Annotated in this window: 167 protein-coding genes, 1 tRNA gene and 1 pseudogene; 79 read left to right on the plus strand and 90 right to left on the minus strand. The window is 65.5% G+C overall.

Annotated features, from left to right (window positions below; all coding sequences use genetic code 11):
* Positions 1-110 precede the first annotated feature (110 nt).
* On the minus strand, positions 111-758 hold the full coding sequence (locus tag ACETK3_RS08795; RefSeq protein ID WP_373992760.1) for an alpha/beta hydrolase: 648 nt from the start codon (positions 756-758) through the stop codon (positions 111-113).
* A gap of 102 nt (positions 759-860) precedes the next feature.
* Here ACETK3_RS08795 and ACETK3_RS08800 point away from each other — a divergent pair, with 102 nt between their 5' ends.
* Positions 861-1,274 (plus strand): hypothetical protein, encoded by a 414-nt coding sequence (locus ACETK3_RS08800; RefSeq protein WP_373992761.1) that lies wholly within the window; start codon positions 861-863, stop codon positions 1,272-1,274.
* 32 nt (positions 1,275-1,306) lie between these two features.
* Here the strand turns inward: ACETK3_RS08800 and ACETK3_RS08805 are convergent, their stop codons facing one another.
* Positions 1,307-1,813: a GNAT family N-acetyltransferase gene (locus ACETK3_RS08805; protein WP_237430415.1), complete on the minus strand. Its 507-nt coding sequence runs from the start codon at positions 1,811-1,813 to the stop codon at positions 1,307-1,309.
* Between the two features lie 165 nt (positions 1,814-1,978).
* Between ACETK3_RS08805 and ACETK3_RS08810 the strand changes: the two genes are divergently transcribed.
* From ACETK3_RS08810 to ACETK3_RS08825, 4 genes are all read left to right on the plus strand, one after another.
* Positions 1,979-2,557, plus strand: coding sequence for a recombinase family protein (locus tag ACETK3_RS08810; protein WP_373462183.1), 579 nt, complete (start codon positions 1,979-1,981; stop codon positions 2,555-2,557).
* Between the two features lie 175 nt (positions 2,558-2,732).
* Positions 2,733-3,374 (plus strand): biotin transporter BioY, encoded by a 642-nt coding sequence (locus ACETK3_RS08815; RefSeq protein ID WP_306970101.1) that lies wholly within the window; start codon positions 2,733-2,735, stop codon positions 3,372-3,374.
* Positions 3,375-3,380: 6 nt separating this feature from the next.
* Positions 3,381-4,109, plus strand: coding sequence for an energy-coupling factor ABC transporter ATP-binding protein (locus tag ACETK3_RS08820; RefSeq protein ID WP_306970103.1), 729 nt, complete (start codon positions 3,381-3,383; stop codon positions 4,107-4,109).
* The gene (locus ACETK3_RS08825; RefSeq protein ID WP_236802652.1) at positions 4,106-4,729 is read left to right on the plus strand and encodes an energy-coupling factor transporter transmembrane protein EcfT; all 624 of its coding nucleotides are present in this window, start codon (positions 4,106-4,108) and stop codon (positions 4,727-4,729) included. Before ACETK3_RS08820 ends, ACETK3_RS08825 begins: the two co-directional genes overlap by 4 nt.
* A 7-nt stretch (positions 4,730-4,736) precedes the next feature.
* Here ACETK3_RS08825 and ACETK3_RS08830 read toward each other — a convergent pair whose 3' ends face one another.
* Both ACETK3_RS08830 and ACETK3_RS08835 read right to left on the minus strand, forming a co-directional pair.
* A complete protein-coding gene (locus tag ACETK3_RS08830) occupies positions 4,737-5,915 on the minus strand; it encodes a thiolase family protein (RefSeq protein WP_306970108.1) in 1,179 nt (392 codons plus the stop codon).
* Complete coding sequence (locus ACETK3_RS08835; RefSeq protein ID WP_306970110.1) at positions 5,905-7,311, minus strand: class I adenylate-forming enzyme family protein; 1,407 nt, start codon at positions 7,309-7,311, stop codon at positions 5,905-5,907. The genes ACETK3_RS08830 and ACETK3_RS08835 overlap by 11 nt, the downstream gene beginning before the upstream one ends.
* 58 nt (positions 7,312-7,369) lie before the next feature.
* Between ACETK3_RS08835 and ACETK3_RS08840 the strand changes: the two genes are divergently transcribed.
* Positions 7,370-8,251, plus strand: coding sequence for a neutral zinc metallopeptidase (locus ACETK3_RS08840; RefSeq protein WP_237430409.1), 882 nt, complete (start codon positions 7,370-7,372; stop codon positions 8,249-8,251).
* Positions 8,252-8,388: 137 nt separating this feature from the next.
* Here ACETK3_RS08840 and ACETK3_RS08845 read toward each other — a convergent pair whose 3' ends face one another.
* From ACETK3_RS08845 to ACETK3_RS08870, 6 genes are read right to left on the minus strand one after another with little or no spacing between them, the layout of a single operon-like run.
* A complete protein-coding gene (locus tag ACETK3_RS08845) occupies positions 8,389-8,721 on the minus strand; it encodes a metal-sulfur cluster assembly factor (protein ID WP_058267279.1) in 333 nt (110 codons plus the stop codon).
* A 15-nt stretch (positions 8,722-8,736) separates the two neighbouring features.
* On the minus strand, positions 8,737-9,531 hold the full coding sequence (gene sufC / locus ACETK3_RS08850) for a Fe-S cluster assembly ATPase SufC (protein ID WP_236802645.1): 795 nt from the start codon (positions 9,529-9,531) through the stop codon (positions 8,737-8,739).
* Positions 9,532-9,574: 43 nt separating this feature from the next.
* Positions 9,575-9,931, minus strand: coding sequence for a non-heme iron oxygenase ferredoxin subunit (locus ACETK3_RS08855; RefSeq protein WP_142133896.1), 357 nt, complete (start codon positions 9,929-9,931; stop codon positions 9,575-9,577).
* 16 nt (positions 9,932-9,947) lie between these two features.
* Entirely contained in the window at positions 9,948-11,189 is a 1,242-nt protein-coding gene (sufD, locus tag ACETK3_RS08860; protein WP_236802643.1) for a Fe-S cluster assembly protein SufD, read from the minus strand.
* Entirely contained in the window at positions 11,189-12,652 is a 1,464-nt protein-coding gene (gene sufB, locus ACETK3_RS08865; RefSeq protein WP_043454764.1) for a Fe-S cluster assembly protein SufB, read from the minus strand. The genes sufD and sufB overlap by 1 nt, the downstream gene beginning before the upstream one ends.
* Positions 12,652-13,458, minus strand: coding sequence for a metalloregulator ArsR/SmtB family transcription factor (locus ACETK3_RS08870; RefSeq protein WP_236802641.1), 807 nt, complete (start codon positions 13,456-13,458; stop codon positions 12,652-12,654). The genes sufB and ACETK3_RS08870 overlap by 1 nt, the downstream gene beginning before the upstream one ends.
* Positions 13,459-13,628: 170 nt before the next feature.
* Between ACETK3_RS08870 and ACETK3_RS08875 the strand changes: the two genes are divergently transcribed.
* From ACETK3_RS08875 to ACETK3_RS08885, 3 genes are read left to right on the plus strand one after another with little or no spacing between them, the layout of a single operon-like run.
* Positions 13,629-14,597: an ABC transporter ATP-binding protein gene (locus ACETK3_RS08875; protein WP_306970119.1), complete on the plus strand. Its 969-nt coding sequence runs from the start codon at positions 13,629-13,631 to the stop codon at positions 14,595-14,597.
* Positions 14,594-15,361 carry an ABC transporter permease gene (locus ACETK3_RS08880; RefSeq protein WP_237430407.1) on the plus strand — a complete coding sequence of 256 codons (768 nt, stop codon included), beginning with the start codon at positions 14,594-14,596 and terminating at the stop codon, positions 15,359-15,361. Before ACETK3_RS08875 ends, ACETK3_RS08880 begins: the two co-directional genes overlap by 4 nt.
* Positions 15,362-15,368: 7 nt before the next feature.
* Positions 15,369-16,331, plus strand: coding sequence for a heme A synthase (locus ACETK3_RS08885; protein WP_306970122.1), 963 nt, complete (start codon positions 15,369-15,371; stop codon positions 16,329-16,331).
* Positions 16,332-16,422: 91 nt separating this feature from the next.
* On the opposite strand, the gene ACETK3_RS08890 is transcribed toward ACETK3_RS08885, so the two are convergent.
* Positions 16,423-18,693 (minus strand): SulP family inorganic anion transporter, encoded by a 2,271-nt coding sequence (locus ACETK3_RS08890; RefSeq protein WP_373992762.1) that lies wholly within the window; start codon positions 18,691-18,693, stop codon positions 16,423-16,425.
* A gap of 273 nt (positions 18,694-18,966) precedes the next feature.
* Positions 18,967-19,923 carry a heme o synthase gene (locus tag ACETK3_RS08895; RefSeq protein WP_236821943.1) on the minus strand — a complete coding sequence of 319 codons (957 nt, stop codon included), beginning with the start codon at positions 19,921-19,923 and terminating at the stop codon, positions 18,967-18,969.
* A 519-nt stretch (positions 19,924-20,442) separates the two neighbouring features.
* Between ACETK3_RS08895 and tkt the strand changes: the two genes are divergently transcribed.
* Genes tkt through pgl form a run of 6 tightly spaced genes read left to right on the plus strand, consistent with a single transcriptional unit; the run spans position 20,443 to position 28,657 of the window.
* Positions 20,443-22,560, plus strand: a complete 2,118-nt coding sequence (tkt, locus tag ACETK3_RS08900) for a transketolase (protein ID WP_236802855.1) — start codon at positions 20,443-20,445, stop codon at positions 22,558-22,560.
* 24 nt (positions 22,561-22,584) lie between these two features.
* Positions 22,585-23,700, plus strand: a complete 1,116-nt coding sequence (tal, locus tag ACETK3_RS08905; protein ID WP_236802630.1) for a transaldolase — start codon at positions 22,585-22,587, stop codon at positions 23,698-23,700.
* Positions 23,701-23,705: 5 nt separating this feature from the next.
* Entirely contained in the window at positions 23,706-25,337 is a 1,632-nt protein-coding gene (locus ACETK3_RS08910) for a glucose-6-phosphate isomerase (RefSeq protein ID WP_306970125.1), read from the plus strand.
* Between the two features lie 14 nt (positions 25,338-25,351).
* Positions 25,352-26,911: a glucose-6-phosphate dehydrogenase gene (gene zwf, locus ACETK3_RS08915; protein ID WP_236802626.1), complete on the plus strand. Its 1,560-nt coding sequence runs from the start codon at positions 25,352-25,354 to the stop codon at positions 26,909-26,911.
* A complete protein-coding gene (locus ACETK3_RS08920) occupies positions 26,908-27,849 on the plus strand; it encodes a glucose-6-phosphate dehydrogenase assembly protein OpcA (protein ID WP_373992763.1) in 942 nt (313 codons plus the stop codon). The genes zwf and ACETK3_RS08920 overlap by 4 nt, the downstream gene beginning before the upstream one ends.
* The gene (gene pgl / locus ACETK3_RS08925) at positions 27,839-28,657 is read left to right on the plus strand and encodes a 6-phosphogluconolactonase (RefSeq protein ID WP_306970128.1); all 819 of its coding nucleotides are present in this window, start codon (positions 27,839-27,841) and stop codon (positions 28,655-28,657) included. Before ACETK3_RS08920 ends, pgl begins: the two co-directional genes overlap by 11 nt.
* Here the strand turns inward: pgl and ACETK3_RS08930 are convergent.
* The 17 genes from ACETK3_RS08930 to ACETK3_RS09010 form a co-directional block, all read right to left on the minus strand.
* Positions 28,610-29,005: an RNA polymerase-binding protein RbpA gene (locus ACETK3_RS08930; RefSeq protein ID WP_306970130.1), complete on the minus strand. Its 396-nt coding sequence runs from the start codon at positions 29,003-29,005 to the stop codon at positions 28,610-28,612. The two genes, pgl and ACETK3_RS08930, sit on opposite strands and share 48 nt — an antisense overlap.
* A 136-nt stretch (positions 29,006-29,141) precedes the next feature.
* Positions 29,142-29,396: a preprotein translocase subunit SecG gene (gene secG / locus ACETK3_RS08935; protein ID WP_236802620.1), complete on the minus strand. Its 255-nt coding sequence runs from the start codon at positions 29,394-29,396 to the stop codon at positions 29,142-29,144.
* 48 nt (positions 29,397-29,444) lie between these two features.
* Positions 29,445-30,260, minus strand: a complete 816-nt coding sequence (gene tpiA / locus ACETK3_RS08940) for a triose-phosphate isomerase (RefSeq protein ID WP_236821940.1) — start codon at positions 30,258-30,260, stop codon at positions 29,445-29,447.
* An 84-nt stretch (positions 30,261-30,344) separates the two neighbouring features.
* Complete coding sequence (pgk, locus tag ACETK3_RS08945) at positions 30,345-31,571, minus strand: phosphoglycerate kinase (protein WP_306970133.1); 1,227 nt, start codon at positions 31,569-31,571, stop codon at positions 30,345-30,347.
* A gap of 10 nt (positions 31,572-31,581) precedes the next feature.
* Positions 31,582-32,592, minus strand: coding sequence for a type I glyceraldehyde-3-phosphate dehydrogenase (gene gap / locus ACETK3_RS08950; protein WP_142133914.1), 1,011 nt, complete (start codon positions 32,590-32,592; stop codon positions 31,582-31,584).
* Between the two features lie 259 nt (positions 32,593-32,851).
* Positions 32,852-33,478 (minus strand): superoxide dismutase, encoded by a 627-nt coding sequence (locus tag ACETK3_RS08955; protein WP_236802614.1) that lies wholly within the window; start codon positions 33,476-33,478, stop codon positions 32,852-32,854.
* Positions 33,479-33,580: 102 nt separating this feature from the next.
* Positions 33,581-34,561 (minus strand): DNA-binding protein WhiA, encoded by a 981-nt coding sequence (whiA, locus tag ACETK3_RS08960; RefSeq protein ID WP_142133916.1) that lies wholly within the window; start codon positions 34,559-34,561, stop codon positions 33,581-33,583.
* 9 nt (positions 34,562-34,570) lie between these two features.
* Positions 34,571-35,590, minus strand: a complete 1,020-nt coding sequence (gene yvcK, locus ACETK3_RS08965) for a uridine diphosphate-N-acetylglucosamine-binding protein YvcK (RefSeq protein WP_306970138.1) — start codon at positions 35,588-35,590, stop codon at positions 34,571-34,573.
* On the minus strand, positions 35,590-36,513 hold the full coding sequence (gene rapZ, locus ACETK3_RS08970) for an RNase adapter RapZ (RefSeq protein WP_142133918.1): 924 nt from the start codon (positions 36,511-36,513) through the stop codon (positions 35,590-35,592). The genes yvcK and rapZ overlap by 1 nt, the downstream gene beginning before the upstream one ends.
* A 69-nt stretch (positions 36,514-36,582) precedes the next feature.
* Positions 36,583-38,628, minus strand: coding sequence for an excinuclease ABC subunit UvrC (uvrC, locus tag ACETK3_RS08975; protein WP_306970139.1), 2,046 nt, complete (start codon positions 38,626-38,628; stop codon positions 36,583-36,585).
* Positions 38,629-38,671: 43 nt separating this feature from the next.
* Positions 38,672-39,340, minus strand: coding sequence for a 1-acyl-sn-glycerol-3-phosphate acyltransferase (locus ACETK3_RS08980; RefSeq protein WP_236802608.1), 669 nt, complete (start codon positions 39,338-39,340; stop codon positions 38,672-38,674).
* Positions 39,327-40,043, minus strand: coding sequence for an HAD hydrolase-like protein (locus ACETK3_RS08985; protein WP_236802606.1), 717 nt, complete (start codon positions 40,041-40,043; stop codon positions 39,327-39,329). The genes ACETK3_RS08980 and ACETK3_RS08985 overlap by 14 nt, the downstream gene beginning before the upstream one ends.
* Positions 40,044-40,122: 79 nt before the next feature.
* Positions 40,123-43,047: an excinuclease ABC subunit UvrA gene (gene uvrA / locus ACETK3_RS08990; protein WP_236802604.1), complete on the minus strand. Its 2,925-nt coding sequence runs from the start codon at positions 43,045-43,047 to the stop codon at positions 40,123-40,125.
* Positions 43,048-43,094: 47 nt separating this feature from the next.
* A complete protein-coding gene (locus ACETK3_RS08995; RefSeq protein WP_306970145.1) occupies positions 43,095-43,475 on the minus strand; it encodes a GntR family transcriptional regulator in 381 nt (126 codons plus the stop codon).
* Complete coding sequence (locus tag ACETK3_RS09000) at positions 43,472-45,313, minus strand: ABC transporter ATP-binding protein (protein WP_373992764.1); 1,842 nt, start codon at positions 45,311-45,313, stop codon at positions 43,472-43,474. Before ACETK3_RS09000 ends, ACETK3_RS08995 begins: the two co-directional genes overlap by 4 nt.
* The gene (locus ACETK3_RS09005) at positions 45,310-47,049 is read right to left on the minus strand and encodes an ABC transporter ATP-binding protein (protein WP_373992765.1); all 1,740 of its coding nucleotides are present in this window, start codon (positions 47,047-47,049) and stop codon (positions 45,310-45,312) included. Before ACETK3_RS09005 ends, ACETK3_RS09000 begins: the two co-directional genes overlap by 4 nt.
* 136 nt (positions 47,050-47,185) lie before the next feature.
* A complete protein-coding gene (locus ACETK3_RS09010; protein WP_306970149.1) occupies positions 47,186-47,971 on the minus strand; it encodes a trans-aconitate 2-methyltransferase in 786 nt (261 codons plus the stop codon).
* 95 nt (positions 47,972-48,066) lie between these two features.
* Between ACETK3_RS09010 and ACETK3_RS09015 the strand changes: the two genes are divergently transcribed.
* The 3 genes from ACETK3_RS09015 (at position 48,067) to ACETK3_RS09025 (ending at position 52,523) form a co-directional block, all read left to right on the plus strand.
* On the plus strand, positions 48,067-50,610 hold the full coding sequence (locus ACETK3_RS09015; protein WP_373992766.1) for a DEAD/DEAH box helicase: 2,544 nt from the start codon (positions 48,067-48,069) through the stop codon (positions 50,608-50,610).
* A 76-nt stretch (positions 50,611-50,686) separates the two neighbouring features.
* Positions 50,687-51,193, plus strand: coding sequence for a GNAT family N-acetyltransferase (locus ACETK3_RS09020; RefSeq protein ID WP_237430398.1), 507 nt, complete (start codon positions 50,687-50,689; stop codon positions 51,191-51,193).
* Positions 51,194-51,257: 64 nt separating this feature from the next.
* Positions 51,258-52,523: an alpha/beta fold hydrolase gene (locus ACETK3_RS09025; protein ID WP_306970272.1), complete on the plus strand. Its 1,266-nt coding sequence runs from the start codon at positions 51,258-51,260 to the stop codon at positions 52,521-52,523.
* Here ACETK3_RS09025 and ACETK3_RS09030 read toward each other — a convergent pair.
* Together ACETK3_RS09030 and ACETK3_RS09035 are read right to left on the minus strand one after the other, a co-directional pair.
* Entirely contained in the window at positions 52,509-53,912 is a 1,404-nt protein-coding gene (locus tag ACETK3_RS09030) for an MFS transporter (RefSeq protein WP_306970152.1), read from the minus strand. The genes ACETK3_RS09025 and ACETK3_RS09030 overlap by 15 nt on opposite strands.
* A 131-nt stretch (positions 53,913-54,043) precedes the next feature.
* A complete protein-coding gene (locus ACETK3_RS09035; RefSeq protein WP_306970154.1) occupies positions 54,044-55,072 on the minus strand; it encodes a TerC family protein in 1,029 nt (342 codons plus the stop codon).
* Positions 55,073-55,408: 336 nt separating this feature from the next.
* On the opposite strand from ACETK3_RS09035, the gene ACETK3_RS09040 reads away from it, so the two are divergent.
* Entirely contained in the window at positions 55,409-56,731 is a 1,323-nt protein-coding gene (locus ACETK3_RS09040) for an ABC transporter substrate-binding protein (protein ID WP_373992767.1), read from the plus strand.
* Positions 56,732-56,839: 108 nt separating this feature from the next.
* On the opposite strand, the gene uvrB is transcribed toward ACETK3_RS09040, so the two are convergent.
* The 3 genes from uvrB to ACETK3_RS09055 form a co-directional block, all read right to left on the minus strand.
* Positions 56,840-58,963 (minus strand): excinuclease ABC subunit UvrB, encoded by a 2,124-nt coding sequence (gene uvrB / locus ACETK3_RS09045; protein ID WP_373992768.1) that lies wholly within the window; start codon positions 58,961-58,963, stop codon positions 56,840-56,842.
* An 80-nt stretch (positions 58,964-59,043) separates the two neighbouring features.
* A complete protein-coding gene (gene coaE / locus ACETK3_RS09050; RefSeq protein ID WP_306970158.1) occupies positions 59,044-60,258 on the minus strand; it encodes a dephospho-CoA kinase in 1,215 nt (404 codons plus the stop codon).
* Positions 60,259-60,306: 48 nt separating this feature from the next.
* Complete coding sequence (locus ACETK3_RS09055) at positions 60,307-60,714, minus strand: hypothetical protein (RefSeq protein ID WP_373992769.1); 408 nt, start codon at positions 60,712-60,714, stop codon at positions 60,307-60,309.
* Positions 60,715-60,860: 146 nt separating this feature from the next.
* Here ACETK3_RS09055 and ACETK3_RS09060 point away from each other — a divergent pair, with 146 nt between their 5' ends.
* Positions 60,861-61,571, plus strand: a complete 711-nt coding sequence (locus tag ACETK3_RS09060; protein WP_306970273.1) for a YigZ family protein — start codon at positions 60,861-60,863, stop codon at positions 61,569-61,571.
* Positions 61,564-62,052, plus strand: a complete 489-nt coding sequence (locus ACETK3_RS09065) for a GNAT family N-acetyltransferase (protein ID WP_373992770.1) — start codon at positions 61,564-61,566, stop codon at positions 62,050-62,052. The genes ACETK3_RS09060 and ACETK3_RS09065 overlap by 8 nt, the downstream gene beginning before the upstream one ends.
* A gap of 143 nt (positions 62,053-62,195) precedes the next feature.
* On the opposite strand, the gene rpsA is transcribed toward ACETK3_RS09065, so the two are convergent.
* From rpsA to polA, 3 genes are all read right to left on the minus strand, one after another.
* Positions 62,196-63,671, minus strand: a complete 1,476-nt coding sequence (gene rpsA, locus ACETK3_RS09070) for a 30S ribosomal protein S1 (RefSeq protein WP_236802578.1) — start codon at positions 63,669-63,671, stop codon at positions 62,196-62,198.
* Positions 63,672-63,912: 241 nt separating this feature from the next.
* Positions 63,913-65,208 carry a GNAT family N-acetyltransferase gene (locus tag ACETK3_RS09075; protein ID WP_306970162.1) on the minus strand — a complete coding sequence of 432 codons (1,296 nt, stop codon included), beginning with the start codon at positions 65,206-65,208 and terminating at the stop codon, positions 63,913-63,915.
* Between the two features lie 77 nt (positions 65,209-65,285).
* Positions 65,286-67,928, minus strand: coding sequence for a DNA polymerase I (gene polA, locus ACETK3_RS09080; RefSeq protein ID WP_306970275.1), 2,643 nt, complete (start codon positions 67,926-67,928; stop codon positions 65,286-65,288).
* A 217-nt stretch (positions 67,929-68,145) separates the two neighbouring features.
* Between polA and ACETK3_RS09085 the strand changes: the two genes are divergently transcribed.
* Positions 68,146-68,610, plus strand: a complete 465-nt coding sequence (locus ACETK3_RS09085) for a hotdog fold thioesterase (protein WP_236802575.1) — start codon at positions 68,146-68,148, stop codon at positions 68,608-68,610.
* Positions 68,611-68,632: 22 nt separating this feature from the next.
* Here the strand turns inward: ACETK3_RS09085 and ACETK3_RS09090 are convergent, their stop codons facing one another.
* The 8 genes from ACETK3_RS09090 to ACETK3_RS09125 all read right to left on the minus strand — a co-directional run bounded on the left by ACETK3_RS09090 (position 68,633) and on the right by ACETK3_RS09125 (position 75,448).
* On the minus strand, positions 68,633-69,193 hold the full coding sequence (locus tag ACETK3_RS09090) for a dihydrofolate reductase family protein (protein WP_306970164.1): 561 nt from the start codon (positions 69,191-69,193) through the stop codon (positions 68,633-68,635).
* A gap of 85 nt (positions 69,194-69,278) precedes the next feature.
* The gene (locus tag ACETK3_RS09095; RefSeq protein WP_236802573.1) at positions 69,279-69,500 is read right to left on the minus strand and encodes a hypothetical protein; all 222 of its coding nucleotides are present in this window, start codon (positions 69,498-69,500) and stop codon (positions 69,279-69,281) included.
* Positions 69,497-70,756 (minus strand): inorganic phosphate transporter, encoded by a 1,260-nt coding sequence (locus tag ACETK3_RS09100; RefSeq protein ID WP_272910834.1) that lies wholly within the window; start codon positions 70,754-70,756, stop codon positions 69,497-69,499. Before ACETK3_RS09100 ends, ACETK3_RS09095 begins: the two co-directional genes overlap by 4 nt.
* 152 nt (positions 70,757-70,908) lie before the next feature.
* A complete protein-coding gene (locus ACETK3_RS09105) occupies positions 70,909-71,415 on the minus strand; it encodes an HAD domain-containing protein (RefSeq protein ID WP_306970165.1) in 507 nt (168 codons plus the stop codon).
* Positions 71,416-71,432: 17 nt separating this feature from the next.
* Positions 71,433-72,119, minus strand: a complete 687-nt coding sequence (locus ACETK3_RS09110) for a hypothetical protein (protein WP_306970166.1) — start codon at positions 72,117-72,119, stop codon at positions 71,433-71,435.
* A gap of 74 nt (positions 72,120-72,193) precedes the next feature.
* Complete coding sequence (locus ACETK3_RS09115) at positions 72,194-72,625, minus strand: VOC family protein (RefSeq protein WP_237430389.1); 432 nt, start codon at positions 72,623-72,625, stop codon at positions 72,194-72,196.
* A 103-nt stretch (positions 72,626-72,728) separates the two neighbouring features.
* Complete coding sequence (locus ACETK3_RS09120; protein ID WP_237430388.1) at positions 72,729-73,448, minus strand: response regulator; 720 nt, start codon at positions 73,446-73,448, stop codon at positions 72,729-72,731.
* Entirely contained in the window at positions 73,445-75,448 is a 2,004-nt protein-coding gene (locus ACETK3_RS09125; protein ID WP_373992771.1) for a DUF4118 domain-containing protein, read from the minus strand. The genes ACETK3_RS09120 and ACETK3_RS09125 overlap by 4 nt, the downstream gene beginning before the upstream one ends.
* A gap of 106 nt (positions 75,449-75,554) precedes the next feature.
* Here ACETK3_RS09125 and ACETK3_RS09130 point away from each other — a divergent pair, with 106 nt between their 5' ends.
* Positions 75,555-76,175 (plus strand): L-threonylcarbamoyladenylate synthase, encoded by a 621-nt coding sequence (locus ACETK3_RS09130; RefSeq protein ID WP_236821921.1) that lies wholly within the window; start codon positions 75,555-75,557, stop codon positions 76,173-76,175.
* A gap of 116 nt (positions 76,176-76,291) precedes the next feature.
* Here the strand turns inward: ACETK3_RS09130 and ligD are convergent, their stop codons facing one another.
* A complete protein-coding gene (ligD, locus tag ACETK3_RS09135; RefSeq protein ID WP_306970173.1) occupies positions 76,292-77,314 on the minus strand; it encodes a non-homologous end-joining DNA ligase in 1,023 nt (340 codons plus the stop codon).
* A 68-nt stretch (positions 77,315-77,382) separates the two neighbouring features.
* Between ligD and ACETK3_RS09140 the strand changes: the two genes are divergently transcribed.
* Positions 77,383-78,060, plus strand: coding sequence for an alpha/beta family hydrolase (locus ACETK3_RS09140; protein ID WP_306970175.1), 678 nt, complete (start codon positions 77,383-77,385; stop codon positions 78,058-78,060).
* Positions 78,061-78,077: 17 nt separating this feature from the next.
* On the opposite strand, the gene hrpB is transcribed toward ACETK3_RS09140, so the two are convergent.
* From hrpB to ACETK3_RS09165, 5 genes are all read right to left on the minus strand, one after another.
* Positions 78,078-80,702 (minus strand): ATP-dependent helicase HrpB, encoded by a 2,625-nt coding sequence (gene hrpB, locus ACETK3_RS09145; RefSeq protein ID WP_306970177.1) that lies wholly within the window; start codon positions 80,700-80,702, stop codon positions 78,078-78,080.
* Between the two features lie 41 nt (positions 80,703-80,743).
* Positions 80,744-81,361: a hypothetical protein gene (locus ACETK3_RS09150; RefSeq protein WP_237430583.1), complete on the minus strand. Its 618-nt coding sequence runs from the start codon at positions 81,359-81,361 to the stop codon at positions 80,744-80,746.
* Positions 81,351-81,635 (minus strand): hypothetical protein, encoded by a 285-nt coding sequence (locus tag ACETK3_RS09155; RefSeq protein ID WP_306970180.1) that lies wholly within the window; start codon positions 81,633-81,635, stop codon positions 81,351-81,353. The genes ACETK3_RS09150 and ACETK3_RS09155 overlap by 11 nt, the downstream gene beginning before the upstream one ends.
* Before the next feature lie 147 nt (positions 81,636-81,782).
* Positions 81,783-82,298 (minus strand): flavin reductase family protein, encoded by a 516-nt coding sequence (locus tag ACETK3_RS09160; RefSeq protein ID WP_236821918.1) that lies wholly within the window; start codon positions 82,296-82,298, stop codon positions 81,783-81,785.
* A 212-nt stretch (positions 82,299-82,510) separates the two neighbouring features.
* Positions 82,511-83,449, minus strand: a complete 939-nt coding sequence (locus ACETK3_RS09165) for a 5'-3' exonuclease (RefSeq protein ID WP_306970182.1) — start codon at positions 83,447-83,449, stop codon at positions 82,511-82,513.
* A 158-nt stretch (positions 83,450-83,607) separates the two neighbouring features.
* Here ACETK3_RS09165 and ACETK3_RS09170 point away from each other — a divergent pair, with 158 nt between their 5' ends.
* On the plus strand, positions 83,608-84,903 hold the full coding sequence (locus ACETK3_RS09170; protein ID WP_306970184.1) for a BNR-4 repeat-containing protein: 1,296 nt from the start codon (positions 83,608-83,610) through the stop codon (positions 84,901-84,903).
* A gap of 16 nt (positions 84,904-84,919) precedes the next feature.
* Here the strand turns inward: ACETK3_RS09170 and ACETK3_RS09175 are convergent, their stop codons facing one another.
* Genes ACETK3_RS09175 through ACETK3_RS09185 form a run of 3 tightly spaced genes read right to left on the minus strand, consistent with a single transcriptional unit; the run spans position 84,920 to position 88,938 of the window.
* Entirely contained in the window at positions 84,920-85,516 is a 597-nt protein-coding gene (locus tag ACETK3_RS09175; protein WP_306970277.1) for a dihydrofolate reductase family protein, read from the minus strand.
* Positions 85,517-85,534: 18 nt separating this feature from the next.
* On the minus strand, positions 85,535-87,535 hold the full coding sequence (locus tag ACETK3_RS09180) for a hypothetical protein (protein ID WP_373992772.1): 2,001 nt from the start codon (positions 87,533-87,535) through the stop codon (positions 85,535-85,537).
* A gap of 14 nt (positions 87,536-87,549) precedes the next feature.
* Positions 87,550-88,938 (minus strand): sigma 54-interacting transcriptional regulator, encoded by a 1,389-nt coding sequence (locus ACETK3_RS09185; protein WP_236802544.1) that lies wholly within the window; start codon positions 88,936-88,938, stop codon positions 87,550-87,552.
* A 189-nt stretch (positions 88,939-89,127) separates the two neighbouring features.
* On the opposite strand from ACETK3_RS09185, the gene ACETK3_RS09190 reads away from it, so the two are divergent.
* Both ACETK3_RS09190 and ACETK3_RS09195 read left to right on the plus strand, forming a co-directional pair.
* Entirely contained in the window at positions 89,128-89,757 is a 630-nt protein-coding gene (locus ACETK3_RS09190) for an MSMEG_4193 family putative phosphomutase (protein WP_236802543.1), read from the plus strand.
* A gap of 28 nt (positions 89,758-89,785) precedes the next feature.
* Positions 89,786-90,487: an SCO1664 family protein gene (locus ACETK3_RS09195; RefSeq protein WP_306970190.1), complete on the plus strand. Its 702-nt coding sequence runs from the start codon at positions 89,786-89,788 to the stop codon at positions 90,485-90,487.
* Positions 90,488-90,539: 52 nt separating this feature from the next.
* On the opposite strand, the gene ACETK3_RS09200 is transcribed toward ACETK3_RS09195, so the two are convergent.
* The gene (locus tag ACETK3_RS09200) at positions 90,540-91,283 is read right to left on the minus strand and encodes an SGNH/GDSL hydrolase family protein (RefSeq protein ID WP_306970191.1); all 744 of its coding nucleotides are present in this window, start codon (positions 91,281-91,283) and stop codon (positions 90,540-90,542) included.
* A 238-nt stretch (positions 91,284-91,521) separates the two neighbouring features.
* Between ACETK3_RS09200 and ACETK3_RS09205 the strand changes: the two genes are divergently transcribed.
* Positions 91,522-92,376 (plus strand): MBL fold metallo-hydrolase, encoded by an 855-nt coding sequence (locus ACETK3_RS09205; RefSeq protein WP_306970192.1) that lies wholly within the window; start codon positions 91,522-91,524, stop codon positions 92,374-92,376.
* On the opposite strand, the gene ACETK3_RS09210 is transcribed toward ACETK3_RS09205, so the two are convergent.
* Complete coding sequence (locus ACETK3_RS09210; RefSeq protein ID WP_306970194.1) at positions 92,324-93,148, minus strand: DUF1206 domain-containing protein; 825 nt, start codon at positions 93,146-93,148, stop codon at positions 92,324-92,326. The two genes, ACETK3_RS09205 and ACETK3_RS09210, sit on opposite strands and share 53 nt — an antisense overlap.
* Before the next feature lie 185 nt (positions 93,149-93,333).
* Between ACETK3_RS09210 and ACETK3_RS09215 the strand changes: the two genes are divergently transcribed.
* The gene (locus tag ACETK3_RS09215; protein ID WP_306970279.1) at positions 93,334-95,916 is read left to right on the plus strand and encodes an excinuclease ABC subunit UvrA; all 2,583 of its coding nucleotides are present in this window, start codon (positions 93,334-93,336) and stop codon (positions 95,914-95,916) included.
* A gap of 47 nt (positions 95,917-95,963) precedes the next feature.
* Positions 95,964-96,908 carry an SDR family oxidoreductase gene (locus tag ACETK3_RS09220; protein WP_236802538.1) on the plus strand — a complete coding sequence of 315 codons (945 nt, stop codon included), beginning with the start codon at positions 95,964-95,966 and terminating at the stop codon, positions 96,906-96,908.
* On the opposite strand, the gene ACETK3_RS09225 is transcribed toward ACETK3_RS09220, so the two are convergent.
* The 3 genes from ACETK3_RS09225 to ACETK3_RS09235 form a co-directional block, all read right to left on the minus strand.
* Positions 96,871-97,626 carry an enoyl-CoA hydratase/isomerase family protein gene (locus tag ACETK3_RS09225; protein WP_236802537.1) on the minus strand — a complete coding sequence of 252 codons (756 nt, stop codon included), beginning with the start codon at positions 97,624-97,626 and terminating at the stop codon, positions 96,871-96,873. The genes ACETK3_RS09220 and ACETK3_RS09225 overlap by 38 nt on opposite strands.
* Positions 97,614-97,967 (minus strand): flavin reductase family protein, encoded by a 354-nt coding sequence (locus ACETK3_RS09230; protein ID WP_236802536.1) that lies wholly within the window; start codon positions 97,965-97,967, stop codon positions 97,614-97,616. The genes ACETK3_RS09225 and ACETK3_RS09230 overlap by 13 nt, the downstream gene beginning before the upstream one ends.
* Before the next feature lie 154 nt (positions 97,968-98,121).
* On the minus strand, positions 98,122-99,447 hold the full coding sequence (locus tag ACETK3_RS09235) for an MFS transporter (RefSeq protein ID WP_306970198.1): 1,326 nt from the start codon (positions 99,445-99,447) through the stop codon (positions 98,122-98,124).
* Between the two features lie 212 nt (positions 99,448-99,659).
* Between ACETK3_RS09235 and ACETK3_RS09240 the strand changes: the two genes are divergently transcribed.
* The 3 genes from ACETK3_RS09240 (at position 99,660) to ACETK3_RS09250 (ending at position 102,384) form a co-directional block, all read left to right on the plus strand.
* Entirely contained in the window at positions 99,660-100,448 is a 789-nt protein-coding gene (locus ACETK3_RS09240; protein WP_236802534.1) for an IclR family transcriptional regulator, read from the plus strand.
* 246 nt (positions 100,449-100,694) lie between these two features.
* Positions 100,695-102,128, plus strand: a complete 1,434-nt coding sequence (locus ACETK3_RS09245) for a flotillin family protein (RefSeq protein WP_236802533.1) — start codon at positions 100,695-100,697, stop codon at positions 102,126-102,128.
* Between the two features lie 19 nt (positions 102,129-102,147).
* On the plus strand, positions 102,148-102,384 hold the full coding sequence (locus ACETK3_RS09250; protein WP_236802532.1) for a hypothetical protein: 237 nt from the start codon (positions 102,148-102,150) through the stop codon (positions 102,382-102,384).
* Between the two features lie 32 nt (positions 102,385-102,416).
* On the opposite strand, the gene ACETK3_RS09255 is transcribed toward ACETK3_RS09250, so the two are convergent.
* Together ACETK3_RS09255 and ACETK3_RS09260 are read right to left on the minus strand one after the other, a co-directional pair.
* Complete coding sequence (locus ACETK3_RS09255) at positions 102,417-103,448, minus strand: aldo/keto reductase (RefSeq protein WP_236821917.1); 1,032 nt, start codon at positions 103,446-103,448, stop codon at positions 102,417-102,419.
* 14 nt (positions 103,449-103,462) lie between these two features.
* Positions 103,463-104,356, minus strand: a complete 894-nt coding sequence (locus ACETK3_RS09260) for an SMP-30/gluconolactonase/LRE family protein (RefSeq protein WP_306970204.1) — start codon at positions 104,354-104,356, stop codon at positions 103,463-103,465.
* Positions 104,357-104,577: 221 nt separating this feature from the next.
* On the opposite strand from ACETK3_RS09260, the gene ACETK3_RS09265 reads away from it, so the two are divergent.
* Positions 104,578-106,653 carry an acyltransferase family protein gene (locus ACETK3_RS09265; protein WP_306970206.1) on the plus strand — a complete coding sequence of 692 codons (2,076 nt, stop codon included), beginning with the start codon at positions 104,578-104,580 and terminating at the stop codon, positions 106,651-106,653.
* A 24-nt stretch (positions 106,654-106,677) separates the two neighbouring features.
* Here ACETK3_RS09265 and ACETK3_RS09270 read toward each other — a convergent pair whose 3' ends face one another.
* On the minus strand, positions 106,678-107,679 hold the full coding sequence (locus tag ACETK3_RS09270) for a LacI family DNA-binding transcriptional regulator (protein WP_373992773.1): 1,002 nt from the start codon (positions 107,677-107,679) through the stop codon (positions 106,678-106,680).
* A 204-nt stretch (positions 107,680-107,883) separates the two neighbouring features.
* On the opposite strand from ACETK3_RS09270, the gene ACETK3_RS09275 reads away from it, so the two are divergent.
* The 9 genes from ACETK3_RS09275 (at position 107,884) to ACETK3_RS09315 (ending at position 119,069) form a co-directional block, all read left to right on the plus strand.
* A complete protein-coding gene (locus ACETK3_RS09275; protein WP_306970210.1) occupies positions 107,884-109,170 on the plus strand; it encodes an ABC transporter substrate-binding protein in 1,287 nt (428 codons plus the stop codon).
* 11 nt (positions 109,171-109,181) lie between these two features.
* Positions 109,182-110,201 (plus strand): carbohydrate ABC transporter permease, encoded by a 1,020-nt coding sequence (locus ACETK3_RS09280; protein ID WP_373462185.1) that lies wholly within the window; start codon positions 109,182-109,184, stop codon positions 110,199-110,201.
* Positions 110,198-111,064, plus strand: a complete 867-nt coding sequence (locus ACETK3_RS09285) for a carbohydrate ABC transporter permease (protein ID WP_236802526.1) — start codon at positions 110,198-110,200, stop codon at positions 111,062-111,064. Before ACETK3_RS09280 ends, ACETK3_RS09285 begins: the two co-directional genes overlap by 4 nt.
* A gap of 26 nt (positions 111,065-111,090) precedes the next feature.
* Positions 111,091-113,409: a glycoside hydrolase family 3 N-terminal domain-containing protein gene (locus ACETK3_RS09290; protein ID WP_306970212.1), complete on the plus strand. Its 2,319-nt coding sequence runs from the start codon at positions 111,091-111,093 to the stop codon at positions 113,407-113,409.
* Between the two features lie 63 nt (positions 113,410-113,472).
* Positions 113,473-114,474 (plus strand): acetylxylan esterase, encoded by a 1,002-nt coding sequence (locus tag ACETK3_RS09295; RefSeq protein ID WP_373992774.1) that lies wholly within the window; start codon positions 113,473-113,475, stop codon positions 114,472-114,474.
* Positions 114,475-114,503: 29 nt separating this feature from the next.
* Positions 114,504-115,622: an endo-1,4-beta-xylanase gene (locus ACETK3_RS09300; RefSeq protein WP_236802523.1), complete on the plus strand. Its 1,119-nt coding sequence runs from the start codon at positions 114,504-114,506 to the stop codon at positions 115,620-115,622.
* A 100-nt stretch (positions 115,623-115,722) separates the two neighbouring features.
* Positions 115,723-116,697: a Gfo/Idh/MocA family protein gene (locus tag ACETK3_RS09305; RefSeq protein ID WP_306970217.1), complete on the plus strand. Its 975-nt coding sequence runs from the start codon at positions 115,723-115,725 to the stop codon at positions 116,695-116,697.
* Between the two features lie 130 nt (positions 116,698-116,827).
* Positions 116,828-117,778 carry a CPBP family intramembrane glutamic endopeptidase gene (locus ACETK3_RS09310; RefSeq protein ID WP_236802521.1) on the plus strand — a complete coding sequence of 317 codons (951 nt, stop codon included), beginning with the start codon at positions 116,828-116,830 and terminating at the stop codon, positions 117,776-117,778.
* A gap of 121 nt (positions 117,779-117,899) precedes the next feature.
* Positions 117,900-119,069, plus strand: coding sequence for a cytochrome P450 (locus tag ACETK3_RS09315; RefSeq protein ID WP_306970219.1), 1,170 nt, complete (start codon positions 117,900-117,902; stop codon positions 119,067-119,069).
* A gap of 49 nt (positions 119,070-119,118) precedes the next feature.
* On the opposite strand, the gene ACETK3_RS09320 is transcribed toward ACETK3_RS09315, so the two are convergent.
* Genes ACETK3_RS09320 through ACETK3_RS09330 form a run of 3 tightly spaced genes read right to left on the minus strand, consistent with a single transcriptional unit; the run spans position 119,119 to position 121,337 of the window.
* Entirely contained in the window at positions 119,119-119,871 is a 753-nt protein-coding gene (locus tag ACETK3_RS09320; protein ID WP_306970221.1) for a lytic transglycosylase domain-containing protein, read from the minus strand.
* Between the two features lie 37 nt (positions 119,872-119,908).
* A complete protein-coding gene (locus ACETK3_RS09325; protein ID WP_306970223.1) occupies positions 119,909-120,943 on the minus strand; it encodes a zinc-binding dehydrogenase in 1,035 nt (344 codons plus the stop codon).
* Between the two features lie 10 nt (positions 120,944-120,953).
* Positions 120,954-121,337, minus strand: a complete 384-nt coding sequence (locus ACETK3_RS09330) for a hypothetical protein (protein ID WP_373992775.1) — start codon at positions 121,335-121,337, stop codon at positions 120,954-120,956.
* A 289-nt stretch (positions 121,338-121,626) separates the two neighbouring features.
* Here ACETK3_RS09330 and ACETK3_RS09335 point away from each other — a divergent pair, with 289 nt between their 5' ends.
* Positions 121,627-122,142 carry a nucleoside kinase gene (locus tag ACETK3_RS09335; protein ID WP_373992776.1) on the plus strand — a complete coding sequence of 172 codons (516 nt, stop codon included), beginning with the start codon at positions 121,627-121,629 and terminating at the stop codon, positions 122,140-122,142.
* A 34-nt stretch (positions 122,143-122,176) separates the two neighbouring features.
* On the opposite strand, the gene selB is transcribed toward ACETK3_RS09335, so the two are convergent.
* From selB to ACETK3_RS09350, 3 genes are all read right to left on the minus strand, one after another.
* Positions 122,177-123,973, minus strand: coding sequence for a selenocysteine-specific translation elongation factor (gene selB / locus ACETK3_RS09340; RefSeq protein ID WP_306970228.1), 1,797 nt, complete (start codon positions 123,971-123,973; stop codon positions 122,177-122,179).
* A 2-nt stretch (positions 123,974-123,975) separates the two neighbouring features.
* Complete coding sequence (selA, locus tag ACETK3_RS09345) at positions 123,976-125,307, minus strand: L-seryl-tRNA(Sec) selenium transferase (protein WP_306970230.1); 1,332 nt, start codon at positions 125,305-125,307, stop codon at positions 123,976-123,978.
* A gap of 36 nt (positions 125,308-125,343) precedes the next feature.
* A tRNA-Sec gene (locus tag ACETK3_RS09350) sits at positions 125,344-125,438 on the minus strand.
* A gap of 44 nt (positions 125,439-125,482) precedes the next feature.
* On the opposite strand from ACETK3_RS09350, the gene selD reads away from it, so the two are divergent.
* Positions 125,483-126,508: a selenide, water dikinase SelD gene (selD, locus tag ACETK3_RS09355; protein WP_236802508.1), complete on the plus strand. Its 1,026-nt coding sequence runs from the start codon at positions 125,483-125,485 to the stop codon at positions 126,506-126,508.
* A gap of 13 nt (positions 126,509-126,521) precedes the next feature.
* On the opposite strand, the gene nrfD is transcribed toward selD, so the two are convergent.
* The 6 genes from nrfD to ACETK3_RS09385 form a co-directional block, all read right to left on the minus strand.
* On the minus strand, positions 126,522-127,613 hold the full coding sequence (gene nrfD, locus ACETK3_RS09360) for an NrfD/PsrC family molybdoenzyme membrane anchor subunit (protein ID WP_306970232.1): 1,092 nt from the start codon (positions 127,611-127,613) through the stop codon (positions 126,522-126,524).
* A complete protein-coding gene (locus ACETK3_RS09365) occupies positions 127,610-128,617 on the minus strand; it encodes a 4Fe-4S dicluster domain-containing protein (RefSeq protein WP_306970234.1) in 1,008 nt (335 codons plus the stop codon). The genes nrfD and ACETK3_RS09365 overlap by 4 nt, the downstream gene beginning before the upstream one ends.
* Before the next feature lie 101 nt (positions 128,618-128,718).
* A complete protein-coding gene (fdh, locus tag ACETK3_RS09370) occupies positions 128,719-132,054 on the minus strand; it encodes a formate dehydrogenase (protein WP_373992777.1) in 3,336 nt (1,111 codons plus the stop codon).
* A gap of 142 nt (positions 132,055-132,196) precedes the next feature.
* On the minus strand, positions 132,197-132,853 hold the full coding sequence (locus tag ACETK3_RS09375) for an alpha/beta hydrolase (RefSeq protein WP_373992778.1): 657 nt from the start codon (positions 132,851-132,853) through the stop codon (positions 132,197-132,199).
* A 186-nt stretch (positions 132,854-133,039) separates the two neighbouring features.
* Positions 133,040-133,891 carry an aminoglycoside phosphotransferase family protein gene (locus ACETK3_RS09380; protein WP_306970240.1) on the minus strand — a complete coding sequence of 284 codons (852 nt, stop codon included), beginning with the start codon at positions 133,889-133,891 and terminating at the stop codon, positions 133,040-133,042.
* A gap of 40 nt (positions 133,892-133,931) precedes the next feature.
* Positions 133,932-134,804: a CPBP family intramembrane glutamic endopeptidase gene (locus ACETK3_RS09385; protein WP_306970242.1), complete on the minus strand. Its 873-nt coding sequence runs from the start codon at positions 134,802-134,804 to the stop codon at positions 133,932-133,934.
* Positions 134,805-135,190: 386 nt separating this feature from the next.
* Between ACETK3_RS09385 and ACETK3_RS09390 the strand changes: the two genes are divergently transcribed.
* A complete protein-coding gene (locus tag ACETK3_RS09390; RefSeq protein WP_306970282.1) occupies positions 135,191-136,264 on the plus strand; it encodes a glucose 1-dehydrogenase in 1,074 nt (357 codons plus the stop codon).
* Entirely contained in the window at positions 136,261-137,223 is a 963-nt protein-coding gene (locus ACETK3_RS09395; RefSeq protein ID WP_306970244.1) for an aldose 1-epimerase family protein, read from the plus strand. The genes ACETK3_RS09390 and ACETK3_RS09395 overlap by 4 nt, the downstream gene beginning before the upstream one ends.
* A 104-nt stretch (positions 137,224-137,327) precedes the next feature.
* Here the strand turns inward: ACETK3_RS09395 and ACETK3_RS09400 are convergent, their stop codons facing one another.
* Positions 137,328-137,834: a MarR family winged helix-turn-helix transcriptional regulator gene (locus tag ACETK3_RS09400; RefSeq protein WP_236802492.1), complete on the minus strand. Its 507-nt coding sequence runs from the start codon at positions 137,832-137,834 to the stop codon at positions 137,328-137,330.
* A gap of 90 nt (positions 137,835-137,924) precedes the next feature.
* Between ACETK3_RS09400 and ACETK3_RS09405 the strand changes: the two genes are divergently transcribed.
* The 8 genes from ACETK3_RS09405 to ACETK3_RS09440 all read left to right on the plus strand — a co-directional run bounded on the left by ACETK3_RS09405 (position 137,925) and on the right by ACETK3_RS09440 (position 146,920).
* Positions 137,925-138,392 (plus strand): hypothetical protein, encoded by a 468-nt coding sequence (locus ACETK3_RS09405; RefSeq protein WP_306970247.1) that lies wholly within the window; start codon positions 137,925-137,927, stop codon positions 138,390-138,392.
* Positions 138,389-139,030: a gluconate 2-dehydrogenase subunit 3 family protein gene (locus tag ACETK3_RS09410; RefSeq protein ID WP_306970248.1), complete on the plus strand. Its 642-nt coding sequence runs from the start codon at positions 138,389-138,391 to the stop codon at positions 139,028-139,030. Before ACETK3_RS09405 ends, ACETK3_RS09410 begins: the two co-directional genes overlap by 4 nt.
* Positions 139,027-140,682, plus strand: coding sequence for a GMC family oxidoreductase (locus tag ACETK3_RS09415; protein ID WP_306970250.1), 1,656 nt, complete (start codon positions 139,027-139,029; stop codon positions 140,680-140,682). The genes ACETK3_RS09410 and ACETK3_RS09415 overlap by 4 nt, the downstream gene beginning before the upstream one ends.
* Positions 140,683-140,684: 2 nt before the next feature.
* Positions 140,685-142,475 (plus strand): thiamine pyrophosphate-requiring protein, encoded by a 1,791-nt coding sequence (locus ACETK3_RS09420; RefSeq protein ID WP_306970252.1) that lies wholly within the window; start codon positions 140,685-140,687, stop codon positions 142,473-142,475.
* 3 nt (positions 142,476-142,478) lie between these two features.
* Entirely contained in the window at positions 142,479-143,585 is a 1,107-nt protein-coding gene (locus ACETK3_RS09425; RefSeq protein WP_373992779.1) for an enolase C-terminal domain-like protein, read from the plus strand.
* A gap of 85 nt (positions 143,586-143,670) precedes the next feature.
* Positions 143,671-144,426: a ZIP family metal transporter gene (locus ACETK3_RS09430; RefSeq protein ID WP_237430342.1), complete on the plus strand. Its 756-nt coding sequence runs from the start codon at positions 143,671-143,673 to the stop codon at positions 144,424-144,426.
* Between the two features lie 21 nt (positions 144,427-144,447).
* Positions 144,448-145,086 (plus strand): hypothetical protein, encoded by a 639-nt coding sequence (locus tag ACETK3_RS09435; RefSeq protein WP_306970254.1) that lies wholly within the window; start codon positions 144,448-144,450, stop codon positions 145,084-145,086.
* Positions 145,070-146,920 (plus strand): glycoside hydrolase family 15 protein, encoded by a 1,851-nt coding sequence (locus ACETK3_RS09440; RefSeq protein ID WP_306970255.1) that lies wholly within the window; start codon positions 145,070-145,072, stop codon positions 146,918-146,920. Before ACETK3_RS09435 ends, ACETK3_RS09440 begins: the two co-directional genes overlap by 17 nt.
* 90 nt (positions 146,921-147,010) lie before the next feature.
* On the opposite strand, the gene ACETK3_RS09445 is transcribed toward ACETK3_RS09440, so the two are convergent.
* Positions 147,011-148,360 carry an MFS transporter gene (locus ACETK3_RS09445; protein WP_237430339.1) on the minus strand — a complete coding sequence of 450 codons (1,350 nt, stop codon included), beginning with the start codon at positions 148,358-148,360 and terminating at the stop codon, positions 147,011-147,013.
* A 976-nt stretch (positions 148,361-149,336) separates the two neighbouring features.
* On the opposite strand from ACETK3_RS09445, the gene ACETK3_RS09450 reads away from it, so the two are divergent.
* Positions 149,337-150,290: a CAP domain-containing protein gene (locus ACETK3_RS09450; protein ID WP_237430338.1), complete on the plus strand. Its 954-nt coding sequence runs from the start codon at positions 149,337-149,339 to the stop codon at positions 150,288-150,290.
* Positions 150,291-150,638: 348 nt separating this feature from the next.
* Entirely contained in the window at positions 150,639-151,271 is a 633-nt protein-coding gene (locus ACETK3_RS09455) for a hypothetical protein (RefSeq protein WP_306970260.1), read from the plus strand.
* A 63-nt stretch (positions 151,272-151,334) separates the two neighbouring features.
* Here the strand turns inward: ACETK3_RS09455 and ACETK3_RS09460 are convergent, their stop codons facing one another.
* Entirely contained in the window at positions 151,335-151,607 is a 273-nt protein-coding gene (locus ACETK3_RS09460; protein ID WP_236802474.1) for a hypothetical protein, read from the minus strand.
* A 182-nt stretch (positions 151,608-151,789) separates the two neighbouring features.
* Positions 151,790-151,972 (minus strand): hypothetical protein, encoded by a 183-nt coding sequence (locus tag ACETK3_RS09465; protein WP_237430336.1) that lies wholly within the window; start codon positions 151,970-151,972, stop codon positions 151,790-151,792.
* An 89-nt stretch (positions 151,973-152,061) separates the two neighbouring features.
* Here ACETK3_RS09465 and ACETK3_RS09470 point away from each other — a divergent pair, with 89 nt between their 5' ends.
* Complete coding sequence (locus tag ACETK3_RS09470; RefSeq protein ID WP_373992780.1) at positions 152,062-152,799, plus strand: DsbA family protein; 738 nt, start codon at positions 152,062-152,064, stop codon at positions 152,797-152,799.
* A 20-nt stretch (positions 152,800-152,819) separates the two neighbouring features.
* Complete coding sequence (locus tag ACETK3_RS09475) at positions 152,820-153,314, plus strand: SRPBCC family protein (RefSeq protein WP_373992781.1); 495 nt, start codon at positions 152,820-152,822, stop codon at positions 153,312-153,314.
* A gap of 92 nt (positions 153,315-153,406) precedes the next feature.
* On the opposite strand, the gene ACETK3_RS09480 is transcribed toward ACETK3_RS09475, so the two are convergent.
* The 3 genes from ACETK3_RS09480 to ACETK3_RS09490 all read right to left on the minus strand — a co-directional run bounded on the left by ACETK3_RS09480 (position 153,407) and on the right by ACETK3_RS09490 (position 156,299).
* Positions 153,407-154,309, minus strand: coding sequence for an NAD(P)-dependent oxidoreductase (locus tag ACETK3_RS09480; RefSeq protein ID WP_373992782.1), 903 nt, complete (start codon positions 154,307-154,309; stop codon positions 153,407-153,409).
* A 35-nt stretch (positions 154,310-154,344) separates the two neighbouring features.
* Positions 154,345-155,271, minus strand: coding sequence for an SDR family NAD(P)-dependent oxidoreductase (locus tag ACETK3_RS09485; protein ID WP_373992783.1), 927 nt, complete (start codon positions 155,269-155,271; stop codon positions 154,345-154,347).
* A gap of 200 nt (positions 155,272-155,471) precedes the next feature.
* Positions 155,472-156,299 carry a helix-turn-helix domain-containing protein gene (locus tag ACETK3_RS09490; protein ID WP_373992784.1) on the minus strand — a complete coding sequence of 276 codons (828 nt, stop codon included), beginning with the start codon at positions 156,297-156,299 and terminating at the stop codon, positions 155,472-155,474.
* A 91-nt stretch (positions 156,300-156,390) separates the two neighbouring features.
* Between ACETK3_RS09490 and ACETK3_RS09495 the strand changes: the two genes are divergently transcribed.
* The 6 genes and pseudogenes from ACETK3_RS09495 to ACETK3_RS09520 all read left to right on the plus strand — a co-directional run.
* Positions 156,391-156,984: an HD domain-containing protein gene (locus ACETK3_RS09495; protein ID WP_237430332.1), complete on the plus strand. Its 594-nt coding sequence runs from the start codon at positions 156,391-156,393 to the stop codon at positions 156,982-156,984.
* A gap of 130 nt (positions 156,985-157,114) precedes the next feature.
* Positions 157,115-158,098: a GlxA family transcriptional regulator gene (locus ACETK3_RS09500; RefSeq protein WP_236821910.1), complete on the plus strand. Its 984-nt coding sequence runs from the start codon at positions 157,115-157,117 to the stop codon at positions 158,096-158,098.
* A gap of 123 nt (positions 158,099-158,221) precedes the next feature.
* Positions 158,222-158,524 (plus strand): tautomerase family protein, encoded by a 303-nt coding sequence (locus ACETK3_RS09505; protein WP_142073190.1) that lies wholly within the window; start codon positions 158,222-158,224, stop codon positions 158,522-158,524.
* Positions 158,525-158,670: 146 nt separating this feature from the next.
* A complete protein-coding gene (locus tag ACETK3_RS09510) occupies positions 158,671-159,504 on the plus strand; it encodes an alpha/beta fold hydrolase (protein WP_237430331.1) in 834 nt (277 codons plus the stop codon).
* A gap of 89 nt (positions 159,505-159,593) precedes the next feature.
* On the plus strand, positions 159,594-160,151 hold the full coding sequence (locus ACETK3_RS09515) for an NAD(P)H-dependent oxidoreductase (protein ID WP_237430330.1): 558 nt from the start codon (positions 159,594-159,596) through the stop codon (positions 160,149-160,151).
* Between the two features lie 48 nt (positions 160,152-160,199).
* A pseudogene (locus ACETK3_RS09520) lies at positions 160,200-160,505 on the plus strand (alcohol dehydrogenase catalytic domain-containing protein); the annotation flags it as partial.
* A gap of 103 nt (positions 160,506-160,608) precedes the next feature.
* On the opposite strand, the gene ACETK3_RS09525 reads toward ACETK3_RS09520, so the two are convergent.
* The 4 genes from ACETK3_RS09525 to ACETK3_RS09540 form a co-directional block, all read right to left on the minus strand.
* Complete coding sequence (locus ACETK3_RS09525) at positions 160,609-161,511, minus strand: amidohydrolase family protein (protein ID WP_236821906.1); 903 nt, start codon at positions 161,509-161,511, stop codon at positions 160,609-160,611.
* 247 nt (positions 161,512-161,758) lie between these two features.
* Positions 161,759-161,884, minus strand: coding sequence for a hypothetical protein (locus tag ACETK3_RS09530; RefSeq protein WP_272910832.1), 126 nt, complete (start codon positions 161,882-161,884; stop codon positions 161,759-161,761).
* Between the two features lie 865 nt (positions 161,885-162,749).
* On the minus strand, positions 162,750-163,064 hold the full coding sequence (locus ACETK3_RS09535; protein WP_236802439.1) for a CHY zinc finger protein: 315 nt from the start codon (positions 163,062-163,064) through the stop codon (positions 162,750-162,752).
* Positions 163,061-163,720, minus strand: a complete 660-nt coding sequence (locus ACETK3_RS09540; protein WP_237430329.1) for a biotin transporter BioY — start codon at positions 163,718-163,720, stop codon at positions 163,061-163,063. Before ACETK3_RS09540 ends, ACETK3_RS09535 begins: the two co-directional genes overlap by 4 nt.
* Positions 163,721-164,070: 350 nt before the next feature.
* On the opposite strand from ACETK3_RS09540, the gene ACETK3_RS09545 reads away from it, so the two are divergent.
* The 4 genes from ACETK3_RS09545 to ACETK3_RS09560 all read left to right on the plus strand — a co-directional run bounded on the left by ACETK3_RS09545 (position 164,071) and on the right by ACETK3_RS09560 (position 169,953).
* Positions 164,071-165,816, plus strand: coding sequence for an L-lactate permease (locus ACETK3_RS09545; RefSeq protein ID WP_237430328.1), 1,746 nt, complete (start codon positions 164,071-164,073; stop codon positions 165,814-165,816).
* Positions 165,817-165,868: 52 nt separating this feature from the next.
* Complete coding sequence (locus ACETK3_RS09550) at positions 165,869-167,269, plus strand: FAD-binding oxidoreductase (RefSeq protein WP_237430327.1); 1,401 nt, start codon at positions 165,869-165,871, stop codon at positions 167,267-167,269.
* A gap of 75 nt (positions 167,270-167,344) precedes the next feature.
* Entirely contained in the window at positions 167,345-169,528 is a 2,184-nt protein-coding gene (locus ACETK3_RS09555) for a malate synthase G (protein ID WP_373992785.1), read from the plus strand.
* The gene (locus tag ACETK3_RS09560) at positions 169,525-169,953 is read left to right on the plus strand and encodes a heme-binding protein (protein WP_373992786.1); all 429 of its coding nucleotides are present in this window, start codon (positions 169,525-169,527) and stop codon (positions 169,951-169,953) included. Before ACETK3_RS09555 ends, ACETK3_RS09560 begins: the two co-directional genes overlap by 4 nt.
* 69 nt (positions 169,954-170,022) lie before the next feature.
* Here ACETK3_RS09560 and ACETK3_RS09565 read toward each other — a convergent pair whose 3' ends face one another.
* Complete coding sequence (locus ACETK3_RS09565) at positions 170,023-170,727, minus strand: FadR/GntR family transcriptional regulator (protein WP_373992787.1); 705 nt, start codon at positions 170,725-170,727, stop codon at positions 170,023-170,025.
* A 167-nt stretch (positions 170,728-170,894) separates the two neighbouring features.
* On the opposite strand from ACETK3_RS09565, the gene ACETK3_RS09570 reads away from it, so the two are divergent.
* From ACETK3_RS09570 to ACETK3_RS09590, 5 genes are read left to right on the plus strand one after another with little or no spacing between them, the layout of a single operon-like run.
* Positions 170,895-172,139 (plus strand): 4-oxalomesaconate tautomerase, encoded by a 1,245-nt coding sequence (locus ACETK3_RS09570; protein ID WP_373992788.1) that lies wholly within the window; start codon positions 170,895-170,897, stop codon positions 172,137-172,139.
* Positions 172,136-173,161: an amidohydrolase family protein gene (locus ACETK3_RS09575; protein WP_373992789.1), complete on the plus strand. Its 1,026-nt coding sequence runs from the start codon at positions 172,136-172,138 to the stop codon at positions 173,159-173,161. Before ACETK3_RS09570 ends, ACETK3_RS09575 begins: the two co-directional genes overlap by 4 nt.
* Positions 173,162-173,177: 16 nt before the next feature.
* A complete protein-coding gene (gene ligK, locus ACETK3_RS09580; protein ID WP_373992790.1) occupies positions 173,178-173,861 on the plus strand; it encodes a 4-carboxy-4-hydroxy-2-oxoadipate aldolase/oxaloacetate decarboxylase in 684 nt (227 codons plus the stop codon).
* 19 nt (positions 173,862-173,880) lie between these two features.
* Positions 173,881-174,801 (plus strand): amidohydrolase family protein, encoded by a 921-nt coding sequence (locus tag ACETK3_RS09585; protein WP_373992791.1) that lies wholly within the window; start codon positions 173,881-173,883, stop codon positions 174,799-174,801.
* 42 nt (positions 174,802-174,843) lie between these two features.
* Positions 174,844-176,265, plus strand: a complete 1,422-nt coding sequence (locus ACETK3_RS09590) for an MFS transporter (protein WP_373992792.1) — start codon at positions 174,844-174,846, stop codon at positions 176,263-176,265.
* Here ACETK3_RS09590 and ACETK3_RS09595 read toward each other — a convergent pair.
* Positions 176,258-176,491, minus strand: a complete 234-nt coding sequence (locus ACETK3_RS09595) for a hypothetical protein (RefSeq protein WP_237430318.1) — start codon at positions 176,489-176,491, stop codon at positions 176,258-176,260. The two genes, ACETK3_RS09590 and ACETK3_RS09595, sit on opposite strands and share 8 nt — an antisense overlap.
* A gap of 189 nt (positions 176,492-176,680) precedes the next feature.
* Between ACETK3_RS09595 and ACETK3_RS09600 the strand changes: the two genes are divergently transcribed.
* Positions 176,681-177,655 (plus strand): aldo/keto reductase, encoded by a 975-nt coding sequence (locus tag ACETK3_RS09600; RefSeq protein WP_237430317.1) that lies wholly within the window; start codon positions 176,681-176,683, stop codon positions 177,653-177,655.
* 210 nt (positions 177,656-177,865) lie between these two features.
* Positions 177,866-178,447 carry an RBBP9/YdeN family alpha/beta hydrolase gene (locus ACETK3_RS09605; protein WP_373992793.1) on the plus strand — a complete coding sequence of 194 codons (582 nt, stop codon included), beginning with the start codon at positions 177,866-177,868 and terminating at the stop codon, positions 178,445-178,447.
* 227 nt (positions 178,448-178,674) lie between these two features.
* On the opposite strand, the gene ACETK3_RS09610 is transcribed toward ACETK3_RS09605, so the two are convergent.
* Positions 178,675-179,253, minus strand: a complete 579-nt coding sequence (locus ACETK3_RS09610; RefSeq protein ID WP_373992794.1) for a DoxX family protein — start codon at positions 179,251-179,253, stop codon at positions 178,675-178,677.
* Between the two features lie 277 nt (positions 179,254-179,530).
* Here ACETK3_RS09610 and ACETK3_RS09615 point away from each other — a divergent pair, with 277 nt between their 5' ends.
* Complete coding sequence (locus ACETK3_RS09615) at positions 179,531-180,136, plus strand: DUF1326 domain-containing protein (protein WP_373992795.1); 606 nt, start codon at positions 179,531-179,533, stop codon at positions 180,134-180,136.
* Positions 180,137-180,182: 46 nt separating this feature from the next.
* Positions 180,183-180,905 (plus strand): DUF2182 domain-containing protein, encoded by a 723-nt coding sequence (locus tag ACETK3_RS09620; protein ID WP_373992796.1) that lies wholly within the window; start codon positions 180,183-180,185, stop codon positions 180,903-180,905.
* A 416-nt stretch (positions 180,906-181,321) separates the two neighbouring features.
* Here the strand turns inward: ACETK3_RS09620 and ACETK3_RS09625 are convergent, their stop codons facing one another.
* Positions 181,322-181,471 carry a hypothetical protein gene (locus ACETK3_RS09625; protein ID WP_373992797.1) on the minus strand — a complete coding sequence of 50 codons (150 nt, stop codon included), beginning with the start codon at positions 181,469-181,471 and terminating at the stop codon, positions 181,322-181,324.
* Positions 181,472-182,044: 573 nt separating this feature from the next.
* Here ACETK3_RS09625 and ACETK3_RS09630 point away from each other — a divergent pair.
* Complete coding sequence (locus ACETK3_RS09630; protein ID WP_373992798.1) at positions 182,045-182,878, plus strand: SDR family NAD(P)-dependent oxidoreductase; 834 nt, start codon at positions 182,045-182,047, stop codon at positions 182,876-182,878.
* A 345-nt stretch (positions 182,879-183,223) separates the two neighbouring features.
* Here the strand turns inward: ACETK3_RS09630 and ACETK3_RS09635 are convergent.
* Positions 183,224-183,408: aldehyde dehydrogenase family protein (locus ACETK3_RS09635; protein ID WP_373992799.1), on the minus strand; the 185-nt coding region annotated here is incomplete at its 5' end.

Raw genomic sequence — 183,408 nt, forward strand, 5'->3', positions numbered from 1 at the left:
AAACGCCGTCAACGCGCCCTCGGCCGGCTGACACCCATCGAGTTTGAGACAATAAAAAACGCGGCCTCAGCCGCGTAAGAAATTATCAACCCCAGCTGTCAACTAAACCTTCAGCAGTCCCCAGCTAGCTCCGCCGGGCTGCTGATGAACGGTGAGTGGCTCGACGCCATGCTAACCGTTGTGCCGCATCTGCGGGCCATGCGCTTCTGGATGCCAGGATCCAGCGCCTTGTCTTCTTCGCAGAGGATGTACGTGGTTTCGATGCTGTCCCACGCAATGTGTTCAGGTACTCCGCGGCCGTGCCCTGGCCGTTGTCGCACGAGTAGCGAGGTGGCCCAGGCGCTTTCAGCAGCAGTGCAGTCGGCGTAGAGTACGTCGCCGGCCATCTCTGGCTTGATGCTGGTTGTCCCGTCGTCATTCTGCTGCACAGCATGGTTAACGAGTGCGCCGGCGCCTCCCAGCAGCGCCCCGCTTTCACCTGCAGCGGGTACGAAGGCAGCGAGATAGACGAGATGACCGACCCGCTCCAATCCGGTAATCACTGAGCCCCCGTAGGAGTGTCCTAAGACAACGGGCTGGTCCGCACATGCGTCCACGACCTCCTGCACGGCAGCAGAGTCGGCGGCCAGCGAACCACGGTGCAGAAGGGGAACATGGACAGTGACGCCCTGCCTCCGAAGCTCGTCCGCGAGCCGGTCAAAATGCGCCGGCTGGTGCCACAACCCATGCACGAGTATGACCTCTGTTCGCTGTTCCATTCCCACAGCCTACAAACGCACAGAATTTTGGAGGCAAAGCCGTAAGCCGGTCCTTCCTTGAGACTGATGAGCTAACGGTGGCCGACTGCGTACCCTCATTGCATGGGTGAGTTCATTCGCTATCAAAGTGCCGTCCCTAACCGTCGCGGGCGATTCCCAGGCGTGTTCGCGATGGCCAATGGTCTTGGAAATGAGGGGCTTCTGAATGAAGCAGATAGGCAATGGCTGCGGATAGCCAACGCCAACGCCTCCGCGACTCATGTGGACCCGACAACCGTGGCAGCGGATTGCTACAACTCTGAACTCAACCCTGGCGCCAGGTCTTGGTTCAAGGCTGAATCTACGCAACTTCTCAATATGACTACGACGTACCTAGACCTACTAGACCGATACGACATCCCCTGGACGGCCCTTCGCACCCGTAACCCCGGCAGGATCGTCTACGAGGACGAGGTGCAAGTCGTCGCAGTTCCGCACACCTATGAAACTCATTGGCCATTTCGACCGCGCCGGTAAGGATCACTCATTGCTATACGGATAGAAGGGAACTACTTCAGCACAGCGACCATCTGTACGCGGCGACCGTACCTGGTGAGATCAAGGCTGTCTTCAAGACGGACCAGTTTCCGGTGGAAGTCAGTCGAAGGGTCCTCCTCCACAAAACCGGCCCGCGAGTAGAAAGGCGCGTTCCAAGGGACATCGGCATAGGTACGCAGGGTCAGCCGTCTATGCCCACGTTCGCGGGCTTCTTCCTTCGCGGCATTGATCAGCAGGCGGCCGTATCCGCGACGACCATACTCGGGCAAGACCGAAAGTTGCTCAAGGTGAGCAATCTTCCCTGACTCGATAACGTGCACGAAACCCACGACAGCGCCTGTGTCTGTGGCTTCGGTGACTAGGACGTATCCGGGCTCTGACGCTCTTGAACCCCCAGATGGGGCGGGCGGCCATCGATCAGGAAACAGCCAATCAATGAGAAGCCGATCGGCAGCATTCTCGATCGTCTCCACTGCCGGGTAGTCAGCCGATGTCGCGAAGCGGATTCGAGCGGTCACCAATTGATCATATTGTGGCTGCCCGCAAGCCGGTCCCCCACGCGCCGCAGTCCGGACGCTTTTAGGGGCGTCCAAAATTCGCAGCGCGCCGAGGTTCCGGGATTCCCGTAAACCCCGCCCCTCGTACTGCCCGGTAATGGAGTCCTAAACGCTACAATTGACGGCATGCTTATCGGGTACGCCCGAGTCTCCACCAACGCCCAGGATCTGACCGCACAGCGCGACGCTCTTGCAGCGGCTGGGGTGGATCCTGAAGTTATCTATGTCGATCAGGGATTCACCGGAACCCAACGCGACCGGCCCGGCCTCGGCAAGGCCCTGGCCGCCTGCCGCAGGGGAGATACCCTTGTGGTCACCAAACTTGATCGCCTCGCTCGCTCGCTGTCCGACGCCCGGGACATCGCGGACGAGCTCACCCGTAAGGGGGTTGCGCTCGACCTTGGCGGGAGCGTCTATAACCCCAATGATCCGGTGGGGAAGCTGATGTTCAATATCCTGGGCATGATTGCCGAGTTCGAATCCGACCTGATCCGCGCCAGGACTCGTGAAGGAATGGCAGTGGCAAAAGCCAAGGGCCGGCTGCGAGGGAAACCTCCGAAGCTTTCAAAAGCCCAGGAAGCACACGTCGTAAGTCTCTACCAAGGCGGGGCGCATACAACCGCTGAGATTGCCGAGCTATTCGGCGTTGCCCGCTCGACGATTTACCGGGCCGTCCAAAGAGCATTGCCAACGCCGCCCAAGTGATGGTTGGCCGCTGCGAGAGGTGTAAGGCATTCCAGCCACTTCGCATGGAAGTTGTGCCCACCCCAAAAGCAGCAACCCTCCCGGTTAGTGGAACCCCTACAAAATGGACCCTGCTCCGCGGCGGTAGCGTCGGCTGTACATTAGATTCCGCTTGTACAACCCCGACAGGAACCCCATGAGCACCGTCGATACCACCACCAAGAACACAGGCCAAGCCCGCCGCCGCTGGAACGGCACAGACCTCGGGCTGATCGCCGTCTTCGCCGCCCTGGTCGCCGCCGCCGCCCTGGTGCCCGGGCTCGCCCTGAACGGCTTCGGTGTCCCCATCACCTTCCAGACCCTGGCGGTGATGCTCACCGGACTGGTGCTTGGCCCCGCCCGGGGGTTCGCCGCCGTCGGCCTTTACACGCTCCTTGGCCTGGCCGGCCTGCCCATCTTCAGCCAGGGCCGCAGCGGCCTGGCCATCCTCGCCGGGCCCTCTGCCGGGTACATCATGGCCTTCCCCATCGCCGCCTTCGTCGTTGGATGGCTGGCCACCCTGGTGATCCGGCGCACCACCAACGCCCGCGCCCTGTGGTTCTTCCTCTCCGCCACCGCCACGAGCATCGTCTTCGTGCACACGCTGGGCGTCATCGGCATCGCAATGAACTCCAAGGCAACCCTGGAGCAGGCCTTCATGAGCGACCTCGTTTTCTACCCGGGAGACATCATCAAGAATGTCCTGGCAGCCGCCATCGCCGTCGCCCTTCACCGGGCCTTCCCGGATGTCCTGGTGCGCCGCGTCCGTCGCCGTGCCCTGCCCGCTGAGAGCGCCTAGGCCGCCATGCCCGCCGTCACCTTCGCCCAGGCGTCCGTCGCCGTCGAAAGGGAAGACTCCCCGCACCCCAAGGTGCTCCTTCACCCGGTGGACCTCCGGCTGGAGGAAGCACGGATCGGGATCATCGGTGCCAACGGTTCCGGGAAATCTACCCTGCTGCGCCTGGTCAACGGCCTCATCCAGCCCACCACAGGGGCGGTAACGGTCGACGGCGACGACACAGTCCGTGCCGTCCGGAAAGTCCGGCGCAACGTGGGGTTCGTCTTCACCGACCCGTTGTCCCAGCTGGTGATGCCCACAGGCCGCGAGGACGTGGAACTGTCCCTGCGCCGATCCGTCCGGAACGCGGCCGAGCGGCGCAGCCAGGCCGAAGCCGCACTGCAAAGGCTGGGCCTGCTGCACCTGGCGGACCAGAGCATCTACGAACTGTCCGGCGGCGAACGGCAGCTCATGGCGCTCGCCGCCGTGCTGGCCGTCGACCCTAAAGTGCTGGTCCTGGACGAGCCCTCCACCCTCCTGGACCTGCGCAACCGCGAGCTGCTCCGCAGGACGCTGGCAGGCCTGGACCAGCAGATTATCCTGTCCACCCACGACCTCGAACTGGCCTTGGACATGGACCGGGTCCTGGTGATCGAGGATGGACGGGTGGCATTCGACGGCGCCCCAGCCGACGCCGTGGCCGCCTACCGTTCATGGTGCGTGGCGGGACTCAATGCAGGGCGGGATGTTCCGTGAGGGGCCACGGCTTCCTCCTTGCCAACTATGTGCCCGGCGATTCGCTTCTGCACCGGGCACCGCTGGCATTGAAGTTCCTCCTTGTCGTAGCCTGCGGCCTTGTGTCCTTCATCATTGTGGACTGGCGCATCTCCGCAGCCGTATTGGCTGCGCTGTGCGTTCTCTTTTTGGCGTCCGGAGCCGGAGTGAAAAGGCTCTGGCGAGCAATCCGGCCGCTTGCCCCCGTGCTGTTGGTGATTGGTCTCTTCCAGTGGTGGCAACTCGGCGGACCCACGGCGGGGCGGATCGTGTTGAACATTCTGCTCTGCGTGGTGGCCGCGTCCCTGCTCACCGCCACCACGCCCATTCAGCGGCTCCTCGACGGCGTGGTCCGGGCTGCCCGTCCCTTCACCAGGTTCGGCGCGGATCCGGAGCGCTTTGCCCTGACCATTGGCATCATGCTCCGCAGCATCCCGTTCATCGCCGGCACCTTCGCCGACGTCCGTGACTCCGCCAAGGCCCGCGGCCTGGAGCGCAATCCGCGGGCCCTGGTCCTGCCCGTCTTCATCACCTCGGTGGCATACGCACGCCAAACGGGTGAAGCGCTCGCGGCCCGTGGCCTGGGCGAAGCCGAGGACTAGAGCCGGCCTAGAGGCGCCGGTACTCCAGCAGTGCGGCCGTCCCCATTCCGCCCGCCATGCTTATCATCGCCAGTCCCAGGGCTCCCGGTGTTCCTGCCCTCCGCGCCTGGGCGAGCAGCCGGGTCACCAGCACCGCCCCCGAGGCACCATAGGCGTGCCCCAGCGCCAGCGCCCCGCCATCGAGGTTGGCCCGGTCCGGGTCGATTCCCAGCTGGTCCAGGCACGCGAGGGTCTGGGACGCGAAGGCCTCATTGAACTCCACCAGGTCCACGTATTCTGCGGTCACACCGGCCTCCGCGAGCAGCCCACCGGCCGCCCGCACAGCACCGATCCCCAGCACCCGGGGCTCGACGCCGGCGGTTGCGGTGCCACGCACCAACAGCCCGTCGCGTGCCCCCACTTGGCGGGCACGCTCCAGGGACGTCATAACGACGGCGGAGGCACCATCCGCGTCGAAGCAGGAGTTCCCGGCGGTGACAGTTCCTCCGGGCACGAAGGCGGGCGGGAACCGTCGCATGACGGCCGGGGTGAGGCCGCGGCGGGGGCCACTGTCGCAGGAGACCGTGCCTGCGGCCGTGGCCAGCGGGACGATTTCGCCGGCAAAGCGGCCGTCCTGGATTGCCGCAAGGGCTTTCCGATGGCTTGCCAGCGCGAAGGCGTCCTGCCGCTCCCTGCCGACGCCGTATTCCTGCGCCACCGTTTCCGCCGCGACGCCCATGTCCGGATCGCCAAAGCTTGCCGGCACAAACTGGGCGCGGCGGTAAAAGTCCGCGCCGCCGTCGTCCGTCCTGTGGGCCCGTAGTGGTGCGGTGCTGGTGCTCTCCACTCCCCCGGCCAGGTAAAGCGGGCTGCCGCCTGCTGCGACCAACCGGCCGGCGAGGACAATGGCGTCCAGCCCGGAACCGCACTGCCGGTCGACGGTGATCCCGGGGACACTGACCGGGAGTCCGGCCTCGAGCAGGGCCAGCCGGGCCACGTTGCCGCCGCCGCCTACTGCGTTGCCGATGACGACATCGGAGACGGTGGCGGGATCCACGGCGACCTCGGCAACCAGCGCCCGGAGCACCGGCGCCAGCAGTTCGTGGGCGCGCAGGCTCCGCAACGCACCGTTGACGGGGCACACCGGCGTCCGGCGGGCTGCGATGATGACCGGCTGGCGCGCCGGCGGCAGCAGCTCAGCCGGCAAGGGGCCGCGCCCTGGGGTCCCGGGAATTGATCCACTCCAGCAACAGGCTCCGGCTGACCTTGCCCCGGTCCGTCGTGGGCAGCTCGGGCAGGAGGTAGTACTGAAGGGGCCGCTTGTGCCGGGACAGGAGGTCCTCCAGCCCGGCCCGCAGCTGGGTGGCGGTGATCCCGCCGTGGGACGGAACCACGCCCGCCACCACCCGCTGGCCGCGCAGGTCGTCCGGCATCCCGGCGGCGAGGGCTGCGGCCACACCGGGAACCGCGGCCAGTGCCAGTTCCACCTCCTGGGGGTACACGTTCCGCCCGGCGGTGAGGATCATGTCGGCGCGGCGGCCCAGGATGTGCAGTTCCCCGTCCTCGAGATAGCCCTGGTCCCCCACGGTGTACCAGCGGCCGAAGGACCGGAGGGCCTGGCCGTCGTCGCCCCACAGGTAGCCGTTGCTCACCATGCCGCTGCGAACGCAGATGTTGCCGTATCCGCCATCCAGGACCTGGGTCCCGTCGTCCGCCAGGACCCGGACCTCGACGCCGGGGAAGGGCCGTCCGATTCCGGTTCCGCCGGGGGCTGCAGCCTGGCCGGGTGCCAGTCCGAGACCGGATACGAAACTCAGCTCGGAGGCGCCGTAGTACTCGTAGATGGTGGCATTCGGGGCCCAGCGCCGGGCGGCCTCCAGCGTGCGGGCGTCCAGCTTCGAACCGGCGCAAATGATGGTGCGGATCCCCGAAGCGTCCACGCATCCCGTCAGGCCGCGCTCGCTGAGCATCCTCAGCATGGTGGGCACCAGGACAAGCCGGGTGACGCGGTCGTGCGTGATGGCAGCGTGGACGTCGCCGACGTCGAACGTCTCCAGCGTCTGGAACTCGGAACCGGCGTAGAGGCACTCGGCCAGCGCGTAGAGATTGAGGCTGGCCGCCAGCGGCCCCGGGGCAAGGGTGACGTCATCCTGGCGAAGGCCGAAGAACTCAATCGAGGCATCGAAAGACTGCTGCCAGGACTGCCGGGAGCGGGTAAAGGCCTTGGGCACGGAGGTTGTCCCGGATGTGAGGCCGACCAGGAACGTGGACTCCGGCGGACCATCAGCAAGACCGTCGTCCGGGGATACCGGCGCCGCAACGCTGTGCGCCTCAACGTGCCGGACAATGTCCTCCTGGAGCGGTGCCGGCCATTCCGGATCCAGGACGGCGCACTGCCGCCTGCCGGCCACGGCTGCAGCAAACTTCACTGCAAATTCCACGGAATTGGCTTCGCAGAGCGTGGTCACTGACTTAGTCTCCGCCACCAAACCGGCGGCAGCATCGCGCAGCCCTGCCCATTCAAGCCGCCGCCCGCCGACCACGACGGCGGTGTCATGAGGGCGGTGCTCAGCCCAGCGCTGGATCTTGTTCAGGAACGGCACGGACCAACTTTACCGGCCTCCGCGGATTGAGCCGCGGGGCCGCGGGTATTGTGACGATATGAGTTTCAATGACAATGCGCAGCTTGATCCCAGCCAGGTCCAGGACCGAAGGGGCATGGGTACCGGTGTGAAGGTCGGCGGCGGAATCGGCGGCGGCCTGGTCCTGCTGGTTGCGCTCCTGCTGGGCATCAACCCCAACATGCTTGGCGGCCTGACCGACGGCGGCACCGCCGGCCAGTCACAGGGTACGGCTCCGGCCTGCAAAACCGGAGCGGATGCGGACGCGCGGCTTGACTGCCGGATCACCGGCACCGTGAACAGCCTCAACGCGTTCTGGCCGGGCTACCTCCAGCAGTACAAGGTGCAGTACCCGCGGCCGGAGGCAGTGATCTTCAACGGCAGCACCAACACCGGCTGCGGGCCCGCAACTTCCGACGTGGGTCCCTTCTACTGCCCGACGGACACCACCGCCTACTTCGATCCCGGATTCTTCCAGGAACTCGTGGACCGGTTCGGTTCCTCCGGCGGCCCCCTCGCCCAGGAGTATGTGGTGGCGCACGAATTCGGCCACCACGTCCAGAACCTGCTGGGTGACCTGAAACGCGCGCAGCAGGATCCGCAGGGACCGGAGTCCGGGTCCGTCCGAACCGAGCTGCAGGCCGATTGCTATGCCGGACTCTGGGCCAAGTACGCTTCCACCACCAAGGACCCCGCCACCGGGCAGCCCTACCTGGAACCCCTCACCCCGCAGGATGTGAATGACGCCCTCTCTGCGGCGGCCTCCGTGGGCGATGACCGGATCCAGAAGGCAGCCACCGGCCGTGTCTCCCCCGAAGGCTGGACCCACGGCTCCAGCGAGGAACGCCAGCGCTGGTTCACCCGGGGCTACCAGTCCGGCGACATCAAGCAGTGCGACACGTTCTCCGCCGCCACCCTCTAACCCCCGGTTCACCCCATCGATTGCTCCGCACTTGTCGTTTAGATCGCTGAAAACGACAGATACGCAGCAATCGATAAGCCAACGACGACGGCGGGCCACCTTTCCTGCGAAAGGTGACCCGCCGTCGTCGTACTTATTTAGATGTTGAAGCCGAGGGCCCGCATCTGGTCCTTGCCGTCGTCAGTGATCCGCTCCGGACCCCATGGCGGCATCCATACCCAGTTCAGGCGCCAGTCGTCCACGACGCCGTCCAGTGCCTGGCCCACCTGCTCCTCGAGCACATCGGTGAGCGGGCAGGCGGCGGTGGTGAGCGTCATGTCGATCAGGAGCGCACCGTCGTCGTCGGAGTACTTCAGGCCGTACAGCAGGCCCAGGTCCACAACGTTGACGCCAAGCTCAGGGTCGATGACGTCCTTGAGCGCCTCTTCGACGTCCTCCAGGGCCGTGCGGCCCGGCGTGATTTCGGTCATGGCAATGAGTCCTTACTAGGCCTGTACTGCGGCCTCAGCCGCGATGGTGGCTGCGCCGGCGCCCTTGGCGTAGCGGTCGTAGCCTTCTTCCTCGAGGCGGTCGGCCAGTTCGGGGCCGCCTTCCTCGACAACCTGTCCGTCCACGAACACGTGCACGAATTCAGGCTTGATGTAGCGCAGGATGCGGGTGTAGTGGGTGATGAGCAGCGTGCCCATGTTGCCCTCGGCGTGCGCGCGGTTGACGCCTTCGGAGACGATCTTCAGCGCATCCACGTCCAGGCCGGAGTCGGTCTCGTCCAGGACGGCGAACTTGGGCTTGAAGAGTTCCAGCTGGAGGATCTCGACGCGCTTCTTTTCGCCACCGGAGAAGCCTTCGTTGACGTTGCGCTGGGCGAAGTCGGCGTCGATGCGCAGCTTTTCCATGGCGTCCTTGACGTCCTTGGTCCAGGTACGCAGCTTGGGTGCTTCGCCATCGATGGCGGTCTTGGCGGTGCGGAGGAAGTTGGTCATGGTGACGCCGGGAACCTCCACCGGGTACTGCATGGCCAGGAAGACACCGGCGCGGGCGCGCTCGTCAACGCTCATGGCCAGCACGTCTTCGCCGTCCAGGGTGATGCTGCCGCTGGTCACGGTGTAGCGGGGGTGGCCCGCGATGGTGGAGGCCAGGGTGGACTTGCCGGAGCCGTTGGGGCCCATGATGGCATGGGTTTCGCCGGTCCTGATGGTCAGGCTGACGCCCTTCAGGATCTCCTTGGTGCCCTGTTCCGTCTCAATGCTGACGTGCAGGTCCTTGATCTCAAGAGTTGACATGCTCTTCTTTCTTTTTCGCTCGTAAGTCTGGTGCTGCGGGCGCTCAGTAGTTGTTTACTGCTGCGCCGTTCAAAACGTTGGTGACGTCCACGTAGACGTCGTCTCCGTCGAGTTCGACGGCGAACACGGGGACAGGATCGTAGGCGGGGAGCTGCAGCGGCTGGCCGCTGCGCAGGTCGAACTGGGAGCCGTGGCCCCAGCACTCGATGGCGCAGCCTTCCACGTCGCCCTCGGACAGGGAAATGTCCGCGTGCGAGCAGGTGTCGCCGATGGCGTGGATCTCGCCCATCGAGTCCCGCACCACAGCAACGGGGTAGCCGTCGATCAGGATCCGCAGCGCCTGCTTGACCTGAATGTCATTGGCGCTGCAGACCAGTTCGCCCTTGGGTGTGCCGCTCATCCGTTCCTGCCCGTTCCTAGTTCTCGGTTGCCGCGAGTTCGCGCTCAACAGCCTCGGTCAGGCGCTCTTCGAGGGCCGGGACCTTGATCTGCTGGATGACCTCGTTGAGGAAGCCGCGAACCACCAGGCGGCGGGCAACATCCTCGGGGATGCCGCGGGCCATCAGGTAGAACAGGTGCTCGTCGTCGAACCGGCCGGTGGCGCTGGCGTGGCCGGCACCCTCGATCAGGCCGGTCTCGATCTCCAGGTTGGGCACGGAGTCCGCGCGGCAGCCGTCGGTGAGGACCAGGTTCTGGTTCTTCTCGTAGGAGTCGGTGCCTTCAGCCTGCTTCTGGATCAGCACGTCGCCCACCCAGACCGTGTGTGCGCCCTTGCCCTGCAGCGCGCCCTTGTACAGTACGTTGGACTTGCAGTTGGCCAGGTTGTGGTCCACGAAGGAGCGGTGCTCCAGGTGCTGCCCCGCGTCGGCGAAGTAGAGGCCCAGAAGCTCGGCCTCGGCGCCTTCACCGGCGAACCGGACGTTGGAGTTCAGGCGGACGATCTTGCCGCCGAGCGTTACGGCGATGTGCTTGTACACGGCGTCCTTGGCAACCTCGGCGTCGTGCTGGGCCAGGTGCTTGGCGTCGTCTTCCCACAGCTGCACGGAAACCACCGTCAGCTGGGCGCCCTCGCGGACCAGGACCTCGACGTTGCCGTTGTGGTCGGCGATGCCGCCGTGCTCCAGGATCACCACGCCGCGGCTGTTGGCCCCGGCCTCGATCACCACGTGGGAGTTGCTGCGGCGGCCCGCGCCGTTGCCGGTCAGGACGACGCGCACGGGAGCGTCCAGCTCGGCGTTGGCCGGGATGGAGATCAGCTGGGCGCCACCGGCGTTGGCGGAAGCGACGACGGCGGCACGGTCGGCGGGGACCAGGGTGGCACCACGGGGGGCCTCGCCTGCGCCGAGGATCCGCTGCACGACGGCGGCGGGCGCCTCGACGGAAACGTCCAGGACGCCATCTTCCGACGGGGCGTCCGACAGCAGGTTGGCCAGTTCACGCACCGGGGTGAAGCGCCATTCCTCTTCCCGGCCGTTGGGCAGGGCGAAGTCGGCCACGTCGTGGCTGGTGAGCCGCTCGGCGCGGGAGGCCATGACCTGCGTGCCGTGGCTGTGGTGGCGGTCAACCTTGGAGGCGACGAGGTGTTCGCCTTCCTCGGTGAAACCGGAGATCGACGGTGCGCCGATGCGCGCCTTTTCGGTAGTTGCTTCGGCAGTCATTAACCGACGGATCCTTCCATCTGGAGTTCGATGAGGCGGTTGAGCTCGAGGGCGTATTCCATGGGCAGTTCGCGGGCGATCGGCTCGATGAAGCCGCGCACGATCATGGCCATGGCCTCGTCCTCGGGCATGCCGCGGGACATGAGGTAGAAGAGCTGCTCCTCGCTGACGCGGGAAACGGTGGCCTCGTGTCCCAACTGGACATCGTCCTCGCGGATGTCGATGTACGGGTAGGTGTCGGAGCGGGAGATGGTGTCCACCAGGAGAGCGTCGCAGCGCACGGTGTTGGCCGAGTGCTTGGCGCCTTCGCGGACCTGGACCAGGCCGCGGTAGGCGGCACGGCCGCCGCCCCTGGCAACGGACTTTGAGATGATGGAGCTCTTGGTGTTCGGCGCGATGTGCACCATCTTGGAGCCGGTGTCCTGGTGCTGGCCCTCGCCGGCAAACGCGATGGACAGGGTCTCGCCCTTGGCGTGCTCACCCACCAGGTAGACGGCCGGGTACTTCATGGTGACCTTGGAGCCGATGTTGCCGTCCACCCATTCCATGGTGGCGCCGGCTTCGCAGACAGCGCGCTTGGTCACCAGGTTGTACACGTTGTTGGACCAGTTCTGGATGGTGGTGTACCGGACGCGGGCGCCCTTCTTCACGATGATCTCCACGACGGCGGAGTGCAGCGAGTCCGAGGTGTAGATCGGCGCGGTGCAGCCTTCGATGTAGTGGACGTAGGAGTCCTCGTCGGCGATGATCAGCGTGCGCTCGAACTGGCCCATGTTTTCCGTGTTGATGCGGAAGTAGGCCTGCAGCGGGATGTCCACGTGGACGCCCTTGGGCACGTACACAAAGGAGCCGCCGGACCACACTGCGGTGTTCAGTGACGCGAACTTGTTGTCGCCCACGGGGATCACGGTGCCGAAGTACTCCTGGAAAATCTCCGGGTGTTCCTTCAGTGCGGTGTCGGTGTCCAGGAAGATGACGCCCTGGGCCTCGAGGTCCTCACGGATCTGGTGGTAGACCACCTCGGACTCGTACTGGGCGGCAACGCCGGAGACCAGGCGGCTGCGCTCGGCTTCCGGGATGCCCAGCTTCTCGTAGGTGTTGCGGATGTCTTCCGGGAGGTCTTCCCAGGTGGCTGCCTGCTTCTCGGTGGAGCGGACAAAGTACTTGATGTTGTCGAAGTCGATGCCGGAGAGGTCTGCACCCCAGGTGGGCATGGGCTTGCGGTCGAAGTACTTCAGGCCCTTGAGGCGGAGGTCGAGCATCCATTCCGGTTCGCTCTTCTTGGCCGAAATGTCCCGGACTACCTCTTCATCGAGACCACGCCGTGCATTGGCGCCGACGTCGTTCTTGTCGGCCCAGCCGTACTCGTAGTTGCCGATGCCGTGGAGCTCGGGATTCTTTTCCAGAATCTCCGAGATCACAGTGTTTTCGGCTACTGCTTTCTCTGATAGTTGGTCCGTCATCACGGCCTTTCTTGCTGATGGTTGATTACTTCGTCCAGGCCGGCGGGGGCTGCCGCCGGCGCGGGCGCCGGTTTGGCAGACAGCCTGCCTGTAGGTATGTGGGTGGTGCAGACGTGGCCGCCCCGCGCCAGGGTGGAGAGCCGGCGTACGTCCACTCCCACCAGCCTTGAGAAGACTTCGGTCTCGACGTCGCAGAACACCGGGAACCGGGCTGCCAGCTGCTGGATGGGGCAATGGCCCTGGCAGAGCTGCACGCTGGACAGCGCCGCCGGAAGCGGTGCCTTCGCTTCGATGGTTGCGGCGGAAGCGACGAAGTTGTCCCGGCTCAGTGCGGCTGAAAGTGCGATGGCACGGTCGCGGATATCCGGCCCGGCCTGTTCGATTTCGGGTGCGTACCGGCGCTCCATGTCCGCGAACCGCTCCTCGGCGAAGGCCCGCACCGCATCCGGGCCGGCAACCTTCTGCAGCTCCTGAAGCGCCAGTGCGGCAATGTCCAGGTAGTCATTGCCAAGGCTTGACTGGCCCTGGGAACTGAGGACGTAGCGGCGGGCCGGGCGGCCGGCACCCGCACCGGGCTTGGCAACCCGCTTGACTTCGATGACGCCGGCACGCGAGAGGTGGTCAAGATGGCGCCGGACTGCCGCTGGGGTGAAGCCCAGCATGTCTCCCAGTTCGGCGGCGCTGACCGGTCCGTGTTCCAGGACGGCAGCGAGGACCCGGTCCCGGGTGCGCTCGTCGGCATCAGCCACGGGGCTGGATGCGGCACGACCGGGCCCGGCCACGGGCACAGCGGTGGTGTTGGTCATGGAATACACAACACAATCATGTCGTAATTTAGTCCCGGGCTCCAGTAAGGGCAGGCTGACCTTGGGGCCTGAACCGATTATGACCAGGCCGCGATTCCCGCACCCAGACTCGGTAGCCGCGCCGGGTTGGCCGGGACAGCGCTAAATACTACATCCCGTAGAATACTGTGGTGCGATCCCCCCAGTCCCCCGTCCTGTCCATTCATGGGCTCATCAAGGACGTTGGCCCCTTGTCCAGTATGGACGGCAAGATGCTTCGGGTAGTCAGCGGTGTTTCCCTCGTTGCCGAACGCGGCCAGGTAACTGCCCTGCTCGGCGCCAACGGTGCCGGGAAGACAACAACCCTCGAATGCGCTCAGGGCCTGCAGAAACGTACCGGCGGCAGCATTTCGCTGCTGGGCGAGGACCCCGCGATGGCCGGCGCCGGGCTGCGCTCCCGCGTAGGTGTGATGCTCCAGGACGGCGGCCTCCCGCCGTCGGCCAGGCCCCTGCCGCTTTTGCGGCACATCGCCGGGCTCTACGCCCGCCCCTGGCCGCTCGAGGACCTGGTGGGCCGCCTTGGCATCGATACCTTCAGCCGCACCAGCGTCCGCAGGCTGTCCGGAGGCCAGAAGCAGCGGCTGGCGCTTGCCGCCGCCCTCATCGGCAGGCCGGAAGTACTGTTCCTTGACGAGCCCAGCGCCGGCCTGGACCCGCAGTCCCGCCAACTCGTGTTCGACCTGATCGCGGAGCTGCGTGATGGCGGCATGGGCATCATCCTGACCACCCACCTCATGGATGACGCCCAGCGCCTGGCGGACTATGTCTACATAATCGACGGCGGCCGCAACGTGGCCGAAGGAACTGTCCAGGAACTGTTGCAGCGCAGCCCGGCCACCGAACACGGCGCAGAGCACGTCCGGACGCTCGCGTTTGAAGCCCCGGCCGGACTGGACCTGGCCGCAGTGCTGCCGGACGACGTGGAATTTTCCGAAGCCCGTGCCGGCAGCTACACCGTGACCGGCGCGCTCACGCCGCGCCACCTGTCCGCGCTGGCGCAGTGGTGGGAAGCGAAGGGCATCATGCCGGCATCCCTGAGCCTTGAGGCGCGTAGCCTTGAAGACGTCTTTTTGGACATTTCAGGAAAGGACATCCGATGAGCGGGGCAGCATTGCAGGAGACGCAGCAGCCGGCGTCCCTGGCGCGCCGCGTCCTGCTCCAGGGCAAATACGAGGCACTGACCATGCTGCGGAACGGCGAGCAGCTGATCCTGGCAATCGTGCTCCCGCTGCTGGCACTGGTCGGCCTGACGGTGACCCCCTTCCTGGACGGCATGGGCTCCAGCCGCATCAACGTGGCCGTCCCGGGGATCCTGGCCCTGTGCGCCATGTCCACCGCCTTCACCGGGCAGGGCATCGCCACCGGTTTCGACCGCCGCTACGGCGTGCTCCGCTTCCTGTCCACCACTCCGCTGGGGCGGGGCGGCCTGATTGCCGGCAAGGTCCTTTCAGTCCTGGCCGTTTTGTGCATCCAAGTGGTGGTGGTGGGCCTTGTCGCCTTGGCCCTCGGCTGGCAGCCGACGGCGGCGGGCTGGTTCCCGGGGCTGGCCCTGCTTGCGCTGGGCGCGGCGGCGTTCACGGCGCTTGGGCTGCTGGTGGCCGGGACGGTCCGGCCGGAAGCCACGCTGGCCATCACCAACCTTCTGTGGATCCTTTTGGGAGCCATGGGCGGGATTGTGATCCCGGCCGAAAGGCTGCCTGCGGCCGCGCAAGCGGTGGTGCACTTCCTGCCTTCCGGCGCCTTGGGTGAATCGATGCGCGCCGCCTTCCTGGGCGGGGCCGTGAACGGCGGCGCCGCCCTTATCCTGCTGCTCTGGACGGTTATTGCCGGGGCTGCAGCCATCCGTTGGTTCAAGTGGAATTGAGATAATCGTGTCCACGGCTTCACGCCTTCCCCAGCTCGCCGGCCGCCTGGCCTCGCGGCTCCCACGCACCGTGGACGTCCGCATCCGCCGGCTCGCCGTAGCGTCCCTGATCGGCCAGACGCTTTTGGTGGTCACCGGCGGCGCCGTCCGGTTGACTGCATCAGGCCTGGGCTGCCCCACGTGGCCTCGCTGCACATCCGACTCGATTGTGAACACCCCGGAAATGGGCATCCACGGCTTCATCGAGTTCGGGAACCGGCTCCTGACCTTCGCGCTGGCTGCCGTGGCCGCCCTCATGCTGGTGTACCTGTGGAACCTGCGGAAGGAACGCAAGGACCTTTTCCTGCTGGCCCTCGGACTGCTCGCCAGCATTCCGGCGCAAGCGGTGATTGGCGGCATCACAGTCCTTACCAACCTCAACCCGTGGGTGGTGGGCCTGCACTTCCTCGTGTCGATGGCCCTCGTGGTGTTCGCCACCCTGCTGGTGAACCGCGCGTTCGGCCGCACCGGCCGCTTCCTTGCTGCCCGGCCCCCCGCACTGCCTGCCGTGCTGCGTCCGGTGACGGCCGCCGTCGCCCTTTTCTCCGCCGTCGCCGTGATGCTCGGCGTGGTGGTCACCGGCGCCGGTCCGCACGCCGGCGACGCCGATGCCCCCCGCAACAACCTGGACTGGGACCTGTTCTCCCACATCCACGCGGTTCCCGCCTATCTGGTCACCGCCGGTACCGTGGTGGCCCTGATACTGGTCTTCAGGCGCCGCATCACCGGCCCGTTCCGCACCGCCGTGCTGATGCTCCTGGGCGTCACCATCCTCCAGGCCATCATCGGCTTCACGCAGTACTACAACGGCATCCCGGCGCTGCTGGTTGCCGCCCACATGCTTGGCGCGGCGCTGCTGATGGCCGCCTCCACCAACGCCTGGGACATCGCCCACTCCAGCGCGGTGGAGACGCGCAGTTCCGTAAGGTAAACCGCTGCAACACGCTGCCCCCCGCGACAGATGGCAGGCGCCCCGGACCATTTGGGCCGGGGCGCCTGCCGTTTAACGGCTGCCGCCTGAGCTACCGGTCGGCCAGGGCCCGACCCTGCACCCCGGCGTCGAAGGATCCGTCCAGGTCCTCGATGCCGTCGGCCGTGATGCGCAGGACCTTCGCCGTGGCAATGTCGTAGAAGAGTCCTACGGCCTGCACCTTTCCGGCCGCCAGCGCCGGCCCGGCCACCGGATGCTCCTGCAACTTGGCCAGCTGTACAGCCACGTTGACCATGGCCAGCTGGTCCACGGTACTGTAGCCGTCTTGCGCGGCCTGCTTGCCCACCGGATGTCCGGCCAGGAGTTCCGCGTAGCTGGGGCGGGCGTGGTCCAGCCAGCCTGCGAATGCCGCGCCGAGGGAGCTGTTGTCAGCACCGTCAGCCTCTGCGAGCACCGCCTTCATGGCGCCGCAGTTGGAATGGCCGCAAATGACCAGGGACTGTACGCCAAGGCCGTTGACGGCAAAGGAAAGGGTGGCGTCGATCGAAGCCTCCTGGCCCGCGTCCCTGCATACCACGTTGCCGATGTTGCGCAGGGTGAGCAGGTCCCCCGGGCCGCTGCTGGTGATCAGGTTTGGATTGACGCGGGAATCCACACAGGCCACGAACAGGCTGTCCGGGTTCTGCGCGTCCGTCAGGTCATGGACAAGTGGGCGCACCTGGTGGGCGAACCGGCGGTGGTATTTATTGATACCCACCAGCAGCGGCACCTTGCGGGGCGGAAGGGGCAGTTCGGTGGCGTCCTCGCGCCGGGGAGCCTGGCGCGCAGCGTCCTGAAACACGGTGTTGCCATGCTCTTCAAGGATCACCGTGGCGCCCGTGGCCTGGTGCTGGAGCTGCCAGGCGAGCAGGGCCTCACGGAACGAGTGGTCCACATAGTCGGCGTTCAGCTCCACCACCACGTCGGCGCCGGCGGGAACAGACTGGAGGACTCCGCTCAGCTTCGGCAGCGCGAAGAAGCTGCACGAGCCGGCGATGGTCACACGCCAGGGCGACGACGGTGCCGCGGGGCGGTGCGCGCGGATGGGGGTGCGCAGGACGCGCCAGAGGACATGGGCAGCGGCGAGGGCCAGGCCAATCATCACCCCTTCGAGCAGGTTCAGGAACACCACGCACACCAGGGTCACCGCATAGATGGCCAGGTCCCCGGTCCGATGGCTGGTGCGGATATCCGCCAGCTTGATCAGCCGCGCGCCGATCACCACCAGCAAACCGGCCAGGACCGCCAGCGGGATCAACTGGATCAGTCCAGCAAAGAGGGCCGAAAACGCGAGGACCCACACGCCGTGCAGGATTGCGGACATGCGGGTGGCGGCGCCGGCCTCCACGTTGGTGGCGCTGCGGACAATGACGCCCGTCACGGGCAACCCGCCGAGTGAGCCCGAAACGATGTTCGCGGCGCTCTGGCCAATGAGCTCCCGGTTGAGGTTGGTCCGGGGGCCGGTCTGCATCTTGTCTACGGCCACGGCGGACAGGAGGGATTCGATGCTCGCGATCAGGGCCATGGTGAGCACTGCGAAGGCGAAGGCGCGCCAGTTCCCGTCAGGCAGTCGCGGCAGTGCGATGGCGTCAAAGATGGAGCCGTCCAGGGAAATGCGCTCAACACCTGGGGCAAAGGCCACGGCCAGTACGGTGCCTGCGGTGACCGCGGCAAGGGGGCCGGGCACACGCCGGACAGCGGCCGGCAGGAACTTCCAGCACAGGAGGATGGCCACGACGGCCAGACCCAGCAGGGCAGCATGCAGTTCCAGGTTGGTGATGGCCGCAGGCAAGGCCGTGAGGTTCTCGAACGCAGATCCGGCGGGCTCGGATCCGAGCAGCACGTGCAGCTGCTGCAGGATGATGGTGACGCCGATGCCCGCCAGCATGGCTTTGACCACCACGGGCGAGACGGCAAGGGCGGCGCGCCCCACCCGGCTGATCCCCAGGAGGAGCTGCACGACGCCGGCCGCTGCCGTGATGGCGCAGGTCACCTGCCAGCCGAATTCCTGGACCAGTCCGGCCACGACGACGGTCAGGCCGGCCGCAGGTCCGCTCACCTGCAGCGGAGAACCGCCAAGGCTTCCGGCCACGACTCCGCCAACGGCGGCGGCGATGAGGCCAGCCATGATGGGCGCCCCCGATGCTGCTGCAATGCCCAGGGAGAGCGGGAGGGCCACAAGGAACACCACCAGGGATGCCGGCAGGTCTTTGCTTAGGTGCGCAGTGAACAGGCGGCCGGCGAACGTGAAGCGGCGGCCGCCTCCCTTGCCACCCGGCGGGCTGTGGCTGGGAGCGGGAACGGTGGGGGGACGGGCATCCATGGAATTTCCTTTGCGTCAGGGGAAGGGGCAGCTCCACCGTAAGCAGCATGTCATCCTCAATGACAGCTAAAGTGATAGATATGACAAAAATGTCAAATCGTTCGCCGAGGCAACGGAATTAGGGCATCCATGGCTTCGCGCAGGGCCGGGCAGGACGAGCGGCGGCACGCGATGAACCATCGGCCCGACTGAGGGGGCGGGTCCGGTTAAACAGAGCAGCGGCCCCACACGAAGTGCGAAGCCGCTGGTCCAGTCCGGGCTGGGATGGCAGGGCTAGCCGATGATGGCATGCCCAATGAAGGGGTCCACCGCCAGGGCGATGAACAGCAGCGTCAGGTAGCTGATGGAGCCATGGAACACCTTCATGGCGCGCTTGTCAGGGATGTCCTCACGCTGGGCACGGCCGTACAGGGCGTGGGACTCATAGAGGAACCAGGCACCTGCAAGGATGGCGGTAAGGGTGTAGACCCAGCCGGCGCCGCCTGCCGGAATCATCAACAGCGAGCAGGCCACCATGGCCCAGGCATACAGGACCACCTGGACAGACACCACCTTGGCGCCGGCGATGGCGCCAAGCATGGGGACGTTGGCATTCCGGTAGTCCTCGCCGTAGCGCATGGACAGGGGCCAGTAGTGCGGCGGTGTCCACAGGAAGATCACCATGAACAGGATGACGGCCGGCCACTCCACGGAATTGGTCACGGCAGCCCACGCAATGAGCACCGGGAAGCAGCCCGCTGCGCCGCCCCACACGATGTTCTGCGCGGTGCGCCGCTTAAGGATCATGGTGTAGATGACCACGTAGAAGAAGATGGCTCCCAAGCCCAGCCAGGCTGACAACGGATTGGCGCCGAACCAGAGGATGGCGATTGCGGCCGCGCCAAGCAGCCAGGAGAACACCAGTGCCTCGCGCGGGGTGACTTCACCGGTGACCAGGGGCCTGTTTTCCGTACGGTGCATCAGCTTGTCGATGTCACGGTCGATGTAGCAGTTGAAAGCTCCGGCACTGCCAGCGGCGAAGGCTCCACCCACCAGGGTGGCAAGGATCAGCCCGATGGACGGGAAGCCGCGCTCCGCATAGATCATGGTGGGCAGAGTACTCACCAGGAGCAGCTCGATGACCCTCGGCTTGGTGAGGGCGAGATACGCCTTGGCCTTACGGGCAAACCCGGCGCCGGAGGCCCGGGATGCTTTCAGCGGCGTATCTGTTGTGCTCACGGTGGCAGTCACCCGTTCTGTGTGGCAGTTTGAGGCTGGCAGTGCAGCTCCGGTCTTGCGGCCCGAGCCCGGGCACGGCACTAAGGAAGGAAATGCATCAGGTGCGTGCAACAGTCGGGAAACCCCGGACGGCGTTGGATATGCACACCCGGCGTTGGCCTCCGAATATCATACCGCGCCCGGGGCGCTGTCCCGGCCCTGCCATATGCGCATTTGATCGCTCGCGGGCCCATTCGAGCAGATTAACTCACGACGTCGTGATGGTGATTCACAAAAGGGGAAATTGCGTCCAAAACGTGAGATTTGGCCCGCCCGGAGTATGGATAAGAGCTAAGCTGTCACCAGATCAGCACGCAGCAAGAAAGCGGTGGAAAACGCATTCCCGCTGCTGTCCGTGACTGAATGCAAGGATCAACGTTTCGATGGTGGACGGCTGGTACACACCGCAGCGGGCGCCATACACGCGCCCTCAATCGGATCCGGTGTACCGCCGCCGCCAGCACAGAGAGGGGCCCGGTTTTCGTGCCACATTTGGAAGAGCAAGAACTGTCATGGACCAGCTTGGACCAGAAGGCGGTGGACACCATCCGCGTCCTGGCTGCCGACGCCGTGGAGAAGGTGGGCAATGGACACCCGGGAACCGCCATGAGCCTGGCACCGGCTGCCTACCTCCTCTTCCAGAAGCTGATGCGCCACGATCCGCGCGATCCGCAGTGGCTGGGCCGTGACCGGTTCGTCCTGTCCCCCGGCCACACATCGCTGACCCTTTACATCCAGCTGTTCCTCTCCGGCTACGGGCTGGAACTGAAGGACCTCGAAGCGCTGCGCACCTGGGGCTCGTTGACCCCCGGCCACCCGGAGTACAAGCACACCGCCGGCGTGGAGATCACCACCGGCCCGCTGGGCCAGGGCCTGGCATCATCGGTTGGCTTTGCGTACTCCCAGCGCCGCCAGCGTGGCCTGTTTGACGCCGACGCTCCGGCCGGCCAGTCGCCGTTCGACCACACCATCTGGGTCATCGCCTCCGACGGCGACCTCCAGGAAGGCGTTACCGCCGAAGCCTCGTCGCTGGCCGGGCACCAGGAACTGGGCAACCTTGTGGTCATCTACGACGAGAACCACATCTCCATCGAAGACAACACCGACATCGCCTTCACCGAGGACGTCCTGAAGCGTTACGAAGCCTACGGCTGGCACACCCAGCGCGTGGACTGGACCCGCACCGGCGAATACAAGGAAGACGTCCAGGAGCTCTACAGCGCCCTGCTGGCCGCCAAGGCCGAGACCTCCAAGCCGTCCATCATCTCGCTGCGCACCATTATTGGCTACCCGGCCCCCAAGAAGCAGAACACCGGAAAGATCCACGGCTCGGCCCTGGGCGGCGATGAGGTTGCAGCGCTGAAGGAAGTCCTCGGCTTCGACCCCGCCAAGTCCTTCGAGGTGGACCAGGAGGTCCTCGACCACGCCCGCCAGGTGGTGGAACGCGGCGCCGCAGAGCGCAAGGAATGGGAAGAGTCCTTCACCGCGTGGCAGGAAGCCAACCCCGAAGGTGCCGCACTCCTGCAGCGCCTCGAGGCGCAGGAGCTGCCCCAGGGCGTCGACGCAGCCCTCCCGGTCTTCCCGGCCGGCAAGGACGTCTCCACCCGCGCGGCATCGGGCAAGGTCCTGAATGCACTCGGCCCGGTCCTGCCCGAACTGTGGGGCGGTTCGGCCGACCTCGCGGAGTCCAACAACACCACCATCGAGGACTCGCCGTCCTTCGTGCCCGCCTCCAAGCAGACCGATGCATGGTCCGGCAACCCCTACGGCCGCGTCCTGCACTTCGGCATCCGCGAGCATGCTGCCGCCTCGATCGTGAACGGCATCACCCTGGCCGGCAACACCCGCGCGTTCTCCGGCACCTTCCTGATCTTCTCTGATTATCAGCGCCCTGCCATCCGCCTCGGCGCCCTGATGGGTGTGCCGTCCCTTTACGTCTGGACCCACGACTCCATCGGGCTGGGCGAGGACGGTCCCACGCACCAGCCGGTTGAGCAGCTCGCCTCGCTGCGCGCCATCGTGGGCCTGGACGTCGTTCGCCCCGGCGACGCCAACGAAGTGGCAGCGGCATGGAAGACGATGCTGGAAAACCACGCCAACCCCGCAGGCATCGTCCTGACCCGCCAGAACATTCCTACCTGGGAACGCGGTGAGGGCGACGCCGACGGCGACACCTTCGCATCCACCGCGGGTGTGGCAAAGGGCGGCTACGTCCTGGCCGAAGCATCCAAGGACGGCGCCACCGTTCCGGCCGACGTCATCCTGATCGCCACCGGTTCCGAGGTCCAGCTCGCAGTCCAGGCACGCGAAGCACTGCAGGCCGAGGGCATCGCAGCCCGCGTCGTGTCCATGCCGTGCGTTGAATGGTTCAAGAAGCAGGACGCCGCCTACCGCGAATCCGTCCTGCCCGCCGCCGTCAAGGCACGCGTTTCGGTTGAAGCAGGACTGGCCCTGGGCTGGCGCGAATTCGTTGGCGACGCCGGCCGTTCCGTCAGCCTTGAGCACTACGGCGCTTCCGCCGACTACAAGCGGCTCTTCCAGGAGTTCGGCATCACGGCAGAAGCAGTTGCCGCCGCCGCCAAGGACTCCCTCGCCGCCACCCAGGCCTAAACCCAAACTTCAGGAGATACAGCAATGACTACTCCCACCCAGCAGCTCTCCGACGCCGGAGTCTCCATCTGGCTCGACGACCTTTCCCGCGGACGCCTGGAGACCGGCACCCTCCGCAAGCTCATCGAGGAAAAGAACGTGGTTGGTGTGACCACCAACCCGTCGATCTTCCACGCCGCCATCACCGCCGGCACCGATTACGACCAGATCATTGCCGGCAAGGCGGCAGAAGGTGCCAGCGTGGAGGACACGATCTTCGAGATCACCACCACCGACGTCGCTGACGCCTGCGACCTGTTCGCCCCCGTTGCCGCCGCCACCAAGGGCGTGGACGGGCGCGTTTCCATCGAAGTGGACCCGCGCCTCGCCTGGGACACCGCGGGAACCATCGCCGAGGCCAAGCACCTCTCCCAGCGCGTCAATAGGGACAACGTCCACATCAAGATCCCGGCAACCATCGAGGGCCTCGAAGCCATCACGGCAACCCTGGCCGAAGGCATCAGCGTCAACGTGACCCTGATCTTCTCCCTGGAGCGCTACCGCGCGGTGATCAACGCCTTCCAGTCCGGCCTGGAGCAGGCCAAGGAAAACGGCCACGACCTGTCCAAGATCCACTCCGTTGCCTCATTCTTCGTCTCCCGCGTGGACACCGAAATCGATAAGCGGCTCGACAAGATCGGCACCGACGAAGCCAAGGCCCTGAAAGGCAAGGCCGGTTTGGCAAACGCCCGCCTGGCCTACCAGGTCTATGAGGAACTCTTCGCCACCGAGCGCTGGGCCCTGCTGGCCGACGCCGGCGCACTCCCCCAGCGCCCGCTGTGGGCCTCCACCGGCGTCAAGGACCCGGCCTACCCGGACACCCTGTACGTCACTGAACTGGTCGCGCCCGGCGTCGTGAACACCATGCCGGAGAAGACCCTGGACGCCACGTACGACCACGGCGTGGTCACCGGCGACACCGTCAGGGGCACCTACGATGACGCCAACGCCACGCTCGACGCCCTGGAAAAGCTTGGCGTGTCCTACAACGAGGTCGTCGCGCTGCTCGAAACCGAAGGCCTGGACAAGTTCGTGGCCAGCTGGAAAGAACTGCTGGCCGACGTCGAAGGCGCCCTTGCCTCTGCACGGAAGGCTTCCTAACACCCATGAGCACTCTCAGCTACGACGCCACCGGCGCGGCGCAGAAGGCGCTTGAACAGCACCTTCCCGCCCTCGTGGAGGACCGGATTGCCACGCGGATTTTTGCCAAGGACCACACGCTGTGGGGTCCCGACGCGGAGTCCGAGTCGGCAATCCGCCTCGGATGGGTGGAGGCAGCCACAGTCTCCCAGCCCTTGGTCAAGGACATTCTGGAACTCCGTGATGCCCTGCGCGCCGAAGGAGTCAGCCGGATCGTGCTTTGCGGCATGGGCGGATCCTCCCTGGCCCCCGAGGTCATCGCAGGCACCGCCGGCGTCGAGCTGACCGTGCTGGACAGCACTGACCCGGACCAGGTCAGGGCTGCCCTCGCGGACCGGCTGGCCCAGACCGCCATCGTGGTCTCGTCCAAGTCCGGATCCACCCTGGAGACCGATTCCCAGCGGCGCATCTTCGAACAGGCCTTCACCGAGGCGGGCGTGGACGCCAAGAGCCGGATCATCATTGTCACGGACCCGGGCTCGCCGTTGGACAAGGCCTCCCGGGAGGCCGGCTACCGGGCCGTCTTCAACGCCGACCCCAACGTCGGCGGCCGCTACTCCGCCCTGACCGCCTTCGGCCTGGTCCCCTCCGGCCTGGCCGGCGTGGACATCCAGGCCTTCCTGGACGAAGCCGAGGAAGCTGCGGAAATCCTCAACGATGACGCCCCTGAGAACATCGGGCTGGCCCTGGGCACGGCCTTGGGTGGAACCAGCCCGCTGCGCAACAAGATCGTCATCGCCGAAGACGGCTCCGGCATTGTTGGCTTCGCCGACTGGGCCGAACAGCTCATTGCCGAATCGACCGGCAAGCTGGGCACCGGGATCCTTCCGGTAGTTGCGGGTCCCCAGGCGCCGGAAGTCACCTCTGGCGCGTCCGATGTCCTGGTGGTCCGGCTCGTGGCCGCAGACGCCGACGTCGAACTCGGCGAAAACCAGGTGGCCATCGCCGGTGGCCTGGCCACCCAGATGATGGTGTGGGAGTTCGCCACCGCCGTGGCCGGGCGCCTGCTGGGCATCAACCCCTTCGACCAGCCCGACGTCGAGGCCGCCAAGGTGGCTGCGCGCGGACTGCTGGACGCCCAGCCGGAACCCACACCGGCCGCCTTCGTTGACGGCGCCATTGAGGTGCGCGGAGGCGACTGGCTCGGCGACGCCGCCACAGCAGAAGGTGCCGTCAAGGCCCTGCTGGGTACACTCGGCTCCGACAGCTACCTGAGCGTCCAGGCCTACTTCGACCGGCTCGCCTTCGCCGGGCTTGAGGGCATCCGTGACGAACTGGCGGCGGCTACGGGCCGCCCGGTAACCTTTGGCTGGGGTCCGCGCTTCCTGCACTCCACCGGCCAGTTCCACAAGGGTGGACCGGCCATCGGCGTGTTTCTCCAGGTCACCGCAGCACCCGCCGAGGATCTGGCGATCCCGGACCGGCCGTTCACCTTCGGCGAGCTCATCGCCGCCCAGGCTGCAGGCGACGCCCAGGTACTGGGCGAACACGGCCGTCCCGTGCTGCGCCTCCACCTCACTGACCGTGCCGCCGGCGTGGCACAGCTGCAGGACATCGTCGCTGCACTGTCCACCCGCGCATCCGCAACCGAAAGCTAAGGCGCAAAAGCAACATGCCAGAAACTGAATACGGCCGAAAGGGCGCGGGCCGCCCGCGTAATCCGTTGCGTGATCCGCGGGACCGCCGTTTGAACCGGATTGCGGGTCCATCGTCGCTTGTGTTGTTTGGGGTGACGGGGGATCTTGCCCGGAAGAAACTGATGCCGGCGGTGTATGACTTGGCTAATCGTGGGTTGTTGCCGCCGAGTTTCGCGCTGGTGGGGTTCGCCCGGCGGGAGTGGGACAAGGAGGATTTCGCCGCTGAGGTGAAGGCCTCGGTCCAGGCCCACGCCCGGACGCCGTTTGATGAGGCGGTGTGGAACCAGCTCTCGGAGGGCATCCGGTTTGTCCAGGGCGAGTTCGACGACGACGCGGCATTCGAGCGGCTCGGCGAGACAATCAAGGAACTCGACGATGTCCGCGGCACCCGCGGGAACCACGCGTTCTACCTCTCGATCCCGCCCAAGGCGTTCGAGCAGGTCTGCCGGCAGCTGTCCAAGCATGGCCTGGCGCAGGCCGAGGGGGACAAGTGGCGGCGGGTGGTGATCGAGAAGCCGTTCGGGCATGACCTGGAATCGGCCCGGCAGCTGAATGACATTGTGGAGTCGGTGTTCCCTCCGGACGCGGTGTTCCGGATCGACCATTACCTGGGCAAGGAAACGGTGCAGAACATCCTGGCGCTGCGCTTTGCGAACCAGTTGTTCGAGCCGTTGTGGAACGCGAACTATGTGGACCATGTCCAGATCACTATGGCCGAGGACATCGGCACCGGCGGCCGGGCCGGGTATTACGACGGGGTCGGCGCGGCCCGGGACGTGATCCAAAACCATCTGCTGCAGTTGCTGGCGCTCACGGCGATGGAGGAGCCGATTTCGTTCAACGCCGATGACCTGCGCGCGGAGAAGGAAAAGGTCCTCGCCGCGGTCAAACTCCCCGAGGATTTGTCCACGCATTCGGCACGTGGGCAGTTCACCGGCGGGTGGCAGGGCGGGGAGCAGGTCCTGGGCTACCTGGAGGAGGAAGGCATCCCGGCGGACTCGACCACGGAAACCTACGCGGCAATACGGGTGGACATCCACACCAGGCGCTGGTCCGGCGTCCCGTTCTACCTGCGCGCCGGCAAGCGGCTGGGTCGGCGGGTGACGGAGATCGCGGTGGTGTTCAAACGCGCCCCCAACCTGCTCTTCCGCGACCACGGGGAGGACGATTTCGGGCAGAACGCCGTGGTCATCAGGGTCCAGCCCGACGAGGGCGTGACCATCCGGTTCGGCTCCAAGGTCCCCGGCACCCAGATGGAAGTCCGCGACGTGACCATGGACTTCGGCTACGGGCACTCCTTCACCGAATCCAGTCCTGAAGCCTATGAGCGGTTGATCCTGGACGTGTTGCTGGGTGAGCCGCCGCTGTTCCCGCGGCATGAGGAAGTGGAGCTGTCCTGGAAGATCCTTGACCCGTTCGAGGAGTACTGGGCGTCGCTGGACGAGCAGCCCGAACCCTACGCCCCCGGTTCCTGGGGGCCCGCCAGCGCTGATGAGCTGCTGGCCCGTGACGGACGAACCTGGAGAAGGCCATGATCGTTAACCTGCCCGATACCACCACGTCCAAGGTCTCCAAGAAACTCATGGCCCTGCGCCAGCAGGGCGGGGTGATCGCCCTGGGCCGGGTCCTGACCCTGGTGGTCGTCACGAAATCGGGGCTGGAGGAAGAAGCGATCGAGGCCGCCAACGACGCCTCCCGCGAACACCCCTGCCGGATCATCGTGCTCGCCGACGCCGGGAAGGACGCAGCGGACCGGCTGGACGCCCAGATCCGGGTCGGCGGGGACGCCGGGGCCTCCGAGGTTATCGTGCTGCGCGGCTACGGCCAGCTCGCCCACGAAAGTGAGTCCCTGGTCGCCGCGCTGCTGCTCCCCGACGCACCCATTGTGGCCTGGTGGCCGCATGGCGCCCCGGAGAACGCGTGTGAGACCTCCATTGGAGCGATCGCCCACCGCCGGATCACCGACTCCGCGAACGAGCCCGATCCCCAAGCCGCGCTCGAACGGATCCACCGGACCTACAAGGCCGGCGACACCGATCTCGCCTGGACCCGCCTCACCAACTGGCGTATCCAACTCGCCGCGGCCCTGGATGAAGTGGACTCCTCCCCGGTGACGGCCGTTGCCGTCGAAGGCGCCTCGGACTCACCCTCCACCATCCTGCTCGCGGCCTGGCTCACCCTGACCCTGGATGCCCCGGTGACGATCGTGGCGGACCCGGCCGGAACCGGGATCCGGCGCGTCCGGCTCACCCGACCCGGCGGCGACGTCCAGCTCTTCCGTCCGGGACTGTCCGTGGCGGAACTGACCCAGCCGGGCCAGCCGGCACAGCGGATCTCGCTCCCCCGCCGCAGCCTCCGCGACTGCCTCGCCGAAGAACTCCGCCGCCTGGACCCGGATGAAGTGTTTGGTGAAGTGATTACTATTGGACTGCCACGTACCAATCTAAGGAGCGTCCGACCCAGTGAGCGTTGACCCACGAGTAAGCATCCATCCTGATTCGTCCGTCCTCATGGCTGCCATCGCGGCCCGCCTGATCACCAAGCTCGTTGATGTGCAGGACAAGTACGGCGAAGCCACCGTGGTGCTCACCGGGGGAACCGTGGGAATCGGCACGCTGAAGGCCGTTGCGGACTCACCGGCGGCGCCCGCCGTCGACTGGTCCAAGGTGAACTTCTGGTGGGGTGACGAACGCTTTGTTGCTTCCGCCGATCCGGACCGCAATACGAAACAGGCCTTTGATGCGTTGCTCTCGCATATTCCGGTGGACCCGGAACGTGTCCACTCCCCTGGTTCGTCTGACGATTTCGGCACTCCCGAGGAGGCCGCGGATGATTACGCCCGGCAACTGAGGGAAGCGGCAGCAGCCGAGCATGCGGCCGACATGTCCGACGACCGGCCAGAGGAACCGTCAGCGCTCCCCCGGCTGGACGTGGTACTGCTCGGTGTTGGACCCGACGCCCACATTGCATCGCTCTTCCCGGAGCAGGCCGGGATACGGGAAAAGGGCCGCACGGTGGTGGGTGTCCGGAACTCCCCCAAGCCGCCGCCGCTGCGGATCTCCCTGACCCTTCCCGCCATCAACACGGCTTCCGAGGTGTGGATGGTGGTGGCCGGCGAGGACAAGGCCGGAGCAGTGGGGCTTGCCCTGGCTGGGGCCAACCCGGTGCAGGTGCCTGCCTCAGGCCCCCGCGGTACGTCCCGTACCCTGTGGTTAATTGACGAAAACGCAGCCTCACGTGTCCCGCAGCAGCTCGTCCGAAAGGACGCCGCGGGCGCGTAGCTTTTCCAGCGCTCCGGCCAGGACATCTTCGGCGTCCTGGCCGGAGCGCCGTTCTTTAACGTATTCCAGGTGGCTCTTGTAGCCGTCGTCGAACAGATCGTCCTGAGCCGCCACGTTCCCGTCGCGGGTAGCGGGGCCGCCACAGCGCCGGCAGTCCCACGTGCGGGGAATCTGGTCCTCCGGCATCTTCAGGAACACGGGCTGCGTCTCGTGGCCCTTGGCGCACCAGTACGACACCCTGATCCGTGGCAAGGGGCGCGAGGACGTGTCATTGGATTGAAGGCTGGACCCTGAGCCTGCTGTCACCCCGGCCCGGGTGCCGCGGAAGCCTGATGCTGGATGGACCATGGGAACTCCTGCTTCGAAGGGGACGCCGGCACCCGCAGCTTAAAACAAAACTGTGGCTGCCGATAACCGACAGCCACAGTTTAGATGTCAGGGCCGGGCGGCGGGAGTGCCGCAGGCCTCTATTCAGTTGCAGAGCTCAGGAGTCCCCGCCGCTGAACCGCATGATCAGGCCGAGTGCGATAATCACCAAGCCCCAGGTGACACCCAGGATGATGGTGAAGCGGTTGAGGTTACGTTCTGCCACGCCTGAAGAGCTGAGGCCTGAGCTCATGCCGCCACCGAACATATCGGACAAGCCGCCGCCGCGTCCCTTGTGCAGGAGGATCAGCAGCGTCAGAAGGAGGCTGGTGATGCCCAGGAGGATCTGCAGAATGACATGAAGAACGTCCACGACGGCCTTTCAGAAGTTGGAATTGCGGGAGTGTGTGCCGGTTGCGGGCTAGTCCGCGACCAGGTGGCTCTCGAACCTGACAATATTAGCAAACTCCGCCGGGTCAAGGCTGGCGCCGCCCACCAGGAGGCCGTCCACGTCGCGCTCCTGCAGGATGGCAGCAGCGTTATTGGCCTTGACTGACCCGCCGTACAACAGGCGGGTCTTTGCGGCCACGTCGGCGCCAAAGAGGCTTTCGAGTTCTGCCCGGATGGCGGCACACATCTCCTGCGCGTCTTCCGGGCCGGCCACCTCGCCCGTGCCGATGGCCCAGACCGGCTCATAGGCAACCACCAGTTCGGCGGCCTGTTCGTTGGTCAGCCCGGCCACTCCGGCCCGCAGCTGCTGCAGCGTGTTTTCAACATGGGTTCCGGCCTGGCGGATCTCCAGGCCCTCGCCGACGCAGAGTACGGGGATGATGCCGTGCTTGAACGCGGCCTTGACCTTGGCGTTGACGACGTCGTCGGATTCGTTGTGGATAGTGCGGCGTTCGCTGTGGCCCACCAGGACGTACTTGCAGCCGAGCTTGCTCAGGAACTGGCCCGAGATGTCACCCGTATAGGCTCCGGAATCGAACTGCGAGAGGTCCTGGGCGCCGTAGGCGATCTGCAGGTCATCGCCCTGGACCAGGGTCTGCACGCCGCGGAGGTCGGTGAACGGCGGGAAGACGGCCACCTCAACGCGGCTGTAGTCGTGCTTGGCGTCGGAGAGGGTCCATGCCAGCTTCTGCAGAAGGGTGATGCCCTGCACGTGGTCCATGTTCATTTTCCAGTTGCCCGCGATGAAGGGCTTGCGGTCGAAAGCGCCGTTCGTTGACGTAGTCACGTATTCTCCAAAAGGTTCTTGATATGTGTGCGGCCGGCAGGCTGCCGCGGGCAACCTGCCGGCCGGAGGACTGCGAGGCCCGTACTACCGGTCCAGGACGCTGAGGCCCGGGAGTTCCTTGCCTTCGAGGTATTCCAGGCTGGCACCGCCGCCCGTGGAGATGTGGCCGAACTGGTCGTCGGCGAACCCCAGGGTACGTACCGCTGCAGCGGAATCGCCGCCGCCCACCACGGTGAAGCCGTCGGTTTCGGTGAGGGCCTGGGCAATGGCGCGCGTGCCTGCCGAGAATGCCTCGAACTCGAAGACACCCATGGGGCCGTTCCAGAAGACAGTGCGTGCGCCCTTGATCCGGTCGGCAAAGGCGGCAGCGGTATCGGGTCCGATGTCCAGGCCGATGCCCTGGGCACCGAAGCTGCCGCCTTCAATGGCGTCGGCGGCGACCGTTTCGTGCGCGGCGTCGGCGGCAAACTTCTCCGCCACGACGACGTCCGTGGGAACCACGAATTCGGTTCCTGCGTCCGCGGCCCGCTTCAGGTAGTCCTGGACCACCGGGATCTGGTCCTGCTCGAGCAGGCTCGAGGCGACCTTGTGGCCCTGCGCTGCCAGGAACGTGAACAGCATGCCGCCGCCCACCAGGATGGTGTCAGCCTTGCCAATCAGGTTGGCGATGACCGCGAGCTTGTCCGAGACCTTGGAACCGCCGAGCACCACCACGTAAGGGCGCTGGGTGTCGGTGGTGAGCTTCCGGAGGACTTCCACCTCTGTGTGCACCAGGTCGCCCTGGTAGGACGGCAGCCGCGTGGCGACGTCGTAGACACTTGCGTGCTTGCGGTGGACGGCGCCGAAGGCATCGTCCACGTAAGCGCCGTTGCTGCCGGTCAGGGCCACCAGTTCATCGGCGAAGGCGCCGCGTTCGGCGTCGTCCTTGCTGGTTTCGCGGGCGTCGAAGCGGACGTTTTCGAGGACCAGGGCTTCGCCGTCCTGCAGGGATGCCGCGGCAGACTTGGCGGCATCACCGACGGTGTCGGCCGCAAGGGTCACCTTGAAGCCGGCCAGTTCGGCGAGCCGGTCCACTGCAGGACGCAGGGAGTACTTGTCCTCCGGAGCGCCCTTGGGGCGTCCAAGGTGGGCTGTTACCAGCACGCGGGCACCGGCGTCCGTGAGCTTTGCCAGCACTGGAAGTGAGGCCTTGATGCGGCCGTCGTCAGTGACTGTAGAGCCGTCGAGCGGCACATTCAGGTCACTTCGAACCAGAATGTACCGCCCGCGGACACCTTCAGCGATCAGTTCGTTGAGGGTGTGAGATGTCATGTGTCTAACCCTAGCCCAGCTTGGATGCCACGAGCTCCGTGAGGTCGACGAGGCGGTTGGAGTAGCCCCACTCGTTGTCATACCAGGAAACAACCTTGACCTGGTTGCCAATCACCTTGGTCAGGCCGGAGTCGAAGATCGAGGAGGCGGGGTCGCCCACGATGTCAGAGGAGACGATGGGCTCGTCCGTGTAGGTCAGGAAGCCCTGGAGCTCTTCGGATTCCGCAGCGCGCTTGAGGGCTGCGTTGACTTCCTCAACGGTGGTCTCGCGGGACACGGTGACGGTGAGGTCGGTGGCAGAGCCGGTGGGCACGGGGACGCGGATGGCGTACCCGTCCAGCTTGCCCTTGAGCTCCGGCAGCACCAGGCCGATGGCCTTGGCGGCACCGGTGGAGGTGGGAACCATGTTGATGGCCGCAGCGCGGGCCCGGCGCAGGTCCTTGTGGGGGCCGTCCTGGAGGTTCTGGTCGGCGGTATAGGCATGCACGGTGGTCATCAGGCCACGCTCGATGCCGAATTCGTCGTTGACCACCTTGGCCAGCGGGCCGAGGCAGTTGGTGGTGCAGGAGGCGTTGGAAATGATGTTGTGCTTGGCGTTGTCGTAGAGGTTGTGGTTGACACCCATCACGATGGTGATGTCCTCGTCCGAGGCCGGAGCGGAGATCAGGACCTTCTTGGCGCCGGCGGCGATGTGCTTCTGCGCGTCTGCAGCCTTGGTGAAGAAACCGGTGGATTCAATAACGATGTCCACGCCCAGTTCGCCCCAGGGGAGGTTGGCGGGATCGCGCTCGGCCAGGACCTTGACCACGTTGCCGTTGACGACGATGTTGCCATCCTTGACCTCGATGGTTTCCTTCAGGCGGCCGCCGACCGAGTCGTACTTGAACAGGTGCGCCAGGGCTTCGGGGCTGGTGAGGTCGTTGACTGCAACGATCTCCAGGTCCGCGCCTTGGGCAAGCGCTGCGCGGAAGTAGTTGCGGCCAATACGGCCAAAGCCGTTGATTCCAATACGGGTCGTCACTTTTACAGTCTCCTTGGTGCTTTGAGAAGCACTACTAGTTGAGCGGGCGTTGAAGCCAACTAACAGATCCCGCACGCCATTGGGCAGAGATGATTTACACGGAGGGCGACCAGCCTCATTGCTGAAGGCTAACCGCCTTCCGTGACCTATCTTACGTTTAACTGGGTCCGCCCCCGCAAGTGCGGGGGCGGACGGTCCACATCCCGGCCGGTTTAAGTCAGAATGTGAAGTTTGTTACATCGATGTATAGCGCCCGTCACTACGGGAGGGTGATGAGTCCCGTTGCGTTGGCGCGTGCTGCCTCGAAGCGCTGGGCAACATCTGCCCAGTTCACGATGTTCCAGAACGCCTTGACGTAGTCGGCCTTTACATTCACGTAGTCCAGGTAGAAGGCGTGCTCCCACATGTCCAGCATCAGCAGCGGGATGGTTCCCAGGGCGGTGTTGCCCTGCTGGTCGTAGAGCTGCTCGATGACCAGGTTTCCGCCGATGGGCTCGTAGGCCAGGAAACCCCAGCCCGATCCCTGCAGGCCAAGGGCTGCGGCGGAGAACTGGGCGCGGAAGGCGTCGAAGGAGCCGAACGCGTCATCGATTGCGGCAGCCAGCTCACCTTCGGGCTTGTCGCCGCCGTCCGGGGACAGGTTCTTCCAGAACACTGAGTGGTTGATGTGTCCGCCGGTGTGGAACGCCAAGTCCTTGGAGAGCCGGTTGATGTTGGCGAAGTCGCCCTTTTCACGTGCCTCGGCCAGCTGGGCCAGGGCGTTGTTGGCGCCTGCCACGTAGGTGGCGTGGTGCTTGCTGTGGTGCAGCTCCATGATCCGCGCGGAGATGTGCGGTTCAAGGGCGGCGTAGTCGTAGCTGAGTTCCGGCAATACGTACTCGGTCACAAAATCCTCCAATATCGTGGACCCGGAGGTCCGGTTTGGTAACGCTCGGATTGTGCATCCGGGCAGCTGGTGCCCGGAATTCTTTTTGATTCTATGGGGCGCCTACTCGTCCAGCATTTCAGGCGTCACATTGGCATCCGTTCCGGGAACGCCCAGGTCAAGCGCACGCTTGTCCGCCATGGCCAGCAGGCGGCGGATCCGTCCGGCGATGGCGTCCTTGGTCATGACGGGGTCGGCCAGCCGGCCCAGCTCGTCAAGGCTTGCCTGCTTGTGCGCCACCCGCAGTTCGCCCGCGTACTTCAGGTGGTCCGGAACGTCGTCGCCCAGGATCTCCAGCGCCCGCTCCACGCGTGCGCCGGCGGCCACGGCGGCCTGGGCGGAGCGCCGCAGGTTGGCGTCATCGAAGTTGGCCAGCCGGTTGGCTGTGGCCCTGACCTCCTTGCGCATGCGACGTTCCTCCCACACCATCAGCGCATCGTGGGCTCCCATGCGCGTCAGGAGTGCGGCGATGGTGTCCCCGTCGCGGATGACCACGCGGTCCACTCCCCTGACCTCCCGTGCTTTGGCCTGGATGTCCAGCCGGCGGGCGGCGCCCACCAGGGCAAGGGCGGATTCCGGCCCAGGGCAGGTGACCTCCAGCGACGACGAGCGGCCCGGTTCGGTCAGCGAACCGTGGGCCAGGAACGCGCCGCGCCATACGGCCTCGGCGTCAGCCGCTGAACCATTGACGACGGCGGATGGCAGCCCGCGCACGGGCCGGCCGCGCCCGTCCAGGAGGCCGGTCTGGCGGGCCAGTGCCTCGCCGTCACGGACCACGCGCACCACATAGCGGCTGGCGCGCCGCAGTCCACCGGCGGAGACCACGATGATTTCGCTCTGGTGGCCGTAGACCTCGGCGATGGCGGCACGGAGCCTGCGGGCAGTGGACGCCAGGTCCACTTCCGCTTCGATGACGATCCTGCCGGAGATGATGTGCAGTCCCCCGGCGAACCGGAGCATTGCGGAGACTTCAGCCTTGCGCACTGATGACTTCTTGATGTCCAGACGGGACAGTTCTTCCTTGACTGATGCTGTCAGTGCCATGGCACCTTCCTAACTGTTCCCGAAAATGTCCTGGTACGCCGTGGCCAGCCTGAGCGGCTCGTGGACGGGGCGGCGTCCCGACGCCCCTACTTTACCCAAGACAACTTCCGCCCCGAGCATGCCGGCAGCCTTCTCGAACTCCTGCCGGTCCGGCACCGACGCGGGATCGGCCAGGACCACGTCCACGCTGAACTCCGGAGCGTAGCGCCGAAGGACGTGCAGATGGTCCGCCGCCGTCATGCCAGTGGTTTCCTTGGTATCCATGGCGAGGTTCATGGTCAGGCAGCGCTTGGCCGGGGTACTGCACAGCGCCTGCCGCATCTCCGGCAGGAGCAGGTGCGGCAGGACCGATGTGTACCAGGAGCCCGGGCCCAGGACCACCCAGTCCGCCAGTTCGATGGCTGTCAGGGCGTCCGTGCAGGCCGGGGCTGCCTTGGGCAGGAGCCGGACTTCCTCCAGCGAGCCGGCCACGGCGCAGCGCGCCTGGCCGTGGATGGTCTGCAGGCTGATGGCACCATCCGGGGCGGCCACGCGCACGTCGCCTTCGATGGTGAGCGGGACGGTGGACATGGGCAGGACCTGCCCCCGGGCGCCGAGCAAGGCACCGGCCCACTTGAGCCCTGCGACGGCGTCACCCAGCAGTTCCCACAGTGTCACGATCAGCAGGTTGCCCATGGCATGCTCGTCCAGGGAGCCGCCCGGGCCTTTCCCGGCACGGAAGCGGTGCTGCATGACATCGCGCCACGTCCGTCCCCAGTCGGTGTCGTCGCAGAGCGCGGACAGTGCCATCCGGAGGTCCCCCGGCGGAAGGACGCCGTACTCCTCGCGCAGACGCCCGGACGAGCCGCCGTCGTCCGCTACCGTGACCACCGCGGTGAGTTCGGAGGTGAGCAGCCGCAGCGCCGACAGCGAGGCCGCCAGGCCGTGGCCGCCGCCCAAGGCCACCACGTTGGGACCCTTGTCCTGCTGTCCCGAGCCCTTACCAGCGGCCGGCGGCACCAGGGGCAGGGCTCCGGTGAACAGGGCCATTACTCGCGGCCCAGATCCCGGTGCGCGGTGGTCACCGTGACCCGCGGGTACTGTGCGAGTTTCTTGGAGAGCTCCACGGCCACGGCCACCGAGCGGTGCTTGCCGCCGGTGCAGCCGACCGCGATGGTGGCGTAGTGCTTGTTTTCCCTGCGGTACCCCTCCAGGACGGGCTCCAGGGCCAGGACGTAGCGGTCCACGAAGTTCTTGACGCCTTCGGCTTCCAGCACATAGTCGCTGACGTCCTTGTCCAGGCCGGTCTGCGGACGGAGCTGGGGCACCCAGTGCGGGTTTGGGATGAACCGGACATCGGCCACGTAGTTGGCATCCACCGGCAGGCCGTACTTGAAGCCGAAACTCATCACGTTGAGCCGCAGGGCAACAGGACCGGTTTCGCTGAAGAGCTCCGTGATGGCGGTGGCCAGGCCGTGGACGTTGTAGTTGGAGGTATCCAGGACGACGTCGGAGCTGTCGCGCAGTTCCTGCAGCAGCTCACGTTCGGCGGCAATACCGTCGAGGATGCGCCCGCCGCCCTGCAGCGGGTGTGGACGGCGCCCCTGTTCAAAGCGCCGGACCAGGACGTTGTCGCTGGCGTCGAGGAACAGGACCCGGAAAGTGACCCCGCTGGCGGCGAGTGCGTGCAGGGCAGAACGGATGTCGGCAAAAAGGCCTTTGCTGCGGACGTCGATAACCACTGCCAGCCGGGGAATGGACTGCGGTGCGTGCGAGACCAGTTCCGCGAGCGTGCCCAGCATCTGCGGCGGCAGGTTCTCCACGACGTACCAGCCGTGGTCCTCCAGGGCGTCGGCGGCCGTGCTTCGGCCGGCGCCGGACATTCCGGTGACCACCAGCAGCTCCGCTTCGACCGGTTTGACGGGTTCCATCCCGTCGTGCCCGGCCCCGGATTCCGCCGTCGTGTCTGCCATGAAGCCTGCCCCGTTTCCTCGTTGTCCCCGTGGGCAGCAGCGATGGCGCTGCCCCGTCCTTTACCCTAGCTAAGATTCAATGATTTCGCCGGTGGTCATGTTGATCGCCGGCACTGTGACTGCTTCGGGCCCATCCGCAGCGAAGTGGTTCACGATGGCACTGGCCAGTGCCGGGCCTATGCCTTTTGCCTCCGCGAGCTCTTCCGCGGTGGCAGCCTTGACGCCCTTCACCGAGCCGAAGTGCGCCAGCAAGGCCTTGCGCTTGGAGGCACCCAGGCCCGGAACGGCGTCCAGCGCCGAAACGGTCATGGCCTTGCCGCGCTTCTGGCGGTGGAACGTGATGGCGAAGCGGTGCGCCTCGTCTCGGATCCGCTGCAGCAGGTACAGCCCCTGGGAGGTGCGGGGCAGGATGACCGGGAAGTCGCTGTCCGGGAGCCACACTTCCTCAAGGCGCTTGGCCAGCCCCACCACGTACACATCATCGATGCCCAGGTCCTTCAGGGCGCGGGCCGCGGCGTTGACCTGGGGCTGGCCGCCGTCCACCACCACCAGGTTGGGCGGGTACGCGAATTTCGCCTTGGGCGCCGGGGTGGTGGTGTCCAGGGCGGCAGCTTCGGTTGCGGCCGCCTGGCCGGCCTCATCCTGGCCAGGCACTGCCAGGCCGTCCGCTGCCAACCCGTCCGCTGCAAGGACGGACTCATCCACTTGCGCGGACTTGTCCTGCAGGTAGTGACGGAACCGGCGGGTGAGGACGTCATGCATGGCCGCGGTGTCATCGGACGCTGCGGGACCCGTGATGGAGAACTTCCGGTAGTCGGACTTCTTGGGCAATCCGTCCTCCACCACCACCATGGAGGCCACCACGTTGGTGCCCTGCACGTGGGAGACGTCGAAGCACTCGATCCGCAGCAGCGGCACGGGCAGGTCCAGGGCTTCCTGCAGCTCCTGGAGGGCCTGGGACCGCACGGTGATGTCCCCCGCACGGCGGGTCTTGTGAAGCCTCAGCGCGTGCTCGGCGTTCTCGCGCACGGTGGACATCAGCGCCGCCTTGTCCCCCCGCTGGGGCACCCGGATGTCCACCTTGGCGCCGCGGATGCCGGCCAGCCACTTCGCCAGGTCCTCCATGTTGCTGGGCGCCACGGGCACCAGGACTTCGCGGGGCAGCCGGCCGTGGGTATCGCCGTCCTCGCCGTAAACCTGCTGGAGCAGGTGCTCAACCAAGTCAGGCGTGCTGAAGTCTTCCACCTTCTCCACCACCCAGCCGCGCTGGCCCCGGATCCTGCCGCCGCGGACGTGGAACACCTGGACGGCAGCTTCGAGTTCGTCCTCGTGCAGGGCGAAGACGTCGGCGTCGGTGTCCTCGGACAGGACCACCGCGTTCCGCTCGAAGACCTTGCGCAGCGCGGTGATGTCGTCCCGGAGCCTGGCGGCGTGCTCATAGTCGAGCTTCGCCACGGCGTCGCCCATTTGCTTCTCAAGCTTGTTGATGAACCTTGTGGCCTCGCCACCCATGAAGGCGCAGAAATCGTCGGCCAGTGCCCGGTGGTCCTGTGGCGAGATCCGGCCCACGCAGGGTGCTGAGCACTTGTCGATGTATCCCAGCAGGCACGGCCGCCCGCTGGCCTCGGCCCGCTTGAAGACGCCGGCGCTGCAGCTCCGGACAGGGAAGACGCGGAGCAGGGTGTCCATGGTTTCCCGGATGGCCCCGGCTGTGTAGGGGCCGAAGTAGCGGGTCCCCTTCCGCTTGTCACCGCGCATCACCTGGACCCGCGGGTACTTTTCGCCCATCGTCACGGCAAGGTAGGGATAGGTCTTGTCATCCCTGAACACCACATTGAACCGGGGCTTGAATTCCTTGATCCAGGTGTATTCCAGCTGCAGCGACTCCAGCTCGCTGCCCACCACCGTCCACTCGACGCTGCTGGCCGCATGAACCATCGCATAGGTCTTGGGCAGCAGCCCGGCCGGGTTGGCGAAATAGGAGTTCAGCCGGGACCGGAGGCTCTTGGCTTTGCCTACATAAATGACCCGGCCGTGCGGATCGCGGAACCGGTAGACGCCCGGGTTGGTGGGGATTTCACCGGTTTTGGGGCGGTAACTTGCTGGATTTGCCACCTATCAAGTCTACTGAGTCGCGCCGGGTCTCCTTGCCAGCCGGTTACTCCGCGGACTTGCTCTGGTTGTAGCTGGCAGAGCGTTCCTGGCCGCTGAGCTCGGCGATGGCGTCCATAATCCGGTCCGTGACCTCACGGCGGGCGGGCAGGGAGTGGTCCGGACCCGTCTTGTCGAAGTACAGCGGCTCCCCCACCTTCATGGTGAAGTGCTGCGGCCTGACCCCTTTTTCTCCGGCCCGCTGCAGCTTCTCGGTCCCGATCAGGCCCACGGGAATGACGGGGGCCCCGGTGGTGAGTGCCAGCCAACCGACACCGGTACGCCCCCGGTAAAGGATGCCGTCGCGGGAGCGCGTGCCTTCCGGGTAGATGCCGATGCCCCGGCCAGCCTCCAGGATGTCCAGCAGGGTCTTGAGGGCCTGCACGCTGGCGGCCTGTTCGCCGCGCTCCACCGGGATGGAGCCCACGGATTCGAAGAACGCCTTCATGACCTTGCCCTTGACGCCGCCGGTGGTGAAGTATTCGGCCTTGGCGAAGAAAGCGACGGGCCGCGGCATCAGCGCCTGGACGATCACGCTGTCGAAAAAGGACAGGTGGTTGGGGGCCACGATGAAGGGACCGTCGGAAGGGACGTTTTCGAGTCCGACGACGGTGGGCCGGCAGGTGCCGGCGATCAGGTTGCGGGTTGTCCAGCGGACGGCATCAAACATTTCCATCGTTGCTCACCCCGCTCATGGCCGCGGTGTGGACTGCCTGGAGCCGCTCGATGACCGAAACGAGTTCCTCGCCTGTATTAACGACTGCCACGGAGCCGGCTTCCTCCAGCTCACCGTCCGGAGCGAAGCCCCAGACCACCCCGATGCAGTCCAGTCCGTTGGCGATTGCACCGGAAACGTCCTGGGCGCGGTCCCCCACCATGATGGCGTGCTGCGTGTCCAGGTCCCGCAGGGCGGCGGCGATGATCTGCGTCTTGCCAAGCGGAACGCCTTCCACCCTTGCTTCGTCGTCGGCGGAGCCGTGGATGCCGTGGAAGAATCCATCGATGCCGTGGTGCGCCAGGACCTTGTGGGCAAGCCGCTGCGGCTTTTGGGTGGCAACGGCCACGGGGCGTCCATCCTCTGCGAACGATTCGAGGATTTCGCGGATGCCCGGGTACAGCCGGCTCTGGGCAATTCCCGTGGCGACGTAGTATTCGCGGTAGCGGCGGACCACCTCTTCCAGGCGGTCCGCCGGCACCTTTGCCACGTTGAGCAGTGAATCGCTCAGCTTGGGGCCGATCATGGAGTCAAGCAGGTCCTGGCCGGGAACGGGGAGCCCCAGCTCCCGGAGGGCCGACGCAATCCCCTCAGTAATTCCACCGGCCGGGTCGACAAGAGTGCCGTCCAGGTCAAAGATCACGGGCACTGTTGTTGAAGTCACCGGGTTAGTTTCTCACGACAGCAGGACTGCCTGAAACTCGCATTCCCTGCGAGGAATACTTCGCTTGTAATTCCCTCGCTCAGCCGAGTATTTCGGCGAGGAATTTCCCGGTATGGCTGGTGCTGGACTTCGCCACCTGCTCCGGCGTTCCCGCAGCCACAATCTGGCCCCCGCCGGAACCGCCGTCAGGCCCCAGGTCCACCAGCCAGTCTGCACTCTTGATGACGTCCAGGTTGTGCTCGATGGTGATCACCGTGTTGCCCTTGTCCACCAGTCCCTGCAGGACCATGAGCAGCTTGCGGATGTCTTCGAAGTGCAGGCCCGTGGTGGGCTCGTCCAGGACATAGATGCTGCGCCCGTTGGAGCGCTTCTGCAGTTCCGCGGCGAGCTTGACCCGTTGCGCTTCGCCGCCGGACAGCGTGGTGGCCGGCTGGCCCAGCCGCACGTAGCCCAGTCCTACGTCCACCAGGGTGTTCAGGTGACGTGCGATGGGTGAGAACGCCGCGAAGAATTCGGCGGCCTCTTCGATGGGCATGTTGAGGACATCCGCGATGGTTTTGCCCTTGTAGTGCACCTCCAGGGTTTCCCGGTTGTAGCGGGCCCCGTGGCACACCTCGCAGGGGACGTAAACGTCAGGCAGGAAGTTCATCTCGATCTTCAGCGTGCCGTCACCCGAGCACGCCTCGCAGCGGCCGCCCTTGACGTTGAAGGAGAAACGGCCGGGCAGGTAGCCGCGCACCTTGGCTTCGGTGGTTTCCGCGAAGAGCTTGCGGATGTTGTCGAAGACGCCGGTGTACGTGGCCGGATTGGACCGGGGGGTACGCCCGATGGGGCTCTGGTCGACGTGCACTACCTTGTCCAGGTGCTCCAGGCCCTGGACTGTCTTGTGCCGCCCGGCCACCTGCTTGGCGCCGTTGAGCTTGTTCGCCAGGACTTTGTAGAGGATTTCGTTCACCAGCGTGGACTTCCCCGAGCCACTCACTCCGGTCACCGCGGTGAAGAGGCCCAGGGGGAAGGCAGCGTCGACGTTCACGAGGTTGTTCTCCCGCGCGCCCACTACCTTGATCTCGCGCTTCTTGTCGTACTTGCGGCGCTTCTTGGGCACTTCGATGGCCTTGCGGCCGGACAAATAGTCACCGGTCAGGGATTCCGTGTTGGCCAGCAGTTCCTTGTAGGTGCCGGAGTGGACCACCTGGCCGCCGTGCTCGCCGGCGCCGGGCCCAATGTCCACGATCCAGTCGGCCACGTGGATGGTATCTTCGTCGTGCTCCACGACAATCAGGGTGTTACCCATGTCGCGGAGCCGGGTGAGGGTTTCGATCAGCCGGCGGTTGTCGCGCTGGTGGAGGCCGATGGAGGGTTCATCGAGGACGTAGAGGACACCCACCAGGCCGGACCCGATCTGGGTGGCCAGCCGGATGCGCTGGGCTTCGCCGCCGGACAGGGTGGCCGAGGGCCGTTCCAGGTTGAGGTACTCCAGCCCGACATCCAGGAGGAAGGTCAGCCGGGCCTGGATCTCCTTGAGGACCTGGTGGGCGATCTGGGCTTCGCGCCCGGTCAGCACCAGGTTGTTCAGGAATTCGGCACATTCCCGCATGGGGAGGGCGGCTACCTCGGCGATGGACTTGCCGTTGATGAGGACGGACAGGGAGGCGGGGTTGAGTCGGGCTCCGTTGCATGCGGGGCACGGAACCTGCCGCATGTACTCCTCGTAGCGGTCGCGCGCCCAGTCGGAATCGGTCTCGCCGTGCTTGCGGTGGACGTACTGGATGGCACCTTCGAACCCGGTGCTGTACTTGCGTTCACGGCCAAAGCGGTTGCGGTACTGCACCACCACTTTGTGGTCCTTGCCGTGCAGGACGGTCTGGCGCACGTCCTTGCCCAGCTTCTCCCACGGCGTGGTCATGGAGAAGCCCACTTCCTTGGCCAGGCCCTCCAGCAGCCGGTTCCAGTACTCGGTGGTGGCCGTTCCCATGGACCACGGCGCGATGGCGCCCTCGGACAGGGACAGTTCCGGGTTGGGAACGATGAGTTCCTCATCCACCTCAAGCCGGGTACCGATGCCGCTGCAGGCCGCGCAGGCGCCGAAGGGGTTGTTGAAGGAGAAGGAGCGGGGCTCGATCTCGTCGATGGCGAGGGGGTGCTCGTTGGGGCACGCCAGGTTTTCCGAGAACGCCCGGATCCGTTCGGGGGCGTCCGCATCAACGTCGACGAACTCCGCCAGGACACGTCCCTCGGCCAGTCCCAGGGCGGTCTCGATGGAGTCGGTCAGCCGCTGGCTGATCCCTTCCTTGACCACCAGGCGGTCCACCACCACCTCAATGGTGTGCTTGAACTGCTTGCCAAGCTTGGGCGGATCGCTCAGCTGGACCAGGTCGCCGTCCACCCGTGCCCGCGAGTAGCCCTTGGCGCTGAGGTCCTTGAAGAGGTCGACGAACTCGCCCTTGCGTCCGCGGACCACGGGGGCCAGGACCTGGAACCGGGTGCCTTCGTCGAGTTCCAAGAGCTGGTCGACAATCTGCTGCGGGGTTTGCTTGGACACCGGTTCACCGCAAACAGGGCAGTGCGGGCGGCCGACGCGTGCCCAAAGGAGGCGCATATAGTCGTAGATCTCGGTGATGGTGCCCACCGTGGAGCGCGGGTTCTTGCTGGTGGATTTCTGGTCAATGGAAACCGCCGGGGAGAGGCCTTCGATGAAATCAACATCGGGCTTGTCCACTTGGCCCAGGAACTGGCGCGCGTAGGCGGAGAGTGATTCGACGTAGCGCCGCTGGCCCTCGGCGAAGATGGTGTCGAACGCCAGGGAAGACTTGCCGGATCCGGAGAGTCCGGTGAAGACGATCATGGCGTCCCGCGGCAGGTCGAGGTCCACGTTGCGCAGGTTGTGCTCCCGCGCACCCTTCACCACGAGGCGGGAGAGGTCCGGGCGCTCCAGGGCCGCAGCGGAGGGGACGGCGAGGGAAGCGGAGGGGGCAGGGGTTTCTTCAGCTAAGGCTTTAGGCACCCCATAATGCTAATCGAAAACTTTTTCGAACACTGACCGTTCCGCCCTCAGGGAACATCGTAGGCGGCGGCCAGCAGCTTCACCGCTTCGGCGAAGCTGGCGCCCTGGGATTTTGCGACGGTGGCATATGCGGCCGCGGCGTCGGAGAGGTCTCCCAGCCGCTCATCGCGCGCACAAACCACGGTCCCGTTGCGTCCCCGGGTGGCAACGACGCCGGCCGCCTCCAGCTCCTTGTAGGCCCTGGCCACGGTGTGCGGGGCGACGTCGAGTTGTTCCGCGAGGGCCCGTACCGCGGGGAGCCTGGTGCCGGGCGCCAGTGCACCACTGTCCGCCAGATGGATGACCTGCAGCCGAAGCTGCTCGAAGAGCGCCACGCTGCTGGCCTGGTTGGGCCGCCAGGACCCCGGGAAGTCGGGAGCGGCCTTCACAGGCCGCCCTCCAGGACGCCGGCCTTGCCGTCCCGTTCTGCAAACTGGGCGTTGTACAGCCTGGCATAATAGCTGTTCGCTGCAAGGAGGCTTCCATGCGTGCCTTGCTCGACGATGCGTCCGTGGTCCATGACGAGAATTAGATCAGCGTTACGGATGGTGGACAAACGGTGGGCGATCACGAAACTTGTCCGCCCGCGGCGCAGCCGCTGCATCGCCTGTCGGATAAGCAGCTCAGTCCTGGAGTCCACCGAACTGGTTGCTTCATCCAGGACAAGTACGGAGCGCCCGGCGAGCTGGGCCCTGGCGATCGTGAGAAGCTGCCGCTGGCCCTGGCTGAGCGGCTCCCCGCCGTTTTCCAAAACAGTGTCGTAGCCGTGCGGCAGGGACCTGATGAAGTGGTCGGCATGGGTGGCCTCTGCGGCGGCGACAATGGCGGCTTCCGGAGCGTCGGGCCGGCCGTAGGCGATGTTGTCGCGGATGGTGCCCCCGAAAAGCCAGGAATCCTGCAGCACCACGGCAAACCGGGCACGAAGGTGGTCACGGGGGATGTCCGCGATGTCCGTTCCGCCCATGGTGATCCAGCCGGATGTGGGCTCCAGGAACCGCATCAGCAGGTTCACCACAGTGCTCTTGCCCGCGCCTGTATGCCCCACGATTGCCACCGACTGCCCCGGTTCCGCGGTGAAGGTGAGGTTACGGACCGCGGGGACGGATCCGGGGTACCCGAACGTGACGTCCTGGAAAGCGATGGGGCCCGCGGCCAGGGCGCCGGGCACGAGCCCGTCCCGTGCAGGAGGGTCCTGCTCGTGCAGGTCAGGCTCCGGCAGATCCTCATGTGCGTCCAGGAGCACGAATACCCTGCCCGCGGATGCCGCACAGGACTGCATGACGTTGAGGAGCCCCCCGATCTGGCCCACCGGCTGGGTGAACAAGCGGCTGAACTGGACGAAGGCCTGGACGCCCCCGATGGTCATGGCTCCCGCGATGACCTGCAGGGCTCCCACCACCGCAACTGCTATGTAGTTGAGGTTGGACATCAGCACCATCAACGGCTGGACCACGCCCGCCGAGTACTGCGCTTTGGCAGCCGCCCGTGCCAGGCGGCCGTTGCTCCGGCTGAAGACCTGCACCGCGTGTCCCTGCCGGCCGAAAGCCTTGATGACCTCGTGCCCGCTGATGAATTCCTCCACGTGGGCGTTAAGTTCGCCGGTCTCCTTCCATTGCGTGGCGAAGTGCTCCTGCGACCGCCTGGCCACCAGGAACGTAATCCAGGTGGAAATGGGAACGGTGGCAACGGCAATGGCTGCAAGCAGCGGCGAGATCCACAGCATCATGGCCAGCGAACCGAACAGCATCAGCACCGACACGATCAGCTGGGTCAGGACCTGGTTGAGGGCCTGCGCAATGTTGTCGATGTCGTTGGTGGCCCTGCTCAGGACGTCACCCCGGGAGCGTTCGCGGAAGTAGGTGGAGGGAAGGCGGTGGAGTTTGTCCTCGACCGAGGCACGCAGGCCGTACATGAGCCCTTGCACGGCGTGGGCTGTCAGTGCGCCCTGCACCCAGTTGAACAGGGAGGCGAAAACGTACATCATGGCCACGGCCGCCAGCAGGATTCCCAGGCCCTGGTCCAGGGAGCCTTCGAAGATGCCCTCCACCACCATGTCGGTGGCATCACCCAGGTACTTTGGGGCGGCAACGTTGAGGCCCGCGAACGCGCAGGTAGCCGCGACGGCTGCCAGCATCCGCAGCCGGAAGGGGCGCAGGAGGCCAAGGAGCCTGCCGGCAATCGGCCAGAACCCCTGCCCCGCTTCCCCGGCTTCCTCCCCGGCAGTCACAGCATGCCGTCCAACGCGAGCTGCGACTCGGCAATTTCCCGGTAGGTGGCTGAGGTTTCCAGCAGCTCCTGGTGCGTCCCCTGCGCAACGAGCCCGCCGTCGTCGAGCACCAAAACGAGGTCCGCGTCCTCCACGGCGGAAATGCGCTCGGCAACCAGGATGGTCGTTGCCGCGGCGAGCTGCTGGTCCAGGGCCTTCCGCAGCCGGGTGTCCGTGTCGTAGTCCAGGGCCGAAAAGCTGTCATCGAAGAGGTAAAGGGGCGCTTTGCGCAACAGGGCCCTGGCAATGCACAGCCTTTGCCGCTGCCCGCCCGACAGGCTGGCGCCGCCCTGGCCGACAGGGGTGGCGAGCCCCAGCGGGAGGTCACGCATAAAGCGCATGGTCTGTGCCGCCTCCAAAGTGGCCCAAAGTTCCTCGTCTGTGGCGTCGGGGGCGCCCATCCTCAGGTTGTCGGCGATGGTGCCGGTGAACAGGTGGGAATGCTGGGGCACGATGGCCATGGCGGCCGGGAGCTGGTCCAGGGGCAGGTTCCGGATGTCGTGGCCGGCCAGCGTAATCCGGCCTTCCGTGGGGTCAAGGAAACGCGGAACCAGGTTCAGCAGGGTGGTCTTGCCGCTGCCGGTGGAGCCGACGATCGCGGTGGTGCTACCGGGAGCAGCGGTAAAACTGATGCCGGCCAGCACGGGGGCTTCTGCACCCGGATAGGAAAAGCCCACGTCCTGGAACGTCAGCACCGCCGGCTGGGCCGGATCAAAACGGGGGTGGTCCAGCCGCGCGTGCGGCTGCGCTTCGCTGCTGACGGACGGCTCGGTGTCGAGGACCGCTTGGATCCGTTCAGCGCAGACGGCGGCGCGGGGCGCCGTCATTAGGACGTACATGGACATCATGATGGCGAGCAGGATCTGCATGATGTAGGCGATGAACGCAGTAAGCGCGCCGAGATTCATCAGTCCTGCCTGGATGCGGTGGCCGCCGAACCAGACGACCGCGACGGAACTGATGTTGACCACCAGCATGATCATCGGCAGCATCCCGGCCACCAGGAGCGCCGACTGCAGGTTGTTGGCCGTCAGGCCCGCATTGGTCTCCGCGAACCGACGCACTTCGTGGCCCTGCCGGACAAAGGCACGGATGACATCCACACCAATGATCTGCTCGCGGAGGATGCCACCGGACCGGTCCAGCAGGTCCTGGCCTTCCCGGTAGAGCGGAATCAACCGGCGGACGATCAGGTACATGATCAGCAGGAGCAGGGGCACGATGCCGATCACCACCACTGACAGCGCCACGTCCTGCTGCACAGCAAGCACGATCCCACCGATGCCCATGGCCGGGCCGGCAAAGAGCATGGTGAAGACCAGCACGGCAAAGGCCTGGACCTGCTGGACATCGTTGGTTGCACGGGTGGTCAGGCTTTGGGTTCCAAACAGGGCCACATCCTGCGTGGACAGCGACTGGATCCTGGTGAAGACCTCCGCCCGCAGGCGGTGCCCGATCCTCATGGCCACCACCGCTCCCAGGTAACCCGCGGCGATGGCGGAGGCGGCCTGCACCACCGCGATCACGGCCATGAGCACCCCGAGCCGCGAGATCACCTCCGGGTTCCCGGCGACGATGCCGTCATCGATGATGGCCGCGTTGACCGTGGGCAGCAGCAGGTTCGCCGCCGCCTGGACCAACTGGAGGAGGACGATCGCTCCGACGTGCGCGTATTGGCCTGCAAGCTGCCGCTTCATGAGTCCGACCAGCAAAATACCCCCTGTATGTGCGTTCGGCCGAAAAGGGGGCCAGCGGCTTGACCCCTAAACCACAGACGCCATTGTAAGCCACATCACTTTTCATTTCTGTCACGGCATGTGACGGGGGTGAAAACTATCCGTCGACATCCTTGCGGCCCACTGCGAAGATCCGGCGGAACGGGAAGACGGTGCCGTGGACGCCCTGGGGGTAGGCGTCCCGCAGGGCGGCGGCATACTCGGATTCGAAGCGCTTGGCGTCATCTTCGTGAAGGGCGGCCATGACCGGCCGGAGCGCCGTGCCCCTGACCCACTCCAGCACCGGGTCCTGGCCGTGGAGCAACTGCTGGTAGCTGGTTTCCCACGCGTCAGCCGCGAAACCGGCGTCGAGCAGGACGCCCAGGTAGTCTTCGGGCTCCCCCACCGTTTCCCCGCCCCGCAGCACCCCGTCCAGCTTGGACGCCCAGTTGTCCGAGGCTGCGAGTTCCCGCATCAGGGCGTGCGAAGGGGCGTTGAAGTTCCCGGGCACCTGCATGGCAAACCAGGCGCCGGGCCGGAGGGCGTCGAGCCACTTCCGCATCAGGTCCTGGTGCCCCGGGACCCACTGCAAGGCGGCATTGCTCACCACGACGTCCGTCGCGGGGGCCGGCATCCAGTCCACAATGTCCGCCTGCTCAAATGTCAGGGAAGGAATCTTCGCGGCCAGCGGGGCGGCCTTTGCCAGCATCTCCGCGGAAGAGTCCAGGCCCACCACCTTGGCGCCCGGCCAGCGCTCGACCAGTGTTGCCGTAAGGTTCCCGGGCCCGCAGCCAAGGTCCACCACCTGCGCGGGCCCCTCCGCGTGGATCCTTGCCGTGAGGTCGAAGAACGGCCTGTTCCGGTAGTCGTCAAACTCGACGTACTTTGCGGGGTCCCATTTCATGAATATCTCCAGGTTCTGACGCACACGGGCAAGCCGTAGCCTAACCCGGCAGGTACGCCTGGTCCCTCCGCAACGTGGCACTAAGGTTGAACTCAATGAAACTCGTTGACCAGCTGACCGATCTGTCCACTCCCAACCCGGCCGCCGCCGTCGATCCCGACGCCCTTTACACGCGGTTTGTGGAGTGGACGGAAAGCCGGGGCCTGTCGCTGTACCCAGCGCAGGACGAGGCCATCATGGAGCTGGCAACTGGCGCCAACGTCATCCTGGCGACGCCCACAGGCTCGGGCAAATCGCTGGTGGCCATCGCCGCGCACTTCCAGGCCATGGCCCAGGGCCGGCGCAGCTACTACACCGCCCCCATCAAAGCCCTGGTGTCCGAGAAATTCTTCGCACTTTGCGATATTTTCGGCGCCGAGAACGTGGGCATGATCACCGGTGACTCCGGGGTGAACCAGGACGCGCCCATCATCTGCTGCACGGCGGAAATCCTGGCCAACATCGCGCTGCGGGAGGGCCCGGCGGCGGAGCTCGGTGCCGTGATCATGGACGAGTTCCACTTCTACTCCGATCCGCAGCGCGGCTGGGCCTGGCAGGTGCCCCTCCTTGAGCTTCCGCAGGCCCAGTTCCTGCTGATGTCCGCCACGCTTGGCGACGTCACCAGGTTCGAGGAGGGACTGACCGCGCTGACCGGCCGCGCCACCACCACGGTGAGCTCGGCGGAGCGTCCCATTCCGCTGCATTACTACTACCACCAGACTCCCGTCCACGAGACCCTGGAGGAACTGCTGTCCACCCGGCAGGTGCCTGTCTACGTGGTGCACTTTAGCCAGCTCGAAGCGATTGACCGCGCCCAGAACCTGATGAGCATCAACGTGTGCACCCGGGAGGAAAAGGACAAGATCGCGGAGCTGATCGCCAACTTCCGGTTCGCCGCAGGGTTTGGGAAGACGCTGAACAGGCTGGTGCGCCACGGAATCGGCGTGCACCATGCCGGCATGCTGCCAAAGTACCGCCGGCTGGTGGAGCAGCTGGCCCAGGCGGGGCTGCTGAAGGTTATTTGCGGCACGGACACGCTGGGCGTGGGCATCAACGTGCCCATCCGGACGGTGCTGCTCACGGCCCTGAGCAAGTACGACGGCGTCCGCACCCGGCTGCTTAATTCGCGTGAGTTCCACCAGATTGCGGGCCGGGCAGGCCGGGCGGGTTATGACACCGCCGGGACGGTGGTGGTGCAGGCTCCCGAGCACGTGATCGAGAACGTGAAGGCGATGGCCAAGGCCACGGCCAAGTTCGGAGACGACCAAAAGAAGCTGCGCCAGGTGGTGAAAAAGAAACCGCCCGAGGGGTTCGTCTCCTGGGGCGAGCCGACGTTCAAGCGGCTCGTGGAGTCTGTGCCGGATCCGTTGACGTCGAGTTTCACGGTGACGCACGCCATGCTGATGAACCTGATGGAAAGGCCCGGGGATCCGTTCGCGGCGGCCAGGCGGCTGTTGACCGAGAACCATGAGCCACGCCCCTCGCAGCTGCGGCTGATGAAGAAGGCGCTGGGGATCTACCGGGAACTGCTGGCCGCCGAGGTGATCGAGCGGATTCCGCCGGAGGAACAGGGCCCCGATGGCCGCACTGTCCGGCTGACCGTGCACCTGCAGCCAAACTTCGCCCTGAACCAGCCGCTCTCCCCCTTCGCGCTTGCTGCGCTGGACCTCCTTGACCCGGAGTCGCCGTCGTACGCCCTGGATGTGGTGTCCGTGATCGAGGCGACCCTGGAGAAGCCCCGCCAGATTCTCTCCGCGCAGCAGAAGAAGGCCCGCGGCGAAGCGGTGGCCGCCATGAAGGCCGACGGCATCGACTACGACCAGCGGATGGCCATGCTGGATGAGGTGACCTATCCCCAGCCGCTTGCGGAGATCCTGGGTGAAGCGTTCGAGGTGTACCGGAAGGCCGCGCCATGGGTGGGAGACTTTGAGCTCGCGCCCAAGTCGATAGTCCGCGACATGTACGAACGGGCCATGAACTTCGGCGAATTCGTCCAGTTCTACGGCCTGGCCCGGTCCGAAGGGATTGTGCTGCGGTACCTCGCCGACGCCTTCAAGGCGCTGCGCCAGACCGTCCCGCAGGACATGCTCCGGGAGGACCTTGAAGACCTCGTCGCGTGGCTGGGCGAGCTGGTGCGGCAGGTGGACTCCAGCCTCCTGGATGAGTGGGAGGAGCTGGCTTCCGGCGCGGCCCCTACGCCGCACGACGCACCGCCGCCCCCGCCGCCGTCGCTCACGTCCAACATCCGCGCGTTCCGGGTGATGGTGCGCAACGAGATGTTCCGCCGCGTGGAGTTGTTCGCCGATGAGGATTCCGCGGCTTTGGGAGAGCTCGACGGCGGCTCCGGCTGGGGTGTCGAACGCTGGGAGGACGCGCTGGACGACTACTTCGACGAACACGACGACATCGGGACGGGTCCCGATGCGCGCGGCCCCGCCCTGCTGATGATCACCGAGGAACCGGGGACCTGGAAGGTCCGCCAGATCTTCGACGATCCGGCGGGCAACCACGACTGGGGGATCTCGGCGGAGGTGGACCTGGCAGAGTCGGATGCGACCGGAACGGCCATGGTCAGGATCACGGAGGTAAACCGCCTCTGACACCGGCCGCCTGCGTTCCCGGGCGCTCTCCAGCGACCTGCCGGGGCCGTGCCGGTGCCGGCGGTAAGCTCGAACCATGAGTGTAATCCGCCCCGCAACCCGGCACGACGTCCCCGCCATCCTCCGGATGATCCATGAACTGGCGCATTACGAGAAGGAACCCGACGCCGTCCGGAACACCCCGGAACTGCTGGAGCAGGCGCTCTTTGGCGACAACCCCCGCGTCTTCGCCGCCATGGCCGAAGATGATGCAGGCGACGTGCAGGGCTTCGCACTGTGGTTCCTGAACTACTCCACCTGGGAGGGCGTGCACGGGATCTACCTGGAGGACCTCTACGTCAGCCCGGAAGCCCGCGGCGACGGGCACGGCAAAGCGCTGCTGCAGCACCTTGCCGCAATCGCCGTCGAGAACGGTTACGCACGGGTGGAATGGAGCGTCCTGGACTGGAACGAACCCTCCATCAATTTCTACCGCCGCCTCGGTGCCCGCCCCATGGACGGCTGGTCCACCTTCCGGCTTACCGGCGAGGCGCTGGACCTGTTTGGCCGGGCAGCTTCCCTTCCGGCTCCCGCCCGTGGTTAACGTGCAGCGCGTCCCGGCCGCGGCGGTCCGGCACGAGGTAAGGGCAAGGCACGAATTCCGCGGCATGCGCACCGTGGAGCACTACTTCACCGTCCCGCTGGACTATTCGGAACCCTCCGGCGAGACCATCACCGTTTTCGCCCGCGAGTACGTCTCCGCGGCACACAGTGAGGAGGCGGCCAGCGGGCTGCCGTGGCTCCTGTTCCTGCAGGGCGGCCCCGGCGGACGCGGGAACAGATGGGCTTCCCTGGGCGGCTGGAGCAAAGCGGCCGCGCAGGACTTCCGGATCCTGATGCTGGACCAGCGCGGCACCGGGCTCTCCTCTCCCCTCGACCGCACCACCCTGCCTGGCCGCGGCTCCGCAGCCGCGCAGGCCGCCTACCTGGAGCATTTCAGGGCAGACTCGATCGTGGCGGACGCGGAGCTGATCCGCACGGCCCTTGGCTCCGAACCCTGGACCATCTACGGCCAAAGCTACGGCGGCTTTTGTGCCCTGACGTACCTGTCCTTCGCGCCGGAGGGACTGCGCGAAGTCCTCATCACCGGCGGCCTTGCACCGCTCACCGGCAGCGCGGACGACGTGTACCGGGCCACGTACCAGCGCGTGGCGGCGCGGAACGAGGAATACTTCAGCTGGTATCCGGAGGACCGGAAGAGGGTGGAACGGATCGCCCGCCACCTGCGCTCCACGACCGAGTTGATGCCCGACGGCGTGCCGCTGACCGTGGAACGGTTCCAGATGGCGGGGGCATTCCTGGGCGGCAACACCCGGGTGGACAGCCTGCACTACCTGCTGGAGGACGCCTTCGTGGAGACCGCCGGCGGGCCAAGGCTTTCGGACACGTTCCTGGACCAGCTCCAGGGCGTCGTGTCCCGCCGTTCCAACCCGATGTACGCCCTGATGCACGAATCCATCTATGGCCAGGGGCAGGCCACGAATTGGTCCGCCTGGCGGATGCTGGCCGAGAACCCGTGGTTCAGGCCGGACGCCGAGCCGCTGCTGCTGACTGGCGAGATGGTGTACCCGTGGTATTTCGAGCAGGACCCGGCCCTCCAGCCCCTGCGCGAGGTCGCGGAACTGCTGGCTTGCAGGCAGGACTGGCAGCCGCTTTACGACCTGAGCGTGCTTGCCGCCAACACTGTTCCCGTTGCGGCTGCGGTGTACTCCGACGACATCTACGTGGACCGGGACCTCTCCCTGCGCACTGCGGCAGCAGTGCAGGGCCTGCAGGTCTGGGAGACGACCGATTTCCATCATGACGGGATCGCCGACGACGGCGAAAGGATCTTCGCCCGCCTGCTGGGAATGGCGCGGTCAGGCGGCCGCTGACCGGCGGTGCGACGTCCGGGTGACGACGGCGGCGGCCAGGACTGCCGCGCCAATGGTTCCGCCCAGCAGGTTCAGACCCAAGTAACCGGCGTAGCCCAGGACCAGTCCCGACAACGCGCCGCCCAAAGCTCCCGCAGCGCCCATCAGCATGTCGGAGACGCCCTGCACCGCTACCCTGGCATCCCGCCCGACACTGTCCGCCAGCAGCGTGGACCCCGAGATGGTGGCCGCCGACCACCCCACGCCCAACAGGACGAGCCCGGCAGCCACGGCGGCAGTTGAGGACTGCCCGAATCCTGCAATCGCGACTGCTGCGACCAGCACCGAGAAACCGATCATGATGGTCTCGATCCGGCCTGCCCGGTCCGTCAGCCAGCCCATCACCGGGGAGAGCGCGAACATCCCGGCAATATGCAGTGAAATGGTGAAGCCGATGATGACCAGCACATCACCTTCGGCATGCCCTGCATGCGGACCGGGACCCTCCACCAAGTGCTGAAGGTGCAGCGGCGTCATGGACATCACGCCCACCATCACGGCATGGGCGGCGACGATTCCGGTCACGGCCAGCAGCGCCGTCCGGGAACTCCGGATGGCCTGCAGTCCGCGGCCAAGGGAGCCTGCGACGGTCTGCGGCGCGGCGTGGACATCCTGCCCGGGGACACCAGGCCCGGGAGCGCCCGAGTGCGGCGCATGAACCGCCGGAGCCGGCGGTTCATGGCCCGCGGGCTGATCCTTGTTGCTGTTGGCGGCAGCGAGTTCGCGTGCCAGCAGGAGCGGGTCCGGGCGGAGGCCGGCGAACACGAGCACGGTGGCGATCAGGAGCCCGGCCACGGAGATCACGAAAGGTCCTGCGATAGGCGGCAGGCCCAGTGCCGCTCCAACGGCCGTGCCGGGCTGGACGAGATTCGGCCCGGCAACGGCACCAACAGTCACTGCCCAGACGACGGTGGACAGTGCCCGGCCGCGGTGCCCGGCGGCAGCGAGATCGACTGCGGCGAACCTGGCCTGCAGGCTCGCCGCGGTTCCCACGCCGATCCCTGCTGCTCCCAGGACCAGCACGATGAAGGACCCGGAAATAACGGCCAGCACCATGAGCACCGCACCCGCCAGCGCGGCGGAGAGGCCGGCCACCTGGCCCACGCGGCGGCCGCGCCGTTCGGCCAGTGACGCCAGCGGCAGCGCTGCGGCGGCTGCCCCGAGCGTCATCACGGTGGCAACAGACCCGGCCCACGCACTGGACCCCGAAAGTTCGACGGCCAGGATGGAGCCGATGGACACGGTTGCTCCCGTCCCGAGTCCGCCGAACACTTGGGCCGCGCTCAAAAGCACAACGGTGCGCCGCTGCACTTGGAGCACGCCCTGATCCTTCACGGGTGTGCGGGCCATGTTTCGAGCATAGACCTGTCCCGGGGAGCCCTACAGGGGGTTTGAGCCGTTGCTGCTACCAACGTTTTAAGCGGGTAGTCCCGGCCGCCTGGGCGGCCGGGACTACCCGGATTGCTTCGTGCGGCGCAGCCCTATTCGGCGTCGCTGTGGCTCTTCCGGGCGTCTTCTTCAAGCCGGGGATCAACTTCGGCAACCTTGGCCTTGGAGCTGAGCAGGCTGGCGACCACGGCAATGACGATGGTGCCCACAATGACGGCGAGCGAGACGAAGGTGGGAATCTCCGGCGCCCACTCGATGTGCTGGCCACCGTTGATGAACGGCAGCTCGTTGACGTGCATGGCGTGCAGGACCAGCTTGACGCCAATGAACGCCAGGATGACCGACAGCGCGTGCTTGAGGTAGATCAGCCGGTTCATCAGGCCGCCGAGCAGGAAGTACAGCTGCCGCAGGCCCATCAGGGCGAAGAGGTTGGCGGTGAAGACAATGAAGGGACTCTGGGTCAGCCCGAAGATCGCCGGGATGGAGTCCACGGCGAACAGCAGGTCCGTCAGGCCGATCGTGATGAAGACGATCACCATGGGGGTGAAAACCTTCTTGCCGTTGACCACGGTCCGCAACTTGCCGCCGTCGAACTTCTCCGACATGGGGATGACCTTGCGGATTTTGGCAATCAGCGGATTCTCGCGGTCTTCTTCCTCTTCGCCTTCGTCCTGGGCCTGCTTCCAAGCCGTCCAGAGCAGGAAGGCGCCGAAGATATAGAACACCCAGCTGAACTGGTTGATGACGACGGCGCCCAGCAGGATGAAGATGCCGCGCAGGATGAGCGCGATGATGATGCCCACCATCAGCACTTCCTGCTGGTATTTCCGCGGGACGGAGAACCTGGCCATGATGATGATGAACACGAACAGGTTGTCAATGCTGAGGCTGTACTCCGTGACCCAGCCGGCAACGAACTGGCTGCCGAATTCAGGGCCGGTGAAAGCGAATATGGCGCCGGCAAAGGCCAGGGCGAGCGTGACGTAGAAGGCCACCCACAGTCCCGCCTCCTTCATGGACGGTTCGTGCGGCCGCCGCACCACCAAGAGGAGATCGATCACGAGAATCAGGCCGAGGACGGCAAATGAGCCAACCTCGAACCATACGGGCAAGTCGAGCACAGGGCAGCCTTTCGCAGGGTACACAAAATGGTGTAAGTCTCTCCGGCCTGCCTGCGCTCCCCGTGCTGCTGTGGCACTTGGTGCTGATGTGGTGGCCCGCTACGCCCGGCAGGGCAACTGTGCCCTGCGTGTTGACGATCGTAGCGCTTGGGATACTCCCCTACGTGCCTATAACTCTACCCCAGCCCGTCCGGGATGACGTCCCGGCGGACGCACCGGATAACGGTTTCCCAAAAACCATTGACCAGGCCTTATGCCGCTTGAAATAATCACGGGCAGTGAGAAAACGCTTTCTCATGTCGACCTAGTGTTCTTCCAGAAAGTCAAGGTTGGTCAATGAAGACTCCACTTCGCACCAGCATGGTGGCCAAGGCCTTTGCCACCGCCGCCACGGTAGCCCTGCTGGCTACCGGCTGCTCCTCCGCCTCCTCCAGCGACAGCGGCGGCAATGTCACCGTCCGCTTCACATGGTGGGGCAACGACCTGCGGAACAAACAGACGCAGCAGGTCATCGATGCCTTCCAGGCGTCGCATCCCAACATCAAGATCCAGGCCGAGCCGGGGGTGTGGAGCAGCTACTGGGACAAGCTTGCCACCACCACCGCCGCCAACGACTCCCCCGACGTGATCCAGATGGACCAGGCCTATATCGCAGAATACGGTGGCCGCGGGGCACTGCTGGACCTGTCAAAGCAGGGCAACATCGACACTTCCAAAATTGACCAGGACGCCCTGAAGTCCGGGCAGGTGGACGGCAAGCAGTACGGCCTTAGCACCGGCCAAAATGCCAAGGCCGTGATGATCAACACCAAGATGTTCCAGGACTACGGCGTCCCGATCCCGGATGACAAAACCTGGACCTGGGATGACTACACCAAGACCGCTGCCCAGATCGCCGCCGCTGCGGCGAAGTCCGGCCAGACCAACTACGGCAGTTCCTACTCGCTGACGGACTCTGACCTGAACACTTGGGCCATGCAGCACGGCGAGTCGCTGTACTCGGCGGACGGCGGCCTTGGCTTCAAGGAGGCCACGGCTACGTCCTTCTTCGAGAATGTGCTGAACCTGCGGAACAAGGGCGCAGCCGCTCCAGCCAACATCGCCGCGGAGGACATCAGCGCGCCGGTTGAACAAACCCTCTTCGCCACGGGCAAGACCGCCATGTCGTGGTGGTGGACCAACCAGGTCAACGCGCTCCAGTCCGCACTGAAGACTGAGGTAAAGATCCTGCGCGCACCCAGTTCCACCGGCAGCGCCAAGGACAACGGCATGTCCTACAAGCCGTCCATGTTCTGGTCTGTTTCCTCACGCAGCAAGCATCCCAAGGAAGCCGCCGAGGTGGTCAACTACCTGCTGAACAACCTGGACGCGGCCAAGACCATCCTGACGGAGCGCGGCTTCCCCACCAACTCGGAAGTCCAGACAGCGATCGACCCGCAGCTGACACCCGCGGACAAAGCCGCGGCGGCGTTCCTCAAGGACATCAAGCCGGATCTGAAAGGCGTCCCTCCCGTACCCCCCACCGGTTCTTCCGGGGTGCAGGCGCTGATCCAGCGGTACAGCAGCGATGTCCTTTTCGACCGCAGGTCACCTTCGGACGCAGCCAAGGGCCTTATGCAGGAAGCAAAGGACATGATCGACTCCGCCAGGAAGAAGTAGGCGGCCGGACCGGCCCATAGGTGAAAACGGCGGGCACCCCTGAGGGGTGCCCGCCGTTCCTGCTTAGGCAGTTGCCTGTACCCTGCCGGTTGCGGGAAGAGGTGCGGCCTAGGCGTGGCCCGCGGCCTGCATCTGGCGCAGTTCCTTCTTCAGCTCGCTGACCTCGTCGCGGATCCGGGCTGCCACCTCGAACTGCAGTTCGGCGGCCGCTCCGTGCATTTGTTCCGTCAGCTGCTCGATCAGGCCCACCAGGTCCTCGGCAGGGGCCGCCGCCAGCCCATCGGCCCGGACCGTGGCGGCACCCTTCTTGGCTGCCTTGGCACCGGGTTTGGTTGCCCCGGTGATCCCGCGCTTGCCCTTGCCGTAGTCGAAGCTGCCCAACAGCGCATCGGTGTCGGCGTCTTCCTTGGCCAGCTGGTCCGTGATGTCGGCAATCTTCTTCCGCAGCGGCTGCGGATCCACGCCGTGCTCCTTGTTATAGGCCACCTGGATGGCGCGCCGCCGGTTGGTCTCGTCGATGGCGTTGGCCATGGAGTCAGTGATGCGGTCCGCGTACATGTGCACCTCGCCGGACACGTTGCGGGCGGCACGCCCGATGGTCTGGATGAGCGACGTGGACGAGCGCAGGAAGCCTTCCTTGTCCGCATCCAGGATGCTGACCAGGGAGACCTCGGGAAGGTCGAGGCCTTCACGGAGCAGGTTGATGCCCACCAGGACGTCAAAGGACCCCATCCGCAGTTCGCGCAGCAACTCCACCCGCCGCAGGGTATCCACGTCGGAGTGGAGGTACTCCACCTTGACGCCGTGGCCCAGGAGATAGTCGGTCAGGTCCTCGGCCATGCGCTTGGTCAAGGTGGTCACCAGGACCCGTTCATTCCTCTCCACCCTCGTCTTGATTTCACCGAGCAGGTCATCGATCTGGCCCTTGGTGGGCTTGACCACCACCTCCGGATCGACAAGGCCCGTGGGCCGGATGATCTGCTGGACGAAGCCGTCGGCCTTGCCCAGCTCATACTTGCCCGGAGTAGCGGAAAGGTAGACGGTCTGGCCTACCCGTTCCAGGAATTCGTCCCACTTCAGCGGCCGGTTGTCCATGGCGGACGGCAGCCGGAAACCAAAATCCACCAGGTTCCGCTTCCGCGACATGTCGCCTTCGTACATCGCCCCGATCTGGGGAATGGTGACGTGGGACTCATCCACCACCAGCAGGAAGTCGTCCGGGAAATAGTCCAGGAGGCAATGCGGGGCAGTGCCCGGCCCGCGCCCGTCAATGTGGGACGAATAGTTCTCGATGCCGTTGCAGAAGCCCATCTGCTGCATCATTTCAAGGTCGTACGTGGTGCGCATGCGCAGGCGCTGTGCTTCCACCAACTTGTTCTGGCTTTCCAGCACCTTCAGCCGGTCTGCCAGTTCATCCTCGATCCGCTTGATGGCGCGCGCCATCCGTTCCGGCCCGGCAACATAGTGCGAGGCCGGGAACACGTACATCTCCTCTTCGTCGCGAATAACCTGGCCGGTAAGCGGGTGAAGGGTCTGGATGTTCTCGATCTCGTCGCCAAAGAACTCGATCCGGATAGCCAGTTCCTCGTACATCGGGATGATTTCCACGGTATCGCCACGCACCCGGAAGGTTCCCCGGTGGAAGTCCATGTCGTTGCGCGAGTATTGCATGGCGACGAACTTCCGCAGGAGGTCGTCCCGGTTCATCTCGGCGCCCTTGCGGAGCGTGACCATTCCGGCGATGTATTCCTCCGGCGTGCCCAGACCGTAAATGCAGGAGACGGTGGCCACCACCACCACATCGCGGCGGGTCAGCAGGGCGTTCGTGGCCGAGTGCCGGAGCCGTTCGACTTCCTCATTGATCGAGGAGTCCTTCTCGATGAAGGTGTCCGTCTGGGCCACGTAGGCTTCGGGCTGGTAGTAGTCGTAGTAGGAGACGAAGTACTCCACCGCGTTGTTGGGCAGGAGTTCGCGGAACTCGTTGGCCAGCTGCGCGGCGAGGGTCTTGTTCTGCACCATCACCAGGGTGGGGCGCTGCACCTGCTCAATGAGCCAGGCGGTGGTGGCGCTTTTACCGGTGCCCGTGGCACCGAGCAGCACCACGTCCTTTTCACCGTTGTTGATGCGCTCGGTCAGCTCCGCGATGGCTGCGGGCTGGTCCCCTGCGGGCTTGAATTCGCTGATGACTTCGAAGGGCGCTACAACACGTTTGACTTCCTGCGCAAGGCTCATGGATCTAATTTACAACCGGGCAGTGACACTGGACGTCCCCGTCCGTTACAGGCGAACACCATCCCTGCGCCGGGCCGGCGTCAGGACGGGTACGACGGCGGTTCCCACCCGGTTGCCTCAGCCCACGCCGACATCCGCGGCCAGGCAACGTCAGTGAACCAAGGTTCCTTGGCGTCGGCGTACGGCTTGGTGGTGGGCGAACCGGCGAAACGGGCTGCGAGGTCCGCCTTGTGGTCGCCGTAAAGCTTCAGCGCGGAGGGCTCGCTCCGCAGCCAGTCCCGGAACATCAGCGCGTAACGCCAGCCCGCCGAGCCGGGGGCACGGACATGCACATTCACGGCACGGCACGGGTCAGCGTTGGCGTGGAACCGCTTCAACCATGCCGACTGGTCGGGATCGCCGGGCTTCGGGGAGTCGGCCTCCACTCCACGGACGGCCGGAAAACCGGCAGCGGCCAGCATCGGGGCAAGCTTTTCAGCGGCTTCCAAATCCCGCACTGCCACCTGCAGGTCGATGACGTCCTTCGCGGCCAGGCCGGGAACGGAAGTGGAGCCGACGTGGTCCACCGCCAGGATGAGGTCCGGCGCGGCTGCAGCAATCCTCGCTGCGATCCTGCTTGCCTCCTCCGCCCACTCCGTACGGTACGGCTCCAGGACCGCTCCGCCGGGTCGCGGTGCGCGTTTCCCTTCCACGAGGTTGTGGGCGAACGGCACCAGGCGTCGGTCCCAAAGCGCGTCCACCTGGTCCAGCAGCTGCTGCACGGTCCCTGAGTTGTCCAGGACGACGTCGGCGGCGGCCAGCCGCTCTTCCCTGGTGGCCTGGGCGGCAATGCGGGAAAGTGCCGCCTCCGCGGTCATCCCCCGCAACTCCTGCATGCGGTGCAGCCGCACATCGTCGGGGGCGTCCACCACTACGACCAGGTGGAAGGCGGCGCCCTGCCCGGTCTCCACCAACAGGGGAATGTCTTGGACAACGACGGCGTCATCGGCGGCGGCAGCCGTGATGGCCGCGGCACGGGCGCGCACCAGGGGATGGACGATGGCATTCAGCGCAGCCAAGCGTTCCGGATTGCCGAACACCGCCTCGCCCAGCCGGGGCCGGTTGAGCCGCCCGTCGCCGTCGAGCATCCCTGCGCCGAACTCCGCGACGATGCGATCCAGCCCCTCGGTCCGGGGCTCAACCACCTCACGGGCCAGGGCATCCGCGTCCACCAATACGGCGCCGCGTTCCACCAGCCGTGCGGCCACCACCGATTTCCCAGAGGCGATCCCGCCCGTCAACCCAATCTTCAGCACCCTCCCACCCTACTGAACCGACACGGGCCGGAACCGTACGGCATGCTCTTATTGCACCGGCAACTGCAATCCCTGCTCCTGGGCGAACTTCATGATGTTGGGCATCATGAGCTCTGTTTGCCGCTTTGCTTCTTCTGTGGGCGTGAAGGCCAAATACTCGCTGCCTGCAAACGAAAGGGGTGTGTGTCCGGGCTCGATGACGAACGCATCCCCTGCTTCGAAAATTTCTTCGCTGCCATCGGCCAGCCGGACTCCGAACCTTCCTTTAAGTACGTAGCCCACATGGTGTGCCTGGCACTGGTCGTTCGGGGCACCTTTGAAGAAGAGCGCCTGGTCCATGTCGATGAAGTTGTTCTCCATGCTGACAGTCCAACCTGCAACCTCATGTTCATACGCGTCCACGTATCCCGGCAACACCTGATGTGACGAAGCGGTGGCCCTCGATACCTTCGGCATGGTCTTTCCCTTTCCTGCGGTGAATTGGTCCCGCCCGCCCCAGCCATCGGACACTGGCCATGCTAGTTACCGGGCGCGGCTGCCGGTTAGGGACGATCGTCCCATGGATCGCCGACCCCGCAGCCTCCCCATAGACTGAAACGGTGTTGAAACCGGGGGAACCATCAGCAGACAACGCAGACAGCCGGGCCACGTCCTACACCACACTGGCAGCTGGGCAGGATTTCCGGCACGAGCTTGAGGTCAAGCGCTCGCGATTCATCACCGTGCTCCGCCGCGCCGGCACCGAGGACGAAGCCCGCGACCTGGTGGCAGGCCTTCGCCGCGAGTTCCATGACGCCCGCCACCACTGCTCGGCGTTTGTTATTGGCCCCGACCGGACCGTCCAGCGGTCGAGCGACGACGGCGAACCTGCGGGGACCGCCGGCATCCCCATGCTCGAAGCCCTCCTGAAGAGGGAAACCGCCCCAGGGGTGACGGACCTCAGCGACGTCAGTGCCGTCGTCGTACGTTACTTTGGCGGGGTCCTGCTTGGTGCAGGAGGGCTGGTCCGGGCGTACTCTGAATCAGTCTCCGCGTCCCTGGACCTCGCACCGCTGGTCCGGCGCAGCAGGCGGCGCGTATGTTCCACCGCCGTGCCCCACGCCGCAGCGGGGCGGCTGGAGAACGACCTGCGTGCGGCCGGCATGGTCATGGCGGAAACCACCTACCAGGACCGGCATACCGTGCTCCGGGTTGCCGTACCCGACGACGCTGACGCCATCGCCGCCGCAACGGAGCGGGTCCTGCAGCTCACGGCAGGGTCCGCCACGCTTACTCCCGACGGAACGGAATGGGTGGATGAACACCATGACTGACGTGACCCTTGTGGACGTTGACCGGGCGGTGGCGGACCAACTGCTGGAGCTGGCCAAGCGTGACGCCTCCCCCGATGAGGTGGCTCCCCCGGTGGGCGGCCCCGGCTGGAACCTCGAGCGGACCGCCTGGTTCTTCAGCTACCATCACGCTGCAGCCGACGGGCTGGAGGGCCCCGCCGCGGAAAAGTCCTGGGCAGTCTATAGCGGCGGCCACATTGCCGGTTCCGTACGCCTCAAGCGCAACCCTGGCGCCGGCGTCCCGTCGGCGGAAACCGGCATCTGGCTTGGCCGCAGCTTCCGTTCCCGGGGCGTTGGCAGCGCCGCCTTGGACCTAGTGCTGGCGGAGGCCCGCCGGGCCGGACTGAAGCGCGTCACTGCCCGCACCCTCGTCGGAAACCAGGGCGCCCAAAGGCTGCTGGCGGCCGCGGGCGCGGAACTGACGCAGGATGACGGGAGGGTCCTGGCCGTCTTCGAGCTTTAGCGCCGCCAGGCGGGAACACCGGCAGCACCTTGCGGGATGACAGGCCCATTTCCGGCAGTCGTCCAGCGCCTTAAACAACAGACCCCCTGCCTTGTGGGCAGGGGGTCTGTTGCTGTCAGCCCGGGAGTCCGGGCCGGCGGCAATTAGTTGCCGGTCAGCTTCTCACGCAGGGCAGCAAGTGCCTCGTCCGAAGCCAGGGTGCCGGCACCGGAATCGGTGGCAGCAGGCTCCGAGGAGTAGCTGGTGGTGCCGGAATCGCTGTCACCGGACGTTGCAGCTGCAGCGTCGTCGGCAGCGTGCTGGGCAACCTGCTTCTTGTGTGCTTCCCAGCGGGCCTGGGCGTCAGCGTACTGCTGCTCCCAAGCTGCGCGCTGGTTCTCGTAGCCCTCGAGCCATTCGTTGGACTCGGGGTCGAAGCCCTCGGGGTACTTGTAGTTGCCCTCTTCGTCGTACTCTGCGGCCATGCCGTACAGGGCGGGATCGAATTCGGTGCTGTCGGCGTCGACGCCCTCGTTGGCCTGCTTGAGGGACAGCGAGATGCGGCGGCGTTCCAGGTCGATGTCGATGACCTTGACGAACAGTTCGTCGCCAACAGAGACAACCTGTTCGGCCAGTTCGACGTGGCGGACAGCCAGCTCGGAGATGTGGACCAGGCCTTCGATGCCGTCTTCGACGCGGACGAACGCACCGAACGGAACCAGCTTGGTGACCTTACCCGGAACAACCTGGCCCAGGGCGTGGGTGCGGGCGAAGGTCTGCCACGGATCTTCCTGCGTAGCCTTGAGCGACAGGGAGACGCGCTCGCGGTCCAGGTCGACCTCGAGGACCTCGACGGTGACTTCCTGGCCAACTTCGACAACCTCGGACGGGTGGTCGATGTGCTTCCAGGACAGCTCGGAAACGTGAACCAGGCCGTCTACGCCGCCCAGGTCCACGAAGGCACCGAAGTTGACGATGGAGGAAACGACGCCGGGACGGACCTGGCCCTTTTCCAGCTTGTTAAGGAAGGTGGAGCGGACCTCGGACTGGGTCTGCTCGAGCCATGCACGGCGGGACAGGACCACGTTGTTGCGGTTCTTGTCCAGCTCGATGATCTTGGCTTCGATCTGCTGGCCGATGTACGGAGCCAGGTCGCGCACACGGCGCATCTCGACCAGGGATGCGGGCAGGAAGCCGCGCAGGCCGATGTCGAGGATAAGACCACCCTTGACAACCTCGATGACGGTACCGGTGACGACACCGTCTTCTTCCTTGACCTTCTCGATGTCGCCCCAGGCACGCTCGTACTGAGCACGCTTCTTGGAGAGGATCAGGCGGCCTTCTTTGTCTTCCTTGGTGAGCACCAGGGCTTCGACCTGATCGCCGACGGAGACAACGTCCCCGGGATCAACGTCGTGCTTGATGGACAGCTCACGGGAGGGGATGACACCTTCGGTCTTGTAACCGATGTCGAGCAGGACTTCATCGCGGTCGACCTTGACGACGGTACCTTCGACGAGATCTCCGTCGTTGAAGTACTTGATGGTGGCGTCGACAGCTGCGAGGAAGTCCTCAGCGGTACCGATGTCGTTAATCGCGACTACGGGGGTACCGGGCTTCTCGGTGGAGGTGATGGTCATGTAGTAGGGGCTCCGTTGTGGATAGTTAGTCGGTCAGGCAAAACCGGCGCGCCCGCGTTATGGAACGCAGGCGCGATTCGCGGTGGATCCAAATGGATCCTCCGGGTCATCCTGATTTGTGGATTGCTTTTCAACGCTGCCCTCGAGGGGCAGCAAGTGCGTGCACGTGGTACACGCCCGTTTATTCTAGTCGCTGCCGGCAATGCGGGTCAAAGCGGAAGCGGGGCAGGCCGGCAGCGGATTAGAAGTGCGTCAGGCAGTGGGTGGGCCGCTCCACCGCAAACAGCTGCTGCGCTTTGAAGGCTGCGCCCGGAGTTGCCTCGCAGAGGGCACCTGCCGCCTTCAGCGTCACGGGGCTGATCCCGCCCAGGTAGATGGAGGACAGCGCCGAAACGTCCAGTGCCAGGTCTGCTTTCCCCGCTGCAACACGTTCGACGGCGGCCTCGCCGCCCTGGACGTCCAGCGCGAAAGTTCCACCAGTGAGGCCCAGTGGGTCCCCCACTTCGAGGACCAGCCGTCCGTCCGCAGGGTAGCGCCGGGCGGCCAGGGCCTGCTGGATGTCGAGGATCCGGAGCCAGAGCATGTCGCGGCTGTCCGAGGCGTCGATGCACCGCGGGTCCACCAGCGCCCAGGCCAAGGGATCGTCCACCGGGGCCTCGTTCCAGGACACACGTTCCACGAGGTCGATGGCGCCAAGGTATTGCCACAGTTCCAGATAGGCATGATCCGTGGCGGCAACGAGGTCCACGACCTCCACGGTGGCGGGCGTAGTCTCCCAGCCGGCGAACTTGTAGGAGACGTAGCCGTCCACGCCGCCGTCCGGGCCGTAGTGCAGAGCCGCCTTGATGGCGGGGTCCTCCTTGCCGTCACGGCCCATCGACCCCGAAGCGAGCAGCCAGTACCACTCCTGGCGCCCGAGGGAGCCGGGGGTGTGGCGGTGCACGCGGTCGAAGACTTTAGGGGCAACGTCGAGCAGGACCCTCGGGTCCGCCACCTCCACGGTTCCCGTTGCGTGGTGGCGCAGGCTGAACCGGGCCGTGGTGTCCACCTTGACGGTCCGCTCGAGGCTGGCCACGCCGTAACCAAACCGCCCGTAGATGCTCCCTTCGGAGGCGGTAAGGGCGGCCACCGCGATGCCGTCGTCCTTGGCTGCCTGCAGATCCCCGATCATCATGCGCCGCAGCAGGCCGCGGCGGCGGTGCGAAGTCCGGACGGTGACGGCGGTAACCATCTGGGCTTCCAGCATCCGGCCAAAACCTATGTTGAGGGTTTTGCGGAACGTCCCGAAAGTAGCCACGGGCACCTCGGCCGGGAGCGAGTGCTCTGCCGGTGTTCCGGTCTGGTAGGCGCCGGTGAAGATCCTGCGGTCGACCTCGTAGGTGGCCATGGACCGCGCCACGTGCTCCGGGGTGCGGGTGGAGTCATGGAAGCCGAAGCCCACCGCCCTGCCCCAGGTTTCGGCTTCGGCGTACCCGTCTTTGCCTTTGGACACGGCAGGAAAGCGCCGGATTTCATAGTTTCCGCTCAGATCACCCATTTACCCGAGCCTAGCCAATGGATCCGGCGCCTGACCAGCAAAAACAGCGTCGCATATCGCCGGCGTCCGCGGCGGAGCTAGTGGCCAGCGTCGTACCAGCTGGGTCCCACGCCGATCTGGACTTCCAGGGGGACGCTGAGGTCCGCGGCAGCGGCCATCTGCTCGGTCACCAGTTTCTCCACGGCAGGCCGCTCCCCTGCCGCCACCTCCAGGACCAGTTCGTCGTGGACCTGGAGCAGCATGCGGGACTTCAGGCCCTGGGCCTGGAGTTCGGCATGGACTCCGAGCATGGCGCGTTTGATAATGTCCGCGGCCGAACCCTGGATGGGGCTGTTCAGCGCGATGCGTTCAGCGTTCTCACGCAACTGCCGGTCGGTGCTGGTGAGGTCCGGCAGGTAGCGGCGGCGTCCCTCGATGGTGGCCGTGTACCCATCAACCCTGGCCTGGTCCACCACGCCCCGGAGGTAGTCGCGCACGGCGCCGAAGCGGTCGAAGTAGTCCTTCATGAGGGTACGGGCCTCATCAACGGAAATTTCCAGCTGCTTGGACAGGCCGAAGGAGGTCAATCCGTAGGCAAGGCCGTAGGACATCGCCTTGACCTTGGAGCGCATGGCGCTGGTGACCTGGTCCGTGGGGACATGGAAGATGTTGGAGCCGACGAACCGGTGCAGGTCCTCGCCGTCCTTGTACGCCTGGATCAGCCCAGCGTCCCCGGAGAGGTGGGCCATGATGCGCATCTCGATCTGGGAGTAGTCGGCGGAGAGAAGGCATTCGTAGCCATCGCTGACGACGAAGATCCCGCGGACCCGCCGGCCTTCCTCGCTGCGGATGGGGATGTTCTGCAGGTTGGGGTTGTTGGACGAGATCCGGCCCGTGGCGGCAACGTTTTGCGCGTAGGTGGTGTGGATGCGGCCGTCTTCCGCCACGGACTTCTTCAGCGACTCGATCATCTGCCGCAGCTTGGCGGCCTCACGGTGCGCCATGAGCTGGACCAGGAACTCGTGCCCGGTCTTTTCCAGGAGGTTCTTCAGCGACGCGGCGTCCGTGGTGTAACCGGACTTGATCTTCTTGGTCTTGGGCAGCTGCAGTTCGTCGAACAGGACGGTCTGCAGCTGTTTGGGCGAGCCCAGGTTGACCTCGTGCCCAATGGCGGCGAAGGCCTGTTCCTGGGCCTGGTCGATCACCCTGGCAAGGTCGGCCAACTGGTCGTCCATCTTGTCCATGTCGACGGCGATGCCCGCGAGTTCCATGTCCGCCAGGACGCGGCTGACCGGCAGCTCAAGGGTGGACAGCAGCTCCTCCGCCTTGCGGCTCTTGAGTTCGTCCTCGAAGTAGCGGCTCAGGGCCAGTACGACGGCGCCGGCCTGGACGAGCGAATCGGCCGCGGCGTTGTCATCGCCGTCGAAGGACAGTTCCAGCTGCCCGGCTTTGGCAGTGGCAGCGGGAATTCCCACGTTGAGGTGGTGCTGGGCGAGCTCGGCGAGTTCATAGGTGCGGCGGTCCGGCTGGATGAGATAGCCGGAGATGGAGGTGTCGTCCACCACGCCCTCCAGTTCCAGGCCGCGGGCCGTCAGCGCCTTGAGCGCGGCCTTGAAACCGTGCATGACCTTGGGCGCTTCAGGATCGCGCAGCCATGCCGCGAGCACGTTCTCGGTCTCCGCGTCCTGGTTTGAGAGGTCGACGTAGACCGCGGCGTCGCCGCGGACGATGGCCAGCGCAGCGGCGTCCTCGCCGATGCGGCCCGGGACGAGGTCGACGGCGAGGGCGGAGCGCTGGCCGGCGCCTGCGGCCAGGAAGGCGGCCAGTCCGGCGGCGTCGGCAGGGGCGGTGTATTCCGGGGTGTCGATGCTTTCGCGTTCGGCGGCGGGGGTGCCTGCGTCGCCGTAGAGGGCGAACAGGCGACCGCGGATGGCCTTGAACTCAAGCTGGTCGAAGAGGTCCTCCAGGGCAGCCTGGTCCGGGCGCGGCTCGTGGAGGTCCTCCAGTGTGACGGGGAGGTTGAGGTCGGTGTGGAGCTGGTTCAGCCGCCGGTTGCGCTTGACGTTCTCGATGTTCTCCCGGAGGGCGTCGCCCACCTTCCCGCCAATGGCGTCGAGGTGTTCCAGGACGCCTTCCAGGCCGCCGTACTGGTTGATCCACTTGGCCGCCGTCTTGGGGCCAACGCCGGGCACGCCCGGAAGGTTGTCCGCCGTCTCCCCCACCAGCGCTGCGAGATCGGAGTAGCGGGACGGACTGACGAAGTACTTTGCTTCGATGGCCGCGGCGTCCATCCGGGGGATGTCGCTGACACCCTTCCGCGGGTACAGGACGAAGACGTTGTCCGTGATCAGCTGGAAGGCGTCCCGGTCGCCGGAGACGAGCAGCACCTCGTAGCCTGCCTTCTCCCCCATGGCGGCAAGGGTGGCCAGGATGTCGTCGGCTTCGTAGCCCGGCATCTTGATGGTCTTGATGCCCCAGGCTTCCATGACCTGGGCGATGAGGTCGATCTGGCCGCTCATCTCGCGCGGTGTTTCGTTCCGGCCACCCTTGTATTCGCTGTACTCGGTCTTCCGGTGCGTGGATTCGTCCGAGACGTCGAAAGCGACCGCGATGTGGGTGGGCTGCTGCTCCTTGATGAGGTTGATCAGCATGGAGGTGAAGCCGTGGATGGCGTTGGTGTGCTGGCCGTTGGAGGTGGAGAACTTGTCCGCGGGCAGGGCGAAGAATGCACGGAACGCCATGGAGTGGCCGTCCAGGACCAGCAGCCGCGGCTGGTCGGTAATGGGAATGACGGGCGCTTCGGTAGCTGAAACAGACCCTCCGGCAGCGGGGGCGGCGCTCTTGGCAGCAGGCTTTGGGGCGGCGGAGCGGGACTGCGGGGCAGCCCCCTCATCGATGGCCTGGGACGGGAAGGGAGCCGGTTTGGTTGTTTCACTCACAGGTGCCAGCCTAGTTGCCATGACAGACAATTTCACGCCGGGCGCTTTCGCCGAAGAGCTGGCAGCTGCCGGTATTCCCGACCACATGCACGGCTGGCTGGGGAGGTTCGGCGTCGGCGCACTGGTGGTGAAGATGGGCATCCATTTCCTGGAGATGAGCCCTGAACGCACCGTTGCCACCATGCCCGTGGAGGGCAACACCCAGGTGGCGGGGATCCTGCATGGCGGCGCGCACGTGGTGCTGGCGGAAACCTTGGGCTCCTTCGCCGCGGGAATGCATGCCGGACCGGACCGCCACGCCGTGGGCATCGAGGTCAGTGCCACGCACCACCGGTCCATCGCCGAGGGCTTGGTGACGGGCACGTGCACCGCCATTCACCTGGGACGCACATTGACCACCCACGAGATCGTCATGACGGACGGGCAGGGACGGCGCCTGTCAACCGCCAGGATCACCAATATGCTCCGGGATAACGTCGCCTGAGTCAGGCCCAGGGCCTTCGGGCTCAGGCCTGCGGGCCGGAAGCCGAGGGCAGCAGGTAGCGCAGCTCGACGATCCCCCTGCCCAGGGTGCGGGAGGCAGCCAACTCAAGTGCCGGCGTCGGGCCCTTCATGGGCAGCAGCCGCTTCCCTGCGCCCAGCACCACCGGAATGACGGAGAGGATGATTTCATCCAGCAGGCCTGCGTCGGCGAACTGGGCCGCGAGGTTGCCGCCGCCAACCACCCAGATGTTCCTGTCCCCGGCGGCACGCCGGAAGTCCGCAATGAATTCCTGGACGTCACCGCGGACAAAGGTGATGTCGGCACCCTCCGGCGCACGGTATTCGTGGTGGGTGAACACGTAGCTGGGCGTACCGTTGTACGGCCACTTGCCCGGCTCGTGCTCCTGCAACCAGCCGAAGGTTTCCCCGCCCATGACGATGCAGCCAACCCCGGACATGAAGTCGTTGTAGCTGTCCGCGCCGCCCTCGAAACCGTCAAACTGCAACAGCCAGCCCAGGTCGTCTGTGGTGGTGGCGATGAAGCCGTCAAGGGATGCGGCAACAAAGTACTGGATGCGTGGCATGGGCCCAGCCTAGCGAGCCGGCGCAACCCCGCCAATCAGCGGGCCCGGCCACCGGCCCGGCAGTGGTGCGTGGAGAAGGGCAGTGCTACTTCGAGAAGTACGGGATGATCAGGTACAGCCCGAAGAGGACTGCCACGCCACACAACCCAAAGCAGATGTAGGCGAAGGAGCGCTTGACGCCGGGGGACGCCTGCTGGGCGTCAGCGGCAATCGCTGTGAACCGGACACCCAGCGAGTAGAGGGTCACCACGATTGCCGCGGACACGAGGGTGGCGCCTGCAACGGTCAGGAGTTCCAACCACTTCATCGTTGAGTCTCCTTGCGGTCGGTTGCTTTTGCTCTTGCTTCTGCCCTGGCTTTTGCGTCGGCCTTGGCTTTCGCTTTGGCTTCGGCCCGGGCCTTCTTCTTTGCGAAGCGGACGGCCTGGCCGGCTTCCTCCACCTCGACGGCGTTCTGGTGGCTCACGGAGGACTTTCGTGAGTAGAAGAACATGAACAGGACAGCCGCGCTGCCCGCGACGGCGGCGATGAGGACGCCCACGGCGCCGGTCTTCACCAGGAGGGCGGTCAGTGCGCCGACAACCCCTGCGGCCGGGAGGGTGAAGAGCCAGCCCAGCGCGATCTTGCCCACCATGTTCCAGCGGACGGTGGTCCCGCGGCGGCCCATTCCCGAGCCGATCACGGAGCCGGAGGCCACCTGCGTAGTGGAAAGGGCGAAGCCCAGGTGCGAGGACGCGAGGATGGCGGACGCGGTGCTGGTCTCCGCCGCAAAGCCCTGGGCGGGCTTGACCTCGGTCAGGCCCGAGCCCATGGTGCGGATGATGCGCCAGCCGCCGGCGTAAGTACCGATGGCGATGGCCAGGGCGCAGGCCGAGATCACCCAGAGCTGGGGGCCGGAGCCGGGGGCCTGGGTTCCGGCGGCGATCAGGACCAGGGTGATGATGCCCATGGTCTTCTGGGCGTCGTTGGTGCCGTGGGCCAGGGCCACCAGGCTGGAGGTGAAGATCTGCCCGGTGCGGAACCCGCCGCGCTTCTGGGTGAGCTTGGTGCCCGTCTCGGGATCGTGGCGGGAGGTCAGGGCGTAGGCCAGGCGCGTGCAGACATAGGCGGCGAGGCCGGCAATGACAGGAGCGAAAACAGCGGGAAGGATGACCTTCTGGAGCAGGGTTTCAAGGTTGACGGAGTTGAAACCCGCGCCGACGATGGCTGCGCCGATGAGTCCGCCGAACAGCGCGTGCGACGAACTGGACGGCAGGCCCTTGAGCCAGGTGATCATGTTCCACAGGACGGCACCCATCAGCCCGGCGAAGATGATCTCCGGGGTGATCTGGACGCCGCCGGATCCCTCCCTGATGATGCCGCCGGAGATTGTCTTGGCAACCTCGGTGGAAAGGAATGCGCCCACGAGGTTCAGCACCGCCGCCAGGGCGACGGCCGTCTTGGGCTTGATGGCACCCGTCGCGATGGGCGTTGCCATGGCGTTCGCGGTGTCGTGGAAGCCGTTCGTGAAGTCGAAAAATAGTGCCAGTGCGATGACCAGCGCCACCATGAAGGTGATATCCACCTGTTGCCCAATCTGCAGAGTCGACGGTCAGCAGTTTCACTTACCAGGCTGCCTTGCACAGCATAGTTCACCAGCTGTTTGCGTGGAATGACTTGCGGCGCGGGCACAACCGGCGGGAAACCCTAACGATCGTACGCGTCCCGGGCATGAGGTCAAAACACGGGTTGGAGCAGGAAAGACCGGAGCCGGTCCAGTTCCGGAGGCGTTATTCCGCGCCGGGGATGCGGCGAGACGGTCAGGATGCGGCGGCCAAGGATCCGGGCCCACTGCTGTGCTTCAGCCTCGAAGGCCAGTTGGTCGTCCACCCAGGCCACGGCGTCCGGGCCCGTTTTTTCAACATCCGCCTGGATGGCCCGGAGCTTCCACCAGCCGGTCCCGCCGGCGGCCCCGTCCGCGGCGAGGTACGGCCAGTTCCGGCCGGCAAGTCCGACGGCGGGACACAGGTATTGCGGGGCCAGTTCCTCCCAGCTGGTGAGCCAGACGCACCGCAGCCAGGGCGTCCGGGCCAGGGTGTTGAGCCCGGTCACGAGTTCGGCAGCGAAGGCCACCGGCAGCAGCCCGACGTTGGCGCGCCGCCATTCAGAGCCCCAGCCGGTTACGCCGTCCGGGCCGAACGGACAGACCACCCCGTCGACGTCCAAATAGAGCGTGCGCCACACACTGCACCTGCAGGGACTCAGCCCTGGTGGAACTGGGGCGGCCGTGGCCCGGCATCCAGTTCCGGCGCAATCTTCTCTTCGAGGGCCGCCACCGTGACATCGGGCAGGACGATGAGGCCGTCCAGCTCATGACGCGCCCGCTTGTAGGCGGCTTGACGTTCGGCCGGGGTGGCAGCGTCGTTCTCGGCGATGATCAGCAGTTTGCGTGCCGTGGCCAGCCGTTCGCGTTCGGGCCCGCTGAACTTGCTGTCCCGGACGCGCCGGGCTTCCCGCTCGGCCACGTCAAGCGCCACCGCAAAGTTGTTGACCGCCTGCCGGTACGCGTCAAGGCCGGCCACCGACCGGAGGTCTTCGGCTGAGGCGGGCCGCTGGCCGTCCGCTTCCCGCTTGGCCCGAAGGAAGGCTACCGTGAGCAGTTCGCGGACGTCCGTCATCATCGGGAAATCGATCAGCTTGCCCACGTCCAGCTCATAGTCGAGCCACCGCCGATTGGTCGCGTCGTGCGTCGCCATCAGCGCCTGCACCTCGCCCACGGAGGCCCTTTCGGCTTCCAGCGCCTGGTTCCTGAGCTTGTACAGTTCAACCCGGCGCCGGTGCCGGCGTTCGCCTGCCTGCCGCCAGCCGCTTGCCCAGCGACCGGCGAACGCCATCAGCGGAAATACCATCCACCACTTGTCGGAGAGAAACTCCATGAGGGGGCTCACCCGTTAATCCTCCCAGCCCGCGGGCCCGGCCTCAAGAAGCAAGGGAAGATCCACCACCCGGCGGGACAGGGAGGTCAGGGGGCCGGAGTCACCTGCGCGGCGTTGACGTTGACCAGCCAGGACACTCCGAACCGGTCGGTGCACATGCCAAAAACATCTCCCCACGGAGCCCTTTCCATGGGAACTGTCACTGCTCCCCCGTCGGCGCTGAGCTTCTGGTAGTAGCCGCGAAGCTCCACCTCATCGTCCCCGCTGAGGGAAATGGATATGGAGGAGCCAGGGTGGTATTGCATGCTGTTGGGGGTGTCCGCGCCCATGAGTACCAGGCCCTGGGTGGTGGCCAGCATGGCATGCATGATCTTCTCCGCTTCCGCCGGGTCTTCGCCGGCCTGGAAGTCGCCGAAGGTGCTGAGCGTCAGTTCGCCGCCGAACACGGACTGGTAGAAGTTCATCGCCTCGCGGGCATTATCGCGGAAGCTCAGGTAGGGATTGAGGACTGTTGGCATGGGAGGGTCTCCTTCGAAGGGGCCGGAACCGCATCGGCCGGAACTGGGGCAGACACCATCCTGCCCCATGCTGTGACGGCCCGGAAGGGAAACACTCCCCTGTTCACGGCACGAAGCGGTAACCGGCGCCGGCTTCGGTCAGCAGGTGCCGGGGATTGCCTGGATCGTCCTCCAGCTTCCTCCGCAACTGGGCCATGTACACACGGAGGTAGTTGGCTTCCTTGCCGTAGGACGGTCCCCAGACTTCGGCCAGCAACTGCTGCTGCGAGATGAGCCGCGACGGATTGCGGACCAGGATTTCCAGGATGTTCCACTCCGTGGGGGTGAGCCGCACGGGCTGCCCGGAACGCAGGACCTGCCGGGCCAGGAGGTCAACGGTAAAGCCGGCGGAGCTGACCAAGGGGTGTGTCTTGGCCTGCGGCACCCTCCGCAGCAGCGCACGCAGCCGCGCCAGCAGCTCATCGAGGCCAAAGGGCTTGGTGATGTAGTCGTCGGCGCCGGCATCAAGGGCGCCCACCTTGTCCGGGGATCCATGGCGGGCGGACAGGACCAGGACGGGCACGGCGCTCCAGCGGCGCAGGTTCCTCAGGACCTCGGTCCCGTCCATGTCCGGCAGGCCCAGGTCCAGGACCAGCACGTCCGGCGCGGACCGGGAGGCCGCCGCGAGCGCGGAAGCACCGTCCACGGCCGTGTCCACCGCGTAGCCGTGCGCGGCGAGCGTGATCCGGAGGGCCTTCAACAGGTGCGGATCGTCATCGATGACCAGGACCCTCGCCTTGGCCTGCCGGGCACTGCCAGGGGTGCCGCCGTCGTTCCCCCTCATGGCTGCGCCCCGGCAGCCGTGTGAATGCTGGGGCTGCCGCCGGCGGGGGCGCTGGCCGGTATGCCGGTAGAGAGGGGCAGGCGGATCACCATGGTCAGGCCGCCGCCCGGGGTTTCCCTGGCGGTGAGCGTTCCCCGCATCGACTGGACGAAGCCCTGCGCCACCGAGAGTCCCAGTCCGATCCCGGTGGACGTGGATGTGTCGTCGAGCCGCTGGAACGGACGGAACATCTCCACCACGTTGCGGGCCGGAACGCCGGGGCCGTGGTCAATGATCTGCAACTCTCCACAGGGATGACCGTCCAGGACACTGCCGCCGGCACCGCCTGCCACCACCACAGCCGTGCCCGCGGCATACTTCAGCGCGTTTTCCAGGATGTTGGCCACCGCCCTCTCCAGCAGGCCGGCATCGGCATCCACCGGGGGCATGTTGGCCGGCAGCGCCACCCTCACCGCTCCCCGGGGCAGGCCCCGTAAAGCAGCTTCAACGGCCTCGGACCAGCGGACCGGGCCCAGCAGCGGTTCCACCGATTGCGCGGTGATCCGCGACATGTCCAGGAGGTTGGCCACCAGCAGGTCCAGCCTGTCCGTGCACTCATCGATGGTCTCCAACAGGTCATGCTGCTCCGCCGGGGTGTAGGAGACGCCGTGCTGCAGGAGCCCGCCGGCAGCCAGCTTGATCCCGGCCAGGGGCGTACGGAGGTCGTGGGACACTGCCCGGAGGATGGCAGTGCGCATGGCGTTTCCCTCCGCGAGGCGGAGCATTTCGGTGCGGGTGGCTGCCAGCTGGCGGCGCTCGAGCTGTGCTTTGACGTGGACCGCGAAAGCGGCCAGCAGCCTGCGCCCGGACGGTGGAACCTCACGCCCCAGCAGCACCAGCGAGGTTTCCTCATCCACCTGCTCAACGGTGGTAGCGGGAGTTCCGGTGCCGGGAACCCCGGCCAGGGGCCCCCGCAGCCGGTCCGCGGCATCCCCGGCTGCGGCAACCACCTGCCAGCCGCCCAGCCCAACGTCCGATCCGGCGTCGTTCTTCACTGCCGTGCCCGGCCCGTCACTGCCCCCGGCGGACGCGTGCCCATCGGTACCGGGTCCGGCGCCGGGCCGGGCCAGGACAGCGGCGCCGGTGGCGCCGAAAACGTTCACCGCTTCAGCCAAAAGCCCCTTCAGGTTGTCCTCGTCCCGGGACGCCGCGAGGGCCAGATCGGCCAGGGTGGCTGCTTCGGCCCGTGCCGTGGCAGCCTCCTTGGACCGCCGGGCAGACCGGTCCACCACCCCTGCCACCGCAACGGCAACCCCGGCGAACACGGCCAGCGACAGGACGTCCTGCGGGTCGTGGATGGCAAGATCCCGCAGCGGCGGCGTGGAAAAGTAGTTGACCAGCACGCTGCTCCATAATGCTCCCGCAATCGCGGGCCAGAGGCCCCCCACCAGGGCGACGGCCACCGCGCCGGCCAGCTGCAGCAGTGCCGCCGTGGCCACGCTGTGGTCAAAGACTGCCAGCAGCAGTTGCAGCCCGGCCGGAAGCGCGGCGGCGAGCGCAAACCCGATCATCACCCTGCGGCGCCCCAATGCGGTCCGCTGCCCGGCGCCCCTGGACAGGGATGGCCGGGACACCACCGGCCGGGACACCACCTGGACATCGATGTCCCCGGCACCGCGCACCACCTTCGCTTCCACGCTGCCGCCGGACAGGACGGCAAACCTGCGGCGGCTCTGCCCTACCAGGATGTGCGTGGCATCGTGCGCGCGGGCATAGTCGAGCAGGGCCCCGGCGACGTCGCCGGACGAAAGCGCGTGATAGCTGCCGCCGAGCCCTGCGACGAGCTGCCGCTGGGCCTCCAGCGCATGCGGCGACTCGCCCTGCGCGCCGGACGGGGTCCGGACGTGGACGGCAAGGACGTCACCTTCGCCCGCCCGCTCCAGGAGCTTCCCGGCGCGGCGCACCAGGAGGTCTCCCTCGCCGCTGCCGTTAAGGCCGATGACGATGCGTTCCCTAGCCATGAGGCACATTCTCCCACCAATGGGCAGGGCAGGTGCCCTCCTCCGCCGCGCCGGCCGGCGGCGGAGGAGGGGTGCGGTGCGGCCCGCGGGAACGTAGGCTCGGGGCATGGCCCGATTCTTTGATGTCCACCCCCACGACCCCCAGCCCCGCGCCATTGCGCAGGCGGTGAAGATCATCCGCGACGGCGGCCTGATCGCCTACCCCACCGACTCCTGCTACGCGCTGGGCGCGCAGATGGGCAACCGCGAGGCCCTGGACCGGATCAGGAGCATCCGGCACCTGGATGACAAGCACCACTTCACGCTGGTCTGCCGGGACTTCGCCCAGCTGGGGCAGTTCGTGAACATCAGTAATGACGTGTTCCGGAGCATCAAGGCCGTCACCCCCGGCAGCTACACGTTCATCCTGCCCGCCACCAGGGAAGTTCCCAAGCGCCTGCTCCATCCCAAGAAGAAGACCGTGGGCGTGCGTATCCCGGACAACCGCGTGGTGCAGGCGCTGCTGGCCGAACTGGGCGAGCCGCTGCTGTCCAGCACACTGCTGCTGCCGGATGAGGAGGAACCGCTGACCGTGGGCTGGGAGATCAAGGAGCGGCTGGACCACCAGGTGGATGCCGTCATCGACGCCGGGGACTGCGGCGCCGAGCCCACCACCGTGGTGGACTTCTCCAGCGGGGTCGCCGAGATTGTCCGGCGCGGCATGGGCGATCCGTCCAGGTTCGAATAACCCACACAGGAGTATCCGCAGGGAGCCGTCGCGGGGCACTTTGCCGCCGGCCGCCGTCGTAAGTTACGACGGCGGCCGGGGGGCCGTGTCAACGTGCCCCGTTACGGGAGGGCGGCTTAGTCCTGCTTGCGTGCCCTGCTGGGCTGGACCCGCGGCGGTTCACCCGGCATCTTGGGGTAGTCCGGCGGAAAGGGCAACTCGCCCAGGCCAGCCTTGCAGTCGCGGTCCCACCACTCCAGCAGAGTATCGATGGTGCCGGGGCTTGCACTGAAATCCGCCCAGGGATCGCCCACCGCCTTCAGCCGTCCGGGGACGGTGAGGATGGTGAAGTTTTTCGGGTCGGCGTGCTCCAGTTCGTCCCATGTAATGGGGCATGAGACTGGGGCGTGCGGAAGCGCCCGCGGGCTGTAGGCGCCGGCGATGGTGCGGTCGCGGTTGGCCTGGTTGAAGTCCAGGAACACGCGCCGGCCCCGTTCTTCCTTCCACCAGGCAGTGGTCACTTTGTCCGGGATGCGCCGCTCCACTTCCCGGGCAGCGGCGATGACTGCATGCCTGACGTCCAGGAACTCGCGGGTGGGTTCGATGGGCGCATAGACGTGGAGTCCGCGGTTTCCGGAAGTCTTGATGAAGCAGGTCAGCCCGGCCTCGGCGAGGACCTCCTTCAGCACCAGGGCGGCGGGGACGGCGTCATCGAAGTCGGTGCCGGGCTGCGGGTCGAGGTCGATGCGCAGCTGGTCCGGGTTGTCGGTGTTTTCTGCGCGCGAAGGCCAGGGGTGGAACACCACCGTGTTCATCTGGACGGCCCAGACGGCGGCCGCGGGCTCATCGAACACCAGCTGCGGGTGGGACCGGGCACTGGGGTAGACCACTTTGACTGAGCGGATGAAGTCCGGCGTGCCCTTGGGCGGGTTCTTGGAGAAGAACTGTTCACCGTCGATGTTGCCGGAAAATCTTTGCAGCGCCAACGGCCGGTCCCCGTTGGCGGCGATGAACGCCTCCCCCACATCGCAGATGTAGTTCACCAGGTCCAGCTTGGTGAGGCCCAGGTCCGGCCACAGGACCCGGCTGGGACTGGAAATCCGCATCTCCCGCGGACCGTGGGGACCCTGCACTGTGATGGTGGTCTGTTCACTCGCCATGGGGACAACGTACACCCCGGCGCAGGCCGGGACCGGCACATCCGGCAGGGCTCCGGCATGATGGACCCATGCCAGCTTCCGAACAGCAGCTCACCATCACCGCAGGTGACGCCACCTTTTCCGCCGTCTATGCCCGCCCCGCGGAGCCCACCGCAACCGTGGTGGTGGCACACGGCGCAGGCGCGGGCATGGAGCACCCGTTCCTCCGCGGCTTCAGTGAAGCCCTCAACCGCCTGGGCCTGGCCACCCTGCGCTTCAACTTCCCTTACCGGGAGGCAGGGCGGAAGTTTCCCGACCGCCCTCCCGCGGCGATTGCCGCCTGGCGGGCCGCGATGGCTGCGGCCCGGTCACAGGCTGAAGCGCATGCTGACCGCGGCCCGGTGTGGGCTGCCGGCAAGTCGTTCGGCGGACGAATGGCCTCCATGGCCGTGGCCGAGGGGATGAACGCCGCAGGCCTGGTGTACCTGGGCTACCCCCTGCACGCTCCGGGGAAACCCGATAAGCTCCGGGACGAACACCTGTACGGGCTTACCACGCCCATGCTGTTCCTGCAGGGGACCCGGGACACCTTTGCCACCGCCGACATCCTGTCGGACGTCGTGTCCCGGATCGGGCCCAGTGCCGTCCTGCAGTGGGTTGAAGGCGGTGACCACTCGTTCGCGGTGGCGGGCAAGAAGCGCCCCGCCGACGAGGTGGGGGCGTCCTTGGCCGCCCCGGTCGCCGACTTCATTGCAGCGCACTCCTAAGGGTCCTCGGCCAGCCACTACCTGCGCTGCTTGGTCCGTGCCGTGGCCGGGGCGGACCAGGGGTCTTCCGGCCACGGATGCTTGGGGTAGCGGCCCCGCATTTCCGCACGTACCTGGCTGTACGGTCCCGACCAGAATGAGGTGAGGTCATCGGTGACGGCGAGGGGGCGGCGGGCCGGCGAAAGCAGGTGGAACAGCACCGGCACCCTGCCTCCCAGCAGCCTCGGGGATTCGGCCAGGCCGAAGCACTCCTGCAGTTTCACCGCCACCACCGGGGCAGCCGCGCCGTCACCGGGCTCCGGGTAGTCAATCCGGACTTTGGCGCCGCTGGGCACGTCAAGTCCTTCCGGGGCGAGCTCGTCCAGCCGGGCGGCTTCGGGCCACGGCAGCAGACGGCGCAGGGGCTGGGCCAGGTCAAGGGAACCCACGGACTTGCCGGCGGCGAGCTCTTCCAGCTCCGGCCCCAGCCAGTCTTCCAGCCGCGACAGCAGTGCACTGTCCGACATATCGGGCCAGGGCGCTCCCAGCCCGCGATGCAGGAAGGCGAGCCTGCGCCTCAGTACGGACGCCGACGCTGACCATGCCAGCGTCGAGAGCCCCCCGGACTGAAGCGCCGCCGCCACGGCCCTCCTGCCCTGCTCTGCCGTGGGGCGGACCGGCGTGGCGGACAGCACGATGGCCCCGAGCCGCCTGGTCCTTCGCGCACTCACCCGGCCGCCACGGAATTCGGTGTCCACCGTCTCGGCCAGCAGGTTCGCCGCGGCCCTTTCGGCCATCGCCGCCGAAAGGGGTGCAGCCGCGCGGATCACGGCGCCGGTTCCGGCAGTGTCCCGGCCCTCCGTCCGGGACACTTCCGCCACGGCCACCCATTCCTCCCCCGACAGGCTGCTGCCAACGGGCAGGCCGGCCCTGGTACCGGATGTAAGTAAGTACTGCCCGGCGCCCCCGCTGGCGGGAACGCGGCGGGCCACCCGGTCCGGAAAGGCGAGGGCGACGACGGCCCCTACAGCTTCGCCGCCGGTGGCAGGTATGGCAGGGCCTGCCACGGCAGCGGTTTTTTGCCGCCGGGCCAGGCCAGCCAGGCGCTTGGCCTCTTCTGCCCAGCGGCGGCCCGCGGGGCCCGGGTCGGCACGGAGCTGGGCGAGGAGGCGGGGCAGGTCGGCTCCGGGGGCACGGTTGTCCCCGGAGAGCGCCGCCACCACCTCGGCGGCGAGCTGCTGGCCATGGGAGGCGCCGCCGTCGAGCAATGCCCGGGCCAACCGGGGATCGGCGGGTATCCCGGCAAGGGCGCGCCCCGCCTTCGTCACCTGGCCGTCGTCGGACACGGCGCCCAGCTCGCGGAGCACCTCGACGGCGTCCTCCATGGCCAGCCGCGGGGGTGCATCCGGAAGGGCGAGCCCCCTTCCGCCCGGGGCACCCCAGCAGGCCAGTGTGAGGGCGGCACTTGTCAGGTCGGCCACATTGATTTCCGGCGTCACGTGGGCGGGGGCCGCCCCGTATGCCTGCTGCGAATAGCAGCGGACCACCGTTCCCGGCCCTTGCCGCGCGGCGCGGCCGGCACGCTGGTCGGCGGATGCGCGGGAGCAGGAGACCGTCACCAGCCCGCTCATGCCCCGGCCGGAGTCCCGCCGCGGCTCGCGCGCGAGCCCGGAGTCGATGACCAGCCGGACGCCGGGCACCGTCAGGGAAGACTCGGCAAGATCGGTGGAGACGATGATCCGCGGCGGGTCACCCGGACCGCGTCCCGACACCGCCCTGTCCTGCTCCGCCGCGCCCACCTGGCCGTGGAGTTCGAGGACGTCCACGGTGCGGCCAATGCGGGTACGCAGCGCTGCTGCAACGTGGGAAACCTCCCGGGCGCCAGGGAGGAACACGAGGGCGTCCACTGACTGGCCGGCGGCGATGGCGCGGGCGTGGGCGTCCGCCGCTGCCGCGGCCACATGGTCCAGGAAGGAACGGCTCACCCCCCTGGCGTCCAGCCGCGCCCCTGGCGCCGGGACCCACTGGACCTCCAACGCATGGTTCACGGACGGACAGTCGACCACGGGTGCCGGCACGCCGCCGTCGGAATCCCCCAGCAACCCGGCGAACCTTGGCGCGTCCAGCGTTGCAGACATGGCGACGACGGCGAGGTCGCCCCTGAGCGCCCGGACCTCCGCGAGCATGCCCACCAGGAGGTCGGTTTCCAGCCCACGTTCGTGCACCTCGTCCAGGACGACGGCGGCGGTCCCGTCAAGCCCGGGATCGGCCAGCAGGCGGTGGAGCAGGATGCCCGGGGTGACAAATTCGACCCGGGTGCCGGGGCCTGCCTGGCGTTCCCCGCGGACGGTGTAGCCGACGCGGCCTTCCCCCCGCCCCCTTCCGTCCAGGACGGAGAGCCGGCGGGCAGCGGCCCGGGCGGCAACACGGCGCGGCTGGGTGACGACGACGCGCCCGCGCCGGCCGTACAGATTCGCCAGCAGCGGCGGGACGAGCGTGGTCTTTCCTGTTCCGGGCGGCGCCTGCACCACAGCTGCGCCGGGTGAGCTGCCGCTTTCCAGTACGCTGCGCAATGCGGACAGGGAACCTTCGAAGGCAAGCCCGGCGCCGATGGCCGCAAGGTCGAAGTCGTCGGCGGGCAGAGGGCCCTCAAGGGGAGTCATCCGTCTATTCTGCCCTGCCGTGTGGCACCCCACCGTTGGGGTCAGGGCTTTCCTTGCCCCTTGCCCTTGTTCTTGTCCTTGGCTTCTTTGGCAGTGTCCGACCGCTGGTCGCCGGGAACATCCGCGGCCGGTGCAGGGGCGGGAGCAACGGCAGGCACCGCCGGTTCCACGGGAGCGGGGACGGGTTCACTTTGGTCCGTGTCGGCAAGGGGGGCGCTGTCGGAGGGAGCAGGAGCGGCTGCACTGGGTTCCGGCGCGGGAGGTGCTGCGGCGGCCGCCACTTTCGTGGCGAGGTCCGACTTTACTGCCGAGAGCGCGGTCTCGATGCCGCGGTAGCGTGCGGCGGAGAGGCGGCCCGCTGCCGCCGCGTCACCCAGGTCTTTCTCGAGTGCCTGCAGGGCGGCCAGTGCCCCGTCCATCCTGTTCTCCGCGGCCGCCTGGCTGATGCTCAGTACGCGGATCTGGAAGCCCCGGAGGACGTTTTCGTCGGCGTCCGCAGAGCGGATGCCTGCCGCACCAACCACCAACGCCGCGGCAACCAGGGTGCAGCACAGGGCGATCAGGCCACGGAGCCTCCGGCGGCGCGCTGGCGCAGGGTTTGCCCCGGCTGCCTCAGCGGTGTGTCCGGGTGCCGTGGCCGGTTCCCCCTCACGCGGCATGCCGGCCCCGCATCGGCATGGGAGCGGTGGAGCGAACAGGCAGCACGGTGACGGTGGCCGCGGCCGTGGTCTTGTCTGCGGGGGCAGTACGCCGGGCCAGGAGGATCCGGACAGCCGTCCGCAGGATGGTGGCGATCAACAGGCCGATGCCCACTCCGAGGAGCACATGGCCCGCAAGATAGTGCTGGGCAGCTCCCGGGCCACCCTCAGCGGCAACCGCCGCCCCGCCAACGGTCAGCATCAGTGACAGGGCCGTACCGAAAATTGCGCCCATGGCTCCTGCTCCCATCCCATTTAATCAGCAAGCTTACTAGTAATGCTCAGTAAGCTTACTACCTGATGGGCCTGAAGCAAGAGTACGGAAGGCCGGCGTTCCCGCGCGCGGAGCGGAAGCCTTACGCCCATCGATGGGCAGGCCCGGTCAGCCCGCCGCTTCGAGCAGGCTCTCCGCCGGAGCGAGGCCGGCGTAACGGCCCTTGTAGAAGAGCAGCGGTTCGGCGTCGTGCCGCGCGTGGAGGTGCCGCACCGCGGCCACCACGATGGTGTGGTCGCCGCCGTCGTACTCTGCGTGGAGCTCGCAGTCGATCCAGGCGAGCGCATCATCGAGCACGGGATTTCCCAGCGGCGAGGAGGTGTGGCTGACGCCGGCAAACTTATCTGCTCCCGAGCGGGCGAACTGCCCCGCGAGGTGCTGGTGTTCTGCCGGGAGGATATTGACGGTGAAGGAACCGGCCTTCCGCAGCACCGGCCACGTGGTTGAGGTGCGCGCCGGGCTGAACGTGATTAGGGCAGGATCCAACGACAGGGATGCGAAGGACTGGCAGGTAAAACCGGCGGGCCCGTCCGGAGTGGAACTGGTAATTACGGTCAGGCCACTGGCGAATGTTCCGAAAATATCGCGCAGGCGGCGCGGGGCAAGATCTGAAGTGACTGTCATGGAAATGGCCTCTCATCTGGATCGTTACCTCACCAAACCACCCCGACCAGGCCTGTTCAAGCGGCCTGAAACGCGCAGACTCGGACCGCAATCCAGCGTCACGCCCGTACATCCGGCGTCATCCGCACTGGTCCACCTGGATCCTGCCGTGTCCCTGGATGACGCAACACATGACGGTTCTCGTCGCGGCCATTCGCGCCGTTCGCGCCGGGCTAGCCGCGCTGGTCCAGCGCGGCCAGCAGCCGCCGGACCGATCCGCCCAGGTTCCAGTCGGCGGCAAGCCGCTCGAGTTCGGCGCGCCGCTCGCCGCTCACGGGTTGCAGCAGGGCGCCGGCTTCGTCAAGGGTGGGAAGTTCCAGGTCCCGCACCAGGCGGACGACGGCGGGGGCTGCTTCAAGGTACGCGGCGGCGGCAGCCAGCTTGGCCTGGACAGGACCGGATACCCCGCCGTCGGGCTCTTCCGCCGCTGCCAGCAGGCGTTCCAGGGTGCCGTGCTTGAGCAGCAGGGACGAAGCCGTCTTCTCACCAATTCCCGCTACGCCGGGCAGGCCGTCGGAGGCATCCCCGCGCAAGGTTGCATAATCGGCGTACTGCTGCGGCAGGACCTTGTACTTGGCCACCACGCTTTCTTCCGTGATGACTTCGAGGTTCTTCATACCGCGGGCGGTGTAGATCACCCGGACGCCGCGCTCGTCATCGCAGACCTGGAAAAGGTCACGGTCGCCCGTGACGACGTCCACCGGAAAGGCAGACTGGCTCGCATAGGTCCCCACGACGTCGTCGGCTTCATGGTGAGCCGCGCCGACGATTGCGATGCCGGCCAGCTCCAGCACCCTGCGGATCATGGGCAGCTGCGCTTCGAGCCCCTCCGGGACCACCTCAACGTCCGTGCCATCCGGTACAGTCCGGGCCACCCGGTGGGCCTTGTAGGTGGGAAGCAGGTCCACTCGCCATTGGGGCCGCCAGTCATCGTCCCAGCAAGCCACAAGATGGGTGGCCTGGTAGTCGATGGTGAGCCGGGCGATCATGTCCAGCAGTCCGCGGACGGCGTTGACCGGCGTTCCGTCCGGATGGCGGATGGTGTCCGGCAGGCCGTAGAAGGCACGGAAGTAGAGGGAGGCAGTGTCGAGCAGCATGAGGCGCTGGGGCATACCTTGATCCTGACACGGAACGGCTCCGTACGGCAGCAGGCGGGTCCCGTGCCTGAAGCGGCCGCCCAGGGATGACCACCTGGTTCAGAGGCGTTGACCCCCGGGGAGGCATGGGCGAAGATAGCGGAATACGCTTTCCTACTCGAACCAGGAGTGCCATGCCCGCGGACCCGATCACAATCAACGACAACGGCGCATGGTGCTGGTTCCAGGACGAGCGGGCCCTGGTCGATCCCGTTACCAACACCCTGCTGGCGGGTTCCGTGGCTGCCCCCGACGGCCCCGGCGGCGAAAGCCGGGGCGGCAACATCGAAATTGCCGTCCTGGACCTGGCCACCGGCCAGAGCACGGTGCACGTCCTGCACCAGAGGCTGGAGCCCGACGACCACAATGCGCCCGCGCTGCTGATCAGGCCGGACGGCCGGTACCTGGCCATGTACGCGAAGCACAAGACAGACAACTTTTCCCGCTGGCGAATCTCCACGCGACCCCACGACGCCTCTGAATGGGGCCCGGAAGAATGCTTCGACTGGACGGAACTGGCGGCCGGCCGCGGCGCCACCTACTCCAACCTGCACCGCCTGGACGCGGAATCCCGGGTATACAACTTTGTCCGGGCCATCAACGACGACCCCACGATGATGGTCTCGGAGGACGACGGCAGCAGCTGGAGTTACGGTGGCAAGCTCTTTACCCGGCCTAAAATCGGCTACGTCAACGGCTACACCCGCTATTTCGGCAACGGCACCGACCGTATCGACCTCATCACCACGGACCACCACCCCCGCGACTTCAACAACAGCATCTATCACGGCTTCATCCGGGACAACGCGCTGCACGATGGACAGGGCCAGGTGGTTTCCAAGCCCTTGCTCGGCTCCCCCGGCATCAACCAGAGCTCCCTCACCACGGTTTTCCACGCAGGCACCGAACTCGGCGGGGACATCTGCACCCACGGCTGGACCGTCGACGTCCGCGGCCAGGGCTCCCAGCTGGCCGCCATCATCAGCTGCCGGGCGAACGACGTCAACGGCGCCCTTGGGCGGGAGCAGGCGCTCGACGTCGATGACCACCGCCTGCTCTACGCCCGCTTCGACGGGATGCGCTGGCAGTTGCACCATCTCGCAGCGGCCGGCCCGGCCCTGCTCCCCCACGAACAGGACTACACCGGGCTGGGTGCGGTGGACCCCTACGACCTGGACCGGGTGTACATCTCCGCTCCGGCCGATCCCCGGACCGGTGATGCCACCGCAAATTACGAGCTCTACACCGGCCGGACCCAGGACGGCGGCGCCACGTGGGAGTGGGAGGCAGTGACAGCCAACTCCGGCGTGGACAACCTTCGTCCGATGGTGCCGCCCGGAGACGCCGCGGTGCATGCGGTTTGCTGGTTCCGCGGCAGCATGCGCTCCTCGCAGGCCTACCGGACCGAAGTCGTGGTGCTTCCACGGTGACCTGACGCCGGGGGCTTTACCCCTGCCCGGCCCCTTGCGGCGTGTCGATCACGCGCGGGATGTACTCGAGCAGCTGGAGGCGCCCGTCAAAGGTCCTGCTGTCCACCATCTCCAGGGCAACGTCAGGGTAGCCCTCATAGATCCATTCGCTTCCGGTACGGCCGGTGATCAGGGGGAAGACAACCAGGCGAAACCGGTCCACCAGGCCGGCTGTAACCAGGGACCGGCAAAGGCTGAGGCTGCCCAGGGTACTCAAAGGCCCCGCAGAGGCCTGTTTCATCTGCCTGACGGCCTCAACGGCGTCCCCGGCCACCAGTTGGGAGTTCGGCCACCGGAGGGGTGTTTTTAAACTGGAGGAAAACACCACCTTGGGGACGGCAGCGAGGCCCGTCAGCGATGCGGCTTCCTCCGCGGAGAACCCTTCACCCCCGGCCGCTGCGTCCTCCGACATGCCGGACATGAGGCGGTAGGTGTTGGCCCCCATCAGATAGGTCCGCTCCTTACGGGCCTCCTGCTTGAGCCAGGCCAGGTATTCCGGCCCTTCCAGGCCCCACCAGCCCGGCCAACCCTCCCCAGTGGCACAGCCGTCCAGGGTGACGATCAGGTCCACCATCAACTGGCCCACCGCCGGTCAGAACCAATCGCCGTCGGCGTAGGCGCTGCGGACATGGGCGCGCAGGTACTCGCCCACCACTGCGGCGCCCAGATCGCCCACCTCGGGGGCCACCACCCGGCCATCCACACGGTGCGCCATCCGCTGGATGAAGCGTTCCAGGCCGGGGTCGTTCCCCAAGCGGAAAAAGGTGGTCTGCGCCCCCATGCGGCCAAGCCGGTCCAGTTCCCCGATGGTGGCCCGGATGGTTTCCGCATCGGGCGGCCAGTTGAACCAGGAGTCCCCGTCAGGCAGCAGATGCGCGGTGGGTTCGCCGTCGGTAACCACCAGCAGGACCGGCTGCATGGACGGGTGCTGGCGGAAGAAGCGGCCCGCCAGCAGCAGGCCGTGGTGCAGGTTGGTGCCCTGTTCGCGCAGGGCCGGCAAAGCCGTCAGTTCCCCGATGTCCATGGACTGCGCGTAGCGGCCGAACGTGATCAGCTGCAGCCGGTCCCCCCGGAAACGGGTGGATACCAGGTGGTGCAGCGCGAGCGCCGTCCGCTTCATGGGAACCCACCGCCCCTCGGCAGCCATGGAGAAGGACACGTCCACCAGCAGGGCAACGGCGGCTTGGGTCCGGGCTTCCGTCTCCGCTACTTCGATGTCGTCCACGGCGAGGCGCAGTCCGCGGGCCGGGTCACCGCCGTCGGCCATGGTCCGTCGGATGGCGTTGGTCATGGTGCGGGTGACGTCCCAGGGCTCGGCGTCGCCGAACTCCCACTGCCGGCTGGACCCGGTCTGTTCGCCCGCAGCCCCTGCCATCCTGGTGTCCCGGCTGCCCTGCCGCCCGGACAGCTGCCTGGCAGCGTCACGCAGCAGCGACTTTCCAAGCCGGCGCATGGCCTGCGGGGACAGCCGAAGGTCGCCGTCCGCTCCGCGCCGCAGATAGCCGCTGTCCTGCATCGCCCGCTCAATCTCCGCAAGCGTCCTTGCGCTTACCGCGGCGCTCTCCCCGAGCTGGCGCGCAAGGGCATCCAGGTCCAGGTCGTCCAGCCGGGAGCCGTTGTAGCTTTGTGACAGCTGTTCGGACAGTTCGTCGAGTTCGGCGATGTCCTGGAGCACCCCGGTGCCATCACCCAGGCCCAGGCCTTCCTGTCCTTCGAAGCGTTCCGATCCGTTCCAGTCCTCCCCGGGCCGCAGTGCCTGCAGGGTGGCGTCGAGTTCGTTGAGCTGGGCCATGAGTTCGGGTGAGCCGAAGGCCTGGGCGGACAGCCGCATCAGCTCATCACGCTGCTCCGGGGACATTGACTGCAAGAGCCGCTGGGCCGCGGGCGCGCGCTGTGCCAGGGCATCCACCAGTTCCTCAACCGACTGCGGGTTCTCCGGAAAGTACTGGCCGTGCTTGGCCATGAATTCCTGGAAGTCCGAGTCTGTGTCTTCGCCCCGCCGGTGTTTGCCCAGCAGCTCGTTAAGGTCCCGGAGCATGGCGCTCACGGCCTCGCGGTCTTCATCGGTGGCGCTCTCCAGCGCCTGCTTCATCCCGGCGAACCGCTGCTCCAGGACTTCCCGGCCCAGCAGGTCCTTGATCTGTTCGTAAGCCTCGCGGGCTGCACTTGACTGCCAGTCGTAGGATGCGAGCTCGTTGACGGCCGCGGCGGTGGATGGCGGGAGGTTCTGCAGCTGCATTTCCCGGAAGGCACGGTCGGTGTTGTCCATCATGGCGTCCCGGGCCAGTTGCTTGCGTTCTTCCAGCACGGCGGTGTCCAGGAGTTTCTTCACTTCGTCCAGGGTGCCGTCCAGCCGGTGCCGGCCAAGCAGGTCGCGCCGCCGCTGCTGGACGCGCCGGGCAAGGTCGTCCAGCCCGTCGCGGTTCCGGCCGCCCCTGCGCAGGAACTCCTGCAGGGCGTGGCGCGGCGAGTAGCCTGCCATGACGTCCTCGGCGACGGCGTCGAGCGCCTCGGCCAGGTCCACCGGCGGGGCGAGCGGGTCCGGGCCGCCCGTGTACCGGCCGTACCTGGCGGACCGTTTGTGGATAGCCATGGTGCCTCCTGGGCTTAGCCGTAAATGGTTTCCTCGTCGTCGGACTCCTTGGAGATCCGCCGGCCCAGGTACAGGCCTTCCAAGGCGAGTTCGACGGCGGCGGCCCGCTGGCCGTCGTTCACCGCACCGAGGCGCCGGCCAATTTCCTCGTAGAGGCCGGAGCCGTTCAGCGACGGCAGGTTGCCAAGGAACTCCCGGGCTGTGACCTGCTCGCCGGTGCTGACGGTCCGGTGGCCATCGAGGGCGTTCACGAGCGGGCCCATGTCCAGCCCCTGGAAATGGGCCCTGACCGCCTCGGCTGTGGCGGTGCGCAGCAGGTGGTCAAGGACGCCCTGCTCACGCCCTTCCTCGCCCGATTCGAATTCAATCTTCCCGGTGAGCACCTCCACGGCGGGTTCCAGGTCGATGATCCTGGCGACGGCTTGGTCCTCACCCCGCAGGCTGGCCCGCCGCAGGGCCGCGGCGGCGATGGTCTCTGCCCCGGCAATGGCAAACCGGGCGGAAACACCGGACGTCTGGTTGATCGCCGGCGACTGCCGCAGCGCCCTGGTGTAGCGGGCCAGGATCTCCAGGATGAACGGCGGGACATCCGCCACCAGGCGGCCCTCCTGCCGGATGACCGAGACCTCGTCTTCCAGTTCGATCGGGTAGTGCGTGCGGATCTCCGCGCCGAAGCGGTCCTTCAGCGGCGTGATGATCCGGCCGCGGTTGGTGTAGTCCTCAGGGTTGGCGGAGGCGACCACCAACACGTCCAGCGGCAGCCGCAGCACGTAGCCGCGAATCTGGATGTCCCGCTCCTCCATGACGTTGAGCATGGCCACCTGGATGCGTTCGGCAAGGTCCGGCAGTTCGTTGATGGCGATGATGCCGCGGTTCGAGCGCGGAATGAGCCCGTAGTGGATGGTCTCCGGGTCCCCCAGCCGGCGGCCTTCGGCTACGCGCATCGGGTCCACGTCACCGATGAGGTCTGCCACCGAGGTGTCCGGCGTTGCCAGTTTCTCGACATAGCGCTCCGAACGGTGCCGCCATGCAACCCGCAGCCGGTCCCCTTCGGTCACCGCGCGGGTCCGGGACTGTTCGGTGATCGGTTCGAACGGATGCTCGTTGAGCTCCGAATCCTCAATCACGGGCGACCATTCGTCCAGCAGCCCGGCCAGGGTGCGGAGCAGGCGGGTCTTGCCCTGGCCGCGCTCGCCCAGCAGGACAATGTCATGGCCTGCGATCAGTGCCCGCTCCAGCTGGGGAATCACCGTCCTGCTGAAGCCATAGAGGCCTGGCCAGGGGTCGCGTCCTTCCGCCAGGGCGGCGAGGAGATTGTCGCGGATTTCGTGGCGAAGGTCCTTGAGGACGTAGCCTGCCGCACGGAGTTCACCAACGGTGTAGATATCGGGGCGATCAGTCACCTCTCTACCGTAAGCCCCGCCCTGCGGCTAATCGAGAGATTCCTCCAGATTCCCAAACGGCTGCCCGTACCGCTTGCCGCTCCCAGCGCCTAGCAGGCTCGGCACGGGGTCCCCTCGCGGCTACCGCTTGCCGCTCCCCGCGCCTCGCAGGCTCGGCACGGGGTCCCCTCGCGGCTACGCTTAGACGCAATGACACAGAGCACATTGATCCTTTTAGTCCGGCACGGCCAGACACCCACCACTGGTACCGTCCTGCCCGGCCGGGCCCCGGGGCTGCACCTTTCCGAGCGGGGACGTGCCCAGGCCGACGCCGTGGCTGAGCGCCTTTCCGGCCTGCCCGTGCACGCGGTCTATTCCTCGCCCCTCGAGCGGGCACGGGAGACGGCGGAGCCTACTGCGGTCCGTGCCGGGGTCACCGTCAGCGAGGACGCCGGCCTCCTGGAATGCGATTTCGGCGACTGGACCGGTGCCGCGCTCGCCGGCCTGACGGGTTTGCCGGAGTGGCAAACCGTCCAGCACAACCCGTCCGCTTTCCGTTTCCCCAATGGCGAGGGGTTCTCCGGAATGCAGGCCCGGATTGTCGGCAGCCTGGACGCACTCCGGGCCGCGCACCCGGGTGCCGTCGTCGTCTGTTTCTCCCACGCGGACCCCATCAAAGCGGCCGTGGCGCACGCGCTGGGCACCCACCTGGACCTCTTCCAGCGGATCATGATCAGCCCGGCGTCGGTCTCGGCGATCTCCTACACCGACGGCCAGGCACCCGCCGTGCTCACGGTGAATTCGATGTCCGAACCCCTCAGCGGGCTGAGGGCGCAGTGATCGGACGTGCATTAGCGTGGGGCCTGCGGTGTCCGGGCGGGAACTGACACTCCTCACGGAGGGCCGCGTGGAGTTGCTGGGCCGCATCATGAGCGGCAGCAATGCCACCTTCCTCGTGGAGCTTTCGTGCGGGGAAGACTCCAACTGGGCAGTCTATAAACCCGTTGCGGGGGAACGTCCGCTCGCAGATTTCGACGCCGGCCTGCACCGCCGGGAGCGGGCCGCGTACCTGCTCAGTGAGGCACTGGGATGGGGAATCGTCCCGCCGACGGTGGTCCGCACGGATGCACCGCTGGGGGTGGGGTCCCTGCAGTGGTTCATCGAGGGCGACCTCGAGGAGCACTACTTCACACTTTTCGCCGACTCCCCCGAAACGCATCCGGAGCTTGCCCGGATGGCCTTGTTCGATTACGTGGCGAACAATACCGACCGGAAAAGCGGCCACGTGCTGCGCGGCACCGACGGCCACATCTGGGGGATCGACCACGGCCTGTGCTTCTCGGCCGCGTTCAAGCTGCGGACGGTGATCTGGGACTTCGCCGGCGACCCCGTTCCTGATGCCCTGCTCGAGGACATCAGCCCCTTGGCCGCCGCGGTGCCGCCCGACCTCGCTGCGTTGCTTGACGAAGCCGAGGTGGCCGCACTCCAGCGCAGGGTCCAACGCATGCTGCAGGAAAAGGTCCTCCCCGTGGACCGCACGGGCATGCGCTACCCCTGGCCCTTGGTCTAGATGCTTTGATCCAGATGGTTCCGGCCAGGCCTCTCCGGTCCTGGCCGTGGGACTAGGCGGCAGGCCTGCGCGGGTCCTGGCGCCCTTCCATGGCGGCCGCTGCCGCCGGGGCTGCCTGCTCAAGGTAGGCGCCGATGTGGTCCAGCAAGTAGTGCTGCCCCTGGACGGTTGGATGGTCGCCGTCGGGACCGATCAGATCGTCGAAGTCATCGCTGATCCAGCCCTCGGCAATCGGGTCCACGAACTCCCCGCCGGCCTGCTGGGCGGCGGCCTTGAGCTGGTCGCTGATGTCCACCAGCCCCGGGTCCGGGGTTGCCGTGTAGGAAGGCGGGCCCACCACGATGATTCTGGCATCAGGGGCCAGGGTCTCCGCCCGGTCCATTGCGGCAAGGGCAGCGCTGCCTATGTCAGCGGGCGCGTACCCCAGGTCGTTCTCGGATCCGAAGAAGACCACAATGCCCGTGTCCGGGGTGACGAAGTCTTCGACCTGGGTGCCGAAGGTTCCGTTGTAGTCACCCAGGCTGAGGTAGCCGCTTCCGTCCTCGGCGGCGTTGACCACTTCCAGGCCGGCCACTTCCGGGTCTTTCCGCATGAGCGCCGGCCATGCCTGCTGTGGAGAGGTACCGTGGCCTGTGCTCAGTGAGTCCCCGACCACCACCACGCGGACAGGAGGCGCCGCCGTGGCGGATGGCTGGGTCTGGGCCGTGCTTCCCGATGTGACGGCCAGGAGGAGGGCAACAGCTCCCGCCGCGAGAACGCGCCCGGGGTGCTCGAAAAGCAAGAAATTGTGCCGCATGGGTGCTGCCTCCTCCCTGGAAATGCGTGGCGGCAGCTGGCTCGCTGCCGCCGATCTGTCCTTTGTCGTGTCCCATCGTAGGCAATTGTGGGAACACTGTAGGGCGAAGGTGACCAGAATCAACAGGATGCACAGCGACTGCACAGGAAGTCTTAGGGCATTAGGTAGCCCCTCGGCCGGGTTTGGGGGCAGGGGTCCACGGCCACCCCGGCTGCGCTTGGGCAGCTACCCTTGACCCGTGCAGCAGCAATCCACGTGGAACCCCGCCGCCAGCCTTTCCGAGCAGGCACCTGGCATCTACTTCGCCGAAGGGCCGGCCGCCAACTGGATCGTGGTCCGGGACGGGACGGGCTTCATCCTCATCGACAGCGGCTACCCCGCCGACCGCCGCCACGTCCTTGCCTCACTCCGCTATCTGGGCCTGGAACCTGCCGACGCCCTTGCGCTGCTGGTCACGCACGGCCATGTGGACCACACCGGCTCCGCGGCGTACTTCGCCGAGGCGTTCGGAACCCCGGTGCTGTGCGCCCCCGAAGAACTGGCCCACGTGCAGGGAACGGAAAAGCACCAGGCCACCCTTGGTCAGGTGCTCAGGCGTGCATGGCGGCCGCGCGTCCTGCGCTGGATGGTTCATGCCATAAAAGCCGGTGCGCTGGCGGCGAAGCCTGCGGCCGGAGCACAGGGGTGGGACGCGGCCACGCTCCGGTCCCTGCCGGGCAACCCCGTCGCCGTCTCACTGCCCGGCCATACCCCGGGCAACGCGGCAATCCTCCTTCCGGAGGCGGGCGTCATCGCAGTTGGTGATTCGTTCGTCACCGGCCACCCGATCAGCCGGACTGCAGGGCCGCAGATGCTGCACCGGATGTATCACACAGACCCTGCAGAGGCGGTGGCCGCCCTGCGGAAACTGGAGGGAACGGATGCCACTGTCATCCTCCCCGGCCACGGGCCCGCGCTGCACCTCCCGTTGGGCGCGGCTCTGGACGCCCTCGGCCGGGGCGCCCGGGAACGCTCATCCTGGCGGGCCGTCCGGGGCGGGTTCAGAACTTTCCGTAGCGCCCCCGCGCCATGGAGTACACGCCGTAGCAGATGAGCCCGGCCGCGATGGCGGCGAGAAGGAACACGCCGTAAGGCTGTGAGCCGAGGGTTTTCAGTCCACCGTCCAAACCTGAGGATTTGGACGGGTCAGCGGTGGCGGCCGCCACGATGATCAGGACACCGACGACGGCGAGCACCACACCTTTGGCTGTGTAGCCGACAGTTCCGAGCCACTCGACCGCCGTGCGGGCGCTGCCCGGATCCTGCAGGTCCTTCATGAACTTCCGGGAAACACCCCGGTAGGCATAAAAGATGCCGGCGCCGGCGATCGCCAGCCCCACCGCAACCACAAGCACCATCCCGGCCGGTGCCCCCATCAGCTTTGCCGTGAAGTCGCTGGCCGACTGGCTGGAGTTCTTGCTGCCGCCCGAGGCAAAGACGGCAAAGGTGAAGGCCAGGAAACCAAACACGACGGCCTTGCCCACGGCGGTGGCCGCCTCTTTGACCTTCTTTTTGGATTCAGCCCCGCTACGGGCACCATAGAACGCTTCACTGAGCATCCACAGGGCGAGTGCGCCGCAGGCCACGGCGCCGGCCCACAGCAGGATGCCGCCGCCGGGCTTGGCTGCCAGCGTTCCGATCGCGCCCGACTGGTCGGCCTCGCCGCCCTGGCCGCGGGCCAGTTGCAGGGCAATGACGCCGATCAGGATATGGACCAGGCCGATGAAGACAAATCCTGCCCGGGCCAACATGCGGACCACCGGGCTGCGGCTGGCGGATGCGGCCTCCGATACTGCCCTGTTAGCTCCCTGCGACGCGTTGCCCATGGCCGGCCCTTCCCAAATATGTAGTTGGTTCTTCTCTTCCCGGTCAGCCTCCCCGCCTGCCAGCGTCGCGGAATGATTCAGTGTAAATCCGCCCGTGCCGGCCCAACAGGTGCAAAGAAATTCCCGGCCATCCACGGATCGGCACTACAGTCGAAGCGGTGCATGCCAAACAGAACCCTGACGAACTGACCGCCCCGACCCTACCGTCCGTTGCGGCCGGCAATGCCGAAGACGGGTTCGTCCGGGTGCGTGGGGCCCGCGAAAACAACCTGCGGAACGTGAGCGTGGACGTGCCACGGGATGCGATCGTGGCGTTCACCGGTGTCTCCGGCTCCGGCAAGTCGTCCCTCGCGTTCGGCACCATCTACGCGGAAGCGCAGCGCAGGTTCTTCGAATCGGTGGCACCCTATGCCCGGCGGCTCATCCAGCAGGGGCACAACCCCAAGGTGGAACAGGTTACCGGGCTGCCGCCCGCCGTCGCCCTCCAGCAGCGCCGGGGCACGGCCACCTCCCGCTCCACCGTTGGCACCGTCACCACCTTGTCCAATTCGCTGCGCATGCTCTTCTCGCGTGCAGGCACCTACCCTGCCGGCGCCCCTTCGCTGGACTCGGACGCCTTCTCCCCCAACACTGCGGCCGGCGCCTGCCCGGAATGCCACGGCCTGGGTACTGCCCACACCGTCAGTGAAGCATCGCTGGTTCCAGACCCGTCCCTGAGCATCCGTGATGGCGCCATCGCGGCCTGGCCCGGCGCCTGGCAGGGCAAGAACCTGCGCGACATCCTGTCCCACCTGGGCTACGACGTCGACACCCCCTGGCATCAGCTTCCCCGGAAGCAGCGCGACTGGATCCTGTTCACCGAAGAACAGCCTGTGGTGGAAGTGACGCCGCAGCGGGACCGCGTGGCCAAGCCCTACAAAGGCCGGTTCTGGAGCGCCAAGAGCTACGTGATGCACACGCTGCTCGACTCCAAGAGCCCTGCAATGCGGGAGAAAGTGCTGCGGTTCATGGAGACGGGACCGTGCCCCCGCTGCGGCGGGACAGGACTCCGGCCCGAGGCTCTGGCGGTCACCTTCGCCGGCCACACCATTTCCGGGCTTAACGCCGTGCCCATGGCCAAACTGGCGGAGCTTATCCGCCCCACCACGGAACTGGCCGCTGCGGGAACCGCCTCCCGAAGGCAGTCCTCCGAGTCCAACGAAGTGGCCGTGGCCATCACCCGGGACCTGCTGCAGCGCATCAACGTGCTGCTGGAGCTTGGCTTGGGCTACCTGGCGCTTGGCCGGCCCACGCCAACGCTTTCGCCCGGCGAAATGCAGCGGCTCCGGATTGCCACGCAGCTGCGCTCCGGGCTTTTCGGCGTGATCTACGTGCTCGATGAACCGTCCGCAGGCCTGCATCCGGCAGACGCCGAACCCCTAGTTGCCGTGCTGGACCAGCTCAAATCGTCCGGGAATTCCGTGTTCGTGGTGGAGCACAACATGGACCTGGTCCGCCGCGCGGACTGGCTGGTGGACGTGGGACCCCGTGCGGGCGAAGACGGCGGAGAGGTGCTGTACAGCGGCCCGGTGCAGGGCCTCAAGGCAGTGCCGGAGTCCGTGACGCGGCCGTTCCTTTTCCAGGAGGGAGAGCTCCGGGGGGAACGGCAAGCGGCAACGGGCGACGGCGGCGCTGACGCCGGCAGGGGTGGGCCCCGGCAGCCCGCGGGCTGGCTTGAGCTGCGCGATGTGAGCCGCCACAACCTGCGGAACCTGGACGCGGCTTTTCCACTCGGCGTCCTGACGGCGGTCACCGGTGTGTCCGGTTCCGGGAAGTCCACCCTGGTCAGCCAGGTCCTGGCCGGCGTGGCCGGCGCGGCACTGCGCACGGTGACCGGGCCTGCCGCCGATGAGCCGGAACCGGACCAGGCCGAAGACAACAATGGGCCCCTGAGCGTCGGCACCGTGAGCGGGCTGGAAGGGATCGACCGCCTGGTCAAGGTGGACCAAAGGCCGATCGGCCGCACTCCGCGCTCCAACCTCGCCACCTACACCGGGCTGTTCGACGCCGTCCGGAAGGAGTTCGCTGCCACTGAGGCTGCCAGGAGCCGGGGGTTCGGGCCCGGCCGTTTCTCGTTCAATGTGCCCGGCGGGCGCTGCGAGACCTGCCAGGGCGAAGGGTTCGTGGCCGTGGAACTGCTCTTCCTGCCCGGCAGCTACGGTCCGTGCCCGGAATGCCACGGCTCGCGCTACAACCCGGAGACCCTGGAGGTCACGTACCACGGCAGGAACATCGCCGAGGTACTGGGCATGACGGTCGACGCCGCCGCCGGTTTCCTGACGGGAGTTCCCACCGCGGCACGTTCCCTGCAGACGCTGCAGGAAGTGGGGCTGGGCTACCTCCGGCTGGGCCAGCCCGCCACCGAACTCTCCGGCGGCGAGGCGCAGCGGATCAAGCTGGCCACGGAGCTGCAGCGCGCCCGGCGCGGGCACACGCTGTACCTCCTGGATGAGCCCACCACGGGACTGCACCCCGCGGACGTTCAGCTCCTGATGGCGCAGCTCAACCGGCTGGTGGACTCCGGAAACACCGTGGTCCTGGTGGAACATGCGATGGATGTGGTGGCCGCCGCCGACTGGGTGATGGACCTGGGGCCCGCCGGTGGTGACGCCGGCGGGGAGATCGTCGCCGCCGGTGACCCGGCCGCCGTCGCGCGTTCCGTTGACAGCCGCACCGCGCCCTACCTGGCTGCCGCACTTCAGGCCCGCCACGCAGCCCGGCACGGGTAGCCGCCGGCCCCTTGCCCTCCTCCGCGCCGGGCGCGTATCACTGAGGAATGCGTTTACAACGCGGTGCCCTTCCCCGGGACGTGCTTCAGGGCCGCGTAGCGGTGGTGACCGGATCGTCCCGCGGGCTCGGCTTTGCCATGGCACGGGCTCTGGGCCTGCACGGCGCAACGGTGGTGCTGGCGTCCAGGTCGGACGACGGCGTTGCTGCCGCCGTCGGGCGCCTGCGGGCTGAAGGCATCGCGGCGTCAGGACGGCGGTGCGACACCGGAGAGCCAGGGGACGTGGAGGTGCTCCGGGACGAGGCCACCAGCCGGGGGACGTTGGACATTTGGGTCAATAACCCAGGCGTGTCCGGCGTGTTCGGGCCGACGGCGTCCACGCCCGTGGCTGACTTCACGCAAGTGGTGCGAACCAACATCCTGGGGACTTTCCACGGCGCCCGGGTGGCGTTGCCGGTGTTCCTTGCCCAAGGCCACGGCGACCTGGTCAACCTGTACGGCCAGGGCGACCGCGGGCCCGTCGCGCTCCAGAACGCCTATGCCTCCAGCAAGCGGTGGGTCCGCCAGTTCACGGAGACGCTGCGGCTGGAAACCAAAGGCACCGGCGTCCGGGTGCACGGCATGAATCCCGGCCTGGTGCAGACCGATCTCCTGGGGCGGGTGACCTCCCAGCCCGGGTACCAGCACCGCCTCGGCGCCCTGCCGGTGGTCGTCGGGCTGTGGGGCCAGACGGCGGACGATGCCGCATGGCCCATCGTGGACCTGGTGACCTCGGATAAGGCGGAATTCCGGTTCCTGACCAAGCGGAGGCTGGTGACGTACGGGCTGCGCAACGTCCTGCACGGGCGCCTGCGCGACAGGCACCGGATGGCCCTGGACGTCACCGTCCTGGAACAGCCGCAGCAACCGCTTCCGGGGTGCGCCCCTCGTACCGGGGCAAGTCCTGACGGAAGTGCTACACGTTCTTTCGCTGACGGGCCAGGAAGCCCTTGACGCGGCCCTGGAACTCAACGGGATCCACTGCAGGCCCCGGTGTTGCCCGACGACCGGCGTCCGTCACCAGGCCCAGACCCTCGTTGACGGCTGCCTTTGATGCCCGCAGGGACGCCGCCGAAGCTCCCCGCCAATTATCGAGGATCGCTTCCAGCAGCGCATCCGCGTCATCGTCGGGAGCCAGGGTGGTGACCAGGCCCATGGACCAGGCTTGGTGGGCGGTCAGCATACGGCCGCCAAACAGAAGGTCCTTGGTCCGCGACGGGCCTATGCGCAGTGCCATGCGGTTGGCGAAGGTGGCTGGAACCAGCAGTCCGAGGCGCGCCACAGGCATCCCGATGCGGGCCGACGGGGTGAGCAGCTGCAGGTCGCAGGCGAGAGCCAGCTGGCAGCCCCCGCCGGCCGCTACTCCCTCCACAATGGCCACGGTAGGTACTGGCAGGTCCTCGAGCGCCTGCAGGGCGGACTCGATCACATCGAACGTCCGGCTGACCTCCGTGTCCGTCCGGCCCTCCCATTCGCGCACGTCAAAGCCTGAGCAGAACACTCCTCCCCTGCCCCGCACTACCACCGCACGCAGGGACGGGCTGGCTGCCAGCCCATTGACTGCATGCCCCAGCTCCTGCCACTCGGCGTAACCGAGGGCATTGAGCCGTTGCCCGCTGCCAAAGGACAGCGTCGCGACAGCTCCCGCTTCTTCAACACTTACTGACGCCATACGTCGGCTGCCCTTTCCTGCACCCCGGTGGAGACTGATCCGTGGACCACCACCCCGAACACCAGGACGCAGTCGCCGATACGCAGGGTCTGGTGAAGTGAACACTCCAGAACTGCCGGGGACTCCTTGACGCGGGGCGGCCGGACCACGGCGCTGGGCTCGCGGGTGAGGCCCGCGGCATCAAACTCGCTCACGTCGGAACGGAAATTCGTGCCGGTGGCGTTGACCTCCTGGATCAGCGCGGCCGGAGCAAGGTTCACAACGAACTCCCCCGTCGCCTCGATGTTCCGCAAGGAGTCCTTTTCCCCCACGGAGGTGAACTGGATGATCGGAGGGTCCACCGAGGCGACAGTGAAGAACGCGCGAGGTTGTCCACGCCTGCCGGTGACGTGCTCGAAACCCAGGCGATGGGCCGTGGAACAACTACGGAGGTCAGGAACTTGTAGAACTCCCGCGGCCCCAGCTGGCCGGGGTCAAAGTCTGATCGCATTCGTCCTACAGGTTCCTGGGCGTCGCGGCGGCAGCGGCGTCCTTGGCCAGCGCCCCCTTTGCCCTGGGCAGGAAGATCAGGGCAAGCATGGCGATGATGCAGCAGAGGATGATGTAGAGCGAGATCGACGTCGAGTTGCCGTAGTTTGCCAGCAACGCCGCCGCAATCAGGGGCGCGGGACCACCGGCGATCACGCTGGCCAGCTGGTATCCCAGTCCGGCACCGGTGTAACGGATGTCCGTGTCGAAGCTTTCGGCGATCAGGGCAGCCTGCGGGCCGTACTGGATGTCGTGCAGGATCAGGCTGACCACCACCGCAACGCCGACCCACAGTGCGTCCCGGGTGTTCAGCAGCCCAAAGTAGGGAAATGCAAACAGCGCCGTGAGCACGATGCCGGTTCCGTAGACGCGCCGGCGGCCGAAACGGTCTGAAAGGCGCCCGAAGAGGGGCACGCTGATCAGCCCCAAGGCTGCTGCAATCAGCGTGTCATCGAGGATGGAGTTGCTGTCCAGCTTCAGCTGCTTGGTGGCGTACGTGATCACGAAGGTAATGAACAGGTAGAAAGGTGCCTGTTCCGAAGTGCGCACCAGTGCGGAGAGCAGGATCTCCTTGGGCTGCCTCCGGATCACCTCGATGATCGGAGCCCTTACCACCTTGTTGGACTGCCGGACGGCGTCGAACTCGGGGCTTTCAATGACGCGCAGGCGAACGAACAGGCCTACACCGATCAGGATGATGCTCAGAATGAAGGGGATCCGCCAGCCATAGGCGACAAATCCCTCAGCGCCGGTGGCGGCAGTAGTCAGCCGGACGACGCCGGTGGACAGGACCAATCCCAGCGGCACCCCGATCTGCGGCCAGGAAGCGGACAAGCCCCGCCGGGCCTGGTCGCCCCATTCCATGCTCAGCAGGACCGACCCGCCCCACTCGCCGCCAACGCCGATGCCCTGGATGATGCGGAGCAGTACCAGCAGGACCGGCGCGGCGACGCCGATGCTTTGGTACGTCGGGAGGCAGCCAATTAGCACGGTTCCGAAGGCCATGAGGAAAAGCGTGGCCATGAGCGTTGTCTTGCGGCCGATCCGGTCACCGAAGTGGCCGAAGATGGCCGCACCGATGGGCCGGGCCACAAAGCCGACAAACTGTGTGCCGAAAGCTGCAAGCACACCGGCGAAGGCCACTTGGCCCGGGAAGAACAACTGGGGAAACACCAGGGCAGCGGCAGTTCCATAAAGGAAAAAGTCGTACCACTCGATCGTTGTACCCACGACACTTGCCACGGTGGCCCGCCTTACGGCCTGCTCCCGGGTCACTCCTTGAATACTCATCATCACTCCATTGGTCAGATGTAGTAGGGCGCCGGCCTGGCTTCAAAATCGGACAGATGGGGGTTCCGAAATCAGGCCCACTGGACCCGCAATGCGGTTCTCCAACCCATGGTGCGGGTCCTCGTTGCCTATGTCAACAATTAACTTCACCTGGCGCGGCGCCATAGAATAACCACTCACACCCCGGAAGATCGCTGAGATAAGGGACAAAGGCGTTGGCGTCAGAGCGAAGCAGCGGATCCGCGCAGCCCCTCCTGGTGCTGCGCAAAGTCAGCGAGATCCTGAACTGCTTTTCCATTGAGTTCCCGGAACCTACGCTCCAGCAAATCGTCCGGCAGACGGGGCTGCCGTCGAGTACATGCCAGCGGCTGGTGCAGAACATGGTGCGGGAAGGGTTCCTTGACCGCGACGGAGACCGCTACCGGATCGGGTTGCGCCTGGTCCAGTGGGCCACCCCCGGCACCTTCGGCCTGGATGTGGTCCGTTTGGTCCATCCCTTCCTCCAGGAACTGCGCGACAAGACCGGAGAGACGGCCTGCCTGTACATGCGTGACGGCGCCTTCCGCACTGTGGTTGCGGTGGCCGAAACCCGTCACGTGGTGATGCGGCCCTTCCTGGTGGGGCAGGTCATGCCGATGCATGCCGGGGCGCCGGGAAAGATCTTCCTTGCCTTCGATCCCGAAGCCCGTGAGGCAATCCAGGACACGGAGCTGACCAGCTACACCTCGGCGACCCCGGATACGTGGGAGAAACTCGACAGCCAGGTCAGCGAGGCGAAAGCTGCGGGCTTCTACGCAGCCTTTGGGGAGCGGAACTCAGACGTGGGCTCCATCAGCGCCCCGGTCTTCAACCACGCCGGGCGCCTCGCTGCGGTCCTGGGCGTCGGTTTTCCCACCCAGCGCGTAAGTCCGGACGACGTCGGGCGGCTGGGTCCGGCGGTCGCGGACGCCGCGAGGGCGGCCAGCGCTGCCCTCGGCTACCTGGAGAAAAGCCCTCCCTCCTGACCTGGTCCCGCCCCGGTTGCCGGACCCGACAACGGACGCCAGGTGCCGTCGTCGTTAGCCATTTTCCGTTGCCGCAGGCAAATGTCGGCCCAGCTCTGGACTCCTGCGCGGGGCCGAATCAAACTGTCTACAACAGCTGGCCGAAAACGCCTGAATCGAGGGCACTTCAGCGGTGCGGTAAAAGGACGGCTGCACTTATTGGGGCTTGACCGTGATGCCTGTTCACGGCATTGAAAGGATCTGGTTATGCCGGACTTTGCACCGTTCTTCCCGCTTATTGCCATTGTTTTGGGGGTTCTTTTTGCCATCGCCTTTATCTGGGTGGCCACCAAGCTGATGTGGAAAGTAGCTGAACCTAATGAGGCCCTCATCATCTCCGGACTCACGCGCGGAACGCTGGAAACCCGGGAAGGAATGGACTTCAAGATTGTCACCGGCAAAGGCGCCTTGGTCCTGCCCGGCCTCCAGACGGTGCGGCCGCTGTCGCTGACGTTGAATGAAACCGAGCTCAAGGTTTCCTGCGTTACGTCCCAGGGCATCCAGGTCGTCGTGGAGGGCGTGGTTATTTACAAAATCGGTGATGCCCCGCCATTTATCGCCAATGCGGCCCGCCGTTTCCTGGGCCAGCAGCCAAAAATGGAAAGCCAGGTCTATAACGTCTTCGAGGGCCATCTGCGCTCCATCATCGGCAGCATGACGGTGGAGGAGATCATCCGTGAGCGGGACAAGCTCGCTTCCCAAGTCCGCAGCGCCAGTGGCGTGGAGATGGAGAAGCTGGGGCTGGTGGTGGACTCCCTGCAGATCAAGGACCTCCAGGACCCAACGGGCTACATCCAGAACATCGCCAAGCCGCATATCGCCCAGGTGAAGATGGAGGCCCGCATTGCGGAGGCCACCCGCAACCGGGAAGCTGCGGAGAAGGAGGCAGAGGCGGCAGCGTTGATTGCGGACGCGCAGAGTGCTTCCGCAATCAGGCAGTCCGTGGCGCAGGCCAACGCCGAGCGCGCCAGGGCAAACGCTTCCCAGGCCGGCCCGCTGGCCGAAGCGACGGCACGGCAGCAGGTGGTGGTCCAGGAAACGGAGGTGGCCAAGCTCGAGGCCGACCGCGAAGAGCAGAAGCTCCAAACCATTGTCAGGAAGCCGGCGGACGCCAAGGCCTATGCCACAAGGACCGAAGCGGAGGGCAAGAAGGCCGCGGACATCAGCGCCGCGGAGGCATTGGCCCGCCGAACGGAACTGGAAGCCCAGGCCAACGCACGGCGGACGGAGCTGCTGGCCCAGGCCAATGCCACCGCAGCCGCTGCCACTGCCGGTGCCACCAAGGTCACCGGCGAGGCCGAAGCCGCCGCCACCAGGGCCAAGGGAGATGCCGCGGCCTCCGCGATCAAGGCCAAGGCACTGGCCGAGGCAGACGGCATCAAGGCGCGCGCCGAAGCACTGGGCACCAACCAGGACGCAGTCATATCCCAGCAGCTTGCCGAGAACATGCCCGCCATCATTGCTGCGGCGGCGGAACCTTTCTCCCATGTCGGCAACATGACCGTCCTGAACGGCGGAGAGGGCGTCAACCAGATGCTGGGCGGAATCCTGGCCCAGGCCGGCGACTACCTCCCCGCCCTCGCGTCAGCGCTGCGCAAGGGTGAAGACGCCAAGCGCCCCGCGCGGGCACAGGGCTCCTAGCGGGTTTGGGGAACCCTGGATGCGCAAAAACGTTGACCGCAGCCTGACTGGAAAGATTGGCCGGGTGACCGGGCGGGTTGGCCCGGGCACCATCGGCGAAGTCATGCTGCCCTATCTCGGCGGCATCATGGCCTTCCACGCCCACCCATTCGACAAAGCCAGCGACTTTCCGGTGGGTGCTGAAGTGCTGGTGATCTACTTCGACCCTCCGCAAACCGTGTATGTGGATGAACTGCCGGACGTGCTCAAGCACTAAGTTGGGGGCTCCCCCGGACCTGTCGTGGCTCGCTACCGGCCGCCCTCCATCTTGCGGCTGCGCTGCTCCTGGGCCATCGGCCCGTAGGGGTAGACGCCGGTTTCGGGCTGGCTGGCCTGAGTGAGGCGGGAGATTTCCTCCGCGGTGAGTTCCAGTTCGGCGGCGGCCAAGTTGTCCGCCAGCTGCTCCGTGGTGCGGGCGCCCAGGATCACCGAGGTCACTGCAGGCCGGTCCGCCAGCCACGCCAGCGCCACCTGGGAATGGCTGACACCGTGGGCAGAAGCAATGTCCGCAACGGCGTCGAGAACTGCCCACGTCCGCGGGTTCTCGTTGCGCGCCTTCCAGGCCTCCATGCCGCGTTCGGGGTTTTCGCCGAGGCGGGTTGCACCGGACGGGCGCTGGTCCCGCTGGTACTTGCCGGACAGCCAGCCGCCGCCCAGCGGTGACCAGGGCAGCAGGCCGATACCGGCGTCGAGCGCGGCCGGAACGATCTCGAACTCGATGTCCCGGACCAGCAGGCTGTACTGCGGCTGGAGGCTTACGGGCGGGTTCCAGCCTTGGCTGCGGGCCACGTGCACGGCCTTGGTGAGCTGCCAGCCCAGGAAGTTGGAGAAACCGTAGTAGGCGATTTTTCCGCTTGCCACGGCATCGTCCAGGAAGCGGAGGGTTTCCTCCAGCGGGGTGATCGGGTCCCATGCGTGCATCTGGTAAAGATCGACCTGTTCCACGCCAAGGCGGCGGAGGGAATTATCCAGGGCCCGCGCCAGGCGACGGCGGGACGTCCCGACGTCGTTCGGTGCCGTCCCCATGGGGAAGCGCCCCTTGGTGGCGACCACGGCGCTGTCCCTGGCCTCGGGCCGTTTGGCCAGCCACCGTCCGATGATTTCCTCCGACACTCCGGCGCTGTACACGTCCGCGGTGTCAATGAAGTTGCCGCCGGCCTCGAAGTAGCTGTCCAGGATGGCATGGGAGGTTTCCTCTGTCGCCTCTGCGCCGAAGGTCATGGTGCCCAGCGCATAGCTGGTGACGATGGTGCCGCTGTTTCCTAGGGTTCGGTACTGCATGGGTGTCCTCGCGATCAGTTGGTGTCGGGCGGAAAGGTGCGCGCGGCCGCGTCCGTGGTGGTGGTGCGGATCCGGTACAGGCTGGTGGTTGCGGTGAGGTAGAGGTCCTGCCCGTCGGGGCCGCCAAAGCACAGGTTGGATACGGTTTCCGGCACGGCGATGGTCTCCAGGAGATCGGAGGACGGCGAATAGACGCGGACCGAAGGGCCGGCTGAAGTCCAGATCCTGCCTTCGACGTCGATCCTCAAGCCGTCCGCCGGGTACCCGTCTTCCAATTCCAAAGTGCCTGTCCGGGGTCCGCAGGTACCATCGCCAACACTGTAGCTGGCGATTCGCAGGGGGACGCCGTAACGGGGACCGGCGGTGTCGGCGACGTAGAGGACCGTCTCGTCAGGTGAGAAGGCCAGCCCGTTGGGGTGCACCAGGTCCGTGATGACAGCACTGAGTCTCCCCGTGGCCGGATCGAAGCGGAAGACGTTGCAGCCGCCGTATTCCTGCTCACCCTCGTGCCCCTCCTTCGTCCCCGGAAGAATGCCGTACGGCGGGTCGGTGAACCAGATGCTGGAGTCACGGGCCACCACCACATCGTTGGGTGAGTTCAGCCGGCGGCCCTCGAAGGAGTCCACCAGGCCCGTCACGGTCCCTTCACTGTCCCGCTCCACCCGGCGCCGGCCGTGGCTGCACTGCACCACTCTCCCGTCGGCGTCGAGGGTGCGGCCGTTGGTGTATTCGACGCCGACGGCATACTCCCGGGTGGCACCGCTGGCCGGGCTGAATTCCAGGATGCGGTCATTCGGGATGTCACTCCAGCGCACCGTCTGCGACGAAGGAACCCACAGAGGTCCTTCGGCCCAGACCAAGCCCGTGAAAAGGCACTCAAGTGAGCCGGTCGTGAAGTCGCTAACCATTGGAGCTCCTTTGCGGTCCAGGGTTCCGCCGAGGCGTGCCCGGACACGACAGGCCCCGGCGGCGGCACAGGCACCACCCTAGCCGCAAGCATCGTACCGGTGACCTTACCGCGCCGGATCCTGCAGGATATGTTTCGGATACAATCGGCTGTCGGCGAGCCTCACTCGCCTCGATTCCCCCTGCAGGGCGGAGATTGACAGCGTTGTACGGAGGGAAAGCAATGAGGCACGCCGCGGTTAAGCGACGCCAGGGGCACGTCCGGGCCGGCCATGGCCCCAGGCCGGACATCCAGGGCCTCCGGGCGCTGGCCGTGGGGATCGTGGTGATCTACCATCTTCGCCCGGAAGCCCTCCCGGGCGGATTCGTAGGAGTCGACGTGTTCTTCGTCGTCTCGGGTTTCCTCATCATTGGCTCCCTTGCAAGGGAAGCCGCCAGAAACGCGTCCATCTCCGTCCTTGATTTCTACACCCGGCGCATCCGGAGGCTGTTCCCGGCGTCGGCAGTTGTTTTGGTCGCAGTCCTGGCCGGCGCTGTCCTGCTGCTTGCCCCCAGCCGCTGGCAGAACATCTCCTCCGATGTCCTGTTTTCGCTGCTCCAGGTACAAAACTGGCACCAGGCCCTTTCCGCCGTTTCCTATGCGGGTGCCACGCAGGAAGTGTCTCCCCTGCAGCACTTCTGGTCCCTCGCCGTCGAGGAGCAGTTCTACCTCGTCATCCCGTTCTTCTTCCTTGGCCTGGTCGCCGCCGCCCACGCTGCAGGGCAAAAGGCCGGCCGGTTCATTGTCCCGGCCTTATCCGTAACTGCCTTGGCATCGTTCATTTACAGCATCTACCTGAGCGGCCACGAGCACACCATCGCGTACTTTGCCACCACCACCAGGATCTGGGAACTCGCCGTCGGCGGACTCGCTGCCCTACTCCCGACCCTGCTGAAGGGCTCCGCCCGCCTTGCCTCACTCAGCGGCTGGCTGGGCGTCTCCGCCATCGTTGTGCCCGCCTTCCTCTTCAGCACCGATATGGCCTTCCCGGGCAGCATCGCCGCCATTCCAGTGCTGGGCACCGCCATCCTGCTGCGTACGGGCACCCTGTCAACAGCCGTTCCGTGGTCCGCCTCCCGGTTCCTTGGCATCCGGCCCATGACCTTCGTTGGCGACGTGTCATATTCCCTGTACCTGTGGCACTGGCCGGTCATCGTCTTCGCTGTCGCGCTGTTGGGCCGCGCACCGCGCATCAGCGACGCACTCCTCCTCGCCGTCGTAAGCCTCGCCCTCGCCGCCGCCTCCTACTACCTGGTGGAGCAGCGCTTCCGGCACCACTCCGGACAGGCTGACTGGCGCACGTACCGCCGGGTATACGCCATGGCCCTTTGCGTGGCGCTGGTGGTGTCTGCGGCAGCGTGGGCGCCTTGGCAGGTCATCGAGTTCAAGCGCGCACAGTTGTCCACCGAACTGTCCGATCACGATTACCCCGGTGCGCAGGCGTGGTCTGCCCGTCCTGCGGCCGTCCCCGCCGGCCTGCCCGTCCGCCCTGACCCCTCAGTTGCCATGCAGGACGTGCCGGCCACGAGCGTCGGGGCCTGCGGCGTGTACGACCCCGCCCTGGTGCCCGACACGGATTGCTGGTTCGGTTCAACGGCAGATCAAGGTGCCCCGGTTGTCGTGGTTGTCGGGGATTCCCATGCGGGTCAGTTTGTTGACCCCCTCATCGCCGTCTCAAAACATATTCCGCTCAGAATCCACGCCATGGTGCGCAATGGCTGCCCGTTTGCGCTGACGCCGCCACGGTCTGCCGCCACCGTCTACACCAACTGCCCGGCCCAAAACGCTGTAACGGCGGAAAAGATCGCGGCAGCAAAACCTGACCTTGTCCTGGTTGCCGGGATGCGCGAAACGGGGTACCGGAAAGCGCTTGGATGGTCCTGGGGGCCGGACGCCCCGCTGCTGGATGGTTATGTCCAATCCCTTTCCGCCCTGCGCGCTGCCGGGCTCCGCGTCGCCGTCATCGCGGACCTGCCATATCCCCACGGGAACCCGGTGGAATGCGTTCAAAAGCATGCCGACGGCGACGCCTGTGCCACGCCCGCTTCGGAAGCCCTGGCGAGCGGTGAGGACGCGCTTGTGTCGGCAGCCGGACGGATTAACGGCGTCGAAGTTGTGGACCTGTCGAGGTTCTTTTGCCGGGAAGGTCTTTGCCCTGCTGTCATTGGCAACGTTCTGGTCTACCGGGACAACCACATGACGAATACCTTCGCGAAGTCACTTGGGCCGGACCTGGCCGTCGCACTGGGCCTGAGCTAAGGGCGCAAGGGAAGCCCCGGCAGCTCAAGGAGCAGGTGGGGCCGTGGTGGTTCGGACAATCAGCCGGGTCGGCATCTTGAGCTGGGTGGTTTCAGGCGCCTCGCCATTCATGAGCGCCACCACCAAGGCGGCTGCCGAGGCGCCCATACGGCTCATGGGCTGGTGCACCGTGGTAAGCGGTAAGGCGTGCCGGGCTGCTTCCGGAATGTCATCGAAGCCGACTACTGAAAGCTCTCCGGGCACCTGTATTCCAAGCTCCCGCGCCACCGCGATGACAACGATGGCAGAGAGGTCGTTTGCGGCGAAAACGGCAGTGGGGCGGTCGTGCTTGGTGAGGAGGCGGTGAGCTGCCCTACGGGCATATTCGGGGTCGTAGTTCCCGATCTCGACCAGGGTCTGGTCAAAGGGAAGGCCGCCTTCGGACAGGGCCCGGCGGTACCCCGCCTCCCTTGCGATAGCGGAACGCAGGTCGGGGCGGCCGGCGACGAAGCCGATCCGCCGGTGGCCGAGGCCCATCAGAAACCTGGTGGCGTCACGTGCGCCGCCCAGGTTGTCTGATTCCACGGTGGGGAGGTCGGCCCGGCCAGTGTGGGGATCCACGGCCACAATCGGCACGTCCGCAGTGACGTTCACAACCGTCGGGGTCACCATGATCGCGCCGTCGATAAGGGTCCCGCTTAGGCGGCTGAGCGATCGCCGTTCCCATCCCTCGGAGGAGAGCTGGTTCGAACCGCTATAGGCCAGGAGGTCGTAGCGGGAACCGCTGAGGGCGGAGCCCACGCCCTTCAGGATCTCGGCACTGAAGGGCTCAAAGTCGGCCACCAGCACCCCGATGACGCCCGTCTTGCGGGAGCGCATGCTGCTGGCCACGAGGCTTGACTCATATCCGAGGTCGCGCGCGACCTGGAGGACTCGTTCTACCGTCTCTACCGCAATGCCGTAGCGTCCATTCACTGCTTTGGACACGGTTGAGACTGAGACGCCGGCCGCTTCGGCGACGTCGAGGATGGTTGCACGCCTTCTCACAAGACACGATTCTAGCCATGGAAAATGTTTTCGAAAACGTTTGACGGCCTCTCCGGCCATTGGCAGGCTTTAGTCGTCCGGGGTGCTCCGGATCACTTCTAGCCCCACTGAGCCGGTCATTCACTTATGCCCTGCCAAGGAACGGGCTTCGCTCCTACGCACGTCCCCACGGACGGCTCAACGACGAGAACAGGATGGAATTAGATGAAAGCCAGGAAATTCTTGAGAGGGGCGGCCATTCTGGCCCTGGGGTCCATAGCCCTTAGCGCTTGCGGCGGTCCTTCCGGCAATTCCTCGGACGGCAAGGTGTCTATGACACTTTGGGAGAATTCGACGACGGGTCCCGGCCTGGAATTCTGGAAGTCGGCTGTCGCTGACTTCGAAAAGGCAAACCCGAACGTCACCATCAATGTCCAGGCCATCCAGAACGAGGACCTGGACGGCAAGCTGCAAACTGCCCTCAACTCCGGCGACGCACCTGATATCTTTATGCAGCGCGGCGGCGGCAAGATGACGGCAATGGTCCAGGCCGGACAGTTGATGGACCTGACCGACAAGATTTCGCCTGACACGAAGAAGGTAATTTCGGCCGGATCCTTCAAAGCCGAAACCTACCAGGACAAGGTCTGGGCGATGCCCATCGCGGTACTTCCCGGCGGCCTCTTCTACAGCCAGGACCTTCTCAAGGCCGCCAACATCACCGGCGCCCCCGCCACGATCAGCGACCTCGAAGCCGACGTCGAAAAACTGAAGGCAAGCGGTGTCGCCCCGGTTGCACTCGGCGCGAAAGACGCATGGCCGGCAGCAATGTGGTTCTACTGGTTCTCGCTGCGCGAATGTGATGCCGCGACGATGCAGAAGACGGCGGACTCGAAAGACTTCTCCGACCCCTGCTGGCTGAAGGCGGCCCAGGACCTGCAGAGCTTTGCTGACAAGAAGCCGTTCAACGACGGATTCCTGACCACCTCCGCCCAGCAGGGCGCAGGCAGCTCAGCAGGCCTGCTTGCCAACCACAAGGCCGGGATGGAACTCATGGGCGCGTGGGATCCGGGCGTCATTGCCTCGCTCACGCCGGACCAGAAGCCGCTGAAAGACCTTTCCTGGTACCCCTTCCCCGCAGTCCCCGGCGGAAAGGGCGACCCCGCTGCCATCATGGGCGGTGTTGACGGATTCTCGTGCTCCGTCAATGCGCCCAAGGAATGCGTTGACTTCCTCAACTTCATCGCAAGCACACCGCAGCAGGTCGCCTACTACAAGGCCTTCAACGCCCCGCCCGTGAACTCCGAAGCACAGAAGTCCGTCACCGAACCGTACCTGCAGGAAATCCTGAAGGCATACAACGCAGCTCCCTACGTCTCGCAGTGGCTCGACACCGTGCTCGGCCAGAACATCGGCAACGCCCTGAACGTTGCCGTCGTCGACATGCTGGCCGGCAAGAGCGATCCGCAAAAGCTTATCCAGACGGCGAACGACGCCGCCAAGAAGGGCTAAGAGGAAAATCCGTGAGCAACGCCCCCCAGACAACCTCGACTGAGCGTGTGTCGACGGCGGAGCTTGCGCAGCACGATGGGAGCGTCGCCCGCGCGTCGCTCCCATCGAAGCAGCGCCGCCGCCGTACCGCCTGGTCCGGACCTTTGGAGATTGCAATCCTGGCAGGACCGGCGATTGTCTTCTTCGTGGCCTTCGTTATCCTGCCTGTCGCCATGGCTGCGTATTACGGCTTTTACCGCTGGAACGGATACGGGCCACCCACCAACTTCGTCGGGCTGCAGAACTACGTGGTCATCCTGCAGGACCCGGCATTTTTGCAGGCCTTGTCCCACAACGCATTTATCGTCGTGGCCTCGCTCGTCCTTCAAGGGCCCGCCGCGATCCTGTTGGCGCTGCTGCTAAACCGCAGGATGCGCGGGCAATCCGTCATTCGCGTCCTGATCTTCGTGCCCTACGTCATCTCCGAGGTGGTCGTGGGTACGGGATGGAGCCTGATGCTCCAGAACAATGGCGCGCTCAACGGCTGGCTGCGCAACCTGGGGCTCGGCGCCCTGGCCCACGACTGGCTGGCGGATCCCGGCGTGGCCATGTGGACCCTGATGGGCATCCTGACGTGGAAGTACATCGGGTTCGCCGTCATCCTGTTCCTCGCCGGCCTGCAGGGCATCCCGGAAGAGCTCTATGAGGCTGCCTCGCTCGACGGTGCTTCCTATTGGCAGATCCAGCGGCGAATTACGTTGCCGCTGCTGGGTCCGACGCTGCGCATCTGGGCGTTCCTGTCCGTTATTGGCGCCCTGCAGCTGTTCGACCTCGTCTACATCATTTGGGGCCAGTACGTCGCCTCCACTGCCGGTACGTCCACCATGGCCAGCTACATGGTGACGAACGGCCGAAACGCCGGAAACTACGGTTACGGCAACGCTGTCGCCGTCGTGATCTTCATCATCTCCCTCGTCGTCGCCTTGGTGTACCAGCGGTTCGTGCTGCGCCGTGACACCGCAGGCGCCCTGACAGAAAGGAAGGCGCGATGACCGCCGCCATCACCGCCCGGCGTTCCCGTCGGGCTGACCAGCAAAGCCTGCCATGGGGCTCCCCCGTCGTGTACTTCGTTGCGCTTGTGGTCATTGCGCTCATGTTGGCACCGATCGCCTACATCATTTTCGGCGGTTTCCGTACGAATGCGCAGATCACCACTGACCCGGCAGGCCTGCCAAATCCCTGGAACGTGGGCAACTACCTCACCGTCATAGGCGGGGGCGTCTTCTGGCGGCAGGTGCTGAACTCAACCATTGTGGGGGCCGTAACCACCCTGGGCGCGGTCGGCTTGGGCCTGATGGCCAGCTATGTGCTCGCCCGGTACCAGTTCCGGGGGCGCGGCGCGCTGTACTCGCTTTTCGCGGCCGGGCTGATGTTTCCCATCACCGTCGCCATCACACCGCTGTACATTGTGGTGCGCAACCTCGGCCTTATGAACTCCCTGGCCGGCGTCATCCTCCCGCAAATCGCGTTTGCACTCCCCACCACGATCATCATCCTGGTGCCGTTCCTGCGCGCCATCCCGGATGAAATCCAGGAGTCTGCCTTCATCGACGGCTGCAGCCGCCTGGGCTTCTTCTTCCGGATGGTGCTGCGGCTTTCACTTCCGGGTGTGATCACCACCGGCATCCTGGTCTTCATCGGCAGCTGGAACAGCTACCTGCTGCCGCTGTTCATCCTGAACAAGGAAGCCACCTTTACCCTCCCCCTGGGGGTGCAGGCGTTTTCGTCCCAATATTCCACGGATACAGCGCAGGTCCTGGCCTTCACATCCCTGTCCATGATCCCCGCGCTGGTGTTCTTCAGCCTCTTTGAACGGCGCATCGTGGGTGGACTCACCGGCGCCGTCAAGGGCTGACGGCAGCCCAATTAAGGAAAAGAAGCATGAGTAATCCTGGCAACAGCCCCACCCTCCCTCCCGTGTCGGAACGGGTCAGCCGGCTCCATGCCCGGATGACCCTCCCGGAAAAGCTGGCCCAACTGGTGGGTTACTGGGTGGACAAATCCGAGGACAAGGTGGCACCGCTTGACGGTGAGTTCGCCGAAGTACCGAGTTACGCTGACGCGACGGCCGAGGGCATCGGACATCTCACCCGGGTGTACGGCACCCGTCCGGTTGAGCCGCTTGAACGCGCGCGGTGGCTGTGGTCGGAACAGCGCAGGCTTCGGGAGCAGACCCGCCTCGGCATTCCCGCGCTGGTGCACGAAGAATGCCTGACCGGGCTGGCAGCCTGGAAGGCGGCCACGTTCCCCACTCCCCTTGCCTGGGGTGCCGCGTTCAACCCCGACCTCGTGGAGGAGTTGGGCGCCGCCATCGGCGACTCGATGCGCGCGCTCGGCATCCACCAGGGCCTGGCGCCGGTGCTGGACGTCATCCGTGACCCGAGGTGGGGCCGGGTGGACGAGTGCATTTCGGAGGACCCGTATGTGGTGGGCACCATCGGTACGGCCTACGTACGGGGCCTGCAGTCAGCGGGGGTGCATGCCACGCTCAAGCACTTCGTCGGTTACTCGGCGTCACAGGCAGGCCGCAATCACGCCCCCGTGCACGTCGGTGCCCGCGAACTCCGGGACGTCCTGCTGCAGCCGTTCGAGATGGCGGTACGTGACGGCAACGTACGCTCGGTAATGAATTCGTACTCCGAAATCGACGGCGTGCCCGTCGCGGCGGCCCCTGAGTACCTGACGGGCATCCTGCGCGATGAATGGAATTTCGACGGCACCGTGGTCTCCGATTACTTTTCCGTCGCTTTCCTGCACACGATGCACCGGATCGCCGCCGACCGAGGTGAAGCCGCAGAGCTGGCACTGCAGGCCGGCATCGACGTCGAGTTGCCCACCGGTGATGCATTTGTGGGCCCGCTCGCCGAACGGATCCGCAGCGGCCTCTCCGACGAGGTGCTGGTGGATCGCGCGGTGCTGCGCGTGTTGAGCCAGAAGGAAGAACTGGGGCTGCTCGACGAGACGTTCGACGCCCCACCCACAGAAATTGACCTGGACAGCCCGCGCCACCGCAGCCTGGCGTTGCGGCTGGCCGGGGAATCATTGGTGTTGCTGGCGAATGATGGGGTCCTGCCACTGAAGCGGAACCAGGGAAGCATCGCGGTGCTGGGACCAAATGCCGACGCGGCGGAGGCCCTGATGGGATGCTACTCGTTCGCCAACCACGTGCTCGCACACCACCCCGAGGTGCCGCTCGGGTTCGACATCGTATCGGTCCTGGAAGCGCTGCGGGACGAATTCCCTGACGCCGCAGTCGCTTCGGCCCGAGGCTGCGATGTGGACGGCGACGACCGCTCGGGCATCCAGGAAGCCGTTGAGACCGCAGCCGGCGCGGACGTTGCCATCGTGGTGGTCGGTGACCGCGCCGGGCTGTTTGGCCGCGGGACTGTAGGAGAGGGCAACGATGTCGAAAGCCTGGAGCTGCCGGGCGTCCAACGTGAACTGGTGGAGGCTGTAGTCCGAACAGGCACACCTACCGTGATGCTCGTACTCTCTGGGCGGCCGTACGCCATCGGATGGGCACTGCAGGGGGCCACTGCCCCGGCCGCAGTGTTGCAGGCCTTCTTTCCAGGAGAAGAAGGCGGACCGGCCGCAGCCGCGGTACTGTCAGGGCGCGCAGCTCCGTCCGGCCACCTGCCGGTCTCGCTGCCGCGCTCAGCGGGGTCGCAGCCGTTCTCGTATCTGCACCCTGTACTCGGAGGCCCGTCAGACGTTACCAGCGCCGACAGCACACCTGTGCTCCCTTTCGGGCACGGCCTGACCTATACGACGTTCGAGCACAGCGGGCTCGAGGTAGCGGACACGGTGTCCGCCGGCGACGCTTTCACGGCAACGGTTACCGTCCGGAACACAGGCGAACGCGCGGGCACCGACCTGGTTCAGCTCTACGCGCACGATACCTACGCCACTGTCACCCGCCCCGTCGCGCAGCTCCTTGCCTACGCTCGAATCTCGCTGGAACCGGGCGAAAGCGGGTTGGTGACTTTCGATGTGCCGACTGCCCGGCTGGCCTTCACCGGCCGGGATGGTGCGCGCATCGTGGAGCCCGGTGACATCGAGCTTTGGGTTGGCCCGTCCTGTGCGGAACGTGAAACCACAGCGGTGTTCACCATCACGGGCCCCGAGCATGTCGTAACGGCCGACGATGCCCGACTGGCCCGGCACAGTGTCGCCGTGCCGGCCCCCTCCCCAGCCAGATAGCGACCAGCAAAGAGACCTGGGCCCGACAGGAAGCCCCCAGTTCCACCCGAGAAAGTTCTGCATATGTACAACGACATGCCCGAAACGGAACTCCGAACCTACAAGAGCTCCCAACTCTGCAACGAGGACTTTGACGCATTCTGGGAGCAGACCCTGCAGGAAACCCGCCAGCCCGGCGGCGAAGTGGTGGTCGAACCGGTGCATGCAGGCCTGGAGACAGTTGATGTCTACGACGTGACCTTCCCCGGCTTCGGAGCGGATCCCATCAAGGCCTGGCTGCGGGCCCCGAAGAATCCAAACGGACCACTGCCCGCGGTAGTCCAGTACGTAGGTTACGGCGGAGGCCGGGGACGTCCCTGGGAGAACCTTTTCTGGGCCTCCGCCGGCTTCGCCCACCTGCAGATGGACACCAGGGGGCAGGGATCCGGCTGGTCGGTCGGCGACACCCCCGATCCGGGCCTCTCGGGCCCGCAGGTTCCGGGCGTCATGACAAAAGGAATCACCAGCAAGGAAACCTACTACTACCGCCGCCTCATCGCTGACGGCGTCCGGGCAGTCGATGCGGTCCGCACCCTCCCCTGGATCGATCCTGGCCGGATCGCTGTGACCGGGGGAAGCCAGGGAGGGGCGATTGCGCTTGCGGTGGGCGCGCTGGTGCCGGACATCTCGGCAGTGGCCGTGACTGTCCCCTTTCTCTGCGACTTCCCAAGGGCAACAGTCATCACGGACGCGTATCCCTTCCGGGAGATCGCGGACTATCTTTCCACCCACCGTGACAACACTGAAGCCGTAGCCGACACCCTCAGCTATTTCGACGGTGTCAACTTCGCTGAACGGTCAAGGCACCCCGCCTACTTTTCCGTAGCACTCATGGACCCGATTACCCCTCCGTCGACGGTCTTCGCCGCCTACAACGCATACAGCGGCGAGAAGGAAATTAAAGTCTGGCCCTTTAACGGACATGAAGCCGGCGGCCCGGACGACGACCAATTGGTACGCCAGTTCCTGGCACCACGGCTCGCGGCGCCCTCTCACGGCGACAAGATCTCCGCCTCTGAAAGATGAAGTCAAACCAGAAACCGAAGGAGTACTACGTGCCTTTTCAACGTTCCCTTTTCATCGGTGCGCTCGGCTTGTGCGCCCTGCTCGCCACTCCAGCCGCTGCCATGGCTGCATCAGGACCACTGGAAGCCGGCGGACCGTCGCAGCAGCGCGATTCTCTCCGCGCACTTGGCGCCAATATCGGATTGCGCATCGGCACTGCGGTCAACAGTGACCAACTCGGAAGCAATCCGGCCTACACCGATATCACCGCCGCCCAGTTTTCCACGGTCACACCGGAGAACGTCATGAAATGGGAAGTGGTTGAACCGACCCAAGGCAACTATGACTGGGCTGCCGCTGATCGGCTCGTGGCATTTGCTGAGGCGAACCACCAGTTGGTGCGCGGTCACACCCTGGTTTGGCACAGCCAGCTCCCCAGCTGGCTTACGGCTGCCGCCCCAGGGATGAGTGCGGACCAGCTGAGGCAGGTCCTGCACAAGCATGTCACTGATCAAGTCACGCACTTCAAGGGCAAAATCTGGCAGTGGGATGTCGTCAACGAGGCGTTCAATGAAGACGGCACCCTGCGCAACAGCATCTGGCTGCAGAAGCTGGGGCCGGGCTATATCGCAGATGCCTTCCGTTGGGCGCACGAGGCAGATCCACAGGCCAAGCTCTTTTACAACGACTACAACATCGAATCCACCGGGCCGAAGAGCAACGCCGCCTATGCGCTCGTCAAGGACCTGAAAGCGCAGGGCGTTCCCATCGACGGGGTGGGGTTCCAGACCCACCTGGACACGCAATACCCGCTGCCTGACCTGAAGAACAACCTGCAGAGATTCGCTGACCTTGGCCTGGACGTGGCAGAGACAGAAGTCGACGTGCGGACCACCCTGCCGGTCACACCCGTCGAACAGTCGGCACAAGTGGCCGCATACTCGCAGACGCTCCAGGCCTGCATGGCAGTGAAGGAATGCATCTCCTACACCATATGGGGCTTCGGTGACGCCTACTCGTGGGTGCCCGGAGTCTTCCAGGGCGAAGGCGCAGCGAGCATCTATGACGAGAACCTCCAGCCGAAGCCGCAGTATTACGCCCTTCAGCAGGACTTGCAGCTTGCAGCGGGCGCACCTCACAGGAGCGGCCAAGGAGCGGGCCGGGGCTAAGTCCGGCAGCTGACGGAGCTTTGCCGGGAGGCCGGTGATGCACAGGTAGACATCGCCGGCCTTCCGGTCAACGACGGCGGCATAGCAAGGAGAAAACACAGTGCTACGAATAGGAATCCTGGGTGCAGCAGGAATTGCGCCCGCTGCAGTCATCCGGCCGGCCGTCCGCCGCTCCGACGTCCAAGTCGTGGCCGTGGCGTCCCGCCGGAAGGAGAGTGTCCGGCAGTTCGCCGATAGCCACGGAATCGACCGCTTCTACGGGGACTACTCCGAAATGCTGGCCGACTCCGAGATAGACCTGGTCTATAACGCACTTCCGCCCTCCGGGCACGCCGCGTGGTCTATTGCGGCCCTGGAGGCCGGCAAGCACGTACTTTGCGAGAAACCGTTCGCAATGAACGCTGAAGAGGCCGGCCAAATGATTGAAGCTGCGCGCTCGACAGGCTACCGGCTCATTGAGGCCTTCCACGACCGTTACCACCCGTTGAGCGCTGAAGTCGATGCCGTCAAGGCTTCAGGCGCGCTCGGCGAGATCACGATGTTGCGCGCGGACTTTTCCGCCTCCAATCCGTTTGATCCGGCCTCGCTGCGGCACGATCCGCAGTTGGGGGGTGGGTCGCTGATGGACCTGGGCTGCTACCCCGTCCACTGGGTGCGTGCGCTTATGGGCGAGGAACCAACGGTGCTTGGGGCGAGGGCGACAGTTAATCCTCTCGGCGCGGACCTCAGCGTCAGCGCCGACCTGCAGTTCCCCTCGGGAGCACAAGCGCTCGTCACCTCGGCAATGGTCGAACAGGCACAGCACCTGAACTCTTCACTTGAGGTAACCGGTACCGGAGGACGGCTGCAGGTCAACAACATGGTCTTCCCCTCCCGGGGCCATTCCATCACCCTTACCACCGAGGGGCTGGACCGCACCTGGACTGTAAGGGGGCTCGAGACGTATGACCACCAACTCGAAGCTGTCGTCACTGCTCTTCAAACGGGCAGCGAACTGCCCACGGAGGGGTCCGACTGCCTGGCCAACATGAAAATCATTGACGCAATTTACCGCGCCGCCGGGGTTGCCCGCTGAGGCCCGCCGCAGCTTGGCACGGTCCGCGGGGCACTGTTCAAGCCCGGTTGGGCCCTTCGCCCCTATAGCCGGGGTTTGCCTCGGGAAAGACTTGATACATGCAGTCCGCCGGCGCATGGAGTGGGGTGTCATGTCGGGAACAAACCTGAGTGGAAGGGCCCATGTTCTGCCGCGGTTTGCCTGGCCGGTGTTCCTCGTCGGCGCGATACTGCTGCTGTCCTTGGGGAACCCCGCGGTGTACGGGGTTGGCGTTCCAGTTGCCGCGCTGGTTTTCGCACTCGTTTTGCCCACGTCCCGGCCCCGCTGGGCCGGACATCCGGACTGGCCTGACATCGGTGCCGTTGCCGCACTGTACCTGGGCGTCGTGGCCCTCTTTTGGCTGGCCTTCAGGGTGTTCACCCAGGGAAATACGCTGGGGCTGTTCCTGTCATTCGCGGCCGGCATGCTCCTCGGTGTCCTCGGCCCCATCGGGTACAACACCTGGATCCGGAGGAGGTCCCTGGACGCGCTAGGGATCAGCCGCAAAAACCTGGGCCAGGCATTCGCCCTGGGACTCGCCCTCGCAGCCGTGCAGTTCGTCATCACGCTTTGGGGGTACCCGCTTCCGCGCCCCGTCGACTGGGTGCCTCTGGCAGCCCTTGCCATCACCGTGGGTTTCTTCGAAGCAGTCTTCTTCCGGGGCTTCATCCAGGCGCGCCTGGAAGCCAGCTTCGGCCCGATCGCGGGAGTGGCCGGCGCCGCCGCACTGTACGCGGCCTACCACGTCGGCTATGGCATGACAGGGTCCGAGATGCTCTTTCTTTTCGGCCTCGGTGTGGTCTACGCGGTTGCGTTCAGCGTCGCCCGGAACCTGATCGTCCTCTGGCCCCTGCTGGTCCCCCTCGGTTCCTTTTACAGCAACCTGCGCGGAGGTTCGATCCGGATGCCGTGGGAGGCGATCCTGGGTTTCGCGGACGTACTGGGCCTGATGGTGGCGGCTGTTTGGTTCGCCGCGCGGCATGAGCGCCGGTCCGGCTTGGCTGGAGTGCGGGGGGCCAGGGATGACAAAGCAAAGGGCAAGAACGTACGACGCCGGGAGTAATGACCCAGGGGCAGGCTTTGATTAAGATCGAGGTTCTACGGTCATTCAATTGGGGGCTTGGCACTCTTCGTTCCCGCCAGCAGCGTGAGGCACAGGGCGCCGGCCGAGCAGAGAGGCCACCATGGACACCGCCGAGTCCACGCAATACCCGCTGGATCCCTTTTCCCACTATGAACACATGCGCGCAGCCGCCCCCGTTTTCCAGGACGAACCATCAGGGAGCTGGCACGTGTTCCGGTACGACGACGTTCAGCGGGTGCTGTCCGAGCACGCTACGTTCTCCTCACGCATGGGCGGCGACGCTCCATCGGGTTCCGGCCAGTTGTTCGCATCAAGCCTGATCACAGCCGATCCCCCGCGGCATCGGCAGCTGCGTTCCCTGGTGACCCAGGCTTTCACGCCGAAAGCAGTCGATGCCTTGGCTCCCCGCATCTCCGCACTCACGGACGAACTGCTGGAGGGACTCGTGGGGCGCGGCGGCAGCGCGGACCTGATCCAGGACTTGGCCTACCCGTTGCCGGTTATTGTGATCTCCGAACTGATGGGCATTCCGGGGCAGGACCGTGAGCGCTTCAAGCACTGGTCGGACACGATTGTCAGCCAAACACGGACCGGGCCGGGCACCGACCGCCAGGACTCCACCACATCGGAAATGGTCGAATACTTCCTGGCCCTGATCGACCAGCGCAGGAGGCATCCGGGTGAGGACCTGATCAGCAGGCTGCTGTCTGCCGAGATCGAAGGCCAAAAACTTTCGGTGCCCGAACTGCTGGGTTTCTGCGCCCTGCTGCTGGTCGCCGGCAACGAGACCACCACCAACCTGATCGGCAACGCCGTTTTATGCCTGGCCGAATCGCCCGGCACCCTTGAGCGCCTACTGAACGAACCGGCCTTGTTGCCCCAGACCCTCGAAGAGGTGCTGCGCTTTCGCTCCCCTGTCCAGTCGATGTACCGGGTGAGCGTAGCGGACACCGATGTGGGCAGCGTACGCATCCCGGCCGGGGCACCGATCGTGGCCTGGATCGGCTCGGCCAACCGCGACGAGCGGCAGTTTGAACACGCGGCGGAGTTCGACGTCGACCGCAACCCGAACCGGCATCTGGCGTTCGGCCACGGCATCCACTTTTGCCTCGGCGCGCCGCTGGCCCGGCTCGAGGCGAAAATCGCACTGGAGGCCCTGCTGGCCCGCCTGCCCGGGCTGTCCGTGCCTCCCGGAGCCCGACTGGAGCGCATGGAAAGCACCATCGTCTACGGCTTGAAAGCACTTCCCATTACCTGGCACCCCGCCTGACCGCCGCCCAGGCAAGCGCCCGGAAAAACCCCCGACTGCCAGTCGTGGCTTAGTCGGGGGTACCCGTTTTCGTGGCGTAGGCCGTGGCTTGGGCACGTACCTTGCGGATATAGGCGTCGGACTGGTTGTAGGCGTAGATGGCATCCGTCCACCCCTGCGCTGTCGTGAGGTCGCGGCCGCGGTCACACAAGTAGGTGGCGGCGCTGAGGGCGGCATCGTCGATATTGAAGGGGTCTGCTGTTCCGTCCCCGTTCCCGTCCCTCCCTGCCAGACGCCAGGTGGAAGGAATGAATTGCATGGGCCCCACCGCGTGGTCCCAGTTGGCGTCGCCATCCAGGGCACCGGCGTCGGTGTCGGGGATAGCGGCGAAACCTGACCCATTGAGGCTTGGGCCCACGATGGGCCCGCTGGCCTGGCCCAAGGCGTCCAGGCTGCCCCCACCATAGGTTCCGTGGCCTGATTCGACGAAGCCGACGGCGGCCAGGGTATTCCAGCCGATTCTGCATTGCGGCATGGAACCATTTGCCGTCACGGCCGCAGCAACATAAGCGCGCAGGGCACGGGCAGGGATTCCAGTTTCGGCGGAAGCCGCGCGAAGCCATTCGGCGTCGGGACTGCGTGTGACGTCCACGGCAGTGGTCATCCCGCCCGTCCCGGTTTCAAGGGTCACCAGCGCCCGCGGCGGCGGCGAAAGTGCCACCCTGGCGTCCGCCCCGGCCTGTCCTATCACCCAAAACGAGAAAACCGCGCTGGCGCAGGCCACAAACAGGCTGAAAACTACAAAGCGTCTTACACGGAGCACTGACTAATCAAACCACCCAATCCGGGAACCGAATGCGTCACCGCGTGGGATCGATCATTGTCATGCCGGCGACGTTCGCAGTATCGAAGTGTGGCAGCATGGCAGCGGCCTCCTCCAACCCGATGATGCGCTCGATGAGTTTCTGTGGTTCCAGTGCTCCCGATGCGATCAGGGCGAGCATTCCGGGGTAATCCACCGCTGCCATGCCGTGGCTACCGAAGACGTCCAGTTCCCACGCAATGACTCGGGCCATGGGCACCCGGGGATGCCCCTCCACTGGCGGGAGGAGTCCGATCTGGACATGCCGGCCGCGGCGCCGAAGGCTAAGGAGCGCGTCAGCGCAGGTTTGCTCACTACCCACGGCATCAATGGAAACATGGCTTCCACCGGTTACGGCCTGCACTTGGGACGGGATGTCCGAACCGTCGGCGACCAGGACGTGGTCGGCGCCAAGAGTAGCGGCCACCTCGAGTGCTCCCGGATTGCGGTCCACGACCACCACCTTGCCGCCGAGTGCCTTCGCAATCATGACCGCGCTGAGCCCTACGCCGCCCGCCCCCACGATTGTGACCCATTCGCCGCCGGCGAGGCGTGCCCTGCGGGTAAGTGCGCGGTACGCCGTGGCAAAACGGCACCCCAGGCTTGCTGCTGCCTCGAAACTGACTCCTGCCGGGACGGCGACAAGGTTAGTGTCCGCAGCGTGAATGACCACTTGCTCGGCGAAGGAGCCCCAATGGGTGAAGCCGGGTTGCTGCTGTGCGGGACAGACCTGCGCGTTCCCCCCGCGGCACCACTCACAGGCCCCGCAGCCCTCGACGAAGGGGGCCGTCACCCTGTCGCCGACCGCCCACCTGGTCACCCCTGCGCCCACGGCGGCAACGACGCCGGCGAACTCATGGCCCGGAACATGCGGCAACGCTATGTCGTCGTGGCCGGCCCAGGCGTGCCAGTCGCTGCGGCAGAGGCCGGTGGCGGCGACGGTGACCAGGACACCGCCTGCCGGCACCTCAGGTACGGCTACTTGTTGGACAGCCAGCGGGCCGGCGATGCGGTCCATGACGATTGCACGCATAAGACCCACCCTAGAGAACGTTGATGGCAACGACGATGCCTATGATGATGGCTGCTACGAGCCCCAACATCATGTAAAGACCGGCCTTCATTGCGCTCGTCCGGACGGGTGCCCCTGTTTGGGAAAGGACCGCCTGCCAGGTCTTGATGGTTTCCAGCCCCTCGTAGTAGGAGAACATCATCAAGGCACTCCCGGCAATGCCGGCCACGCCGCCCACTCCCCCTGCGCCGCTCATGGCAGCGCCCGCGGAACCGGCACGGTTGAGGGCTGTGCGGTCCTTGAAGTCGTCGGAGGCCACCTTCATCTCCGCCTTCTGCTCCGGCGACGGGTCCGGCGACATTGACGCCCCGACGCCCAGCAGGTCAAATTTCCGGCCCTGGGCTGTGACTGCCATTGTTCCCATGCTGGTGAATCGGAATGATGCCTGCTGCACAGGCAGGGAGAGCACACTCATGCCGGCAGCATCCACCATGCGAAACATCCCTGAGGAATCCATGCTGACCACCACGGGCACTGTCTTGGCTCCATTGATCATGCTTTTTCGCCAGTACAACAGGGATTTCATCGGTGTCACGCAAACATGTGGTGGCGTCGTCATGACCACAGCTTAGGCAGCACCCTTCGCAATTGCCCGCAAGGGACACGGGGAGAACTCCCTTGGCCGCGCATCGGTACCATCAGGGATGGGCAGGAAGAACTACCTCATCGAAGGCGGCTCGGGCACCGGCAAGACGGCAGTCTGCAATGAATTGCGCCGCCGTGGCTATCACGCCATCAACGGCGACCGCGAACTCGCCTATCAAGGTGATCCGGAAACCGGAGAACCGGTAGGCGGCATCACCGGAGTCGCCGTACACGGGCACCACCTCTGGAGGGTGGACCAGGTCAGGGCGTTGGCCGCGGACCAGCGGGATGCGGTGACCTTTTTCTGCGGCGGGTCGCGGAACCTCGCCAAGTTCATCGATCTCTTCGATGGTGTCTTCGTTCTTGAGGTGGACCTGGAAACCTTGAAGCAGCGGCTGGATCAGCGCCCTGAGGACGAATGGGGAGGACGCCAAACAGAACGGGAGCTGATTGAGCACCTGCACCGAACACGGGAGGAGATTCCGCCCGGCGGCATCACGATCGACGCCACTGCCCCGCTGGCGCGCGTCGTGGATGACATCCTCCGCCGCGTCCAGCCAGCCGTCCCGGACTAGCCGTCCTTCCAAACGTGCTGCATGAGGGGCCCGGTCAGCGAACCACTGTACGGTGACCGGCATCAATCCGTTTGGTCCAGCCGCGGGAATCAAGGTGCTCCAGCAGCGGGACCGCGATCCGGCGTGTTGTGTCCAGCGCCTGGCGTGCCTGGCTGGTGGTGAAGGGCTGGGCCAGGCCGGCGAGGGTGCGCATCGCAAGCGCGGGTGCCGTGGGCAGCAGCACCACCCCGTCACGCAGACGCAGCAGCCGTCCCGTGCGTTCGGCGGCGGCCAGTTCCCGGGCGCCGAGGCCCATTGCCGCCAGCTCGTCGGCTTCCGGGGCATGGAACGCGTCTGTCTTGAGCCTGCGCTCCAACTGGGCGATTGCCGGCTCAATGGGGCCAAGGTTGCCCTGGCTGCCCGGCACCCGGATGTGGCCGCTGTCCTGCTCCAGCTCCGCCCCGCGGATAACGTGGGACAGCAACCTCTCGTCGGGCAACCTGAGCAGGTCCCGCGCCGCGCCCATGGAAAGGCCTGGGGCCAGGGGGTTCCGCTCCTGCAGCGCCTCGACCGCGCCCCGAAGCCGGTGCTGCCACGCCTCAAGGACAGGGGCATGCACCCACCAGTCACCGAAAACCCGCACGCCCTGCGGGGAATCCACAGCGTGCCCGGGCAGCAGCCCAAGCTTGCGGAGATGATCCATTTGGACCGCTCCGCGGGCTGCCACTTCCCCCAGAACGTCCCCTGCGGGATCCATCCCTGCAAGCCGTTCGGCCCAGTGCGCGCCGTCACCGCGCCGCCGCAGCTCCGGTGGGTCCGCGTCGAGAATGCGCGCCCCACCCAGGACCGAACGGCTGCCAGGGTCGCGCAGCACCAGCCGGTCCCCGAGAACCAGGGGCAGGTGCCTGTCGAGGACCAGCCGGGCATGGTCGGCCCCGAAGGGACGCAGCCGCGCCGGCACGGACGCCGTGCCCACATGCACCATGATTTGCTCGGGCACGTCGGTATACGCCACCCCGGTGGTGCGGTGGATGCCTACGACGCCGGTGGTGGGCCATGCACCAGGGGTAACCAGCGCATCCCCTCGCCTGATGTCCGTTGCGGCAACGTCGCGCAGGTTCAACGCCACCCGGCTGACCGGCTCCACCGACTGGTACGAGGTGTCGCGGCTTTGCAGGCCGCGGACCGCCACCGGCCGGGACCCCGAATGGCCCAGCAGTTCCAGCCGGTCACCCTGGGCGAGCGTGCCCGCTGCCAGTGTTCCGGTGACCACCGTTCCGGACCCGTTGATCGTGAACGACCGGTCCACCCACAACCGGACCCGCCCCGTTGTGGTGGGGGCAGGCACCTGGGCCAGGACGCCGTCGAGCGCTGCACGCAACTCAGCCAGGCCGGTCCCGTTGATGGCCGACACAGCGATGGCTGGGGCATCCCGCAGCCCGGTCCCTGCCAGCTCCGTGCGGGCCCGCGACAGCACGTCGGCGACGCGCTGCCCGGATGCCCGGTCCGCGCGGCTGAGGACTACCACGCCGTGTTCAATGCCAAGCGCAGCTACCGCATCCCGATGATCGCTTGACTGGGCCTGCCAGCCCTCATCCGCGGCTACGACGAAGCAGACCACCGGAGCCGGCCCGATTCCGGCAAGCATGTTGCCGAGGAAGCGTTCGTGGCCGGGCACGTCGACGAAGGCAACGTCCTGCCCGGACGGCAAGGTGGTCCATGCGTAGCCGAGGTCAATGGTCAGCCCGCGGCGCCGCTCTTCCTCCCATCGGTCCGGCTCCATGCCGGTAAGGGCGCGGACCAGGGTGCTTTTACCGGAATCGACATGTCCGGCCGTGGCAACGACGTGCACGGTCAGCCCGCCCTGCCTGCGTCCGCAACGTCGAGGGTTGCCAGTGCCTGCCGAACGGCATCGAGGATCCGGTCATCCTCGGCCGGCGGCACACAGCGCAAGTCGATCAGGCAGGCGCCGTCGTGGACGCGCGGCAACACGGCCGGGTCGCCGGTGCGCAAGCGTCCTGCAATTCCCTCGGGGAGCCGCAGCGCCCATCCCGGCAGCGGAACGCCGGGGGCGCCGCCGCCGCCCACCCGGCCGTCATGGGGTACGACGGGGACGCCCAAGGCGTGGGCGAGCCTGTCAGTACGGCGCCGCAACTGTTCGACGTCGGCGTGCAGCGCCTCGACGACGGGCGTCGGCCCGCCGGCGACGGTTGCTTCCAGGGCGGCCAGGGCAAGCTTGTCCGCCCGGACAGCACGGGCGAGCGGGTGGCGGGCCAGCCGGGTAATGATTTCCTTGCGGCCCAGCAGCAACCCGGCCTGGGGGCCGCCCAGCAGTTTGTCGCCGCTGGCGATGACGACGTCGGCCCCGCCCGCCAGGGCGGAGGCGACATCCGGTTCGTCCGGCAGGTACGGATCGGGCGCCAGCAACCCACTGCCCAGGTCAGCCACGAGTGGAACGCCGTGTGCCGCGGTCAGCCGGCCCAGTTCGGCAATCGGAACCGCGGACGTGAACCCGTCCACCCGGAAGTTGCTCGGGTGCACCTTGAGGACGCAGCCCGTGTCCGGTCCGACGGCCCCCGCGTAGTCATGCAGGTGTGTCCGGTTGGTGGTACCCACCTCGTGAAGCACCGCGCCTGTCGACTCCATCAGGTCGGTCAGCCTGAAGCCTGCACCGATCTCGACGAGTTCCCCGCGGCTCACCACCACCTCCCGGCCGGCGGCCAGGGCTGTGGTGGCCAACACCAGCGCTGCAGCTCCGTTGTTGACCACCAAGGCGTCCTCGGCGGCAGGACAGGCAGCGAGGAGGGCGGCCCGGGCACCGGCACCGCGGCGGGAGCGGCCGCCGTCTGCAAGGTCCAGTTCCACGTCAACGTAGCCGCTGGCAGCGACAAGGGCTTCCACCGCCGCTGCAGAAAGGGGGGCGCGGCCAAGGTTCGTGTGCACGATGACGCCGGTTGCGTTCAGCACCGGACGGAGGGTTGTTGCTTTATGTGAAGCGACGGCTGCGAGCAGGGCAGGTTGCACCTGGTTGGGAGGCAGCTCACCGCGGCGGGCCTGCTCCTGGATTTTTCGGACGAGTTCGCGGACGACGCGCTCATTCATCCGTGTCCGGGCCTCGCGGACGGCGGGCAACGCCAGCAGGTCGTTCGTGCGGGGAATCAGCCGCCGGGGATCGACCTGGACCACAGCCCTCCTCTTTTCAAGGCATTCACGCCGGTAGTTTGGCGGTGGCGGACGGGAATCGAACCCGCCAGGCCGAGATGCTCAGCCTCACCGGTTTTGAAGACCGGGGGGCCCACCAGGACCCGGACGCCACCGCGCCTCAATATAGCAGGGTTAACTGGAGGGGTACGCTAGGCGGGTGAATGAGGCTCAGACGTCAGTACAGCAACTTGATGATGGTGCCGCCGGCTTGCTCCGGCTCACCGACTATGCCCACGGCGGAGGCTGCGCCTGCAAGATTCCGCCAGGCGAACTCGAGGACGCCGTCCGCGGCCTGATCGGCCAACCGGGCGCAGAGGTGCTGGTTGGCCTGGACAGCGGCGACGACGCCGCGGCGGTCCTGGTCCGCGATGATCTGGCCGTCCTCACCACCGCTGACTTCTTCACTCCCGTGGTGGACGACGCGTTTGACTGGGGCCGGATCGCGGCCGCCAATGCCCTCTCGGACATCTACGCGATGGGCGGCCGCCCGGTCACGGCGATCAACCTCGTCGGCTGGCCCCGCGGAGTCCTGCCGATGGAATTGATGACGGAAGTCCTCCGCGGCGGGCTCAGCGTGGCGTCCCAGGCGGGGTGCCCGGTGCTCGGTGGGCACTCCATCGACGATCCGGAGCCGAAGTACGGCATGGCTGTCACGGGCGTCGCCCACCCCGACCGCCTGCTCCGCAACGACGCCGCCCAGCCCGGGCTGCCGATCACGCTCACCAAGCCACTCGGCGTCGGACTTCTCAACAACCGGCACAAGCAGACCGGGGAGGTGTTCGCTGAAGCGGTGGAGACGATGGCGGCCCTCAACCGGGACGCAGCCGACGCCGCGGTTGCTGCCGGCGTCCGGGCCGCCACTGACGTGACGGGTTTTGGCCTGCTGGGGCACCTTTACAAGATGGTCCGCGCCTCGGAGGTGGGCGCCGTGATCGATCTGAAGGCTGTACCACTGATCGAGGGCGCGCGGGAGGCACTCCGTGACGGTTTCGTCTCCGGCGGAACCCGGCGCAACCTTGATTGGGTGCGGCCGCACCTGCGCTCCGCTGCCGGCGTCACCGAAAACGACCTGCTGCTGCTGGCCGATGCCCAGACCTCAGGCGGGCTGCTGGTGGTCGGCGAGTTGCCGGGCTACCCGGTGATCGGCCACACCACTGCAGGGCGGGGCATCGAGGTCCGCTGACGCGGCTGCCCGCTCAACCGGCGGTGGTGATCGCGTCGCCGGTCACGCCTGCGGCACGGCGGGCAGCGAGCCGGTTCTTCTGCGGTTCGATGGTGTACCGCGGATCCCTGGCCGAGGCGAGGCCCGCTTCGAACACGCCGAAGCGGGTCAGGGCCGAAGCGCCCAGCAGCGCCAATCCCGAAGCTGCCGCCACCACGCGGTTCCGCCCCGCGAGCAGCGTTCCGAGTCCGCCGGCCAACGCCAACCGCTCGCTCCACTTCAGCATGGCGCCCGCCTTGCCCTGGTGCAGGGGCTCGGCGGCCACCGGATCCATGCGGCGCTCCATCACCTTCATGGCAGCGACATCCCCCAGCACGCCGAGCACCGCAAGTTTCCGGGCCGGTCCTGTCTCATGGATGGGTGTGGTAACCATGGCGAGGCCGGCAGAAGCGAGGCAGGCCGAACTAACGAAGACGAATGGCAGTTCCTCGTGCGCAGCATTCCATGTCGGGGTGGCGGTATCACCCAGCAGGACAGCCGTGTACGCCGCCAGTGGCCCGGCGAAAACCGCCGCTTCGACGCCGGCCGCACCTTCCACTGCATGCAGGACCTTCCGCAACGGACCCAGCGGAAGCCGGCTGCCGGTCATCCGGTCGATTTCCGCCACCGCGGTCACGGCCGTGCCCGCGCTGAAGGCGCTAAGGATCCACGAGCCCACACTCATCGGCGAGGTCACCTTGAAGGTCCGCAGCATGTGCAGGAAACGTTCCGGCCTGCCCAGGTCCTTCACCAGGGCAACGGCACCGGCGCTTACTGCCGCCAAGGCGCCCAGCCGGGCGTTGCGGCGAAGGATAGGCCGGCCGGTCAGCTGCCCGCCAAGACCGAGGAGGGCTGACCCGCCTGCCACGCCACCCAGGAACAGGTAGATGGCCACGTCATCGCCCCAAGGCGCCGGCTTCACGACGGGACGCCCGTAGTACGAGGTGAACTCAGGCTCCGGCACCATAGGCATTTCCCGTGAGCCGTCACCATTGTCCCGGCGTCGACCGGTGCCGCGCTTGCCGCCCTGCCGGCGGCGTCGGGCAGGTTCTGATGGCCGGAAGCTGTCGAACTCTGAGAGGGTCACGCCCGTCCTCCCAGGAAGGCCAGCGCAGCGGCCGCAGCCATGCCTGCCACGGCCATGCCGGCGCGGCGGTACATCTTCGGCAAGTCTGCGGTGGGCACCCGGGGGTCCGGCGGAAGCCCGTACACTTCTGGTTCATCCAGCAGCAGGAAGACAGATCCGGTTCCGCCGACGCCGTCGATTTCGTTCGCCCCGTAGAGCCGGGCTTCGGTCATCCCCTGCGCATGCAGGGTGGCCACCCGCTCCCGGGCCGTCTCCACCATGTCATCGTGGTCGCCGAACTTGATGGACGTCGTCGGGCATGCCTTGGCGCATGCCGGCGTCTGGTCGTCAAGCAGCCGATCATAGCACAGCGTGCACTTCTGGGCGATGCCCTCGTTGGGAACGTCGGGATGCTTGGCGTGCTGTTCTTCCCTGCTGCTGGCGACTTTGACCGTGCCGTTGCTGCGGCGCTCGATCACGCCGAAGGGGCACCCGGCCACGCAGGTACCGCAGCCGTTGCAGACATCATCCTGGACCACGACGGTGCCGAACTCTGTGCGGAACAGCGCGCCGGTGGGGCAGACGTCGAGGCAGCCGGCGTGGGTGCAGTGCTTGCAGACATCAGAGGACATCAGCCACCGGAAGTCTGCGGTGTCCGGCGGGGTAGTATCAGCGTCCGCAAGATCCGTAACAGCCGTTGCCGGGGCCGGCGGCCCGATGCGCGGCATGCCCAGGCTGACCAGGGCACGGCCTGACTCCCGCGCCTCGACAATGCGTTCCTGGCCCTGTTCGATGAAGGCGACGTGCCGCCAGGTGCTGGCGCCCAGCGATCCGGTGTTGTCGTAGGAGGACCCGAGCAGTTCCAGGTTTCCGTCCTGCGGGTTGTGGTTCCACTCCTTGCAGGCAACTTCGCAGGCCTTGCAGCCGATGCAGATCGAGGTGTCGGTGAAGAACCCCTTGCGCGGATGGTTGTGCTCCCAGTGGGCATCGGCGGTGGGGTCGGTCGGTCCGGACAGCTGGCCCATCTAGTCCTCCGTCGTCGGGTTGGTATCCGGAACGCCGCCGGCAGGCAGCGTTCCGGACGGGGCAATGTGTGCTTGGGCTGACGCGGTGGGGAGCAGACTCATCAGTTCTCCCCACCGTCGGCGCTGCCCTTTTCACCCGGGCGGGGTTGGACGCCTTCCGCCGCGGGATTGGTGACGGCGCGGTTGCCGGTCTCGGTGGTCACTCCGGCCCGTTCCTGATATTCAGCAACCAGGGCAAGCAGTTCCTCCCCGCGGGGCCTGCGGCCCGGCCGGATATCGCACGAGGCCACCTTCGATTCCTGAATCTGGACATTGGGATCAAGGGTCACACCCAGCAAATCGTTTGCAGCGTCGCCGCTGACGACGGCATTGCTGCCGACGCCCCAGTGGTACGGCAGCCCGATCTGGTGCACGGTGTGGCCTCCGACCTTGAGCGGCGCCATGCGGTCAGTAACCAAGACCTTTGCCTCGATTGCGGAGCGCGCCGAAATAATCGTGGCCCACCCGTAAGGTTCGAGACCCCGCTCCGCCGCCAGCTGAGGCGAGACTTCGCAGAACATCTCCGGTTGCAGCTCGGACAGGTACGGAAGCCAGCGGCTCATTCCGCCCGCTGTATGGTGCTCGGTCAACCGGTACGTGGTGAAGACATACGGGTAGACGTCGGAGCCACTGGTCCCCGCGCTTGGCGCACTTAGGTTGTCCTTGCGGGGGAACACCAGCCGCGCAGGGTTCTGCTGCTGCGGGTACAGCGCATTGGCCACCGGTGATTCCTGCGCCTCGTAGTGCGTGGGCAGGGGTCCGTCCATGAGGCCCTTCGGCGCAAACAGCCAGCCCTTGCCGTCAGCCTGCATGATGAAGGGATCATCACCGCTGAGGGCGGCCGGACCACCGACAGAGGGGTCCGGGTGGCTGCCCGGGGCAAGGTCAACCGGGAAGTCGGGCACGTCGTCTCCGACCCATTTACCCTGCTCCTGGTCCCACCAGATGTACTTCTTCCGCTCGCTCCACGGCTTGCCGTCCGGGTCGGCCGAGGCGCGGTTGTAGAGGATCCGGCGGTTGGCAGGCCAAGCCCAGCCCCATTCCGACGCCGTCGGCCCCTGTTCCTGGCCCGGTTTGCGGTTGGCGGCATGGTTGAAGCCGTCAGCGTAAACACCGGTGTAGATCCAGCAGCCACCAGACGTGGATCCGTCAGCCTGCATCTCCGTGTAGGAGGACAGGGGCTTCCCGGCGTCAGGACCTGCCAGGTGGCGGCCGTTGATCTCGGCAAGGACCGCTTCCGCATCGGGATCGCCGTGCTCGTCCGTGGGGTAGTCCCATGTCAGGTCGAGCAGCGGACGGTCGCGTTCGTCCTTGGAATCGGCCAGCTTCTCGCGGATCCGCTTACCCAGTTCAAAGAAGAACTGCAGTTCGCTTTGGCACTCCCCTGGCGGTGCAACCGCCTGGTGGCGCCACTGCAGCAGCCTTTGGGTCTGGGTGAACGAGCCGGCTTTCTCCACGTGGGTCGCCGCCGGCATGAAGAACACCTCTGTCTCGATGTCTTCGGTGCGCAACTCCCCCGATTCGATCTCCGGACCGTCTTTCCACCAGGTAGCGGACTCGATGAGATTCAGATCCCGCACCACAAGCCACTTCAAGTGGGACATGCCCATCCGCTGCATCCGGCCGTGGGCTGAACCCACAGCAGGGTTCTGTCCAAGGATGAAGTAGCCTTCCACTTCGTCCTCAAGCATGCCCATCACGGTCTCGTATGTACCGTGGGCTCCGGTCAGCCTCGGAATGTAGTCATAAGCCCAGTCGTTGTCCGCTGTGGCGGCGTCGCCCCACCATGCCTTCAGAAGGCTGATGGTGTAGGCATCTGCATTGGCCCAGTAACCTTTTTGCTGCTTCGACCCGATGACGGACAGATAGTCCTCGAGCGTGTCGTGGCGGCCTGCGCTGGGCATCGGCAGGTACCCGGGCAGCAGGTTGAACAGGGTGGGGATGTCCGTGGAGCCCTGGATGCTGGCATGTCCGCGTAGGGCCATGATTCCGCTTCCCGGGCGTCCCACGTTTCCGAGCAGGAGCTGCAGGATGGCGGCAGCCCGGATGAACTGCGTTCCCAGCGAGTGCTGGGTCCAGCCCACAGCATAGGCGAAACAGGTGGTCCGGTCGCGGCCCGAGTTCTCCGTGATGGTGCGTGCCAGGTACTCGAAGTCGGCCACGCTGATTCCGCACATGTCCTGGACCATCTCAGCCGTGTAACGGGCGTAGTGCCGCTTCACGATCTGGAAAACGGTCCGGGGGTTCTGGAGGGTATCGTCACGCTGGACTTCGGCGTGCTCCAAGGGCGGACCACCGCTGCCGAAAGCATGTCCGGCAGCGCGGTCCCTGGCGTCGGCACCGTGTTCCGATCCGGGTCCGGGCTCGTCAATGGCGCCGTCCCCGCGTTCCGCATATGCCCATGAGGACGTGTCGTAAGCACCCTTCTCGGGATCGAAGCCGGAGAACAGCCCGCCCAGATCCTCAGCATCGCGGTAATCGTCGTGGACCAAGGTGGCAGCGTTGGTATACGCGCTGACGTACTCCTTGAACCAGAGATCGTTGCTGATGACGTAGTTGATCAGTGCGCCGAGAAGCACCACGTCCGAGCCGGCCCGAATAGGTATGTGCTTATCCGAGACCGCTGACGTGCGGGTGAAGCGGGGATCGACGTGGATGACCTTCGCACCGCGCGCCTTCGCCTCCGCCACCCACTGATAGCCCACAGGGTGGCACTCGGCCATGTTGGACCCCTGGATGACGATGCAGTCGGCGTTGGCCATGTCCTGCAGTGATTGCGTTGCACCACCGCGTCCAAAAGAGGCTCCCAAACTGGGAACCGTCGCGGAGTGTCATATGCGGGCCTGGTTCTCGGTCTGCACCGCCCCTGCTGCTGTGAAGAGCTTCTTGATGAGGTAGTTCTCTTCGTTGTCCAGGGTTGCGCCACCGAGTGAAGCGATGCCCATGGTGCGGCGCAGCAGCCGGCCTTGATCGTCTTCCTGTTGCCAGGTCCTGCGGCGGGTCTCGATAAACCGGTCCGCCACCATGTCAAGGGCCTTCTCCAGGTCCAGGTGTTCCCACTCGGTGGAACGCGGCGCACGATAAAGCACTTTGGTCTGCCGGCCCGGCGAATTGACCAACTGCTCGCTGGCAGAGCCTTTGGGGCACAGCCGGCCACGTGAGATGGGTGAATCCGGATCGCCTTCGATCTGGACTACCTTTTCGTCCTTGACGTAGACGCGTTGCCCACAGCCAACGGCGCAGTAGGGGCACACGCTCTGCACCACACGGTCGGCAGTGGCCGTGCGGGGAGCTATTGCCTTGGTCTTGGCCGATGTGACCGCTGGGCCACGGCCGAACAGGTCGCCCGTGCTCAGCTGACGGACGACCGGCCATTGAAGAAAACTTCGCGGTGCCATTTCTGGAGCTTACCCCTGACCACGGCCGAAGTAACAGGACACGGCTGGGCGTGTCCCGTGCGAAGCATTTTTGGCAACGTCTAACCTCACCGATCTTCGGTCAGGCAGCGAATCCAGGAAAATATTGCTCTTGAGGTGGACTTCAGACGCTCATGATCACCGTGGCGAGATCCGCGGGGCGGCTGATGAAAGGTGAATGTCCCGCCTTGATGGTGACCGAGGTGGTGCACCTTGCCGCCATGCGTTCCTGAAGCGCGGGATCCAGTGCTTTGTCACCCTCGCAGAGAACGTAGGTGCTCTCAAGGCTTTGCCACGCCATGCGCTCCGGTATTCCGCGGCCGTGGCCCGGTTGCTGCGGTACCAGCAGCGCCGTTGCCCAGGCGCTGTCGGCGTCAGTGCAGTCGGCATAAAGGGCTTCCCGGGCGAGCCCTGGCTGAATGCTGGTGCTTCCATCGTCGTTGTGCTGCAGTGCGCTGTTGATTGCAGCGCCGGGACCGCCCAGGGAGGCCCCGCTCTCACCCGCAGTGGGCACGAATGCCGCGACGTAAACGAGTCGCGAAATTCGTTGCAGGCCGCTGATGACTGACCCCCCGTAGGAGTGACCGACGGCGACGGGCGGGACGTGGCACGCGTCCACCACCTCCTGCACCGCCGCAGTATCCGCGGCCAGCGAGCCCCGATGCAGACGGGGAACATGGACAGTAACAGCCTGCTCCCTTAGGGCCTCCGCGAGCCGGTCAAAGTGGGCGGGCTGGTGCCACAATCCGTGCACAAGTACCACCTCGGCCTGCTGCCCCATGCTCACAGCTTAGGGATACCCCCTGGCTTCCTTGGGCATCTTAACCAGCGTTCCTGGTTTGAAATCGAGCAACTCAACTCCGCCCGGCAGGAAAGGCACTGGACGAAGTGGTTCGCTTCAGAGCTTGGCAGAGCTGGTGGCTATGTTGAGTTGAAGGCCCAAAACCAGCCCCAATCGCAAGCCCGGTCAGTAGTTAGCGAGGGCATCCCGGAGCATGTGGTGACCTTGTTCCTCGAACTCACGGTCACCAACCTGGAACGCCCAGGCAGCGGTGGAGACAGCTTCGCGAAGCTGGGTTATGTTCCAAAGCCTGCTCTCTCGAGGGTCGAAACCGTACCCCTTGAAGAAGGCCTCCTCCAGTTCAGGGCCCGATCGCCATTGCTGCGCGGCCAAGCGGCAGAAATCGCTGAGTGCGGGTCTGAACTCGAACCGTCCGAAGTCGATGATCCTGAGCTCGGTCCCGTTCATGAGCCAGTTGCGCGGTTGCCAGTCGCCGTGGGTCGGGACGGCCCTGACCGGTTCCGGCCGGTAGGAGGCGAGGATGTTCCGCGCTTTTTCTGCGGCGGCTTTTTCCATCTGCTGGGGCTTGTCCAGCCAGGCCATTGCTTTGGCGGTGGCTGCATCTTCATACTGCGGGTCCACCCGTACCGCTTGGGCGTGGAAGGCACGCAGTAACTGGCCGGCCTGCAGGTAGGTGTCTGCGTCATATTCAGCGGCTCCTCCTTCGACCGGGGAACCGTCCAGGTATTCCGTCACCAAGAGGTTCAGCCCTCGACTGGCAGTTACTAAGCTGGGTGCCCTGCCCTTGGAGGCCCAGATGCCGGTGAAGGACCCGTGGGCCGCTATCTCACGGCCGATGTGACGGTTGGCCGGTCCCGCAGCCTTGACCACGTATCTGCGCTCACCGTGCTCCACCTCCAGCACGGTGGTATCTACGAGATTCCACGAAAGATCATTCAGGAGGCGAACGCCGGGAAACCGGCTCTCCACAAAGCCAGCCTGTCCGGCGCTGAGCCGGTTCCGGTGCCAGGATTCCATCCCTGGAGACTACCGGGGCGAGAACAATGCCAGAGCTTTTTCACGCGGGATGCAGTCCCAGCTGATGCCAGGTGAGGTGTTCGTGGTCGGTCAGAGCGACCACTGCGACTCCGATCCAGAGTGCGGCGCTGAGCAGCGAGGCGTGGATCAAGAAGGATGTCCCACTCAGGGACGGCGAGAGGATAGGGAGTGTGCTGGCTGCGTAGCTTGCATGCATCAGAGTTGCCACGAGCAGGCTCCTTGTCCTGTCGTAGACCCATACCATCAGCACCCGGTAGGCCGTCAACGATGCGACGGAGCAGAGGAAGTAGAGCGGCACATAGAGCGCGACCGGAACTTCCCCGTTCGAAGTCCCGGCGGTCCAGAGGATCTGGAACAAATGCCAGGGCCCCCAAAGTGCACCCACGATAAGCCCTGTGGCCAGGACACCGTGGCGTAGCCGCAGCCGCGGGATGGAAAATCCTGTCCAGCCAACTTCTTCGAGCAGGACTGAGACGCCTACTCCAAGGACGGGCAGAAGGAGAGCGATCTTGTCCTCGGCCGTGAGGATCGGCGGCAGGAATATGGGAGAAGCGATCGACAGGACGGAGAGGACCACAGCCGTCAGGACGGGTGCGGTAAGGAGGGCGATGGTGTACCAGCGGCCTGCCACCCGCCACTTAGCCAACCGGGATCCGATCTCACGGAGGCCCGCCTTTCCGGTGAGGAGGCCGGTCAGCAGGAGCCCTGCGATGGCAGGCCCCGTGAGCATGGCCAGGACGGCTGGAAGGAACCGGGGGTCGGTTTGCCAGAAGGCCCGCGCAAAATAGCCGGGCCCTCCCACAATCAGGAAAAGACTCCACGAGATGGCGAACGTAAGAATGTAATAGCTCAGTACTTGATGCCGCCTGACAAAGGCGACGATGACGTTCATTGAAACCTCCTACCCATGAGGACCCTTTGCGACCTGCCTTCCGCCGAGAAGCCGAAGCCGGGGGGCCCACCGATGCCAGACGCGGCTTGAATCCCTGGTGCTGAAGTTGTTTGCGGGCACATAGCCGGCAGGACCACTGGGACGCGCTCGAGCTCTCGGACACGCTTCCTCTACGCCGAACCAATTTAGCGCTGCACCATAGGCGCCACCAGGGCCGTTCGCCTCCGGGTGGGCCACGCATCTGACCCAGAGGGTAACCAGGCGGAGCAGGTGATGGCATCCTCAGCTGGGGTGCCCGACGGTCGTCCCCGGACGCGCCGACCGTTGCGGTAACGCAAATAACGCGGGACACTGGCCAAAGGTATCCATGGCCAAAGGGAGGCATGATGCGAGCGTTGACCGTTACACCTGGAGAAAAGGACTCATTGCACCTGCGGGAGGTTCCAGACCCCGGGACCGGCGAGGGCCAGGTACTGGTGGAGTCCCTGGCCGTGGGCCTGTGCGGAACCGACAGCGAGATCATCGCCGCCGACTACGGGGAAGCACCTCCGGGCCAGGACTACCTGGTGCTGGGCCACGAGAACCTCGGCCGGGTGATCGACGCTTCCCCGGATTCCGGCTTAGCTAAAGGCGACCTGGTGGTGGGAATTGTCCGCAGGCCCGATCCGGAGCCATGCAAGGCCTGCGCCTCCGGGGAATGGGACATGTGCCTCAATGGCAAGTACACCGAGCACGGAATCAAGGGCCTGGATGGTTTCGCGCGGGAACGGTGGCGGGCCGACGCCCAGGCGATGGTGAAACTGGACTCACGTCTGCAGGATGTAGGCGTCCTGCTGGAACCCACCACCATCGTGGCCAAGGCGTGGGAACAAATCAACCGAATCGGGCAGCGGGCATTTTTCGACCCCCACACCGCCGTCGTCACCGGCGCCGGGCCCGTTGGGCTGCTGGCGGCGCTGCTGGGAGTCCAGCAAGGCCTTGACGTGCACGTTTTTGACATTGTCACAGACGGTCCCAAGCCACAGCTCGTCCGCGACCTGGGGGCCACCTACCACAGCGAGCCCCTGCCGGATTCGGGCATCAAACCCAATGTGCTTGTTGAATGCACCGGCGTCACCCCCGTGGTCCTGGACGCACTCAAATGCCGGGCCCAGGACGCCATCACCTGCCTGACGGGCGTTTCCGCAACAGGCAAACAAACAAGGGTGGACGTGGGCGCGCTCAATCGCGAGGAGGTGCTAATGAACGGCGTGGTCTTCGGCAGCGTCAACGCGAACCGACGGCACTACGACGCCGGCGCGGAGGCCCTCGCCAAGGCAGACCTTGAGTGGCTGCGCCGCCTCATCAGCCGCCGGCTACCGTTGGAGAGCTTCGCGGAGGCCTTCAAGCACCAGCCCGACGATGTCAAGGTGGTCCTGGACCTGGAAGCAGGAGCCGACGAGGGGAACGAACGGTCATGAACCGGGAAGGCGGCCCTCAAGGAGCAGGCGCGGACCACCTGTTTCCTTCGGGGCGGCAATACGACATAGCCTTCGATCGCCAAAGCGCCACACTGACCGAAGTGGGCGCTGCATTGCGCATCTACCGCCAGGACGGCCGGGACCTGCTTGACGGATACGGGAAGGACGACATGTGCACAGGCGCGCGGGGACAGTCGCTCATCCCCTGGCCCAACCGGATCAAAGGTGGCCGCTACGAGTGGGAAGGCAGGCACCTCCAGCTCGACCTCAGCGAGCCGGACAAGGGCGGTGCAATCCACGGGCTGACACGGTGGCGGAACTGGACTGTCCACCGCCGTACCGCGGACTCCATTTCGTTCACCTACACCCTGCACGCCTGCCAAGGCTGGCCCTGGGTGCTCGACTGCCACTTGGACTACCAGCTTGGCCATGACGGATTGACTGTCCGCACCACGGCCGTGAACCGCAGTACAGAGCCATGCCCCTTTGGCACAGGAGCGCATCCTTATCTCAGCACCGGAGTGGGCCGCCCCGGTGCTATTGACGCCGGTCTGGTGCAAGTGCCCGGGCGTACCTTCCTGCCAGTGGATCCGCAGGGCATCCCCACCGGGCATGAACGTGTGGACGGCACCGAGTACGACCTGCGGGAACTACAGCAACTGGGAGGGCGGCACATCGATGTTGCCTACACGGATCTACTTCGCGATGCTGACGGGCTGGCTCGGGTGAAACTCCTCCGGCCGGATCGCACCGGAGGGGTTGAGCTGTGCGTGGACGAGACCTATCCGTACCTGGAAATCTTCACCGGCGACACCCTCCCCCAGCCGGACCGCCGACGCAGCGGACTGGGGGTCGAACCCATGACGTGCGCACCCGACGCCTTCAACTCCGGCGAGGGAATGATCACCCTTGAACCCGGGCAATCCCACACCGCCCAGTGGGGCATCAGGCCGCTCTAAGGAAAGACCGTAAGGAAAAGCCATACGAGCGCAACATCAACCATTGCGCAAACGCAAGTATTGGAGTTCAATGAAAACATGGCTTCTGCGGCGTCAGGATCCGGTCACTTCAGTTCCCGGGCTCCCAATGTAAATCGGCCATCGGAAGTGCCCTGGCCGCCGGCGGCGGCCGCAAAAGCCTCCAGCGCCGCAGCCAGCGCCGGGCGCCGGCCCGATGGCATCCTCGAAATGACCTCTCCAATCGCCTGCCGCCGATGGTCCAGCACCGAATCAACCAAGGCATGTCCTTTCGCCGTCAGCTCGAGCCGGACGTATCGCCGGTCTGCCGGGTCCTCCCGCCGCTCCAGCAGGCCCGCAGCCACCAGTCGGTCGCAGATGCGCGTGGCATTGGAGGCATGCACACCCAGTTCAGCGGCGACTCCGCCCAGGTTTTGCGGGCCGCGGGTGTGGATCAGGACCAGGACCCGCAGCTGCGGAGTATTTACCACGTCCTCCACCTCGGCAACAGAGCGGGCAACGACCCCCAGGAGAGTATCGGCGGCACGCATCACCGCCTCGACTTCCCGGGTCGAAGGTTCTTGGACTGATTCAGGTCCACCAGCTGCATCCATGGGCACCAGTTTCCTCCGATAGTTGCTTTCCCGCAAAGTTTGAAGGTTCTACAGGACCGGTACGGACCTGCAGTCCAGGTTAGGAGAATCGTGAGAACACAACAGGCAAAAGATACCGTGGCCGGCACGGTGCACGGGATCGACCGGTTGATCAGGAATGTGCAGACTGGCCGGTTTGAGCGGTCCCTTTCGGCGCTGACGGCGGCAGGCGCCCTGGTGACCGCTGCGGAGATTTTCCTGGAGCATGACAAGGCAAGCTTCGGCAACAAATGGATGTGGGCTCCGGTTGCCCTTGGTCCGTTGGGAGCTGCCGCCGGGGTGGCAGGGGTCTTCAGCCGCCGCATGGCCAAGACGGCGCTGCCGCTGGCCAGCGCAGCCATTGTCGCCAATGGGCTGCAGGGCACCTGGCTGCATTTGCAGGGTATCCGGCAGAAGCCCGGAGGCCTGTCCAACCTGCGCTACAACCTGGAGATGGGCCCGCCACTCTTCGCACCTCTGCTGGTCACCCTGGTGGGCGGCATGGGGTTGCTGGCCTCGGTCCTGAGGAGGGAACCGTGACCGGGCTCCCCCTGCAGAGAGACGACGGCGGCGGACGCTACCCCGGCTTCAGCACCGTCGCCCAGGCGCGGCACTGGGACCCGGCGACGACCGCCGTCGTGCAATCCCGGATGGGCATGCCCCCGGACGTCCGCTTCTTCACCCCGGAGGAGGAGGCGGCGGCGCGGGCCCTGTTTGACCAGTTACTGGACCAGCAGGCGGAACCGCGGGTGCCGGTGGTGAACATGGTGGACGCCCGCCTGGCGGAGGAGGAGACCGACGGCTGGCACTACGACAACATGCCGCGGGACGGCGAGGCCTGGCGGGCCTCCCTGGCTGCACTGGACCAGGATGCCATGTCCCGGGAGAACTGTAGCTTCGCCCTGCTCAGTTTGGACGGCCAAGCGAAGCTGCTGCAGGACATCTGCGACCTGGACCGGGACCTGTGGCGTGGGCTGCCGGCGGACCGAGTGTGGAGCCTCTGGACACGTTATGCCTGCACCGCGTTCTACTCCCATCCCCTGGCCTGGGACGAAATCGGCTTCGGCGGGCCGGCCTACCCGCGTGGCTACAAGAACCTCGGCGTGGACCGGCTGGAACCATTTGAAGTGCGTGATGTACGGCCGGAAGCGGATCCCACGCATGGGGCTGACAGATGAGCAACCTGCGGGAACGCAATGAATCCGCCTGGCTGCTGCCGAAGGGCCCCGGCAGCAACCTGGGGCTCAGGGATAACATGCGCCGGTACCGCGACGACGACGAGGTGGACATCGTCATCGTGGGCTGCGGCGCCGGAGGAGCCACGCTCCTACAGCGCCTCGCGCGGGCCGGCTGGCGGGCCGTGGGCCTGGAGGCCGGCCCGTTCTGGGAGCCCGAGCAGGACTGGGTCAGCGATGAGGCCGGCTCCCACCACCTGTACTGGACCGAACCCCGGGTCATCGGCGGCAGCGACCCCGTCCCCTTGGGCTCCAATAATTCCGGCCGGGGCGTGGGCGGTTCGATGGTCCATTTTGCCGGCTACACACCGCGTTTCCATCCCAGCGATTTCCATACCCTCAGCGCTGACGGAGTGGGCGCCGACTGGCCGCTGGGGTACGGTGAACTGCGGCCCTACTACGAGGACGTTGAGGCCGAACTTCCCGTTTCGGGGGAATACTGGCCTTGGGGCGATCCGCACGGCTACCCCCATCGGCCGCACCCGGTCTCCGGCAACGGCGAGCTGTTCCTGAGGGGCGCAAACGTCTGCGGCGTCACGGCAAAGGTGGGGCCGGTGGCCATCGCGAATGGCCGGTTCGGCAACCGTCCGCACTGCATTTACCGGGGCTTCTGCCTCCAGGGCTGCAAGGTCAACGCCAAGGCTTCACCGCTGATCACGCACATCCCCGACGCCCTGGCGCATGGCGCCGAAATCCGGCCCGACGCAATGGCCACCACGATCGTGCTGGACGAACGCACCGGCCTGGCAACCGGCGTCGACTACGTCCAGGGCGGCATCCGCAGGTTCCAGCGCGCCCGCCTGGTGGCCGTGGCAGGCTATTCGATCGAAACGCCCCGGCTGCTGCTGAACTCCACGTCGGCGCGCTTCCCGCACGGGATGTGCAACGACTTCGACCAGGTGGGCCGGTACCTGATGGTGCAGGGCGCGCCCCAGACCGCTGGACGGTTCCAGGCGGAGGTGCGGATGTGGAAGGCTCCGCCCCCGGAGGTCAGCACCGAGGACTTCTACGAAACAGACCCCGCTAAGCCGTACAAACGAGGCTTCTCCATCCAGTGTGTGTCCCCGCTTCCGATCACCTGGGCGGAGCATGTCGCCGCCCAGGGACACTGGGGCGCGGCTCTCCGCCGGTACATGAGCGACTATCCGCACTGGGCGTGCCTGGGTGCACTCTGCGAATTCCTTCCCCTTGAAGGGAACAGGGTGACCCTCGCGGATGAAACGGACCGCAACGGCATCCCCATCGCTTCCTTCAGCTACAGCCAGTGCGACAACGACCGGCAGCTGATGTCTGCAGCGCAGCAGGTCATGGAGCGGATCCTCACGGCGGCGGGAGCGGAGGAGGTCATCACCATCAACCGCTATGCGCATTTGGTGGGCGGTGCCCGCATGGCCGCCGTCGAGCAGGAAGGAGTGGTGGACCGGAACCTGCGGAGCTTTGCTGTACCAAACCTGCTGGTGACTGACGGCAGCGTCCTGCCCACGCAGGGAAGCGCGAACCCGGCCCTGACCATCATGGCGCTTGCGGCCCGCGCCGCCCGCGTCCTGGTCCAAGGCGCCCGCAGGGGCGTCACGATGAGCATGAAGGAAGACTGATCATGGCAACTACAGTGGCTGACTACCTGCTCTCCCGCCTGGGCGAGTGGGGCGTGGACAAGGTTTTCGGTTTCCCCGGAGACGGCATCAACGGCATCCTGGCCGCCTTCGGCAAGGCGGGCAACCTGCCAAAATTCATCCAGGCCCGGCACGAGGAGATGGCAGCGTTCGAAGCCGTGGGCTATGCCAAGTTCGGTGGCCGTGCCGCCATCTGCATGGCCACCTCCGGCCCCGGCGCAATCCACCTCCTCAACGGGCTGTACGACGCCAAGCTGGACCATGTTCCCGTGGTGGCCATCGTCGGCCAGACGGCACGCAGCGCCATGGGAGGGTCCTACCAGCAGGAAGTCGACCTGCTGACCCTGTTCAAGGACGTCGCCTCAGACTACGTCCAGATGGTTACGGTTCCAGAGCAGCTGCCCAACGTCATCGACCGCGCCATCCGGATCGCGGAGGCGCAGCGGGCTCCTACTGCCGTCATCATCCCCTCCGACGTCCAGGAGCTCGAATACGCGGCACCCACGCACGAATTCAAGATGGTCCCCTCCAGCGTGGGAATCCGCTGGCCGGATATCCAGCCGGACAGTGAGTCAATCCGCGGTGCCGCCCAGCTCCTGAATGAAGGCTCCAAGGTGGCCATCCTCATTGGCCAGGGTGCGCGGGGCGCAGCGGCCGAGGTCCGGGAAGTGGCAGAGCTGCTGGGCGCGGGAGTGGCGAAGGCGCTCCTGGGCAAGGATTCGCTGCCCGATGACCTCCCGTACGTCACGGGTTCCATCGGTCTCCTGGGCACCCGGCCGAGCTACGAGATGATGCGCGACTGCGACACGCTGCTGACGGTGGGCTCCAGTTTTCCCTATACCCAGTTCCTGCCCGAACCCGGCCAGGCCCGCGGGGTGCAGATCGACGTGGACCCGAAGATGGTCGGGCTGCGCTACACGAACGAGTTCAACATCGTGGCCGACGCCGGCACCGCATTGCGGGCCCTGATCCCACACCTGGAGCGCAAGCCGGACCGGTCCTGGCAGGAAAACCTGGAATCGTCCATCAGCCGTTGGTGGGAAACCATGCACGATGAGGCCATGGTCAGCGCCGATCCCGTCAATCCCATGCGGCTGTTCGCCGAGCTCTCCACCCGGCTTACGGCCAACGCCATGCTCAGCGCCGATTCCGGCTCTTCAGCCAACTGGTACGCCCGGCAGCTGAAGTTCCGGGGAGAGGTCCGGGGCTCCTTGTCGGGCAACCTGGCCACCATGGGGGCCGGGGTTCCCTACGCTATCGGTGCCAAGTTTGCCCACCCCGGCCGGCCGGCGATCGCCTTCGCCGGTGACGGTGCCATGCAAATGAACGGGCTCGCCGAGCTGATCACCATCAAGCACTACTGGCACGAATGGGATGATCCCCGCCTGGTGGTGGCCGTCCTGCACAACAACGACCTCAACCAGGTCACCTGGGAAATGCGGGCCATGGGCGGTGTGCCCGCCTTCCGCGAATCCCAGGCGCTCCCGGACGTGGACTACGCCGGGTTCGCCGAAAGCCTGGGCTTGCAGGGTATCCACGTGGACAATCCCGACGACGTCGGACCGGCCTGGGAGAAAGCCCTCGCCGCGGACAGGCCCACACTCCTGGACGTCCGCACCGACCCCGACATTCCGCCCATTCCACCACACGCCACCCTTGAACAGGCGCGGAAGACCGCCGAGGCCATGGTCAAGGGTGATGACAGTGCCTGGGGCGTGGTGAAGGAGGGCGTCAAGACCAAGATCCAGGAATTCCTGCCGCACAAGGAGGGCTGAAGGGTGGGATCCGGGGAGGCCCCCGTCACGGCCCTCAATGCCGCGGTGTACACAGTTCCCACGGATGCGCCGGAAGCGGATGGCACCTTCAGCTGGGACTCCACCACGATGGTGCTGGTGCAGGCCGCGGCGGGCGGGAAGACGGGCCTGGGATGGACGTACGCACCGGCCGCCACAGCGGACCTGGTGGAAGCGCTCCTCGGCCCAGCCGTGCACGGCGTTGACGCCCTGGACGTGCCGGCCGCTGCGGCGGCGATGGCCCGGACGGTGCGCAACCCCGGCAGCACGGGGCTGGCATCCTACGCCGTCTCTGCCGTCGACTGTGCCCTCTGGGACCTGAAGGCCCGCCTCCTGGACCTGCCGCTGCACAAACTCCTCGGCTCGGTCAGGGACAGCGTGGCGGTCTACGGCAGCGGCGGGTTCACCACCTATTCGGAAAAGCAGCTGCGCACCCAGCTGGAAGGCTGGGCCCACGGCCAACGCATCCCGCGCGTGAAGATCAAGATTGGCCAGGACAACGGAAGCAACGTTCTCCGGGACCTGGAGCGCATCCGCCAGGCGCGTTCCGCCGTCGGCCCTGGCGTGGAACTGTTTGTCGATGCCAACGGCGCCTATACCGACAAACAGGCTGTCCGCGTCATGCGCGAGGTTGCAGCGGAGAACGTGACGTGGTTCGAGGAGCCCGTCTCAAGCGACCACCTGGCCGGGCTCCGGGTGGTGCGGGACGCGGTGGACGCGGACGTGGCAGCCGGCGAATACGGGACCGGTCTCCCCTACTTCCAACGCCTGTGCGCCGCGGATGCCATCGACTGCCTGCAAGCGGACGTCAGCAGGTGCGGCGGCATCACCGAGTGGCTGCGCATCGCCGCCGTCGCTGCTGCCCACGGCCTGGAAGTCTCCGGCCACTGCGCGCCCCACCTGAGCGCCGCCGTCGCCGCCGCCACTCCCAACTTCCGCCACTTGGAATGGTTCCACGACCACGTCCGGATCGAGAACCTCTTCTTTGACGGAACGCTCGACCCCGGCGGCGGAGTCCTGCAACCTGGCGACGGGCCCGGCAACGGGCTGTCTCTGCGCATAACTGAGGCCGACGAATACCGGGTCCGCTGACATGTTTGACCAACAGGAAAGGACTCGTCCCCGTGAATAACCCGAACCGTGAACAGCAGCACTGCCTTCTGGCCGGTGCCTCGTAATGCCGGCATGGTTGCTGGCCTGGATGTGGGGCACCATCGCCGGCGGGGCTCTGGTGGTCGGCTGCGCCATGGCATGGAAATGGAAGATTCCGTCCAAAGTAGTGTCCTCCGTGATGTCCTTCGGCGCGGGCGTGCTGATCTCAGCCCTCGCCTTCGAGCTGGTGGAAGAAGCAGTCAACGGCGGTGGTCTCTGGCCCACGATCGTGGGCTTCGCCACCGGCGCCGTCGTTTACGTTGCCGCCAACGCCCTGCTGGCCCGCAAAGGCGCCGAGCACCGCAAACGCTCGGGTGGGAAACAGCCGTCGGAGCAGCAAAAGCCAGGTAGCGGGACCGCCATCGCCGTCGGGGCGCTGCTGGACGGTATCCCGGAATCGGTGGTCCTCGGCGTCGGACTGGTGACCGCCGGTGCAGTCAGCCCGGCCATGCTGGCCGCCGTCTTCATCTCCAACGTCCCCGAAGGCCTCTCCAGCACGGCCGGCATGAAGAAAGCCGGCCGCAGCGCCAAATACGTCTTCGGAGTCTGGGTGGGCATCGCCGTGCTCTCAGGGATTGCGGCGCTGGTCGGGTTCCTGGTCCTGCAGGACGCCCCTGCCGAAGTCGTCGCCTTCATCACTGCGGTAGCAGCAGGAGCCATCCTGGCCATGCTCGCCGACACGATGATCCCCGAAGCCTTCGAAGAACACCACCTGCTCACCGGCCTCATCGCCGCCGCCGGATTCCTGGCTGCCTTCACTGTCGACCAGGTAGGCGGCTGAAACACGACCGAAAGGACCCCAATGAGTAGCAATCCCGGCAAGGCTGGCCGCGCCAACCCCGAGCCGCTGAACCCAGACCCTACAGGCCAGGACCCCAGTGCCACCGACCCTGGCGCAGATGCCAAACTGCAGCTCCAGCTGGCCATCTTCGACGTCACCAAGGACGCGCAGGGCAAAAGCCTGGACGAGATTCAGGAAAGCCTGCGCTCTGCCTTCGCAGCCCGTGGCGTCGAGGCACCCCCGGGCACCTGGCTGGAGTCGGTAGCCTCCTCGGCCTTCTACGGCGAGCCTTACATCATCGACTTCCCGGCAGCAATCGCGGCAGACGATGCCATGCCGGCCCCTAACAAGAACGTCCGGAAGCGCCTCGCCTTCCGTCGGCAGCTGCGCCAGGAGAAACTCCCGACCGGAACCTTCCCTCCCCCGGCTGAATGGGAAGTGCCAGCCAACGAAATCACCCACCCCGGCACCGCCGGCCACCGCGTCACCGTATCCCGGACCACAGGTGGGAGCCGTATCGTCCTGGTTGCCATAGGGCTGGCAATGGTGGCGCTCGTGGCAATCCGGGCTGCCCGGCGGCCCAGTCGCCTGCTTGGGCCCCTGCCGGCTCAATCATTTACCGGTACGGCCAAGGAGGGCACCCATGTCGGATATCAGTGATTACGCGCTCCTGGGGGACTTGCACACGGCTGCCCTCATCAGTACCAGCGGCTCGATCGACTGGATGTGCCTGCCGAACTTTGACTCCCCGGCCTGCTTCGCTGCCCTGCTGGATACCCCTGCCGCGGGGCGCTGGCTGCTGGCACCCGCCGGGGAAGGAAGGTGCACCCGCCGCTGGTACCGCCCGGGAACGCTCATCCTTGAAACCGAGTGGGAAACTTCCCAAGGAAGCGTCAGGGTCACTGACTTCATGCCTGTCCGCGACGACGGCGCCGACGTGGTGCGTATTGTCGAGGGCCTTCGCGGCAGCGTGCAGATGTACGGGGAATTATGCCTGCGCTTCGATTACGGCCACATCGTTCCCTGGGTGAGGCGCAAAGACCATCGCCTGACCGCCATCGCAGGCCCGGACGCCGCCTACCTCACCACCCCCGCCCCGCTCAAGGGCCGGGACATGCGCACGGTCAGTGACTTCACAGTGCAGGCGGGTGAAAAAGTGCCTTTCGTGCTGCGGTGGGTGCCCAGCAGCAAGCCTGCCCCGCCGGAAACCGACCCGGACAAGGCGCTGGAAACAACGGAGAACTTCTGGCTGAACTGGATTGGCCGCAGCCGGATGGAGGGAAAGTACAAGGATGCGGTTGAACGTTCGTTGATCACCCTCAAGGGGCTTATCTACTCCCCCACGGGTGGCATCGTCGCAGCTCCCACAACTTCCCTGCCGGAAGACCCCGGTGGATCCAGGAACTGGGATTACCGGTTCTGCTGGCTCCGCGACGCGACCCTGACGCTGCAGTCGCTGCTTGCCGGAGGCTACACCGAGGAAGCGGCGGCGTGGCGGGAATGGCTGCTGCGCGCCGTCGCGGGCGACCCCGCCGACCTGCAGATCATGTACGGCATCGACGGCACCCGCCGCCTCCCGGAAACGGAACTGCCGTGGCTTGCAGGGTTCGAAGGTTCCAAACCGGTCAGGATTGGAAACGCCGCCGCACCCCAACTGCAGCTGGATGTATGGGGCGAGGTCCTGGACGGGCTCTCCCTGACCCGCGCCGCCTTTCCGGACACTGTCGATGACTCCTGGGACATCCAGGTGGCCCTCATGGAGTACCTGGAGGGAGCCTGGGACCAGCCCGACAACGGGCTATGGGAAATGCGCGGTCCCCGCCGCCACAACACCCATTCAAAAGTCATGTGCTGGGTGGCGGCGGACCGCATGGTCAAGGGCATCAGGCACTCCGGGTTGCCAGGCCCGGAAGACCGCTGGTCCGCGCTGCGCGACACCATCCATAAAGACGTCATGACGCACGGCTTCAACAGCGAGCGCAATACCTTTGTCCAGTCCTATGGAAGCAACGAGCTGGACGCGAGCCTCCTTTTGATCCCCCGCGTGGGGTTCCTGCCCCACGACCATCCCCGCGTGATCGGCACTGTGGAGGCCATCCAGCAGCACCTCACCGAAGACGGTTTTGTCCTCCGCTACCGCCCACAGGCGAGCAATGATGGCCTCCCCGGGACCGAAGGGGTCTTCCTCGCCTGCTCCTTCTGGCTGGTTGACGCCCTGCTGGGGATCAACCGGCGAAGCGAGGCCGAGGAACTCTTCGAACGCCTCCTCAGCCTCCGCAATGACGTGGGCCTGCTCAGCGAGGAGTGGGACCCCAAGAACGAGCGGCAACTGGGCAACACCCCGCAGGCCTTCAGCCACTTCCCCCTCATCCACTGCGCTTTGCAGCTCCAGCACGGGCAATCCAGGCAAAGCAACACTCCCCTGGCCAGCCCGGAAGACCGTCACGGGGACCGGGCAGGGGACGGTGGCTCCGTGAACGAACAGACATCCTGATGCCCGCATAGGCATCGGTGCCCTCATGAACCTAGGGCCGGCCTCATGAAGCTAGGGCCGGCCTGCGATGCAGGCCGGCCCTACGGACCCTCAGAGGGTATTCCGCCTGCGTGTGTCTGCCTTAGCTTTTTCCGGTTGTCCCGCCCGGGATCGGCCGGCGGCCAGCGGCCTGTCACCGCCGCGCCGCAGTGTCAGCATCACCAGGCCAGCGGCCAGCAGGCAACACGCCAGGAAGATGGAGGTTGCCAGGAAACTGCCTTGCGTCACATCCTGCAGGAAGCCGCCCACGTAGGGTCCGACGAATCCACCAAGGTTGCCTACCGCGTTGATCAATCCCATGGCGGCACCGGCAACGACCACCGGCATCGCACGCGACGCGGAAGCCCAGAAGGGACCGTCATAGGCCAGGGCGCCTGCGACGGCGATGCTGATGAGCGTGACGGCAAGAACGGGCATGTTGTCGCCGGTTGCAACCGAAACCACCAACGCGACAGCTCCCACTGCCATCGACAGCAGCACGTGCGTGGAGTAGCGGCCGGAATGGTCGGCTGCTTTGGCGTTGTACCAGAGGCCGAACATTGCCAACACGTATGGAATTGCCGTAATCAGGCCAACCTCCAGGGAGGACCCGGAGGTGATCGTCTTGATTACGTGGGGAAGCCAGATGTTGATGCCATAGAAGCCGATCTGTATGAGGAAATACACCAGGGTCAGTCGCCACACGACACTGTTTGACAGAACCTGCCGCAGTCCGAGCTTCTCCTGCTGGGGATGTGCCGCTGCGTCAGCAGCAAGTCCCTTCTCGATGTATTCGCGCTCCTGTACCGAGCACCACTTTGCTTCGCGCGGGTGGTCCGCGATCAGGGCCCACCAAAGGGGGGCCGCGATGATGAACGGGAAAATGCCTTCGATGATGAACAACCATCGCCAGTCCGAGAATGAGAGGATCCACCCGGACAGGGGCGCCGTGATGATGGAAGCGATCGCGATATTCATCATCCAGAGCGCATAAGCGCGCGCCCGCTCGGCGGCGGGGAACCAGTGGCTGATCAGTACAAGGATCGCAGGCCAGATCCCGGCCTCGGCGACGCCGAGGAAGAAGCGCACCACCAGCAGCTGGGTGAAGTCCTGGATGAATCCGGAAAGGACAGCCAGCACGCCCCAAATGAGCACCATGATGCCCACGAACTTCTTAGCACTCCAGTGCTCGGCGAGATGCCCGCCTGGTATCTGCAGGACGAGATAGCCGATGAAGAAGATACCTGCCGCCAGGCCCTGCTGGGCGGCGTCGATGCCCAGGTCCTGATGGAGCCCGTTCAGGGCGAACCCGATATTTGTCCTGTCCATGAACGAGATGATGTAGACGATGATAGCGACGGGAATCAGCCGCTTCCACCGGGTATTACCCACTGCCACTGCTGCCGTTACGTTCTGTGCCATAGGAAATGCTCCTTCGCGATATGGCTTATCAGACCGCGCCCCAGTACGCCTGTTGCTCTTACGCAGGCTTGTCGGGCCCCCGTTCCACCATGCAGGCGGAAATGAGCAGGATTCCGGGTGGAACTGCATCGAGATGCGATAACTGCTGTGCAGGCTATTTTCGCCCGAGAATCTAGCTTTTATTTTTTCGCAACTATTGCAAATGCGCAAGAAGTAATGGCCACCTCTTCTGAAAGCCCGGGAAGTCCGGAATCCGCGAGGTGAGCACTGAGCCGGATGCGTACGACGGCGGGTGGGCTCCCGCCGTCGTACGCATCCTGATCGCCGTTCAAGCCAGGGCGGGGAACCTGGGTAGGTGCGTTGGGCCAGACTGTAAGTATGAAGAAGCTTCTGTGGGTAGCACTTTCGGTGTTCGCCGTCATTTGCGCCGTGGCTGTGATGTTGCTGCTGTCGGGCGGTCTCCGTTGATGATCAAGCCCGCCTGCATGGTGGATCAGGCCGGCTACAGGGTTGGTCGTTGTCGCCAACACGTTGGTGCCCAACAGGTACGACAGCAACGCGTGGCGCAAGACTTTGCCCTAGATCGCGTCGGTTTTGAGGCCAGTATCTGAGACTTGGAAGGTCATACCCACGGTGAAGGCCTGGTCTGCGAAGTCCAAGTACCGCGGCCGCTTGCTTTCGTTGGCTGCAGGCCCCAGTTTGGTACGTCCAGTTGCTGCAGCCCATTCCACTGCAAGGGCCTCATTTTCCGTTACGGCAGCGGCGAGCTGCCTGGGCCAGAGGTAGGCGCGGCGGCGGGGAGGCAGTTCCGGGGTGCCGCACCGATGAAGGGCGCGGGGTAGCCGCGGCAGCCGGACTTCCGCAGATTCTGCCAAGACTTTCCGCAGCATCACCACAAATCGGCGGTCCGCGCGATGGGGCCGGGGCAGACTTGTTCCGTCTCCCGGTATTACCCCCGGCCCCAATCAAGGTATCCATGAAATTCACTTCTTCGCGCATGTCCGCGGCAACCCTCGGGCTGCTCCTCACTCTGCCCTCCGGCCTTGCCGCCGCCACCGCTTCCGTCGCCGCGCCGGTCCCCGCCGTCGTCCCGGCTACAACCATCGCCGACTCGTTCACCAAGCAAACCTTCGACCTCATCAACTCCGAACGCGCAAAGGTTGGATCGCGGCCCTTCGTCTGGAACCAGAAGATCGCCGACGTCTCCCAGGACTGGGCCAAGCAGCTGGGCGTAGCTACGATGGATCCCAACTTCGACTTCGCCACCATCCACCGCGCCGACGCCGGCGGCAATGAGATCCCGGCCGGTGCCACCTGGTACCGCGAGAACATCGGGTTCAACTTCAGCCCCGCCCAGCTCGTGAACTGGTGGATGAATTCCCCTGGCCACAAGGCCGCGATGCTCGATCCGCGCGGCACGGACGCAGGCATTGGCTACGTCGTCCCTACCACCGGACCCTACGCAGGCTGGCACCTGATGGTCTCCAACATGGCGGCCTACCCCACCACCCAGATTCCGTCATCCCCGGCTCCGTCCACTGCCCCAACGACGATTTCTTATGAGGGGCATGTTCAAAAAATTGGTTGGCAGTCCAGCGTGTCGAACGGCGAAACTGCTGGCACTGTAGGACAAGCGCTCAGGCTGGAAGCGCTCCGCTTTTCTACATCAGGACAGACGGTTCGAGCGCATGTCCAGAATACTGGCTGGCAAAATTACAGCACTGGAGCGACAACAATTGGTACTACCGGGTTGGCGCTTCGCATGGAAGCAATACAAATCAAATCCACAATTGCCGGTGAGACAATCCGATGCCAAGCACATGTTCAAAATATTGGATGGATGCCCGAGGTTGGTGATGGTGAGGTTTGCGGAACCACCGGCCAGGGACTCCGTCTTGAAGCAGTGCGCTTCCGGGTAGTGCGACAGTAAGAATCTCATGTAGCTGAGTGGGCCACTACGGGTTTCGAGAACGGCGTCCTGGGCTACCCGCCATCAGGCGAGGTTCCCGCCAACCGCGGCGTTTACCAGACCGGCCCCAACGGCAACGTGGCGCAGAACTTCCAGAACGGCGCCATCCGCTGGGGTCCCGCCGGCTCCGGCAACGCCTACTAGGAACCTGACACCCAAGCACCCCTTCCTGCCACCGCGGGAGGGGTGCTGTCCTTTCCGGGCGGTTACCGGCCTCTGCGTAAAACTGTCTGTGGCAGGTGGAACCGGCTATTAGGCTGTCCATGGGCGCCCGAAGTGCCTGTTACTTTGACCCGAAAGCAGTGTCCGTTGGAAAACCGCATCACCCTCATGGCCACGCTGGCCGGCCTGGTCCTGAGCGCCTCAGCCTGCGCTCCCTCAAGCACGGCGCCCACGGCCACCGCCCCCGCCGCTTCTGCACCGGCGACCACCTCCACGGCCGTCGCGTCCTCCGCACCTGTGGGCTGGGGACTGAACCCCAAGGGTGCAGCGGACCGGATCAAAGCCGCAGGACTGCAAGTACTCAACGCCGAAGGCGCCGCCGAACACTTCCATGCGCACCTGGACATCTTCACGGACAGCAAACCCGTGACCGTCCCGGCCGACATCGGCTTCAGCTTCAACCCTGCCGGCCAGCCCAATGGAATCTCCGCGCTCCACAGTCACGACGAAACGGGCATCATCCACATTGAGGCACCCACCGCCGGCGCCACCTACACCCTCGGACAGTTCCTCACCGAATGGGGTGTCCTTGACGGCACCGACAAGACCCCCGGAACGCCACATTCGAACATCGACGGGTGGAACGTGGCGGTCAACGGGACCAAGCGGGACGGGAAGATCACCGACGTCGTCCTGAAAGCCCATGACGAAATCGTGCTGTTCCACGGCACAGCCCCGAATCCTCTTCCTGCCTCGTATACATTCACTGGCGGCCTGTAGGCGCCCAACTGACAGCGCCAAAAAGCCCCGGACCAGTGGTGGTCCGGGGCTCCGCAGATCAACTTACCGCTCTATGGTGACGTTGAGATCCAGATGGATGTTCTCGCTGGCGAGTCGGTCTTGCAGGTACTGGGCGAGGCTCGCGTCGGTGGCTGTGTGCGGTCCCTTCGGGACGGCCCCGCGGAAGACGGCCTGGGTGTTCGTTGAGCGGAGCACGTCCAGTGGCGTTGACCGGAGGTGTCCGTCGGTCAGGCGTTCGATGTCGGTGCGGAAGGTGCGTCGGTGGTCCTCGCGCATGGAGGCGCACATGGTGAATGGAATGAAAGCTACGGGCAAGGGGGTCCTTTCGAGCGAGGCAGCCAGCGGTCGGCGCCTCACGTTGTACAAGGCAGAAACGGCCCCTTCTATTCCTTCCCCGGCGCAGGTCCGAGACCCCTTGGTCTTTCCCCACTCTCAAGTAGCAGGATCACGTCGAGGTGGGTGGGCACTAAGCCCCTAGCCCGGGTCCAGGAGGAGACCTAGCCTTTATACCGCCCTACCACTGTCCATGCTGCGCCCTTGTCGAGGCTCCGCACTTCTGGGCCGAGAACTACTACGCCGCCGCTGATGCGATCGTCCGCGTTGATGGCCGTAAGGTCTACCTCTCGCTTGACCGCCAGGGCCTCGACGCCCAGCAGTGAGCCGTCCTGGAGTTGGTGCATTTCCAGGCGCTTCGCGGCACACTAGGGGCATCCGAACCGGGGTTTCCGTTGATTAGACGAGAGTTACCACCCAATGTAAGGGTGGAAGCATGGATGCCGATGTTAACTTCTATTTCGACCCGGTGTGCCCTTTCGCCTGGATGACCAGCAAATGGGTGCGGCAGGTGCAGGCGCAGCGCGACTATACGGTGGACTGGCGGTTTATCTCGTTGCGTCTGGTCAACTCGAACGTTGACTATGACGCGCATTTCCCGCCTGAGTACGAGGCCGGTCATACGGCTGGGCTGCGGCTTTTGCGGGTGGCGGCCCGGGCTCGGGCGGAGCACGGTCGTGAATCGATGGCAGGGTTGTATGCCGCGTTCGGCAGACACATTTTTGAAACTGCGCCGGACCCAGCGATTAAGCACAATGAGGCTGAAGTCCGGGAGCGGCGTGGGACACGCGGGTTCGTTGAGCCAATCCTTGCGGAGGCCGGCCTGCCCCGGGCACTGGCGGAAGCTCTCGACGACGAGTCCTGGGACAGCGAGATCCGGCAGGAGACGGATGAAGCACTGGCGTTGACGGGCAAGGATGTGGGCACGCCCATCATTCACTTTGAACCCCCCGCCGGCGTGGCCTTCTTCGGGCCCGTCATCAGCAGGCTGCCGGACGAAGACTCGGCCACCGAGCTCTGGGACCATGTGGTCGGCCTCGCCCGTTTCCCTGGGTTCGCCGAGCTAAAGCGCAGTCTGCGCGAACAGCCACAGCTTCCTGCCCTCGGGTTCACGCCGGGTACGGTCGGCAAGCAAGAGGACTGGCACGGCGGCAGCCGACGGCAGAAGAAATAAGCGTCTGCAAGGATGGATGCATGAATACGGCAAACACGCGCCATCACCAGGAGTCAGTCACGGTCAACGCTTCAGCGGAGATGCTTTACGACCTGGTCTCCGACATCACCCGCACCGGTGAGTGGAGCCCGGTCTGTACTTCGTGCTGGTGGGACAACGAGTCCAGCGCCGGACAGGTCGGTGCCTGGTTCACCGGGCGCAACGAGCTCCCGCACCGGACCTGGGAGACCCGGTCGCAGGTGGTGGCCGCCGAGCGCGGCCGGGAATTCGCCTGGGTGGTGGGTGGCAGCTATGTCCGCTGGGGCTTCACCCTTACACCGGCAGGAACCGGGACGATCCTGACCGAGTCGTGGCACTTTCTGCCGGCCGGGATCGCCATGTTCGAGGAGAAGTTCGGCGACCGGGCGTCCGCTGAGATCGCGGACCGAACGCAGCAGGCGCTCGACGGGATCCCGAAGACGCTCGCCGTGATCAAGCGAATCGCCGAACCGCTCCCCGCGAGTAACGTGACCTGATCATGTCCAGCTCACTCACGGCCTCCCCGTGGCCGCGGTGACCGGGCGGCAGGTCAAGACAGCAGGCCAAGGGCTATCAGGGGTCGCGTGATTCAGCTTGCGCGGCTCGCCCCTGCGACGAGTCGGGCCGCGTCCGCAAGGCCGTTCGCCCCCGCCCGCGCGTAGCGGTCAATGGTGGCAACATCCTGGCCGCGGCTTGTCATCGCTTCGGTAAAGAGGTCCATGTCAATGACCTGCAGGATTTTGAGGTGTTCGGCGTTGTCGGTCGTGACGGCGCCGGTGAGTGCCTCAAGCGCGAAGCTTCGGCCGGTTCCGGAGAGCAGCAGATCCATCAGGGGCCCCATGTTCAGCTTCAGATTGTTGGCCAGCGCCAGGATGTCTTGGGCGTTTTTCTGGTTCATCATGAGGAGGGCATTATTTAGGAGCTTGCCGGTTTGACCGGACCCGACCGCCCCCATGTGTGTGATCTTCGCAGAAAAGGCCGCAAGAACAGGCCTGACCGTCTCCAACGCCTGGATGGGCCCGCCGACTATGGTCGTCAACTGCCGGGCTTCGGCCCCGGACCGCCCACCGCTGACCGGGGCGTCCAGCACCAGCACCCGCGAAGTCGCTGCCCGCTGGGCCATCGACACGGCGTAACCCGGAAGTCCGGTGCCGTGATTGATCAGGATGGCGCCCGGAGCAAGGCTTTCCAGCAGGCCGCCAGTGGTGAGAACCTCTTCGATGTCGGAGTCCTCCCGAAGGCAGAGTCCGACGACGTTAGTGGCGGCCCCCAGCCCGGCAACGGTGTCATGCCGGACGTATGGCAGACCTTGGAGGGCTGCGAGGGAGGCTTCGCGCCGGACCCAGACATGCAGCTGAAATCCTGCGGCCGCGATGGCTCGGGCCATGGGCGCGCCCTGGTCTCCGAGGCCTACCCAGCCCACTTTCGGGTCGTGCAAAAGCACGTTCGGGTCGGTGGGTTCCCAAAGAGTGTCTTGTCCGGTGGTACGCATGTCTTGCTCCCTTCGTCCTGGAGAGTTGAAGTCGTTCATTTAGCACCCTGTGCCAGGAGTTCCGCAGAGAGGTCCCAGAGGCGCCGGGCGTTAGCCGGGTCGAGGGCGTAGGGAGCCACCCCGGTGTAGTCCGGGCCGCGGTGGTCCACGACGGCGGCCTCGTTGACGTCCTCAAAGTAGCGACCGCCGACGCCTTCCAGGTCGGGGGAAGTGGCGACATACAAGGTGGTGGCTGCACCCTGCTGAGGCGTCTTCCGGCGCTCGAGCGGGGTCCGGAGGCCTCCGGTGTGGCGTTGAAGATTTGTGGCAATGGCGCCGGGCATAACTGCATTTGAAGTAATGCCGTCTCGTGCCCAGCGCTCAGTTGCCGCGACCGCGAAGAGTGTCGAGGCCGTCTTGGACTGGCCGTAGGCCAGGAACGGGTCGTAGGGGACGAAGTTGAAGTGTGGATCGTCAAACAACACGGGGGCAAACAAGTGGCCGCTGGAACTCAGGGAAACAATCCGGGCATTTCCGGCCTCTGCCAGGGCTGAGTGCAGGGCGTTGGCGAGGGCGAAATGACCGAGGTGGTTGGTGGCAAACTGCATCTCCCAGCCTTCCGGGGTCCGTTCCAGCTCCGGCAGGGCCATGACGCCGGCGTTGTGGACCAGAACGTGTAGTGGACCGCTCCACTGAGCGGCGAACCCGGAGATAGTGGACAGGTCCGAAAGGTTCACCCTGGCCACAAAGATGTTCGGATTGCCGGTTGAACTCCGGAGATCGGCTGCAACCGGTGCCGCTGCGTTGATGTTGCGGACCGCGAGAGTGACCTCGGCTCCGATGTTGGCGAATGCACGGGCGGTCTCAATGCCGATGCCGGAGGCGCCGCCGGTGATTACGACACGTTTACCAGCGAAATCGATGCCTTCCGTGACGTCGGAGGCGGTTGAGCTGAACCCGTACTTGGTGGAGATTCGTGTCATGGTGATGAGCTTTCTTGCGACGGATAGGAGTCGTGGACTTGAGGCAAAGCACGCTCGACAGCAGCATTTTCCCGGGGGAAAGGCTTCGGTGAGGGGGCTATGACTCAGTGTGCGCTCGTCGAGAAGGGGCAGCCAGAACCTTGGGTTTCATATGAATGCCAGGGCTACCCTGAGGAATCGTCCTGGTTCCTTGTCGAATTTCAGTCCGCTTGTGGAAGGGTGGCAGCCAACCGTTGCAGGGCCAGCTCGGATCGGCTCCCGGGCTCGGCGTGGTGAACGACAAGAAGGTGCCCGTCCGTGCCGGTAACTGCCAGTTTCTCGTGAAAGAGCTCCATGTCTCCCACCAGTGGATGGTGAAGGAGACGTTTCCCCGCGACTTTCGGGCGCACATCGTGGCGGGCCCACAATTGAAGGAAGTAGGGACTGCTCTTTGCCAGGCCAGAGAGCAGTCCCTCAAGTGCAGGGTCGTTGACCCGCTCCCCCACCGAGGCCCTTAAACCGGCAGTGGCCTCCTCCATGACCTGTTCCCAGTCCTCGTAAAGCTCCCGCTCGGCAGGGTCCAGGAACGCTTCCCGGAGCACGTTCGTCCCCACTTTGTTCCTCGGCGACAGCGCGACTGCCAACGGGTTGGCGGCGAGGACGTTCATGAAGCGGTCCTGCACGAAAGCCGGGACATGGGCCAAGGTCTTCAGCACATGCGAAAGCCCTGTGTCAACGCCTGTTGTCTCTTCCACCCCTGTCACAGCCACGGAGGCCGGCCGCGCCAAACGGTGCAGATGCAGGGTCGACGGAGGATCCAGGCGCAGGGCCCGGGCAAGGGCATCGAGAATCTGCGGGGACGGGTGGTGGTCTTTTCCCTGCTCGAGCCGCACGTAGTAATCAACGCTGATACCCGCCAGCCCTGCGACTTCCTCACGTCGAAGACCCGGGACCCGCCGCCGGCCAAAGCCGCCGAGACCAACATCTTCCGGGCTGACAAGGCCCCGACGGGCCTGCAGGTATTGGCTGAAAGCCTGGTTTTTCGCCACCTTCCCAATCTACGCTCGCCCTGGACAGGTGGCGGACTCTCTCCGCTGTCCTTAACGTGGCAGGGCGAGGAACTCCCATACGCTAAAGATTATGAATACCGATAGCGATGTACTTGCTGCTGCCGAGGATTGGTTGGTTGGGCTCTTGCAACCGCCCATCTTCAACCATTGCGCACGGGTGTTTGAGTATGCCCGAGCCATCGCTGCGCGCGAGGGCTGGGCTGTTGACATTGCGGCTCTGCGCATCACTTCCCTTTTCCATGATGCCGGGACCGCTGATGAGTACGACGGCCCGCAGCGGTTTGAAGTCGAAGGTGCGGACGCGGCCGCGGCGTTCCTGACCACCCACGGGTGGGAAGCAGGCCGGGTTGACTCGGTGTGGGAAGCCATTGCGCTGCACACCTCACCTCAGATTGCTGAGCGCCGGGGACCCGTAGCGAGGTACCTCCGCCTCGGCGTTCGGGCCGACTTCGGGGATGACACCCTGCCGCCTCGTGCGGAGAAGCACCGCTCCGAGGTCCAAGCGACGTATCCGCGGCTTATGATCGAGCAGTGCCTGGGCCAGGCAGTCGTTGAACAGGCATTGCGCAATCCGGAGAAGGCACCTCCATCCTCCTGGCCCGGTGGGCTGCTGCAGGCTCACCTGGGCACAAATCATGTCCAGGGGATCAACCCCGCCTTCTAGCCGCTGCTCAAGCGGTTGCATAGAGTGTGGCCTGTTGTGAACTGATCGGTTCAGGATCCATGATGGGAAAGGCGCCCAAACGAGTGCCTGGAGGCGTGGGCAACGCCGGATGCGAGGACTGCTGAGACAAGTGAGTGAACGAGGCAGGACCATCGGGTTCCTGGTCCACGACAACGTCACGATGATGGACATCGCCGGGCCAGCCGACGTGTTCCATCATGCCAATGCCTTTGGAGCCGACTATAAGACAGTTATGGTTTCAGCGGACGGCCAAGCCAAACGGGCTGCAAACGGGCACTATCTGATGGTGGAAACCACAGCCGGACGGGCAGGTGCGCTCGACACGGTTCTCGTTCCTGGGGCCTACGGCATGGTGGCCAAGCCTTTCGAGCAGGAACTGGTCGATGCCGTGTCCCATCTGACGAACGATGCCAGAAGGATCGCATCTGTTTGCACTGGCGCTTTTCTCCTGGCGCACGCGGGGTTGTTGAACTACCGGAACGCGACAACTCACTGGACCCAGGTCGAGCGGTTCACAAAGTCGTTTCCCTTGGTAAACGTGGTCCCCGATGCGTTGTTTGTGCAGGATGATCCGATCATCACTTCCGCTGGCATCAGTTCCGGCGTGGACTTGGCGTTGTTCATGGTTGAGGACGACTATGGTCCGGACGTAGCCCGCGCCGTCGTCCGGCAAATGGTCATATTCAACCAACGGCCCGGCGGCCAATCACAGCGTTCGGTGGCCGTCGGCGCGAGCTCTTCCCGGGACCACGTCCTAAGGAAACTGTTGGATCAAATCACAGCTGAGCCAGCCGCCGATTACTCGATAGACGCCATGGCCGCAATGACAAATCTCAGCGCCAGCAGCCTTACCCGCAGGTTCCAAGAGGCAACTGGGACCAGTCCGGCCCGGTATGTCGAAAAGGTACGGATCGAAGCCGCGCAGGCAATGCTCCAACGCGGAGCCACTGTTGCCGCAACGGCAGCCGCAACAGGATTCGGGAGTGCAGAGACCTTGAGGCGCGTGTTCACGCAGAAAGTCGGAATGAGTCCCTCCCTGTATCTCGAGCGCCTTATGCCGCGGCACGACGGCGCCGGACACCTCCCCGCGTAACTTCAACAGCCTGACGCTATTTGTGGGTTTCCTGACGGAATCAGCGGGTCCGCTGGCTCTTTCCAGGGACGATGCTGGACCCACCGGGGCAATCCGGAGCACCCACAACCAAAGGAGCAGGCCATGCCCTTCGTAAACGTCAAGCTCGTGGACGGGGTCTTCACCGAAGACGAAAAGCACCGTATGGCGGCAGCACTGACCGACGTGATGGTGCAGTTCGAAGGATCCGAAGCTTTCCGTGAGGTCGTCTGGGTCCTCATCGAAGAACTGCACACCGACGGTTGGCACATCGGAGGGCTTCCCTTCCGGGGACCGGCCAGCCTAATGGACGGCCTCGCCCGTTCCAAAAGTCTCTACGAGTCCATCGATGGCCATCCGGTGACCCGGACGGAACTGGCCGAAAAGGCACCCGTTCGGGACCGGTAACCGGTCTGAAGGTTCGGTGAGGCATCTGCTCCGGCAGCGCGCCCTCGCCGAACCAGACAGCCAGTCCCCACCAAAGCCACATCCTCAATTCGGTGTGCAGACAACTGGAGAACATCCGTTCTCCCCTCAAGAAAAGAAACAGAACCATGGGTTTCATCAAAGTCGGTACGGAAAACAGCACAGACGTCGAGCTTTACTACGAGGACCACGGCACCGGACAGCCGGTTGTCCTGATCCATGGCTACCCGCTGGATGGTGGGTCATGGGAGAGGCAAAGCGCGGCCCTCCTGAACGCCGGCTACCGCGTCATCACCTACGACCGCCGGGGCTTCGGCAAGTCAAGCAAACCGACCACCGGCTACGACTACGACACCTTCGCAGCCGACCTCAACACCATCCTCGAAACCCTGGACCTGCAGGAGGTCGTCCTGGCGGGCTTCTCGATGGGCACGGGCGAAGTTGGACGGTATATAGGCACCTACGGTGAAGCACGGATAGCCAAGGCAGCCTTCCTTGCGTCCCTCGAACCGTTCCTCCTGCAAACCCAGGACAACGCCACCGGCGTTCCTTCCTCGGTGTTCGACAGCATCCGCAATGCCGCCATCGACGACCGCTACGCCTGGTTCGCCGATTTCTACAAGGATTTCTTCAACACAGACACCTACCTTGGAAGCCGTCTCAGCGAGGAGGCCCTGCACAGCGCATGGAACGTTGCGGTCGGCTCTTCCTGGTACGCCTCCTTCGCCGTCGTCGACTCATGGCTGACGGACTTCCGTGCCGACGTCGAGAAGATCACCGTCCCGGCCCTGATTGTCCACGGAACGGAGGACCACATCCTGCCAATCGACGCAACAGGCCGGGAATTTACCAAGCGGCTTCCATCCGCTGAATATGTGGAGATCGAAGGCGCCCCGCACGGCATGCTCTGGACGCACAGTGGCGAGATCAACGAAATCCTGCTCCGCTTCCTGGACAAGTAGCCAAGCCCTGCCACCCCACAGGAGGGCGTGGAACGGACGCTATACACGCCCTCCTGCGGCTTGCCCCTCAATGAAACGGAACCACCCCTATGACACCTGTACGCCACAGGACGCTGATCCTTCTGGACCATCCCGACCTTTCCACCTCCCGTATCAACAAGGCTCTGGCAACTGCGCTTGAGGATGCACCGGATCTTACTGTGCACGACCTCAGACGCATGTACCCGGACGGCCACATCGACCTCGCTGCGGAGAGGGCCGCGGTGCAAGCGGCTGGGAACATCGTCCTGCAATACCCAACCCACTGGTACGCGCCCCCGGCATTCCTCAAAACCTGGCTCGATGAGGTGCTCGTCCGGGGCTGGGCCTACGGCACCGGGGCACCCGGAGCCCTCGCGGGCAAGACACTCCGGGTTGCCACCAGCACAGGCGGTGCCGGCGAGGCTTACTCTCCGGACGGCTTTCACGGGTGGGATTACAACGACATCCTCATCCCGCTGCAGGCCACAGCCCGCCGACTCGGAATGCAATGGCTGAACCCCTTCATCCTTCACGGCGTACGGGACCTGACGGACGAACAGCTGCAGGACCTGGCGCAGGACTACAGGAACCTGCTGTCATTGCGCGCCGTGCCGGAGCACGTCTAAGTGATGCCCGCGCTAACCAACACCGATAGGACAACCACAATGAAGAGCATGTCGACCACGGCCTATGGCGGCCCCGAAGTCATTCAGGAAGTCCACCTTCCTACGCCCGAGCCGGCCGCGGGGGAAATAACCATTGATGTCCAGTACGCGGCCGTCGGCCTCATCGATGCCATCATCCGCCGAGGAACTTTCGCCGACCTCGACTACGTCCCGAAGCCCTCCTATGTACCGGGACTCGAAGTCACCGGGACGGTCCGCGCCCTCGGAGAAGGGGTTACCGGCCTGTCAATCGGTGAGCAGGTGGCAACGGTGACACTTCCGCACAGCGGAGGATACGCAGAAGTCGTAGCGGCTTCACAGCACCAGTATGTAGGCCGCCGATACGCGGTGGAAGGCCGCACCAGCAGGGGTGGCGCACTCCTGGGTTCCCAATTCCCGCTGCTCGATCGGAACAGCGTTAAGGCAGCTGGTCCAGCCGCAGGAGTGCCCGCGGCGTGTGCCAGAGGGCATTCTTCATCCATCGGCTTCCGAGTCCCCAGCTTTCGAGTACCTGAATCTGGTGGCTGTAGGAATAGGGAATCGAGGGGAAATCCGTCCCGAAGACGACTTTGTGGGATAGCCCGGCAAGGATGTCCACATAGCCGGGCGGGATCGGGGCGACCTGTTCCATATAAGAGGTGCCCACCATAGTGGTGTCGAGGTAGACGTGGGGATTGTTTGCGGCAAGCTCGGCGAACTCCCGGTACTCCGGCAGGCCTGCGTGGGCGATGATGAGCACCAGTGCGGGATATCTCCTGATGAGTTCCCGGATAGGTTCAAGTCCGGTGTATTCCCCGGCGTGCGGACCGTTGCCGCAGTGAATGACGACCGGCGCAGCAGAGTCCTCGATGAGCTTCCAGGCCGGTGCAAGCTGAGGGTCCAGGGGTGAGAAACCACCCACCTGGATGTGGACTTTGAAGATCCGCGCGCCTTGTTTCAGGCTTTGCCTGACGACGTTTTCCACGTCTGGCTCTGGGTAAAACGTCGCGGAGTGGATGGCGTCAGCGTGGCTCAAGGCGAATGCTGCCGAGTAGTCATTGAGCCACTGCGCCATACCGGGGCGGTGCGCATAATTCAGGGTGGTGAAAGCCTTCACCCCCATGTCCCGCAGAATCCGCACCCGTTCCTCTTCGGACGCCCGGTAGGTGATGGGCCAGGCGGGAGCGCCGCTGTCCGCCACACGGTCAAAGAACGCCCACACCTTTTCCAGTACCTGGGAAGGCATGAAATGCACATGCAGGTCAATGATTCCCGGCAAGCCCAGTGAGTCCAGGTACGGACGGATCTCCATGTCTGACCGCGGTGCAAGTGCTACAGCCAAGCCGAACCTCCTGCGTTCCATATCCTGTCGGCGCTTGAGCGTCGTCAACCCCCGATGGAGCTCACCAAAGCAAGAGGACTCCTCCGCAGGCGCGGCAGAATCATTGCCCACCCAAGCATATGTACAGTCCCACTGCTACCGCTTATGGCAGGCGGCGGATAGGGCGTGGCGGTGTCGGCGTCTTTGACGCTCGTCGCGCTGGACGACGGCAGGGTCCGCATCTGCCGCCGGCCGCTCCGGCGACGGCTTAGGCCGCCAGGGGCACCGTGCCGGCCTCGACAACGAGCGACTGCCCGTCGGCCGAGACGGCCACCAGTGCGCCGGACTGGAGGTTCGACGGAGGCCCTGTGCATTTAGTCCGGCGGCCGATCATCAGTTCAGCCCACGGGGTTCGGTGTGCGGATGTGGGTAGTGGATGCAGGTTGGCTTATGGTCGATGCGGTACAGCACCATGTTGCCGCAGTGCTTGCACGTCCAGTCTTCAGGCAGGGTCATTCCGTTGGTCTTTCTCTTGGGTTGTGCTGGCAGCAGCAGATGCAGCAGTACGTCTCATGTGGATGAGCGCGCCCGTGCAAATCAGCGCCGTTGCCCGCGCATTTGATGATGGCATTGCCCTCGCGCGCCGGTCCCGGGGCTTGGTCCGGGATGGCGCGGCGATGATTTCCCGTCAGCTCATGCTTTCCGTTTTTGCGTATGGCAATCGCACCGGCAGACCTGTGTCCACGATGGACGGATTGCAGCTCCTGCCGTCACAGTTACGGTGGTGAGTGGATTAGGACTTAACGCTGGCCAGGTGGCGGCCAAACGACATTTCAGGTCGACGGGGCTCCGTGTTGCCCAGCATCATCCCCGCGTTCCGCACGCTCACAGCGGAGGATCACAGGATGGTGTGACCCCCGGGATGCACGCGCCATAAGTGCAGACGCACACGCACAGCAGGGGCTTTCTCAACCAAGGGGATCGGTCCCATACCTGCTGCATGAGTAGGTCACCGCCAAGCTTTCGCTAGCAGGACTTGGTTTACCGTACGCCCATACCGGAGCTGGCGGGGCGAAATCCGACTCTTACAGCCAAAGTTCGACAGTCGTATTACGACAATCCAAGGCACTGTCCCTTGCCAAATAACCGCTGTGGGAGTGGCGAGCCAGAACGGGAGGAGTCAGTCCATGCTGCTAAACATGGCCTCGAAACTGGCAGTCAGTTTGTGCCCTTGGGAAGGATCCATCAGATGGCCTCCGTCACATGGTCTGGAAGTAAAGGTGGGAGTGGGCGGCGCACCTTTCGTTCAGGCGAGCCGCGCAGTTTGGGCACGATGTGGTTGCCAGATAAGCGTGGATGGACATCTCGCATTTGCAGACGCCGCACAGGACTGCTGACTCTGACCACAGCTCCCTTGGCCATGTTTGGGGCTTGTGACCTGCCTCTTCCTCATGACAGAGGTGGCAGGGATAGTACCGAAGACAGCACTTGAACTTAATGGCTATCACATCCACGTCGGTGCGGTAGTGAATGCAGCGGGTTTGGTCGTCTACGGTTCTGCCGAAAACCTTCATAGCGCCGGCCTCGCGTACTTCACGCGGCGGACAAGGATGTCAGGGAAGGCCCTGTGCACAGCCACGGCCGCAACGGATGCTACGGCGTCCTTCACAATATCGCCCGGGTAGAAGATCAGATCACTGGCGAAGGCAGCCTGCCACGACAGTTTGAGGTTCACCATCATGCCGAGCACGCCTGGCATGTGCGATGCGACAACAGTCACCACGATGCTGGCGAGGAAGAACCATAGGCCGCGCCGCCTGGCCGGGAGGCGCCGGATGACTTGCTCGGCAGCGATGCCAAGGAGAAAGGCCGCGAGGAGGAACCCCACTATGTAGCCGGCGGATCCGCCGGCGAGGACCTGCAGGCCCGCTCGGCCGCCCGAGAAGATCGGCAGCCCAACGAATGCAAGAAGGAGGTATAGCGCTACCGCGGCGACGGCACGCGACCCGCCAAGGACGAGGCCGGTCACCATGATAGCCAGAGTCTGCAGCGTGATAGGCACCCCGAAACCTCCCACGGGGATGCCCGGGACGATCGCAGAGGCTGCGATCAGGGCGGCGAACACAGAAATAAGGGCCAGAGACTGAGCGTCCCGCAACCGACGCGGCGTGCCCGGCCCTTCCTCGGCGGGGCGGCTGGCTGCCGAGGTTCGTGTCGTCGGTTGGCTCATGGTTCCTCCTGTGGTCCTTGGCGGCGGCCTTCTCCGAAGAAGGCTACACAGCACCGCCCACGGCCTTTTTGTAGCAAAGCCACGACATCGCGGATGAACTTTGGCGCGATGGCTACAAGCAGCCGTCACCCTGTCGCGTTGGCTACTTCACTTCAGCAGTAAGGCGGTTCCTATTTGCTACTGCAGACAGCCAGGGACCGATGGGATCGATGTGGACTTACCACTGTGGATGAACCACACCAAAAACCATTGACCGCGTTGTGACGTGGGGCATAGTATTCAAACCGCGCCTCTCACTTTCCATTTAGCGGAAACCCTCTTTCATTTTGTTGCAGACAAAGGAGTCTTTTGTGACAACGTTCCACCAGGTTGTCGATCCTCTGGGATCGCTGGTCCTTGGGGCAGTACTCGCGGCCCTTCCTCTCATCCTTCTGTTCATCCTTCTCGGCGTTTTCAGGACCAAGGCCTGGAAGGCTGCTGTTGCGAGCCTCGCCCTTTCCATCGTGCTGGCTGTCACCGTATGGCGGATGCCCGTCGGCCAAGCCCTCAGCGCGACTGCCGAGGGTGCTTTCTATGGCTTTTTCCCGATCCTGTGGATCCTGATCAACGCCTTGTGGGTCTATAAGCTCACAACTGAAACCCGGTGGTTTGAAGTGCTGGGAGCGACAATCCGGTCCGTTTCAAGCGACCTTCGCATCCTGACAATCCTGATCGCATTCTGCTTCGGCGCGCTTCTGGAGGCCCTGGCAGGGTTCGGCGCGCCCGTGGCGATCACTTCGGGCATGCTGATGGCAGCGGGTATGAGGCCCCTCAAGTCCGCAGCCGTCTCGCTCCTGGCCAACACCGCACCCGTGGCCTTCGGCGCCATGGGCTCTCCCGTGATTGCCCTCAGTGGCGTCACCGGAATCCCGCTTGCAACCGTTTCGTCCATGGCCGGCCGGCAGACTCCGTTCCTGGCGCTCATTGTCCCGCTTCTGCTGGTGTTCATCGTGGACGGTAAACGCGGCGTCCGCCAGACGTGGCCCGCCGCAGTTGTCGGGGGAACAGTATTCGCCATCGCTCAGTTCCTTACCTCGAACTACTTCACTGTCGAACTCACGGACGTCCTCGCCGGTATCTTTGCCATCGCAGCTGTCCTGCTTCTGCTCCGGGTGTGGAAGCCCGCCCAGACAATGACGGCCGATTCTGCGGCCGTGGAGGGGGAACCCGAATTCAGCGCGCTGGGCGCTGGGACGGCGGCCGTGGCCGGGCGGGCAGGAGCGTCAGTGGTCGACGGCGGAATGGCCGGTGGAACGGGACGGCCCGGCCAGTTGCCTCGAGGGTCAGCAGGGGAACAGGGTGTTTCCACCCGCCCCTTGCCCCGGGAGATCTGGATGGCGGTAGCACCCTACCTCATCATCATCGCGGTGTTCTCCGTCTCCCAGATACCGGCAGTCAAGTCCTGGCTGACTGCCGGCGGCGGCTTTTCGTTCAGCTGGCCGGGGCTCGACGTCCTCGGCGAGAACGGCAAGCCGGTCTCGTCGCAGACCATGCGTTTCGACCACCTCAAGGCCACCGGCACGCTCCTGCTCATCTCTGGTCTTATCACGCTCGCCCTTTACCGGATTCCATTCGGTGCAGGCGTGAAGATCTACATCAAAACGCTGGCCATGCTCCGGTGGACGATCCTGACCGTATGCTCCGTGCTGGCCCTTTCGTTCGTCATGAACCTCTCGGGTGAAACCGCAACCCTCGGCGTCGCCCTCGCCTCGACCGGCGGGCTCTTCGCAGTGCTCTCTCCAGTGCTGGGCTGGATCGGCGTTGCGCTCACCGGCTCGGACACCTCGTCGAACTCATTGTTCGGACAGCTCCAAGTGACTGCTGCCTCGCATGCCGGCCTCTCGCCGGTGCTGATGGCCGCCACCAACTCCTCCGCCGGCGTCCTGGGCAAGATGCTCTCCCTGCAGAACCTCGCCGTGGCCGCGGCCGCCGTCGGGATCGAAGGGCTCGAAAGCACGCTGTTCCGCCGGCTCCTGGGCTGGAGCATCGGCCTGCTGGCACTCCTTACCGTCCTAGTCCTGCTCCAGACCAACGTCCTCGCATGGATGGTCCCGTGAGCAACCGCACGGCACCAATTCCATCCCCTGCATAACGACCGGAAGGCCCATCATGACCGTTAAGACAGCCTCGACCCCCGCTCCGCACGCAGCGGCCAGCCCCTCGCCCACTGCTGCCGTGCTGGCAGCGCACCCAAGGGCGACCACGGATGCCGAGGCGCGCCAAGCCGCGGCCACGGACCGCTCCGGCTACGTCCCCGCCACAGTTCCGGACGGGGTGGTTATCGCCCAAAGCGTTGACGACGTCGTCGAATTGCTGCGCCTCGCCCACGCCGCGCAGGTCCCCGTAGTCCCGCGCGGAGCAGGGACCGGCCTGGCCGCAGGGGCCAGCGCGCGTGCGGGCGAGATCGTGCTCGACGTCTCCCGCATGAACCGTATTCTGTCCATCGACCCGGTGGAAATGATTGCCGTCGTCGAACCTGGAGTGCTCAACGCCGAGGTCAATGCCGCGGCCGCCCGGCACGGGCTCTTCTATGCACCCGACCCGGCGAGCACCGCAATATGCTCCATTGGCGGAAACATTGCCACGAACGCGGGGGGCATGTGGTGCGCGAAGTACGGAGTGACCCGTGAATCGGTACTCGGGCTGACCATTGTCCTGGCCGATGGGCGCATCCTGCGCACCGGCAGGAAGACGATCAAGGGCGTCACCGGCTATGACCTCAACGCCCTCTTCATCGGCTCCGAGGGAACCCTGGGCGTGGTGGTAGAGGCCACCCTTCGCCTGCGGCCGAGGCCCGTGCGAACGGAGACCCTCGCAGCCTACTTCGCCGACATCGAGGCAGCCGGCCGCGCCGCCTCCGCCATCACTGCTGCACGCATCCAGCCCTCGATCCTCGAACTGATGGACGGCCCCACCCTTGAAGCCGTCGACCTGGCTGAGGGCACCAGGCACCGCGAGCTCGGCGGCGCCTTCCTCCTCGCCCAGACAGATGGCTACGGCGCCCACCTCGAGCTCGACGAGATCGTCCAGGCGATCAGTCCATTCGCCACGTCGGTCCACCGCGCCGCCGATGCCGCTGAGGCCGCAGCCCTGGTCAAGGCCCGGCGCGACGCCATCCCGGCCCTCGAAAAGCTCGGGCGCGTATCGATCGGTGACATCGCCGTCCCGCGGGACCGGCTCGCCGATGCCTTCGCCGGACTCGAGGACATTGCGTCCCGTACCGGGGTGCGGATCTTCAGCGTCGCCCACGCAGCTGACGGGAACCTCCACCCCATGCTCGTCGTCGACCCCCACGAGCCAATCACCGAGGGCCCTGCAAAGGCCGCGCTCGGGGAAATGTTCCACCTCGCCCAGCGGCTGGGCGGAACCCTGACAGGCGAACACGGGGTGGGACTGCTGAAACGGGAATGGGTCGGGGAGGAAATCGGCGAAACGTCCCGCTCCCTTCAGCAGGCAATCAAGGACGTCATCGACCCGGCAGGAATCCTCAACCCCGGCAAAGCCATCTGAAACAGGGCGACGAAGCCCCGTGTTCAAAAATAGAAATTTTCATAACACCGAACCCCTTTATAAGGAGCAAGCAGTATGTCGTCGCATGTGAAGACAAATGGACTCACCGTCGCCGGAGGCTTTTATGCCTTCGTCCGGGATGAGGCACTCCCCGGCACCGGGATCGAGGAGGAGGCGTTCTGGGCTGGGGCAGCATCGGTGATTGAGGAGTTCTCCCCGCAGGTGCGGGAATTGCTGGCAACCCGTGACCGGTTGCAGGAGCAGATCGACGAGTTTCACCGCACCCACGCAGGTCCGGGCGATCCTGAGGCGTACGAGGCCTTCCTCCGTTCGATCGGCTACCTCGCGGAGGAACCGACGGACTTCAGTATCACCACGGAACGCGTGGACCCGGAGATCGCCACAGTCTCCGGCCCTCAGCTGGTCGTACCGCTGTTGAACGCGCGCTTCGCCACCAACGCCGCCAACGCCCGTTGGGGTTCCCTCTATGACGCGCTCTACGGCACAGACGTGATCGATGAGGCGGAAGGGCGTGAGCGCAGCGGCGCCTATAACCCCGTCCGGGGTGCTGCCGTCGTGGCCATCGGCCGGCAGTTCCTCGACGAACACACTCCTCTAGCGTCCGGCTCCCACGCCGACGTGACGGCGTACCGCGTGGTCAACGGCGCCCTGGTTGCCGAAAATGCCGAGGGCACCACCGGCCTCACCGAACCTTCACAGTTCGCAGGTTACCGAGGAACCTCAGCGGAACCGGACGCCGTGCTGCTGGTGCACCACGGTCTGCATATTGAAATCCAGATCGACCGGAACCATCCCATCGGAGCCGGCGACCAGGCAGGCGTGAAGGACATTGTCCTGGAGTCGGCCGTCACCACAATCATGGACCTCGAGGACTCGGTGGCGGCAGTGGACGCCGAAGACAAGGTGGAAGGCTACCGGAACTGGCTCCGCCTCATGCAGGGAACGTTGACCGCTGACGTCGAGAAGGGCGGCAAGACCTTCGCGCGCCGGCTCAACCCCGATCGCGTCTACACGGCACCGGACGGATCGGAGCTGACGCTGCCCGGCCGCTCCTTGCTGCTTATCCGCCAGGTGGGTCATTTGATGACCAGTGACGCCGTCCTGGACGCAGCCGGCAACCCGGTACCCGAGGAGATCCTTGACGCTCTCTTCACCGGCCTTGGCTCTGTGCACGACCTGCGCGGACCCAACGCGGGGAGCAACTCCCGGACCGGGTCGGCCTACATCGTCAAGCCCAAGATGCACGGGCCCCATGAAGTAGCCGTTGCCTGCGCGCTGCTCACAAAGGTGGAATCCGTCCTGGGCCTGGACCCGCTGACCCTCAAGATCGGCATTATGGACGAAGAGCGCCGCACCTCCGCGAACCTCAAGGCGTGCATCTGGGAGGCCCGGGACCGGGTGGCGTTCATCAACACCGGATTCCTGGACCGGACCGGAGATGAGATCCACACGTCGATGTTCGCCGGACCGATGGTCCGCAAGGCTGACATGCGCTCCACCAGCTGGATCAAAGCCTACGAAGACGCCAACGTGGACATCGGACTCGAATGCGGTTTTGCCGGCCGGGCGCAGATCGGCAAAGGCATGTGGGCCGCGCCGGACAACCTGGCGGACATGCTGGAGCAAAAGGTTGCCCATCCCCTTGCCGGCGCCGACTGTGCCTGGGTCCCATCCCCGACCGCGGCGACACTGCACGTCATCCACTACCACCAGGTCGACGTAGATGCCCAGCAGGCACAGCTTGGCCAAGCGCGCCGCTCCACCCTGCGGCAACTGCTCACCATCCCGGTGGGAGATCCGGCAGGCTGGGACGAAGATGCCCGGCGCAGCGAACTGGACAACAACATCCAGAGCACCCTGGGCTATGTCGTCCGCTGGGTCAACGCCGGCATCGGCTGCTCCAAGGTCCCGGACATTCACGGCACGGCGTTGATGGAGGACCGCGCCACCTGCCGGATCAGCTCCCAGCACATTTCCAACTGGCTCCTCCACGGCGTTATCACCGCGGAGCAAGTGGAGGATTCGCTGCGGCGCATGGCGGAGGTGGTGGACGAACAGAATGCCGCTGATCCGGATTACCTGCCGCTATCGCCGTCATTCGACACCGAAGCCTTCCTGGCCGCCCGGGAGCTCGTGCTCACGGGCACTGCCCAGCCCTCCGGGTACACCGAACCAATCCTCCACCGCCGCCGCGAAGCGCAGAAACACACCACCGACCTTGCCAGGAGCGCATCTTGAGCCTTAACCTCGACACCGCCCAATCCATCATCGCCGAGGCACTCGCAACAGGGCAGCAGCACGGCTTCAAGCCGCTGACCGTCGTCGTGCTCGATCCGGGAGGACACGTTATCGCCGCCGCCCGGCAGGACGGCGCTTCGAACAACCGCTTCGAAATTGCCCACGGCAAGGCATATGGAGCCCTCGCCCTCGGCATGGGGTCACGGGCCCTCATGGAACGGGCCGAGCAGCAGGCCTACTTCATTGCGGCCGCAGCTGCTGCCATCGGCGGGCGTCTCATCCCGGTGCCCGGCGGAGTACTCGTCCGCGGCAGCGACGGCGAAATCCACGGTGCCGTCGGAATCAGCGGCGACAGCTCCGACAACGACGAGACCGCAGCATCCAAGGCGATCCAGGCCGTGGGGCTCACAGCACAAGTGTCCTAAGGCAATCCGACTACCCAACGCTTCCAGCCGCCGGAGAGAAAGTGTCCGGCGGCTGGCGCGTGTCCGGGCTTACAGGGCCTGACCGTAGAACCAGTCGATGTGTTCACGGACGAGACGGGCCGCCACCGCCCCGTCCCGTGCCTCAACAGCATCGAAGATACCGTGGTGGTGTGCCCGAAGGACGTGAACCACTTCCTCCCATGCCCCCTGCCGCGCCGCTGCCTCGCTGATATAGTCGCGGATCGCCTCGCGCATCGACTCCATCATCGTGCTCACGACGACGTTGCCTGCCAATGCACTGAGGGCGACATGGAACTGGGCGTCCAGGAGGGTGAAGATTTCAGAAGGCAACCCTTCATCGTCCATCGCCTCAAGCAGCAGCCGCGCGTCATCGAGCTGCTCAGGAGTCCACGAAACGGCAGCGGCATGCTCAAGCGCCCACGTCTCAGTCATGATCCGCGCCTCCACGATGTCCTTGAGGGGAAGCTGCTGGCTCGCAACGTGCATGCGCAGGGCTCCGCCCAGGGCATGCGATGGGTTCGAGACCACAACAGTGCCTGAGTTTGGCCCCGACCCCGTCGAGGAACGGACAACGCCCATCACTTCAAGTGACCGGATAGCGTTCCGCACGGACGCGCGTGAAATCCCGAACTGCTCCGCCAGGGCACGTTCGCCAGGCAGTCTGTCACCGATCTTGATCGCCCCTGAGCGCAGGCTCTCCTCTACATGGCGCAGCACAGCGTCGTGCACCCGGACCGCGCCAAATTCAGTCATGGAACAATCATGCCGCAGTAGGTCGCTCCCCGGGGTAACAGTGAGAGCGCAATCAACGGTCAACATAAATGTACAAGAAATTGTTGACAATCCTGAATGTAACTTGGTTCACTTGAGGCGACGGCGCGGTTCCAAGTGCGCCCTCCCGGACCTTCAAAGGACAAACCATGGACAAGGCCATTTCTGCTGCGGCCGCTGCGGACTCCCCCGCGTTGGACTCCAGCCGCCAGGATCCTGCTGGGCCACGCCCCGCCGGCGGCCAGTTTGCAGTGCCGTGCTGGTTGATGCGGGGCGGGACGTCCAAGGGCCCGTTCTTCCGGGCCAGTGACCTGCCCACCGATATCCCAACCAGGGACGCCATTCTGTTGGCTGCCATGGGTTCCCCGGATCCCCGGCAGATTGACGGGCTGGGCGGCGCCCACCCGCTGACCAGCAAGGCCGGGATCGTCTCGGTCAGTGGACGCGACGGCGTGGACCTGGAGTTCCTGTTCGCGCAGCTCCAGCCCACCACCGACACCGTGGACACGACTCCGAACTGCGGAAACATGCTCGCAGCAGCGCTCCCCTTCGCGATCGAGTCTGGACTTTTAACGCCCGACGGCGACACCACCACGGCGCGCGTCCTCACCTTGAACACGAATATGGTCGCCGAGATCACCGTCCAAACGCCCTTGGGCCCGGACGGCCGGTATGTCGACTATGAAGGGGACGCCAGGATCGACGGCGTCCCCGGCAGCGCGGCGCCGGTGACCATCAACTTCCTGGACACCGCCGGTTCCGTCTGCGACTCTCTCCTGCCCACCGGCAACCTCCGCGACACCGTGGACCTCCCCGGCGTCGGACCCGTCGATGTCACCTGCATCGACAACGGGCAGCCCCTGGTGATTATCAACGCCGGCGACCTGGGCCGCACGGGCCGCGAGGCCGCCGTCGACCTTAACAAGGACGCCGAACTCAAGGGACGCCTCGAGGACCTGCGCCTGACCTGCGGGAAGCTCATGGGCCTGGGGGACGTGGCGGAGAGGAACTACCCGAAGATGACGCTCGTTTCCCCGCCCACCGCGGGCGGGGCGATCAACACGCGCAGCTTCATCCCGCACGTCTGCCACGAATCCATCGGGGTACTGGCGGCGGTGACCGCCGCAACCGCCGCGACCTTGAAGGGGACTGTGGCGCACGACGTCGCATTCCTGCCGGACGGGACGGACCTTACGGTGTCGGTGGAACATCCCAGTGGCGAATTCACCGTCCAGCTCGGCCTGGACCCCCGTGACCCCACCCGAGTGGTCAAATCCGCGCTGATCCGCACCGCGCGGCTGATCATGGCCGGGGATGTCATGGTCCCCCGCGGTCGCTGGAACCCCGCCACTAACGAGCCTTCAGCGCCTTCCTCCCAGGAGCACCAACTGTGATCATCGATATCCACGGCCACTACACCACGGCCCCCACGGCCCTTGGCGACTGGCGCGACCGGCAGGTCGCGGCACTGCAGGACCCTGCCTTGGCACCGACCCCCGCTGAGCTGAAGATTTCCGACGACGACCTGCGCGAAAGCATCGAAGCGAACCAGCTGCGGCTCATGGATGAACGCGGCATCGACCTCACCGTCTTCTCGCCCCGCGCGTCCTTCATGGCCCACCACATCGGCTCCTTCGAAACCTCCGCCGAGTGGGCGGCGATCTGCAACGAGCTCTGCTACCGGGTCAGCCGGCTCTACCCCGAACGCTTCGTCCCTGCCGCGATGCTTCCCCAGTCCCCCGGCGTGGACCCGGCCACCTGCCTCCCCGAGCTCACGCGCTGCGTGGAGGAATACGGTGCCGTCGCGCTAAACCTGAACCCGGACCCCTCCGGGGGCCACTGGACAGCACCGCCGCTCACGGACCGGTACTGGTACCCGATCTACGAGAAAATGGTCGAGTACGACATCCCTGCCATGGTCCACGTGAGCACCAGCATCAACCCCGCCTTCCACACCACCGGCGCGCACTATCTCAACGCTGACACCACCGCAGTCATGCAGCTCATCCAGGGAAACCTGTTCGCGGACTTCCCCACCCTGAAGCTCGTCATCCCCCACGGCGGCGGCGCGGCCCCCTACCACTGGGGCCGCTTCCGCGGCCTGGCCATGGCACTGGGCAAGCCCGCCCTGGAAGAACACCTGCTGGACAATGTCTTCTTCGACACCTGCGTGTACCACCAGCCCGGCATCGACCTGCTCCTGAACGTCATGCCCACCAAGAACATCGTGTTCGCGTCCGAAATGATCGGCGCCGTCCGCGACATCGATCCATGCACGGGGCACAACTTCGACGACACCCACCGTTACATCGACGCAGCGGGACTGACTGAAGCGGACCAGGCCGCCATCCAGGAACTCAACGCCCGCACCGTCTACCCCCGCCTCAACGCCCTGCTCAAACAGCAGGGCCGCTAAGCCCCAGGAGCCACAAATGCAGGAACTCGGAGTTGTCCACACCGGCATCACCCGCGCAGCCGAACAGGATGTCAAAGCCCTCTCAGCGTTTGGCGTCAGCACCATCCACGAAGCCATGGGCCGCCTGGGCCTCATGCGCCCCTACATCCGCCCCGTCTACCCCGGCGCCGCGATGTGCGGCACCGCCGTCACCGTCCTGCTCCAGCCCGGGGACAACTGGATGATGCACGTCGTTGCCGAACAGGTCCAACCCGGCGACGTCGTCGTCGCAGCCTGCACCACCGAAAGCGAAGACGGCTTCTTCGGCGACCTGCTCGCCACCTCCCTGCAGGCCCGCGGCGCGAAGGGCCTGATCATCGACGGCGGCTGCCGCGACGTCGCCACGCTCCAGGACATGGACTTCCCCGTCTTCAGCCGCGCCATCAATTCCAAAGGCACCGTCAAAGCCACCCTCGGATCCGTCAACATCCCCGTCGTCTGTGCCAACGCCCTGGTCAACCCGGGGGACGTGGTGATTGCCGACGTCGACGGCGTCGTGGTGGTCCCCGCCGCACGCGCAGCCGAAGTGGCCGAAGCCGCCCGCAGGCGGGAGGACAACGAAGATGCCAAGCGCCAACGCTTCGCCAACGGGGAACTCGGACTCGACATCTACAACATGCGCCGCCCCCTCGAAGCTGCCGGACTCCGGTATGTCGACTGAAGCCACCCAAAGGAACCCCATGGAAACCGCCTTCACCAAGACACCGGGCTGGCTCGACTGGTACAGCATCCCGTCCACGCCCCGCTTCAAACTTCCCGCAGGAGCAGTGGACGCGCACTGCCACGTCTTCGGCCCAGGCGCAGAATTCCCCTTCGCGCCTGAACGGAAATACACCCCTTGCGACGCCGGCAAAGACCAACTGTTCGCACTGCGCGACCACCTGGGAGTGAGCCGCAACGTCATCGTGCAGGCCACCTGCCATGGAGCGGACAACAGCGCCATGGTGGACGCAGTCGAGGCCGCGGGGGGTCGTGCCCGCGGCGTGGCCACGGTACGGCCGGACATCAGCGACGCCGAGTTGCAGCGGCTCGACGCCGCCGGCGTGCGGGGCGTCCGGTTCAACTTCCTGAAGCGCCTGGTGAACGCGGCGCCGCAGGAGGAACTGGCGGAAATTGCCCGCAGGATCGCCCCGCTGGGCTGGCACGTGGTCATCTACTTCGAAGGCCAGGACCTCGAGGGCCTGGAAGGGTTCTTCGGATCCCTGCCCACGCCGCTGGTGGTGGACCACATGGGCCGCCCGGACGTCACCAAGCCCGCCACCGGCCCGGAGTTCGGCCGCTTCCTGCACTTCGTCGAAAACAACGACGTCTGGGTCAAGGTCAGCTGCCCCGAACGGCTCAGCGTTTCCGGGCCACCCGCCTTGGATGGCGAGACGCACGCATACCGTGACGTGGTGGCCTTCGGCCGGACCGTCGTCGAGGAATTCCCTGACCGGGTGATCTGGGGAACCGACTGGCCCCACCCGAACCTCACCGACCACATGCCCGATGACGGGCTGCTGGTGGACTTCATCCCCCATGTGGCCATCACCTCCGAGCTGCAGCACAAGCTGCTGGTCAACAACCCCATGAGCCTGTACTGGCCCGGCGAAAACGCCTAGTCACCGCCCAAGCTTCCCCCAACCTTTGCCCCTAGGATTCCAATGACGCATTCCAACGCCGCCAACCGCCTGGACCGGTTGCCCATCTCCAAGTTCCACAAGATCGCCCTGGTGGCCGTCTCATTCGCCTACTTCTTCGAGTTCGCAGACATCAACAGCTTCGCCACCACGGTTCCCAAGCTGATCAAGCTGTGGGGCGTCACCGTCAACCAGGTGGCATACGTGACCTCGGCGTCCTTTGTCGGTATGTTCTTCGGCTCGCTCATCGCCAGCTGGATGGCCGACCGCTGGGGACGCAAGAACGCCCTGGTGATCACCACGCTCTGGTACGCATCGTTCTCCCTCATCGCGGCCTTCTCCTGGGACATCGTGTCCCTTGGCGTCTTCCGGGTCCTGACATCGGCTGGCCTCTCCGCGATGACGGTGGTGGCCGTCATCTACGTCAACGAACTGTTCCCCGCGGCCAAGCGCGGCAAGTACCAGGCGTACGCGATCGTCATCGGCATCTGCGGCACCCCGGCCACCAACCTCATCGCCAGCCTCGTGGTCCCCCTCTCGGACTGGTCCTGGCGCCTCGTCTACATCTGGGGCGCGCTGGGCATCCTCTTCATCCTGTTCACCCGGCGCCTCAAGGAGTCCCCGCGCTGGTACGAAAACAAGGGCGACTACGCCAAAGCCGATGCCATCCTGAACGAGATTGAGGCCACCGTGAGCGCGGAAAAGGGCGCTCTTCCCGAACCGGCCGCAGCTGTTGAAACCCCCATGGCCACCAAGGCACCCCTGACGCTCCTGCTGCAGAAGAAATACCTCGCACCCACCGCCCTGCTGACCATCCTCTGGGTCACCCAGACCATCGGCTTCTTTGGCTACTCCAGCTGGGCTCCCACCCTCCTGGCCAAGGAAGGCTTCAGCGTCGAGAACTCCATCTTTTACGTGGCACTGACCACCATCGGCGCGCCCCTGGGCTCCTACCTCGCATCCCTGGTCACGGACCGGTTCGAGCGAAAATGGTGCCTGGTGGTCTTCGGCAGCATCATCGCCGTCTGTGGCCTGCTCTACGGGCTCACGTTCAACCCCGTCCTCATCGTCCTGTTCGGCTTCCTGGTTAACCTGTTCGAACGCGGCTACACGGCCCTGGCCTACGCCTACTCCCCCGAGCTCTTCGACACAAACGGCCGCTCGATGGGCACCGGAATCTCCTACGGCCTGGGACGCCTCTCCAACGCCGCCGGGCCGCTGATCATCGCCGCCCTCTACAACGGCAGCGGCTACCAGAGCGTCTTCTTTTTCATCGCCGGCACCTGGCTGTTCGGCGCAGTCGCCCTGGCAGTTTTCGGCCCCGCCACCCGGAAGGCCCGCCTCTCCGCCACCACCGGCGCCAACCCCGCCGCCGGCCCCCTGGACGGAACCGCGTCCGTCAGCGCAAGCACCGAAGGAGACGGCACGAAGCACAACATCAGGTAAGGCAAGGAAGAATGTCGGCAGGGCAAGGAAGGTCCACGGCAGAAGCCGGGCCTTCCTTGCCCTGCCTGTCCAGCGACACCACATATTGACGTCCCTGGGTCTTTCCGGTGTACGTTTTGTCGCCCTCCGGGTCGACCCATCCCCTCGGGGCCAGGAGGTGCCTCCGCGGGTGGGCCAGCGGTTTTGCCGCAGTGAGCTTGTCGTAGGTGTAGGCAGAGACCGGCATCGGTGAGGTCTGCCGGGGCTATGCGCAAGGTAGCTTTTCCAACCTCAACGGAATCTCGTCTGCCCGCGACAACGAGCGACACGCGAGATCGATAGTGTCGCCATACAAACGCCCACAAGGGGTTGTTCGTCGCATAGCGTGGGGGCAGGGGGTGCAGCTGCGCCCGGGACTGGAAGGCGGAGGAAGAACATGGATTACATAAAGCTCGGCAACACGGGCATGGACATCTCGCCGCTGGCACTGGGGTGTATGACGTACGGGGATCCCGCGCGGGGTCCACATCCGTGGACGCTGCCTGAAAGTGAGAGCCGGCCGCTGATCCGCCAAGCCGTGGATGCCGGCATCAATTTCTTCGACACCGCGAACGTCTACTCCAACGGCAGCAGCGAGGAAATAGTGGGCAAGGCGCTGGCCGACTTCGCCCGCCGGGAGGAAATCGTGATTGCCACAAAGGTCCACGGGGTGATGCGACCCGGCCCGAACGGCCGCGGGCTCTCACGCAAGGCCATTTTCGCGGAGCTCGACGCCAGCCTGACCCGGTTGGGAACGGACTATGTGGATCTATACCAGATTCACCGTTGGGATCCCGCCACGCCCATTGAGGAAACGCTTGAAGCCCTGCATGACGTCGTCAAGGCCGGCAAAGTCCGCTACATCGGGGCTTCCTCGATGGCCGCATGGCAATTCAGCAAGGCCCTGTATCTGCAGCAGATCAATGGCTGGACCCGCTTTGTGACGATGCAGGACCACTACAACCTCGTGTACCGGGAGGAGGAACGCGAAATGTTCCCCCTCTGCGCCGACCAAAAGATCGGGGTCCTGCCGTGGAGTCCGCTGGCACGCGGCAAACTGACCCGGGACTGGGACGAGAAAACCAACCGTTCGGAGAAGGACGAGTTCGGCAAGACGCTCTACAGTGCCGAGAGCGGCGACCGAGCCGTCGCCGACGCCGTGCGCGTCATCGCCGAACGCCGAGGGGTCCCGCGCGCCCAAGTGGCCCTGGCCTGGGTCCGCTCCAACAGTGTGGTCAGCGCGCCTATTGTCGGTGCCAGCAAGCCACAACACCTGCACGACGCTCTGAGTTCCCTCGAGCTAACGCTCACACCGGAGGAAAAGACAGAACTTGAAAATCCGTACGTCCCGCACGAAATCGTTGGATACTGAGGGGCAATCGCTGGGGAACGGGCAAGCCCACAGAGATGCTTAGGGTTGAAGGCGGTGACGGGTGAAGTTGGATGAGTCCCATGTGCGCGGAGCCCTCCCTCCCCGGCGTCGGCCTGGTGATGCCGGCTGGCGACCGGCTTGTAGTAGCGGGAACCTGGCCGCCGAGCGGATGACCAAGGGCTTTATGGGCTCGCTGGTAGGGTCTGTCTAATGGATGCAGAAGCGATTCCAGCCGAGCTCATCCAGCGTGTTGTCATCGTCCATGGCTACGAGTCGGCGCCGGACGCGAACTGGTTTCCCTGGCTTCAGCGCGAACTGCAGTCCGCCGGCGTGGACGTCACGGTTGTTCCGCTCCCTGCCCCGGACGATCCGGAGACAACAGCATGGGAGAACGCTGTAGGTAGTGCACTTGGGGTGCCGGATGCGGGAACGGTGATGGTAGCCCACTCTCTAGGGGTGATCACCGTACTGCGGGTCCTGGCAGTCCTCCCGCAGCCGTGGCAGCTGGGCGGACTCGTCCTGGTAGCCGGCTTCATCGAACCGCTCGACGCCTTGCCGGAACTTAATCGATACCTCGCAACAGGGGTGGAGGTCGAAGGCCTGGCAGAGAGCATTCGCAAGCGGACGGTCATCCGCTCAGAAACGGACCCTTTCGTTCCACCGGAAGCGTCGGATAAGCTCGCCAGGCGCCTTCAGGCACGGCTGCAGGTCCACCCCGAAGCCGGACACTTCATGGCAGAAGACGGTGTCACCAGCTTCCCGGCAGTGCTTGACCTGATCCTGTCCCCCTAACGGGTTCTCCCACTACATTCCAGCCCTTACAAACGCTGGGAACCCGCGAAAGCATACAGAATCTGGGACAGTTCGAGTGATCACCAGGCAGACCGAGACGAAGAGTGTGGACAGTGTCCACACTTCCTTTTCGTTCAGCTCCATTTTCCTCGAACGGAAGTGGCCATATTGGAGGCAACGCCCACGCCATAGTGGTTATTGTGACGGTCCGGGCAGCCCGACGTCGATCAAGCCGGTAAAGGCGATTCGTCGTCGGCCGCGGTGGCGGTCGATGCAGGCGTTGTGTCTGCAGCAAGGGCCTGGCGGCGACGGTAGATCTGGATACCGATAGCCACCGGTATGGCAGTAACGGCGACTGCGCGCATCCACGGCCTGTCCAGAACATGACCAGTGAGGGCATCCAGGGAAACCCGCCCTGGTCCCCCGATCGCGAAGGACGTGGCCGCCAGCCCGAGCACTGCCGGATATTCCAGGCCTCCGTCCATAGCGAAGAAGCCGTTCGGCGCGTGCACGCTGGCAGCGACCCCCATGGTCGTGGCGGCGGCCGCTCCCGCCGCCGGCGTGGCGAAACCCAGAGCAAGCGCCAATCCGGCGCCCGCTTCCCCGAGACCAGCCAACATGGCACTGGTCCTCGCAGGGCGGAAGCCCATGGCATCCATGCCCTTGCTCGTCTCCTCGATACCGCCGCCGCCGAACCATCCGAAGAGTTTCTGCGACCCGTGCGCGACGAGCACACCACCAAGTGCGGCACGGAACAGGGTGCGGGCCGCAGTGGTGGCCGCCGGCGTTACATTTTCATGACTCACAGTGATGAACCTTCCGGTCAATAATGCGGGATCAAGCCTTCGGGCCATTCTAGGACGCCGGGAATGATGAATGCTCCTCCCTGAACGGACACCGGGCCAAGCGATAAGTCCCACCCTCTTCCCTATCAGTCGACTCGACGTTAAATATGTCCATAGACCCAAGGGCCACCTCCAAGAAAGGGTAGTTCACCACCTCAAACGGGTATTGACGAGCGGTATCGGCGGGAGTACTTTGCCGCTGTGGAGTTCCGGGGGCCCACCTTTGGAAGGCACTCTGATGGCATGGCAACTTGAAGGCACGTACTTCGAAAACTGCAACTGCAACATGATCTGCCCGTGCTCGACCTCCGGTCTTACTGAGCCCGGCACTAGGGACCGCTGCAACGTCATGTTGGCGTTCCACGTCGACAGGGGCGATGTCAATGGTGTCGACGTCAGCGGCCTGAACGTCGCCGTCGTCGCCGATGCTCCAGCCCTAATGAGCGACGGTGGCTGGCGAATGGGCGTGCTGATGGATTCAGCGGCTTCACAGGAACAGGCTGACGCCCTTGGCGCGGTCTTCGGCGGCCAACTCGGTGGACCAATGGAGGGCCTTGGTCCCCTGGTCGGAGAAATGCTGGGCATAGAGTCCCGCGCCATCACTTACGCCAATGACGGCCGCGAGCATAGCGTCCAGATAGATGATGCCATCAACGTCAAAGTCGAGGACTTTGTTTCCCCATTAGATGCCACTGGTGCGGGCGTCAAAGTCAGCGGCGTAGGCTTCCCCGCCGACACCTTGGCTGCAGGGCATGCAACTGCCTCCACCGTGGAAATATTCGGCCTGTCCTGGGACAACACGGGAAAGAACTCCTTCTCAGCTCCTTTCGCCTGGTCCGCCTGAGGTGCCCGGCCGCGCGTACCCAGCCGTCCGCAGCCAAGCTGCCTTGTTGGCGCTGCTTGGTTGTGCCTCCGCCGCCTGGTACTTCACCATCCTGGGACTCAGGGACATGCCCGGCGGGCCCGGGACAATGGGCCTTGAGTTTGGCGGGTTCCTCGCGACGTGGACTCTCATGATGGCCGCAATGATGCTGCCTGCGTTGGCACCACTGACCACCGTGTACCTGCGATCGATCCGGACGACCCAAAGTGCCATAGTCAGAGCGGGAAGAACCACGGGACTCGTTATCGGGTACCTGGCGTCCTGGGCGCTTTTCGGAACTGCCGCTTTCGTCGCTGCACTGCTGGCCTCCCAACTGGCAACGGCGGCGCCCACGGTCGCGCCGTGGGTGGGCGCAGGGATAGTCGCGGCCGCGGGTGCTTACCAACTCACACCACTCAAGGACTACTGCCTGCGGCAGTGCCGTTCACCGATCTCTTTCCTCCTCCACACGTCCAACTACCGCGGCCCATTTCGAGACGTACGTGTGGGTATCTACCACGGCGCATACTGCATCGGGTGCTGTTGGGGCCTGATGGTCGTACTGACGGCGGTCGGCCTATCAAACCTGGCCTGGATGGTTATCATCGCCGTAACCGTTCTTCTGGAAAAGACCTGGAGCCACGGTCGCACAGTAAGCAAAATCGTCGGTGCCGCGCTCATCGTCTTTGCGGTCTTTGTGCCTGCAAACCCCGAACTCCTGCCCGGACTGTATGCAGCTTCACCAATGTAGCTGCAGCCCTTGGCAGGAGGATCGACGGAACCGGTTGAGCCAGTCGCAGGAACCCAGCGGCCGGAAGTTTCAGGGCTGGATGAGGCCATGCTAGCGAGGCAAGTTGGCCGTCGCCTGATCGGCGATGCCCTTCTCGAACCACGTCCGCGCCATCATCAATTCCGCCTGGATCTGCGAGCTGAACGGACTTCTCCGATCCGTGCATGCCGCTCTGGCAGCCTAAGGAGGGTCATCGCAGTGGCTGGGTGGGGCTCTCCATCCAATTCCCTTCCAAGCCATCCGGAGGTAAGGGTTACTGGCTGTCGGGCAGCACGAGATTCATGACGTCGAATTTCTGCGGGGTGACACCCGGTCAGAGGTTGGGCCTAACGCTCCCGTCGAACCAGGCATCGTGGTCTTCCGCGCTGGCCCACACTTCAACCACATTGATGACCCCTTGGTTCTCGTACGCACAGTGACCCATGAATCCTGGGGGCTGCCTTCAACTTGTCGGTGAGCGCAGCGGCCACCTGGAAGTACTGGTCGCGGGAGAGCCCGGTGACCTCGGTGCTGGCAATTACGGGCATGGTGACTCCTTTGGATGACGGCCGCCGTCCTGGCTGGCTCCGGGCCCGGGCCGTTTTCTGTGTACCGGACTTGGCCCACAGGGCTGGTACGGCTCCACGCCTGAATAGTAGGCCCGCCTTATCCACTTCGCAGCTCTTAAGCGAATAGTAGGGGGCACTCAATCTCGCAACGCAGTTGGACCACTCAAGCCTGTAGATCAGGAAGCTATGCAAGCTGGCCGGGTGGTGGGCGCCGAGCAGGTCGTGGTGAAAAGGGAATGGCGACCTCTGGCCGGTCCGAGGTCGATTCAGGCAGGTAGAAGCGATCTGTTATCCGCTGCGGTGGCGCTCCATGGAGGCGACTGTTGGGCTGGGCAGGTCGGTGCATGCGAACCGTGAGCTGTCTTGCAATTGGATCCGGAATGCCTTTGCCTCATGGACAACTGCGAAACTGCAGCACCTTAGATTTCTAGCCTGGGCTAAGCATGTGCAGCGCATCCGAAATGAGTCGCCACGTGGCGCCGAGGGGTACCACACTCGGGAGGTACGATGTAGCCCGCACCCCAAGCGCGGCAGTACATCCAGGAGGCAGGAATGAACACCGGATTGTTAGAGGGCAAGGTTGCCATCGTTACTGGCGGCGGACGCGGGCTGGGGCATGCCATGGCGCTCGGCCTGGCCCACGCCGGCGCAAGCGTCGTCATCTCGGCCGCGCGGGAAGCGGACGAGATCCGAAGGGTCGCTGACGAAATCAACGTGGTGCTCGGCACCCGCCGCGTACTGGCACTGCAAGCGGACGTAACCCAGGAAGCCGACTGCCGGCGCCTGGTCGACGGAACGCTTGCTGCCTTCGGCGGGCTTCACATCCTGGTCAACAACGCCGGACGCGGCATGAAATACGTGAGCGCGACCTTCCTCACCGAACCCACCCGGTTCTGGGAAGTCGATAGCGAGACGTGGCGCACTATCGTCGACACCAACGTCAACGGTCCGTTCCTCATGGCCAAGGCGGCCGTGCCACACATGCTGCACCAGCATTGGGGCCGCATCATCAACATCACCATGAACCATCAGACCATGCGTCGCGCCGGCTTTTCACCCTACGGCCCATCCAAGGCCGCGCTCGAATCCGAAACCGTAATCTGGGCACAGGACCTGGCCAACTCGGGCGTGACAGTCAACGGCCTGCTGCCTGGCGGCGCCACCGACACAGGCATGATCCCCGAAGGGGTGTCCGAGGCTGTGCGCCGCCAATTGCTGCGGCCCGAAGTGATGGTCGAGCCGCTCCTCTGGCTGGCCTCGGATGCCTCCGCGGAAATCACGGGCACCCGCTTGGATGCGGCGCGCTGGGACAGCACCCTGACTCCGGAACGGGCAGCCGCAGAGGCACTCGAGCATGCAGGCTGGGCCGCCCAGTCTCCGCACTGACCGTCGATGTGGCCAAGCGGGAGACACCGGCTCGATCATCAGGAACGTCCAGGGTCCGCGTCGACAGCATGCCAGGTTCGCGAAAACGAAGATGTCCGGGGCGTGCCCGGTACGCCATTCCCTTATCAGTGGCTGAATGAATCCCCAATATCGCTTTGGGGACGCACAAAGAATGCGCCGTGCAGTACAAAAATCCACCGGGATGAATGTCAGAGATGTCCATCGATCCGGGCATCTCTTCCCCGGGTTGCTGACGGTGTCTAGTGGCACCCAAGGCGCCCCGTTGAGTCGACGATGCCAGATCCGGAGAGCCCTTTGATTTGGGGTGTGACTTCGCCGCCGCTGCTAGCCGGCGTAGGGGTCGGCGATGCCGATGTACTGGGTGTAGAGGTATTCCTCGATGCCTTCGAGGCCGCCTTCACGTCCCAGGCCCGACTGCTTGACGCCGCCGAAGGGTGCGGCCGCGTTGGAGATGACACCGGCGTTCAGGCCGAGCATGCCCGTTTCAAGCTTTTCACCCATCCGGATGC

Origin of the sequence: Arthrobacter sp. E44 (genome assembly GCF_041877125.1) — a bacterium.
Lineage (GTDB): Bacteria > Actinomycetota > Actinomycetes > Actinomycetales > Micrococcaceae > Arthrobacter.

Excerpts from the sequence above, each read along its gene's own strand:
- ACETK3_RS08795 (WP_373992760.1), bottom strand. The coding sequence starts at position 758 with ATGGAACAGCGAACAGAGGTCATACTCGTGCATGGGTTGTGGCACCAG.
- ACETK3_RS08800 (WP_373992761.1), top strand. The coding sequence starts at position 861 with ATGGGTGAGTTCATTCGCTATCAAAGTGCCGTCCCTAACCGTCGCGGG.
- ACETK3_RS08810 (WP_373462183.1), top strand. The coding sequence starts at position 1,979 with ATGCTTATCGGGTACGCCCGAGTCTCCACCAACGCCCAGGATCTGACC.
- ACETK3_RS08815 (WP_306970101.1), top strand. The coding sequence starts at position 2,733 with ATGAGCACCGTCGATACCACCACCAAGAACACAGGCCAAGCCCGCCGC.
- ACETK3_RS08820 (WP_306970103.1), top strand. The coding sequence starts at position 3,381 with ATGCCCGCCGTCACCTTCGCCCAGGCGTCCGTCGCCGTCGAAAGGGAA.
- ACETK3_RS08840 (WP_237430409.1), top strand. The coding sequence starts at position 7,370 with ATGAGTTTCAATGACAATGCGCAGCTTGATCCCAGCCAGGTCCAGGAC.
- ACETK3_RS08845 (WP_058267279.1), bottom strand. The coding sequence starts at position 8,721 with ATGACCGAAATCACGCCGGGCCGCACGGCCCTGGAGGACGTCGAAGAG.
- sufC (WP_236802645.1), bottom strand. The coding sequence starts at position 9,531 with ATGTCAACTCTTGAGATCAAGGACCTGCACGTCAGCATTGAGACGGAA.
- ACETK3_RS08855 (WP_142133896.1), bottom strand. The coding sequence starts at position 9,931 with ATGAGCGGCACACCCAAGGGCGAACTGGTCTGCAGCGCCAATGACATT.
- sufD (WP_236802643.1), bottom strand. The coding sequence starts at position 11,189 with ATGACTGCCGAAGCAACTACCGAAAAGGCGCGCATCGGCGCACCGTCG.
- sufB (WP_043454764.1), bottom strand. The coding sequence starts at position 12,652 with ATGACGGACCAACTATCAGAGAAAGCAGTAGCCGAAAACACTGTGATC.
- ACETK3_RS08870 (WP_236802641.1), bottom strand. The coding sequence starts at position 13,458 with ATGACCAACACCACCGCTGTGCCCGTGGCCGGGCCCGGTCGTGCCGCA.
- ACETK3_RS08880 (WP_237430407.1), top strand. The coding sequence starts at position 14,594 with ATGAGCGGGGCAGCATTGCAGGAGACGCAGCAGCCGGCGTCCCTGGCG.
- ACETK3_RS08890 (WP_373992762.1), bottom strand. The coding sequence starts at position 18,693 with ATGGATGCCCGTCCCCCCACCGTTCCCGCTCCCAGCCACAGCCCGCCG.
- tal (WP_236802630.1), top strand. The coding sequence starts at position 22,585 with ATGACTACTCCCACCCAGCAGCTCTCCGACGCCGGAGTCTCCATCTGG.
- ACETK3_RS08910 (WP_306970125.1), top strand. The coding sequence starts at position 23,706 with ATGAGCACTCTCAGCTACGACGCCACCGGCGCGGCGCAGAAGGCGCTT.
- zwf (WP_236802626.1), top strand. The coding sequence starts at position 25,352 with ATGCCAGAAACTGAATACGGCCGAAAGGGCGCGGGCCGCCCGCGTAAT.
- ACETK3_RS08920 (WP_373992763.1), top strand. The coding sequence starts at position 26,908 with ATGATCGTTAACCTGCCCGATACCACCACGTCCAAGGTCTCCAAGAAA.
- ACETK3_RS08930 (WP_306970130.1), bottom strand. The coding sequence starts at position 29,005 with ATGGTCCATCCAGCATCAGGCTTCCGCGGCACCCGGGCCGGGGTGACA.
- pgk (WP_306970133.1), bottom strand. The coding sequence starts at position 31,571 with ATGACATCTCACACCCTCAACGAACTGATCGCTGAAGGTGTCCGCGGG.
- whiA (WP_142133916.1), bottom strand. The coding sequence starts at position 34,561 with ATGGCACTGACAGCATCAGTCAAGGAAGAACTGTCCCGTCTGGACATC.
- yvcK (WP_306970138.1), bottom strand. The coding sequence starts at position 35,590 with ATGGCCCTGTTCACCGGAGCCCTGCCCCTGGTGCCGCCGGCCGCTGGT.
- rapZ (WP_142133918.1), bottom strand. The coding sequence starts at position 36,513 with ATGGCAGACACGACGGCGGAATCCGGGGCCGGGCACGACGGGATGGAA.
- ACETK3_RS08980 (WP_236802608.1), bottom strand. The coding sequence starts at position 39,340 with ATGGAAATGTTTGATGCCGTCCGCTGGACAACCCGCAACCTGATCGCC.
- ACETK3_RS09005 (WP_373992765.1), bottom strand. The coding sequence starts at position 47,049 with ATGAAGCGGCAGCTTGCAGGCCAATACGCGCACGTCGGAGCGATCGTC.
- ACETK3_RS09010 (WP_306970149.1), bottom strand. The coding sequence starts at position 47,971 with ATGAAATGGGACCCCGCAAAGTACGTCGAGTTTGACGACTACCGGAAC.
- ACETK3_RS09015 (WP_373992766.1), top strand. The coding sequence starts at position 48,067 with ATGAAACTCGTTGACCAGCTGACCGATCTGTCCACTCCCAACCCGGCC.
- ACETK3_RS09020 (WP_237430398.1), top strand. The coding sequence starts at position 50,687 with ATGAGTGTAATCCGCCCCGCAACCCGGCACGACGTCCCCGCCATCCTC.
- ACETK3_RS09025 (WP_306970272.1), top strand. The coding sequence starts at position 51,258 with ATGCGCACCGTGGAGCACTACTTCACCGTCCCGCTGGACTATTCGGAA.
- ACETK3_RS09030 (WP_306970152.1), bottom strand. The coding sequence starts at position 53,912 with ATGGCCCGCACACCCGTGAAGGATCAGGGCGTGCTCCAAGTGCAGCGG.
- ACETK3_RS09040 (WP_373992767.1), top strand. The coding sequence starts at position 55,409 with ATGAAGACTCCACTTCGCACCAGCATGGTGGCCAAGGCCTTTGCCACC.
- uvrB (WP_373992768.1), bottom strand. The coding sequence starts at position 58,963 with ATGAGCCTTGCGCAGGAAGTCAAACGTGTTGTAGCGCCCTTCGAAGTC.
- ACETK3_RS09055 (WP_373992769.1), bottom strand. The coding sequence starts at position 60,714 with ATGCCGAAGGTATCGAGGGCCACCGCTTCGTCACATCAGGTGTTGCCG.
- ACETK3_RS09065 (WP_373992770.1), top strand. The coding sequence starts at position 61,564 with ATGACTGACGTGACCCTTGTGGACGTTGACCGGGCGGTGGCGGACCAA.
- rpsA (WP_236802578.1), bottom strand. The coding sequence starts at position 63,671 with ATGACCATCACCTCCACCGAGAAGCCCGGTACCCCCGTAGTCGCGATT.
- ACETK3_RS09075 (WP_306970162.1), bottom strand. The coding sequence starts at position 65,208 with ATGGGTGATCTGAGCGGAAACTATGAAATCCGGCGCTTTCCTGCCGTG.
- polA (WP_306970275.1), bottom strand. The coding sequence starts at position 67,928 with ATGGCGTTCCGTGCATTCTTCGCCCTGCCCGCGGACAAGTTCTCCACC.
- ACETK3_RS09085 (WP_236802575.1), top strand. The coding sequence starts at position 68,146 with ATGACAGACAATTTCACGCCGGGCGCTTTCGCCGAAGAGCTGGCAGCT.
- ACETK3_RS09090 (WP_306970164.1), bottom strand. The coding sequence starts at position 69,193 with ATGCCACGCATCCAGTACTTTGTTGCCGCATCCCTTGACGGCTTCATC.
- ACETK3_RS09095 (WP_236802573.1), bottom strand. The coding sequence starts at position 69,500 with ATGAAGTGGTTGGAACTCCTGACCGTTGCAGGCGCCACCCTCGTGTCC.
- ACETK3_RS09115 (WP_237430389.1), bottom strand. The coding sequence starts at position 72,625 with ATGCCAACAGTCCTCAATCCCTACCTGAGCTTCCGCGATAATGCCCGC.
- ACETK3_RS09120 (WP_237430388.1), bottom strand. The coding sequence starts at position 73,448 with ATGAGGGGGAACGACGGCGGCACCCCTGGCAGTGCCCGGCAGGCCAAG.
- ACETK3_RS09125 (WP_373992771.1), bottom strand. The coding sequence starts at position 75,448 with ATGGCTAGGGAACGCATCGTCATCGGCCTTAACGGCAGCGGCGAGGGA.
- ACETK3_RS09130 (WP_236821921.1), top strand. The coding sequence starts at position 75,555 with ATGGCCCGATTCTTTGATGTCCACCCCCACGACCCCCAGCCCCGCGCC.
- ligD (WP_306970173.1), bottom strand. The coding sequence starts at position 77,314 with ATGGCGAGTGAACAGACCACCATCACAGTGCAGGGTCCCCACGGTCCG.
- ACETK3_RS09140 (WP_306970175.1), top strand. The coding sequence starts at position 77,383 with ATGCCAGCTTCCGAACAGCAGCTCACCATCACCGCAGGTGACGCCACC.
- hrpB (WP_306970177.1), bottom strand. The coding sequence starts at position 80,702 with ATGACTCCCCTTGAGGGCCCTCTGCCCGCCGACGACTTCGACCTTGCG.
- ACETK3_RS09150 (WP_237430583.1), bottom strand. The coding sequence starts at position 81,361 with ATGCCGCGTGAGGGGGAACCGGCCACGGCACCCGGACACACCGCTGAG.
- ACETK3_RS09155 (WP_306970180.1), bottom strand. The coding sequence starts at position 81,635 with ATGGGCGCAATTTTCGGTACGGCCCTGTCACTGATGCTGACCGTTGGC.
- ACETK3_RS09160 (WP_236821918.1), bottom strand. The coding sequence starts at position 82,298 with ATGACAGTCACTTCAGATCTTGCCCCGCGCCGCCTGCGCGATATTTTC.
- ACETK3_RS09165 (WP_306970182.1), bottom strand. The coding sequence starts at position 83,449 with ATGCCCCAGCGCCTCATGCTGCTCGACACTGCCTCCCTCTACTTCCGT.
- ACETK3_RS09170 (WP_306970184.1), top strand. The coding sequence starts at position 83,608 with ATGCCCGCGGACCCGATCACAATCAACGACAACGGCGCATGGTGCTGG.
- ACETK3_RS09175 (WP_306970277.1), bottom strand. The coding sequence starts at position 85,516 with ATGGTGGACCTGATCGTCACCCTGGACGGCTGTGCCACTGGGGAGGGT.
- ACETK3_RS09180 (WP_373992772.1), bottom strand. The coding sequence starts at position 87,535 with ATGGCTATCCACAAACGGTCCGCCAGGTACGGCCGGTACACGGGCGGC.
- ACETK3_RS09190 (WP_236802543.1), top strand. The coding sequence starts at position 89,128 with ATGACACAGAGCACATTGATCCTTTTAGTCCGGCACGGCCAGACACCC.
- ACETK3_RS09200 (WP_306970191.1), bottom strand. The coding sequence starts at position 91,283 with ATGCGGCACAATTTCTTGCTTTTCGAGCACCCCGGGCGCGTTCTCGCG.
- ACETK3_RS09210 (WP_306970194.1), bottom strand. The coding sequence starts at position 93,148 with ATGGGCAACGCGTCGCAGGGAGCTAACAGGGCAGTATCGGAGGCCGCA.
- ACETK3_RS09220 (WP_236802538.1), top strand. The coding sequence starts at position 95,964 with ATGCGTTTACAACGCGGTGCCCTTCCCCGGGACGTGCTTCAGGGCCGC.
- ACETK3_RS09225 (WP_236802537.1), bottom strand. The coding sequence starts at position 97,626 with ATGGCGTCAGTAAGTGTTGAAGAAGCGGGAGCTGTCGCGACGCTGTCC.
- ACETK3_RS09235 (WP_306970198.1), bottom strand. The coding sequence starts at position 99,447 with ATGATGAGTATTCAAGGAGTGACCCGGGAGCAGGCCGTAAGGCGGGCC.
- ACETK3_RS09245 (WP_236802533.1), top strand. The coding sequence starts at position 100,695 with ATGCCGGACTTTGCACCGTTCTTCCCGCTTATTGCCATTGTTTTGGGG.
- ACETK3_RS09250 (WP_236802532.1), top strand. The coding sequence starts at position 102,148 with ATGCGCAAAAACGTTGACCGCAGCCTGACTGGAAAGATTGGCCGGGTG.
- ACETK3_RS09255 (WP_236821917.1), bottom strand. The coding sequence starts at position 103,448 with ATGCAGTACCGAACCCTAGGAAACAGCGGCACCATCGTCACCAGCTAT.
- ACETK3_RS09260 (WP_306970204.1), bottom strand. The coding sequence starts at position 104,356 with ATGGTTAGCGACTTCACGACCGGCTCACTTGAGTGCCTTTTCACGGGC.
- ACETK3_RS09265 (WP_306970206.1), top strand. The coding sequence starts at position 104,578 with ATGAGGCACGCCGCGGTTAAGCGACGCCAGGGGCACGTCCGGGCCGGC.
- ACETK3_RS09275 (WP_306970210.1), top strand. The coding sequence starts at position 107,884 with ATGAAAGCCAGGAAATTCTTGAGAGGGGCGGCCATTCTGGCCCTGGGG.
- ACETK3_RS09285 (WP_236802526.1), top strand. The coding sequence starts at position 110,198 with ATGACCGCCGCCATCACCGCCCGGCGTTCCCGTCGGGCTGACCAGCAA.
- ACETK3_RS09290 (WP_306970212.1), top strand. The coding sequence starts at position 111,091 with ATGAGTAATCCTGGCAACAGCCCCACCCTCCCTCCCGTGTCGGAACGG.
- ACETK3_RS09295 (WP_373992774.1), top strand. The coding sequence starts at position 113,473 with ATGTACAACGACATGCCCGAAACGGAACTCCGAACCTACAAGAGCTCC.
- ACETK3_RS09310 (WP_236802521.1), top strand. The coding sequence starts at position 116,828 with ATGTCGGGAACAAACCTGAGTGGAAGGGCCCATGTTCTGCCGCGGTTT.
- ACETK3_RS09315 (WP_306970219.1), top strand. The coding sequence starts at position 117,900 with ATGGACACCGCCGAGTCCACGCAATACCCGCTGGATCCCTTTTCCCAC.
- ACETK3_RS09325 (WP_306970223.1), bottom strand. The coding sequence starts at position 120,943 with ATGCGTGCAATCGTCATGGACCGCATCGCCGGCCCGCTGGCTGTCCAA.
- ACETK3_RS09330 (WP_373992775.1), bottom strand. The coding sequence starts at position 121,337 with ATGGCAGTCACAGCCCAGGGCCGGAAATTTGACCTGCTGGGCGTCGGG.
- ACETK3_RS09335 (WP_373992776.1), top strand. The coding sequence starts at position 121,627 with ATGGGCAGGAAGAACTACCTCATCGAAGGCGGCTCGGGCACCGGCAAG.
- ACETK3_RS09365 (WP_306970234.1), bottom strand. The coding sequence starts at position 128,617 with ATGGGCCAGCTGTCCGGACCGACCGACCCCACCGCCGATGCCCACTGG.
- ACETK3_RS09375 (WP_373992778.1), bottom strand. The coding sequence starts at position 132,853 with ATGGGGCAGCAGGCCGAGGTGGTACTTGTGCACGGATTGTGGCACCAG.
- ACETK3_RS09380 (WP_306970240.1), bottom strand. The coding sequence starts at position 133,891 with ATGGAATCCTGGCACCGGAACCGGCTCAGCGCCGGACAGGCTGGCTTT.
- ACETK3_RS09385 (WP_306970242.1), bottom strand. The coding sequence starts at position 134,804 with ATGAACGTCATCGTCGCCTTTGTCAGGCGGCATCAAGTACTGAGCTAT.
- ACETK3_RS09390 (WP_306970282.1), top strand. The coding sequence starts at position 135,191 with ATGCGAGCGTTGACCGTTACACCTGGAGAAAAGGACTCATTGCACCTG.
- ACETK3_RS09395 (WP_306970244.1), top strand. The coding sequence starts at position 136,261 with ATGAACCGGGAAGGCGGCCCTCAAGGAGCAGGCGCGGACCACCTGTTT.
- ACETK3_RS09400 (WP_236802492.1), bottom strand. The coding sequence starts at position 137,834 with ATGGATGCAGCTGGTGGACCTGAATCAGTCCAAGAACCTTCGACCCGG.
- ACETK3_RS09415 (WP_306970250.1), top strand. The coding sequence starts at position 139,027 with ATGAGCAACCTGCGGGAACGCAATGAATCCGCCTGGCTGCTGCCGAAG.
- ACETK3_RS09420 (WP_306970252.1), top strand. The coding sequence starts at position 140,685 with ATGGCAACTACAGTGGCTGACTACCTGCTCTCCCGCCTGGGCGAGTGG.
- ACETK3_RS09430 (WP_237430342.1), top strand. The coding sequence starts at position 143,671 with ATGCCGGCATGGTTGCTGGCCTGGATGTGGGGCACCATCGCCGGCGGG.
- ACETK3_RS09435 (WP_306970254.1), top strand. The coding sequence starts at position 144,448 with ATGAGTAGCAATCCCGGCAAGGCTGGCCGCGCCAACCCCGAGCCGCTG.
- ACETK3_RS09440 (WP_306970255.1), top strand. The coding sequence starts at position 145,070 with ATGTCGGATATCAGTGATTACGCGCTCCTGGGGGACTTGCACACGGCT.
- ACETK3_RS09445 (WP_237430339.1), bottom strand. The coding sequence starts at position 148,360 with ATGGCACAGAACGTAACGGCAGCAGTGGCAGTGGGTAATACCCGGTGG.
- ACETK3_RS09450 (WP_237430338.1), top strand. The coding sequence starts at position 149,337 with ATGAAATTCACTTCTTCGCGCATGTCCGCGGCAACCCTCGGGCTGCTC.
- ACETK3_RS09465 (WP_237430336.1), bottom strand. The coding sequence starts at position 151,972 with ATGCACCAACTCCAGGACGGCTCACTGCTGGGCGTCGAGGCCCTGGCG.
- ACETK3_RS09470 (WP_373992780.1), top strand. The coding sequence starts at position 152,062 with ATGGATGCCGATGTTAACTTCTATTTCGACCCGGTGTGCCCTTTCGCC.
- ACETK3_RS09475 (WP_373992781.1), top strand. The coding sequence starts at position 152,820 with ATGAATACGGCAAACACGCGCCATCACCAGGAGTCAGTCACGGTCAAC.
- ACETK3_RS09480 (WP_373992782.1), bottom strand. The coding sequence starts at position 154,309 with ATGCGTACCACCGGACAAGACACTCTTTGGGAACCCACCGACCCGAAC.
- ACETK3_RS09485 (WP_373992783.1), bottom strand. The coding sequence starts at position 155,271 with ATGACACGAATCTCCACCAAGTACGGGTTCAGCTCAACCGCCTCCGAC.
- ACETK3_RS09495 (WP_237430332.1), top strand. The coding sequence starts at position 156,391 with ATGAATACCGATAGCGATGTACTTGCTGCTGCCGAGGATTGGTTGGTT.
- ACETK3_RS09505 (WP_142073190.1), top strand. The coding sequence starts at position 158,222 with ATGCCCTTCGTAAACGTCAAGCTCGTGGACGGGGTCTTCACCGAAGAC.
- ACETK3_RS09510 (WP_237430331.1), top strand. The coding sequence starts at position 158,671 with ATGGGTTTCATCAAAGTCGGTACGGAAAACAGCACAGACGTCGAGCTT.
- ACETK3_RS09515 (WP_237430330.1), top strand. The coding sequence starts at position 159,594 with ATGACACCTGTACGCCACAGGACGCTGATCCTTCTGGACCATCCCGAC.
- ACETK3_RS09530 (WP_272910832.1), bottom strand. The coding sequence starts at position 161,884 with ATGATCGGCCGCCGGACTAAATGCACAGGGCCTCCGTCGAACCTCCAG.
- ACETK3_RS09535 (WP_236802439.1), bottom strand. The coding sequence starts at position 163,064 with ATGAAGGTTTTCGGCAGAACCGTAGACGACCAAACCCGCTGCATTCAC.
- ACETK3_RS09540 (WP_237430329.1), bottom strand. The coding sequence starts at position 163,720 with ATGAGCCAACCGACGACACGAACCTCGGCAGCCAGCCGCCCCGCCGAG.
- ACETK3_RS09550 (WP_237430327.1), top strand. The coding sequence starts at position 165,869 with ATGACCGTTAAGACAGCCTCGACCCCCGCTCCGCACGCAGCGGCCAGC.
- ACETK3_RS09555 (WP_373992785.1), top strand. The coding sequence starts at position 167,345 with ATGTCGTCGCATGTGAAGACAAATGGACTCACCGTCGCCGGAGGCTTT.
- ACETK3_RS09565 (WP_373992787.1), bottom strand. The coding sequence starts at position 170,727 with ATGACTGAATTTGGCGCGGTCCGGGTGCACGACGCTGTGCTGCGCCAT.
- ACETK3_RS09570 (WP_373992788.1), top strand. The coding sequence starts at position 170,895 with ATGGACAAGGCCATTTCTGCTGCGGCCGCTGCGGACTCCCCCGCGTTG.
- ligK (WP_373992790.1), top strand. The coding sequence starts at position 173,178 with ATGCAGGAACTCGGAGTTGTCCACACCGGCATCACCCGCGCAGCCGAA.
- ACETK3_RS09585 (WP_373992791.1), top strand. The coding sequence starts at position 173,881 with ATGGAAACCGCCTTCACCAAGACACCGGGCTGGCTCGACTGGTACAGC.
- ACETK3_RS09590 (WP_373992792.1), top strand. The coding sequence starts at position 174,844 with ATGACGCATTCCAACGCCGCCAACCGCCTGGACCGGTTGCCCATCTCC.
- ACETK3_RS09595 (WP_237430318.1), bottom strand. The coding sequence starts at position 176,491 with ATGCCGGTCTCTGCCTACACCTACGACAAGCTCACTGCGGCAAAACCG.
- ACETK3_RS09600 (WP_237430317.1), top strand. The coding sequence starts at position 176,681 with ATGGATTACATAAAGCTCGGCAACACGGGCATGGACATCTCGCCGCTG.
- ACETK3_RS09605 (WP_373992793.1), top strand. The coding sequence starts at position 177,866 with ATGGATGCAGAAGCGATTCCAGCCGAGCTCATCCAGCGTGTTGTCATC.
- ACETK3_RS09615 (WP_373992795.1), top strand. The coding sequence starts at position 179,531 with ATGGCATGGCAACTTGAAGGCACGTACTTCGAAAACTGCAACTGCAAC.
- ACETK3_RS09625 (WP_373992797.1), bottom strand. The coding sequence starts at position 181,471 with ATGCCCGTAATTGCCAGCACCGAGGTCACCGGGCTCTCCCGCGACCAG.
- ACETK3_RS09630 (WP_373992798.1), top strand. The coding sequence starts at position 182,045 with ATGAACACCGGATTGTTAGAGGGCAAGGTTGCCATCGTTACTGGCGGC.